Below are 205216 nucleotides of genomic sequence, written 5' to 3' on the forward strand. Positions count from 1 at the left end.
TGGACTCCGGCGAGCGCAGGAATCCGAAGCCGTCCTGGAGGATCTCCAGCACGCCGTCCCCGAAGATCGGTACCTCGTTGTCGGCGAGCTGCTTCAGGATGGCGAACATCATGTCTTGCTTGCGCAAGGTGCTGGCGTTCTCGATCTGTAATTCTTCGGCGAACGCCAGTAACTCGGCAGGCGTCTTACATTTCAACTCTTGGAGGTTCATCGGGAGCCTGTGGGGGACGGGAGCGGCAGTTGAATGCCGGGCGCAGTTGCTTGGGCAGCGCGGCAGAGATGAGGCTATCGGCCGTCGGAGCATCCCCGGGCGGGACGCTCGAGAATATTTAGGGATTCTCGGGATTGGGCCTTCTGATGGGGATATGGTTATACGAACCGGATTGACAAGTCAAACGAAACCGGAACTGTACCGAAGCTCTATATCCGCTGATAGGCGCCGTCCTTCCGGGCCGGCCACTGCGGCAGCCACTGCGACGGGTTGTCGCTGAGACGGTTGATGACGCACGATTGCGCTCGTGATCCCGACTGCCGAAACCAACTCAGGCAGAGAGCCAACAACCGTGGAGGACATCATGACCGTCGATACCCGGCCGCGGCCGCATTCGGCACCGGATCCTGGCGGTACCGGCTCCTCCGACGCGCCGGAGGCCTGGCATGCGGTCGGCGCTCCGGACGCGCTCCGCCGGTTCGGCACGGGCGAGCAGGGGCTGAGCGCCGAGGAGGCCGCCGCCCGGCTCGCCCGGCATGGGCCGAACCGGCTGACGCCTCCTCCCCGGCGAAGCGCCCTGGTGCGCTTCCTGGTCCAGTTCAACAACGTGCTGATCTATGTGCTGCTGGCGGCGGCCGCCATGAGCGCCGCCCTGGGCGAGCTGGTCGACGCCGCGGTCATCGTCGGCGTGGTGGTGATCAACGCCCTGATCGGCTTCATCCAGGAGGGCAAGGCGGAACAGGCGCTGGACGCCATCCGCGACATGCTGTCGCCGAACGCCGCCGTGATCCGCGACGGCCGGCGCCGGACCATCCCCGCGGAGGAGCTGGTGCCCGGCGACCTGGTCCAGCTCGCCTCGGGCGACAAGGTGCCGGCGGACCTGCGCCTGATCGCCGCGCGCAACCTCCAGATCCAGGAATCGGCGCTGACCGGCGAATCGGTGCCGGTCTCCAAGTCGGTCGATCCGGTGGCCCCTGACGCCGCCCTGGGCGACCGCACCCCGGCCGCCTTTTCCGGGACGCTGGTGACCACGGGGCAGGGGACCGGGCTGGTGGTCGGCACCGGCGACCAGACCGAGATCGGCCGGATCAGCACCATGATCGCCGGGGTCGAGACCCTGACGACGCCGCTGCTGGCCCAGATGGCCGCATTCGGCCGGTGGCTCACCGTGGGGATCCTGGCGCTGGCCGCCCTCGCCTTCGCGGTCGGTGTCTGGCTCCAGGGCTTCGCCATGGACGACATGTTCATGGCGGCGGTCGGCCTCGCGGTCGCGGCGATCCCGGAAGGGCTCCCGGCGGTCATGACCATCACGCTCGCCATCGGGGTCACCCGCATGGCCCGGCGCAACGCCATCATCCGGCGCCTGCCGGCGGTCGAGACGCTGGGAGCGGTCAGCGTCATCTGCTCCGACAAGACCGGGACCCTGACCCGGAACGAGCTGACGGTCCGCCGCGTCGTGACATCCGGCGCCGCCTACGACGTGGACGGCATCGGCTACGAGCCGTCCGGCGGATTCACGCCCGACGGCCGGGCGGCGGATTCCCCGGCGGACCCGGCGGCCGATCCCGTCCTGGCGGAGATCGCGCGCGCCGCCCTGCTGTGCAACGACGCCTCGGTGTCCGAGCGGGACGGGGAGTGGCACCTGGAAGGCGATCCGACCGACGGCGCGCTGGTGACCCTGGCGCTGAAGGCCGGGCTCGACCAGGCCGGAACCGGCCGGGACTGGCCCAGGGTTGACGTCATCCCATTCGAATCGGACCACAAGTTCATGGCGACGCTCCACCGCGGCAGCGGCGGCGCCCGGATCTACGTCAAGGGAGCGCCGGAGCGGATCATCGAGATGGCATCGGCGGAACGCCGGCCCGACGGCGACGCGCCGCTCGACGCCGCCGAGTGGCACCGCCGGATCGAGGCCATGGCGGCAAGCGGCCAGCGGGTGCTGGGGATCGCGGTCCGGGACGCCGGCGCCGATCAGGGGACGGTGGAGTTCGCCGACGTAACATGCGGCCTGACGCTGCTGGGGCTGGTCGGCCTGATCGATCCCCCGCGCGAGGAGGCGATCGAGGCGGTCAAGGCCTGCGCCGACGCCGGCATCCGGGTCAAGATGATCACCGGCGACCATGCGGTCACGGCAGGGGCGATCGGCGCCGCCTTCGGCCTGGGCGGAACCCCGGTGCTGACCGGCCGCGACCTCGACCGGCTCGACGGGCGCGGCCTGCTGGAGGCGGCGCGCACCACCGACATCTTCGCCCGCACCACGCCCGAGCACAAGCTGCGGCTGGTCGAGGCGCTCCAGGCCGACGGCGCCACCATCGCCATGACCGGGGACGGGGTGAACGACGCGCCGGCGCTGAAGCGGGCGGATGTCGGGATCGCCATGGGCCAGAAGGGGACGGAGGCCGCGAAGGAGGCGGCGGCCATGGTGCTGGCCGACGACAATTTCGCCTCGATCGCCCGCGCTGTGGCCGAGGGGCGGACGGTCTACGACAACCTGCGCAAGACCATCCTGTTCCTGCTGCCGACCAACGCGGCGCAGGCGATGATCATCCTGGCGGCGATCCTGGCCGGCACCATGCTCCCGATCACCCCGGTGCAGATCCTGTGGGTCAACATGATCAGCGCCGTGACCCTGGGCTTGGCGCTGGCTTTCGAGCCGAGCGAGCCCGACATCATGCGCCGGCCGCCGCGCAGTGCTGCCGAGGGCATCCTGACCGGCTACATGGTCTGGCGGATCCTGTTCGTCATGGTGCTGCTGGTGATACCCGCCTTCGGCCTGTTCCTGTGGATGCAATCCTCGGGCGCGCCGCTGGAGAAGGCCCGCACGGTCGCGGTCAACGCGCTGGTGGTCGGCGAGATCTTCTACCTGTGGAATGCCAGGGCCATCATGAACCCGGTGCTGTCCGCACGGGGCATCCTCGGCAGCCGGCCGGTGCTGATCTCCATCGCGCTGTGCCTGGCGCTCCAGCTCGCCTTCACCTACGTCCCGCTGATGCAGGACCTGTTCGGCACCGCGGCGATCGCCGGGATCGACTGGCTGATCCTCGCCGGCTTCGGCCTCGCCACCTTCCTGATCATCGAGGCGGAGAAGGCCGTGGCGCGGCGGTTCATGCGGCGGGGGAGAAGGTAGCGGCGGGATACCGGGGTCAGACCACCATTTCCCTCGATGGTTGCCGTTCGGCGAAGCCTTTGGGAAATGGTGGTCTGACCCCGGTATCCCTCGTCGGAATCAACGGTCGGTATCCGCGCCCCGCGTCAGAACGGCTTGACGATCACGAAGATCACGATGCCGATCATCAGCAGGGTCGGCACCTCGTTCATGATGCGGAAGAAACGCTGTGGCCGCTCGTTGCGGTCCTCGGCGAACTTCCGGCGCCAGCCCGCCATCATCATGTGGATCGCGGTCAGGCCCACCACGAAGGCCAGCTTGGCGTGGATCCAGCCCATCTCGAACCAGCCCGGGTTCAGCACCAGCAGCCAGATGCCGAACACGTAGGAGGCGATCATCGCCGGGTTCATGATGGCGCGCAGCAGCCTGCGCTCCATCACCTTCAGCGTCTCCGACGTGGCCGATCCGGCGGGGGCCTCGCAGTGGTAGACGAACAGCCGCGGCAGATACAGCAGCCCCGCCATCCACGCGATGATGCTGATGACGTGGAGCGCCTTCACCCAATCGTAGAGCAATCCCCGGTCCTCACTCGGCCGCCAGGGGGCGCTTGGCCTGCTGCCCGCCGGCGGAAGGCTGCCGGTTGGTCTGCTGGCGGGCACGCTGCGGGCAGCCCTGGAAGCCGTCCGGGCAGATCCGGCCGCCGGCCTGGGAGCACATCGCCACCTCGCCGGCCAGCGCGCGGCGCACCAGCCCGGCGAGGCCCTGGATGAAGCTGTCCTCGACGCCGACGGTCGGCACCCGGACGAAATGGGGCACGCCCTTCTCGTGGGCCAGCTCGCGGTACTCGACCTCGATCTCGACCAGCGTCTCCGAATGCTCGGACACGAAGGCGATCGGGACCACCACCAGCGGCACCTTGTCGACGCCCGCCCGCTCGATCTCCGAATCGGTCGAGGGGCCGATCCATTCCAGCGGGCCGACGCGGCTCTGGTAGCAGCTCACCCAGTCCAGGCCGGGCATGCCCAGCTCCTGGACGATCGCCTCGGCCGTGCGCTCGCACTGCCACTGGTAGGGGTCGCCGCCCTTGACGACCTTCTTCGGCAACCCGTGGGACGAGAACAGCACCCGCGGCTTGCCGTGGGCCGCGGCCTCCTCCACCCCGCCGCGGATCAGCCGGGCGGCAGCATTGATGAAGCCGGGCTCGGTCGGGTAGCAGCACACCGTGACCGTCGGCTTGTCGAGGCCGGCCGTCTTGGCCGCCTGGAACCACATCTTCTCGGACGAGGCCGTGGTCGTGGTGGAAAACTGGGGATAAAGCGGCAGCAGCACGATCCGGTCCGGGTCGAACCGGCGCACCTGGTCGGCGGTCTCGTCGCTCATCGGGTGCCAGTAGCGCATCGCGATGAAGGCCTTGACCTCGCCCATGTCGGCCAGCGCCGATTCGATCGCGCGGGCCTGCGCCTGGGTATTCTCCAGAAGAGGCGACTTGCCGCCCAGGATCTCGTAGATCTCGCCCGCCGGCTTGGCACGCCGCTTGGCCAGCAGATGGGCGAGCGGCGTCCGGAACAACCCCGGGATCCGGATGATCGCCGGATCGTTGAACAGGTTGAACAGGAACGGTCGGACGGCTTCGGGGCTGTCGGGTCCACCCAGGTTGAACAGGACGACAGCGATTTTCTGGTTCGGCATGGTGGTGAAGCTGGTTGCATCCGGTTGATTTGTCCAGTCCCCAATGGGGCCGGGCATGATTTCGATCAGCCTTGACCTAGATCGGGCCAGGATTTGACCAGTGCGGCAAGCTGTCCGACATGCTCGGGCGGCGTCGTCTGGACCACGCCGTGGCCGAGATTGAAGACGAACGGACCGCCGGACAGGCTGCGCAGGATGCCGGCCGCGGCCTCGCGCATCGCGTCGCCGCCCGCCACCACCATGATCGGATCCAGGTTGCCCTGCACCGGCAGCTTCGTCTGAAGCTCGGACGCCGCCCATTCCGGCGGCACCGTGGTGTCGAGCCCCAGCGCCGTGACGCCGGTCGTCTCGGCGTATTCCCGGTACATCGCGCCGGCGCCGCGCGGGAACCCGATCACCGGGACGCCGGGATGCTGGGCGTTCAGCAACTCGACCAGCCGCCTGGTCGGCTCGATCACCCATTTGCGGAACTCCGGCGCCGGCAGCACGCCGGCCCAGCTGTCGAACACCTGGACCGCCTCGGCCCCGGCATGGATCTGGGCCGAGAGATAATCCGCCGTCGTCCGCACCAGCAGGTCGATCAGGGCCTGGAAACCCTGCGGATCCCCGTAGGCGAACCGCTTGACATGGGCGTATTCCTTCGAGCCGCCGCCCTCGACCATGTAGCAGGCGACCGTCCAGGGCGATCCCGCGAATCCGATCAGCGCCGTCGTGTCCGGAATCGCGGTCGAGAGCCGCCGCACCGTCTCGTAGACGGGGGCCAGCCGCTCGTGGAAGGCATCGGTCGACAGCCGGTTCAGGCCGGCGGCTTCCCGGATCGGGTCGAGCTGCGGCCCTTCGCCTTCCACATAGTCCAGCTTCTGCCCCAGCGCGTGCGGCACCACCAGGATGTCGGAGAACAGGATCGCGGCGTCCATGCCGTAGCGGCGGAGCGGCTGCAGGGTCACCTCGACCGCCAGCTCGGGCGCGAAGCACAGGTCCAGGAAGCTGCCCGCCTGCGCCCGCGTCGCCCGGTATTCCGGAAGATACCGGCCGGCCTGACGCATCAACCAGAACGGGGGCCTTGCCAGGGTCTCCCCGTTCAAGGCGCGGATGAACAACTTCTGCGAGCTTTCCAAGGTGCGAAATTCCATTCCGAAAGAAGGCGGGGCGGGCGGCTCGGATAGCCTTATCCCCACTCAAGGCCAAGACCCTCTTCTATCCTGATTCTTTTTATAGAAGAAGGGTGGCTGTGGATGATCCCTGTGGAAACCGGTGATTAGATTTCATCCCCATAATGATCCACAGGCTGTGGGAAGGTCACCAGGATTTGTGGGCCTCTCCCCGGATCGTTTGAGCGATTCCACCGGCAATGCTATAGACTCAACAACTCTGGGAGTCATGGGGATAACATGCACCGAATGGAGAGCTGTTCGCGACTCTCACAGCGACCCATGTAATTATCCGCAGCGGGGGCAGGTCACCGGCATTCCGGGGCATTACGATCACCAAGCGGACGCCATCAGGCATTGTCCCGGAAAAAGGCCGACTTATCCCCGGTAATCATCGAGATATACACAGGCTGACCTTTGGCATGAACTCAAGTCTGAAGCAGTTCCACCTGCATCTGGTGTCCGACGCGACGGGAGAGACGATCAACAGCGTCGCGCGCGCCTGCGTGGCCCAGTTCGACCAGGTCCAGCCGATCGAGCATTTCTGGAACCTGGTCCGGACGACGCGGCAGCTCGAGATGGTCATCGAGGGGATCAAGGATAATCCCGGCCTCGTGATGTTCACCCTGGTCGACGAGAAGCTGCGCCGCCGCCTGCAGGAGACCTGCCGCGAGCTCCAGGTGCCCTGCATCCCCGTGCTCGACCCGCTGATCAACGCGCTGGCCGCGTATCTCGGGCTGGAGAGCCAGAGCCAGCCGGGCCGCCAGCACATGCTGGACGCCGAGTATTTCGGCCGGATGGACGCCATGGACTTCGCGCTGGCCCACGACGACGGCCAGAGCACCTGGGACCTGCACGAGGCCGACGTGATCCTGATGGGCGTCTCGCGCACCTCCAAGACGCCGACCTGCATCTACCTGGCCAACCGCGGCATCAAGGCGGCCAACGTGCCGTTCGTGCCAGGCTGCCCCCTGCCGCCCGAGCTGTCCCAGGTCACCCGGCCGCTGATCGTGGGGCTGACCAAGGACCCCGACCGCCTGATCCAGATCCGCCGCAACCGGTTGCGGCTGCTGAACCAGGGCGAGGACACCGACTATGTCGACCCGGAGGTGGTCCGCCAGGAGGTCGCCGAGGCCCGCCGGCTCTACAGCCGCCATGGCTGGGCGGTGATCGACGTGACCCGCCGCTCGATCGAGGAGACGGCGGCCGAGATCATGATGCTGCTGGCCCGGCGCCAGACCGGCTCGCCCGCCGCCCGCGCCGCCCTGGAGAGCGGGAAGTCATGACGGAGCATCCGGTGTCCCTATCGGAGAATCCCGTCATCCTCGCCTCCGCCTCCAAGGCCCGCCGGACCATGCTGGAACGGGCCGGGGTCGCCGTCGTCGCCGAGGCCGCCGCGGTGGACGAGGAGGAGATCAAGCACAGCTTCCGTGTCGCCGGCCTGAAGGCGGAGGAGGTCGCGGAGGCCCTGGCCGAGCTGAAGGGCAAGCGCATATCCTCGCGCTACCCCGGCGTCCTCGTGCTGGGGGCGGACCAGATGCTGGAATGCGACGGCGCCTGGTTCGACAAGCCGGCGGACCGGGCGGAGGCCAAGGCCCACCTCCAGGCGCTGCGCGGCCGGAAGCACCGGCTGGTGTCCGGCGTGGTGGCCCTGATGAACGGCCAGCGCCAGTGGCACCATGTGGACGTCGCCACGCTCACCATGCGCGACTTCAGCGACGCGTTCATCGACCGCTATCTTGACGCGATGGGCGACGCCGTGCTGACCTCGGTCGGCGCCTATCAGCTGGAGGGGCTGGGAAGCCAGCTCTTCAACCGCATCGAGGGCGACTACTTCACCATCCTCGGCATGCCGCTGCTGCCGGTGCTGGACTATCTGAGACAGAGGCGAATCCTGGCATCATGATCCTGACAGCGAAGGCGATGGTCGCCGGCGTGATGGGCTGGCCGGTCGGCCATTCCCGCTCGCCCCGGCTCCATGGCTGGTGGCTCGACCGCTACGGCATCGACGGCGCCTACATTCCCCTGGCCGTTCCGCCCGATCGCATCGCCGAGGCCGTCCGCGCCCTGCCGGCCCTGGGCCTGCGCGGCGCCAACGTGACCGTGCCCCACAAGGAGGCGGTGATCGCGGCCTGCGACCGGGTCGATCCGGTGGCGCGCCGCATCGGGGCCGTGAACACGCTGGTGGTGGCGGATGACGGCACGATCGAGGGCCGCAACACCGACGGTTTCGGCTTCATGGAGAACCTGCGCGCCGACCGGCCGGACTGGCGGGCCGATGCCGGCCCGGCCGTGGTGCTGGGCGCCGGCGGCGCCGCCCGCGCGATCCTGGTGGCCCTGGCCGACGCGGGCGCCCCGGAGATCCGCCTGCTGAACCGGACCCGCGGCCGCGCCGAGACCCTGGCGTCCGAGCTGGGCGGACCGATCCGGGTGCTGCCGTGGGAGGAACGCGCCTTCGCCCTGGCCGAGGCCGCGCTGGTGGTCAACACGACCACCCAGGGCATGGGCGGCCAGCCGGCGCTCGACCTGGACCTCGACCGGCTCCCGCCGGCGGCGCTGGTGACCGACATCGTCTATACCCCCCTCCACACCCCGCTATTGAAGGCGGCGCTGGAGCGCGGCAATCCCGTGGTGAACGGGCTGGGCATGCTGCTCCACCAGGCCCGCCCCGGCTTCGAGGCTTGGTTCGGCCGGGTACCCGAAGTCACGCCGGAACTGCGCCGGTTCGTCCTGGAAGGCCTCTGATGCCCGGGTGGCCATGATCGTCCTGGGCCTGACCGGCTCGATCGGCATGGGCAAGAGCACGGCGGCGCGGATGCTGAAGCGGCTGGGCGTCCCGGTCCATGATTCCGACGCCACGGTCCACCGCCTGCTGGGCCGGGGCGGCGGCGCCGTGCCCCTGATCGAACGGCAATTCCCCGGCACGGTGCGCGACGGCGCGGTCGACCGCCAGGCTCTCGGCGCCGTGGTGTTCCGCGATGCCCAGGCGCTGCGCCGGCTGGAGGGGATCCTGCACCCTCTGGTCCAGCGCTCCCAGCGCCGCTTCCTCGCGCGATGCGCCGCCCGGCGCGACCCCGTGGCCGTGCTGGACATTCCCTTGCTGTTCGAGACCGGCGGCGAGCGGCGGGTCGATGCCGTCGTCTGCGTCACGGCGCCGCCCGCGATCCAGCGCGCCCGCGTGCTCGCCCGGCCCGGCATGACGGCTGAGAAGCTGGCCGGCATCCTGCGGCGCCAGATGCCCGACCGGGAGAAGCGCCGCCGCGCCGATTTCGTGGTGGAAACCGGCCTCGGCCGGACCCGCACCTTGCGCGCGCTCGCCCGCATCGTCAGATTGGTCACAGGCCGGAGGTCCCGCGTCTGGCCGCCCCGCAGATACAGTCCCGTCACGGTGAAGCACTTCCATGCGTGAAATCGTCCTCGACACCGAAACGACCGGCTTCGATCCCCTGACCGGCCACCGCATCGTGGAGATCGGCTGCGTCGAGGCGATCAACTTCGTCCCGACCGACCGGTACCTCCACCTCTACATCAATCCGGAGCGCGACATGCCGCCGGAGGCCTTCGCGGTCCATGGCCTGTCGGAGGAGTTCCTGAGGGACAAGCCGGTCTTCGCCGAGATCTGCGGCCAGTTCCTCGACTTCATCGGCGATTCGCGGCTGGTCATCCACAATGCCGAATTCGACATGCGGTTCATCAATGCCGAGCTGAAGCGGCTCGGCATCCCGACGTTGCCGATGAGCCGCGCGCTCGACACCGTGCAGATGGCGCGCCGCAAGTTCCCCGGCGCCCCCGCCAGCCTGGACGCGCTGTGCCGGCGCTTCAACATCGACAATTCCAACCGCACGCTCCACGGCGCGCTGCTCGACGCCCAGCTCCTGGGCGAAGTCTATCTGGAGCTCCAGGGCGGCCGGCAGCCCGACCTCGTGCTCGCCGGCAACCGGCGCGGCGCCGGCGGCGATGGGGAAGGCCCGGTCAGGATCGAGCGCGTCCGCCGCGACCCGCGCCCCCATGCCCCGACCGAGGCGGAGCTGGAGGCCCACGGCGCCCTGCTCAAGCAGCTCAAGAACCCGATGTGGCTGGCCGGCGCGTCCTGACCGGGAACTGGATTTCCGGAACCTCATGACCGTCTTCTTCACCAGCGACAGCCACTTCAACGACCACCGCGTCATCTTCATGTACGGCCGGCCCTTCGACTCCACCGGTCCCATGGACGAGGCCATGGTCGCGCGCTGGAACGAGACGGTCGGCCCGGACGACACGGTCTGGCACCTGGGCGATTTCGCGGTCCGGCTGACGGAGCGCCGGGTCGACGACCTGCTGATGCGACTGAACGGCCGCAAGCACCTGATCACCGGCAACAACGACGGTCCGGCGGTGCTCAAGTCCGCCGGCTGGGAGACCGTCTCGGCCTATGCCGAGATCACCGTCGACGGCACCCACCTCGTGCTGTGCCACTACGCCTTCCGCACCTGGAACGGCATGCACCGGAAGTCGATCAACCTGCACGGCCACAGCCACGGCCGCTTGGCGCCCATGCTGCGCCAGTTCGACGTCGGCGTCGATGTCTGGAACCTGGCCCCGGTCACCCTGCCGCAGCTCCTCGCCAGCCGTCCGGCCCGGCGCGCCCCCGCGAAGAAAGGCGCGGTCCAGCTTCCGCTTCCCTGACCCTTGGCGGCGGGAGCGCCGGACATGTTGCCGAAGCTGGCAGAAATGATTATTTTGATCAAAAGGACCTGCAAGGGATTTCCATGATCACCGCAAGCGCTTCGCTCTTCAAGAAGGATTTCGGCAATTACCAGCGCATGGTCCGCCGTGAGCCGATCGAGGTGGTGAACCATGGAGAGCCAACCGGCTACTTCGTGTCGCCAGAGGATTTTGCCGAGTACCAGCGCCTTCGCGCGGCGGCGTCGCGTCGCCATCTGCGGCCCGTGGACCTGTCGGACGACCAGCGGAAGGCTCTGCGGGAGTCCCGCGTTCCGCCGGAGTTCGCCGCTCCGGAAGACCTGATGGGCGATTGATCCCCGAATGCCGCTTCCGCGCCCGCATCCCGGCTTGGTCATCTGCTACGAGTTTCTTTGGAGCCACGAACACGAGGCCGGGATGACGCAAGGTGAGAAGCGCCGTCCGTGCGTCATCATCCTTGCCGTACAGGACCGCCTGGGAGATACGATCGTGACCGTGGCTCCCGTTACTCACGTAAAACCTCGCGATCCAAGGCACGGGGTGGAGATCCCGCGTCGTCTGAAGGATTACCTTGGGCTTGATCAGGCAAAGTCCTGGGTGATTGCCACGGACCTGAATGAGTTCATCTGGCCCGGCGATTACGTCTTTCCGATTCCTGGGGGCCGTCTGGACCAGTACGACTACGGCACCGTCCCTCAATCCATGTTGACGATGATCAATCGGTGTATCGATCAACTCGGGGAAAGCGATCTGCATCGCGTTCCCCGCGATGCAGATCGTTAAGGGGCATCCCCTACAGGATGAACTTCGACAGGTCGGCGTTCTTCGCCAGGTTGGAAACCTGGGTGCGGACATAGCCGGCGTCGATCGTGATGGTCTGGCCGCCGCGGTCGCTGGCGTTGAAGCTGATCTCCTCCAGCAGCCGCTCCATCACGGTGTGCAGCCGGCGGGCGCCGATGTTCTCCACCGAGGTGTTGATCTCCGCGGCGAGGCTCGCCAGCTCGTCGATCGCGTCGTCGGCGAATTCCAGATCGACCTCTTCCGTCTTCAGCAGCGCCTTGTACTGCTTGATCAGGCTGGCTTCCGGCTCGGTCAGGATGCGGCGGAAGTCCTCGCGCGTCAGCGCCTTCAGCTCGACCCGGATCGGCAGGCGGCCCTGCAGTTCGGGCAGCAGGTCCGACGGCTTGGAGACGTGGAACGCGCCCGACGCGATGAACAGGATGTGGTCGGTCTTGACGGTGCCGTGCTTGGTCGCGACCGACGTGCCCTCGATCAGCGGCAACAGGTCGCGCTGGACGCCCTCGCGGCTGACGTCGGCACCGCCGCGGCCCTCGGTCCGGGCGGAGATCTTGTCGATCTCGTCCAGGAAGACGATGCCGTTCTGCTCGACCGACTGGATCGCTTCGCCGACGACCGTCTCCTGATCCAGCAGCTTGTCGGACTCCTCGGCCATCAGCACTTCGTAGCTCTCGGCCACCGACAGGCGGCGGGTCTTGGTACGGCCGCCGAATGCCTTGCCGAAAATGTCGTTCAGGTTGAGCATGCCCATCTGCGCGCCCGGCATCCCGGGCACGTCGAAGGTCGGCATCCCCGGCACGCCGGTGTCGGCCACCTGGATCTCGATCTCGCGCTCGTTCAGCGATCCCTCGCGCAGCATCTTGCGGAACTTCTGGCGCGTCTCCGGAGCCGCGTTGGTGCCGACGAGGGCGTCCAGCACGCGGTCCTCGGCGCGCAGCTCGGCCTTGGAGGCCACTTCCTTCCGCAGCTTGTCCTTGGTCATCGTGATGGCGATCTCGACCAGGTCGCGGACGATCTGCTCGACGTCGCGGCCGACATAGCCCACCTCGGTGAACTTGGTGGCCTCCACCTTCAGGAACGGGGCCTGGGCCAGCTTGGCCAGCCGGCGCGCGATCTCGGTCTTGCCGACGCCGGTCGGGCCGATCATCAGGATGTTCTTGGGCAGGACCTCCTCCCGCAGGCCTTCCGGCAGCTGGAGCCGGCGCCAGCGGTTGCGCAGCGCGATCGCGACCGCGCGCTTGGCGTCATGCTGGCCGACGATGTAGCGGTCCAGTTCCGAGACGATCTCGCGGGGGCTGAAGGAGGTCATTGGCTTTTCTTCGTCAGGAGCGCCGCCGGCGCCGTTCGCTGGCAGGATAGGACTCTCGGGCCGTGATTCAAACTCCTCCGCCATCACATCTTTTCCACGATCACGTTATGGTTGGTATAGACGCAGATGTCGGCGGCGATCCGCATCGCCTTGCGGGCGATCGTCTCGGCATCCAGTCCCTCGATGTCGGCCAGCGCGCGGGCGGCCGCCAGGGCGAAGCTGCCGCCGGAGCCGATGCCGATCAGGCCGTCCTCGGGCTCCAGCACGTCGCCGTTGCCGGTCAGCACCAGGCTGACGTTGCGGTCGGCCACGGCCATCATTGCCTCCAGCCGGCGCAGGTAGCGGTCGGTCCGCCAGTCCTTGGCCATTTCGACGCAGGCGCGGGTGAGCTGGCCGGGATGCTGCTCCAGCTTGGATTCCAGGCGCTCGAACAGGGTGAAGGCGTCGGCCGTGGCGCCGGCAAAACCGGCCATCACGTCGCCGCCGGCCAGCCGGCGCACCTTGCGCGCGTTGGACTTCATCACGGTCTGGCCCATGGACACCTGGCCGTCACCGGCGATCACCACCTCGCCTCCCTTGCGGACGCACAGGATCGTGGTGCCGTGCCATTGGATCGGATCGTTGGAACTCATCGGGGTCGGGGCCTATCGCAGAAAAATACCGTCAAATGTCCTACCGCCATGTGGGGCGAGCCGCCAATCCCTTCAATCCCCGATCTCCGGCCCCCCGATCTCCGGCCCGCCCACCTGAAGCCTCAGCCGGTCGAGCGCGTCGCCGATCGGGATGAAGAAGTTCAGTCCGGCCGAGGCCTGGCTGCCCGGCACGGTGCGCATCGACACGGTCAGGCCCGCCAGGTTGCCCTGGGCGTCGACCAGCGGCCCGCCGCTGTTGCCGCCCTGGACGCTGGCGTCGGCCTGGATCTCCTCGAGCCCGGTCAGGCGGTCGCGCCGCAGAGCGCTGACGATGCCGCGGGTGACGGTGCCGCGCATCCGCTCCGCCAGGGGCGCTCCCACCACGTAGATGTCCTCGCTGACGGTCAGCGGGCGGGTGCGGACGGGCAGGGCGGGCAGGCCGCGCCCCTCGATCCGGACCAGGGCCACGTCGCGCGGCTTGTGCCGGCGCTCGACCTTGCCCACGACGGCGGTGCCGTCGGCCAGCACGACCCGCACCCGTTCGGCCTCGCCGACCACGTGGTGGTTGGTCAGCAGCAGCCCGTCCCGGCTGACCAGCACGCCGGAGCCGTGGCCCGTCCCGCCCGAGACCAGCACGGTGGCCCCGGTCACCGCCTCCGCATGGTCCTGGATCGGCGTGGTGAAGGGCGGCAGCGCCGGCAGCCGGACCGCCTGGAGGCGTGCCGCGCCATCGGTCGCCATGCCCGCGGCGGGACCGGCCCTGCCGATCCCGCCGCCGGTCTCCAGCGCGGGCATCGTCGATCTTGCGTCCGGCGCCGCGAAGCCGGCCGCGGCGAAGCCGGGATCGGCCGCCAGGTTCGCGACCGCGCCGGCGAAGGCCTGCTCCATCGCCAGGGCCTTGCCGTCCTCGGTCGCCGCACCGCCGGCATGATATCCCCAGGTCGAAGTCCGCAGCACCATGCGCCGTTCCAGGCGGGAATAGACGGTCCAATCCACCTTGATCGAGGCCTCGACCTCCTCCCCGACGATGTCGGACTGGACCAGCCACCAGCCCATCTTGCGGCAGACATTCATCTTGACATCGGTGATCTGGGCGGAGACCACCAGTTCGGCCCGTTCCTCGTCCTCCGCAACCTCGAACAGGCGGTTCGGATTGCCCGCCACGTCATAGCCGGCGGTGCTCATCTCCTCATGGAACAGGTCGGCAACTTCCGCCCGGTCCATCATCGCGCGCCCGCTGGTCCAGGTGATCGGGTCGAACGGCCCGATGCATGTGAAGCCAATGACATAGCCGCCTATGACATCGCCGCGCCGCAGCTTGGCCTGCAGTTCGCCGAAGCGGACCGGCACGCGGCGGCTCTCCGGCGGCGGGGTCGGGGGCTCCGCGATCCCGGCCTTGCGGACATTGACCCCGCAGCCCGAGAGGGCGGATGCCAACAACCCAATCCCCAGAGTTATCCACAAGCGACTCGGCACCATGGGTTACTTCCGCCACGACCATGAGGGGTCCAACCCTTATCCTACGCCCGTGTGCGGTGTGAACGGGTCAATCTGCCGCGCCGTCCGCCAAAACCGTCGCGGCGCCCCCGGGCAGCGGTCCGGAAGGGCGTACGAAGTAGACGGACCGGGGGTTCATCCCCCGCTGGCATCGCCCATCCATCCCTGCTAAAACCCCGCCATGGACGCACAGCCCGACAGATCCGCGCGCCAGGCCAGCCTGCGACGCGCCACCAACGAAACCCGGATCGAGGTTTCGCTGAACCTTGACGGGACCGGCCTGTACAAGATTTCCACAGGCGTCGGTTTCCTCGACCACATGCTCGAACAGCTCTCGCGCCACAGCCTGATCGACCTGACGGTCCGGGCGGAAGGCGACCTCCATATCGACTTCCACCACACGACCGAGGATAGCGGGATCGCCATCGGCACCGCCTTCGCGCAGGCGCTGGGCGACCGCAAGGGCATCAGCCGCTACGGCGAGGCGACCGTCCCGATGGACGAGACGCTGACCCGCGTGGCGCTGGACCTGTCCAACCGGCCGTACCTGATCTGGAAGGTCCATTTCACCCGCGACAAGCTGGGGGACATGGACACCGAGCTGTTCAAGGAGTGGTTCCAGGCCTTCGCCCAGGCCGCCGGCGTGACGCTCCACGTCGAGACCCTGTACGGCGAGAACAATCACCATATCGTGGAAAGCTGCTTCAAGGCGCTGGCCCGCGCGTTGCGCGCCGCGGTCGAGATCGACCCGCGCAAGGCCGACGCCGTGCCGTCCACCAAGGGAACGCTCGGCGGCACGCTCTGACGGGGCGCCGGGCGCAAGGCTCAGGGAATTTTTGACCATATGACCGTAGCAATCGTCGATTACGGCTCCGGCAATCTCAGGTCCGCCGCCAAGGCTTTCGAGCGCGCGGCGCAGGAGGCCGGCGTCGGCGCCGCCATCGCCGTCACCGACGATGCCGAGGCGGTGCGCCGGGCCGACCGCATCGTGCTGCCCGGCGTCGGCGCCTTCGCCGACTGCATGGCCGGCATCCGGTCGGTGCCGGGCCTGGTCGAGGCGATGGAGGAGGCCGTGCTGACCCGCGGCACGCCCTTCCTGGGCATCTGCGTCGGCATGCAGCTGATGGCGGAGCGCGGGGTCGAGCACGGGGTCTGGGACGGGCTGGGCTGGATCCGGGGCGAGGTCGTCGCCCTCTCTCCCGCCGACCCGTCGCTGAAGATCCCCCACATGGGCTGGAACGACCTGCATGTCGGGCGGCCGGACCACCCGGTGCTGGCCGGCCTGCATGACGGCGACCATGCCTATTTCGTCCATTCCTACCGCTTCGCCTGCGCCGACCCCGCGACCGAGCTGGCGAGCGTCGACTATGGCGGGCCGGTCGCGGCGGTGATCGGCCGCGACAACCTGGTCGGGACCCAGTTCCACCCGGAGAAGAGCCAGGCCGCCGGGCTCCGGTTGATCGCCAATTTCCTGCGCTGGCGGCCCTGAGCCATGGAAGAGATGGCCACCGCCGCGACCGTCGAGCGCGTCTCGAAGTTCCGCACCGCGGATCTCCACGACCTGTGCGACGCCGCCGACCTCGCGATCCGCGACGGCGGCGGCTTCGGCTGGGTCGATCCGCCGCCCCGCGACGTGATGGAGCGATACTGGAAGGGCGTCCTGATCGTGCCGGAGCGGCACCTGTTCATCGCCCGCCTGGACGGCGTCGTGGCGGGCTCGGCCCAGCTCGTCGCGCCGCCCCGCAACAACGAGGCGCAGGCCCATTCCGCCCAGCTGACCACCTCCTTCGTGGCGCCCTGGGCGCGGGGCCACGGCCTCGCCCGCATGCTGGTCCGCGCGGTCGAGATGGCGGCCCGCGAGGCCGGCTACCGGGTGCTGAACCTGGACGTGAGGGAGACCCAGCGGGCGGCGATCGCGCTGTACGAGACGCTGGGCTTCAGGCGCTGGGGCACCCACCCGCTCTATGCCAACGTCCGCGGCCAGAGCCTCGCCGGCCATTTCTTCTACAAGGACCTGACCTCCACCGACCTGCCGTCCCCCCAGCCCCTTACCGAAGCGCCGACATGATTCTGTACCCAGCGATCGACCTCAAGGATGGTGCCTGCGTCCGCCTCGTCAGGGGCGAAATGGATCAGGCCACCGTCTTCAACACCGACCCCGGAGCCCAGGCGAAGTCCTTCGCCGACCAGGGGTTCCAGTGGCTCCACCTGGTCGATCTCAACGGCGCCTTCGAGGGCCGTCCGGTCAACGCGGCCGCGGTCGAGGGCGTGCTGTCCGCGGTCTCCATGCCGGTCCAGCTCGGCGGCGGCATCCGCGACCTGAAGACGATCGAGGACTGGCTGGAGCGCGGCATCACCCGGGTGATCCTGGGCACCGTCGCCGTGCGCGACCCCGAACTGGTGCGCGAAGCCTGCCGGCGCTTCCCGTCCCGCGTCGCGGTCGGCATCGACGCGCGCGACGGCTTCGTCGCGGTCGAGGGCTGGGCCAAGACCTCCACCGTCAAGGCGCTCGACCTGGCGCTCCGCTTCGAGGATGCCGGCGTCGCCGCGATCATCTACACCGACATCAACCGCGACGGCGCCATGGGCGGCGTCAATGTCGAGGCCACCGCCGACCTCGCCTTCGCCCTGACCACGCCGGTGATCGCCTCGGGCGGCGTCTCCAGCATGGCCGACCTGGAAGCGCTCAAGGAGGTCGAGCATACCGGCATCGAGGGCGTCATCTGCGGCCGGGCGCTCTATGACGGCCGGATCGACCCGGCCGAGGCGCTGGCCTTGCTGTTGTCCCCCCTGAAGAGCGATCGCGACGATGCCGGGGAAGAGGCCTGAATGCTCAAGATGCGCCTGATCCCCTGCCTGGACGTCAAGGACGGCCGGGTGGTCAAGGGGGTGAACTTCGTGGACCTGATCGACGCGGGCGACCCGGTCGAGCAGGCCCGGCTCTATGACCGCGAGGGGGCGGACGAGCTGACCTTCCTCGACATCACCGCCAGCGTCGAGGCCCGCGACACCCTGTACGACGTGGTCAGCCGCACGGCGGAGCAGGTCTTCATGCCGCTGACCGTCGGCGGCGGGGTTCGCGTGGTGGAGGACATCCGCAAGCTGCTGCTGGCCGGGGCCGACAAGGTCTCGATCAACACGGCCGCCGTCTCCCGGCCCGACTTCGTCCGCGAGGCGGCGGAGAAGTTCGGTTCCCAGTGCGTCGTGGTGGCGGTCGACGCCAAGTCGGTCGGGCCCGGCAAGTGGGAGGTCTTCACCCACGGCGGGCGGAACCGCACCGGCCTCGACGTGGTCGACTGGGCGCGCCGCATGGCGGAGTACGGGGCCGGCGAGATCCTGCTGACCTCCATGGACCGCGACGGCACCAAGTCCGGCTTCGACATCGAGCTGACCCGCGCGGTCGCCGATGCCGTACGCGTCCCCGTGATCGCCTCGGGCGGCGTCGGTACGCTCGACCACCTGGTGGCCGGCATCCGCGACGGCCACGCGACGGCGGTGCTGGCGGCCTCGATCTTCCATTTCGGCATCTTCTCCATCGGGGAGGCCAAGGCGCACATGGCGAAGGCCGGCATCGACATCCGCGACACCTCCAAGTCCGGGCAGGCCGCGGCATGAGCGGGCAGGGCATCGGCGCCGCCGTGCTGGACCGGCTGTACGAGACGGTTCGGTCCCGCCGCGGACAGGACCCGGAGACCTCCTACACCGCCAAGCTCTATTCCCGCGGCACGCCCAAGATCGCCCAGAAGCTGGGCGAGGAGGCGGTCGAGGCGGTGATCGAGGCGATCCGCGGCGACAAGCAGAAGCTGGCCGAGGAATCCGCCGACCTGCTCTACCATCTGATGGTGCTGTGGGCCGATACGGGCGTGAAGCCGGAGACCGTCTACGGCATCCTGGCCGACCGCGAAGGCATCAGCGGCATCGCCGAGAAGAAATCACGCAAGCAAGGCAGCGGGGGCAAATGATGGCCTACGATCCCAACAACGTGTTCGCCAGGATCCTGCGCGGCGAGATCCCGTCCAGGAAGGTCCACGAGGACGAGCACACCCTGGCCTTCCACGACATCAATCCGCTGACGCCGAGCCACATCCTGGTGATCCCCAAGGGGCCGTACGTCTCGTTCGACGACTTCTCGGAGAAGGCTTCGGACGCCGAGATCGCCGCCTTCGTCCGGGCGGTCGGCAAGGTGGCGCGCGACCAGGGGCTCGCCGGCGACGGCTACCGTATCCTCGCCAACATCGGCGAGAACGCCAACCAGGAAGTGCCCCACCTGCACGTCCACATCTTCGGCGGCAAGCGGCTCGGCCGCATGCTGCCGAAGGAGTAGGTCGACCTTCGCGAAGCGAACGCCGACGGCACGCGCCGACGTTCCGGAACGGTGTCAGAAAACCGCCCGGATGGCGTCCAGGGCTTCCCGTGAAGCCGCCGCCAGCACGCGGCCGTCGAGGCGCATGACGTCGTAATCGGCACCGTCCAGGAACGACGCGGCGCCACCGACCTCGCGGCTGATCAGAACGCCCGCGGCGTGGTCCCACGGCTTCGATCCCTGGGACAGCGCGAACTGCCGGCGGCCCAGCGCCAGGTCGATGTAGTCCAGCGCCGAGCAGCGATGGTTGCGGATCTCCCCGACGATCCCGGCGGCGGCCAGGGCCGGGTCCGGCTCCAGCCAGTCCCCGGCGTTCCAGTAGGCGGAGCCGACCGCCCGGGAGAGCGGCGTCGTCCGGTCGGCTTCCAGGCGCCGGCCGCCCGACCAGGCGCCGCCGCCCAGCACCGCCGCGACCGTGACGTCGTTGATCGGGTCGTGCAGCCAGCCGCCCCGGATCTCGCCGCGGGCCACAAAGGCCAGGATCGTCCCGAACACCGGGATCCCCTCGGAGAAATTGAGCGTCCCGTCGACCGGATCGATCACCCAGACCGGCTTGTCCCCGAGCAGCGCGTCCAGGGCGGACGGGTCCCGGGAGACCAGCTCCTCCCCGATCACCAGCGTGTCGGGATAGGCTTCGCTCAGCAGGCCGGCCAGCATTTCCTCGGCTTCCGTGTCGGCGATCGTGACCGGGTCGCCCGGCCCCTTCTCGACGACGTCGCCGGCACGCAGGTTGCGGAACCGGGGCAGGATCTTCTCTTCCGCCGTCCGGCGGATCAGGCCGCTGACGCGGTCCAGGTCGATCATGATGGAAGCTTTCGGCTGGGAACGGGATCGGGCTTGGGGATCAGGGCTGCTCGACGATCACGGTGAAGGGGTCCGGGCAGCGGGCCGCCGGCCGCATCGCCGCCGCCGGCGTCAGGGCGGCGGCCTCACCGGCGGAACAGGCCAGCGCGAAGGCCGAGTCGCCGATCCCGGGCGGAGTATCCCAGGCTCCGGGCGGCGGAAGCAACCGCTGTTCGACGCCGACCTGGGGCGCGCGGTCCGGGCGCGGGCGCCCGTCGTCGCGGCCCGGGGGCGCCGTGAAGCTTCGCAACTCCGGCTTGGATGCCGCCTGGGCGGTCCAGCCGGGGAGGGACGCGATGACCAGGGTCGCCAAGGCGGCCGCGATGCGGATTGCGGGGATCATCACGGTCACGCGGACTTCGCGCGCCGCGCCTCGCGGTTCATGAGGTCGCGAAGAGTCGCGATCAGCGCGTGGCCCTTGGGCGTCAGGGAGATGATCTTGCGCCGACGCTCGCGCGGGTCCTCCTCCGCCTGGACGAGGTCGAGCCCCGGCTTGCCGAAGCTGTGCCATTTGCTCAGCGCCGCGACGTTGCGCGACGCCGAGGACTGGGCGATGCCGAGGCGTTCCGCCAGCTCCCGCATGGAGATGCCCTCGTTCTCCGCCAGGGTCAGGAACGACAGGGCATACTGGATCGGCAGGTCGGGATCGAGCTTGCGGAACTCCTCCAGCACCCGCGTCAGCGAGGTGATCTCGTCATGTCGGACGGCTCCCGCCATTCAGGACTCCCCGCGATGTTCCGGCCTTTCCGGGCGACCATCGCGCCGGTGTGTAGATCGCGTGCCAGCGGCCGAGCCAGAGCAGAAGCTCGCCGCGCTCGCGCCGGACCTCGATCCAGGTGCCGGGCCAGGCGCCGGGCCGGGTCCAGCGGGCATATTCCACATAGAGCTTAGGTCCGCGCTTCAGCGTCAGGTAGATCGGCATCTCGACACCCGGGAGATCTCAAGGATTCGAAGAGGACTGCGTCGGTCGCGGCGACCATGCCGGCCGGCTTGTTCATCGAGGCGGTAGCCTGACGGTAAAATCCGCTTTGGCGGGTGCTTCGGTGAATGGCGAGCATGGATCGTCTCCTCGGGTATCGGTGCGTCGGATGGACGCTTGCATCTATCGCCGAACTCCGGGATAGATGCAAGCGCTTAAATCTTCCGACCTCGGATGCGTTCGAGCGTCAAAACGGGATCTTCGGCCATCAAGCCGATGTCCTTCTTCACATGGTCGGGCAGGTGATGAAGCGTCGCCGCCGTCCCCGCCTCGCGCCACAGGCGCAGCAGGGCGCGCAGAATGCCAAGCATGGCCGTATCCTCCGGTAGATCAGTGCAGAGGTGCAATACATCCGCTATCGGATGTATTTTGTCAACGGTCATGACGATCGGGCACCGGCCATACGGGGCCACCGGCGGGAAGCGGCTTCCCGCCGGCAGGACCGATGCTATTTCACGAGCCCCAGGTCGGTCAGGGTGCCCTCGATCTGGGTGCGCTCCGTCTTCAGGAACTCGGCGAACTTCTCCGAGGGAAGGTAAAGGTCGATCCAGCCGCGCTGCTTGGCCAGGTCCTTCCATTCGGCGCTGGACGTCACCTTGGTCATCAGCGCGTCATACTCCTTCAGCTCCGCAGGCTTCAGGTTGCCGGGAGCGAAGATGCCGCGCCAATTGACGAATTCCAGGTCGATGCCCTGTTCCTTCAGGGTCGGCGTGTCGACTCCGGGCAGCCGCTCGGGCGACGAGACGGCCAGCGCCCGCAGCTTGCCGGCCTGGATCTGCGGCGCGAACTCGTTGTAGCCGCTGACCGCCGTGGTGATATGCCCGCCCAGCACCGCGGCCAGCACCTCGCCGCCGCCGGCCGTCGCGACATAGTTCACCTTGGACGGCTCGACGCCGGCTTCCTTGGCGATCAGCCCGGCCAGGATCTGGTCGCTGCCGCCGGCCGACCCGCCGCCCCAGGACACCGATCCGGGTTCGGCCTTCAGCTTGGCGAGCAGGTCGTCGAGCGACTTCAGCGGGCTGTCCACCGGAACCACCACCGCGGAATATTCGCCGGTCAGCCGGGCCAGCGGGGTCACCTGGTCGAGCGTCACCGCCGATTTGTTGGTAATGATCGCCCCCAGCATGATCTGGCCGCCGACCAGCAGGGTCGGCGTCCGCTTCCTGCCGGTGACGAACTGCGCCAAGCCGATGGTGCCGCCCGCGCCGGGGACGTTCACGACCTGGACGTTCGGGACCAGCTTCTGGTTCTGAAGCACCTGCTGGACCGTGCGGGCATGCTGGTCCCAGCCGCCGCCCGGGGCGGCGGGGGCGATGATCTCCAGGCTCTTGATCTCGGCCCGGGCCGGGGCGGCCGCGAGGGTCGCGCCGATCACCAGGGCCGCGGCGGCCAGGGCCGGCCTGAACAGGGCGAATTGCCGGTGTGACATCAGGAATGCTCCTCCCATCTCGTCTATTCTTGGGCGCTTCCGCGCGTCTGGGCGCGGAGGCCGGATGCGTGGCATACTAGCAGAGAAGATCCCTGAAATACTTCACCGGAACAGCCTCCGCCGAAAGTCATAGGGACCGGCCGCCCCATGGCGCCACGGTCGAGGCGGCTTTGTCACAAATCTGTCTTGCAATATGGGTAAACTGAACGCCCGATCTACGGAAAGTCTCGATAGGGTGGAGCAAATACCCGTACCTGCCATGTGGGATTTCGGAAAGTACTCGAAGCTTCATCATGTGATACGGCGCACTGCAGAACAGTTCACGGTCGCGTTTATTCGGCTTCCATCCCGCACCGACGGCCTCGGTTTTTCCCGTGCCGCCGGATCACCGGGGTTCTCTGATTCCTGACAGCACTGCTTACTGCAACGCACTTGAAGGTTGTGCGGGCCGCATACCGGTATTCCCAAAGGATATTCCCGAAGAACAAGGGGCCGGTCCGCACAGGAGGGAGCAGATTATGACTGGAGACACTATCCGCCGTTCCGATTCCCGCGCCGTCTGGCTCGCCGGGGCGGCTCTCGCCCTGGCCGTCGCGGGCGGCGCCTATACCTATGTCGGCGTTTCCCATCCTGCCCAGGCCCAGACGGCGGCGACGCCTCCGCCGCCGGTCACGGTCGCCAAGCCGCTGCGCCGCGAACTGATCGAGTGGGACGAGTTCACCGGCCAGTTCTCGGCCGTCGATTTCGTCGAGATCCGCGCCCGGGTCAGCGGTTATCTCGAATCGGTGCATTTCCAGGACGGCCAGCTCGTCCGGAAGGGCGACCTGCTCTTCGTGATCGATCCCCGGCCGTTCGAGGCCGCCGTGGCCTCCGCCAAGGCCCAGCTCGCCCAGGCCAACGCCCGGCTCGACCTCGCCAACCAGCAGCTCGCCCGCGCCGCGTCGCTCCGCCAGCGCGACGTGCTGTCGGGCAGCGTCTATGACGAGCGCATCCAGGAGGCGCGGGTCGCCACCGCCGGCATCGAGGTCGCCAAGGCCGCCCTGCGGACCGCCGAGCTGGACCTGGAATTCACCCGCATCACGGCACCCTCCGCCGGGCGGATCAGCAAGCGAGAGGTCAGCGTCGGCAACCTGATCGCCGGCGGATCCGGCGGGACGCCGACGCTGCTGACCACCATCGTCTCGCTCGACCCGATCTATTTCGACTTCGACATGAGCGAGAGCGACTTCCTGGCCTATCAGCGCGCCACCGCCCGCGGGCTTCTGGCCCAGCAGCGCGACGGCGGCGTCCAGGTCCAGGCCCGCCTGTTCGACGAGCGCGACTGGCCGCTGAACGGCCGCATCGACTTCATCGACAACCAGGTGGACCGCGGCGCCGGCACGATCCGGGCGCGCGCCGTGTTCGACAACCCCGACCTGATGCTGACCCCCGGCCAGTTCGGCCGGCTGCGCCTGCCCGGATCGGAGCTCTATACCGCCACCCTGCTGCCCGACAGCGCCATCGTCAGCGACCAGTCCAACAAGATCGTGCTGACCGTGGCGGAGGACGGCACCGTCGTGCCCAAGCCGGTCCGCCCCGGCCCGATGGAGGACGGGTTGCGGATCATCCGCTCCGGCCTGGACCCCGAGGACCGCGTCATCATCAGCGGCATCGTGCGCGCCCGGCCCGGCTCCAAGGTGACCCCTCAGCCCGGCGAGATCCAGGCGGCGGAGGTGAGGCCTTGAAGCTTTCACACCTGTTCATCGAGCGGCCGATCTTCGCGACGGTCCTGTCGATCCTGATCACCCTGATCGGCGGCTTCGCCTATTTCAGCCTGCCGGTCGCCCAGTACCCGGAAATCGCGCCGCCGACCATCGTGGTCAACGCGACATATCCCGGCGCCTCCGCCGAGGTCGTCGCCGACACGGTCGCCGCCCCCCTGGAGCAGGAGATCAACGGCGTCGAGAACATGCTCTACATGTCCTCGCAGTCGACCGGCGACGGGCGGCTGGTCGTGACCATCAGCTTCGCGCTGGGCACCGACCTGGACACCGCCCAGGTGCTGGTCCAGAACCGGGTCGCGGTGGCCGAGCCCCGCCTGCCGGAAGAGGTCCGGCGGCTTGGCGTGACGGTCCGCAAGAACTCGCCCGACATGCTGATGGTGATCCATCTCAGCTCGCCCGACGAGTCCCGCGACCAGCTCTACATCTCCAACTACGCGACATTGCAGGTCAAGGACGTGCTGGCCCGGCTGGACGGCGTCGGCGACGTCCAGGTGTTCGGTGCCCGCGACTACGCCATGCGGATCTGGCTGGACCCCGACCGGATCGCCAGCCGCAACCTGACCCCCGGCGAGGTGGTGGCTGCGCTGCGCTCGCAGAACGTCCAGGTGGCGTCGGGCGTGCTCAACCAGCCGCCGGTGCCGACGCCGGGCGCCTTCCAGCTCAACATCGAGACGCTGGGCCGGCTGGTCGATCCCCGGCAGTTCTCCAACATCGTCGTCAAGACCGACCCCGACGGCCGGGTGACGCGCGTGCGCGACATCGGCCGGGTCGAGCTGGCGGCCCAGGACTACGGCACCAACGGCTACCTGGACGAGCGGGTGGCCGTGCCGCTGCTGATCTTCCAGCGGCCCGGCTCCAACGCGCTGGAAACCGCCGAGCGGCTGAAGGCCACCATGGCCGAGCTGTCCCGGTCGTTCCCCGAGGGCCTCCGGTACGACATCGTTTACAACCCGACCGAATTCATCGCCGAATCGGTCAACGAGGTGATCAAGACGATCTTCGAGGCGGTCATTCTGGTCGTCGTCGTCGTGATCCTGTTCCTTCAGACCTGGCGCGCCTCGATCATCCCGATCCTGGCGATCCCGGTGTCGCTGGTCGGCACCTTCACCGTGCTGGCCCTGCTGGGCTACTCGCTCAACACCCTGTCGCTGTTCGGCCTTGTCCTGGCGATCGGCATCGTGGTCGACGACGCGATCGTGGTGGTGGAGAACGTCGAGCGCAACCTCCGGCAGGGAATGTCCCCGCGCGAGGCGGCGCACCGGACCATGGACGAGGTCGGCGGCGCCCTGATCGCGATCGCGCTGGTGCTGACCGCGGTGTTCATCCCGGCGGCCTTCGTCTCCGGCATCTCCGGCCAGTTCTTCCGCCAGTTCGCCGTCACGATCGCGGCGGCGACCGCGATCTCCTGCTTCGTGTCGCTGACCCTCAGCCCGGCGCTCTGCGCCCTGCTGTTCAAGCCGCACGGGCACGAGGAGCACAAGCGGGCCTCGCCGCTGATGCGGCCGGTCAACGCCTTCTTCCGCGGCTTCAACCGGCTGTTCGACCGGCTCGCCGGCGGCTACGGCGGCATGACCCGCCGGCTGGTCCGGCTGCCGTTGCTGGTGCTGCCGGTCTACGGCCTGCTGGTCGGGGCGACCTGGTGGCAGTTCGACCGGGCGCCCACCGGCTTCATCCCCAACCAGGACCAGGGCTACCTGATCACCGTGATCCAGCTCCCGCCGGGAGCCTCGCTCGCCCGCACCGACGCCGTGGTGCGGGAGGCGACGAGGATCATCCTGGAGACGGAGGGTATCGCCCACGCGGTGCCGTTCGCCGGGTTCGACGGCGCCACCTTCACCAACGCGTCCAACGCTGGCGCCATCTTCGCCGCCATGGAGCCGTTCGAGGAGCGGCTGCCCAAGGGCCTGACCGCCGACCGGCTCCAGCAGGATCTGTCCGGCCGGCTCGCCGGCATCCAGGACGCCTTCATCATCACGATCCCGCCGCCGCCGGTGCGCGGCATCGGCAATTCCGGCGGCTTCAAGATGATGGTCCAGGACAAGCGGGGCCGCGGCCTCGACTCCCTGGAGGAGGCGACGCAGGAGATCGTGGAGGCGGCCAACGGCACGCCGGGGCTGGTCGGCGTCTTCTCCCTGTTCAACACCTCGACGCCCAAGGTCTTCGCCGACATCGACCGGCTGCGCGCCCAGATGCTCGGCGTCTCGGCCGACCGGGTGTTCGAGACGCTGGAGGTCTATCTGGGGTCCACCTTCGTCAACGAGTTCAACTTCCTGGGCCGCACCTACCGGGTGACCGCCCAGGCCGACGGCTCGTTCCGCGACGACCCGCGCGACATCGCCAACCTGAAGACCCGCAACGAGCGGGGCGAGATGGTGCCGATCGGCTCGGTCGCCGAACTGCGCGACACCACCGGCCCGTACCGGGTGACCCGCTACAACCTTTATCCCTCCACGGAGGTCCAGGGCGCCACCCTGCCGGGCTATTCCACCGGCTTCGGCCTGGACGCCATGGAACGGATCGCGGCGGAGCGGCTGCCCGACGGCTTCGGCTACGAGTGGACCGAACTGGCCTACCAGGAACGGGGAGCCGGCGATAGCGGGCTGCTGATCTTCGGCATGTCGGTGGTGTTCGTCTTCCTGCTGCTGGCCGCCCAGTACGAGAGCTGGACGCTGCCCTTCTCGGTCATCCTGATCGTGCCGATGTGCCTGCTGGCCGCCGTCACCGGATTGCTGATCCGGGGCATGTCGGTGGACATCCTGGCCCAGGTCGGGTTCGTCGTGCTGGTCGGACTGGCGGCCAAGAACGCGATTCTGATCGTGGAGTTCGCCAAGCAGGCCGAGGACGAGGGCATGAGCCGGTTCGACGCGGCGGTGGAAGCGGCGCGCACCCGCCTGCGGCCGATCCTGATGACCTCCTTCGCGTTCATCCTGGGCGTCGTGCCCCTGATGATCGCGGAGGGCGCCGGTGCCGAGATGCGCCAATCGCTCGGCACGGCGGTGTTCTATGGCATGCTCGGCGTCACCTTCTTCGGGCTGATCTTCACGCCCGTGTTCTACACGGTGATGCGCAGCTTCGCCCGCAAGCGCCGGGAGGCGGCGCCGGTCCAAGGATCGGCACCGCCGGCCCCGGCCGAGTAGCGGGGCAGGGGCAGGGAAAGGGAAAGGGAAAGGGGTTGCGTCAGTTCGAGACGAGCAGGCGCAGCCCCAGCCCTGCAAGGACGACGCCCAGCGTCGCCTCCAGCCCTCGGCGCAGTCGGCGGTACGCGGCGGTGACCGCATCGGCGGACAGGGCCACTGCCAGCATGGTGTGCCAGCCGAGCGACAGCAGGACGGCGCCCGCCACCGCGATCACGCCGACGGAGGCGGGCGTCTCCGGCGTCAGGAACACGCTGGTCAGCGAAACCCAGAAGACGCCGGCCTTCGGGTTCAGCAGCATCAGCCCGAACCCCCGCGCGATGCCGCCTCGGGCGGCGGCGGGGGACGGCGCCGGCTCCCCCGCCGGTTCCGCCTCCGGCTCTGTGCGGCGCAGTGCCGCACGGATCGACAGGAACGCCAGGTAGAGCAGGAACATCCCGCCGCCGACCCGCAGGCCGGTGCCGATCCAGGGATGCCTGGCCGCCAGCAGGGCCACGCCGAACACGGCCGCGAATCCCCAGACCGCCTCGCCGATCGCCATCCCGAACGCGACCTTGACCGCGGCGGCGCGCCCCCGTTGCAGGGCCGTCCCGAGCAGCACGGCGAAGTTCGGTCCGGGGCTGACCAAGGCAAGCACGAAGGCTGCCCAGAACGCGGCGAGCAGGGAAGCGGCGACCATGGATACTTCTCCGGAAGAGCATTCATCGGAAGCGCGGCGGGAACCGGCGGCGACTCGGCCCGGTTCTAACCTCGAGCAACCGGAGACCTATGACATGACGACCGAAAAAGACAAGGACCAGACGCGGCAGAACCCGGCGGGCGAGAACCAGGACCCCAACCGCAAGGCCCCGGCCGACCATCCCTCGGACCCGCCGACCAGCGGCGCCCCCGGAAATACGGGCGCCGACAACAGCCTGAACACGACGTCGGCCTGAACGGGTCCGCTCACCCTCAGACCTGCGGTTCGGAGTCCTTCGCCGACCGGCGGAGATTGTTGATCAGCACGTTGATCAGCTGCACCACCAGCGGGTCGGCCCGGTTGATCGCCTGCCGCAGTACGCTGGCCGGCATCTCCAGCAACTGGGTCTCGCTGGCGGCGCTGGCGTTCGCCATGCGCGGCTGCCGGTCCAGGATCGCCATCTCGCCGAACAGCCCGCCGGTCTCGACCTCCCCGATGACCTTCTTGTCGGCCTCGTCCCCGACCCAGATGATCACGGACCCACGCTCGACCAGGTAGAGGAAGGTACCGGTTTCACCCTTCCTGAAGATCACTTCGCCGGGAGAATACTGCTTGTGCTGGAAGGTCGCGGCCATGGGGAGCTTCCGTCGCGGTTCGGAGACTGATTAGACATCACAGCGACTGTGCAACACCGTCCGCGACCGCGCAAGTCGGTCCGTCGGGAACGATCACTCCATGACAAAGAGACGCGCCGGCCGACCAGTTCCCTCCTGGCTTCAGCCGGCCCTGAACCTGGGCATGTCGTTGCGACGGCACCTCCTCAGCCATGCCCCATGCCTGCCAACGTCCTCTCCAGGTCCTGCCGCAGGCCCGGAATGTCCCGCTGGACGGTCTGCCAGACGACACCGAGATCAACGCCGTCATAGCCATGGATCAAAGCGTTCCGCATGTCGTAGATCTCTCGCAGCGGCAACGCTGCGGCCGGAGAATCCGGCTCCACGCCGGCGCGCATCAAGCGCCCGGCCGCCTCGCCCAGGACTTCGAGGCGTCGCAGCACCGCGTCGCAGGTCTTGCCGTCCCGCCGGAACCCGGCCTCATCCATACCAACCGTGTACTCCACGATCGCCAGGACGGCGTTGAGCATGTCTTCCAGACAGGTTTTAGGATGATGGCGTCGCCCTCGGGACCCATTCCCCGTCACAGCGGCCTCGCCTCCCGCAGCACCCGTGCGCGGAATCGCGGCGACAGGGACAGTGGCGTACGCACGTCGAACGGAACGCCGGTCAGGGTCTCGGCCTCCCGCTTCAGTCGCGCCAGATCCAGCAACGTCGTGGTTTCCGACGGCTCGACCAGAAGATCGACATCGCTGTCTTCCGTGTCATCACGCCGTGATACCGAACCGAACACCCGTACATTCGATACACCGTGCCGGCGGGCGATATCCAGGATGCCCTGTCGATGCTTGTCCAGAACCTGCGATGGTCGCATCGCGATATTCCCCCATCACCAACCGGACCGCACCCGGGAGGCGCCATCTTCACATGATACGGCAACGATCCCCGGTCGCAAACCGGAATGCCGGGGCCGGGTGATCGGGTGCAAGAACGCGTGACATTTCGGTAGCGTTCTGAATCCGACGGCGGCCACCGATCCGGCGACGGGGTGGCACGATGGACGCGACCGGGGCTCTGGGCAAGACGCTCGTTCATCTGGAGCATTCCCAACCCCTTCCCGATATCAGCCGGCCCTGAACCTGGGCAAGACGTTGCCGCCGTCCGATCTGCCGACGTGAGAACCCGACAACCGTTCCTCGGCCGCCTTGACGATCCAGGCATTGAGGGACTCCCCCATCTCGGCCGCAGCCATGGCAATATGCTTATGGAGTTCCGGCGACATCCTCACATTGAAGCTGCCCTTGAAAGGACGGTTTGGTTCGCGGCCCAGTTCGCGGCATGTCTCGACGTAATCGTCCACAAGCGCCTCGAACGACTTCCGCACCTCCTGCACCGACTCGCACTGGGCAGTGATCACATCATCGATGTGGAGCAGCCTGATCACGAGCGATCCGTCCTCGAACGTGACGGAACCTTGATAACCGTTGTAGTTCAGTGTGCTCACAGCAACCCCCGGGCAATCGGATCATCCCGAAGCCGACGAACCATCCCGGCCGCCATCTCACCGTCATGGGGCTCGTCAAGCCAGTTCATGTGATCCATCGCCGAATGGCGGAACTTGCGCCTTGATCCGGCGGTGGAACCCTTTTTCATCGGTTCTCATCCCAACCTTTGCAGAACCGCGAGCGCAAGGCTCGTCTTGAGTTTGTCGATCCTTGTCATGTGATCATGATTCGGATTAGGCGTACACCGCAACTGAAATTCAGTTGCTAAAAAACGGATCGAGGCTCATCGCCCCGGGACGATCCGCCGGTAGCTGAGCGCCTCGGCGACGTGCAGGCGGCGCACGGGCGTGCTCCCTTCCATGTCGGCCAGGGTGCGGGCGACCCGCAGCACGCGGTGATAACCCCGCGCGGACAGGCGCATGCGCTCTGCGGCCTCGGTCAGCAGGGCGCGGCCGGGCTGGTCGGGGCTCGCCACCTTTTCCAGCAGTTCGCCGTCAGCCTCGGCGTTGGTCCGCGGGCCGGTATCCTCCTCGCCGGGCACGCGGAACCGATCCGCCTGGATGGCACGGGCGGCCGCCACCCGGGCGGCCACCTCGGCGCTGCCCTCCGCCGGGGGCGGCAGGCTGAGGTCGGCGGCGCTGACCGGCGGGACGTCCACGTGGCAGTCGATCCGGTCGAACAGGGGACCGCTGATCCGGCTCTGGTACTGGACGCCGCATTTGGGCACCTGGGAGCAGGCCCTGGCCGGATCGCCCAGATAGCCGCAGCGGCACGGGTTCATCGCCGCGATCAGCTGGAAGCGCGCCGGATACGTGACATGGTGGTTCGCCCGCGCGATCGTGACGCGCCCGGTCTCCAGCGGCTGGCGCAGGGCCTCCAGCACCTGCCGCGGGAATTCGGGCAGTTCGTCCAGGAACAGCACGCCCTTGTGCGCCAGGCTGATCTCCCCCGGCTTGGCGCGCGAGCCGCCGCCGACCAGGGCCGGCAGGCTGGTGCCCTGGTGCGGCTCCCGGAACTGCCTGTTGCGCAGGATCCTGCCGCCCTGGAGATGCCCGGCGACGCTGTGGATCATCGAGACCTCCAGCGCCTCCTTCGGCTCCAGCGGCGGCAGGATGCCGGGCAGGCGGGCGGCCAGCATCGACTTGCCCGATCCCGGCGGGCCGACCATCAGCAGGTTGTGGTTCCCCGACGCCGCGATCTCCAGGGCGCGCTTGGCGGTCTCCTGGCCCTTGACGTCGCGCAGGTCCGGCATGCTGGTCGAGATCTCCTCCACGTACCGGCGCGGCGGGGCCAGGACCTGGGTTCCCTTGAAATGGTTGATCAGCGCCAGCAAGGACGGCGCCGCCAGCACCTCCAGCCCGTTGGCCCAGGCGGCCTCGCTGCCGCAGGCGGCGGGGCAGATCAGCCCGCGGTCCTTGTCGTGTGCGCCGAGGGCCGCCGGCAGCACCCCCGCGACGGCGGTCAGGCTGCCGTCCAACGCCAGCTCGCCCAGCGCGGTATAGCCGGCGATCTCCTCTGCCGGCAGCACGCCCATGGCGGCCAGCAGCCCCAGCGCGATCGGCAGGTCGTAGTGGCTGCCTTCCTTCTGCACGTCGGCCGGCGCCATGTTGACGGTGATGCGCTTGGGCGGCAGCGACAGGCCCAGCGCCTGGAAGGCGCCGCGCACCCGCTCCCGGCTCTCGCCGACCGCCTTGTCGGGCAAGCCCACCACGGTGAAGGCGACCACCCCGCCGGAAACCTGGACCTGCACGTCGATGTGCAGGACATCGATGCCCTGGAACGCAACCGTATTGACCCGCGCAACCAACGTGACGCCCCCCGACTGCCGACACACGCGATTGTATGAGGTTAACGCGCACCTTGCCAGCATCGTCACGGGATTCGGGCGGCACTCTCCTCCGGTCGGATTGCCGCAGGCTTGCCGGGCAGGCAACATATCCGCCCGCCGCGCCTTCAATCCCCATATGAGACGGCTCCCGCGGGACGAATCGCATTTGTCGGAACTTGGCAGCGTGGTAAGAGGCGACGGTACCGGTCCGGGACGGCGGATCGGCCGATCTGACGACATTCGGGGATGGCAGGCTGGCGATGCGGAACTTGACTTCGGAAGGGCAGGCGAAGATCGCCGAGATCGCCCAGCGCCATGGCATCAGCACCGACGGCGCGATGACCATGCTGGACGCGCTGGTGCGCGGCGGCGGCACCATGGCCCAGTTCAGCCATCCCGACTTCGGCGGCTCCGGCCAATGGATGATGGGCGGCATGACCATGGTCAGCGACCTGTTCAACAATGCGCTGAAGGCCCGGGTCGACAATATCTGCATCGAGCTGTCCAACCTTCTGGCCAATGACCAGGGCTGGCTGTGGGAGCCGGCGCCGCCCCAATTCCAGTCTTCCCAACCCTCTTCGAGCCTGTCCGGATCGTTCGGCGGCTGGAATTCCGGGTCCTGGTGGCCGGCCGAATTGGGCCAGCCCAATTCCAGCGGCGGCCAGAACGATATCCGCTACGCCTATTTCGGCCATGCCAACCGCTTGGCGGTCGATATCGCCGGGACGGTGACGGTGTACGATACCGGCGACCACATGATCTCCGGCGTATCGCAGCAGCAGGGGAACGGCTGGACCGTGACCTTCACCAGCCAGTACGGCACGGTGCCGGTCAGCAGCCTGCGCGTCGTCGGCGGGGCCGGGGAACAGTCCGCTCCGGCCCCCGCGCTCCAGGAGCCGGCCTTCCAGGAACGCACCTACCAGGAGCCGGCCCAGGAGCCGGCCCCGGCCCCCGTGCCGGCAACACCGCCGTCCGCCTCGGGAAGCGCCGCGCTGGAGCAGGATTACCTGTCCGGCAGCACCTGGACCTTCGGGCCGGCCGGCGGCGAGCCGTTCGGCCTCGTGACCCTGTCGCCCGAAGGCGGCATCGCCGGGGACGTCCATCCGCGGGCGCGGTTCTGGTCGGTGGAGAACGGCGTGCTGAGCTTCTACGACGCCGACGGCCGCACCTCGGTGCGCTTCTCGACCCTCGCGCCGGAGGGCGGCGTCCCGGTGATCCGGGGCGACGACCCGTCCGCCCCCGGCCAGGATTATGTCCTTCGCAGCCCCGCCGCCCAGGAGGTGGCGCCCCCGCCGCCGGCATCCGCCCCCGGCACCCTGCCGATCCCGGTCGATCTCAGCGCCGGGGACTGGGCGCTGGAGGATGCCGCGGGCCAAACCCTCGCGACGTTGCGCCTGAAGCCGGACCAGTCGATCGCGGGCGGGCGTCCGACCGAGGTGCGCTGGCGGGCCGATGGCGACACGCTCGTCCTGCTCCACGGCAGCGGCCGGCCGACCGCCCGGTTCGACACGTTCCAGTTCCGCGCCGGGCGCTGGTCGCTGACCGGCTCGCTCCAGAGCGATCCCGGCGTGGCCCTGACGCTTCGCCAAACCTGACACGAAGAACAACCCGGCCCGAAACAACCTGGATCATCCATGCGCCTTCAACTCAGCACCTGGCCCGAGGTCGAGACCTACCTGAAGACGTCGAAGGGGATCATCATCCCCATCGGCTCGACGGAGCAGCACGGCCCCAACGGCCTGATCGGCACCGACGCCATCTGCGCGGAGGAGATCGCGCTGGGGGTCGGCGCCGCCGCCGGGGCGCTGGTCGGGCCGACGATCGGGGTCGGCATGGCCGTCCACCACATGGAGTTCCCCGGCACCATGACCCTGCGGCCCTCGACGCTGGTCCTGGTCATCCGGGACTATGTCGCGGCGCTGGCCGAGCACGGGTTCGAGCGCTTCCTGTTCATCAACGGCCATGGCGGCAACATCGCGACCGTGCGCGCCGCCTTCAACGAGATCTACGCCGAACTTCGGGCCGCCCGGGGCGCCTCGGCGCCGGAGGTGCGCTGCCGGGTGATCAGCTGGTGGGAGAACGAGAGCGTCTACGGCCTGAGCAAGGAACTGTTCGGCTCGTCCGAGGGCAGCCACGCGACCCCCAGCGAGGTGTCCGTGGTGCAGTATCTCTATCCCGACCACATCAAGGAAGCGCCGCTCGATCCGCCGGTGGCGCCCAGCAGCCAGTTCTACGACGCCCGCGACTACCGCCGCCGCTTCCCCGACGGCCGGATCGGCTCCAACCCCGGGCTGGCGCGGCCGGAGCACGGCAAGCGGCTGTACGACGCCGCCGTGGCGGCCCTGGCCGACAAGTACCGCAGCTTCGTCGGCGAGGCGTGACGGGAAAAGTCAGCCGCGGTTGGACGCAAATCGAAATCCGTGTCCAACTGCGTTCATCTGCGGACAATCAGACCGGCTTGCCCGTGTGCCGTTCGTGGTGGCGGGTCTCGATGGCGTCCCACAGCCCGACTTCGAGCTGGACGCCGTCCAGGCGGTTGATCTCCTGGATGCCGGTCGGCGAGGTGACGTTGATCTCGGTCAGGTAGTCGCCGATCACGTCGATCCCGACGAAGACCAGCCCCTTCTCGCGCAAGGTCGGCCCGATCGCCGCGCAGATGTCGCGCTCGCGGGTGGTCAGCTTCGTCTGCCGGGCGCCGCCGCCGGCGTGGAAGTTGGCCCGCGCCTCCCCGGTGACGGGGATGCGGCTGACCGCGCCGCCGGGCTCGCCGTCGATCAGGATGATCCGCTTGTCGCCCTCGCGGATCTCGGGAAGGTATTTCTGGACGATCACCGGCTCGCGGTAGAGCTGGGTGAACATCTCCAGCAGCGAACCCAGGTTCTCGTCGTCCGGCTTCAGGTGGAAGACGCCGGCCCCGCCGTTGCCGAACAGCGGCTTGACGATGATGTCCTTGAACTCCTCGCGGAAGGACAGGATCTCCACCTTGTCGCTGGTGATCAGGGTCGGCGGCATCAGGTCGGGGAAATGGGTGACGAACAGCTTCTCCGGCGCGTTCCGCACATGCACGGGGTCGTTGATCACCAGCGTGTCGGCCTGGATATGCTCCAGCAGGTGGGTCGCCGTGATGTAAGCCATGTCGAACGGCGGGTCCTGGCGCATCAGCACCACGTCCATGGTCGCCAGGTCGATCACCTGCTCCCCGCCGAAGGTGAAGTGATTGCCGTACTCCCGCCGGACCTCCAGCGGGCGTACGCGCGCGTACAGGCGGCCCTGGCGGAAGCTGAGATGCTGCGGCAGGTAGTGGAACAGCGCATGGCCGCGCCGCTGCGCTTCCAGGGCCATCATGAAGCTGCTGTCGGCATCGATGTTGATGCCTTCGATCGGGTCCATCTGGATGGCGACGGCGAGACTCATCGGGGGCTCCGCGGCGGGTCGTTTCTCTGGGATCGGGTCAGTTCAGGCGGGTCTTGAGCTGCTGGATCAGCAGCGCGGTCTGGTGGCGGAGAAGATCGTTGCCGCCCAGCTCCATGAAGGTCTCCAGCGCGTCCACCGCCGCCGCGAGGTTCCCGGCATGGGCGTTCAGCAGGCCGGACTCACGCCACAGCGTCGCCTCGTTGGGGGCGAACAGCAGCATGCCGTCCAGCACCTCGACCGCCTTGTCCACCCGGTCGGCCTTCAGGAACCGTAGCTTCAGGTTGTTCTGCAGGCGAAGCAGGATGTCCCGGTTGCCCACCGTCGCGTAGTATTCCGGCGTCAGCTCGGCGTCGGCCCCGGCCGCGATCTTCAGCAGGTCGCGCAGTTCCATGACGCTGCGGGCCTGGCCCTGGTTGAACGGGTCGATGATGATCCGCTCGCCCGCATATTCCAGCCGGACCAGGAAATGTCCGGGAAAATTCAGGCCGAAGATGCTCCAGCCCTGGGCGCGGGCGGACTGGATGAACAGGATGCCCAGCGCCACCGGCAGGCCCTTCTTCCGGTCGATCACCCGCATCATGTTGGCGTTCTGGATGTCGTCGTAGGTCAGCGTGTCGCCTTCGTAGCCGTGCCGGGCGACCAGCACGTCCTGAAGGGCGGCGACCCGCGCCTCCAGGCTGTCCTCCTCGGGCGGGTTCAGCTCCGCGACCTGGCGGGCCAGCAACGACAGGTGATCGCGGTACCGGTCCAGCTCCGTCTCGGGCTGTTCCAGGGCGGCCAGGGCGAGCGCCGCCTCGGCCAGATCGATTTCCTCGTCCTGTTGGGTCCCGACGCGGCGCAGGACATCCTTGGCTTCCAGTCGGCTTATCACGGCTCTTCTTCTCATGGCGTCCGGGAAGGGCGAGCGACGGCCGCGGCCATGGCGAAGACGGCGGCCAGGGCGGACATAGAGCATAAACCATGCGGGGCGACAACCCACGAGTCTGGCCACGAGTCCTGCCACCAGCCCGGACCCGTCTTCATGCGCCCTCCCGCCAGGCGTCGGCCACGTGGCGCGGCCACCGGCCGGGAACGACCATCATCACGTCGAACCGGATCGCCAGCCCGTTGAGGGCGGGGTTGCGGGAGACGAAGGCCAGGGCCGCCCGCTCCAGCCTCCGGCGCTGGCGGGGCGTGACGGCGGCGCCCGCCGCGTACAGGGATCCCCGGGCCTTGACCTCGACGATGGCGACGGTCCCGCCGCGCCGGGCGACGATGTCGATCTCGCCCTGGGGGCAGCGCCAGCCGCGCGCCAGGATGCGGTAGCCCTTCAGCCGCAGCGCCAGGCGGCACAGCGCCTCCGACCAGCGGCCGCGGCGCCATGCGGCCAGCCGAACCGGGCTCGCGGTCCGCTTCGAGGTTCCTTTCGACGGATCAGCCGCCATCGTCCTCTCCGTCCGGGGGCGGTCCGGCGGGGCCGTTGCGCGACAGCTCAAGGGCGCGGGCATAGACCTGGCGGCGCGGCCAGCCAGTCCGGGCCGCCACCTCCGACGCCGCGTCGCGCACGCTCATGCGTTCCATCGCCTCGGCCAGCGCCCGGTCCACCGAGGCCTCGTCGGCGGCGCCGGCGCCTTCCTCCGGCGGCCCGACGACGATGACGATCTCGCCCTTGGGCGGGCCGTGCCCTTCGTAATGGGCCGCCAGTTCGGACAGCCGGCCGCGCCGGACCTCCTCGAACATCTTGGTCAGCTCGCGCGCCACGGCGGCCTCGCGGTCGCCCAGCACGGCGTGCATATCGGCCAGCGCCGCGGCCAGCCGCTCCTTGCTCTCGAAGAAGACCAGCGTTGCGCGGACGCCGGCCAGCTCGTGGGCGGCGGCGCGGCGCGCGGCCGACTTGGGCGGCAGGAACCCGGCGAACAGGAAGCGGTCGGTCGGCAGGCCCGACAGCACCAGCGCCGACACCGGCGCGCTGGCCCCGGGCAGGGTGGTGACCGGCAGCCCGGCCGCGACGCAGTCGCGCACCAGCTTGTACCCGGGATCGGAGATCAGCGGCGTGCCGGCGTCGGAGACCAGGGCGATGGTCTCCCCGGCACCCAGCCTTTCCAGCAGCACCGGCCGCATCCTCGCGGCGTTGTGCTCGTGGTAGGAGATCATCGGCGTGCCGATGCCGTGCGCGTTCATGAGCTTGCGGGTGACGCGGGTGTCCTCGCAGGCGATCGCGTCGGCCGCGCGCAACACCGACAGCGCCCGCAGCGTTATGTCTGCGGCATTGCCGATGGGAGTTGCGACGAGGTAGAGGCCGGGGGTCGGTTTACTTGGGCTGCCGGTCCCGCTACCTTCCACGCTCTCGCCCGCCCCTATCGAAGTGGAGTCCGTCGGTGACACGTTTGGCGACTTTTCCAGATATCCTGAAGCCGGTATGGCTGGCGGCCGGCCTGCTGGCCCTGGCCGCCTGTGCGCCCACCGTAAGACCTGAACCACCGCAGGTGCAAGCGGAGCAAGCGCCGATCACCACCGAACCGCTGGAGCCGGTCACCCCGGTGAACCGGACGGTCAAGGTCGCGCTGCTGGTTCCGCTGACCGGCAACGCCGCGGACCTCGGCCAGGGCATGCTCGAAGCGGCGCAGATGGCGCTGTTCGACCTGGGCGACGACAGTTTCCAGCTGATCCCGCGCGACACCAAGGGCACGCCCGGCGGCGCCAGCGAGGCCGCCCGCGCCGCCATCGCCGACGGCGCCCAGCTCATCCTGGGGCCGCTCTATTCATCGTCGGTGGGGGCGGTGCGGCCGGCGGTGCAGGGCGCCGGCCTCAGCATGGTCTCGTTCTCCAACAACCTGAGCCAGGCGGGCAGCGGCGCCTGGACGATCGGCTTCTCGCCCGAGAACCAGGTCCGCCGCGTGGTCTCCTACGCCCGGTCCCAGGGCGTCAGCCGGATCGGGTCGCTGGCGCCGCGCGACGCCTACGGCGACGCCGTCAGTTCGGCGCTCAACACGGCGGCGCTGGACGTCGGCGCCCGGATCGTCCGGACCGAGCGCTACGATCCCTCCGCCACCGACCTGTCGCCGGCGGTGCAGTCGCTGGCGTCCGGCGGCCCGGGAAGCCTGGACGCGATCATGCTGGCGGAGGGCGGCCCCAAGCTGCGCAGCGCCGCGTCGCTGCTGCCGGCCTTCCAGATCGATCCGGCCCAGGTCAAGCTATTGGGCACCGGCATGTGGGACGACCCGACCCTGGGGAGCGAGCCGGCGCTGGTCGGCGGCTGGTACGCCGCCCCCGATCCCGCGGCGCGCCGCGACTTCGAGCAGCGGTTCGAATCGGTCTACGGCCGCCGCCCGCCCCGCCTCGCCACGCTGGCCTACGACGCCGCGGCCCTCGCCGCGGTGCTGGCCCGCAACGGCGGCCCGGCCCCGTTCGACATGATGGCGCTGACCAACCCCAACGGCTTCGCCGGGGTTGACGGCATCTTCCGCCTGCGCCCCGACGGCTTGGTCGACCGTGGTCTCGCGGTGATGGAGGTGACGCCCGACGGCAACCGGGTGATCGACCCCGCGCCCAGCAGCTTCCAGTCCCTGGGCTTCTAAAAGCCGGGACCTCAGGCCGGCAGCAGCCGGGCGAGCAGGGCGTTCAGGCGTTGGCGGCCCGCCGGGGTGGCACGCAGGCGGGTCGGGGTCAGCTCGGCGAAGCCGCCCGCCAGCATCCGCTCCAGGCCGGCGGGGTCCAGCGCGCGGTCCACCGTCAGGCCGGTCTCCTCCCGGAGCCGGGCGAGCGGGACCCCCTCGGCAAGGCGTAGGCCCATCATCAGCATCTCGACCAGCCGTTCGCCCGGTGCCACCTCCTCGGTCGCGTGCCCGCCATGGCCGTTGCGGTCCACCAGGTCCAGCCAGGCCTCCGGCGCGCGGTGGGCGCGGGTCGCGTATTTGGTGCCGTCCAGGGTCAGCCGGCCGTGGGCGCCGGGGCCGACTCCGACATAATCGCCGTAGCGCCAATAGGTCAGGTTATGGCGCGATTCCTCGCCCGGCCGGGCATGGTTGGAGATCTCGTAGGCCGGCAGGCCGGCGCCTTCCAGCAGCGCCTGGGTCGCCTCGTACAAGTCGCCGGCCAGCTCGTCGTCCGGCAGGGCGAAGACGCCGCGATTGTAAAGGGTGTGGAAGCGCGTCCCCTCCTCGATCGTCAGCTGATAGACCGACAGGTGCCCGACCGCATGGTCCAGCGCCCGGCGCAGCTCCGCCTCCCAGGCCGCGACCGACTGGTCAGGGCGGGCATAGATCAGGTCGAACGAGAAGCGGTCGAAGTGGCGCGCGGCGAGGCCGATGGCGCCCAGCGCCTCCGACGCGCTGTGGGCGCGGCCCAGGAACTTCAGCGACTCGTCGTCGAGCGCCTGGATGCCCAGCGACACCCGGTTGACCCCGGCCGCCCGGAACCCTTCGAAGCGGGTCGCCTCGACCGAGGTCGGGTTGGCCTCCAGGGTGATCTCCAGGCCGGGAGCGGTGTTCCAGCGCGCCCCCACCCGCTCGATCACGGCGGCGACGGTTGCCGGCTCCATCAGCGACGGCGTGCCGCCGCCGAAGAAGATCGAGGTCACCGTCCGGCCCGCCGTCAGGTCGGCATAGTGGTCCAGCTCCCGCAGCAGCGCCGCCCGCCACCGGGCGTGATCCACCCCGTCCCGGACATGGCTGTTGAAGTCGCAGTAAGGGCACTTGGCCAGGCAGAACGGCCAATGGACATAGATGCCGAAACCGGGTTCCGATCCGTCCCGGGAACTCATTTCCAGATCCTTCAACCGAAACACCGCTCCACGAGCTGGCGGAAGGCGTCGGCGCGGTGGCTGATCCGGTGCTTCTCCTCCGGGTCCATCTCGCCGAAGGTGACGTCGTACCCGTCGGGCACGAACATCGGGTCGTAGCCGAAGCCGTTCGCCCCGCGCGGCGGCCAGGCCAGCGTGCCGTAGACCCGGCCCTCGACCGACTCGCAATGCCCGTCGGGCCAGGCCAGCGTCAGCGCGCTGACGAAATAGGCCGCGCGGTCGCCGTCCGCCAGCTCGCGCCGGACCCGCTCCATGGCGGCGGCGAAGTCCTTGTCCGGCCCGGCCCAGCGCGCGGAATAGATGCCCGGCTGCCCGCCGATCGCCGGCACCACCAGCCCGCTGTCGTCGGACAGCGCGATCAGCCCGCTGGCGGTGGCGGCGGCCCTGGCCTTCAGCTCGGCGTTGGCGATGAAGCTGTCGCCGGTCTCCTCCGGCTCGGGCAGGTCGAGTTCCGCCGCCGAGCGGAACCGGGCCACGTAGGGGCCGAGCAGCGCCGCTATCTCGCGCACCTTGCCCTTGTTGTGGCTGGCGACCACCAGCGTGTCGCCGTCGAACTTCCTGGTCATCGGGATTCCTGGTTGTTACGGGCCCTGACTAATTCCGGCTACGCTCACGACAGGCCGAGGGCGGCCTTCTGAAGCAGGGTCAGCTCGGCGACGCCCTTCTGGGCCAGCGCCAGCAGCTCCATGAACTGGTTCTGGCTGAACGGCTTCTCCTCCGCGGTGCCCTGCACCTCGACGATGCCGCCGCTGCCGGTCAGCACGAAGTTGGTGTCGGCCTGGGCGGTCGAATCCTCGGCATAGTCCAGGTCCAGCACCGCCGTGCCGTTATAGATCCCGGCCGAGATGCCGGCCACCGAGTCGGTCATCGGGATCGACTTCAGCTTGCCGATCTCCACCAGATGCTTGAACGCGAGGTAGAGCGCCACGTAGCTGCCGGTGATCGCCGCCGTGCGGGTGCCGCCGTCAGCCTGGATCACGTCGCAGTCGACCTTGATCTGGGTCTCGCCCATGCCGGACCGGTTGGTGACCGCGCGGAGCGAGCGGCCGATCAGGCGCTGGATCTCCTGCGTGCGGCCGGACTGCCGGCCCTTGGCCGCCTCTCGGTCGGTGCGGCTGCCGGTGGAGCGGGGCAGCATGCCGTACTCCGCGGTGACCCAGCCCAGCCCGGTGTTGCGCAGGAACGGCGGGACCCGCTCGTCCACGCTGGCGGTGCACAGCACGTGGGTGTCGCCGAACCGGACGAGGCAGGAACCCTCGGCATATTTCGAGAAGCCCGGTTCCAGGCTGATCTGACGCAGGGCGTCGGGAAGGCGGCCGGAGGGGCGCATGGTGCTGTGTCCCGTGAAATAGGTGTGGATGCGGAGGGGCAAGCTAGCCGCTCGCCGGCCCCCCGTCCAGTGCGGTCCGGCCCGCCGCCGGCCCGCACTGGACGGGGGCCGGACCGGGACCGCCGGGGCGCCCCGGTTGATTCGCGGCAAGGCCCTGACTACATTGCAGGTCCGGCCAGGACGGCCGGGAGCAACCGGCTGGGAGGCCGCACACCGTGCCGTCAGCGTCGTCGAAGCTCATATGATCAGCGAACTGAACCAGCGCTCGCGAGACATCTTCCGCACCATCGTCGATGCCTACGTGGAAACGGGCGAGCCGATCGGCTCCCGCACCATCTCCCGCCGGCTCGGCATTTCCCTGTCGCCGGCGACGATCCGCAACGTCATGGCCGACCTGGAAGACTTAGGCTTGCTCTACGCCCCCCACACCTCGGCCGGCCGCCTTCCGACGGAGGCGGGGCTGCGCCTGTTCGTCCACGGCCTGCTGGAACTGGGCCGCCTGTCCGACCAGGAGCGGGAAAGCATCGACGCCAAGTGTGCGACATCGGGCCGCAGCCTGCCCGACGTGCTGGCCGAGGCGTCGTCCATGCTGTCCGGCCTGTCCAGCTGCGCCGGGCTGGTGCTGGCGCCCAAGACCGACCGGGCGCTGAAGCATATCGAGTTCGTCAACCTGGCGCCCGGCCGCGCCCTGGTGGTCCTGGTGACCGAGGACGGGCTGGTCGAGAACCGGGTGGTCGAGGTGCCGCTGGGCATGCCGGCCTCGACCCTCCAGACCGCGTCCAACTACCTCAACGCCCGGCTGATCGGCCGCACCCTGGACGAGGCCAAGACCGCCGTCGTGCGGGAGATCGACGAGCAGCGCACCCAGCTCGACGAGCTGTCGTCGCGGGTGGTGGAAGCCGGGCTGGCGACCTGGGCCGGCTCCGGCTCGACCGGCCACCTGATCGTGCGCGGCCAGGCGAAACTGCTTGACGACGTGACCGCGCTTTCCGATCTGGAGCGCATCCGCGCCCTGTTCGAGGCGCTGGAGACCAAGGAGGCGATGCTCCGCCTGCTCGACGCCGCCAACAAGGCGGAGGGCGTGCAGATCTTCATCGGCGCGGAGAACACCCTGTTCAGCCACGCCGGCTGTTCGATGATCATCGCCCCCTACCAGGACAGCCGCGAGCAGATCGTCGGCGCGATCGGCGTGATCGGTCCGACCCGGATCAATTACGCGCGGATCATCCCCATGGTGGATTACACCGCCAAGGTGATCGGCCGCCTGCTCGGCTGACCCCCCGGCTTCCGGAGTTCTCCCGGAATTCATCGCAACCCATTCATCGAGCCACGAACCGAGTATTTGCCATGAACGAACCCCAGAAGAAGCCCAACGAGGCCGACGCCGACACGGTTACCGCTCCCGACGCACCCGAAACCGCCGCGGCGCCCGGTGAGGAAGCCGCAGGTTCGGACGGCCAGGGCGACACCCAGGGCGGAGATCGGGTCGCGGCGCTGGAGGCCGAGGTCGCCGGCCTGAAGGATCAGCTCCTGCGCACCCTGGCCGAGACGGAGAACATCCGCCGCCGCGCCCAGCGCGAGCGCGAGGACACCGCCAAGTACGCGGTCAGCAGCTTCGCCAAGGAACTCCTGGCGGTCGCCGACAACCTGCGCCGGGCGGTCGACGCCGTTCCCGCCGAGCAGCGCGAGCAGGATGACGTGATGAAGAACCTGCTGGTCGGCATCGAGGCGACCGAGCGCCAGCTCCACGCCGCGTTCGACCGCGGCGGCATCAAGAAGATGGAAGCCCTGGGCGAGCAGTTCGATCCCAACTTCCACCAGGTGGTGTTCGAGGTCGAGAACACCGGCAAGCCCGGCGGCACCATCGTCCAGGTCCTCCAGGACGGCTACACCATCCATGGCCGCCTGCTGCGCGAAGCCATGGTCGGCGCCGCCAAGCGCGGTGCCGACGAGCCGGTCAGCCGGGTCGACACCCAGGCCTGACCGGCTTCCGTCCGGCACCACGACAAGGTCGTTCCTCCGTGGGTCGGCCTCGGCCGAAGGCCGACGCCGACTCCGTGGCCGGAGTCTTGATGCAGAATGTCGGCGTTCGCCCTAATGGGCGAAGGCCGGCCTGCCTTCTTGAATATCCCGCCTTTTCCGATTACCGTTAGTCGCAGCTGGGGAACTTCCTGGTCAGGTCAGGATGTGAGTAGCAGAGGAATAGAATGTCTGATTGGGCTGAAATGGCTGCGTTGCAATTAAACGGCGATATAAGATAATTATAGACTACAATTAGTATAAGGTAAATGAGCCATGGCAAGCGTAATTCTCACAGGGCAAGCCGTAAGCGATATCAAAAGCCTCTACAACCATCTCAAAAGTATACATGGGAGGGATGCCTCAAATTACATTACATTGAATATAAAAAGTTTAATGGAGCATGTGTCAGAAAGGAGACAATTGCATAAGTTTGATAAATATAAAGATGATAACGTGTTTATTTACATTACTCAAAAGAAAGATGGCGGGAGAAATCACTACTTTAGAATGGTTGGAAATGACATTGAGCTATTACATGTATCTAGTCATTTGCTTGGGATGGAAAAAGTTATAGAGTCAATAAATGTGGGAAGATCAAACGGCATAAGCGGTCATTCTATAACAACCCTCCTCAAGAGTCTCGATGATCTAGAATGACTGGAAAACATGTGTTTCCCGACAGGGATGGGCGACAGATAGCCTGACCGTCCCAAAGCGCCAGAAACGCAGCCGGAAATCCTTGTCGGATTGATCGGCTGTACGGAAACCATCCCGCTGGGATTTTGCGTACAGCTATCCCGGTCCAATCGGACTTTCGGTTCCGCTGCTACCCGAACCCCAGGTCCCACGGCGTTTCCTAGCGATTCACGCAAGCAGCTTGCCGTGCCAGATACGCTGGATCGTAACGGACTCCGGGCCGACTTCGTACACGATCACATAAGGGTACAGGGCCACCAATTCCCGCGTGCCGGCAATCCGGCCGGGCCGCCCCCGATCAGGCATGGCGGCCAGACTGTCACCCGCCTTCACCAGCGATATCGCAAGTTCCCGCGCAGCCCGTTCGTTGAACTGGCCCAGATATCTGACGTGAGCTTCTACATCACGGACCGCCGGACCGGTCCAAAGCACCTTCACGGCAGGGGAGGTGGCGGCCGTTCGCCTGCGGCAAGAGCCAGCAGCCACAGGCGCACTTGGTCATGCGATGCGGTCTCACCCCGCCGCTCGGCGGCACGGGATTCCTCGACGGCGGCATGAAGCTGGGCCGTCTCGGGATGATCGCTCGCATGAGCGGATTTCTGCGTCGCCGTGCTCATCCTTCCAAGGTGGCATTCCACCACCAGTCTGTCGAGAGGCTTTCAGTGCGGTCGGAACGGGACGGACATGGCCCGGGCCGCGCCCTCCCTTCCAGACCCGCCCCCCTCAGGATATCAAATAACCGCCGTCCACCGGCAGCACCGTTCCGGTGACGAAGGCGGCCGCCGGGGAGCACAGGAAGACCACCGCCCCGGTCAGGTCCTGCGGCGTGCCCCAGCGTTTCAGGGGGGTGCGGGACAGGATCGCCTCGGACCGGGCGGGGTCTTCCTGAAGGCCCTGGGTCAGGGCGGTCGCGATCCAGCCCGGCGCTATGGCGTTGACCCGGATGCCGTCCATAGCCCAGGCGATCGCCAGGCTCTTGGTCAGCTGGGCGATGCCGCCCTTGCTGGCGCTGTACGCCGGCACCAGCCCCCCGCCGAAGAAGCTCAGCATCGAGGCGACGTTGACGATGCTGCCGCCCTGCCGGGCCAGCAATGGACGGCAGGCGGTGCACAGGCGCATCGTCCCGGTCAGGTTGACGTCCACCACCTGCTCGAAAGCGTCCAGGTCGAATTCCGCGCCGCGCCGGATGATGCCGGCCGCGTTGACCAGGATATCCAGCCGGTCCAACCCCTTGGCGAGGCGCTCGACCGCCTGCGCGTCGGTCACGTCCAGGTCCACCGTCTGGATCGGCCCGGTCGGATCGGGCGCCGCGTCCGCTACCGGCAGGCCGGCGGCGATCACGTGGCAGCCGGCGTCGGCCAGCCCGGCGGCGATGGCGGCGCCGATCCCGCTGGTTCCTCCCGTCACCAGCGCGCGGCGGCCGGAGATGTCGAAAGCCGAAATCGCAGGCGTTTGTTCGGTCATCTTGGCGTTGTTCCTCCGTCCTCGATCGGTTCTTCGATTCGCTTCGTTATCGACAGGTTTACCCCAGGCCGGCGCGGATGGACAGACCCCACCACGCCGCCTAAACTCCCGCCGCGAATAAGGGGGCCGGGCATCCGGCATCGGACCCCCAGGGGGACGGAGGAAAAACGACATGACGACGCCCGGAGCGGAGTTCCTGAAAGCGCGCGATTTCCTGATCGAGAATCGCGAGGATTACGAGACCGCGTACCGCGATTTCCGTTGGCCGGAGTTCGAGACCTTCAACTGGGCGCTGGATTACTTCGATCCCATGGCGCGCGGCAACCAGTCGACCGCCCTGTGGATCGTCGAGGAAGGCGGCGCCGAGACGAAGCTGAGCTTCTCCGAGATGGCCGAGCGCTCCGACCGGGTCGCCAATTACCTGCGGTCCCAGGGCGTGCGGCGCGGCGACCCGATCCTGCTGATGCTCGGCAACGTGGCGCCCCTGTGGGAAACCATGCTGGCGGCGATCAAGCTGGGCGCCGTGCTGATCCCCAGCACCACCCTGCTGAACGCCGAGGACCTCGCCGACCGGATCGAGCGTGGCCGCGTCGCCCACGTGATCGCCGGGGCGGAAGACGCCGCCAAGTTCGACGGCCTGCCCGGCGCCTACACCAGGATCGCGGTCGGCGCCGCCGCCGCGCCGGAAGGCTGGCGCCGCTTCGAGGACGCCTACGACTCGCCATCCTCGTTCGAGCCGGACGGCCCGACCCGCGCCGACGACCCGCTGCTGCTCTATTTCACCTCCGGCACCACGGCCAAGGCCAAGCTGGTGGAGCACAGCCACCGCAGCTACCCGGTCGGCCACCTCTCGACGCTCTACTGGCTGGGGCTGATGCCCGGCGACATCCACCTGAACATCAGCTCGCCCGGCTGGGCCAAGCATGCCTGGAGCAACTTCTTCGCGCCGTGGAACGCCGGGGCGGCGGTCTTCGTCTACACCTACAAGCGCTTCTCGGCGCCCGGCATGCTGTCGGTGATCGCGCGCTGCGGGGTCACCACCCTGTGCGCGCCGCCGACGGTGTGGCGCCTGTTCATCCAGGAGGACCTGAAGGCCTACCCGGTAAAGCTGCGCGACCTGATCGGCGCCGGCGAGCCGCTCAACCCGGAGGTGATCGACACCGTGCGCGAGGCCTGGGGCATCACGATCCGCGACGGCTACGGCCAGACCGAGACGACGGCCCAGATCGCCAACCCGCCGGGCCAGCCGGTCAAGCCCGGCTCCATGGGCCGCCCGCTGCCCGGATACGTGGTGAAGCTGCTCGACGCCGATGGGACGGAACGCCCCGAAGGCCAGGTCTGCCTGATGCTCGACCGCCGGCCGGTCGGGCTGATGACGGGCTACCGCGACGATGCCGCCCGGACGGAGGAGATCATGGCCGGCGGCTACTACCGCACCGGCGACGTCGCGATGAAGGACGAGGACGGTTACCTGACCTATGTCGGCCGGGCCGACGACGTGTTCAAAGCCTCCGACTATCGGATCAGCCCCTTCGAGCTGGAGAGCGCGTTGATCGAGCACGAGGCGGTGGCCGAAGCCGCCGTGGTGCCGAGCCCCGATCCCCTGCGGCTGGCCGTTCCCAAGGCCTATCTGGTGCTGGCGGCGGGCTGGCGCCCCGACCGGGAGACCGCGCTGGCGATCTTCCGCCACGTCCGCCGGCATCTGGCGCCCTACAAGCGGGTGCGCCGGATCGAGTTCGCCGACCTGCCCAAGACCATCTCCGGCAAGATCCGCCGCGTCGAGCTGCGCCGCGCGGAGGAGGGAAGGCCGGGCGGCGCCGAACGGAGCCATCTCGAGTTCTGGGAAGAGGATTTCCCGGAGCTGAAGGAACAGCCCTGACCGGCCGGAACGCCAAGGGGCGGGAGTGCCGGACCCCGCGGCCCGGCACTCCCGCCCTCAATTTCCGTCTCCGGATCAGAAGTCCAGGCGGGTGCCCACGACGAAGACGTAGCCTTCGTTGCTGAAGGTCGGGCCGGCGGTGGCCGGGCGGACATCCTCGTCGACGAACATCAGGTCGGACTGCACGACGAGGCCCGGCGCCAGGGTATAGGCGACGCCGACGCCGTACGACTTGTAGTCGCTGGCATAGGTCGAGGAATCTCCCTTGTAGCCTTCGGCATCCATGTAGCTGGCGCCCACCGCGATCGGGCCGGCGGTGTAGCTCACGCCGATATGCCACACGGACTGGTCGTTCTCGACGGCGCCCGTGGGGACGTTGAAATCGTCGGCTTCCACATAGCCGCCGCCCAGGACGAAGCCGGCATAGCCGACCTGGCCGCCGACGTTCCACGCGGTGAAGTCTTCCAGGGTGCCGATGACGGGGTTGCCCTGGCCCGAGGCGGTCGAGATGGTGGCGCCGGCCGCGACGGAGAATCCGCCGAACGCGCCGGTGTAGTTGATGCCGCCTTCGATCCAGTCCTTGTAGCTCAGGCTCACGTCTTCCAGGGCGACCACGTTCTGGCCCTGGCTGTTGCTCTCCGGCGCATAGCTGACGCCGGCCTGGAAGCCCGCGAACCGCGGGGTCAGGTACATGACCTTGGTCGCGTCGCTGGAGTTCGGGATATGGATGCCGAACGCGATCTGCGAGCCGAGGGAGAGGCCGGTATCCGACTCGGCTCCGAGGAAGTCGTAGGCGTCGCCGTCGATCTGCTCGATGCCGATCACCGGGGCGTAGATCTTCAGGGTATCGGCGGCGCCGTCGAAGTCGCCGAGTTCGAGCCGGCCCCAGGTGCCGCCGAGATAGACCGACGCCTCGTCGGTGCCGACGCTGGTGGAACTGCCGCCGGTGCTGTTCTGCAGTTCGACCTTGGCGCCGTACAGCAGGCCGTTGTCGGCCTTGCCGTCGGCGCGGATGACGATCTCGGTCTCCAACTGGAACTCACGGTCGGTACGGCCCGGCGCGTCGTCCTCGTAGAAGCCGGCGAAGAATTCCGTGTAGCCGCCAAGGCTGACCGTGATCTGGGCTTGTGCAACCGACGCGAACAGCATGCCGCTTGCCAGCGCCGTTCCAGTGAGAAGGATCCGCTTCATAAGTCTGCCCCGTTCGAAGTTTGTTATCCCGGTGCGGTCATTGAGTTCATTAGTGCCGCATCGGTCGCCTTATTGAGGCGCAAACGTGACAAATGCAAAAGCCGGTTTCTCTGTGACTTAGAAAAATTGCACCCATCAGTGCCTATTAGGTAACATCATCCGGATTGTCTATATTCATTTAGGCGAAATTCATTCTTTTATCTCCGAAAGTGGTAGTTGACTTAAATAAGTTCACGCTCGCCGTACGTCGGGACCTCAGCGCCGCGACCGGCTCGGCGGGTTTGACAGCGCCCCCGGCGCGACCCCATATTCCGGAAAACAGGATCGATCGGAACCATGCACCGCTTCGCCAATCCCGCGCGCTTTCTCCGCCTCTCCGGCATCGTCCTGCCCTGGGTGGCGGGCGCCACCGTCGTGCTGACGATCGTCGGGCTCTATCTGGCGCTGTTCGCCTCTCCGCCCGATTACCAGCAGGGCGAGACGGTCCGGATCATGTACATCCATGTCCCGGCGGCCTGGATGGCGCTGTTCGTCTATACCAACATGGCGATCGCGGCGGCCGTCGGGCTGGTCTGGAAGCATCCGCTGGCCGACCTGTTCAGCAAGGCCGCCGCCCCCGTCGGGGCCGGCTTCACGGCGGTCTGCCTGATCACTGGCAGCCTGTGGGGCGAGCCGATGTGGGGCACCTGGTGGGTGTGGGATGCCCGTCTGACCAGCGTGCTGATCCTGTTCTTCCTGTATCTGGGCTACATGGCCCTGGTGAACGCCTTCGACGACCCGGCGCGCGGCTCCAAGGCCGGCGCCATCCTGCTGCTGGTCGGCGTGGTCAACGTGCCGATCATCAAGTTCTCGGTCGACTGGTGGAACACCCTTCACCAGCCGGCCAGCGTGGTGAGGATGGGCGGCCCGAGCATCGATCCCAGCATGCTGTCGCCCCTGCTGATCATGGGCCTGGCCTTCACGACCTACTTCATCACCGTCGTCCTCCTGCGCGTCAGAAGCGAGATCGCCGCCCGCAAGATCCAGATGCTCCGCCTGACCCAGGCGCAGGGGTAGGAATTTTGGCCGCAGATACACGCAGATAAACCCAGATAACCTCCGGCTGCCGACGCTCCGGCCGGCTGCCGACGATCCTCCGTCGATCCAATCTGAGTGGCCGGAGCGTTGACGCAGGGTGTCGGCGTTCGCCCTGACGGGCGAAGGCCGACCTACGGCACTCCGCTCCGCCGAATATCATCAAAAAACATTGTGCAGGACTATCAGTTGACCCGCTCCGGTCCATGCAGACTGCCGTTCCACTCGCCGGGATACATTGGGCCACGGCCCAACTTAAGGTTTGATGCAGGGCGGAGGTGATGCGGGCCGTCGATCGTAGGTTGGACCGTGGCCCAACGTATCGGCCCGGCTGCCCCGGCCGGATCGACCTGATCGGGTACCGCTCTAAACCCAGATAACCTCCGGCTGCCGGCGCTCCGGCCGGCTGCCGACGATCATCCGTCGATCCCATCTGAGTTTATCTGCGTGCATCTGTGGCCAAAACCCGTCAGCCCCCCGGCACCGGCAAGGTCATGTCGTCCTTCACCGTCTCCATCACCACATAGGTGTGCGTCTGCTGGACATGGGGCAGGCGCGAGATCGTGTCGCCCAGCAGCCGGCGGTAATGCTGGATGTCGCGCGTCCGCACCTTCAGCAGATAGTCGAAGTCGCCGGCGATCATGTGGCAGGACTGGATCTCCGGCACCCGGCGGACCGCCTCGTTGAAGCGCTCCAGCTCGTCCGCGGTCGTGCCGCGCAGCACCACCTGGACCAGCACCACGTGGTCCGCCTCCAGCGCCACCGGGTCCAGCTCGGCGCGGTAGCGCCGGATCACGCCGGCCGCCTCCAGCCGCCTCAGCCGTTCCGAACAGGGCGTCTTGGTCAGGTTGACCCGCCCGGCCAGTTCCACGACCGATATCCGGCCGTTCTGCTGAAGCTCGCGCAGGATCGCGCGGTCGATCCGGTCCATCACCCCTCCCAGGCCGTTTCGCCTGCCAATTCTCCATCCACAGGCACTATGGCTGAAATTTCGCCAAAATCGGAGCCTATGCCTACTGCCGTTCTGGGATAATCCAGGCCATCGAGTTTTGACCCGAGGGGGAGTGCCGGAGCGATGGACCAGGCGGTGCTGCGCGACGACATCGACAGGGCCTATTTCGCCGACGAGGCCACCGTCGTTAAGCAACGGATGGAGGCGATCCGGCTGGACCACGCCGCCCGGCGCAGGATTTCCGACCGGGCCGAGGCGATCGTCCGCCGGCTGCGCACCGACCCCACGCCCAATCTGATGGAGACCTTCCTCGCCGAGTACGGCCTGTCCACGGACGAGGGCGTGGCGCTGATGTGCCTGGCCGAGGCCTACCTCCGGGTGCCCGACGCGCCGACCCTGGACGCGCTGATCCGCGACAAGATCGGCGGTGCCGACTGGTCGAAGCATGCCGGAGAGACCGACAGCCTGCTGGTCAGCGCCTCGACCTGGGCGCTGATGCTGACCGGCAGGATCTTCCGCAACGACTCCCCCGCCGGGCCGCAGGTCGCGGGCACCCTGCGCCGCCTGGTCCAGCGGGTCGGCGAGCCGGTGGTCCGCTCCGCGGTCGCCCAGGCGATGAAGGTCATGGGCCAGCAGTTCGTGCTCGGCCGGACCATCGAGGAGGCGATCCGGCGCGGCGAAGCGCGGCGCGCCAAGGGCTACCGCTTCTCCTACGACATGCTGGGGGAGGCGGCGCGGACCGGCCCGGACGCCCGGCGCTACTGGGACAGCTATGCCGCCGCGATCGACGCCATCGCGCGCCACGCCGACGCCAAGGCCCCCGTCCACGATAATCCCGGCATCTCCGTCAAGCTGTCGGCGCTCCACCCGCGCTACGAGGCCACCCAGCGCGACCGGGTCATGGCGGAGCTGGTGCCCCGCCTGCATGCCCTGGCGATCAAGGCCAGGGACGCCAACATCGGCTTCAACATCGACGCGGAGGAGGCGGATCGCCTGTCCCTGTCGCTCGACGTGATCGAGCGGGTGCTGGAATCGCCCGACCTGGCGGGCTGGGACGGTTTCGGCGTCGTGGTCCAGGCTTATTCCAAGCAGTGCCTGCCGGTCCTGCGTTGGGTCCGGGCGCTGGCCGACCGGCTCGACCGCAGGCTGGCGGTGCGGCTGGTCAAGGGCGCCTATTGGGATTCGGAGATCAAGAATTCCCAGGTGCTGGGCCTGTCCGGCTACCCGGTGTTCACCCGCAAGACCTCGACCGACGTCTCCTACCTGGCGGGCGCTCGCTTCCTGCTGGACAACCGCGACCGCCTCTATCCCCAGTTCGCCACCCACAACGCCCAGACCGCCGCCGCGGTGCTGGAGATGGCCGGCAACGACGGGGGCGGGTTCGAGTTCCAGCGGCTGCACGGCATGGGCCAGGCGCTGCACGACCGCTTGCTGGAGGAGGCTGGCCGGCCGTGCCGCATCTATGCGCCGGTCGGCGTCCACAAGGACCTGCTGGCCTATCTGGTCCGCCGGCTTCTGGAGAACGGCGCCAACTCCTCCTTCGTCCACCAGCTCCTGGACGAGGACGTGCCGCCGGAAGTGCTGGTCCGCGATCCCATCGCCGCGACCGAGGCGGCCGCCTCCGTGCCGAACCCGAAGATCCCGCTGCCGCCCGACCTGTTCGATGGCGAACGGCGCAATTCGGCCGGCTGGAACCTCAACAACCCCGTCATGGCGGCCGAGGTCGAGGCCGGGATGGCGCCGTTCCGCACGGCCCGCTGGACCGCGGCGCCCCTGGTCGGAGGCTCCGTCCTGGACGGGGAGGAGGTGCCGGTTCTGAACCCGGCCGACGGCACGGACCGGGTCGGCACCGTCCGGCAGGCCGACAGGGAAGCCGCCGCCCGCGCGCTGGACGTCGCGACCGCCGCCTTCCCGGCCTGGCGGGACCGGGCGCCGGCCGACCGCGCCGCGATCCTGGACCGCATCGCCGACCTCTACGAGGCCAACAGCTTCGAGCTGATGGCGATCCTGTCCCGCGAGGCCGGCAAGACCCGCATGGACGGCGTGCTGGAGGTGCGCGAGGCGGTGGATTTCTGCCGCTACTACGCGGCGGAAGCGCGGCGGCTGGCGGCCGGATCCCAGGGACAGGGGCAAGGCTTGGGGCCGTTCGTCTGTATCTCGCCGTGGAACTTCCCGCTGGCGATCTTCACGGGCCAGGTGGTCGCGGCCCTGGTCGCCGGCAATACCGTGGTCGCCAAGCCGGCCGAGCAGACGCCCCTGGTCGCCGCCCGGGCGGTGGCGCTGATGCTGGAGGCCGGCGTGCCGCCGGACGTCCTGGCCCTGCTGCCCGGCGACGGCGCGGTGGTCGGGGCGGCCCTGACCGCCGACCCGCGCACGGCGGGGGTCTGCTTCACCGGCTCGACCGAGACCGCCATCCTGATCGACCGGGCGCTGGCGGCCCACGGATCGGCCCGCGCGCCGCTGATCGCCGAGACCGGCGGCCTGAACGCCATGATCGTGGACAGCACCGCCCTGGTCGAGCACGCGGTCCGCGACATCGTCAACTCGGCCTTCCAGAGCGCGGGCCAGCGCTGTTCGGCCTTGCGCGCCGTGTTCGTCCAGTCCGACATCCGGGACCACCTGCTCGCCATGCTCGAAGGGGCGGCGATGGAACTGCGGGTCGGCGACCCGTGGGACCCCGCGACCGATGTCGGCCCCGTGATCGACGCGGAGTCCCGGGGCATTATCGAGGAGCATTGCCGGAGCTTCGAAAAGGCCGGGCGGGTGCTGTTCCGCCACCCGCTGCAAGGGATCGCCGAGGGCGGCCTGTTCGTCGCCCCGACGGCCATCGCCCTCGACCGGTTCGACGCGCTGGAGCGGGAGATCTTCGGCCCCGTGCTCCACGTCGTCCCGTTCGAGGCGCACGAGATCGACCGCGTAGTGGACGCCGTCAACGCGCGCGGCTACGGCCTGACCCTGGGCATCCATTCCCGCCTGGACGACCGGATCGAGGCGATCTGCCGACGCGCCCGGGTCGGCAACGTCTATGTCAACCGCAACCAGATCGGCGCCGTGGTCGGCGTCCAGCCGTTCGGCGGCGAGGGCCTGTCCGGCACCGGGCCGAAGGCCGGCGGGCCGCACTATCTGGCCCGCTTCACCCGTCCCGCCCCGGCGTCCATGCCCTCGGCCGCCTCCTTCGTCCCGCCGGTCGGCCGGGACGGGGGCAGGGGAGGAACCGATCCCACCGCCTTCGCCGAGGCCGCGCGGCTGGCCGGACCGGACTGGGACGCCCGCACCGACCGCGCCGTGATCCTGCGGCGGGCCGTCACCCTGCTGCCGGAAGCCCTGCGGCCGACGGCCGAGGCGGCGCTGGCGGCGGCCTCGCCCGCCTTCTCGGCGGCTGAACCCTTGCCCGGCCCGACCGGCGAAAGCAACCACTTGGCCCTGCACGGCCGGGGCATCGCCCTGTGCCTGGGCGGGGGCCTTGATGCGGGCCGGGGCGACGGTTCAGATCCTGCCGGCGTCCTGGTGGCCCAGGCGTTCCTGGCGCTGGCCGCCGGCAACGCGGCGGCACTGGCGGAGAACAACCCCGCGGCCGGCCCCGTGGTCGAGGCCCTGCGCAAGGCCGGCGTTCCCGACGGCGTGATCGCCGCGGTGACGGTCGCCGATGCCGCCGAAACGCTCCGGAACTTTCCCGACCTCGGCGTGGTCGCGTTCGAGGGAACCGACGCGGAGGCCGTCCCGCTGCGCCGGGCGCTGGCGGAGCGGGATGGCCGCCGCGTGCCGCTGGCGACGCTCGCGGAAGGGGTCGAGCGCTTCGCGACCGAATGGGTCGTCAGCATCGACACCACCGCGTCCGGCGGCAACGCCTCCCTGCTGACGCTGGGCGACGGCTGAGCCGGGGCCTCAGTCGTATCCCATGTCCCGGTGGCGGATCTGGCGCCCGCCCCCGACCATAAGGGCACCCAGCACCGCGACGCCGGCGACCAGGGCGGCCGCCGCCACGGGGTGCATGGCGGCCGTGGTGTAGTAGCTCCGCTCCCGGACCAAGCTGTGCCGGCCGGCGCGTTCGTCGCCGTCATGTCCCGCCGGGCCGTAGAGGTTGTCGGTCCGGCGGCGAAGCGGGCCGCCGCTCCGCTGCCAGCCCGGCGCCACCGCTTCCATGACCCTATCGGTCAGGCGCGGCGCCAGGGCTTCCGACAGGGAGATCAGCTTGCCGGCGCTGCCGATGGTCAGCTCGCGCACGGGATGTTCGGCCGCATGAAGGATCGCTTCGGCAACCGTCTCCGGCGCGTAGACCGGGGGAGGGTTGAGCGGCTCCGCGCCCGTCAGGCTCCTGGCGTGCTCCTCCAGCTGGGTATCGATTGCCGCCGGCTTGATCAGGGTGACCGAGACCGGGGCGTCGTCGGCCTCCAACTCCATGCGCAGCGCGTTGGTGAAGCCCTTGACCGCATGCTTGGTCGCGCAATAGGTCGCCTGGAGCGGCACCGCCCGGTCCGACAGCACGCTGCCCACGTTGACCAGCGCGCCGCCCCGGTGGCGCAGGCCGGTCATGGCGATGCGCGAGCCGATCACCGTGCCCCAGTAGTTGGTCTCGAACAGCCGCCGCTGGTCCGCCATCGGGGTGTCCTCGACCTTGCCGTAGATCGAGGTGCCGGCATTGTTGACCCAGGTGTCGAAGCCGCCGAACTCGCGGAGCGCCGTCTCGGCCACGGCCATCATGGCGTCCTCGTCGGCGACGTCGGCCTCCACGAAGACCGCCTGGCCGCCCTCGCGGCGGATATCGGTCTCGATCTCGCGCAGCGCGTTCCCGTCGCGTGCCGCCAGGACCAGCCGCGCGCCGCGCCGGCCGGCCATCCGGGCGGTCGCCAGCCCGATGCCGCTGCTGGCGCCTGTGATGACGATGACCTGGTCTTCCACGGGTTTCAGTCGTACGCGCATGGGAAATCTTCCAAGGAAACGGAGAACATCGGCCACCAACAGCGGGAATGCGCCCGGGGTTCCTTGCGGCGGTTTCCCGGGGGCGCGGCATAATAACCCTTCCATCATTGGTACTATTATCCGGCCCCGCCGCCCGCGTTTATAGTGCGCGGGCCAGGGTTGCGGTGGGGTGCCGGATTGGGGCCGGCCGCGGCAGCCCTGTTGAACAGAGGCGAACACCATGAGACTGCTGGCCCGAAAACTGCCGGTATTGATGCTGGCCCTCGCAGGCGCCCTCGCCGCAGGCCAGGCGACGGCGCAGACCAAGCCCGTCCCGGACAGCCATCCGTTCCGCCAATGCGCCGGCTGCCATTCGCTGGACACTTCCGCCAACGCCTTCGGCCCGACGCTGATCGGCGTCTATGGCCGCCAGGCGGGCTCGGTGCCGCGCTTCGCCTATTCCGAGGCGGTGCAGAAGTCCGGCGTGGTCTGGAACGACGAGACGCTCCGCAAATGGATCGCGGGCAACGACACCTTCATTCCCGGCACCCGCATGCGCCATGTCGCCATCACCGACAAGGCGCAGCAGGACGAGCTGATCGAGTTCCTGAAGGCCCTGAAGTAAGCCCCGCGGGACTTATAATATAACCTAGAGCTGCATCAACCGTAGGTCGGCCTTCGCCCGCAGGGCGAACGCCGACGCCCTGCATCGGCGCTCCGGCCACGGTGTCGGCGTCGGCCTCCGGCCGAGGCCGACCTACGGTCCATCACCCTCCGTCCGGTCGGCGGCCCGATCAGCGATCGTGCTCAAGCGCGATGCCGTCCATGTGGTGGGCCAGCTCCACGTCGCGCTCGGACAGGCCCTCCACCTCGTGGGTGGCCAGGATCACCTCGACCCGGTTGTAGACGTTGAACCATTCCGGGTGGTGGTCCATCTTTTCCGCCTTGAGGGCGACCCGGGTCATGAAGCCCCAGGCGGTCGCGAAATCGGGGAAATGATAGGTCTTGCGGATCGCGTCGCGGTCCTCCACCTCCGACCAGCCGTGAAGCTCCGCGAGCGCCGATTGACGTCTGGCGCCGACCAGTTTCTCGACCATATTCAGCCTCCCTCTTTTTCGTATGATCTCCAGCGGTCGATCAGGAGAATGCGCCCCCATGAGCAGACAAATCAATGCCCCAACCATCGCCGACATCGAGGCGCTGGCCGACGAGGCGCTCCGGACCATCCCGCCCGAACTGCTGCGCTTCGTCGGCAACGTGGTGATCCATGTGGAGGATTTCCCCGACGAGGAGACCGAGCGGGAGATGGAGCTGGACTCGCCCTTCGACCTGCTCGGCCTCTACCGGGGAGTCGATCTGGCGCACAAGAGCGTCACCGCCACGCCGAGCGACCTGGACATGATCTATCTCTACCGCAGGCCGCTGCTGGACTACTGGTGCGAGACCGGCGAGGATCTGGCCCATCTGGTCCGCCATGTCCTGATCCACGAGATCGGCCACCATTTCGGCTTCTCCGACGACGACATGGACGAGATCGAGGCGAGCGTTCCCGACTGAAGGGCGTCACATCATGGACCCGGCCCCATTCTTCGAACTTCACCGCGGCCTGCCCCGCCAGGCGCCCGGATCGGACGCCCTGACCGCGCGGGCTCTCGGCATCGTCGCCGGCACGGGCCTGCTGCCGTCCGCTCCGCGCATCCTGGACGCCGGCTGCGGCCCCGGCCGATCGGCGCTGGTCCTGGCGCGGGAGACCGGCGGGCTGGTCGCCGCGATCGACCTGCACCGGCCGTTCCTGGACGAGTTGGCCGCCCGGGCGGCGGCGGAAGGGCTGGGGGACCGGATCGAGCCGCTGGCGGCGGACATGGCGGCACCGCCGTTCCCGCCGGGATCGTTCGACCTGATCTGGTCCGAAGGGGCGATCTACTCCGTCGGCTTCGGCGCGGGCCTTCAGGCATGGCGGCCCCTGCTGAAGCCCTCGGGGCTGGTGGCGGTCACCGAATGCGTCTGGCTGACCGACGCGCCGCCGGCCGAGGCGCTGGAGTTCTGGGACGCGGCCTATCCCGCCATGACCAGCGTCGAGGGCAGCCGGCGGATCGCGGAGGACGCCGGCTACCGGGTGATCGACGCCTTCACCCTGCCGCGCGAGGCCTGGTGGGACGAATATTACACGCCGCTGGAGGCACGCATAATGGAACTTCGCCGACACCACACGAAGGACGCCGCCTGGGCGGAGGTGCTGGACGACTCCCAGCGTGAAATCGACCTCCACCGCCGCCACGGCGACAGCTACGGCTACGTCTTCCTGATCCTGGCCCGATCCTAGAGCGGTACCCGACCAGATCGATCCGGCCTGCCCTGTTCGAGGGCGGCATGGAATGAAGAAAACTGGCCACAGATTACGGCGATATCCTCAGATGATCCGATCCGTATCTTTGTCCATCGCCGTAATCTGTGGCAAGAACCTGAATTACGCTTGCATCGCCCCCGCCGGAGCGGTGCCCGATCAGGTTGATTCGCCCTGGGGCAGCCGGCCCAACCTACGATCGACGGATTGCATCACCTCCGCCCTGCGTCGAACCGTAGGTTGGGCCGTGGCCCAACGCATCGCAAAACATGAAGTGGGGGAATAGTCCGTCCCGGCCGAAGCATCGGCCGCCGGGGTGCCGCCTCAGCGCTCCGACAGGCTCACCGCGTCGGTCGTCAGTTGCTCGTCGCTGCCGCGGTCGGGCGAGCTGATGGCGACCTCCATCTCGCCCGGCGTGGCCTTGCCGAAGAAGGACGAGAACGACACCTCGGCGGCGTCGCGGCCGACCCCGATGCGGATCAGCCCGTCCAGCGCCGCCTTGCGGGTCGCGTCGAACAGGTACCAGCGCCCGCCCAGGAAGGCCTCGAAGGTGGCGTGGAAGTCGGGAGGGTCGAGCCGGAACGCGTAGGCGCTGACATAGCGCGCCGGAATGTCCATCGCCCGGCACAGGGTGATGCCGAGATGGGCGAAGTCGCGGCAGACGCCGGCATGGTCGATGATGGTATCGACCGCCGAGGTCGTCCCGTGTGAACTTCCCGGCAGGTATTCCAGGTTGTCGTGAATCCAGTTGCAGATCGCCGTGACCCGCTGGTGCCCGGGCGCGAACTCGCCGAACTGCCGGGACGCGAAGGCGCGCAGCCGGTCGGACTGGCAGAACCGGGACGGGTTCAGGTGCGGCAGCACGTCCAGCGGCAGGTCGATCGGCGCCACCTGGCCGATGCCGGCGGGGTCCTCGACCAGGGGATCCAGGTCCACGTCGGCGTGGTACCGGACCAGCAGCTTGCCGGGAGGGGCCACGACCTTGAAGAAGCGGTTGCCGGACTCGCCCATGGTGAAGCGGTCGATCTCGCGCCCGCCGTCCAGGTCCAGGTGCTCGTCCAGGATCACCTGGCGGTCGAACTGCGCGGGCTGAATGTTGAAGAAGCAGACCGTTTCTTCCTCGACGTCGTAACCCAGCTTGCAGCTTACAGAATACTTCATGACGGCCTCCGCGCGACGCGCACCAGTTGGAACGGCGTCAAAACGCCGATGGTGCGCCGCGGTTCCCTCGCGAAGCGGTCCTAACCCGTATCCGCGCCCTACAGGTCACCCAGGACCAGCTGCTTTCCGTCTTCCTTGAGCTTCCGGACCGGCTTTTCCGGCGGCTTGGCGGCCTGCCGGACGGCGCGCGTCGCCTCCGCCAGCTTCGCTCCCGCATCGGCGGCGGATTTCTTCGCGACCGACTTCCTGGAACCGGCCGCCTTCTCAGGCTTGGCCGGCTTGTCCGGTTTGGGCGCCTTCTCCGGCTTGGCCGCCTTGCCGATGCCCCTGGCCGCCCGGTCCAGCGCGGCGTCGCGGTCCAGCGCCTCGGGTGACTGGGGATCGCCGCTCAGCCATTTGCCGCGCTTGATCACCTCGTTGACGCGACCCTGGTTGACCCCGACCTTGAAGGCGATTTCCTGCTGCGTCATCTTGGTCTTTTCATGAAGATCGAGGATCTCGCGCGCCAGTTCGGGCGTCATCTTGCGTCCCGTTATTCGCCGGGCCGGCGCCACGGACCGCTTCGCACGGTCGCGGTCCTTCAGTTTTTCCAGGACGGCGAGGGCGGAGTCCATCCCCTGCTCGCGCAATGCTTCCTCGAATTCCTTGAGTGTCGTCATGCCAGGCACACTCCCGAGTCATCGACGCCGAATTCATAATCGAATTCACCGGGACCGTCCGCGCGAACGGCTGCTTCCCAGGCCGAATATTAGGTGTCTTCCGCGCTGATCAACAAGGGGGAATCGGAACAGTTGCGGAACGCCGGCGATCACTGCGCCGTCATGCCGCTGCCGGCAGCTCGACCGTCACCGTCGTGCCCAGCCCGGGAGCGCTGTCGATCCGCAGCCTGCCGCCCTGGAGCCCGACCAGGGCGTCCACGATGGGAAGCCCCAGCCCGGTGCCCTGGCCGGCGCTGGAATAGATGTTGAACGACTGCTCGAAGGGCTTGAGCAGCCTGGGGATCTCGGCCGGGTCCATGCCGATCCCGCTGTCGGCCACGATGAACCCGACGCGCCCGGGGTCCAGCCCGACGACCCGCAGGCTGATCATGCCGCCGGGGCTCGTGAACTTGACGGCGTTGGACAGCAGGTTCAGCAGGATCTGGCGCAGCGCCTGGGCATCGGCCATGCACCGGGGTGCCGGCGCCGGATCGTGGGCGATCGTGATCCGCTTGGCCAGGGCCGCGTGGCTGATGACCCGCAGCATCTCGTCGGCGATCGGGAGCGGATCGACCGGCGCCACCGCCACCTCCAGCTTGCCTGCCGACGCCTTGGAGATGTCGAGGATCGAGTTGATCAGCCCGAGCAGGTGCGTGCCGGAGGAATGGATGTCGCCCGCATATTCCAGGTACCTCGGGTGCCCCAGCGGGCCGAAGATCTGGCTGCGCTGAAGCTCGCTGAACCCGAGGATCGCGTTCAGCGGCGTGCGCAGCTCGTGGCTCATCATGGCGAGGAACTGTTCCTTGGCCCGGCTGGCGTCCTCCGACCGGTGAAGCGCCTCCTCCAGCTGCCGCCCGCGCTGCACCAGATCGCGGTTCAGCCGCTGGACCGCCATCATCAGCAGGCAGAAGACCAGCAGGATGCTGCTCAGGATGGACACCAGGAAATGCACGGCGTGCGCCGGATAGCGGCCCATATGGTCGGCCAAAGGCGGCTCGACCACGGTCGAGGCGGCCCGCGCCGCCAGGGTCAGCCCGGCCACGGCGAACAGCAGCGCCGCGGTCAGGGCGGTCGCCCGCATGCCGGGGCGGGCGACCCGCAGCAATTCCCGCGCGGTCAGCAGGCAGCCGGCGCACAGGACGATCGACAGGGCCACGATCCGGATCGACACGTCGTCCTGGACCAGGGTGAACCAGGCCTGGAACAGCACCAGCAGACCCGTCGCCGCGGCCGCGGCTCCCCAGCGCCCCGGCGTTCCCCCGAACTCGCGGACGCCGTTGTAGAAGAAAGCGAAGCTCAGCACGATCATGCCGTTGGAGACCAGGATCGCCGGAACCTGGGGAAGGGTGCCGCGCATCGTGGAGATCAGGGTGCTGGCGCCGAGCAGGAGCGTCGCGACGGTCCAGTGCCTCAGGCCGGGAAGGCTGCGGTGGGTCGACCAGAACACCAGCATCAGGCCCCCCAGGGCCACCGAAACCAGCGAATGCACCAGGACCAGCGTGAAGATGTCGATGTTCATCGGGGCGAGCTTTCAGGGACCCCGCACCTGATAACTCAGAATGAAACAATTTCATACGGATACTAAATGTATAGCTTCCGGAACCGCCGCCGGCTCAGAACCAGTGCTTCACCTTGAGCAGCAGCAGGGTCGCCACCGCCGAGGCGACCATCAGCAGCAGGACCCACAGGAAGGAATGCCCGTCGTGGGTGCCGGGCAGCCCGGCCACGTTCATGCCGAAGATGCCGGTGACCAGGGTCATGGGCAGGAAGATCAGGGTCACGATCGACAGCCGGAACAGGTTGCGGTTCCCCTCCTCGGCCAGCTTGGCGTACAGTTCGTCCTGAAGCACCTTGGCGCGGTCCTCGGCGGCGCCCAGGTCCTCGGCGACCGAGGAGAAGCGGTCCACCGCCTCCCGCAGGTCGTAGGTGTCGTCGGACGACCACCAGCCCGGCGGGTGGCTGAGCAGCCTCGCCAGCGCCTGGCGCTGCGGCAGGAGCTGCCGGCGCAGGCTGACCGCCTGCCGGCGCAGGGATCCCAGCTGGCTGCGCAGGTCGGCGGAGGAGCCGGCCAGCAGTGCGTCCTCGATCTCGTCCAGGGAATCGGCCATCCCCTCGATCACCTTCTGGAAGCTGGCCGCCAGATGGTCGATCAGGGCGCCGATCAGCTCGCCGGTGCTGGCCGGCCGGAACCCGTTCCGGATGTCCAGCCGAAGCTTGTCCACCGCGGTCAGCGGATGGTTGCGCGAGGTGATCAGCATCGTCCGCGTGAACCAGACATGCAGGGTGCCGATGTCGCCGCTCTGGCCGGAAAAATCATGCTGCACGTCGCTCAGCGTGCCGATCAGCCCGTCCTCGCAACGCTCGAACCGGGGACGCACGTCCTCGATCGAGACCAGCACCTCGCGCGCGGTCTCCGGCAGGTGGCCGCGCTCGGCGATCCAGGTCCGCATCGGCCAGACGGCGATGTTCAGGTGGGCCCAGACGAAGCCGTCCGGCGTGCGCAACAGGTCGGCCAGCACCGGCAACGACAGCTCCCGCGCCGTGCCGTCCGGGCCGAAGCCGTAAGCGCAGATCAGCCCGTTGGCGAGGGTATCGGTCATGGCACGCGCGCCGCGTCGGTGGAGGCCGGAGAGGTCGGTTATCTCTTGCCGCAGATGAACGGCGATGGAAACAGATATTCTCGACTCAACCGCTTCCGTCCCTGCGGATCGTCAATGCAAGGGATCGGCAGGCCGGAACCGGTGCCGCCCGGAACGGAATGACCCGGGAGTCGCGATCGGTCACGCCGCCTGGAAATGACCCAGGCTGAGATCCAGTTTGACCTGCGAATACGGCACGACGGGCCGGACCGCTCCGCCCGGCTCCTTTCTCAGTTGCACTAGGCCGTAACGCTCCATGGTGTGGAGCGTTCTGGAAAGGTTGCCGATCTTGCGCCCGGACAGGGCGGCCAGCTCGGTCATGGATCGCGGTTTCGCCTCCGAGATCAGTTCGAGCAACAGCTTGTTCCTGGTGGACAGAACCTGGGCCAGTGACTCGATGGAGGTGAACCAGATCTTCGGCTCTTCCGCGGTCGTCTTGATATCTCCGCGGACGATCGCGAGTGTCCGCGCCTGGATTTCCTCGCGCGAAGCGATCCCGATCCTCAGAACATGCTCTTCATTCTTCACGGCACGCCCTCCTCCTTGAGGATCGCATTGACGTCATTCCAGAAATCTCCGAGGAGAGATTGGGCATCTGAATAAAGGTAAGATGCCGTTTTCCCGCGCAAATGACGATGATCGAAATTTCCCGGATCCGCTTTCGCGGCGCTCCGCCCGGTTCGTATCGGATGGGCATTGTCATAGCCCATCATCCGGCTACCATCCGGGTGGTGCAAAGTAAGGCTATAGCTGATGCCGTAAGGCCTTTCCTGGTCTGGGGGAATGGCTTGGGCGACTATTTTAACCCAATACCCTCCTCCCATTTCCAGGATGGATCCATGCAAATCCAGCAGTCCCTCCATGCCCGGATCGGTTCTGCATTCTCCGTCATCTCTCTGAAGGGACTTATGAGGAGATGATAATATGGGCAAACTGCGGCTCCCAGCGAATTCTCAACGACTTTGATGCGAGTCCAAGTTCGTTGAGTTCCGGGAAAGCATCTCCCTCCATACTAGCGTCTTCATCCTGGATAATCCAAGCGGTTGCCGTTTCCGTGCCGCTCCGAGGACCGTTCAGAACGGAATCCCGACCCGCCAGCGCGTCGGGCTGGCGCTGCCGCCCTTGACCTCCACGTTGGGGGTCGGGACGGCGCAGGCCGCCAGGAGGACGGACAGGGCCAGGGCGGCCAGGAAGACCCCCAGGCGCGTCATTCCGCCGCCGATTCGGCCGTGGCCTTGCGCCGGGGAACCGCGGGCTTCTTCTGCCGGGAGCGCGCCCGGCTGCGCTCCGCCGCGGAGAACCGGCCGCTGTCCGCCTGGGCCTCGGCGATCGGGTCGCTCAGCGCGGTCAGGACCTTCTCGCGGATCTGGGCCAGCTTGCTCTCGTGCGAGATTTTCAGCCCGAACACGTCCTTCACATAGAACACGTCGATCGCCTTCTCGCCGTAGGTCGAGACCTTGGCCGAGGAGATCTGGAGGCTGAGGTTGGTCAGCGCCCGGGTCACGTCGTACAGCAGTCCCGGCCGGTCGCGGCCGTTCAGCTCGATCACGGTATGGGTGGTGCTGGCCTTGTTGTCGATCAGCACCCGCGGCGGCACCTTGAACACCCGCGTGCGGTTGTTCAGCGTCGGCTTGCGCTTCGCCAGCTCCTGCAGGGGGCGGAGCTGGCCCGACAGGGTGCGCTCGATCATGACCGCCAGCTTGGCCAGCTTGTCGCCGCTGTCGAACGGCCCGCCGGCGACGTCCTGCACGGAAAAGACGTCCACCGCCATGCCGTTGGTCATGGTGAAAATCTTGGCGTCCAGGATGGTGGCGCCGGCCAGCGCGAAGGCGCCGGCCAGCCTGGAGAACAGGCCCGGATGGTCATGGGTGTAGATCGTCACCTCGGTGACCGCCCGGCCGCGGTCGATCCGGGTGTCCACCGTCAGCGGCGCGCCGTCCCGGTCGGCGTTGCGCATCAGCCGGGCGTGGCGGGCGTGGGTCTCGGGGTCGAAGCTGAGCCAGTAGGCCGGATAGCCGTGGGCCAGGTGGCTCTCGATCTCGGCCTCGCTCCAGTCGCCCAGCAGCCCGCGTAGCGCCGCCTGGGCGGCGTTGACCCGGCGCTCGCGCCGCTGCGCGCTGACCACGCCGGACATCAGGTCCTCGGCGCGGTGGTACAGCTCGGACAGCAGGGTGGCCTTCCAGGCGTTCCAGCGGCCGGGGCCGACCGCGCGGATGTCGGCGGTGGTCAGCACCAGCAGAAGCCGCAGCCGTTCCGGCGACTGGACCAGCTCGACGAAGTCGCGGATGGTCTTCTCGTCCTCCAGGTCGCGCTTGAAGGCGGCGTCCGACATGGTCAGGTGCCAGCGGACCAGCCAGGCGACGGTCTCCGTCTCCTCGGCACTCAGGCCCAGGCGCGGGCACAGCTTCTCCGCCACCTTGGCGCCCAGCACGCTGTGGTCGCCGCCGCGCCCCTTTGCGATGTCGTGCAGCAGCATGGCGACGTACAGCGCCCGCCGCGACACCAGCTTGTGGATCACCTCGCTGGCCAGCGGCAGCTCGTCTTTCAGCCCGCCCGACTCGATGTCGTGCAGGATGCCCAGCGCGAACAGCGTGTGCTCGTCCACGGTGAACACGTGGTACATGTCGTACTGCATCTGGGCGACGATCCGGCCGAAGTCGGGCACGAAGCGGCCCAGCACGCCGGCCTCGTTCATCCGGCGCAGCGGCACCTCCGGGTCCTTGCGCGAGGTCAGCATCTCCAGGAACAGGCGGTTGGCATCATGGTCGGCCCGCAGCTTCGGCCCGACCACGCCCAGCGCGCGGGTCAGCGCCCGCAGCGCGTTGGGGTGGATGTCCAGCCCGTTGACCTGGGCCACGTGGAACAGCCGGACCGTGTCCGCCGGGTTGTCCTTGAACTGCCGGTCGTAGCGCACGTTCAGCCGCTCGCCGTCCAGCAGGAAGCCCTCGATGTCCTTGCGCGCCAGGGCGATGCGCAGCAGGCTGAAGCGCGGCTGGCGCTTGGCCTCCGCCTCCAGGTTGGCGCAGAAGATGCGGGTCAGGTCGCCGACATCCTTGGCGATCAGGAAATAGTGCTTCATGAAGCGCTCGACCCCGATCAGCCCGGCATGGTCCACATAGCCCAGCCGCCGGCTGATGTCGGCCTGCACGTCGAAGGTCAGCCGGTCCTCGCCCCGTCCGGCCAGGTAGTGCAGGTGGCAGCGCACGGTCAGCAGGAAGTCCTGCGCCTTGGCGAACTTGGCGACCTCCTCCTCCAGCAGGACGCCCTTGTCCAGCAGCTCGGAGACGTCGTCCACCTGGTAATAGTATTTGGCGATCCAGAACAGGGTCTGGAGGTCGCGGAGCCCCCCCTTGCCCTCCTTGATGTTGGGCTCCAGCACGTAGCGGCTGTCGCCCAGCCGGCGGTGGCGGGCGTCGCGTTCGGCCAGCTTGGCCTCGATGAAGGCGGGGCCGGTTCCGGTCGCGATCTCCTTGGTGAAGCGGCGGCGCAGCTCGGCGAACAGCTTCTCCTCCCCGTGGAGGAAGCGCGACTCGAGCAGGCTGGTCCGGATCGTCACGTCGCCCTTGGCCTGCCGGATGCACTCGTCCACCGAGCGGACGGCATGGCCGACCTTCAGCCCCAGGTCCCACAGCATGTAGAGCATGTATTCGAACACCTGCTCCACCCGCGGCGTCCGCTTGTAGGGCAGCATGAACAGCAGGTCCACGTCCGAGAAGGGCGCCATCTCGCCCCGCCCGTAGCCGCCGATCGCGACCAGCGCGAAATGCTCGCCCGAGGTCGGGTTGGCGACGGGGAAGATGCTGCCGGCCGTATGTTCGGCCAGCGCCCGGATCACCTGGTCCATCAGGTAGGCGTTCTGGCGCGCGCAGTCGGTGCCGGTCCCTCCCGCCTCCAGCCGCCGCCGGACCTCGGCGCGGCCGTCGTCCAGCGCCTTGCGCAGCGCCGCCAGGGTATGGGGGCGCAGGGCTGTGCCCGTGCCGTGCTGTTCGACCAGGGACTGGAGCTCGGCGGCCAGGCGCCGCTTGGAGACGATGGCCCGGCGATCGGGGATGGTTTCGGAAAGGCTCAGCATGTCGATTCAACGCGCTCGCGGTCTGGACGGCACCGTCCGACCGGCTCGTTCCGGCGGGACCACACCCTGTTCACCCGATATATGGGCCATACCGTAAAGAATTTGACCCCGCCTTGGCGGCAAGGGTGCCATTCCCGTTCCATTGCCCTGTCCCGTCACCCCGCCGCGGCCGCCGCCAGCCTTTCGCCCAGCCCCGCGCGCAGTTCCTCATGGCCGCATTTCGGGCAGGCGGCGGGGTGGCAGGCGCGGCAATATTCCTTGCCGCAGGCGGGGCAGGGGGCGAGCCCGGGCGGGCCGACCAGGTGGAGCGCCTCGTCGCACACCAGCCGGGCGTCCGCCGTGCCGTAGGCGAACTCGTCCGGCGTCAGGGCGCCGTCGGCGGGCAGGGCCGACAGGCGTTTGGCCGCCTCCCGCCGCAACCCGTCATGGTAGTCGTAGAGCCTGCCCGCATCGCGCTCGAAATGCCGCCTCATGCCGCGCACGAACGGCTCGATCAGGGCCTGGATGCGCGGCGGCGCCATCCGCTCCAGCCGCTCCGCCAGCATCTCCGCCGGCCAGTCGGCGGGAAGCGCCGTTCCCGGCGGGACCTGCGGCGCCCCTTCCTCGATCTGTTCCGCCAGCCGCTGCCACAGCCGGCCGAACATCCCGTCCAGCATGCTGCCGTTGGCGAGGTTGAAGCCCAGCCGCAGGACGCTGTCGCGCTTCTCGTCGGACAGGGCGGTGCAGCGGAAGGTCAGCAGCAGGTAGCGGGTCCAGGCCGGGCTGACCCGGATCAGGCGCCACGTCGCGTTCTCGAGCTGAAGCCCGTGCTCGACGATCCTTTCCGGGGCGTTCAGCGGCGGCACCTCCGGCGCCGCGACCAGCCGGGCGTGCCGGCCATGCTCGCCGAGCAGCCGGCCTCCGGCGGGGCCAGCACGTCCAGCCCCTCCGGCTCGACCGGTTCGACCACGGCGCCGGTCTCCTCCAGGAGATCGGCCACGAACCGCTGCAGCTCACCCATTTCCCGTCCCCGCCACCCCCCGGAAAATCACCGGCGCGCCGGATTGTCCCTTGCCAGGCGAGGGTGAAGCGGGGACACAGTCAGTTCCTTGCACTCACTAACTAATTTCAGAGGAACACCGGTGGACGCGAGCGTGGAACCCAGGCATTTCGGCGCGCTTTCCGGCGAGGGCGCGACGCCGGCCGCCCGGCGCACCATCGCTTTTCTCTGCCTTGCCTACATCCTCGCGACGCTGGCGATCCTGCCGTTCGCCGACAGGCCGGGGCCGGTGCTCCCGGCCATCACGACGACCTTCGGGGCCGGCGTGATGATCGCGGACCTGTGCACGGCGTTCCTGCTGCTCGCCCAGGTCCGCGCGGCCCGGTCCCGGTCGCTGCTCCTGCTGTCCGCGGCATATCTCTACAGCGCGGCGATGGCGCTCCTGCATGTCCTCACCTTCACCGGCGCGTGGATCCCGGACCAGCCCCTGATCGGAACCCCCCAGTCGGTCGGATGGCTTTTCATCGCCTGGGTGCTGGGATTCCCGGCCCTCGTCCTGGCCGCCATGGTCACCGAGGCCCGTTCGGGAGGCGGCGTGATCGCGGCCGACCGGGTGGAGCGGGCGATCGCCCTCACCCTGGCCGCGGTCCTGGCGGCCGTCGTCCTGCTGGCGCTGGCCGCCACGACCGGGCAGGGCTGGATACCCCGGCAGATCCAGGGCAACGTCTTCGCCACCTGGGGCAACGCGGCCCAGTGGACGTCGGTCGCCCTCTCGGCGGCCGCCTTCCTCGTGCTCTGGCGGATCACGCGCGGCCGCAACGTGCTGTTCGGCTGGCTCGGCCTTGCCCTGGTCGCCTTCGCCGCCTCCAACGCGCTCGCCGTCGCCGGCGGCGCCCGCTACACGATCGGCTGGGACCTGAGCCGGCTCAGCGGGTTCATCTCGGCCAGCCTGCTGCTCGTGTTCTTCCTCGGCCAGTTCGCCAGGCTCCACCGGTCACTGGCAAGCGCGCTGGTCCGCCTGAGCGACGCCAACGAGACGCTCGAACGCCGGGTCGCCGAGCGCACCGCGGAACTCGAGGACACGAACCGGCAGCTGCGCAAGGCGCTGGACGAGCGGAGCCTGCTGCTGCGCGAGGTCTATCACCGCGTCAAGAACAACCTCCAGGTCATCGACGGCATGATCGCCATCCAGTCGCTGGGCTGGGAGGGTTCCCCGACCGAGGAGCTCCTGAACGATCTCCGCCGGCGAATCAACGCCCTCGGCCTGGTCCACCAGCAGCTGATGACGTCGGACGATCTGGCGACCTTCGACATCCGCCCCTTTCTCGAAGAGCTCAGGGGCAACCTGTCGACCCTGGGCGGCGGCGCGCGCCACGGCATCGACATCTCCGTCGAGGCCGACGCCCTGCGGGTGGACCTGGACTTCGCCATTCCCCTCGGCCTGATCGTGACCGAACTGGTCCAGAACGCCCTGAAGCACGCTTTCCCCGACGGCGGCAGCGACGGCCGCAGGATCCAGGTCGGCCTCCGGCGCTGCCCCGGGGAGCGGCTGTTGCTGTCCGTCCACGATAACGGCAGGGGCGGAAGCGACGGGCGAAATCATGGAACCATGTCGGCAAGCAAAGGGTTGGGCCTGAGTATCGTGCAGGCCCTGGTGGTCCAATTGGAGGGTGAAATGGCCGTATCCGGCGCCGACGGACTCAGGGTGGAGGTGCGGATGCCGGCACCCGAGGTCGGGCAATGACGGACGGGGGCGGCTGCGTCCTCGTCGTCGACGACGAGCAGATGATCGCAATGAGCCTGACCATCACCCTGCAGTCGATGGGGCTCCGGGTCTGCGGAACGGCCGCCACCGCCGCCAAGGCCGTCGAGCTGGCCCAGACGCACCGCCCCTCCCTCATCCTGATGGACGTGCGGCTGAAGGGAAAGACGGACGGCGTGGACGCCGCGATCGAGATCCACCGCCACCGCCCCACGCCGGTCATCTTCATCACCGGATCGCGGGAGCCCGAGACCGTGGAGCGCATCCACCGTGACCACCCCGCGGCGCTCCTGTTCAAACCCATCCTCCCCGGCAACCTGAGGGAGGAAGTGGACCGGGTGCTCAACAGGGGCGCCGAGGGTCCCTGACGCGGCGCGCGGGTCGGGCGGGCAGCGTTCTACGTGGCAAGATCCACATCAACACGTCGTCACCGCGGCATCCGCAGCACCACGTCGGCACTCTGCCGCTCGTGCGTCGTGGCGCACGGCGCGGGAGGTTGGCTGCCTTTGATGTCCCCGTTGCCGTCCGTGACGGTTCCCAGCGGCATCAGCCACGGCAGCGGATAGATCCGTGCCGGAAGCTCGTTCCGGAAGCGGGCGAGGTCGTCTTCGCCATGAAAGAAGAACAGGAGCTGCCAGCCTTCCGGCAGCAGGCGCACCACCTTCCCGATCCCCCGGGCGAGAACCGTCACGGTCTGCTCGTCCATGTTCTGCAAGGGATCGTCGAACACCAGCAGGCGGAACGGATTGTTGGTGCCGGGTGCGCACAGCAGGAAGAGCGCGACGGTGAACAGGTTCAGTTCGGCCGTGTTCAGCCGCAGGTGCGCGCCGTCTTCGCCCTCCTGGCTGAGGCTGAGGCTCTGCGCGCCCCTCTCTCCCGACCGGCGCTTGAGCCCCAGCGTCGCGTATCCCCAGCGGGCCGGCGTGAACAGCGTCAGCAACTCGTCCAGGGCATGGCTCAGCAGCGGCGTTTTCCCCCCGGCATCGCCCTTCTCCGGCAATACCCTGTTCAGGAAGCTCCTTTCCATGGTCTCCTGGGCAAGCGACAGCTCCTCGACTGCCTTGTGCAGGGCACGGAGCTTCTTCAACGCGTCGGCGGGGGATCCCCGTCCGGATTGCCGGGACAGGTTGGACGAGGAAGCGGCGAGTATGCCCAGCTCCTTCCGGATCGCCTCGGCCCACGCGGGTTCGCCGATGGCGAAGGTGCCGCACCGCCGGCGTTCGCCCAGCCGCAAGGCTTCCGTGATGGCTTGCCCCAGCGGCTGTTCCGGTTCCGCCGGTCCGCCGGGGCCGATCTCCCCGGCCTCGCCGTGCGGCAGCCAGTCGCCGACCTTGTCCAGCGCGTCGCACTCGGCATCGGTCAGCATGGGAACGGGCATGCTGTCCGCGGTCGGGTTCCCAGCCGGCCCGGCGGTCGGCAACTGCTGTTCGTACTCCGCGACCTGCCGGGACCATCGTGCTTCCTGCTCGCGCAGGTCGCCGATCAGCGTCGGCGACCTGCTCCCGGCCCCCGCGATCGCCACGAGCCCGCCCGCGTTGTCCGTACCGGGAAAGCGCCACCCGTTCCGGCCGGCCAGCTCCAGCGCTTCCAGGATTTCACGCTGCCGCCGGACAAGATCCTTGAACGCAAGGGCATGGAGCCAGCGGTTCAGGGACGCTACCGGGTCTCCGGTCGTGCGGCGGGAGACCGGCAGCCAATCGTCGAACGCCTTCCGCCCGAGGGCGTCATGGGCGATGCCGATATCTATGGCGATGTCCGCGATACGCCGCGTCAGGGCTCGCAGGGGCTTCTCGAGCTCCCGAAGCGTTTCCGCGAACGCTTCTTCCGACAGTGGACCGGAAGCCAGCCGCCTGACCGGATCGGCAAGGTCCGGTTCTATCCGTGTCAGGACGATCAGCTCGTCCAGTGGAACAGGCAAGCAAAGCTCCGCCCCTTCACTCCCCGTCCGGCAGTCGAACAGGGGACCGGCGACCCAAGCCAACGCCTTCGAAAGATCACTGGATGGAGGCAATTCCGCGGGCCGTTCCGTCCCGCCTGAAAGCTGCCTGGCCAGATTGTCGGGCAGATCTTTCCAAGCCACTTCCGCACTTGCCCGCGCCTCTTCAAGGGCTTTGATGGCGGCGTGTTCCGCCGGAAAGAAACTCGACAGGAAATAAGAGGCTCTGCCTCGGTCGTCGCTGTTTGTCAGTCTGTCCATCGCCATTTGGTCGAGGCGGAAAGCACCGGCACGAAATTGGAGCGACGACTTTTTCTTTTCGGCACGAATGTCGATAGTCCGAACCTGCTGATCAGAACTTCCTTCCGCCTGTGTGGAGAGCACGATGCTTGCTTGTTGTCGTGCGGTAACTCCTTCGGTTTTATTTACCCGTGATGCTGCTGGTGCCCGATGTTCCACGATCTCGGCAAGGTCGAAGCCGGCAAGCCTTTCCAGGTCGCCAAGCAGGGCGAACTCCAGGGCTTCGACGAGGGAGGACTTGCCCGCGCCGTTGCCGCCATGCACGATATGGATGCCGGTGCGAGCTTGGTTCGCAGAGTCTACGGGCAGATCGAACGTCAGCGTGCGTTCTCCGGGAACGCGCCAGTTCCTCAATGTCAGTGATCGGATGTTCTCCAGCGGCGGCTGGTTGCCGGCGACTGCCGATGCCTGCTCCTCGAACCATTGTCGCGTACTCGTCAGCAGCCAGCAGAAGGCGCGCCTCACCTCTCCATCTTCGTCGATACCATGCTGCGGCCTCTCGCCGAAACGCAGCAGGCTGATCCCGAAACCATGCATGTGGGATGCGCTTCGTCGGATCGCGACCAGTGTGTCCCCGACGCGTCTTTGTACGGACGGTTCGGCGGGCGGAAGAACCAATACGAGTTCCACCGTCAGCGGCAGGGGGTTTTCCTTTTCCGACCTCCCATGCTTACGGCCCAGCACCAGATGGCGGGTGAAGGCCGCATGCTCGATCAGCCGGCGAATCTCTGTCTTGGCCGTCAGCGGGGTTAATTCGTGGACCAGTCCCAAGGTCCCCAGAAAGGGATCCAGGACCATCAGGTCGGCCTGATGATTGAACTGTCCTCCGATGACCACTCTGGCCCCAGCCAGCGAAACAGGGTGGTTCGCCTTGAGAAGCTCCTCCAAAGTCTCGACCGGCGTTACCGAATGGGTCGATCGAAGCACCTTTTCAAGACGTTTGATCGTGCTGGATGTCTGCTCGGTATCGGTCATGACAGGCCACCTTTGGTATCCGCATCGGGCAGGTCCTCGTGCTTCACCGCTTCGACCATTTTCTCGTACCAAGCCTTGCCATCTTTGGGCACGCCGTCCTTTTCCTTGCCAGAGCTGCTTGCCCAAGCCCATAGGGACTCAGCATCGGGCGTCAGGTCGTCTCCCTTCCCCCGGCTCCAGGGAAGACGGTCGAGGGACAGGTTCCAGGTGATGCGGCGGCGCGGAAGCCCGTCGTTCTCCACCGTGGCGGAAACCGGCTCGTCCAATTCGCGGTGGCGGATGACAAGGCGCACCGGGGAGGGGCAGTCCTTGTCGAGCGAAAGGTCCACGACCGGAAAATCGCCCGGGGAAACTTCGATCCACGGTCCGGGAGGATGCCAGTGCTGGGGGTCGCACCAGTCACCATTCTCCCCGACAGACATAAGGGTAACGGCCCGGCGCAAAGCCAGTTCGACCACCACGCCCCAAGCTGTCCAGCCGAAATTCTCTCCGGCGGCGAAGTACCAAGGCGTATTACGCAGCGATCTGATTTCGTCGGTGCCGACATATCCTTTGCGCAGCCGGAGCCCCGCCAGCGCGAATTCGCGCAGCAGCCGGGGGTGGAAATGCGACGTCCAGCCCGTCACCCGCTCCAGGGCGAATCTGGCATGCTCGGCGGCGGAACGGATGACTGCTTTGTCTTCGCTCTGCGTGGACGCGACATCCATCACGGACTTGCATTCCGCCACGCACAGCTTGTCGAAGGATTCGATGATCCGCTTCACCGCCTCGCTTTCCACGCTGACCTCCTTCATCAGCAGGGTGGCGATGCTGCGCAGTTCGCTTTCCAGGGCTTGCCGTTGACGGAGCCGGTAGACGCGGTGGAACAACCACGACAGCAGTTCATCCATATCCGGGAAGCGGCAGTGATCGTCATTCCGGAAGAAGAATTCCAGGTAGTTCGGATGCTCCGTCAGCGACACGCGGTTCACGCCGATCGCGTGGCTGGCCGATCGCAGGACTTCCAGCGCGTGGAACTCCCGGCTCTGCGCGCCGGCCAGGAAGAAAGCGGGTGCATCCGCCTGCCGGCGTTCGCCTGTTTCGGCGAACGCATGACGCTTGAAACGGCTTGCCATTTCCTCGTAGACGGTCCGGAACGTGTCGTGCAGCACCGGGTCGGCGGTGCTGTAGCCGCAGAAAACCATCGTGCGGGTCCGCAGGAGCGTCAGCAGGAGGTCACGCGACCATGAGTCCTGCCGCCAGTTCTGGATTTCGCGAAAAGTGAACACCAGCGACGACAGAACCTCCGGCAGGGTACCGCTTTCCTCCGAAGGTCCGTCGCAGGCATGGCGATAGGTCTCGGCACAGCCATGGATCTTGACGATCGAGGCTGCCTGCTGGCCGCCCTTGAGTGTCGGGGGCGAACCGATGGGCTTTTCCTCCGGCTGCGGCTTGCCGGAAACCCGGTTCCGGGACGGACGGTAATAATACTGGTGTGCCCGGGTGATCCGTTCATAGCTTGGCCATCGGGTTGGCGGAAAGCAGGGCGGACCCGCTCCCGGGTCGGCGTTCGGATCGGCGGGGCGATCAGACGCTGCTTCCCGGGCGACCGCTTCCTCGCCCGCCGGACCGCGGCGCGGCTGGAACCCGGCAAGCCGGTAGGCGCCCTCCAGCAACAGGTCGAAATTCGTGGTGATCAGCGTCGGGCACAGTCCTTCGCGTGCCAGCCGGGCGAGCAGATGGTGGCGGGGCAAAAGGCGCCCATGGTAGCTGTCGATGACCTTTTGCAGGTCTCGGTTGTCCGGGTCGCCGCCCATGACCTCAGGCTGTCTGAAGCCCATGGCATCAAGAAACAATGCCTTGCCGCGCGATGGCGAGGCCAACGAGCGGAGACGGTCCAGATTGACCGGCTCCAGTTCCGACGTTTCATCGCTGTTTTTCAGAAGGTCGAGGAAGAACCGGTCGGCAACGGAGAGTTCGGCCTGGATCGTCCGCTTCGCCTGCCCGGTCATGGCCTGACCCAGCATATGATCCAGCATTTCGTCGTAGGCGTTGCACATCCAATCATTGAACAGGTAATATTCGCGCGCCAAAGTTAAAATAATATTGTTCTTAAGTTTTTCAATTTGTTTATCTGCTTTTACTTTGGCCCACGTATTGGGTTCGAATTGCTCTGCAATCAGACCGCATTCCTTTACGTGCTTGTCCAGGTTGAAAGTCGTCATCAGGCCCCTGTGCAATGCTTTCGCATTGTCACGAGCCTTTTCATGGTCCACAAGCCACCGGATTTCACCGGTCAGCACCCGATGCAGCGCGCAGAACCGCGCCAGCAACCGGCTCACCAACCTTTTGGCGCTGTTCTTCTCCGTATCGAGCGAAAAGCCGGCTCCGACGAAGAACACGACTTCTCCCGCCAGGATGCGATCAGCCAGATCGTCGATCCGCTCAAGCAGGGGCTGCTTCATGCCCGGTCGCTCCGCATCGTGCGCCGTCCGCGGCTACGACGGGACACCCCTGACGACGCATAGGCTTCCAATGATTCTCTGAGGCGTTCCAGGGCAGCTCCATTGACGCTTTCCATCCATCCACGCCACAGCGGATCGGGTTGCGCCTGCGGCAGTCCGGCGGCAAGCTGTTCCATGATGTTGTTCAGCCAGGTTCCGCGATGGCGAACCGGTGGTTTGAGGGTATCCAGGGCGGCCGTCACCGCCCCTGGCTTGGCGAGAGTCGCCAGTTCCGCCGCAGGCAACCGTCCGTCCAGCACCAGTAGAAATGCCAAGTGCAACGGATCAATGACGTGTGACTCCGGTTCCTCCGCCGGTTCTCCGCCTTCGTGCAGCCACTTTGCAAGCCAACGGATTTCAGGGTGATCAGGGTAGAGAAGGCGGCCTAGTTCGTCTATCGATGCCTGTAGGCTTGCCACCGCATCAGTGTTCCCCGCGACGGCACGGCAAGCGGCAACCAAACCTTTAGCCGCCCAGGACCGCCAATGATTTGCGCCAAGCCGCTCTTCCAAGCCCGCCTGTGCAGCTTCACCGTTTTTCTGTGCCAACTCCAATTCATTCAATTCAAGTAATATGCGGGCAAGATGGTATTGTGAGGCGAATGTGTCCGGATGATCGGGACCCAATTTTCGGCGCCGAACGTCCAGAGCGGTTCCTGCTAGTTCACGTGCCGCTGTCAGATCGCCCTGCATCATCAGGGACACTGACAAATCATTCATGGCGCTCAGCGTATCTGGATGCTCGTCGCCCAGCACCCGGTGGCTGAGCGCCAGCACCTGCTCCTCCAGCGCCCGGGCGCCGCCGTGGTCGCCTTGTGCCCAGAGCGTTCCGGCCAGATTACCGATGCTGCCCAGGGTGTCGGGATGCTCGTCGCCCAGCACCCGGCGGCGGAGCGCCAGCACCTGCTCCAGCAGCGCCCGGGCGCCGCCGTGGTCGCCCTGTGCCCCGAGCGTTGCTGCCAGATTGTTCATGCTGGTCAGGGTGTCGGGATGCTCGTCGCCCAGCACCCGGCGGCGGAGCGTCAGCACCTGCTCTTCGAGCGCCCGGGCGCCGCCGTGGTCGCCCTGTGCCCCGAGCGTTGCTGCCAGATTGTTCATGCTGGTCAGGGTGTCGGGATGCTCGTCGCCCAGCACCCGGCGGCGGAGCGCCAGCACCGGCTTTTCAAGCGCCCAGGCACCGCCGTGGTCGCCCTGTGCCCGGAGCGTTTCGGCCAGATTGTTCATGCTGGTCAGGGTGTCGGGATGCTCGTCGCCCAGCAGGCGTTTACTTGCTTCGAAGGTTCGGCGGTAGTCCGCTTCTGCGTTGGCGTAAGCTCCCCGCTCAAAATTGAACCGCCCAAGCCACGACAGGAGCATGGCGGCCGGGGCGTCCGGCAGGTCCCCGGTCAGGGCTCGGGCGTGGGGGACCAGGGGCAGCAGGGCGGCATGGTTGCGGATGTCTTCGGCCTTCTCCATCGCCTCGGTCAGCGCCGCCACGACGGCGCCGCGCATCGCGGGCGGCGGGGCACCCATGTGGAAACGGAAGGTGCGGCTGGCCAGCACATGGACAGATACGGCGTCGCCGGCATTGTCCCCGTTTCCCGGAATGAGTTCGGCCAGGGCCTCCCGCATGGCCGAATTGACGGCGCGGGTGGCCTCAGCCAACCCGTCATCGTCTCCGGAAAGCCGGGCGAAGACATCAGCCACCAAGGATCGCGGGATCGGTACCGGGGCCAGCAGGGTGGCGAAATGCAGGAAATGCAGGCCCGCCAAGTCCAACCGTTCGATGCTGCCCAGCAGGGTAGCCGCGACCTGCCGAGCATGGCCCGTCGGCAGGTCGTAGGCCAGTTCAGCGGCTAATTCCGTCGCGTCCTTGGTGGGGTCGCGCAGCCGGTCGCGGAAATTCTCGTAGCCCAGCATCTCAACGGCGGCACCCGCCACGTCGACCGCCAGGGCGTGGTTGCCCAGGAGAGCCAGGATCTCCCGTGCTGCCGCCTTTTCCGCGTTGGTGACCGGAAGCCTTCGCTTGGTCAGAAGATCATGGGCTTCGGTGTCCGACAGCAGCCCCAGCCGGTAGACGAAGCCCGCCCCACCTAGTCCGGTGCCTCGGGTGGTGACCAGGGTGGCGCCGTTGTCGGTGGGTGCTCTCCAGGCGTTCAGGTCAGCCGGGCCGGCGTCCGGCGGCAGGTCGTCCACGATCCACAGGTAGCTGTCCATTTCAGCAAGCTTGACTTTCAGCGCGCCCTCGAGCTCGTGCGGTCCCAGGCCGGCGGTCGCGATGCCGAGGTTCCCGGCGAAGCCCTGCCGCTGCGCGCCCAGGTCCTGCCCCCTGGCGGCGTTGAGCCAGAAGATGCCGCCGGGATAGGCCGCGCAGAAGCGCCGGGCGTATTCCTCCGCTAGCAGGGTCTTGCCGATGCCGCCCATGCCCTGCACCTGGACCAGCCCGACGCTCTCGCCGGTTATCAGCGTGATCTGGTTCTTCGACAGACGCTCGTCGATCCGCCACATGTCGGGAAAGCGGCCGACGAACCGGCTGGAGCCGGCATGCGGGTTGCCTCCGTGCCAGTGCGGGCCGCCGAGCGTCCGGATCTCGCCGAAGCTGCCGGCAAGTCCCGAAAGCCGGTCGGCGACCCGGCGGGCCAATTCGCCCGTGCGGACACCCCGCGCATTGACTAACCTCTTCGCAAGCATTTCAGCCGGCTGGAGATGGCCGGTGCCCGGTTCCGGGTTCAGAGCCAAGATGCGGCGCTCCACCATTTGGCCGTTGGGTGACTCTTGGCGGGCGGCGATAATGGCGGCGGTCAGCTCCCACTGGCAAGCGCGGCGGGTCGGGTAAATTGCCGAGTACCAAGCCACCAGCATCCGGGCGCAGCCAAGCCCCTCCACGATCCGCCGCACGATGGAGTCGCCGTCCGTGATCTCCGTTTCGTCATGGAAGACGCGGAGGTTTCGGCTCTTCAGCGCCTCAATGACCGGCAGCACCGCAGCGCGGTCGGCATAGGCGAAGCTGAGATAAATGTCATACTTCGCGTCCATTTCGCTTTCGCACATCCCACAGCGAGGTCAACCACTGCGCGTGCAGAATAGTGAATCTGGCGGAATTACGCGAGAAAAGATATTCGATGAAGATCCATAAAATCGGCAAACACATTAACACGCGGGCGAATTCGTTCAAGAATCCGACCGCCACACGTGTCAGTGGCGGCCGAGCCGAAGAGCGGGAACTCCTAGGCTCGGCCTGACCATGAATGCCTCTGGTGAAAGGTCAACATCCATGGCTAACCAACTACCTAGCACAAACGGAGTGCTCGCGCTCCGGTCATTGTTACCCCCGCCGCGGCGACCTCGTTCGTCGCGGCGGGGGGACCCCTCCGGGGTGGTGTCGTCCGGCGCGATCCGGCGAGGTTGACCCATGCCGACATCGGAAAGCTACACGGGCCGGTACCATGCCGGGCTGAACGGGGTTCGTGTGTCCGACGCCAAGGGCGACCCGGTCGAGGATGCGGTCGCGACCATCATCGGCGATTCCCTCAGCGAACTGCTGGACGAGATGGACCGGCACGGGATGGAGCGGGAATCCTGCGTCTTCTGAATCGAACGCAAGCGCCCGGCGCAGTCGGCTCCCCAGGACGTGCCACACGCGGCGGAGTCCGGGTGAGCGCCGCGCCATGGGCAAGCTCGGCCGCCTGTTGGTGATCTGGGGCGTCCTCCTGCCGCTGCTGGCCCTGCCCACCACCAGCGAATGGGGACCGGGAACCGTCGTGATCTTCGGGATTTGGCTGAAACAGCAAGCCTGGATACTCGGCTACCCGGTCCGCTTCGACGCGGTGCTGTGCGCCGGGCTGCTCCTGATCGGAGTCGGCCTGTCCATCGGCACCCTGGCGCGACCGGGACGGCGCTGACGGACTTCCGAAAACGAAAACGCCGGCGACCCGGTGCAGGGATCAACGAAACCGCCGATGCACCGTAGGTCGGCCTCGGCCGAAGGCCGACGCCGACAGCGTGCCCGGAGCGTTGATGCAGGTCGTCGGAGTTCGCCCTGACGGGCGAAGGCCGACCTACGCCGAGACTCGAAGAACGTCCATCACCCGCTTCGGGTACGGCCGCTCGATAAGCCTTCAATCCTAGGAAACTTGACCAAAATCCTACGTCGTGGTAAGGAACCAATTCCTCCTCCCTGGTTCTGAAGGCCCCGCCATGCCCGCTCCAGTTCCCGTTCCCTCTCCCGCTCCGACCCCCGCCGCCCCCTCCATCTACACCCCCCTCCCGCACCGCCAGGAAGCCTTCGCCCGGCACGTCGCCGCCGGCCGGGGCTATGCGGGGGCGGCGCGGCTGTCCGGCTATGCCTGGGCAAGCGCCCGCCAGACCGGCTCGCGCCTGATGAAGCAGCCGGAGGTCGCCGCCCGGGTGGTCGAGCTGACCGAGGCCGACAAGACCCGCCGCCATGCCGAACTGGACGAGCTGGTCGCCGCCGCCAAACGGGTGCTGATCGACGCCATGGAGAAGCAGAACCATTTCGCCGCCCTCCGCGCCATCGACCAGATCGCCCGCCTGCGCGGCCTCGCCGGCCCCACGGCGGAGGCCCGCGATACCGCGCTCGACGCCGATCCCGAACCGGACGACAACGCCTCCGCCTGCTCCGCCATCGCCGACCCCGAAGCCCAGTTCGAGCCGCCGATGCCGCCCGCCGGCCTCACCCCGGTGGAGCCCGCGCCCGAGGACCCGGAAAAGGCCGATGCCAGGCAGGCCAAGGCGAACTACCGCCACACCAAGCGGAGCATCGAAATCCTCAGGAAGCGGCACCCCGACCTCTACGCCCGGGTCAGCCGGGGCTCGATGGAGGATGCCGGCCTCTATTTCGACGCGGGCCTCAACCTCCTGCCGCCCGACCGCTGGCCGGGCGCCGCGTCCCCGGCGCACCCGTGATGACGGATGTTGACACAAGCGGCCAGGCCCCGGGGGTGGGCCCCCCGGCCTCCGGGCCTTCCGGGCAACCCGCCCCCCGGCCCCTCAGCTCGCGATCAGCCCCCGAAGCTGCCGGTTCGCCACCGCCAGCATCGCCAAGTCCACCCGGGTGACCCCGCGCAGCTCCGTCAGCAGCTGCCGGATCCGCTCAACCGGCCCCTGGCGGCTCGCCGCCCAGGCGTCGATGGCCCCGGTATGGTCCTGGCCGTCGTTCAGGACGCGGGCGGTCAGGTCGCTCTGGAGGCCGTAGAGATCGTCGATGATCGCGCTGACCGCCTGCTTCTGCCAGTGGTTCTCGGTCTTCACCTGGACCGCCTGGCAGCGCAGCCATTCCATGCCGAATCGGTGGCCCAGCTCGAAATAGACCAGCGCCACGGCGGGAACCTCGCGCCGGCACAGCCGGGCGATCCGGGTCACGTCCAGCCCCGACGCCAGGATGCCCAGGCTGGCGACCTGCCGCGCCAGGTCGGCCGGCACGCCCTGCTCCGTCCAGTGCGTGGCGCGCTGGTCCAGCAGCCTCATGTCCTCCTCGCACAGCACGGCGCCCAGGTCGGCCGCCAGCCGCTCGACGCCGGGGGTATAGTTGGCCGCCTCAGCGCCCAGGTCGAGCGGCTGCGGGGCGTTGATCAGGAACCACGGCACCGTGCGGTGGAGCAGCGCCTGGGTGGCCAGGATCATCTCGTACTGGCAGGCCGCCGGCACCCGGTTGTCCAGCGCCTCGATGGCGGTCCAGACCGTCCGCAGCGCGAAGGCGTCGCGGCTGACCGTATAGGCCCGCGCGATGTCGCCCGGCCCCATGCCGGTCTTCTCCATCATCTCCGACAGGAAGGTCGGGCCGACCCGGTTGACCATGCTGTTGGTGGTGTACGTGGCGATGATCTCGCGGCGCAGCCGGTGCCGCTCGATCGCCTCGCGGAAGTCGCGGCGCAGCGCCTTGGGGAAATACTTGACCAGATCCTCCGCCATGCGCGGATCGTCGGGCAGGTTGGAGCCCAGCAGCTCGTCGTACAGCGTGATCTTGGAATAGGCCAGCAGCACGGCCAGCTCCGGCCGGGTCAGCGCCTGCCCGCGCGACGTCCTCGACGAGATCTCCTCGTCGTCGGGCAGGAACTCGATCGCCCGGTTCAGGTGGCCGCTCTTCTCCAGCAGCCGCATGAAGCGGACATGGCCTTCCAGCGACTCGGCCCCGCCCATCCCGGCGACGCTGATCGCCTGGGTCTGGAGGTAATTGTCCGCCAAAACCAGTTCGCCCACCTCGTCGGTCATGCTTGCCAGCAGCTGGTCGCGCTGCTTCATGGTCATGTCGCCGCGGGCGATGACGTCGCCGGTCAGAACCTTGATGTTGACCTCGTGGTCGGAGGTATCGACGCCGGCGGAATTGTCGATCGCGTCGGTGTTGATCCGTCCTCCCCCCTGGGCGTACTCGATTCGGCCGCGCTGGGTCACGCCCAGGTTGGCGCCCTCGCCGACGATCTTCGCGCGGACCTCCCGGCCGTCGATTCGGCTGGAGTCGTTGGCCTTGTCGCCGACCTCGGCATGGGTCTCCTCGGTCGCCTTGACGAAGGTGCCGATGCCGCCGAACCACAGCAGGTCCACTTGCCCCCGGAGCATCGCCTGGATCAGCTCCACCGGGGTCACCTTGTCGCGGGTCAGGCCGAAGCGGGCCTGGATCTCGGGCGACAGCTTCAGCGACTTGGCCTTGCGGTCGAAGATGGCGCCGCCCGGCGACAGCAGCCCCGCGTCATAGTCCGCCCAGGTCGAGCGCGGCAGGTCGAACAGCCGGCGCCGCTCCTCGAAGCTGGTGGCCGGATCCGGGTTCGGATCGCAGAAGATGTGCAGGTGGTTGAAGGCGCCCACCAGCTTCGTGTGGCGCGACAGCAGCATGCCGTTACCGAACACGTCGCCCGACATGTCGCCGACGCCGACGCAGGTGAAGTCCTGGGTCTGGCAGTCCACGCCGATCTCGCGGAAGTGGCGCTTGACCGATTCCCAGGCGCCGCGCGCGGTGATGCCCATCTTCTTGTGGTCGTACCCGCGCGATCCGCCCGACGCGAAGGCGTCGCCCAGCCAGAAGCCATAGTCCAGCGACACGCCGTTGGCGATGTCGGAGAAGGTCGCCGTGCCCTTGTCCGCCGCCACCACCAGGTACGGGTCGTCGCCGTCGATCCGGACCACCCGGGGCGGCGGCACGACCGACCCGTCGGCCGCGTAATTGTCGGTGATGTCGAGCAGGCCCCGCATCAGCGTCTTGTAGCACTCGATCACCTCGGCCATCAGCACGTCGCGCCCGGCATCGGCCGGCGGCGGGCGCTTGACCACGAAGCCGCCCTTGGACCCCACGGGCACGATGACCGCGTTCTTGACCATCTGCGCCTTCATCAAGCCCAGGATCTCGGTGCGGAAATCCTCGCGCCGGTCGGACCAGCGGATGCCGCCGCGCGCGACCTTGCCGCCGCGCAGATGGATCGCCTCGACCCGCGGGCTGTAGACCCAGACCTCCACCATGGGGCGGGGCAGGGGCAGCTCGTCCACGCCCCGGCTGTCCAGCTTCATGGACAGGTAGGGCTTGACCCCGCCGTCCTCGGCCTTCTGGAAATAATTGGTCCGCAGGGTGGAGCGCACGAGGTTGAGGAACCGGCGCAGGATGCGGTCCTCGTCCAGGTTGGCGACCTCGTCCAGCGCGTGGTCGATCTCCACCAGCAGCCCGTTGACCGCGACCTGCGCCTCGTCGGCGCCGCCCGGCGTCGCCCGCCGGTCCGGGTCGTGCAGGGTCTGGAACAGCCGGACGATCAGCCGCGTGATGGCGGCGTGGTCGGCCAGCGTGTCCTCCATGTAGTCCTGGCTGAACTGGAAGCGGATCTGGCGCAAATATTTGGCGTAGGCCCGCAGCATGGTGATGTCGCGCCAGCCCAGCCCGGCGCGGATCACCAGCCGGTTGAAGCCGTCGTCCTCCATCCGGCCTTCCCAGACCCGCAGGAACGCGTCCTGGAACGCCTGCCGCACGCGGCCCAGGTCCACGGCGACGCCGGCCCGGCTGGTCATGGCGAAGTCGTGGATCCAGACCGGCTCGATCCGGCCGGGGATCGTCACCTCGAACGGCCCGCCCTCCGAGATCACCTTGACGCCCATGTGCTCCAGCATGGGCAGGATGTCGGACAATGCCACCTGCCCGCTGTCATGGTAGAGCTTCAGGTAAAGCTCGGTCTCGCCGGCCTCGATCGGCCGGTAGAGGTTCAGGCCCAGGCGCCCGGTATGGAGCACCTCCTCGATCCGCTCGATGTCGTAGACGGCCAGTTCGGCCCCGAAACGATCCCGGTATCCCACGTCGAAGGAGGTGGAATAGCGCCGGTGCAGGCGCAGCCCCTCCTCCTCGCCGCGGGCCTCGACCAGGGCGTCCTGCAAGCGGTCGGGCCACGCGCGGCTCGCCTCGATCAGCCGCTCCTCGATCTCCCCGGCATCGTAATCGGGAATGCCGCCGGGCTTCGTTTCGATGACGAACTGGACCCGCGCCAGCACGCTCTCGGCCAGCTGCGTGAAGAAGGCGGAGCAGGTGCCGTTGAAGGCGCGTTCCAGGATCGCCTGGATGCGCCGGCGCAGGTCGGTGTCGTAGCGGTCGCGCGGGACATAGACCAGGCAGGTCATGAAGCGCTCGAACGGGTCGCGGCGGATGAACAGGGCGGTGCGCTGGCGCTCCTGCAGGTGAAGGACGCCGATCGCGATCTCGTACAGCTCGTTGTCGGTGATCTGGAACAGCTCGTCCCGGGGGAAGTTCTCCAGGATGTGGGTCAGCGCCTTGCCGTCGTGGCTGCGCGGATCGAACCCGGCGCGCTCCAGCACCCGGGCCACCTTGTTGCGCAGGAACGGGATGTCGCGGGCGCTGGCGCTGTAGGCGGCCGACGTGAACAGCCCCACGAACAGGTGCTCGCCGACCACCTTCCCGTCGTCGCCATAGGCCTTGATGAAGATGCTGTCCATCAGGGCCGGGCGGTGGACGGTCGCGCGCCGGTTCGACTTGGTCACCAGCAGCAGGCGCGGCTGGCGCAGGAACTGCTGGGCGTCGGGCGGCAGGGAGGCGAAGTTGCGCAGCCCGTCGAACACCCGGACGTCGTCGTCGCGCAGGATGCCCAGCCCCTCGCCGGCGACCGGGGTCAGCCGGGCCTCGTCGCCCTCGCCCTCGAACCGGTAGCGCCGGTAGCCCAGGAAGGTGAAATTGTCGTCGTTCAGCCAGTGCAGGAAGTCGCGCGCCTCGGCCAGCTCGCCCTCGGGCAGCGCGTCGGGCGTCCGGTCGACGCCGTCGATGATGCGCCGCATGGGCTCGTGCATGGCCTTCCAGTCCTCGACCGCGGCGCGCACGTCGGCCAGCACCTTGTCGATCCCCTGGGCGATTCTCTCCAGGAACTGGGGATCGGTCTGCTCGTCCACCTCGATATGCATGAAGGATTCGGGCACGGCCTCGGCTGGCGCCGCCTGCGGCTCGTACAGGTCGGTCAGGCGGCCCGACGCGTCGCGGCGCACCCGCACCACGGGGTGGATCACCAGATGGACGGTCAGGCCCTGGCGGTTCAGCTCCGCCGTGACCGAATCGACCAGGAACGGCATGTCGTCGTTGATGATCTCGACCACGGTATGGCCGGACTGCCAGCCATGCTCGTCGAGCTGCGGGTGATAGGCCCGGATCCGGGCGGTCCGCTCCTGCCGCTGGGCGGCGAACTGCCAGATCGACAGCGCCGCGCTGTAGAGCTGGTCGGGGCTGGATTCCAGCAAGTCGTCGGGAGGCACGTTGGCATAGAACTGGCGGACGAACCGTTCGGCCATGTCGGCCCGGTCGCGGTTCAGACGGTCGCGAACGCGGCTGACGATCTGCTCCGTCAGCTCGCCCTTAAGTTGTTCGGCCTTGAGGGCCATGCCTGCCTCCCGTAATGCGGTCCGCTTCGGCGGTTTTCACCGCTTCTGTTCGGACCCGAGTGTAGCAGGTGAACATGGGTCCGTGGGGGAAGGTTGCGTGACGGGCCTATGACCTTCCGGCCGGACCTGCTCTACTCGATCGCCTGGCGCAGCGCCGCGGCTCCGGCCCAGGGTGCCAGCGGCAGGGCCGCGACCAGCAGTCCGCCCAGCAGCAGCAGGTGCGGCCGCGCGGTGAAGCCGGACAGGGACGCGTCGATCGCGCCGGCCCCGAAGATCAGCACGGGGATGTAGAGCGGCAGGATCAGCAGCGACAGCAGCACGCCGCCGCGCCGGGCGCCCAGGGTCAGGGCGGCGCCGATCGCCCCGATCAGGCTCAGCGTCGGCGTGCCGATCAGCAGCGTCGCGACCAGCACGGGAAAGCCCGCCGGCTCCATGTTCAGCAGCAGCGCCAGCAGCGGGGCCGCTACGATCAGCGGCAGGCCGGTGACCAGCCAGTGCGCCAGCACCTTGGCGAACACCACCGCCTCCAGCGGCAGGCTGGACAGGGTCAGCAGCTCCAGGCTGCCGTCCTCGTAGTCGTTCTGGAACAGCCGCTCCAGCGACAGCAGCGAGGCCAGCAGCGCCGCCACCCAGATCACCCCCGCGGCGATGCGGGCCAGGATGTTCGGCTCCGGCCCGACGCCGAACGGGAACAGCACGACGCACAGCACGAAGAACATCACCGCGACCGTGGCGTCCGACCCCTGCCGCAGCGCCAGCCGCAGGTCGCGCGACACCAGCTTGAGGAAGCGGTTCATGGCTCGATCCCTTCCGCTTCCGTTTCCGCCGCCAGGGCGAAGTCGTCCAGATGCAGGGTCGAGGCGCCGGGCAGGGCGATCTCGGCATGGGTCGAGACCACGACGATCCCCCCGCCCGCGCGGTGGTCGGCGATCGCCGCCTCGAGCTGCCCGATGCCGGCCCGGTCGAGCGCCACCGACGGCTCGTCCAGCAGCCACAGCGGCGCGGGTGCGGCCAGGATGCGCGCCAGGTTCAGCCGCCGCTTCTGCCCGGCGGACAGGTACCGGCCCGGAATGTCCGCGATGTGCGGCACGCCCAGCCGCTCCAGCGCGGCCAGCGCCGCGCCGCCGGGATCGGCAGCTCCCCCCATGGCCGCCCAGAAGGCCAGGTTCTCCCGCGCCGACAGCACCGGCTTCACGGCGTCGAGATGGCCGACATAATGGATGCGCGCCCGGTGCAGGTCCGGATCGCCGGACACCGGCACGCCGTCCCAGCTCATGCTTCCGGAGAAAGGCCGCAGCAGCCCGGCCATCAGCCGCAGCAGGCTGGACTTCCCGCTGCCGTTCGGCCCCAGCAGCACCAGCGCGCCGCCGGCCGGGACCGCGAACGAGAGATCCTGGAACACCAGCCGCTCGCCGCGCAGGCAGGTCAGGTCGGTACCGGCGAACAGGGGCATGGGCGCGGGGCGATCGGCATGAAGGATGGAGAACCGGGCGGGTGCCGAGTGGTACAGCACCCCGCCACCGCTGCCAAGGGCATTCGGGCAGCCCGCGTCACCGCTTCAGCGCCAGCAGCCTCTCGACGAAGGCCGGCACCGCCCCGGTGGCGGGGCCGTAGATCGTCTCGTCGAACAGGGTGGCGCCTTCCGACGGTTCCAGGTTCAGCTCGACGGTGTGCGCGCCGTTGATCCGCGCCTCCTGCACGAATCCAGCGGCCGGATACACGTTGCCGGAGGTTCCGATTGACACGAACAGGGCCGAAGTGGCAAGGTTCTGATAAATGCGCTCCATTTCCAGGGGCATCTCGCCGAACCAGACCACGTGGGGGCGCATCTCGGCGACGGCCCCGCAGTCGGCGCAATCATCCTCCACCGACAGGTCGGCGCGGATCTCGGAGATCGCGCCGCACACGCCGCACCGGGCCTTCAACAGCTCGCCGTGCATGTGGATCAGGTTGCGCGACCCCGCGCGCTCGTGCAGGTCGTCGATGTTCTGGGTCACCAGCAGGACCTCGCCGGGCCATTCCCGCTCCAGCCGGGCCAGGGCGTCGTGGGCGGCGTTCGGCCGGATGTCGGCCTGGAGCAATCCGCGCCGCCGGTCGTTGTAGAAGCGGTGGACCATGTCGGGGTCGCGGGCGTAGCCCTCGGGCGTGGCGACGTCCTCCAGCCGCACCCGTTCCCACACGCCGCCGGCGCAGCGGAACGTGTCCAGGCCCGATTCCTTGGAGATGCCGGCGCCTGTCAGGATGACGATCCGGTCGGAAGGCTTTAACATCATGATGCTTTTTCCGAAGCGGGAGAGGTTGGGTGAGTTTAGGGGCGGGCCTCGCCGGGGCCAACGGAAGAGTCCACGCCGTGGCGGATCTGCGCGCATTCCTGGCGGGCGCATGGCGCATCGCCCGCACGGTGCGCGACGCCCGGCTGGGGCAGGACGGCTCGTTCGACGGGACAGCGGTTTTCCGGGGCAGGGACGACGGCGACCTGCTGCTGACGGAAACCGGAACCCTGCGCTTCGGCGACCATGCCGGGCCGGCCGAGCAGACCTACCGTTATTGCTTCCCGGACGGGCCGCGGCGCGCGACGGTCTTCCGCCACGACGGCTCGCCGTTCCACGACCTGGACCTGTCGGACGGCACCGCCCAGGTTCTGCACCTTTGCGGCGCCGACGTCTACCGCGGCGGCTTCCGGGTCGAGAGCCATGACGCCTGGACCGTACGCTGGCTGGTCACGGGGCCGCGCAAGGACTATGACATGGTGACGCGGTACAGCCGCGTTCCGGTTCCGGGGGAGTAGCGATGGTCAAGGTCCTGTTCGTATGCACCGGCAACATATGCCGCTCGCCCACCGCCGAGGGGGTGTTCCGCCATCTCGTCGCCGAGGCCGGGCTGGCCGGCAGGATCGAGACCGACAGCGCCGGCACCCACGGCTACCATGTGGGCGAACCGCCGGACCGGCGCTCCGTCGCGGCCGCCGCCAAGCGCGGCGTCGATATCGGCGACCTGCGCGCCCGCCGGGTGAAGCCGGCCGACTTCGAGGAATTCGACCTGATCCTCGCGATGGACCAAGGGCACTACGACCAGCTCGTCCGCATGGCGCCCGATGGGGCCAGGGACCGCGTCAGGCTGTTCATGGACTATGCGCCCGACGCCCCCCGGCGCGAGGTGCCCGATCCCTATTACGGCGAGGGCACCCACTTCACCGAAGTGCTCGACCTGGTCGAAGCCGCCGCGTCCGGCCTGCTCGACCAGCTCCGCCATTCCCGTCCCGGAGCCGTCCATGTCCATGCCGCCGACGATTCCTGAAGGCGTCGGCACCGTCGCGTCGTCCAGGCCGCTGGCCGGCGGCAACGCCGCCGAGCTGTGGCTGCTCGACCTCACGGACGGGCGGCGGGTGGTCGCCAAAAGCGGCAAGGGGCTGACGCTCGAAGCCATGATGCTGCGCTACCTCGCGGAGCATTCCCGCCTGCCGGTGCCGGAGCTGTTCCACGCCGACGACCGCCTGCTGGTGATGTCCCACGTCGAGAGCGACGGCGGCGGCCTGACCGCTTCCGCCCAGGAGCACGCCGCCGAACTGGTCGCGGCGCTTCACGGCATCGGCGCCGCCCGCTACGGTTTTCCGCAGGACACGCTGATCGGCCCGCTGCCCCAGCCGAACCCTGGGACGGACGACTGGATCGCCTTCTTCCGCGACCATCGCCTGATGCACATGGCGCGCAAGGCATTGGACGAGCGGCGGATTGATGGCGCCCTGATGGCCGCGATCGAGCGGCTCGCCGCCCGGCTGCCCGACCTGATCGGCGAGCCCGCCCCGCCGAGCCTCATCCACGGCGACCTGTGGGGCGGCAACGTGCTGGCGTTCCGGGGCCGCGTCGCCGGCTTCATCGACCCGGCGATATACCATGCCGATCCGGAGATCGAACTGGCCTTTTCCACCCTGTTCGGTACCTTCGGCGAGCCCTTCTTCCGCCGCTACCACGAGCTTCGCCCGATCCGGCCGGGCTTCTTCGAGGTGCGCCGCGACCTCTACAATCTCTACCCTCTGCTGGTCCATGTCCGCCTGTTCGGCGGCAGCTACCGCGGGCAGGTCGCCCGGATCGTGACCCGCTTCGGCTGAGGGCCTACCTTTAGGGGAACAGCTGCCGGTACAGCAGCAATGCCGCCTCGACGATCAGGACGACCACGGCGACCACGACCGTGATGCTGCTGGCGGCGACGCAAAGGCCCAGGGTCACGCAGACGCCGTCCTTCTCCAGCAGTCCCAGCGCCATCAGCGCCACGGCGAAGGCGGGCAGGAGGTTGCCCAGCGGGATCGGCAGGATCAGGATCAGCGAGAGCAGAAGGCAAACCGCGCCCAGCAGCCGCTCGCCCGGCCCGTCGGTCAGGACGGCCCAGCGCGGCCTGAGCAGGCGCTCGGCCCACACCAGATAGCGCCGGGTGGCGCCGACCATGGTCAGGAAAGTCTCCCGCCTGACGGACAGGCGCGCCAGCCGGGCGGGCAGCCAGGGCGCCGGGTGGCCCAGCATCAGCTGGGCCGCGAACAGCACCATCGGCAGCCCCAGCACGGTGGACAGGCCGGGCAGGGGGACCGGGATCATGTTGGGCAGGGCGAAGATCAGCAGCAGCGCCCCGAAGGCCCGGTCGCCCAGCAGCGTGATCAGGTCTCCCAGCACGATCCGGTCGTCGGGATGCCCCTCGACGAAGATGTCCAGCAGTTCGGATGCCCGCGGGCGCCCGTGATGGGAGGTCTCGCGCTTCGCGTGCGGGAACATTTCGTCAGGCATGTCGGAAACCGCTCTCCGGCCTCAGGGATCGCGAAGGTTCAGGAGGTCGTGCTTGACCGATTTCCAGACCATCGAGAGCATGTAGATGAAGGCGAATCCGACCAGGTTGAGCACCAGGACCACGGCGATCATGCCGAACATGGACTGCTGGTCCAGGAACATCCGCAGGCTGCCGTCCAGGTGCAGCATGACGAGCACCGCCACGCTGGCGCCGATCACGGCGAGCGGCAGCAGCACCTTCAGCAGGACGGTACGCGCCGTCCTGCGTCCTCGCCGGTCGCGCCGCTCCCACGGATCGGTCATCTGAAGCTCCCTGGCGTCGTCGGGTACCGGCCCGCCGGTGCCGGTACCCGTCATATAGGCGGCAGGAGCGCTCAGAACATCGCTTCGAGCACGCGGTCCGGCGGGGCGTGGCCGTCGGCGAAGGTCTTGATGTTGATGATCACCTTCTCGCCCATGTCGATGCGGCCCTCGATCGTCGCCGAACCCATGTGGGGGAGCAGGACGACGTTGTCGAGCGTCAGCAGCTTGGGGTTGATCGCCGGCTCGTGCTCGAACACGTCGAGCCCGGCCCCGGCCAGCTCGCCCTTCTGGAGCATGCGGGTCAGGGCGTTCTCGTCCACCACCTCGCCGCGCGAGGTGTTGACGATGTAGCAGTGGGGCCGCAGCAATTGCAGCCGGCGCGCTGACAGCAGGTGGTACGTGGCCGGGGTGTGCGGGCAGTTGATGGAGACGACGTCCATCCGCGCCAGCATCTGGTCCAGGCTCTCCCAGTAGGTCGCTTCCAGCTCGCCCTCGATCTCGGGATGGACGCGGCGCCGGTTATGGTAATGGATCGACAGGCCGAAGCCGCGGGCGCGCTTGGCCAGCGCCTGCCCGATCCGGCCCAGGCCGATGATGCCCAGGCGCTTGCCCCAGATCCGGTGACCCAGCATGGTGGTGGGTCCCCAGCCCTTCCACTCGCCCGACCGGACCAACCGCTCGCCCTCCGACAGCCGGCGCGACACCGCGAGCAGCAGCGCCATGGTCATGTCGGCCGTGTCCTCGGTCAGCACGCCGGGCGTGTTGGTGACCGTGATGCCGCGCTGGCGGGCGGTCTTCAGGTCGATATGGTCCACGCCGGTGCCGAACGAGGCGATCAGCCGCAGGTTCGGACCGGCCTGGGACAGGACGCGCGCGTCGATCCGATCGGTCACCGTGGGCACCAGCACGTCGGCGGTCTTGACGGCCTCGATCAGCTCCGCCGCGGTCGGCGGCGTGTCGTCGTGGTTGAGGCGGGTGTCGAACAGCTCCATCATCCGCGTCTCGATCACGTCCGGCAGCTTGCGGGTGACGACGACGACGGGTTTCTTCTTCTCGGGCATCGGACCGGATCTCCCTGGCGGCTTCGCCTTGCCATACCAAGCGCCGTGCCGTCTTGTCCAGCGACGCGGTAACATCCGGCCTGCGGCGGGTGACCACCTCTTAACGGACTTGGTCTAGGCTGAGCCGCCTCGGGGCGGTCATATCCCCGCCACATTGAGGCAATAGCCCGTTCCCGGGCTTTCCAGACCCGTTACAGACCTGAGTTCGCGTCCATGATATCTGCCGTCCGTTCCGGCATCCTCGCCATCTGCTTCGGCGCCCTGCTGCTGCCCGTTTCGCTCTCCGCTCCCGCGGCACTCGCGCAGGAACCCGAGTCGGTCCCCGGCATGGCTCCCCCGACGGGCCTGCCGGTTCCGCGTTTCGTCTCGCTCCGCTCGGCGGAGGTCAACGTGCGGACCGGGCCGGGCACCCGCTATCCGGTGGAATGGGTCTTCGTGAAGCGCGACATCCCGGTGGAGATCACCGCCGAATTCGACACCTGGAGACGCATCCGCGACTGGGAAGGCACCGAGGGCTGGGTCCACCAGAGCATGCTGTCGGGCAAGCGCGCCATGATCGTCACGGGCGGCGTGCGCGTGCTGCGCCGCGCCGCCGGCGATGCCGCGGCGGGCCTCGCCAAGGTGGAGCCCGGCGTCGCCGGCAAGCTGCTGCGCTGCGAGCAGGCCTGGTGCGAGGTCGATGTCGACGGCTACCGCGGCTGGCTCCAGCGGTCCGAATTCTGGGGCGTCTATCCGGCCGAATCCATCGAGTAGGAGGCTTGCCCCCGCCCGGTCACTCCAGCCGGTCCAGGACCTTCTGGAACCGGGCGGCATGGGCTTTCTCCGCCTTCGCGAGCGTTTCGAACCAGTCGGCGACCTCGTCGAAGCCCTCCTCGCGGGCGGTGCGCGCCATCGTCAGGTACATCTCGGCGGCCTCGAAGGTCTCGCCCGCGATGGCGGCGGCCAGGTTCTGCCGGGTGGTGCCGATCGGCTTCCCGGTGGCTGGGTCCCCGACCTCCTGGAGGAATTCGAGATGCCCGTGCGCATGCCCGGTCTCCCCCTCGGCCGTCGTCCGGAACGCGGCGGCAGCATCGTGGAAGCCTTCCACGTCGGCCTGCTGGGCGAAATAGAGGTAACGCCGGTTCGCCTGACTCTCGCTGGCGAAGGCCGCCTTCAGGTTCTGTTCGGTCCTGGACCCCGAGAGCGACATTCCATCCTCCTCATACTGGGACGGTTCCGATCATGCCGCCGGTCGGGCCGGGTCAAACCATCCCGGCACCTTATGCATCCCGAAGGAGGTAGGAGTCAATCAACCGGTAATATTCGAAACTGATCCGGGACCGAAAATGCCCGATCAGCCCGCCGCGGAATCCTCCGGCATCAGGCGTATGATCACGTCGACGCGCGCCACCCTGGTCCCGGCGGGCGCCTGGGGCAGATGGGCGACGGTCACGCTCTCGCTCGGAATATCCTGGAGGTTGCCCGACCCTTCGAAGAAGAAGTGGTGGTGGTCGGCCACGTTCGTATCGAAATAGGACCGCCCCGCCTCGACCACCACTTCGCGCAGCAGCCCCGCGTCGGTGAACTGGTGCAGCGTGTTGTAGACGGTCGCCAGAGACACCCGTACCTCGGCGTCGGTCGCTTCGCCATGGAGTTGTTCAGCGGTGACATGCCTGTCGGCCTTGTCGAACAACAGGCGGGCGAGCGCCAGCCTTTGCCGTGTCGGGCGAAGGCCAACCTGCTGAAGCCGGTCCAGGACGTGCTTGAAGGGGCGTGTTCCAGTCATGGTTCGCATATGGTAGCGGGTGGACACCAATGAAAGGTGCCTCGAAAATCAGCATTAATATTTAGAACGAATACAGCTCCGTGCGCAAGGTGGGGTATGGCGGCAAGCCATCCGAGGATGCGCGAACGAAAAAGGGGGGCTCAAGGCCCCCCTCTCCCGACTTGATTCGATCCGCCGAACGGACAGGTCAGCCGTGGTTCATGCGGTTGTCGACCAGTTCGGTGACCACGCCGGGGTCGGCCAGCGTGGAAGTGTCGCCCAGCGCCTCGTGCTCGTTCGCGGCGATCTTGCGCAGGATGCGGCGCATGATCTTGCCGGAACGGGTCTTCGGCAGGCCCGGCGCCCACTGGATCAGGTCCGGCGTGGCGATCGGGCCGATCTCCTTGCGGACCCAGGTCACCAGCTCCTTGCGCAGCTCCTCGCTCGGATGCTCGCCGGCGTTGAGCGTGACGTAGGCGTAGATGCCCTGGCCCTTGAGGTCATGCGGGTAGCCGACGACCGCGGCCTCCGCGACCTTGGGGTGGGCGACCAGCGCGCTCTCGATCTCGGCGGTGCCCATGCGGTGGCCGGACACGTTGATCACGTCGTCGACGCGGCCGGTGATCCAGTAGTACCCGTCGGCGTCGCGGCGGCAGCCGTCACCGGTGAAGTACTTGCCCTCGAAGGTCGAGAAATAGGTCTGGACGAACCGGACATGGTCGCCGAACACGGTGCGCATCTGGCCGGGCCAGCTGTCGGCCATGCACAGGTTGCCCTCGGTCTCGCCCTCCAGAAGCTTGCCGTCGTTGTCCACGACGACCGGCTGGACGCCGAAGAACGGCAGCGTGGCCGAACCGGGCTTGGCCGTGGTGGCGCCGGGCAGCGGGGAGATCAGGATGCCGCCGGTCTCGGTCTGCCAGAAGGTGTCCACGATCGGGCAGCGCTCGTCGCCGACCACCCTGTGGTACCACAGCCAGGCCTCGGGGTTGATCGGCTCGCCGACCGAACCCAGGATGCGCAGCGACTTGCGGCTGGTCTTCTTGACCGGGGTCTCGCCCTCGCGCATCAGCGCGCGGATCGCGGTCGGAGCGGTGTAGAAGATCGACACGTTGTGCTTGTCGATCACTTCCCAGAAGCGCGAGACCGACGGGTAGTTCGGGATGCCCTCGAACATCAGGGTCGTGGCGCCGTTGGCGAGCGGGCCGTAGACGATGTAGGAGTGGCCGGTGACCCAGCCCACGTCGGCCGTGCACCAGTAGACCTCGCCCGGCTTGTAGTCGAAGACGTACTGGTGCGTCATCGAGGCGTAGACCAGATAGCCGCCGGTGGTGTGGAGCACGCCCTTGGGCTTGCCGGTCGAGCCGGAGGTATAGAGGATGAACAGCGGGTCTTCCGCGCTCATCTCCTCCGGCGGGCAGTCGGCGGAAACCTTGGCGATCTCCTCGTCGTACCAGAAGTCGCGGCCCTCGGTCCACGCGACGTCGCCGCCCGTGCGGCGGACGACGATCTGGGTCTTGACGTTCGGCGACCCTTCCAGGGCAACGTCGGCGTTCTTCTTCAGCGGCACCTTGCGGCCGCCGCGCAGGCCCTCGTCCGCGGTGATCAGCAGGTGGCTGTCGCAGTCGACGAGACGGTCGCGCAGGCTGTCGGGCGAGAAGCCGCCGAACACGATGGAGTGCATGGCGCCGATCCGGGCGCAGGCCAGCATGGCGTACGCGGCCTCGGGGATCATCGGCAGATAGATGGTGACCCGGTCGCCCTTCTTGACGCCCTTGGCCTTCAGCACGTTGGCCAGCCGGCAGACCTGCTCGTGCAGCTCGCGGTAGGTGATGTGCTTGCTCTCGGCCGGGTTGTCGCCTTCCCAGATGATCGCGGTCTGGTCGGCCTTGTCGGCGAGGTGGCGGTCGATGCAGTTGGCGCTGACGTTCAGCGTGCCGTCGAAGAACCACCGGATGTGGACGTCGCCGGTGAAGCTGACATCCTTGACCTTGGTGTAGGGGCGCATCCAGTCGAGGCGCTTGCCATGCTCACCCCAGAAAGCCTCCGGATCCTTGACCGACTGCTCGTACATCCGGGCGTAGCCTTCGGCATCGACCCAGGCCGACTTCGCAACAGCTTCGGGAGGCGGGAAGGTGCTGGGAGTCGTGTTCGGCGTTGTGTTCATTGGCTCGCGGTTCCCCCGGTTCATTCTGGTTACTGTTCTCGGCCGATCTTGGAACAATCGATCCGGTAACCTCATCGGTCAACACGTGATTATCCACAGCGGCCTATCTTTAACAAGCCGCTCGGGCGCAAGGCACGGTGCCCGGCACCAGTCTTCGAGGTTGCGGAAATCCCGTGCCGGACCTTGTAAAGGCAGTGCCGCCGCCGGGCATTGATCTATCTCAAGCGCCGATCCGACCTCCCGCCTGGGCGGGATACGGCATGATCCTTCACCTGATCCGGCCAAATATTGGACCTTGCGGGACAGGACTGGCCATGGAGCGGGACAGGTGGAACGGAACCGCCGCCTTGTTCCAGACCAGACGACGAACCATGCTGCATTGCGGCATCAATGGCCCGGGATTGGCCGGCGTCTGGAACGGGCCCGCGCAGACCCTCGATGGACTGCCTGCGGGCGATCCGAGATATGGCATGTCATTGCGTATCGGCGGTCTTCCCGGCCGCGCTGCCGCTGATGTGGTTACGCAAGTGGTCTTTCCACTCGGGAGACCTCGTGCCTCGCCGGCCACGGGGAGCCGGGCTTCCCGCCGGGCAGTCCACGGACAATAAGTCGCAAGGCATAGTCCGCCTGGAGGTGGTCCCCCGGCCTTTGCGACCCGGCCCGCGGGCCGTTCCGCCAAGACAACATTTACCCCGTATTAAGGGACCTGGGGCTAGCGTCGCGATGACGAGCGTGATGCTAAGCGACGGGGCGGCGACATGTCGGGCGACAGGGGTGCGGACAGCGGAACGGAAGATGGCGCGGAAGGCGGGGCGGATTGCGTCGGCCGGCTGAGCCGGATCAGCAGCCGCACCAGCATGATGACCATCGACGCGGTGCTCCAAGCCGTGCCGCGGGACGGCAGGGGCTATGCGGCGGCCGCCGAGGAACTGCGTGGCATCGCGCGACGGGTCGTCCATACCACCCGGGATTTCGCGGCCAGCCTGCCGGAAGCCCGCTGAGTCCTCATTCTGCGGTTTTGTCCGATTCGACGGGGCGGTCCGGGACGAAGACCCGGCCGTCCCTCACCGTGACCCCCACGGGTGTCAGGAAGCTGCCGAGGCAGGGACCGCTGACGCAGAGCCCCGTACCGATCTCGAACAGCGCGCCGTGGGTGGCGCACTGGATGTGGCGCCCGTCCAGGCTCATGAAGCGGTCGGGCGTCCAGTCCAGCGGCGAGCGTGCGTGCGGGCACGAATTGACGTAGCCCACGACCCCGTCGCCCCGCCGCACGACCAGGATGTCGAGCGGCGCCGATCCCACGGCGGCACCGCCCGCACGCAGCGTGAAGCCGCGTCCGGTACCGTCGGGGATTTCCCCCAGACGGCAGAGTTCTCCGGGTCTCGGCTCCTCAGGCATCGATCCCGGCCAGCCGACAGATATGCCGCCATTGGGTATCGGTGACCGGGCAGACCGACAGGCGGGACTGCCGGATCAGCGCCATGTCGGCCAGGACGGGATCGGCCTTCATCTGCTTCAGCGTCACCGGCGTCGCGGCGGGGACCACGGGCCTGACGTCCACCATGCCGAAGCGGCCCGCCTCGTCACCGGGATCGGGATAGTATTCCCGGGCGATCTCGACCACGCCGACGATCTCCAGCCCCTCGTTGGAGTGGTAGAAGAAGGCCCGGTCGCCCAGGCGCATGGCCTTCAGGTTGTTGGAAGCCTGGTGGTTGCGGACGCCGTCCCAGTGGGTGACGCCGTCCGCGACCATCCGGTCCCAGGAATATTTGAAGGGCTCGGATTTCACCAGCCAATAGGCCATCGCTGCCGCCTCGGGGTCTTGTCTGTCTGTCCTGGGTTGCGGTCGGGTATCAGGCGGGCGACTTCGGCAGGACCTTGCGCCACGGCAGGATCGTTACGCTCTCGAACAGACCGGCCTTGGCATAGGGGTCGTCGGCGGAGAAGCGCTCGGCGCCGGCGCGGTCGTCGAACTCGACGATCAGCACGCTGCCGGTCATGGCGCTGCCGTCGTCGGTCAGCGTCGGGCCGGCGGCGAAGATCTTGTCGCCGAAGCTTTCCAGATAGGCCAGGTGGGCGGTTCGGTTGGCCGCGCGGACGTCGCCGCTGCCCTGCCTGTCGGTGCAGGTGATGATGAAATGCATTGCTATGCCTCCCCTTGTTTGGTGCTGCCCATGTTTGGTGCTGCCTGCCCGCTGTCGCGGGTGACCAGTCTTACCCTACCGGCCTTCGATGCGAAACGGCCGAGCCATCAGGGCCGCGATCGTCGCGTCGATGTCGGCGCCGCGGTTGAGGATGGCGTCGACCGCCTGGCAGATCGGCATGTCCACCCCCTTGCGCGCGGCGAGCGCTCCGACGGCCGCGGCGGTGTGGACACCCTCCGCGACGGAATGGCGTTCCCCCAGGATGTCGGCCAGCGGCCGTCCCTGGCCCAGCGCCGCGCCCAGCGACATGTTGCGCGACTGGTGGCTGGTGCAGGTCAGCGTCAGGTCGCCCAGGCCGGACAGGCCGGTCAGCGTCTCCGGCCGGGCGCCCAGCGCCAGGGCCAGGCGCGTGATCTCGGCCAGTCCGCGGGTGATCAGCGCGGCGCGCGCGTTGTCGCCCAGCCGCTTTCCTTCGATGATGCCGCAGGCGATGGCCAGCACGTTCTTGACGGCGCCGCCGATCTGGGCCCCGGTCACGTCGTCCGACAGGTACGGCCGGAAGCTGCGGCTGCCCAGCGTCTCGACCAGGCGCGCGCCCAGGGCCTGGTCGCCGATCGCCAGCGTGACCGCGGTGGGCTGGCCGCGCGCCACCTCGGCGGCGAAGGTCGGGCCCGAGAGCACCGCGACCGGGCGACCGGGCAGTTCCGCCTCGGCGGCCTCGCTCATCAGGCAGCCGGTCGCGAGCTCGATCCCCTTGGCGCACAACACGACCGGCGTGCCGGCCGCCGCGATCGGGGCCAGCCGGGCGCAGGCGGCGCGCAGGTGCTGCGCCGGGGTCACCAGCATCAGCACGTCGGCCGCCGCGGCCTCCGCCAGGTCGCCGGTCAGGCCGAGCGCGGGGTCGAGCGGGATTCCAGGCAGGTAGCGGGCGTTCTCGCGCCGCTGGCGCATCGCCTCCACGACCTCCGGCTCGCGCGCCCACAGGACGGAGTCGCGTCCCGCCCGGAGCGCCGCCAGCGCGATCGCGGTGCCCCACGCACCGGCGCCGATCACGCCGACTCGGGCGAAGGGCTGGACATCGGCAGCGGTCATGACGGATTTCCCTGGTGGCGGACGGCGCAGTCATTACGGGAGCGGCGCGGGGATGGCAACCGGGTTGCGCGGATCGCCGGGTCCGGTTCGCCCCGGCGTCACGCGATGGAAGGGCGCTGGCGCTTCCGCGCGATTTCGGATAGTTCTATCCGGGTTCGCTCCCGGTCAACAGTTCGCGGTCGGTATGGTCATGGCACTCCTGAAACGGGCCACTCCCGCGTCGGGCCACGATGCCCAGGCGGTTTCACCTGCACCCGACTCGGGGGGGACCGGCGACCCGGTACAGGAACGTGCCATCGACGACGCGATCCAGGATCTTTTCACCAGGCTCGACGCGGCGAAAGCCGAGGCCATTGCCTCCGGCGACCTTGAAAGGCTGTCGTCACCCTTTTCCCTGCTTTATCCCACGATGGTTCGCCTTGCCGACAGGGATCGCGACGGTGTCGAGCCCGCGTGAGCCGAAACAGGAATGATCCCGACCAGCCTGTCGCTTCCACCTTTGCAAAACCTTGCCCGGCATCAGTCGGAGTGCCTTTTCTCGATCATATCCCACGTAGTCAGCCATCCCGACCGGCCTGACCGGGTCGCCCACCGCGCCGACACGCCGTACTTCGTCGTCAGCCGCCGAACCGGACTGGGCAGGGAGGCGATCGTGGTCGTCTATCGCTGCACGTTGGTCGCGGCCTCGCGGCGGATCGTCCTGGGCGACGGGAAGCCGCACCGGGGAAACATGATGGCTGTCGAGGTAGTCTCGATCACGACGCATTCTCCCGGCGATTGACCGCCCAAGCCCGGGATGAACTTCCCCTTCACGCCTTGGCGCCCTTGCCCTCCGGCTTCCGGGCGGCCGGGTCGAGCGGCCAGCGGGGGCGGGGTGCGAAGTCGAGGCCGTCGGATTGGCCGAGCCTGAGCCGTTCCAGCCCGGCCCACGCGATCATCACGGCGTTGTCGGTGCACAACCGCATCGGCGGCGCCTGGAAACGGAAGCCCTGCTTCTCCGCCAGGGCGGTCAGCCGGGCGCGCAGGTACTTGTTGGCGGCGACGCCGCCCGCCACCACCAGCGTGTCGCCGTCCGGATGCTCGGCGCGGAACCGGGCCATGGCCCGGGCGCAGCGGTCGACCATAACGTCGCCGACGGCGGCCTGGAACCCGGCGGCGAGGTCGCGGACGTCGGCCGGATCCAGCGGGCCGGCCGGCAGCTCGTCCAGACGGTTGCGCACCGCCGTCTTCAGTCCGGAGAAGGAGAAGTCGCAGCCCGGGCGCCCCTTCATCGGGCGCGGCAGCTCGAACCGGGCGGGATCGCCGCCCTCGGCCGCGCGCTCCAGCAGCGGCCCGCCGGGATAGCCCAGGCCCATCAGCTTGGCCGCCTTGTCGAACGCCTCGCCGACCGCGTCGTCGATCGTGGTGCCGAGCCGCCGGTAGCGCCCGACCCCCTCGACCGCCAGGATCTGGCAATGGCCGCCCGACACCAGCAGCAGCAGGTACGGGAAGGCCAGGCCTTCCGGCGCGGGGTCGGTCAGCCGCGCCGTCAGGGCGTGGCCTTCCAGGTGGTTGACCGCGACGAAGGGCAGGCCGCGCACGGCGGCGATCGCCTTGGCGGTCATCACGCCGACGATCACGCCGCCGATCAGCCCCGGCCCCCCGGTCGCGGCGACCCCGTCGAGCCGGTCGAAGCCGATGCCCGCCTCGTCCATGGCGCGGCGGATCAGGCCGTCCAGGTGGTCCAGGTGGGCGCGGGCGGCGATCTCGGGAACGACGCCGCCATAGGGGCGGTGGTCGGAGAGCTGCGACAGCACGACGTCGCCCAGGATCTCGCGCCGGTCGGTGACGACGGCAGCGGCCGTCTCGTCGCAGCTGGTTTCGATGCCTAAGACTATCATTGAACTATCGATCCGGTGCGATCAGGTTCGGGTCAGGGTTTCGGTCAGGATCTGCTTGGTAATGACCAGCGACAGGGAGCCGTTCTCGAGTTCGAGGAATTTCTCGGACGACCGGGGCAGCGGGATCTTGTTCTTCCGGCAGAACAGGATCAGGAAGGCGGCGATCTCGCCCTGGCCGAACCGCATCTCGTGAAGCTTGCGGGCGCCGATCTGCTCGATCTGGACGAACAGCTGAAGCTCCGGCTCGGTCACCGTCCAGACCCGCCGCACCTGCCCGTGCGGCATCTTGTCCGGATGCAGGGCCGCGAACAGCCGCACCGCCTCGCGGACCGCGTCGTTCGAGAATATCACCTGCCTGCGTTCCGTGATCATCCGCTTTCTCTCCACCGGTCCCCCGCCGCATGGCGGCAGGTTGATCCCGCCGCATCGCGGCAAATCCATTCCACCGCACCGCAGCGACGGGACAGCGAGACATACAGCGTAAAAGCCCCTATACCAACGGACTTTCCACTTGCGCCGTCCCGGCCCATGTGGGGACTTCCGCAGCGGCCCGTAACGTCCTAAAGAAAAATCATGAGCATCCCTGTGCGAACCGGCCCCGTCCGTATCGGCACGCGCGGCAGCCCCCTGGCGCTGGCGCAGGCCCACCAGACCCGCGCCCGCCTGGCCGCGGCCCATGCCGCGCTGGCGGCTCCCGACGCGATCGAGATCGTGGTGATCCGGACCACCGGCGACCGCATCCAGGACCGCACCCTGATGGAGGCGGGCGGAAAGGGCCTCTTCACCAAGGAGATCGAGGAGGCGCTGGTCGCCGGGTCGATCGACCTGGCGGTCCATTCCATGAAGGACGTGCCGACCTGGCTGCCCGACGGGCTGGAGATCCGCTGCCTCCTCCCGCGCGAGGACCCGCGCGACGCCTTCTTCTCCAATGTCGCCGCCCATCTCGACGACCTGCCGGAAGGCGCCGTGGTCGGCACCGCGAGCCTGCGCCGGCAGGCCCAGGTGCTGGCGCGGCGGCCCGACCTGAAGGTGGTGCCGATCCGGGGCAACGTGGAGACGCGGCTGCGCAAGCTGGCCGACGGCGAGGTCGACGCCACCCTGCTGGCGCTCGCCGGCCTGAAGCGGCTCGACATGACCGACCGGATCACCTCGGTGATCGAGCCCGACGTCATGCTGCCCGCCGTGGCCCAGGGCGCCATCGGGATCGAGACCCGGGCCGACGACGACATGACCAACGCCCTGCTGGCCCCGCTCAACTGCGAGGCCACCATGGTCCGGGTCTCGGCGGAGCGGGCGCTGCTGGCGGCGCTCGACGGCTCCTGCCGGACGCCGATCGCGGCGCTGGCCAATCTCGACGAGGCCGGCACCCTGACCCTCGACGCGCTGGTGGCCGATCCCGCCGGCAAGCAGATGCTCGGCACGGCGCGGCGGGGAACCGCGGCCGATGCCGTGGCCCTGGGGCGCGATGCCGGCGAGGAGCTGAAGAGCCTGATGCCGCCGGGCTTCTTCGTGCCGTGAGCGGACCGTGACCGCGCAGCCCGCCGGCACCGGACTCCGGCGCATCCTGATCACGCGCCCGCGCGAGGATTCCGAGGCGCTCGCCGCGGAACTGCGCGGGCGCGGCTTCGAGCCTGTGGTCCAGCCCCTGCTCGAAATCCGGAACCTGTCCGGCCCGCCGCTGGAGCTGGACGGCGTACAGGCCCTCCTGTTCACGAGCGCCAACGGCGTACGAGCAACCGCAGCGCGTACGGCCAGGCGCGACCTGCCGGCGCTGGCGGTCGGGGACGCCACCGCCCGATGCGCCCGAGAGGCAGGCTTCGCCCGGGTCGAAAGCGCCCGGGGCGATGTCGAAAGCCTCGCCCGGCTGGTGGCCGACCGACTCGATCCCGCGGCCGGACGTCTGTACCATGCCGCCGGCAGCGCCGTCGCGGGCGACCTTGCCGGGGATCTCGGCCGGGCCGGCTTCACGGTGGAGCGCCAGGTGCTGTACGCGGCCGAGCCGGTGACCGGGCTGCTGCCCGGGACCGTGGAAGCGCTGTACGCCGGTACAATCGACGCAGTCCTGTTTTTCTCTCCCCGGACGGCGCAAAGCTTTGTTAAGGTTGTTCACAAGGCGGGGCTGGCCGATCGTCTGGGAGAAATCCTGGCTTTCTGCCTGAGCGAAGCGGTCGGTACGGCGGTGCGTACGGTGGGGTGGCGCGACATCCTCATCGCACGCCGGCCGGATCAGGCGGCTCTGCTTGATCTCCTCCCACCCGCCGGAAGCCTTTCCCCGCCGGATTGAACACGCCGGCCGAAATCCGGACCGGAACCAAGCCCCGGACCGGAACAAGTGCAAGAACAGTCAGACGATAACCGCCAACGATAAACGCCCCCAGGGAATACGAGAAGGCCGCTCATGAGTCCCCGTCCCCCCGATCAATCGGATAACGACCCGACCGTGCCGGATCCGTCCGACGGCACCAACCCGACCGGCTCCGCAGCCGAGCGCATCATCGAGAAGTTCGGCGGCATCCGCCCCATGGCCCACAAGCTGGGCATGCCGGTCACGACGGTCCAGGGATGGAAGAAGCGCGGAGCGATCCCCAGTGCGCGCCATCCCGACCTGCTCGCCGCCGCCGGCCGCCACAACGTGACGCTGGACCAGGCGGAGCTCGACGCGGCCGCCCCGGCCGACGAGCGCGCCGCCGAGGACCGCTCGGCCGAGGACCGCACGACGGACGAGACGACGCCGACCGGCACCGTCGCGCCGGAGCCCGCCGCCGACACGCCGGCGACCGAGACTTCCACGGCTACGCCCTGGACCAGTCCGCGCAGCTACGAGCGGCCCGCGGCCACCTCGACCGAGCCCGAAACAGAAACGGCGACCAGGACCATGGCCGAGCCGACCCACCACGATTCAGATCCGGTCCGCACGTCCGAGCCCGCCCGGTCCTCCGGCGGCGGCAAGGGCCTCGCGACCTTCGCCATCCTGCTGGCGCTGGCCGGCACCGGCGCCGCCGTCACGGCACCCCAGTGGGGACCGCAGGTGATCCCGCAGATCTGGCCGCCCCGCACCGGCACCGACACCGGCGCTTCCCAGCAGATCTCCGCGCTGGAACAGCGGGTTCAGGAGTTGGCGTCGCGCGGCTCCGACACCGCGCCGCTGAACGACCGGATCGCCCAGCTCGAGCAGCGCCTCACGGAAATGTCCCAGGCGCAGCCGCAGCAGGCGGCGCAGACGGAACAGGCCGCTCCAGCCGGTCTCGACCAGGCCCAGGTCGAATCGATCGTGCAGGACCGCGTCCAGCAGCTCGCCGGCCGGATCGGCGCGCTGGAGCAGCGCCCGCAGCCGCAGCCGGGCGTCGATCGCCAGGCGCTGGACGCCCGCGTCGCCCCGCTGGAACAGCAACTCCAGGCACTCTCCCAGGTCCGCGACCGGGTTCAGCAGCTTGAAAGCCGCGTCGGCACGCTCGACCAGCAGCAAAGCCAGGCCATCGCGCGGCTGCGCGACAGCGTCGCCGGGCTGGAGCAGGAGGCCAACCGCCTCGCCCAGGAGATCAACAGCACCGCCAACCGCGCCACCCAGGTGGCCGAGACGCTGACCCTCCGCCAAGCCCAGGAAAGCAAGGCGCAGGCCCTGGTGCTCGCCGCCGGCCAGCTCCGCGCGACGCTCCAGAGCTCGCGGCCCTTCTCGTCCGAACTGTCGGCGGTCCGCGCGGTCAACCTGGAGGACCCGAAGGTGGTCCAGGCGCTGGACGCGATCGAGCCGCATGCCGCCGACGGCATCCCGACCGAGGCGCAGCTGAACCAGCGGTTCTCCGACGTGGCGGGCGAGATCGTCCGCGCCGGCGTGCTGGCCAGCGGCGCCAGCGGCGAGTGGTGGGACAAGGCGCTTTCCACCGCCTCCTCCCTGGTCAGCGTCCGGCGGACCGCCGGCGAGATCCAGGGCAGCGGTGCCGACGCGGTCACCGCCCGGGCGGAGCGGCACCTGAAGTCGGGCCGCCTGGACGAGGCCGTCAAGGAGCTCGAAACCCTGACCGGCGAGCCCGCGACGGTCGCCCAGCCCTGGATCCAGGATGCCAAGGCGCGCCTCGCCGCCAACGAGGCCGGCGCGCTGCTGACCGGCCAGGCCATCGCCCGCCTGGCGGGCTCCGCCGGAGGCAACCAATAATGACCCGCGCCATCTGGTTCCTGATCAAGCTGGCGATCGTCGTCGCGATCGCCATCTATCTCGTCGAAAATCCCGGCGCGGTCACGATCGACTGGCAGGGCTACGTCATCAACACGTCGTTCGCCATGCTGCTGCTGGTGACGGTGGCGGTCATCGCGATCGTGGCCCTGGCCTACCGGCTGTATCGGGGCATCCGCGGCGCGCCGGGGGCCTTCGGCCGCCGCAGCCGGGCGCGCAAGCGCGAGCGCGGCTACCGGGCGCTGACCCGCGGCATGGTCGCGGTGGCGGCCGGCGACGCCGCCGGTGCGCGCCGCTATGCCCGCGAGGCCGACACCATGCTGCGCGACCCGCCGCTGACCATGCTGCTGTCGGCCCAGGCCGCGCAGCTGAACGGCGACGAAAAGGCGGCGGAACGCTATTTCCAGACCATGCTGGAACGGCCGGAGACGGCGTTCCTCGGCGTGCGCGGCCTGCTGACCCAGGCGATCCGCGACGGCAACCGGACCGAGGCGCTGCAACTCGCCCGCCGCGCCAAGTCGCTCCAGCCGCAGACGCCGTGGGTGCTGACCACCCTGTTCGACCTGGAGACCCGGGCCGCCCAGTGGGGCCGCGCCGAGCAGACCCTGCTCGACGGCATGAAGTCGGGCGCCTTCCCGGCGGAGGCCGGCCGGCACCACCGCGCCGCCCTGCTGCTGGAACGCAGCTACGAGGCCGAGCTGGAAGGCCATCACGACGACGCCTTGCGCCACGCCCAGGCCGCCGCCAAGCTGGAACCCGCGTTCCCGCCGGCCGCCTCGCGGCTGGCCCGCCTGCTGGCCCGCACCGGCAAGCACCGCAAGGCCGGCAAGGTGATCGAGAAGGCCTGGAGCACCCGGCCGCACCCCGAACTGGCCGACGCCTACCGCGACATCAGCCCGGACAGCGACCCGCTGGCCCAGGTCAAGCGGTTCGAGCGGCTCCAGTCGATGGTGCCCAACGACCTGGAGGGGCACGTGGCCCTGGCCCGCGCCGCCATGGCCGCCAAGCTGTGGGGCGAGGCCCGCAACCACCTGAGCAAGGCGCTGGCCGAGCGCCCGAGCGACAGGGTCTACCGCATGCTGGCCGAACTGGCCGAGGCGGAGCACGGCGACATCGCCGCCGCCCGCGACTGGCTGGCCAAGGCCGCCAACGCCGAGCCGGACCCGATCTGGGTCTGCAAGGAATGCGGCACCCTGTCCAAGTCCTGGCGCAGCCTCTGCGGCCAGTGCGGCGCGTTCGACAGCATGGAATGGAAGCTCCCCAGCGTCGCCATCCAGATCGCCGAACCCCACCGCCTGCCGCCCGCGAAGCCCTCCGAGCCCCCCGCTCCGCCCCAGCCGGCGACCACGACGACGGTGGTGCAGCAGCCGGAGGAGACGCCTGCCGCTTCTCCGCCGCAGGGAACGCAGCAGGGAACCACGGCGCAGCAGCCGCAGCCCGCCGCGAGTTAGGGAACTCGGCTCGGCGACAGATGTGGCGGGTTTCATGTTGAAGCCGGCGCGGGCTTCGCTTTATATCTGTCGCCTGTAGGGAGTTGTTCGCGACTTGTCCGGCCGCGTGCTTGGCAAGCGCCGTGGTTACCCGGCGGTCCAAAGCCCCGGTTGCGGATCACACCTCCCTCGCCATCTTGCGTGAAAGGCCGCCTCCGGGCGGCTTTTCCATTATCTGGTGCCGATCAAATCAGCCGGCGCGTCGGTGTCGGGTGCCGCTTCGCTCTACCCGACCTACGTTTCTTGACGAATAATCAGGTGCCGTGCTGGACAGCGTCCGCCCCGGGCCTTTTCCGATTCGACAAGCACCCCTCCGCGCGCTAAACCGCGCGGCATGACCGACAGCACGCTGGCATCCCGCAACGCCGCCCTCGACCTGCTCGAGTCGGTGCTGCGCAAGAAGATCCCGCTCGACGACGCGTTCGACGCGCACGAGGGGCTGGACGCCCTGGAGCCGCGCGACCGCGCCTTCGTGAGGCTGATGGTGGCGACGGTCCTGCGCCGCCTGGGGCAGATCGACGCCCTGGTATCGACGGCCCTGACCAAGCCCGATCCGGTCCGCGCCGGCGTCCTGGATATCCTGCGGCTGGGCACGGCCCAGCTGGTGTTCCTCGATACGCCGCCCCATGCCGCGGTCGATACCTCGGTGGCCGCGGCGGAACAGCGCGGACTCCAGCATTACAAGGGCCTGATCAACGCCGTGCTGCGCCGGGTCGCCCGCGAGGGCGCCGATCAGGCGAAGAAGCAGGACGCCGGCCGGCTGAACACGCCGGACTGGCTGTGGCTCGCCTGGCGGACGGCCTACGGCACCCCTCGCACCCGCAGCATCGTCGAGGCGAACCTGATCGAGGCGCCGCTCGACCTCACCGCCAAGGCGTCGCCCGGCGACTGGGCTGAACGCCTGGAGGGCACAGTGCTGCCGACCGGGACCATCCGCCGCGCCTCCGGCGGCCAGGTCGCCGACCTGCCCGGCTACGACGAAGGCGCGTGGTGGGTCCAGGACGCCGCGGCGGCATTGCCGGCCAGGCTGTTCGGCGACATCCGGGGCAAGACCCTCTACGATCTGTGCGCGGCGCCGGGCGGAAAGACCGCCCAGCTCGCGGCCGCCGGGGCCGAGGTGACGGCGCTGGACCGGTCGGAGCGGCGGCTGCGGCGCCTCTCCGCCAACCTGGAGCGGCTGAACCTGTGGGCGGAGACGCTGACCGCCGACGCCGCGACCTGGAAGCCGGACCAGCCCGCCGATGCCGTGCTGCTCGATGCGCCGTGCAGCGCCACCGGCGCCATCCGCCGCCATCCCGACATCCTGCGGCTGAAGGGCCAGGAGGACGTCACCAAGCTGGCGGGCGCCCAGCGCCGGCTGCTGGCCCATGCGGTGGACCTGGTCAAGCCTGGCGGCACGCTGGTCTACTGCACCTGCTCGCTCCAGCCGGAAGAAGGCGAGCAGCGGATCGACCACCTGCTGGCTTCCGGCGCGCCGGTCGAGCGGTTGCCGGTCGATCCCGGCGAGCTGGGGGGACTGTCGGAACTGATCAACGAGCGCGGCGAAGTCAGGACCCTGCCGGGCCAGCTCGCGGAACTGGGCGGCATCGACGGTTTCTTCATCGCCCGGCTCGTCCGTACCAAATGATATGCCGATCTCGGTGACGGTCGATTTGCGCAATTCAAACCTGCGTCGGCGGGGACCATGTGTGATCTTGCGCACACCCCGCCCGACTTGGTAGGACAGCTTCGGTTTCGTAGGACGGCTTCGCCATGCAACAATCGACCCGGATCGCTCCCTCAATCCTGTCGGCCGACTTCGCCCGCCTGGGTGAGGAGGTGCGCGCCGTCGATGCCGCCGGCGCCGACTATATCCATATCGACGTGATGGACGGGCATTTCGTGCCCAACATCACCATCGGCCCTGCGGTCGTGTCGGCCCTGCGGCCCCATTCCGCCAAGGTGTTCGACGTCCACCTGATGATCTCGCCGGTCGACCTGTTCATCGCCGATTTCGCCAAGGCCGGTGCCGACATCATCACGGTCCATCCCGAGGCCGGTGCCCACACCCACCGGACGATCCAGCTGATCAAGTCGCTGGGCAAGAAGGCCGGCCTGTCGCTCAACCCCGCGACCCCGGTCGAGGCGGTGGACTATCTGCTGGACGACCTGGACCTGATCCTGGTGATGAGCGTCAATCCCGGTTTCGGCGGGCAGAGCTTCATCCGGTCCCAGCTGGACAAGATCCGGGAACTGCGCCGCCGGATCGACGCCAGCGGCCGGCCGATCGACCTGGAGGTCGACGGCGGCATCAATTTCGAGACGGCGGGCGCCGCGATCGAGGCCGGCGCCGATGTTCTGGTCGCCGGGACGGCCACGTTCTCCGGCGGGCAGGGCGCCTATGCCGACAATATCCGGCGGCTGCGGGGTGCCTGAGGCGGGATGACTGGCCAGCGCGACACCTTGGGCTGGCTGAAGCAGGGCGCGCGGGCGTTCGCCTTCGGCAATCCGCTGTACGGCCTGACCCTTGGCGGCCGTCCGGTCAGCGGGCTGGCGACCGTCCCCAACGATCCCTGGCCGGGCGACGCGGATATCGGTGCCGCGGTGATGGACGGGGTCTTCCCCTTCGCGGGCGAGGTGATGCAGGCGGACGAGCCGGTCTGGGTGCCGGCCTTGGGCTTCAGCGCGACCTGGGTCGCCCGGATGAACGCGTTCGACTGGCTGCGCGACCTGCGCGCCGTCGGCGGCGACGCGCCGCGCCGGCAGGCGCGCCTGCTGATTTCCGGCTGGCTCGACCAGAACCACGGCTGGAACCAGGCGTCGTGGGCGCCCGACGTGCTGGGTGCGCGCATCGCCAACTGGATCGGACAGCACGATTTCTACTGCCAGAGCGCGGACGACGCGTTCCGCGGCCGGGTGTTCGAAAGCCTGGCGCGGCAGACCCGCCACCTGGCCCGCGTCACCCCCGGCCCGCTCCAGGGCGCGGCATTGCTGACCGCGGTCAAGGGCCTAGTCTATGGCGGGCTGTGCCTGCCCGGCTGTGAGAAGCACGTGGCCTATGCCCTGCGGCTGCTGGAACGCGAGCTGCCGCTCCAGGTGCTGCCGGACGGCGGCCATGTGGAACGCAACCCCGAGCGCCACATGCTGGTGCTGCGCACCCTGATCGACCTGCGCGCCGTCCTGCGCGCGGCGCGGCAGGAGGTGCCGGAGATGCTCCAGCACGCGATCGACCGCATGACCCCGGCGCTCCGCTTCTTCCGCCACGGCGACGGCGGGCTGGCCCTGTTCAACGGCGGGCGGGAAGCCGACCCGGCGATGACAGACACGGTGCTGGCCCAGTCCGACGCGCGCGGCCGCCCGCTGAAGAGCGCTCCCCATTGCGGGTTCGAGCGGATGCTGGCCGGACGCACCACGGTGCTGATGGACACCGGCAAGGCGCCGCCGCCGGGCCTGGACGACGACGCCCACGCCGGCACTCTCAGCTTCGAGATGACCATCGGGCGGGAGCGGCTGATCGTCAATTGCGGATCGCATCCTAGCCGTTTCGGCCCCTGGCGCGGCGCGCTGGCGGCGACCGCCGCCCATTCCACGCTGGCGGTGGCTGAGACCAATTCGGCCGAGGTGTTCGAGGGGGGCGGCCTGGGCCGCCGGCCCAACCGGATCACCTGCGAGCGCATCGAGAGCGACGGCGCCACCCTGGTCGAGGCGACCCACGACGGCTATGTGCGCGCCTTCGGGCTGCTGCACCGGCGGCGGCTCTACCTGGCGGACAACGGCGACGACCTGCGCGGAGAGGACACGCTGGAAGGACCCGCCGGCCACCCCTTCGCGCTCCGCTTCCACCTTCATCCCGGCGTGGACGCCACCGTGTCGCCCAACGGCGGCTCCGCCCTGCTGCGGCTGCCGGGTGGCTCGTCGTGGCGCCTGAGGGCGACCGGCGGGACCTTCGCCGTTTCCGAAAGCATCTATTTCGGCGGCGGGTTCGGCGACGGCGACGAGCCGAGGCCGACCAGCCAGGTCGTCGTGACCGGCGACACCGTGTCCGATCGCACCGTGATCAAATGGGCGCTGCGCCGCGAGAAGAAGCAGGCCTGACCCGTCACCGGACCCCAACCGCAGCCCCGCCCGACGGGGCTGGAATTTCGCAGGATACCGCCGCCATGACCGCCGATCTCGTCCGCGTCACCCGCGCCCTCATCTCCGTTTCCGACAAGACCGGCCTGGTGCCGTTCGGCCAGGCCCTGGCGGCGCGCGGCGTCGAGATCCTGTCCACCGGCGGGTCGGCCCAGCAGCTCCGCGACGCGGGCGTGCCGGTCACCGAGGTCGGCGACCATACCGGCTTCCCCGAGATGATGGACGGCAGGGTCAAGACGCTGCATCCGAAAATCCATGGCGGCATCCTGGCGCGCCGCGACCTGGACAGCCACCTGGCCGCCATGGAGGCCCATGGCATCCCGCCGATCGACCTGGTGGTGGTCAACCTCTATCCGTTCGAGGCGACGGTCGCGCGCGGCGCCGCCTTCGAGGACTGCGTGGAGAACATCGACATCGGCGGCCCGGCGATGATCCGGAGCGCCGCCAAGAACCACGGCTTCGTCGCCGTGGTGACCGACGCCGCCGACTACGACGCCGTCCTGGCCGAGCTGGAGGCAAACGACGGCGCCACGACGCTGGCGCTCCGGCGGCGCCTGGCGGCCGGCGCCTACGCCCGCACGGCGGCCTACGACTCCGCCATCAGCCAGTGGTTCGCCGGCCGGAACGGCGAGACCTTCCCGGCCCGGGTCACGGTCGCCGGCAGCCTGCGCCAGACGCTCCGCTACGGCGAGAACCCGCACCAGCAGGCGGCGTTCTATGTCGGGGCCGACGGCCGGCCGGGCATCGCGACGGCGACCCAGCTCCAGGGCAAGGAGCTGAGCTACAACAACCTGAACGACACGGACGCCGCGTTCGAGCTGGTGGCCGAGTTCGATCGCCCCGCCGTCGCCATCATCAAGCACGCCAACCCGTGCGGCGTCGCCGAGGGCGACAACCTGCCCGACGCCTACGCCCGCGCGCTGGAATGCGACCCGGTCAGCGCCTTCGGCGGCATCATCGCGGTCAACCGCACCCTGGACGCGGCCACGGCCGAGCAGATCGCCAAGCTGTTCGCCGAGGTGGTGATCGCCCCCGACGCCGACGAGGAGGCCCGGGCGTTCCTGGCCGCCAAGAAGAACCTGCGGGTCCTGCTGACCGGCGCCATGCCCGATCCGGCGGCGCCGGGCATGACGGTGCGGACGGTATCCGGCGGCTTCCTGTTCCAGAACCGCGACAGCGGCCGGATCGGCCTGCCCGACCTGAAGGTGGTGACCAAGCGTTCGCCCGACGAGCGGGAGTTGGCCGACCTGCTGTTCGCCTTCCGCGTCGCCAAGCACGTCAAGTCGAACGCCATCGTCTATGCCAAGGCCGGCGCCACGGTGGGCATCGGCGCCGGCCAGATGAGCCGGGTGGACAGCTCGCGCATCGCGGCGTGGAAGTCTGCCGACGCGGCCCGGGCGGCGGGCCGGGCGGAGGCCGGGACGATCGGTTCCGTGGTCGCGTCCGACGCCTTCTTCCCTTTCGCGGACGGCCTTCTGGCGGCGGCGGACGCCGGCGCCACGGCGATCATCCAGCCCGGCGGCTCGATGCGCGACGGCGAGGTGATCGCGGCCGCCGACGAGCGCGGCCTCGCGATGGTCTTCACCGGGATGCGCCACTTCCGGCATTGAGCGTCGAAGGCGCCGTGCATCGGTCGAGATTCCGGCCGGGCGGCGCCGATTCCCGTTGCCCGCTCCGGCAAGAGTCCGGGAGAAGCCTGTCGGCCGGCAGCACCGCCTCGGCGGTGGTTCCCGATCCCGGAACGCTCTTCAGCTCCAGGGAACCTCCGTGCAGTTCCATGATCCGCTTGGCCAAGGGAAGTCCCAGACCGGTGCCTTCGTACTTGCGCGCCAGCCGGCTGTCGATCTGCCGGAAGCGCTGAAGCGCCTTCGGGATCTCCTCGGCGGTCATGCCGATCCCGGTGTCCGCCACGGACAGGCGCAGCCCCCGCCCGGGCACGATGTCGATGGACAGCCGGACGGAGCCGCCCGCCGGGGTGAACTTGATTGCGTTCGACAACAGGTTGAGCAACACCTGGCGCAACCGCAGGGGATCGGCGCGCACCAGGGGCAGGGGCCCGCACGGGCAGTTCTCCAGCGCCACCATCGACGCCTCCGCCAGCGGGCGCACCATGCTCCAGGCTTCCTGGCAGACCCGGGCCGGATCCATGGCCTCCTCATGGATTTCCAGGCCGTCGGCATCCATCTTGGCCAGATCCAGGATATCGTTGATCAGGCGGAGCAGGTGGTCCCCGCTCCGGTGGATGTCCGTCGCGTAATCCCGATACCTGCGGTCGCCGAGCGGGCCGAAGGTCTCCGACCTCATGACGTCGGAGAAACCGAGGATCGCGTTGAGCGGCGTCCGCAGTTCGTGGCTCATGTTGGCCAGGAACTGCGATTTCGCCTGGCTTGCCGTGGCGGCCGCTTCCAGCGCCTCGCGCAGGTCGTCCGACGTCGCCTCCAGTTCGGCCCGGGTCGTCTCCAGCTGCTGCACCCGCGCGGCAAGGCTCATCTCCGCGGTCTCCAGCCTGGAAAAGGTCTTGTGCAGTATCCTCGCGGGCAGCAGCCGGGCCGTCATGTAGCTCGCGGCCGCGACGGCGGCAGCCACCAGCGTGGCGATCAGGAAACTCTCCATCGCGGGTTCGAGGCTCTGGAACACCTGGACGGTCCCGATCGTCCGCCCGTCGAGGATGATCGGAGCCTCATGCGCGAGGGTCGGCGCCGGAGGCATGTCGCCATGCTCCGCGACGGTACGCCCGTCCCCGTCCAGGACGCGATACAGCTCCACCTCGTCCTCGGCACGGTCGAAGCCGCGTACGGTGGCCAGCAGGTCGCCGAGCGGGCGGGCCGGGGAATCCCAGCCGGCTCCGTGCCGGGCGGCGAAGCCCGCCACGTCCCACGCGAGGCGCCTTGCCTCCATGTCCGTGTGCTCCCGGGTCTCGCGCAGGTTCAGGCTGAAGTCGACCGCCGGGATGCCGATCAGCAGGACGGCCGCGAGCGTGGCGGCCACCAGCGAGACGAGCCGGTCCAGATGCCTCGCTTCGGCCTTCAATGACGTGTGCACCGCGCATTCACCCAGTTCGGTGATCCCGCGTTGCGCCTTCCGCAGGACCGTTACAGGAAGCCATCCCCGGGGTTCATGGAAGACGACCTGGGCGCATGGACCTTCCTTATATCGGAAACTTGCTAAAATTCCCTGATTCGACTGGGAGAAGCCGGAGACGGACCTTGATGCCGGCCTGCGGCCGGAAAGCCGTCAGCCGGCCTTCAGGCAGGACGCCAGCGAGGCGGCCATGTCGCGCATCAGCTGGAAATAAAGGTCCGGACCGTCGGGCAGCCCGGCCCCGAGCGGGTCGAGCACGCCCTTGCCGGCCCCGGTGCCCTCCACCACGGTCGCGACCAGGGTCGGCTCGAATTGGGGTTCGGCGAACACGCAGGCGGCATCGAGCTCAGCGATCCTGGCCCGGATCTCGCTGAGCCGCCGGGCGCTCGGCCGCTGTTCCGGGCTGACCGTGATGGCGCCGACGGCGTTCAGCCCGTAGCGGTCCTCGAAATAATGGTAGGCGTCGTGGAAGACCACGAACGGCAGGTCCTTGACCGGCGCCAGCAGGGCGCCGAGTTCCGCGTCGAGCTCGGCCAGCCGTTCCGTCATGGCCTCGGCGTTGGCCTGATAGCGGGCGGCATTGGCGGAGTCATGCTCGGACAGTTCCCGCGCGATGACGGCAACCATCGCGCGGGCGTTCGCCACGTCGAGCCAGACATGGGCGTCCCGCGTGCCGTGCCCGTGTTCGTCGCCGTGCCCGTGTTCATCCGCGTGTCCGTGCCCGCCTTCGGCGTGGTCGTCATGGTCCTCGTGGTGGCCGTCCCCTTGGCCGTCCCCGTGGCCGTGGTCGGACGCCTCGTGCGGCTCCCAGGCGCCGCCTTCGCGGGTCGGCAGCAGGGTGACGCCGGGGGCTTCCATCAGGGCGGTCACGTTGGCCTTGCCGCCCAGGGACTCGATGGGCTTGGCCAGGAACGTCTCCATGTCCTCGCCGACCCAGAACACCAGGTCGGCCTGGTTGAGCGCGCGGGCATCGCTGGGGCGCAGGCTGAAGGAGTGCGGGGACGCCGCGCCCTTGACCAGCAGCGTGGGCTCGGCGACGCCCTGCATCACGCCCGCGACCAGGGAATGTACAGGCTTGATCGAGGTCACCACGCCGACGGGCTCCGCCGCCAGGGCTGCGGGCGGGAAAGCGGCCGTGGAAAATATCGCTCCGGCCAGGGCCAGGAGTGACGTTGTCGCGCGACGGGCGTTCATGATGGGGTGTGACCTCCGGCCGGGGCAGGGTTGCGCATTTGCATACTCGTGAGGCCCTTACTGTTCTGTTATAACATTACCTTGTCAAGAGCCGGCTGACCGGCGAGGGAATCGGGGCGCAGCCTTCATGTCATCCAACAGAGAGCCTCTGGTCGAAACCCGCGGGCTGACGGTCACCTACGGCAGCCGCACCGTGCTGGAGGGGATCGACCTGAGAGTCGGCGAGGGCGAGATCGTCACGCTGATCGGACCCAACGGCGCCGGCAAGACGACCCTGGTCAAGTCGGTGCTCGGCTTGGTCAAGCCGTCCGCCGGATCGATCCGGCGCCGGCCGGGACTGACCATCGGCTACATGCCCCAGCGGCTCCAGGTCGAGCGCACCCTGCCGCTGACCGTGCGCCGCTTCCTGACCCTGTGGCAGCGGGTCGACCTGGCCGAGATGGTGCGGGTCCTGGGCGAGGTGGGGGCGTCCCACGTGATCGACGGCGCGGTCCAGACCCTGTCGGGCGGCGAGCTCCAGCGCGTGCTCCTGGCGCGGGCGCTGCTGCGCCGGCCGGATATCCTGGTCCTGGACGAACCGGTGCAGGCGGTCGACGTCCACGGCCAGATCGAGCTGTTCAACCTGATCGCCGAGATCCGCCGGAGCCGCGGCTGCGGCGTACTGCTGGTCTCCCACGACCTGCATCTGGTGATGGCCCGGACCGACACGGTGCTCTGCATCAACCGCCATGTGTGCTGCTCCGGCCATCCGGAGGATGTCAGCCGGCACCCGGAATACCTGGCGATGTTCGGCCGCCATGCCGAGGCGCTGGCGGTCTACCAGCACAGCCACGACCATCACCACGACTGCGCGGGCGCCGTGGTCGCCCTGCCGTCGGCCCAGGGAGTTGGCCAGGAAGCCGGCCAGGATGCGGCCCGTCCTCTTCCGGAAGCCAGGAGGCATCACGGCCATGGATGATTTCATGATCCGGGCCCTGCTGGGCGGTTGCGGCATAGCACTGGTCGCCGGCCCGCTGGGATCCTTCGTCGTGTGGCGCCGGATGGCCTATTTCGGCGACACGCTGGCCCATTCCGCCCTGCTGGGGATCGCCCTGGGCTATCTGCTGGGGATCGGAATGACGGCCGGCGTGATCGCGGTCTGCGTCGCCATCGCCACGCTGCTGGTGGTGCTCCAGGAGCAGCGCCAGCTCGCCAGCGACACGCTGCTCGGCATCGTCTCCCACTCCACGCTGTCGCTGGGCCTGGTCGCCATAGCCTTCATGGAGACCATGCGGATCGACCTGCTGGCCTACCTGTTCGGAGACATCCTGTCGGTCACCGCCGCCGACATCCTGTGGATCTACGGCGGCGGCGCGGTGGCGCTGGCCGGGCTGGCGCTGATCTGGCGGCGGCTGCTCGCCATCACGGTGGACGAGGACCTGGCGCGGGTCGAGGGGATGCCGGTGCTGGCGATCCGCCTGGTCTTCATGCTGCTGATCGCGGCGGTGATCGCGATCGCCATGAAGATCGTCGGCATCCTGCTGATCACGTCGCTGCTGATCGTGCCGGCCGCGACGGCCCGGCGGTTCTCCCGCTCGCCGGAGCAGATGGCTGTCGTGGCGTCCGGGATCGGCATGGCCGCCGTGATCGGCGGCCTGATGGGCTCGCTGTTCTGGGACCTGCCGAGCGGCCCCGCCGTGGTCACCGCCGCGGCGCTGATGTTCGCTCTGAGCTTGATGGCGCCGATGCCTCGCGCGGCGTGATCCGGACAGGCCCGCCGCCGCCGATTCCGGCAGGAACCGCGAATTTTCCGTGTTCATCCAAGACACCGGGAACGTGCATTGCCGCCTGGACGCCGGATTGTCCCGCGCCGCGGGAATCGTCGGCGGATTGCGGGGCCGGGTCGACACCTTGTCGGAACCGGCGCCGGCCGATCTCCGGCGGGACTGAGTCCCCGCCATCAGCGCCTTGATCCTGCGGAGCCAGGAGGCGCGCCTTCGGGCGGAACGGAACCTGCCCCCCGGTTTGCCCGCTTCGGTGCGGTGGGCCTTCCAGATCAAGGCGGCGCTTTGGCAGATGAGCGAGTTCGCCGGCCGTGAACGCGGGCTCCTGGCCGGCGTGATCGCGGGCGGCAAGCCTTTGCTCCCCGGCGAGATTGAAGCCGTCGCGCGGGCGCGGGGCGAGGTCGACAGCGCCTGGCGGCTGATCGCCCAGCAGCGCGATGCCCATGATGCGGCGATCGCCGCGGCCGTCGAGGCGATCGGGCGCGGCTATGGCGCCGCCCTGGACGCCAGCGCGCGCGGCGAACCCTACCCGATGACCGCCGGAGCCTGGTTCGCCGCCGCGACCGAGGGAACAGAGACGATCCTCGCGGCGGCCAGCGCCGAGCAGGCGACCACGGTCCGCGAGATCGGGAGCGCCATCTTCACCATGGACGCCACGACCCACCGCAACTTGGCCCTGGTCGAGGAAAGCACCGCCGCGGCGCACCGGATGGAAGAGAAGTGCCTGGAGATCAATCAACGACCTTGTCGGCCGTTTCCGGCTCGCGTGACGGGCGGCGCCGGTCGGTCCTGCGCCGACCGGCTCACCGCCGGTTCCTTCAGTCCTTCAGGTCCTCCCAGAACTCCTTCACCTTGGCGAAGAAGCCTTCGCTTTCGGGGCTGGTGCCTTCCTTGCCGGCCTTCTCGAACTCGCGCAGCAGTTCCTGCTGCTTCTTGTTCAGGTTGACCGGGGTCTCGACCACGGCCTGGATATACATGTCGCCGCGCTGGGTGCTGCGCAGGACCGACATGCCCTTGCCCTTCAGGCGGAACTGGTGGCCCGACTGGGTGCCGGCCGGCACGTTGACCTTGGCCCGGCTGCCGTCGATGCTGGGAACCTCGACCGTGCCGCCGAGCGCGGCCGTCGTCATCGGGATCGGCACCCGGCAGTGGATGTTGGCGCCGTCGCGCTGGAAGAACCGGTGGGGCGCTATCGCCAGGAAGATGTAGAGGTCGCCGGTCGGCGCCCCGCGCAATCCCGCCTCGCCCTCGCCGGCCAGCCGGATGCGGGTTCCGTCCTCGACGCCCGCGGGGATGTTGACCTGGAGGTTCTTCTCCTTCCGGGTCCTGCCGCTGCCGCCGCAGCTCTTGCACGGGTCCTTGATGACCCGGCCGGCGCCGTGGCAGGACGGGCAGGTCCGCTCGATCGTGAAGAAACCCTGCTGGGCCCGCACCTTGCCCAGGCCGCCGCAGGTCGGGCACGAGATCGGCTGGGTCCCGGCCTCCGCCCCGCTGCCCGAGCAGCCTTCGCAGACCACGGAGGTCGGCACCCGCACGGTGGCCTGGCTGCCGCTGTAGGCCTCCTCCAGCGAGATCTCCAGGTTGTAGCGCAGGTCCGCGCCCCGGCCGGTCTGGCCGCCGGCGCGCCGGCCGCCCATGAAGTCGCCGAACATCTCGTCGAAGATGTCCGCGAAACCGCCGCCCCCGAAATTGAAGTCGAAGCCCCCGGCGCCGCGTCCGCCGCCGCCCGGGCCGCCGCCCTCGAAGGCGGCATGGCCGAAGCGGTCATAGGCGGCCCGCTTCTGCTCGTCCTTGAGGACCTCGTACGCTTCGCTGCAATCCTTGAACTTGGCTTCCGCCTCGGCGTCGCCAGGGTTCCGGTCGGGGTGATACTGCATGGCCATCTTGCGATAGGCCTTCTTGATCTCCTCCGCCGAGGCACCCTTGGTCAGGCCGAGAAGTTCGTAATAGTCCTGCTTCGCCATCAGGCCGCCAGCCCCTGCCTCTGAACCGTTCGATTAACCATAAAACCGCTCCGGCTGGCCGGCCCTGCATGCAGGACCTTCCAGCCGGAGCGGAAGACACAATGCCACACAAATCCCGTCGCGGGGGAGGGCGGATTTCAGGCCGCCTCCCCCGGACCCGGGCGTGAAGAGCCGCCGATCAGGCCGACTTGCTCTTCTTGTCGTCGTCGACTTCCTCGAAGTCGGCATCGACCACGGTCGAGTCGCCGCCCGCCTGCGCCCCGGCCCCGGCGGCGCCACCGGCACCCGGGCCGCCGGCACCACCCGCGCCGTCGTCCTGGCCGGCCTTGTACATGGCCTCGCCAAGCTTCATGGACGCCTGGGCCAGCGCGTCGGTCTTGGCCTTGATCGCCGCGGCGTCGTCGCCGCCGACCGCCTCGCGCAGCTCGGCGATGGCCTTCTCCGCGGCGGTCTTGTCGGCCGCCGGGATCTTGTCGCCGGCTTCCTTGATGGTGCGCTCGGTGGTGTGGATCAGGCCGTCGGCCTGGTTGCGCAGCTCGACCAGCTCACGCCGCTTCTTGTCCTCGGCGGCATGCGCCTCGGCGTCCTTGACCATCTTCTCGACATCGGCGTCGGACAGGCCGCCCGAGGCCTGGATGCGGACCGACTGTTCCTTGCCGGTGGCCTTGTCCTTGGCGCCGACGCTGACGATGCCGTTGGCGTCGATGTCGAAGGTCACCTCGACCTGGGGCACGCCGCGCGGGGCGGGCGGGATGCCGACCAGGTCGAACTGGCCCAGCAGCTTGTTGTCGGCCGCCATCTCGCGCTCGCCCTGGAACACCCGGATCGTCACGGCGCTCTGGTTGTCCTCGGCGGTCGAGAAGGTCTGGCTCTTCTTGGTCGGGATCGTGGTGTTGCGGTCGATCAGCCGGGTGAACACGCCGCCCAGGGTCTCGATGCCCAGCGACAGCGGGGTCACGTCCAGCAGCAGCACGTCCTTGACGTCGCCCTTCAGAACGCCGCCCTGGATCGCGGCGCCGATCGCGACGACCTCGTCCGGGTTCACGCCGCGGTGGGGCTCACGGCCGAAGAACTGCTTCACGGTGTCCATGATCTTGGGCATGCGGGTCATGCCGCCGACCAGGATCACCTCGTCGATCTCGTTCGCCTTCAGGCCGGCGTCCTTCAGGGCGGCCTTGCACGGCTCGATCGTGCGCTGCACCAGGTCGTCCACCAGGGCTTCCAGCTTGGCGCGGGTCAGCTTGATGTTCAGGTGCTTCGGACCGGACTGGTCGGCGGTGATGAACGGCAGGTTCACTTCCGTCTGCATGCCGGACGACAGCTCGATCTTCGCCTTCTCGGCGGCTTCCTTCAGGCGCTGCAGGGCCAGGCGGTCGTTCCGCAGGTCGATGCCCTGCTCTTTCCTGAACTCGTCGGCGAGATAATCGATGATGCGGGCGTCGAAGTCCTCGCCGCCCAGGAAGGTGTCGCCGTTGGTCGACTTCACCTCGAACACGCCGTCGCCGATCTCCAGCACCGACACGTCGAAGGTGCCGCCGCCCAGGTCGTAGACCGCGATGGTGCCGCTGCCCTTCTTCTCCATGCCGTAGGCCAGCGCCGCCGCGGTCGGCTCGTTGATGATGCGCAGGACTTCGAGGCCCGCGATCTTGCCGGCGTCCTTGGTCGCCTGGCGCTGGCTATCGTTGAAGTAGGCGGGGACGGTGATGACGGCCTGCGTGACCTTCTCGCCCAGGTAATTCTCGGCGGTCTCCTTCATCTTCTGAAGGATGAAGGCGCTGATCTGGCTGGGGCTGTACTTCTTGCCGTGGCTCTCCACCCAGGCGTCGCCGTTGTCGCCGCCGACGATCTTGTAGGAAACGAGGCCCTTGTCCTTCTGGGTCAGCGGATCGTCGTAGCGGCGACCGATCAGGCGCTTGATCGCGAACAGGGTGTTGTCGGGATTGGTCACCGCCTGGCGCTTGGCCGGCTGGCCGACCAGACGCTCGCCACCCTGGGTGAAGGCGACCATCGACGGCGTCGTCCGGGCGCCTTCGGTGTTCTCGATGACCTTGGCGCTGCCGCCTTCCATGACGGCCACGCACGAGTTCGTGGTGCCCAGGTCGATACCAATCACTTTGCTCATCATTCAGCCTCTTTGTTACGGCAGACCAGTCGCGGCCCGGTACTTCGGCACCGCCACGGCCCCCTTGGTTCTGGTGGTTGAGGGTATGGAACGGTGTTGGAGTTCAGATGATCTCTCAGTCTGACCGGAGATATAGGCAGGTGCTCCGAAGGCTGCAACCGCCCCGGGGCAAGGCAAATGCGCCGGACACGGGGCGTCGGACCCGAAATCCGAGGCCCGAAAGCCACAGATGGAGCGGGGTCCGTCGGGGCGGGAGCGCGACCGCCTGCCGCACCGGTGCCCGTCGCCGGGAGGAAGCCGGGTCACGAACAGCCCGTTATGGCCGGCGCGTCGCGGGCGCCAGGGAATCACAGCGCCGAGTTTGAATCTCCATTGCGGGGTGCTACCCCCAGTGTCAATTCTTACCAAGTCCAAGCAAACCGACAAGGAGTAACAAGGGGGTATATGTCTGAGTTTTTGCTTGAAGTTAACGTATGATTAAAGTATATCGGTGTGCTTTTGTCATGAGACGCAATTGATGGTTGCTGTTATTTCTGTTCGGCTTTATATTATCCACCTTCTTATCCCCAACGATTATGATATATCTTTTCCCGGGCAAGGCGAACGTGAGGTGTGGGGGACGCCGACGGCCTCGCCCGGAGTCGGTGGCGTGTTCATTAGAGGGTAAATTCATCATGACCCACAGACGTCGCGATTTGGCGCTCGCGATCAAGTCCTGCCTTGACAGCCTGGCGCAGGATGCCAAGGACAACGAATTGACCGAACTCGCCCATTTCGTAAGCCTTGCCGCCCTGGCGGCCGAGGAAGCGGCCCAGTCGGCGGACCCGCAGGCCAACCTGCTGAAGGCCCTGATGTCGGGAGAAGCCGGCCACTGCTGACCCGGCCCTGCTGAACTGCTTTGCTTTATTTTTCAATGATTTCAAGGGACTGTCGGGGATTTTCCGGCAGTCCCGGCTCCCTCTCGCCGGGACCGGCGACCGCGGGTCTCGGTCCGCCGGAGAAAGCCGGATGATCATTTCCGCCAGCTACAAGACGGATATACCGGCGTTCCATGGCCGCTGGTTCCTCAACCGGCTGGACGCCGGCTTCTGCAACGTGGTCAACCCCTATGGCCGGCAGGTCCACCGGATCGACCTCACGCCCGCGGTGGTGGACGGCTTCGTCTTCTGGACCCGCAACGCCTGGCCCTTCATGGACGCGCTGGAGGCCGTCGCCCGGCGGGGACATCCCTTCATGGTCCAGGTGACGCTGACAGGATATCCCCGCGCGCTCGAGTCGAACGTGCCGGATACCGCCCGCTCGGTGGATCAGATCCGCGCGCTCCGTGACCGCTGGGGACCGCGCGCCGTCGTCTGGCGCTACGATCCGATCGTCCTGTCGTCCCTGACCGGCGCCGCCTGGCACCGCGCCAATTTCGCCGGCCTCGCCCGGGCGCTGTCCGGCGCGGTGGACGAGGTGGTCATGTCGTTCATGCAGCCCTACCGCAAGACCGCCCGCAACCTGGACGCCGCCGCCCGCGCCCACGGCTTCGCCTGGCACGACCCGGAGGAGCCGGAGAAGCGGGCGCTCCTGGCCGACCTTGCGGCGATCGCGGCCGGGGAAGGCATGGCGCCGACCCTGTGCACCCAGCCCCGCCTGCTCGACGTGCCCGGCGTGTCGGCCGCCCGGTGCGTCGATACGGCGCGCCTGGGCGACGTCGCAGGCCGGCCGGTGGCGGGCCGGCGCAAGGGCAACCGGCCGGGCTGCGACTGCGCCGAAAGCCGGGACATCGGGGACTACGACACCTGCGTCCAGGGCTGCGCCTATTGCTACGCCGTGGCGAGCCGGCCGGCGGCCCTGCGCCGGGCGAGGGCCCACGATCCGGACGGAGAGTTCCTGGTCGCCCCGAACCCGCCGGCTCAGAGTTCCGCCGGGTCGAAGACCACCGTCGAGCCGTCCAGCTCATAATCCTGGATGGTCGGCCGCTCGCGGGCATGGGGGTCGGCGAAGGACGCGTAAAGGCAGGTGAAGATCTGGCAGACGGTCCGCCCGTCCTGGGAGAAAGGCAGGAACAGCTTGTCGATGCCCGCCTCGACGCCCCGGAAGGAGGCGCTGCGGTACCGGAAGGCCATCGGCCTGGCGCTTGCCGCGCAGTCCTCGAACTGGCTGAGCACCACCCGGGCGACCGGCGGCTTCAGGACTTCGTCCAGGAAACGCCCGGTATAGTCCGCGCCGTCGTAGTAGACGATCTCGGTCCCGACCAGCCGCAGGCGGAAGCGGCGGGGATTTCCCTCCACCCCGATGACCAGCAGGTTGCCCATCCAGGGTTGGAACTCCTCCGGATGGAAACTCGACCGCGACGGCAGGGCGCCCCCGTCGAGGCGCGAGGACCAGAGGGCGTACAGACTGCGGAGCTTTTCGGCAGGAAGGTGCGAGTTGCTGGTCATGCTTGGCGAGGCTACCGGTATGAACTTAAGGAATCCACAAGCTCGACCGAAGACTTGGCGGCCGTCAAGTCACGAATCCTTAACAGATTGCTTTCAATACTAACGTATGTACCCCGTGCTGACCAGCCGAATTACCGGTATCTTAGAATCGGCTACTTTATCCGACATCGCAAAAGAACGGTTCAGTATGCCTCAGGGTTGTATGAATGCTTGATTGCACGGCATTTTATGAATCATAGTCGTGCCGATACGGCGGATCTGCTGTGGCGGTGCTTTACTTAGATGTCATTCAGGGGAGTTGATAATGCGATCAGCGACAATTCACGCTCCTTGCCCCATCACCCATTCAAACCATTCTGTTCATGTTTCCCGCCGCTCGTCACGGCCCGTATTCCGGCGAACTGCGGCCGTCCTGCTTGCGGCCCTGTCCTCATCGGCCCTTCAGGCCGGTCCCGCCCTGGCCCAGGCGGCCGACCCGGCCGGCGACCTGGCGGCCCGGATCGCCGCTGTGGAGACCTTCCAGACCAACCTCAACTATGTCTGGGTCATGGCGGCCGCGGCCCTGGTCATGCTGATGCAGGTCGGGTTCCTGCTGCTCGAAGCCGGGCTGGTGCGCTCGAAGAACTCGGTCAACGTCGCCCAGAAGAACCTGGTGGATTTCGTCCTGGCCGTGGGAATCTTCGGGATGGTCGGCTTCGCCGTCATGTTCGGCGCCGACCAGGCCGGCCTGGTCGGCTGGAGTACCGGCATGATGCTGTTCAACCACGCCAGCGACTGGGACTACGCCTTCTTCATCTTCCAGCTCGTGTTCTGCGGCACCGCCGCCACCATCGTGTCCGGCGCCGTGGCGGAGCGGATGCGGTTCGGCAGCTATCTCTGGGCGACGGTCTTCGTCTCGGCGGTCATATATCCGGTGTTCGGCCACTGGGCCTGGGGCAACCTGCTGGACACGGGCAACCACGCCTTCCTGGGCAGCCAGGGCTTCATCGACTTCGCCGGCTCGACCGTGGTGCATTCGATCGGCGGCTGGGTGGCGCTGGCCGCGGTGATCGTGATGGGACCGCGAATCGGCCGGTTCGACCAGCATGGCCGGCCGGTCAAGATCCACGGGCACAGCCCGGTGCTGGCGACTTCCGGCGCGCTGATCCTGTGGGTCGGCTGGATCGGCTTCAACGGCGGCTCGACCCTGGCCGGCACGCCGCAATTCGCCCACATCGTGTTCAACACCATCGTGTCCGGCGCCATGGGCGGCCTGTCCGGCATGTTCGCCGGACGGATGGTCGACCACAACTGGCGGGTCGACCGGGTGATCAACGGCGTGCTCGGCGGGCTGGTCGGCATCACCGCGGGGTGCGACGCGGTGACCTCCGGCGGGGCCGTCTTCATCGGGCTTTCGAGCGGACTGGTCGTCCTGGCGGCGGGCGAGCTGCTGGAGCGGGTGTTCAAGCTGGACGATGCCGTCGGCGCGGTCCCGGTCCATGGCGTCTGCGGCGCCTGGGGGACCCTGATGACGGCGTTCTTCGCCACCGCCGACAAGCTCCCGGCGGGCGACGTCCTGTCCCAGCTCCTGATCCAGGCGCAGGGGGTGGCGGTCGCCTTCGCGTGGGGATTCGGCGTCTCGTACCTGTTCTTCAGGCTGCTCAACAGCAACATCGCCGGCGGCATGAGGGTCTCGCGGGAGGAGGAGCTGCTGGGCCTGAACGAGGCGGAGCACGGCGCCACGCTGGGCACCGGGCAGCTGCTCAACAACATGCTCGCGCTGTCGCGCGGCGGCGCCGACCTGAAGGTGCGGCTGGAGGAGGGCCGCGGCGACGAGTCGTCGGAGCTGGCCTACGCCTACAACCGGCTGATCGACAATATCGAGGCGATCGTCGGCGGCGTCGCCGACGGGGCGCGCGACCTGTCGCGGGCGGCCGACGACCTGATGGCGCTGTCCTCCGACCTGGCCGCCCAGGCGCATGACGCCACCGCGAAGGCGGTGTCGGTGTCGCGTTCGACCGGGACCATGGCCGAGGACATGGTCAGGATCACCGGCGCCGTCAGCGGCGTGCGGGCCAACGCCGACAGCATCGACCGCAGCGCCGCCAGCATGTCCGCCCATATCGGGGCGGCCGCCGCCGACACCCGGCGGGTGACCGAGCGGATCGCCTCGATCGAGACCGGGATGGCGGCGGCCCGGCAGGTGGTCGAACAGGCCATGGACCAGGCCGGCCGGGCATCCTCCACGGTCGACCAGCTGAGCGTCGCCGCCGGGGCGATCGGCGACGTCCTGCGCCTGATCCGCGAGATCGCCGGCCAGACCAACCTGCTGGCGCTCAACGCCACCATCGAGGCGGCCAGAGCCGGGGAGGCCGGCAAGGGCTTCGCCGTGGTGGCGCAGGAGGTCAAGAACCTCGCCGGCCAGACCGCCCGCGCGGTCGAGGACATCGAGGGCAAGGTCGGCGCGATCCAGGGCGAGGCGGGTGAGGCCGTGTCGGTGATCCGGACCATCACCGAGGTGGTCGGCACCCTGGACGAATCGGTCCGCTCGGTCTCGGCGGCGCTGGCCGAACAGGCCGACGCGGCCCAGCACATCGTCGAGAGCATGGGCAACGCCAGCGGCGAATCGTCCAACGTCGCCGGCTCGATCGGCGAGGTGGCGGAAGCCGCGCGCGGCGCCCTCGAGATCGCCGAGACCGCGGCGTCGGACAGCATCCGGGTGACCACGGAGGTCCAGGCGATGCGGGGCGCCGCGGAGGCGACCAACGTCCGGGCCGACCAGCTCGCGGTCACCGCCTCGGCGATCGGCGCCATCGCCCAGCGGCTGCGCGGACTGGTCGGGACCGTGGTGGCGGAACCGGGTGCCGCCGCCCCGCCCGCCCTGGCCCACGCCGCGGAATAGCCTGCCGGAGCGTCAGCGCGCGGTATTCCGCCAGCCTTGGATCCCGTCCACCAGGGTCAGCTGGGTGCCCTCGGAAAGCCGGATGATGGCCGGTCGCTCCATTTCGAGGGTCCACCCGGCCTTGGGCAGGCTGTCCATCAGGCGCCCCTCGATCTGGCGGGAGTGGGTGCCGATCACCATTTAGGCCACCCGGCGCGACAGGGTGTCGATGCAGCCATCCACCAGGTCGGCTTCGCCGCCCTGGATGTCCACGTGCAGGAGGTCGAGTCGGTCGCCGATGACCTCGTCGAGCGGGATCATCGGCAATTCGTCATGGCTCCCTTCGCGGAGCGCCCGGCCGCGCTCCTCCCCGGTCGCGTTGAAGATGGGCTCCAGCCCCCATTCCATGCCCGAGGTCTTCTGGCGCGGAAACAGGGCCGTGCCCGCCGTGGCGGCGGCGATCCCGTGGAACAGGGTGACCTCATCCTCGGCGAAGCCGTTGGAGGCGCAGGCCTCCCGCGCGAAGGCGATGTGCCCCTCGTCGCCTTCGACGCCGATCAGGTGCGGCTTGAGGCCCAGGCGCCGGGCGACGACCCCGGTGTTGCTCATCCAGCAGCCCCAGCCGCAGCCCAGTTCGGCCATGGTGAAGCTTTCCCGGGCCAGCTCGACCGCGCGCAGGGCCGCACCCCATTCGGCGATGTCGGCGTGCCAGTTGGCCGGGATCGGGATGTCCTCGACCTGCCCGGCCCGGTCCCCCAGGATTCCAGGCAGGAACCCGCTGTGGATGACGACACCGAGGAAGTTGGTCAAGTGGCCGTCACGTGGCTCGAGCCCCCGGCACCGCATGACGCCGCATGATCTCCTGGGCGTCGAAACAGGTGTGATAATGATGGAAGGGACTCGAAATCCGCTTTTCAGCGAACTCGCGGGACTGTCCTATGGAGCGCACGACCTCGGCCGCAGAGCGCATGCGGCGATAATCCTCGATGACGCTGTCGCTCTCGGGCCGGCGGCCAAGCAGCACCTCGTAGATCGCGACGATATCTTTGCGCGAAAGGGGCTGGGTCGATTTCTACATGGGCTTCCGTCTCTCGCAGTCTTTCCCGTTGAAAGCCGCCGAACCGACCAATCGCCCCGTGGCGTTGTGGTGCCCACCGTCGCGGCAGCGAAGCGCCAAACCGCAAGTTGACTTCAATGGTCCTGCTCAATTCCGCCAGAATTACCGGAACAATCGATTCAGCCGCAGGGACTCCCGCTCACAATTCCTGTTGCAAGGTTCACGGGGGCTCTGAAACCAAGGGTCACCGTAAGGGGAAACCCAAGCTACGAAGGGGAAAAACGACAGTGACCGGGATAGACAAGTCCAGGCGGACATTCTTCAAGCAGGCCTGCGGCGGCGCCGCGGCGGGGGCCCTGGCCGGCGCGATCCTTCCGGTCGGCACGGCTTTCTCGGCCGGCCCGGCCGCCAGGACCGACCTGACGCCCGACCAGGCGCTCCAACTGCTGAAGGAGGGAAACCGCAACTTCCTCACCGACAGCGCCTACCGCGCCGGCGAGAACCGCGACCGCCGGATCGAGATCGCGCGCGGCCAGACGCCCTTCGCCGTGCTGGTGAGTTGCTCCGACAGCCGCGTGCCGCCGGAACTGCTGTTCGGCCGCGGCCTGGGCGAACTGTTCATCGTGCGCAACGCGGGCAACACCGTGGACACCGCGGCGCTGGGCAGCATCGAATACGCGGTGGCGGAGCTGGGCGTGCCGCTGGTCGTCGTGATGGGCCACGAGCGGTGCGGCGCGGTCGCCGCCGCGGTGTCGGTGGTGCGCGACAACGCCAGGTTCGCCGGCAGCATCGGCAGGATGGTCGAGCCGATCATCCCCGCGGTCCTGGCCGTGCGCGACCAGCCGGGCGACCTTCTGGACAACGCGGTCCGGGCCAACGTCCGGCGGATCGTCCGGCGGCTGCGCGAATCCCAACCGCTGCTCGTCGATCCGCTGGAAGCGGGCAAGCTGAAGATCGTCGGCGCCCGCTACGACCTGGACGACGGCGTGGTGGACTTCTTCGAGGACGCCTGACCCGGCGGGCCCCGATCGCCACCGGTCCGTTACGGATCCGTCACGGATCGGTGGCGATCAGGCTGGCCAGCGCCGCCTCGTGCCGGTCCGCGATCTCGGCCTGGTCCTGCTCCTCCTCCACGTCGCGCTGGCCGGCCGACGCGATCATTCCGGCCTGTCGGGCCAGCGCATCGCGCTGCTCGACGGTCCGGACATGGGCCGCCAGCCGGTCGATCGAATCGAGCAGGTGGATCAGGATGGCGGTCTTCCCGGCGGCGGCCTGCCGGATCTCGTTGAAGGATCGGTCGACCAGCCCGGTGAAGGTGGCGGGATGGGCGACCAGCCTCACCTTGCCGTCCTCGTCCCGGTGCAGCACGGGCTCCATGTCCCGTGACATGGCGATCGCCAGCGACGCCGTCAGGCGGTCGATCACCGCCACGGCGGTATAGGGATCGTTGATACCGGGCGACAGCGCGCGCAGCCCCACCTCGACCAGCTGGCGGATGCAGAACTCGGTGTCCTGGGTCGGCGTCCGGTCCGCGCCGATGACGACGGCCGAGGCCAACCCCCTGGCGATCTCGTCGGCGGAGCGGTCGCGCGGGCTGAACGAGGCGTGGCGGCCGCCGGCCAGCAGATGCCATCCCGCGCGGAACCGCAGCGTCAGCACGGCGTCGTGCTCCCGCGCCAGCGCCACCAGCGCGGAATGGTCGATGGTCTGGACATAGCCGCCCTTGGGCAGGCTCAGTTCGGCCCCTCCGCCCCCCGTGGATTCTCCTTCGTCGCGCCGTCCGTCCTCGCGGTCGCTTCCGGAGGACGGGTCCACCTCCGGCAGCAGCCGCCGCAGCACCTCGTCCAGCTCGGCGCCGACCCGGTTGATCACCGTGTCCGAAACGATCGAGCTGGCGAGATGGTGGACATAGAAAAGCAGCAGGAAGATACAGGCCAGCGACATGGCGGAGCCGACCGTGATGGCGACGTTCGGCACGTTGTCGGCGGCCAGGTGGTCGTCGACCCGCCGGTAGACCAGCAGCAGGTAGACGATGGTCATCACGAAGAAGCCCAGGGCCATCTGGGTGCGGCGGTCGCCGATGAAGTTCCTGATCAGCCGCGGCCCGAGCTGGCTGGCCGCCAGGGTCAGCACGACCATGGTGATCGAGATCGCCAGCGTCGACATGGTGATGATCGACGACAGCAGCGTGGACAGCAGCTCGCTGGCGTTCTCCGCCTTGCCCCCGTACAGCCACCAGGCGCGCTCGTCGCTCTTCAGCAGGTTGGCGTCGATGCCGAGCGCGAACACCGCCAGGACCAGGGCGCCCAGCGTCATCAGCATGGGGACGAACCACAGGTTGGTCTTCAGCCGTCCCCATATGTTGAGCAGCCGGTCATAGGTGGAGTTTCGAATTTCCAAGGGATCATCCGCTCGACAGCCGGGGACAGGTTCGGATTTGAACACAATCCACGCGAATCCGTTCCGCGGCCGCGCGCTCCCCTCGGATCAGGCCCGAACGGTCACGCGAACTCGTAGACATCCATCGCCAGCACGCCGAAGGCGTGGCTGGCATGGACGCGGGTGCCCCTCGATCCCGAGTCCGGCGACGCGGCGCCGATCGCCGCGAACAGCGGCATCAGGTGCTCCTCGGTCGGGTGGTTGCGCTCCGCGGAGGGGGCCAGCCGGCGATAGTGTGCCAAATCGGCGGTGCGGCCGTCGCGGATCGCTTCGGCCAGCCACTCGCCGAACTCCGAGACCCAGCCCGGCGCCGGCGCGTCGTGGGCGTTGCCCCTGAACTCGTACAGGTTATGGGTGGCGCTGCCCGACGCCAGCACCAGCACGCCCGAGTCGCGCAGCGGGCGGATGGCCTCGCCGAGCGCCAGATGATCGGCCGGGCCGCCGTCGCGCAGGATCGAGAGCTGGGCGACCGGGATGTCGGCCGCGGGATACATCAGCGACAGCGGCACCCAGGCCCCATGGTCGAGCCCCCGGTCGGGATCGAGCCTGACCGGCCGCCCCGTCGCGGATTCCACCAGGCGCGCCGCCTCCATGGCCGTTTCCGGTGCGCCCGGGGCGGGATAGCGGATCCGGTGCAGGGCTTCCGGAAAGCCCCTGAAATCGTGGATGGTCCCGGGCGCGGCGCTGGTGCCGACCGTCGGCGCCGCGGTCTCCCAGTGGGCGGACACCACCAGGATCGCTTCCGGCCTTCCCAGCCGCTCGCCGTAGCCGCGCAGGAAATCGGCGGCACCGCCCCGCTCCAGGGCCAGGGTGGGCGAACCGTGCGAGACGAACAGGCTGGGGAAACGGGACATGGCAAGGCTCCAAAGGGGGCTGACGATCACCTACCCCCATTATGGACCCGATCATCCGGCAGTATAATCCACCGCCAAGTCGATGGACTGTATCGCCGGGTGCAACTATGCCAGCGGCGCGCAGCGGAACGGACGCACCTCGATCTTCTGCCAGACATTGCCGGTGACATAGGGATCGCGGGCCAGCCAGGCATCCACGGCGGCCCGGTCGGGCATCTCCACGATGCAGGAGGAGCCGATCATGCGCCCCTCGTCGTCCAGGATGGCGCCGCCGACGATCATGCTGCCGTCAGCCTTCATGGCGCGGGCGGCCTCTATATGGGCCTCGCGGACCGCCATGCGCCGGTCCAGCGCCGCTTCGTCGGTCCCGTCATAGGCGATGACCAGGAACTGCATCTTCGGTTTCCTCCCAAATCGGTGCTTCGCCATCCCACCATAGGCCGGTCCCCCCGGGAACCGGGACGCCGCATGGCAGATTTGCGCTCTGCGCAAGCCTTCCCGGCCACCGTCGGTTGGTCCCCGGGAAGGATACGGGCATAGTGTCGCACATACGATTTTCCCGCCGCCTTCTTTTCCGCAGCAGATCCGGCAGTCCTCCCCAGTGGCTTTCTTCAGCACGCGCCTGTTCCCGTCCAAGCTCTCCGTCACGGTGGAGGGGGCGCTGTGGATGGTCACGGCGGCGGCCCTGTTCTCGGTGCTGAACCTGCTGATCCGCCATGCCTCGACCGAGCTGCACCCTTTCCAGGTCACCTTCTTCCGCAACTTCTTCAGCCTGGCCTTCATGCTGCCCTGGCTGATGCGGGCGGGGCTGGGCGGCCTGCGGACCCGCAAATGGGGCCTCTACTCGACCCGCGCCCTGACCGGGCTGGCCGCCATGCTGACCTGGTTCTACGCGATCAGCGTGATGCCCCTGGCGGAGGCGGTGGCGCTCAACTTCACCACGCCGCTGTTCGCCACCGTGGGCGCGGCGCTCTTCCTGGGCGAGGTGGTCCGGCTGCGGCGCTGGACCGCCACCGTCGTCGGGTTCCTCGGCGTCCTCGTGATCGTCAGGCCCGATGCCGAGGCCATAGACCTGATGGCGGTGCTGGTGCTGGTGTCCGCCTGCTTCAGCGCGGCGTCGGCGCTCCAGGTCAAGGCGCTGGCGCGGACCGAGTCGACCACCGCCATGGTGACCTACATGGTGCTGTTCCTGACGCCGATGTCGCTGGTCCCGGCGCTGTTCGTCTGGTCCTGGCCGAGCTGGGGGATGCTGGTCTGGCTGGTCGCCATGGGCGGCGTCGCGACCCTGGGCCACCTGTCGCTGACCCGCGCCTTCCACATGGCCGACGCCTCCGCGATGATGCCGTTCGACTATACCAAGCTGCCCTTCGCGGCATTGCTCGGCTACCTCATGTTCGGCGAGACCATGGACCTGTGGGCCTGGGTCGGCGCCGGGATCATCGCCGGTTCCACCATCTACATCGCCCAGCGGGAGGCGTCGCTGGCCCGCCGGGAGCGGACGGCCGCCGCGGCCTCGGCCAGCGTCCGCGACCCCGGCCGCTAGCCGGCGGCCGGACCGGGCGCCAGGCCCAGCAGCACCCGGGCGAGCGACAGGGCGAGCGCCAGGATCACCAGCACGGTCAGGACGCCGCGCATCGGCAGGTACCAGGCGGGCGCATGCCCGGAGCGCACCGCGGCGCGGTCGCCGAGATACATGCCGGCGAAGGCGACGATGAAGGTGACCAGCGCCGGCACCGCCGTCAGGGCGACGGCGATCCAGGCCACCAGCGGCGGCACCACGCTCCAGCCCAGGCGGGTCCAGGTCATGGCGGGCGCCGGATTTCCGGGGGACGGGGGATCGCCGCCCCAGTTCGCCAGCGCCAGTCCCCAATGGACGGCACCCAGGAACGACAGGATCGTCGCGGCATAGAGCACCTGCACCTGGAGCGCATGGACGTTCCAGGGCAGCGGCGCCAGCCACACGGCGACGGCTCCCAGATAGAAGGGGATAAGCCCGGCGAAGCCGAGCGCGAGGGCGGGGCGGGGGGTATCGGACAGCATGGCCGCTGTTAAACTAGGGCGGCGGGCTGTTCCGTCCATCCCCCGCCGCCATTCCCCGCCGGGTGCTGCAATCGCCCGCCCACTCTGCTAAAGAGCGGGCCGATCCAACAGTGTAAGGGGAGGAAGACCGATGAAGGTCAGGAATCATGCCGCCATCATCACCGGCGGCGGCTCGGGCATGGGGGCGGAGACCGCCCGGCGCCTCGCGGCGGAAGGCGCCAAGGTCGCCCTGTTCGACCTCAACGTCGATGCCGTCCAGGCGGTCGCCGACGAGATCGGCGGGATCGCGGTCCAGTGCGACGTGTCCGACGCCGCCAGCACCGAGGCGGCCTTCGCCACGGCGCGCGACGCCCACGGGCCGGCCCGGATCGCGGTCAGCTGCGCCGGCGTGGCGACGCCCGGTCGCATCGTCGGCCGCGAGGGGCCGCTCGACCTCGCCGCCTTCAAGCGGGTGGTGGACATCAACCTGGTCGGCACCTTCAACGTGATGCGGCTGGCCGCCTACGACATGAGCAAGCTCGACCCGCTGGAGACCTCGGAGCGGGGCGTCATCATCAACACGGCGTCGGTCGCCGGGTTCGAGGGCCAGATCGGGCAGGCCGCCTACGGCTCGTCCAAGGGCGGGGTGATCGCGCTCGGCCTGCCGGCGGCGCGCGAACTGGCGCGCTTCGGCATCCGGGTCATGACCATCGCGCCGGGCCTGATCGCCACGCCGATGCTTCTGACCATGCCGCAGGAGGTCCAGGACAGCCTCGCCGCCTCGGTCCCGTTCCCCAACCGCTTCGGCGACGCGGGCGAATACGCCGACCTGGCGCTGCACATCATCGGCAACGTCATGCTGAACGGCGACGTCATCCGCCTGGACGGCGCCCTGCGCCTGGCACCGAAGTAAGTCGGGCTTATCCCGCGGCGCGCGCCGCCTCGTAGGCCAGCAGGGCCTTCTTGCGGCGCACGCCCCAGCGGTAATTGTGGACGACGCCCGACTTCAGGATCACCCGGTGGCACGGGATGATCAGGCTGATCGGGTTGCGCCCCACGGCGGCCCCGACGGCGCGCGGCGCCTCCGGCCGGCCGACCGCCCGGGCCAGGTCCTGGTAGCTGACGAACCGGCCGGCGGGGATGCGAAGCAGCGCCTCCCACACCTTGATTTGGAAATTGGTGCCGCGCAGCACCAGCGGGATCGCCTCTCCCGCCGCCCCCTCTACCGTCGCTACGCCGCCGAAGACCCGGTCCGCGATCCCGGCGGTGGCGGCGGGGTCCTCGACCAGCACGGACTCGCCCCATTCCTCCCGGAAGGTGGCGACCGCCGCCCGATCGTCGCCGTCGATCACGAAGCTCAGCCAGCACAGCCCGCGCGGCGTGGCCGCCATCAACGCGCGGCCGAACGGGCTGTCGTGCAGGCCCCAGCGGACCGTCAGGCTGGCGGCCCCGGCCTTGTAGTCGCCGGGGGTCATCGCCTCGCATGCGACGAACAGGTCGTGCAGGCGGCTGGGGCCGGACAGCCCCACCTCCAGCGCGGTATCCAGCACGCTGCCGTCCTCGTCCAGCAGACGCTTGGCATGGCCCAGGGTCACGAACTGGGCGAAGCGCTTGGGGCTGATCCCGGCCCAGCGCTTGAACACGCGCTGGAAATGGAACGGGCTCATGTTGGCCGCCGCGGCCATGTCCTCCAGCGAGGGCTGGTCCTGGTAGCCGTCCACGATCCGGTCGATCGCGGCGGCGATGGCGGCGTAGTGGCTGCGGAGGTCCTGGTCTTCGGTCAGTTCGGCAGCGGTCATCTCATCCTCCCCGGATCGATGGACAGCAATGGATGAACGGCATATGCCGCCGATTCCGGGGCGGGGCCAACCCGATTCTTGCGGTACCGCTCAGGCGCGGGGATGGACGCGCCGGCACTTGCCCAGCGCCTCGTTCAGCGCCTTGGCGAAGTCCAGCCTCTCCTCCGGCGACAGGAAGGAGCCGACGGTCAGGGTCTGGCCGTGGCTGGTCAGGGTCACCTGGCTCTCGTGCTCGGGGGGATCGTCCATGGTCACCCGCAGCCAATAGGGCTGGAAGCTCCAGGACCGGTCGTCGCCGGTCACGCCGACCCGGTGGACCACCAGCTCATGCTCGGTCAGGCGGACCGTCTCGTACATGCGGGCGCTGCGGTAGCTCCGGCGGAAAGCCCACCAGACCAGCAGGATGTCGAGCCCGAAGAAGCCGAAGACCGGCCAGGCGCCCTGGAGCCAGAAGAATCCGCCGACCGTCAGGCTGATCGCCGTGAAGGCTCCCATGAAGATCGCGAATCCCCGCCGCGACAGGCTCCTGTGGGGATGCAGGATCGCGTCGAAGAAGACCCGCGGCTCGGCGGAGTCGTCATGGGCTATGGCGGTCATGGGACTAGGATATGATGCGTCGGAGGAAATGGTAAAGACCGATCGGTACGGATCGGCCGGCCCTTGGCGCGGGGCGGAACCAGGAGATATCCTAGGGTCATGAAGCCAGCCGACATCGAAGAATTCTTCCGCCGCCTTGCCGCCGACAACCCGGCGCCCAAGACCGAATTGGAGTTCACCAACCCCTACACCCTGCTGGTCGCCGTGGTGCTGTCCGCCCAGGCGACCGACGTGGGTGTCAACAGGGCGACGGGCCCGCTGTTCCAGGTGGTGCAGACGCCGCAGCAGATGCTCGACCTGGGGGAGGAAAAGCTTCGCCACTACATCAGGACGATCGGCCTGTTCAACACCAAGGCCAGGAACGTCATGAAGCTGTCGGAGATCCTGGTCGCCGAGCACGGCGGCGAGGTGCCGCGCAAGCGGAAGGAGCTGGAAGCCTTGCCCGGCGTCGGCCGCAAGACCGCCAACGTCGTGCTGAACGTGGCGTTCGGCCAGACCACCATCGCGGTGGATACCCACATCTTCCGGGTCTCCAACCGCACCGGGCTGGCGCGCGGCAAGACGCCGGAGGAGGTCGAGCGCAAGCTGGTGCGCTACGTGCCGGCCCGCTGGAAGCCCCACGCGCACCATTGGCTGATCCTGCACGGCCGCTACATCTGCAAGGCCCGCAAGCCGGACTGCCCGGCCTGCGTCGTGCGCGACCTCTGCGCCTATCCCGACAAGACCACCGAGCGCGACATGCTGGAAGACCCGCCCGTGCCGGTCAGCGCCGGCTGACCGGCAGGATTTTCCAGGCACCGGCAGCTTTTGCCGGGAAGGGGCGGCGTCCCGCCGCCCGGAAAAGGCGCTCCCGCGGCCCTTCCGGACCTTGGCACGCCCCTTGCTAATGGACAGGCAGGAGGCCATGCCATGTCCATCGATACCCTGACCGCCACCCGCGCGACGCCCCGGAACTGGGAAACCCCGGTTCCGAACGGAGTCGCCGAGAACGAGATGCCGGATACCGGGGAGGTCGACATGTCCTTCTGGGACTTCGTCGATATCGTCAATCCGCTCCAGCACATCCCTGTGGTCAATACGGTCTACCGCGAACTGACCGGCGACACCATCAAGGGGGTGTCGCGGGTGATCGGCGGCGGGATCTATGGCGGAATCATCGGCCTGGTCGCCGGCGTCGGCAGCGCCATCATCGCCGAGACGACCGGCAAGGACCCCGGCGAGCACCTGATGGCCATGGTCACCGGCTCCGGCGACGAGGAGCCGGCGGCCGAGGCGCCCCAGGTGGCGCCCCAGGTGGCGTCGTCGGAAGCCCCCCAGCCTTCGGCCCCGGCGGCGGCCACGGCGGCGGCACCTCCCGCCGCTGCTCCTGCCGCCCTCCCGGCCACCCCCGCCGCCGTCCCGTCGGACAAGACCCCTCCCGTCCCGCCGGCCATGGCGGAGGCGGCGCCGGCCGGAGAGGTGCTGATCCCGGCCGCGGTGGCGCCCAACCCGGTTCCCGCGTCCCGCCGGCCGGGGGAGACCGACTCGAAGTTCTTCGCGGTGCCCAAGCGGGTCGCGGGCCTCCAGCCGAAGTCGGCGCCGCCCATCGCGACCGGGCCGGGCGCCCACCTGGAGAAGCTGCCGGCTCAGCGGGCCTCCGCCCAGCTCGCGGCGGCCCAGGCCGCGGAGAAGACGCCCGCCCCGGCCGCCGCTCCCGCCCCGTCCCCTCCCGCGTCCCAGAGCGCGAGCTGGCCCCCCGGCGGACCAGCCGCGATCCCGCCCGAACTGGTCGCCGACATGATGATGAACGCCTTGGACAAGTACCGGCAGGGCGCCCGCACCGGCACCGCCGCCGCTCCCGCCGGCGCGTCCCCCGGAGCCGCCCGCGGCAGCTATTGATCGGATCGCCCGCGTCGGATAGGCAAGGGACATGGATATCGAGGTTTCACGGGACGGCGTCCTGACCTGGACCGGCGGCAGCTTCCGCTGCGCGCTCGGCCGCGGCGGCATCAGCGCCGGCAAGCGCGAGGGCGACGGCGCCACGCCGGTCGGCAGCTTCCCCCTGCGCCGGGTGCTCTACCGCCCGGACCGGCTGGCCGCGCCCGAAACCGGGCTCCCCGTCGCGCCCATCGCCCCCGACGACGGCTGGTGCGACGATCCCGCCGTCCCCGACTACAACCGCCCCGTCAAGCTACCCTTCGCCCCCAGCCATGAGGAGATGTGGCGGGCCGACGGCCTGTACGATGTCGTGGTGGTGATCGGCCACAACGACGACCCCGTGGTCCCCGGCGAGGGCAGCGCCGTCTTCATGCATGTGGCCAAGCCCGACTACGAGCCGACCGCCGGCTGCGTCGCCCTGGCGCTGCCCGACCTCCTGGCCCTCCTGCGCGACTGCCGCCCGGGCGACCGCCTGACCGTCGCCGGCTGACCGGTTTTTCCGCCGTCCCCTATTCCTTCGGCGGCCGGGCGCCGAAGATCGCGGTGCCGACGCGGACATGCGTGGCGCCGAACCGCACCGCCGTCTCATAGTCGCCGCTCATGCCCATGCTGACGACGGGCAGGCCGTGGCGCTTCGCCAGGTCGGACAGCAGCGCGAAATGCAGGGCGGGCTCCTCGTCCGCCGGCGGGATGCACATCAGGCCGGAGACCGGCAGCCCGTATTCGGTCCGGCAGGTCTCCAGGAAGGCGCCGACCTCCTCCGGCGGGATGCCGGCCTTCTGCGGCTCCGCCCCGGTATTGACCTCGACGTAGCAGGCCGGCCGCCGGCCCTGCTTCGCCATTTCCTCGGCCAGCGCCTTGGCCAGCTTCGGCCGGTCCACGGTCTGGATCACGTCGAACAGGGCCACCGCCTCCTTCACCTTGTTGGTCTGGAGCGGACCGATCAGGTGAAGCTCGATGTCGGGATAGCGCTCGCGGAGCGCCGGGAACTTGGCCTTGGCCTCCTGCACCCTGTTCTCGCCGAACACGCGTTGGCCCGCCTCAAGCGCCGCCTCCAGCTTTTCGACCGGCTGTACCTTTCCGACGGCGACCAGCGTGACGCCGGCGGGATCGCGCCCCGCCTCGCGGGCGGCCTCGGCGATGGCGTCGCGCACGGCCGCCAGGTTGGCGGCGACGTCGGACCCGGACTCGGGTGTGGGCGTATCTATGGTCATCATGATCCGTCTTGTCGCGCATCGGGCCGGAAACGGCAAGACCCAACCCGGAGGGCGGCCCCGGCTCCCCTGCCGCCGAACGTGCCGGGATCACGGATGAACGGGATAGGCACGGATGGGCACGGATATCATTTCCCCCTGGTGGATTCGTCCCCCGGCCTGATATTCGATCGGCAAGAAAACGCATCCGTGTTCATCCGTGCCTATCCGTGTCCATCCGTGATCCTGCCGCCTTCCCGAACAGAGGCTTGACCGGATTTCACCCCCGGACCGGATCGGACCCGCGAGAGAGGGACCCCATGTCCGAGACGATCGCCAGCCTTGCCGACATCCTTCACCCGCTGACGGTGGAGGAGTTCTTCCGCGACTATCACGGCCGAAAGCCTCTCCACATCCCCGGTGCTGCCGGCAAGCTGGCCTCGGTCATGGATTGGCGGACGCTGTCGGGATTGCTCGGCCAGTCCGGCCTGTGGTCGTCCAAGTCGCTCCAGCTCGTGCTCGACACCCGCATCCTCGAAGCCCCGGACTATTGCCGGCCGGGACTGGACCGGGAAGGGCGGGAGGCCATGATGGCCGACCTGGACAAGGTCGGCACCTGGCTGCGGCGCGGCGCCTCGCTGGTGTGCAACGACATCGACAGCCTGACCCCCGGCCTGAAGGCGGTCGCCAACGCGCTGGAGCAGGGCCTCGGCGGCAAGGCGCAGGCCAATCTCTATTGCTCGTGGCGGGCGCACCAGGCGTTCGGCAGCCATTTCGACACCCACGACGTCTATGCCCTGCATGTGGAGGGGCAGAAGACCTGGCGGATCTACCAGCGCCATTTCGAGGACCCGATCGCCCATCCCTTCTTCAAGACCCTGGGGCAGGAGTTCCACGACAAGCACAAGGGCCCGGTCAGCCTGGAGGTCACGCTGAAGCCGGGCGACGTGCTGTACCTGCCGCGGGGCTGGTACCACGACGCGCTGGCCTCGGCCGAGACCGCGATCCACATCGCCTTCGGCCTGACCTCGGTGATCGGGCTCGACCTGATCAGCATGCTGTTCGAGCGGGCGGTGCAGGACCCCCTGTTCCGCCGCACCGTGCCCCGGCCCGACGCTCCGGACGGAGCCATGGCGGAGCATCTGGCGGCGCTTGGCGCCCGGGTCGCGGAGTATGTGCGCGAGCCGGCCGTCGTCCAGCAGTTCGCCGCCTTCATGCGCGCGTACCATTACGACCGGGGCTCGCTCGACCTGCCGGGCGACGCCCTGGCGAAGCGCTGGCGCCGCCGCAGCGCCAGCCTCAAGGTGACCCGCGGCCCGGCCGGCTGGCAGCTCGGCGACGACCGCCGCGCGGTGCCGATCCCGCCGGGCGCCGAAGGTCCGGTTTCCTGGGTCGTCGGCCGCGAGAGCTTCACTGAGACCGAACTGGCCCAGGCGCATCCCGGCCTGAACGAGAAGGCCCGCCGCCAGCTGCTGACCGACCTGTCCAACATGAAGGTGGTCGAGGTGGCGTGATCAGGGATCGGGGTCGATGGGATAGGAGTGGTCGGCCACCCAGTCGCGGAACCTGTCTTCCGACAGCGCGCCCGCGGCGAGATCCAGGATCCTGTCGGCCGCTTCGCGCTCGGTCGCGTCGAGTTCGAACCCGTTCAGGCCGAGCGTGACGCCGAGCGCCACGAAGGCTGCCCGCTTGTTGCCGTCCACGCAAGGATGGCTTCGGCATATGCTGACGCACAATGCCGCCGCCAGGTCGAAGATCGTCAGCCTGTCGTCACCGTAGGCGATGAGTTGGAAAGGCCGGGCCAGCGATGCCTCCAGCCCTCCACGATCGCGCAATCCCGGAGCCCCGCCATGCTCCGCCAGCAATTCGCCATGAAGGTCGAGGAGCGCCTGCAAAGGCGGGTTCAGGAAGCGCCGGCCCTGGATCGTCGCTTCTTCGACAACCGGGCTCATTCCGGCCGGGCTCATTTTGAAAGGATCGCCATGGTGCGGCGATAGCGTGCCGCGAAGCGCCGTCCGATCTCCATCGCCTGATTGTATCCGTCATCCGCCTTGGTGATCTCGATCTTTCCATCCCGGACGTCGATTGCGACCTCGTCGCCTCGGCTCAGCCCGGCCGAGGCAAGCACGTCGCGGGGTACGGTCAGGCCAGTCGAATTGCCGATCTTGGTCAGTTTGGTCGTGTGCATGGTGGCCTCGCCTCTGTGACTGTCCAATCATGTAATAACGTCCGTTATTACGTCAAGGAGTATCCACGACGATTGGGCCCGATAGCCTTTGCCCAACGAAAACGGGGCGGTGGTTCGCACCACCGCCCCGGTTCCGAAGCCTCCAGGACCTCCGGCCCGCGAGGGCCGGGCGGTTCTTAGAAGTTCAGGCGGGTGCTGACGACCCAGACGTAGCCGTCGGTGCTGACCTTGTTGGAGGCGGCCGTCGCGGCGGCGCTCGTCTTCAGGTCTTCCTCGAGGTACATCAGGTCGGACTGGATCAGGAAGCCCGGAGCCAGGACGTAGGTGCCGCTCAGGCCATAGAGCTCGTAGCTGTCGGCGTAGGTGCCCGGAGCGCGCTTGTAGCCCTCGGAGTCCGAGTAGAACAGGCCGACGGTGGCCGGGCCGGTGGTGTAGGTGGCGCCGACGTTCCAGGCATGCTGGTCGCCGCTGTCGGTCCGGACCGGAACGTTGAAGTTCTCGGCGTCGATGTAGCTGCCGCCGAACTTGAAGCCGGCATAGCCGACCTGACCGCCGAGCTGCCAAGCGGTGAAGTCCTTCAGGGCCGGGGTGCCGGTGGCACCCTTGCCGTTGCCGCTGGTGCCGGTGGCGCTCGCGGAGACGGACACGCCGCTGAACTCGCCGACATAGTTCAGGCCGAATTCCAGGAAGTCGGAGTAGCCCGAGGTGTTCTTGGTGGTGACGACGTTCTGCGCTTCGTCACCGTTCTCCGGGGTGTAGCTGAAGCCGCCCTGGAAGCCCATGAAGCGCGGGGTCAGGTACATGATCTTGGTCGCGTCGCTGCTGTCCGGCGCCTTGATGGCGGCGCCCCAGGGCGTACGGCCCAGTTCGTAGGTGCCGGTCTTGCCGGGGAACGTCACGCCGGTGACGGAAATGAAATCAAGCCCGTCGCCGTCGAGGGCGTCGACGCCGGTCAGCGGGGCGTAGATCGCCAGGGTGTCGGCGGCGCCGTCGAAGTCGCCCATCTCGATACGGCCCCAGGAGCCGGCGAGATAGACCGACGCCTCGTCGGTGCCGACGCTGGCGGTGGTGCCGTTCTGCAGCTCGACCTTGGCGCCGTACAGCAGGCCGTTGTCGGCCTTGCCGTCGGCCTTGATCACGATCTCGGTCTCGAGCTGGAACTCCCGCTCGGTGCCGTTGACCAGATTGTTGTCGTAGATGGCCGCGAAGAATTCGGTGTAGCCGCCCAGGGTGACCTTGATCTGTGCGTTGGCGGCGGAAGCGAAGCCGGCGACGGCGGCGAGCGCGGTGGTGGCGAGGAGGATGTTCCTCATTGCTTTGACTCCCTTGGAGAACCTTTGAATTACCCAATCTTTCGGGGCTGCGAATTTGGATAATCCTTTATGGGTAATCCTTGCAATCGGCTATTACCATCGGCCGTGTAGAAGCGCCCACACTGTGACGCGTTAGACACATCGCCATCGTCGGACCTCCCGGAATCGGAAACGGCGGCATCCGGGGATGCCGCCGTTCCTGGGCCGGTGAAGCGGGCGAGTATCCGCCGGGATCAGAAGTCGAGGCGGGTGCCGACCACGAAGACGTAGCCGTCGTTGTTGCCCTTGACCGTGGCGCCGCGGGTGCCGGTCAGGACGTCGTCCTCGAAGAAGGTGACTTCGGTCTCCAGGATCATGCCGGGGGCCAGTGCGTAGGTGGCGCCCACGCTGAAGGCCTGATAGTCGTCGCTGTAGTCGGTCGAACCGCCGTATGCTGCCGTATAGCCCTGGGCGTTCAGGTAGCTGGCGGCGACGGCGACCGGGCCGGCGGTATAGCTGCCGCCGACATGCCAGGCGGTCTGGTCGTCGTCGATGGCGCCCGTGGTCGGCAGCAGGAAGTCGCCGGCATCGACATAGCCGCCGCCGAAGGCGAAGCCGCCGAAGGTGAACTGGGCACCCAGGTTCCAGGCGGTGAAGTCCTCGACCCCGCTGTTGGTGCCGCTGGACGCCGTGGTCAGGGTGGCGCCGAGCGCCACGCCCAGGCCCGAGAACTCGCCGGTATAGTTGATGCCGAACTCGCCGACGTCCTTGTAGGTGCTGGTCGTCTTGAGCGCGACGACGCTCTGCGCCTGGTTGTCGGCTTCCGGCGTGTAGCTGGCGCCGGCCTGGAAGCCCGCGATGCGCGGGGTCAGGTACATGATCTTGGTCGAGTCGCCGCTGTTCGGGATATGCATGCCGAAGTTCGGCTGGCCGCCCGCGAAGTCGGAATAGTCGCCGTCGATCTGCTCCACGCCGACCACGGGCGCGTAGATCTTCAGGGTGTCGGACGCGCCGTCGAAATCGCCCAGCTCAAGCCGCCCCCAGGTGCCGCCCAGATAAACCGAAGCCTCGTCGGTGCCGACGCTGTTGGTCGTGCCGTTCTGCAGCTCGACCTTGGTGCCGTACAGCAGGCCGTTGTCGGCCTTGCCGTCGGCCCTGATCACGATCTCGGTCTCCAGCTGGAACTCCCGGCTGGTGCGGTCGGAGCCGGTGTCGTCGTCATAGGTCGCGGCGAAGAACTCGGTGTAGCCGCCAAGGGTGACGGTGACCTGCGCCTGGGCCTGCGCGGCGAACGCGCAGACGGCTGCGGTGGCGGTCGTGGCGAGAAGGAGCTTGCGCATCTGTTTTCCCCGTAATGACTTCTGGTCTATCGACCGTTCGGCTTATTGTTGTGATTTTCGGGATATGAGCCGCAAATGCTTTCTATCGCGCCGCCATAGACAACCTGAGACCGTAACAATTTTGCCACTTATGTGGTAACTAAAACGGAGAGAAGCGTTTATGGAGCTTGGCGGCTGGGTGTACATGATGGCGAATCGACCGGACGGAACGCTCTATGTCGGCGTCACTGCCGATCTCGCCCGACGCGTTTAAGAGCACCGCGAACGCGCGTCGGACGGCTTCACAAAGCGCTACAACATACAGCGTCTGGTGTGGATCGAGCGGCACACGACATCCGCCTCGCGATCCAGCGCGAGAAGAACATCAAGCACTGGCCACGGGCGTGGAAGGTGGCGCTGATCGTCGCCGCCAATCCGGAATGGAGGGACCTGTACGAGGACCTGATGAAGTGACCGGCGCTTCTCCTTTTTGCTGGGGGGCCTGTGTCCCCTTCCTTTCCCCACGGCCTTCCGTCCCCTTTCGCCGCGGCCTCCGCTCCCCTTCCCAACAGGCACCCGCCACCCCCTTTCCGTCATGACCGGGCTTGACCCGGTCATCGTCCTGCATGGAGACGCCTCGCTGCCGCCTGCGGGAGATAGCCGGGTCAAGCCCGGCTATGACGAATGGGGAGGAAGGGAAGCGGAAAGGAAGCGAAAGGGAAGCGGAAAGGAAGCGGGAGAGTCGGAGAGCGCACCGAGCCGCTCCCGCTCCCCCCTCCCCCCTCCGTCATGACCAGGCTTGACCCGGTCATCGTCCGGCGGCCGGCAGGGGCGGGGACCCGCAGCCCCCTTCGGAGCATCCCGTTTGACCGATCGCTTGCGCTCGCACACGCCTTTGGTCTAATTTCCGGCGCCCGAACCGCAGAGATGTCAGACAAAATGGCCCGTTTTCCGCTTTCCACCGTTCAGATGCGCAACACCCCCGGGGCGCCGACCCGGCGCAAGTCGGCCGCAGCCCTGCTGGGCGTGCTCGGCGCAACGCTGCTGCTGAGCGGTTGCGGCGGCGTCCAGCCGGAAGCCAAGTTCCCCGATCCGGACGAGGACAAGCGGTACCGCTACGGCAGCTTGCTGGGCGGCGAGGGCGGCTTCACGCTGCTCGGCCCGCGCCGCGCCGAGTCCGGGCCGCAGGACGGCCAGGGCATCGGCGTCAACAGCTACCTGTGGCGCGCCTCGCTCGACACGCTGGCCTTCATGCCGATCGCCTCGGCCGATCCGTTCGGCGGCGTGATCCTGACCGACTGGTATTCCCCGCCGGAAACGCCGAACGAGCGGTTCAAGGTCAACCTCTACATCCTCGACCGGCAGCTCCGCGCCGACGGGGTGCGGGTCAGCGTCTTCCGGCAGCAGCGCGCCGGGACCGGACCCAACGGCGGCGAATGGCGGGACTCGGGCGTCAGCACGGAAACGGCGAGCCGGCTGGAGGACACCATCCTGACGCGCGCCCGCCAGATCCGGATCGCGCAGACCGCCGACAGCCAATAGGCTTCCCGAGGCGGGGATTTTCAGGGCTCCGGCGGGAACGATCGGCCGGGGCCGACGATAGACGATAGTGCATCGGTGAAGTGTCGCCCGCCCTGCTTGGGCATCGGGGCGCGGTGAGGAATGGTTCATGTCGCGGTACAACTCCAAGGAAACGGAAGCCAAGTGGCAGGCGGTCTGGGACGAGCACGGAAGCTTCGTCGCCCACGAGGACCCCTCCCGGCCGAAATACTACGTGCTGGAGATGTTCCCCTACCCGTCGGGGCGGCTCCATGTCGGCCATGCCCGCAACTACGCCATCGGCGACATGGTGGCGCGCTACAAGCGGGCGCGCGGCTTCAACGTGCTCCATCCCATGGGCTGGGACGCCTTCGGCCTGCCGGCGGAGAACGCCGCGATCGCCAACAAGGTGCATCCCGCGACCTGGACCTACGAGAACATCGCGACCATGCGCGCCCAGCTCAAGACGCTGGGCCTGGCTTATGACTGGACGCGCGAGATCGCGACCTGCGCGCCCGAATACTACCGCCACGAGCAGAAGATCTTCCTGGACTTCCTGAAGGCGGGCCTGGCCTACCGCAAGGAAAGCTGGGTCAACTGGGACCCGGTCGAAAACACCGTGCTGGCCAACGAGCAGGTGATCGACGGCCGCGGCTGGCGCTCCGGCGCTCCGGTCGAGAAGCGCAAGCTCAGCCAGTGGTTCCTCAAGATCACCCAGTACGCCGACGAGCTGCTGGAAGCCATCGGTACGCTCGACCGCTGGCCGGACAAGGTCCGGACCATGCAGGAGAAGTGGATCGGCAAGTCCTCCGGCCTGCGCTTCACCTTCGACCTGGCGGACGATCCGGAAAAGATCGAGGTCTTCACCACCCGGCCCGACACGCTGTTCGGCGCCAGCTTCGTCGCGGTGTCACCCAACCATCCGCTGGCGGCCCGGCTGGCGGCGTCCAATCCCGACCTCGCGGCCTTCATCGCGGAATGCAACCGCATCGGCACCAGCGAGGCGGCGATCGAGACGGCGGAGAAGCTGGGCTTCGACACCGGGCTCAAGGCGATCCACCCCTTCGTCGAGGGCCGGACCGTGCCGGTCCACGTCGCCAACTTCGTGCTGATGGAATACGGTACCGGCGCCATCTTCGGCTGCCCGGCCCACGACCAGCGCGACCTGGACTTCGCCCGCAAGTACGGCCTGCCCGTGCTGCCCGTCGTCGTCCCCGACGGTGCCGACCCGGCCGCGTTCGAGGTCGGGACCGAGGCCTATGTCGGTCCCGGCCACTTGGCGAACTCCGCCTTCCTCGACGGGATGGAGGTCGAAGCCGCCAAGCGCGCCGTGATCGACCGCATGGAGGAAGCCGGCAAGGGCGAGGGCACCACCATCTACCGCCTGCGCGACTGGGGCGTCAGCCGCCAGCGCTACTGGGGCTGCCCGATCCCGGTGATCCATTGCGAAAAGTGCGGCATCGTCCCGGTGCCGGAACAGGATCTGCCGGTGGAGTTGCCGACCGACGTCAGCTTCGACCAGCCGGGCAACCCGCTGGACCACCATCCGACCTGGAAGCACACGACCTGCCCGACCTGCGGCGGCGAGGCCCGGCGGGAGACCGACACCTTCGACACCTTCTTCGAAAGCTCCTGGTACTTCGCGCGCTTCTGCTCGCCGCACGACACGGCGACCGCGTTCGACCGGGGTGCTGCCGACTACTGGCTGCCGGTGGACCAGTATATCGGCGGCGTCGAGCATGCGGTGCTCCACCTGCTCTATTCCCGCTTCTTCACCCGCGCCCTCAAGGACTGCGGCTACCTCGCCGTGGCCGAGCCCTTCGCGGGGCTGATGACCCAGGGCATGGTGACCCACGCGACCTACCGCGACGCCTCCGGCCAGTGGCTCTATCCGGAGGAGGTCGAGCAGCGGGACGGCCAAGCCGTCAAGCGCGGCACCGGCGAGGCGGTGGAGGCCGGCCGGCTGGAGAAGATGAGCAAGTCGAAGAAGAACGTCGTCGGCTTGGAGCACATCATCGACACCTACGGCGCGGACACCATGCGGCTGCTGCTGCTGTCCGACAGCCCGCCGGAACGCGACCTGGAATGGACCGAATCGGGCATCGACGGCGCCTGGCGCTACGTCGCCCGCGTCTGGCGGCTGATCACCGAGCCGGCGGTGCCCCTGGCCGCCTCCGGCACCCCGGCCCCGGCGGAGATCTCCGAGAAGGGACAGGCGGTCCGCCGGATCGTCCACAAGACGATCGACGGCTTCGGCGACGACGTCGAGAAGTTCCGTTTCAACAAGGCCGTCGCCCGCGCCCGCGAGCTGACCAACGCCCTGGCCGAGCTGGATGGCAAGGGCGCCGGCGAGGACTGGGTGCTGCGGGAAGGTTACGAGACCCTGGTCAAGCTGATCGGCCCGATGATGCCCCATCTGGGCGAGGAGCTGTGGCAGGGGCTGGGGCATTCCACCCTGCTGACCGAGTCGCCCTGGCCCGAGGCCGACCCGGCCCTGGTGGTGGACGAGAGCGTCGTGGTCGCGGTGCAGGTCAACGGCAAGCTGCGCGCCCAGATCCCCCTGCCGCGCGACGCCGCCGAGGACGCCGCGCGCGAGGCGGCGCTGGCCGACGCCAACGTCCAGCGGGCGATGGACGGCAAACCGATCCGCAAGCTGATCTATGTGCCCAACCGGATCGTCAATGTGGTGGTCTGATCCCGCGGCCCGCCAGGGGATGTAGGCGATGAAGATCCCGGCCGGCCGGATCGAGGGGTTCGTCCGCCGTCCCGACCCCAACGTCCGGGCGGTGCTGTTCTACGGCCCCGACGGCGGCTTGGTGCGCGAGCGGGCCGACACCGTCTCCCGCGGCGTGGTCGAGGACCAGCACGACCCGTTCCGCGTGGTGGACATGCTCGGCTCCGCCGTTGCCAAGGACCCGGCGCGGCTGGCCGACGAGGTGGCCGCCATGTCCCTGACCGGCGGCCGGCGCCTGATCCGCATCCGCGATGCCGACGACGGCGTGACCGGCGCCTTCGCCTCCCTGTTCGAGTCGCTGCCCGGCGGCGACAGCATGGTGGTGGTCGAGGCCGGCGACCTGTCCAAGGGATCGAAGCTGCGGGCATTGTTCGAGAACGCCCCGGCCGGCGCCCCGATCCCCTGCTACGTGGAGGACGAATCGGCGCTGGCCGACACCATCGCCGGCATGCTGGCGGCCCACAAGCTGACGGTCAGCGCCGACGCCCGCGACTTCCTGGCGGCCAACCTGGTGGGCGACCGCATGATCGCCCGCGGCGAGGTCGAGAAGCTGGTGACCTACATGGGCGAGGGCGGCCGCCGGGTCGAGCTGGAGGACGCCCAGGCCTGCATCGGCGACAGCGGCGCGCTGGAGATGGACGCGCCCTCCTGGGCCGCCGGCGACGGCGACTTCGCCGGCGTGGACCGCGCGCTCCGCCGCCTGTTCGCGGAGGGCATGAGCCCGGTGCCGATCCTCCGCTCCGCCCAGCGGCATTTCCAGCGGCTCCAGCTGGTCGTGGCCCAGGTGGAGAAGGGCGACTCGGTGGAGCGCGCCGTCGCCACCCTGCGCCCGCCGCTGTTCTTCAAGGTCAAGAACCAGTTCACCGGACAGGTCCGGCGCTGGACCCCGGCGGCGCTCCGCCAGGGGCTGGACCGCCTGACCGACGCCGAGGCCGACTGCAAGCGCACCAACATGCCCGACGAGACCATCTGCGCCCGCGCCTTCTTCCAGCTCGCCGTCCTGGCCCGCAGCCGCCGCTGAGCGAAGACCGTTGTGATTATCTACAGCGGGCCGGACAAACGAGAATTTCCCATTTCATCATGACCGGACTTGATCCACGGTTGTCCGGCCCGGAGATTGCTTATTCTGAGAAAGGGTTAATTTCTGGCAAAATCACTCCGTTTTCGTCATGGCCGGACTTGATCCGGCCATCGTTCGCGGGAAGCATCGAAGCCTCCGTGCTTTGAGATCCGCGGGTCAAGCCCGCGGATGACGAACCTAAGGAGAAAAAAGTCGCCAGGAATGTTCTCAATGGTTGATTAGCAAGTATCGTGCCGGACAGCCGTGGACTTGATCCGGTCATCCACGCGCGAACTCCTTCACGCTGGTTTGCGCGTGGATGCGCGGGTCAAGCCCGCGCATGAAGTATAAGAACATGAAGTATAAGAACATGAAGTATAAGAAGTAGAATGAGACACAACCCGGGCGGCATCGCTGCCCATCGCCGTTATCTGTGGCAAAGAACCCCAGCCTCACTCCGCCGCGTCGCGGTCGGCCTGCTGGCGCGCCCACAGCGCCGCGTACGCCCCGTCCCGCGCCAGCAGGGCCGCATGGGTGCCGCGTTCCACCGCCCGGCCGTCCTCCAGCACCAGGATCTCGTCGGCATGGACCACGGTGGACAGCCGGTGGGCGATCACGACCGTCGTGGTGCCGCGGCTGACCTCGCGCAGGCTCTGCTGGATCGCCAGCTCCGTATGGCTGTCCAGCGCGGAGGTCGCCTCGTCGAACAGGAACAAGCGGGGCCGCTTCAGGATCGCGCGGGCGATCGCGACCCGCTGCTTCTCCCCGCCCGACAGCTTCAGCCCGCGCTCGCCGACCAGGCTGTCGTAGCCGTCGGGCAGGCCGGTGATGAATTCATGGATCCGGGCGAGGCGGGCAGCCCGCTCGACCTCCGCCCGCGAGGCTCCCGGCCGGCCGAAGGCGATGTTGTACAGGATCGTGTCGTTGAACAGCACCGTGTCCTGGGGCACCACGGCGATCGCGGCGCGCAGGCTCGACTGGGTCACCGAGGATATGTCGGCGCCGTCGAACAGGATGCGGCCCGACGTCGGGTCGTAGAACCGGAACAGCAGGCGCCCGATCGTCGATTTCCCGGCGCCGCTCGGCCCCACGATCGCCAGCGTCCCGCCCGGCGGCAGCTCGAACGAGACGTCCCTCAGCACCGGCCGGCGCGGGTCGTAGGCGAAGCCGACCCGGTCGAACCGCAGCCGGCCGGGGCCGTCGGGCAGGGTGGCCGCGTCCGGCGCGTCGGCCACCTCGGACGGCTGGTTCAGCAGCTCCAGCATCTGTTCCACGTCGGTCAGCGACTGCTTGATCGAGCGGTAGAGCTGGCCCAGCCGGTCGAGCGGGCGGATCAGCTGGAGCAGATAGGTGTTGACCAGCACGAAGTCGCCGACCGTCATGGCACCGGCCGCCACCTGGCGCGCCGCCAGCAGGATCATCGCGGTCAGCCCCGCCCCCAGGATCGAGACCTGAAGGATCCCGGTCAGGCTGCGCCACAGCATGGCGTTGACGGTCAGCCGCTCGACCTCGCGAAGCGCCCCCTCGTAGCGGCCGGCGATATGCTCCTCGTTGCCGAAATACTTGACGGTTTCATAGTTCAGCAGGCTGTCCACCGCCTTGCCGTGCGCCTCGGCGCCTTCCGCGACCGCCCGGCGCTGGCGCCGGCGCAGCCATTCCGACCCGATCACCAGGCAGACCCCGTAGAGCGCCAGGGTCGCCACGGTGATCCCGGCGAAGGCCGCGCTGAACGACCCGAGCAGCACGGCGCAGATGATCGCGATCTCGGCGAACAGCGGCAGGATCAGGAAGACCACGTCGAACAGCAGCTCGCGGATCCCGCGCATGCCGTTGTCGAGCACCCGGCTGATCTGGCCGGTGCGCCGGCCCAAGTGGAACCGCAGGCTCAGCTCGTGGACATGGCGGAACACGGCCATGCCCATGTGGCGCTGCATCCGCTGCTCGATCGGGCCGTACAGCGCCCAGCGCAGCTCGTTGAACACCTTGGCGAGCCACTGCATGGCGCCGTAGGCCAGCAGCAGGGCGACCGGGACCACGGCCAGTTCCGTCCCCGCCGGGGCCGAGATCCTGTCCACCGCGCGGGCGAACAGGATCGGCACCGTCGCGTTGAGTGCCGCCGTCAGGCACAGCAGCGCCATGGACACCACCAGCCGGACCCGCAGCCCGCGGTCGTCGCGCGGCCACAGGAAGGGCAGCATCAGCCTGAAGACCCTGCGGTCCACGGACGGCAATGCCGGGGCGTCCGAGGGGCGTTCGTTCAGGATGCGCGGCATGGCCCCGCTCAGGCCGGTTTCGGCAGCGACTGGAACGCCTTGCGGATACCGTTGCGGGTGTAGGGCTTGGGCAGGAACACCGCGTCCAGCCCCGCTTCCCCCCGGCCGTCCCGGACCGCGCCGCCATAGCCCGAGGCGACGATGATCCGCAGGCCGGGGTATCCTTCCAGCGCCTCGCGGGCCAGCTCCAGGCCGGATCGTCCCGGCAACCCGATGTCGGTGAACAGCACGTCGATGCGGCCGCCATCCAGCGCGCTCATCGCCGCGTCGGCGTCCGAAACCGCCGTCACGCTGTGTCCCAGCGCCTCGAGCATGTCCATGGTGGAAGCCTGGATGATCGCGTCGTCCTCGACCAGAAGCACGCGCAGGCCCTGCGACGGCTCCTCCACGCGCCCCGGCCGGGCGGCGGCCGGGGCCAGCGGAACCGGACGCGCCGCCTGCCGCTGCCGCTGGTTGGCCAGCAGGTGCCGGATCCGGCGCGCCAGGTCCTCCCGCCGATAGGGCTTGCTCAGCAGCTGGACACCGGGATCGAGCCGCCCGCCGTGGACGATGGCGTTCTCGGTATAGCCGGACGTGAAGAGCACGGCGAGGTCAGGCAGCGTCTCGCGCGCCTGCCGGGCCAGCTCCGGGCTCCTCAGGGGGCCGGGCATCACGACGTCGGTGAACAGCAGGTCCACCGGCACGCCGCTGCGGATGACGGCCAGGGCGCTCTGCGCGTCGGCCGCCTGGAGCACGCGGTAGCCCAGGCCGGCCAGGATCTCCACCGTGGCCGCGCGCACCTGGGAATCGTCCTCGACCACCAGCACGGTCTCGGTGCCGCCCGCCACCGGACCGCCGCGCAGCTCCGGCGCGGGTTCCTCCGCGACTTGGCGGGAGCGCGGCAGGTAGATCTTCACGGTCGTGCCGTGCCCGACCTCGCTGTACAGCTTGACGTGGCCGCCCGACTGCTTGACGAAGCCGTGGACCATGGCCAGCCCCATTCCGGTGCCTTTGCCCTCCGGCTTGGTCGTGAAGAAGGGCTCGAAGGCGCGCTCCATCAGGTCCTGGGACATGCCGCAGCCAGTGTCCGATACCGCCAGCATCACGTACTGGCCCGCCGTGACCTCCGGATGCTGGAGCGCGTAGAGGTCGTCCAGCATCGCGTTGCCGGCTTCCAGCGTCAGGCGCCCGGTGCCGTCCATCGCGTCGCGGGCGTTGATCGCCAGGTTCAGGATCACGTTCTCCACCTGGTTGGGATCGGCCAGCATGCTCCACAGGCCGCCGGCGATCACCGTCTCCACCTCGATCCCGTCGCCCAGCGCCCGGCGCAGCAGGTCGTCCATGCCGCGCAGCAGGCGCCCCAGGCTGACCGGGCGCGGCTCCAGCGGCTGCCGGCGGGCGAAGGCGAGGAGCTGGGACGCCAGCCGGGCGCCGCGCTGGACCGCACCCATCGCCGAGTCCAGCCGGCGCGCGGTGGCGGCGGGATCGCCGGTGAACTCGTGCTGCAGCAGGTCCAGGTTGCTCCCGATCACCTGGAGCAGGTTGTTGAAATCGTGGGCCACGCCGCCGGTCAGCTTGCCGATCGCCTCCAGCCTCTGGGCCTGGCGAAGCGCCGCCTCGGCCTGGGCGCGCTCCGCCTCGCTCCTCTCCAGGGCCAGGGTGCGCTCCCGCACCAGCGCCTCCAGGTCGGTCTGGTACTTCATCAGCTCGTCCCGGGCTCGCTTCCGGTCGGTCACGTCATGGCCCTGGACGAAGATGCCCGAAACGGTACCGTCCGGTTTCAGGACCGGCTGGTAGACGAAATCCACGAACAGCTCGGTGGCGGCCGCATCGGGGTCCGGCTGGACCAGCAGGCGCATGTCGCGGCCGACGAACGCCTGCCCGGTCGAATGGACCTGGTCCAGCAACTCGTAGAAGCCCTGGCCTTCCACGTCCGGCAGCGCTTCGCGCACCGGTTTGCCGAGGATGTCCCGGCGGCCGACGAGCCTGTAGTAGGCGTCGTTGGCGAGTTCGAACACATGGTCCGGGCCGCTGATGACCGCGATGAAGCCGGGCGCCTGGGTGAACAGCCTGTGCAGCCGCTCAAGCTCGGCATCCAGGCTCAGGTTGGTTTTCTGGACGGCCTGGGCCCGGCGCAGCAGGTCGCTTTCCACCTGTTCGCGCGGTCCCGACGGGATGTCCCCGCCGTCGCCCAGGGCGACCACCTCCTTCAGGCGGTGCAGTTCGGTGACGTCCACGGTGTGCTGCAGGATCAGGCCCACGTTTCCCTGGCTGTTCGGCAGGGGCGTGTGGGTGGCGCTCCAGAACCGCTCCTCCAGCCAGGTTCCCTCGGGCGTCGTCCGGGCGATGGCATAGGGGATGAACGCGATCGCGTCCATCTGCCGCGTCCGCAGCACCCGCTCGAACGAGGCGCGGAGCTGCGCCTCGTTGTCGCCTCCGGGAAAGGCGTCGAACATGTTGCGCCCGACGATCTGTTCGCGGGTGCGCCCGGTGACCTTGAGATAGGCGTCGTTGCAGCCGAGGATGGTGAGGCCACGGTCAAGCAGGACGTATGGATTCGGCGAAGCCTCGAACAGCGACCTGTAGACGGCCGGATCGGACAGGTCCAAGGTCGGCACTATCGAAGCTCCATTATTCAATCACCGGTATAAATCGCCGTGGCGCGCTTTTTCTAGGATGGCGCCAAAACCTAGCTCTTTGCGCCGAGATTGCAACCTCAGCCAATTGGCTGAAAGCCAGGGCAACGATGCGTGCCGGGTGAGAAGGTCCCCGCCTGTTCCTCATATGACAAGCGATTATCCACATACCTTGGAATGACGCTTATCCTTTATCGTGGATAGCTCGGGGAAGGCTGATGGTTCAGGAAGCAAGGGATCTGCTGACGGCTTTGCTGGACAAGGTCGCGGCAATCGACATCCAGATCGGTGAACTGCGCTGCTAGGTTGCCGGCATGAAGGCCGGCATTGCCCGCTTGTAGCGCGACGGGAGCCTGGTCAAGGACACGCTTGAGACGACCAACCAGCAATTGCTCGGCAGGATCGAGCAACTGACCTATCATTACGAGCGGCTGGTTGGTGTCCGGCCGCTTGCGGCGGAATGATTCCGATCGCCGCGAAGATCGTCGCGTAGGTCGGACTTCGACCGAAGGGCGAACTCCGACACCGTATGCCGACGCTCAGGCATGATGTCGGCGTCGTCCCTTCGGGCCGAGACCGACCTACGCCATGGCGGCCTTCGTGATCGCCCTCACCCCGTTCAGCAGGATGACCGCCGCCCGCTCCTGGGTTTCAAGGTCCATCCCGGTACGGCCCGCCTCGCCGGCCACCTGCTCCGGCAGCGGCGGCAGATGGACGAAACCCATCGGCATCGCCGATCCGCGCCGCTCGATGCCGTGCCTGACGCCGTAGAACAGGTGGTTGCAGACATAGCCGCCCGCGTGCCCGCTCACCGTCGCCGGAATGCCGGCCGCTTCCAGCGCCGCGATCAAACCATCCACCGGCAGGGTCGACCAGTATCCCACCGGCCCGTCCTCCGCGATGCGCAGCCCGCTCCGGACCACGCCGGCATTGTCCGGCACCGCCGCCTCGTCCAGGTTGAGCGCCACCCGCTCCAGCCGGATCCGGTCGGTGCAGCGGGCAAGGCCGAAGGCGATGGCGGCGTCCGGCCGGTGCCGCTCCAGCAGGACTTCGAACCGTGCGACGCTGGTGCCGTACTCGACCGGCAGCACGGCGGCCACGACGCCGTCCATGCTGGACAGCCGGTCCATCAGCAGGGCGGAGGGGTTCAGGTCATTGGGGCCGAACCGCTCGAAGCCGGTCACCAGGATGCGGGTCATGACGCTCCGGGCGCCCGATCAGGGGCGCAGCAGGCCGATGATGTCCTTGATGTCCGCCAGGTTGGCCGACGCGATCGCGTTCGCCTTGTCGGCGCCCCGGCGCAGGATGCGGTCGATCTCGCCGACATCCGACATCAGCCGGTTCATCTCCGTGCTGATCGGCGCCAGCTTGTCCACCGCCAGATCGACCAGCGCGCCCTTGAAGCCGCTGAACTGCTGCCCGGCGAACCGGTTCAGGGTATCCTGGCGCGAGGTGCCGGCCAGGGCCGAATAGATCGTCACCAGGTTGTCCGCCTCGGCCCGCTTCTCCAGGTCCTCGACGGTCTCCGGCAGCGGGTCCGGGTCGGTCTTGGCCTTGCGCACCTTCAGCGCGATCGTGTCGGCGTCGTCGGTCAGGTTGATGCGCGAATAATCGGACTCGTCCGACTTGCTCATCTTCTTGGTGCCGTCGCGCAGCGACATGACGCGGGTCGCCTCGCCCAGGATCTGCGGCTCGGGCAGCGGGAAGAAGTCCTTGTCATAATGGCGGTTGAAGGCCCCGGCGATGTCGCGCGCCAGCTCCAGGTGCTGCTTCTGGTCCTCGCCGACCGGCACGTGGGTCGCCTTGTAGACCAGGATGTCCGCCGCCATCAGCACCGGATAGGCGTACAGCCCCAGCGCCGCGTTCTCCCGGTGCTTGCCGGCCTTCTCCTTGAACTGGGTCATCCGGTTCAGCCAGCCCATGGGGGTGTGGCACGACAGGATCCAGGACAGCTCGGAATGGGCCGCGACCGCCGCCTGATTGAAGATGATGCAGCGTTCCGGATCGATGCCGGCGGCGATATAGGCGGCCGTGACCTCCCGCGTGTTGCCCAGCAGCACGGCGGGGTCCTGCGGCAGCGTCAGGGCATGCAGGTCGACGATGCAGAAGATGCTCTCGAACTGGTCCTGCAAGGAGACCCAGTTGCGCAGCGCGCCCAGGTAATTGCCCAGATGCAATTGGCGGGTCGGCTGCATGCCCGAGAAGATGCGGTTCACTGGTCGTCTCCACTACCCTGAAAGCTCAAGCCCCGTGCGGGGCGCCGGCTGTTATCTCCCCTGGCGCCGGGCCGGTCAAGCCGCGCCGGACCCGTCCGGAGCCCGCTTCAGCAGAATGCCGATCTCCCCCAGCCGCATGCCGCCGATGCCGTGGGCGACCGCGAAATAGACCGCGGCGCCGACGCCGACCAGCGCCGCCAGCGCGGTCGCCCGGACGACCGACGGCCCGGCCAGCCAGGGTTCCAGCATCCAGGCGGCGCCGACCAGCGCCACGCCCATGGACAGGCCGGCGAAGAGCAGGCGCGGGGCTCGGCTGCGCAGCCGGGCGTCGATGTCGAACTGACCCCGGCGGTGCAGCATCCAGCCCAGCAGGCCCGCGTTCAGCCAAGCCGTCGCCCCGGTGGCGAGCGCGATGCCGACATGGCCCAGGACGCCGATCAGCGCCAGTCCCAGCGCCGCGTTGGCGACCGCCACGATGATCGCGGCCCGGACCGGCGCCGACGTGTCGTGCCGGGCGAAGAAGGCGGCGTTCAGCACCTTCACGATCACGTAGGCCGGGATGCCGATGGCGTAGGCCGCCAGCGCCCAGGCGGTCGCCGTGGTCTCCTCCGGGCCGAAGGCGCCGCGCTCGAACAGGACATGGATGATCGGATGCGCCAGGGCCACCAGGGCGATCGCCGCCGGCAGCCCCAGCGCCAGGGAGAATTCCAGCGCCCGGCTCAGGAAGTGCCGGACCGCGTCGCGGTCGTCCGCCGCCACGTGGCGCGACAGCACCGGCAGCAGCGCCGTCCCGATCGCGATGCCGATGACGCCCAGCGGCAGCTGGTTCAGCCGGTCGGCGTAATAGAGGAACGACACCGCCCCGGAAGGGAGCAGCGATGCCAGCACGATATCCACGAACAGGTTGATCTGCATGACCCCGGTGCCGATCGCGCCCGGCGCCATCAGCACGAACAGCCGCCTGACCCGCGGCGTCAGACGCGGACGGGGCAGGCGCAGGCTCACGCCGGCGGCACGGCAGGACGCCGCGAGCCATAGGAGCTGCACCACCCCCGCCAGCGTCACCGCCTGCGACATGGCGTATCCCGCCGACACGCCGGTCCCGCGCGCCAGCAGCAGCGCCGCGATCAGGGTCAGGTTGAAGGCGATCGGCGCCGCGGCGAACGGCCCGAAACGCTCCAGCGAGTTCAGCACCCCGCCCAGCAGGGCCACCAGCGAGACCAGCAGCAGGTACGGGAAGGTCATGCGGGCATAGTCGACCGCCAGCGCGAACTTGGCCGGCTCGTCGGAGAAGCCGGGCGCCAGCCCCTGCATCAGCCAGGGCATCAGCGCCACCATGACGAACACGAAGGGCAGCAGCACCGTCAGCATGACGGCAAGCGCCTCCTCCGCGAAGGCCTGGGCGGCGGCGCGGCCCTTGCGCTCCAGTTCGGCCGAGAAGATCGGCACGAAGGAGACGGAGAAGGCCCCCTCGGCGAACAGCCGGCGGAAGAAGTTGGGCAGCTTCAACGCCACGAAGAAGGCGTCGGCGACCGGCCCGGCCCCCAGCACGGCGGCGGTCAGGATGTCGCGGGCGAACCCCGCCACCCGGCTGAGCATGGTCAATCCGCCGACGGTGGCGATGGCGCGCGCGAAACTCATGATGGGGAGGATCTAGCCGAGATGCCGGCCACTGGAAAGGGCGCCGTCATCGCCCCGGGTCGAACTCCGGCTCCACCCAGCACCAGGCCTCGTAGCCGATCTCCGACCAGGCCGACTCCGGAACCGGCATTCCCGGCAGCAGCGGCCGGCCGACCGGTTCGTACGCGACCCGGACGCGGATCGAGGAACGGCCCCGGGTCAGCCGCAGCGGCAGCAGGAACTCGTCCTCGGCCAGCCGGCGGCCGGCGGTGACCACCACGGGGGCGGGCGGGTCCGTCTCGCCCGGCGGGAAGCTGTGGTAGACCGTGTCCGACCCGGCGAGATACCAGGTGCCGGCCGGCTCCCAGACCGGCTCGGCGGCAACGCCGTCGGCCACGAAGACCGCGGCGCGCTGGTCGGGCATGCCGTAGTCGAGCGTGCGGCGGAGCATCACCCCGTGGTTGTCCGGCCGGATGCCCAGCGTGAACTCCGAGGCTCCCGTCGTGTATCGGACCGTCCGGGTCTCCTGCCCGGGATCGGGAACCCCCCTGCGGCGCGTGGTCAGCGCGCGCGGAGCGGTTGCCTCGGGCGAGCGGTAGCCGTGCGCCCGCTCCGACGCCGCGTCGCCGATCTCCAGCGCGTCGGTCCGGGCCAGCGAGGCGGCGGGCAGCCCGTACCAGTAGGTCACGGTCCGGTAATGCTCGGCCATGTCGTTGGTCCCGCCATGCTCCAGCTGGATGCGGGCGTTGCGGCCGAACGGGAACAGGTCGGCCAGCAGGAACCGGTAGGCGGAGTGGACCAGGTCGGCGGGCGCCTTGGCCTCGGCGGGAGTCGGGGCGCCTATGGGGTGGCCTGCGAAGGGCAGCGTCATGGTCCGCCCGCCCCAGTAATCGCCGCCGCCGCCCCACTCCTCCGTGCCGGTCCCATGGGCCTGGGGCGACTTCGCGTCGTCGAAGAAGAAGCGCGGGTCGCCCTCCAGCGTCCGAAGCTCGGCCCGGTCGGTGAAGGTGAACGAGGTGCCGACGAAGGAGCCCGACCAGTCCCGGCTGCCCTCGATCCCGCGGGTGTCCAGCAGCACATGGTCCCGACCCGGCTCGCCGCCGCCATGGTCCCGGTACGTGGCGTGGAAATAACCCACCGCCGACGGGCGATCGCGGAACGGCTCGTGGCGCAGTTCAGCCGTCAGCTCCACCGGCGCCGCGAGGCCGCCGGGCGGCACCAGCTCCACCACCGCCCCCCGGAAGAACGGCATCGGGAAGTAACTGTCCAGATGGACCCGGTCGCCGTCGTAGCGGATGGCGGAGGGGAACGCCTTGACCAGGTACTCCGAGTCGTCGCGGTTGTAGAGCAGCCCGGCCCCGAAGAACAGCGCCAGGGGCGCGTCGACCGACGGCTCCGCCCTGCCGTCCCAGGTGATCCTCAGCCGGGCGTCGGACAGCTCCAGGGCCTGGTCGTGCGGCACGGTCAGCTTCAAGGCCCGGACCGTGGCCGGACCGTCCAGCCGGAACAGGGTCAGCGGCCTGCCGGGTTCGAGCACCGCCCGCTCCGAAACCGCCGTCCCCGGCGGCGCGATGTCGGTGCCGGACCGTCCGATCAGGTCGAGCACCGCCGGGTCGGGAGGAGTCTTCAGGTCGAACGGCAGGGGCCGGGAACTCAGCCCGATCCCCTCGGCGAAACGGTGATGGATGTAATAGCCGGTACCGTAGAAGGTCCGGCCATAGGCCAGGCGAAGCGATCGCTCGAACGGCACCGGCACCCAGTTCAGGTCCGCTCCCCGGGTGACCGGCCAGGTCCAGGCCAGCGGCTGCGGAAAGATCTCCGCCGGCAGGAAGGTCGAGCCGAGAACCGGGTTTTCCGGATCGGCGGTGCTGGTCTCCCGCACCACGAGGTCGGTGCCGTCCACCTCGTAGTGCCACGGGCTGCCGTGCCAGTGGTTCGTCCGGACGAAATACAGGATCCCCGGACCCAGCACGTCGAGCGTCACGTTGAAGTCCGGCCGCTCTCCATACAGGAAATGGGAGGCGTCGGCGGTCCGGTTGCCGCCCTCGCGGTCGAAGGTGGAATTCATGTAGGCCCGCACGCCGATCCGCTGGTAGGGCCACCGGTCCCACTGCGCGTAGGCGTCGAGCCCGGCCGGCACCGGGGGCGGCCAGTCCGCGGCGGCGGTGCCGGCGGACGCCAGCAGGCAGGCCATGGCGGCGGCGATCGCGGTGCGTCGTTCCATCATGCGGCATCCCTCCGGGACCCGAAAGCTCTTTGCCGGCCCCGTGCGTAAGGTTAAGGTACCGGCCCGTCCTCCGGTACCCCCGCCGACCATGCAAGTCTATCTTCCCATTGCAGAAATGTCCGTCAACGGGCTGCTCGTCCTGATCATGGGGGGAGTCGTCGGTTTCCTGTCCGGCATGTTCGGGGTCGGCGGCGGGTTCCTGATGACCCCGCTGCTTATCTTCATCGGCGTGCCGCCCGCGATCGCGGTCGGGACCCAGGCCAACCAGCTGGTCGCGGCCAGCGTCTCCGGCGTGCTCGCCCACTGGCGGCGCAAGAACGTCGACGTCAAGATGGGGCTCGTCATGCTGGTCGGCGGGGCCGGCGGCACCGCGCTGGGCGTCTGGGTGTTCGGCATCCTCCAGGAACTGGGGCAGATCGACCTGGTGATCGCACTCTCCTACGTGCTGTTCCTGGGCGTGATCGGGGGACTGATGCTGATCGAGAGCGTCGGAGCCCTGCTGCGCGGCCGGAAGGCCGCCGTCCGGCGCAAGCTGCACAAGCATACCTGGCTGCACGGGCTGCCGTTCAAGATGCGCTTCCACCGCTCGCGCCTGTTCATCAGCGCGCTGCTGCCCGGCGGCATCGGCTTCGTGGGCGGGCTGCTGGTGGCGATCATGGGCATCGGCGGCGGGTTCCTGCTGGTGCCGGCCATGATCTACCTGCTCGGCATGCCGACCGCCATGGTGGCCGGGACCTCGCTGTTCCAGATCATCTTCACCACCGCCATCGCCACCTTCCTCCAGGCGGTGGCCAACAACACGGTGGACGTGATGCTGGCGCTGCTGCTGCTGGTCGGCGGCGTGATCGGCGCGCAGTTCGGCACCAAGGCGAGCGGCTATCTGCGCGGCGAGCAGGCGCGGGCGCTGCTGGCGCTGCTGGTCGTCGCCGTGGCCCTGCGGCTCGCCTTCGACCTCGTCGTGCCGCCGCCCAATCTCTACTCCATCACGGTCCCGGTGGACCGGTGAGGCCAAGACGGTGAAGCGTCCATCCGTTCCGACCGGGATCGCCGCGGCAATCCTGCCCGTTCTCCTGCTGGCCCTCCTGCTGGCCGCGGGCGGCCAGCTGCCGCGCAGCGCCTGGGCGCAGTCCCTGGTGGCCGACCTGTCGAATCACCTGATCGCGATCAACACCGGCTTCGTCGGGACCGAGGTCGTCCTGTTCGGCGCCATCGACGGCCCGGGCGACGTGGCGGTGGTGGTCCAGGGACCGCCGAGCGAGGTGATGGTCCGGCGCAAGTCGCGGATCGCCGGCATCTGGATCAACGCCGCCAGTATGGAGTTCCAGCAGGCGCCCAGCTTCTACAGCGTCGCGACCAACCGCCCGCTCGGCCAGATCGTGGACGACGCCGTGCTGGCCCGGCACGAGATCGGCCTGTCGCACCTGCGGCTGGTTCCCGCCCCGTCCAGCCGCGCGGCGCCCGACCGGGTGCGCGAGTTCCGCGAGGCCCTGATCCGCAACAAGCAGGAGCTGGGCCTGTACGGCACCGCCCACGGGCAGGTCGCGTTCCTGGGGGAGCGGCTGTTCCGCACCAACGTCTATTTCCCGGCCAACGTGCCGACCGGGGCCTATACGGTCAGCGTCTTCCTGATCCGCGACGGCGACGTGGTCAGCGCCCAGACCACGCCGCTCGCGGTCAGCAAGGTGGGCTTCAGCGCCGAAATCTTCGAGTTCGCGGTGAGGCAGTCCACTTTGTACGGAATCTCGGCCATAATCTTCGCGGTGGCGGCCGGTTGGCTGGCCGGCGCGATCTTCCGAAAGGTGTGACATGAGCGATCCCGGGACCACGGCTTCGGCAACTCACCAGCGCATCTTCCTGGTGGTGGTCGACGACAGCGAGGAGCTGAACATCGCGCTGACCTACGCCTGCCTGCGGGCGCGCAACACCGGCGGCCGGGTGGCGCTGCTCTACGTGATCGAGCCCAGCGACTTCCAGCACTGGATCGCGGTCGAGGACATCATGCGGGAGGAGCGCCGGACCGAGGCGGAGCAGGTGCTCCAGCGCCACGCCAAGCAGGTCAACGAGATCACCGGCACCCTGCCGATCCTCTATGTGCGCGAGGGCGAGCGGCGCGACGAGCTGCTGGGCCTGATCAACGAGGAACCGTCGATCTCGATCCTGGTGCTGGCCGCCGGGACCGGCCCGGAAGGCCCCGGCCCGCTGGTCACCCACCTGGCCGGCAAGGGCGTGGCCAAGCTGCGCATCCCCCTGACCCTGGTCCCGGGCAGCCTGAAGCGCGAACAGCTCGACCTGATCACCTGACCGGCCCCGGATGCCGGAGCATCTATTTTCCGCGGATGGGAACGGATCAAGCCAGGGTTCAAGCGGATCGACCTTCACGGATGTGGCCAAAGCTTGATGAATCCGTGTTCATCCGTGCCTATCCGTGTTCATCCGTGGAGATCAGGGTTCGCATGCGCGAGGTTCCCCACCCGGCAAGCCGGCCGGTCGAAACAGGGCAGCCGGCCTACGCCGCCGGGCCGAACACCTGGATCGGCTCCCTCAGGCCCTTGACCGGCTGGTAGCCCAGCGAGGTCAGGCGCGGCGGGCAGACCGAGGCGAACGCCTCCGAGGTCAGGACCGCCCGGCCCATCTCGGCGCACAGCCCCTCGATCCGGCTGACCAGGTTGACCGCCGGCCCGATCACGGTGAAGTCCAGCCGGTCGGGCGCCCCGATATTGCCGTACATGACGTCGCCCACATGGAGGGCGATGCCCGCCTTCAGGGTCGGCAGACCCCAGGCCTGGAGCTCGCGGTTGCGCGCCTCCATCTGGCCGACCGCCTCCAGCGCCGCGTCCAGCGCGTCATGCACCTTGCCGTCGGGCGGGGTCCCCTCCGGCAGCGGGAAGATCGCCAGCATGGCGTCGCCGATGAATTTCAGGATCTCGCCGCCGCGCGCCTGCACGACACCGCCCATGATCTCGAAATAGCCGTTCAGCAGGCCGATCAGGTCGGCCAGCGGCAGCCGGTCGGCCAGGCTGGTGAAGCCCCGCAGGTCGCAGTACCAGAGCACCGCGCGCAGGGTCTCCCCCGTGCCGCGCCGGATGTCGCCGGACAGGATGCGGGTGCCGGCCTCGCGCCCGACATAGGTGTCCAGCACGTTGACCGCCAGCCGGCGCAGCGCCATGGTCTCCAGCACGGTGGAGAGCGCCGGCATCACGTCGTAGATCAGCGTGAGCTGGTCCGAGGTGAAGCCGCCGGGCCGGTTGGACGCCCAGGTCGCGACGTTCAGCCGGCCGGTCGAGAACCGCATGGGCATGGCGACATAGTCGGTGCCGCCCTGTTCCTTCAGGTCGTCCAGGATCGAATAGGGGTAGGGCGGCTCCAGCTGCTCGATCCGGTACCGCATGGCATCGGCCCCGCCCTCGATGATCGCGCCGATCGGGCTGTTCAGGTATTCGGGCCGAAGCTCGGTGCCGTGCTCGCGCTCGATCTCCTCCACGCCGTCGCGGTCGCGCAGCCAGTTGAAGCTGATGCCGCGGATCTGGGGATGAAGCATGCGGACTTGCCAAGCCGCGCGGAACAGCGGCACGCCGCCCTCGATCAGCCGCTTGCAGAAGGCATCGAGCAGCGCCGCGATGCTGGCGGCCCGCCTTCCGTCCTCCATCAGCCAGTCGATCAGCTCCATCCGGGCGAAGGTCGCGCCGACTTCCGGAGGGCTCGGGCTGGCGTCGAGGGTCGGCTGGCTGGTCATGGCGGTCCCGCGGTATCCTTTCGGCGGTGCTGGTTATGCTTGATCTGCGGTACGATCCTGCCCATTTCCCGGGAAGCTCGCCAGTGATGATGGTGGGAAGGAGAGATACATGTTTATCCAGACCGAACAGACCCCGAATCCCGCGACCCTGAAATTCCTGCCCGGGCGCGACGTCCTGGGGCGGGGCACGGCCGACTTCCCGACGCCGGAGGATGCCGCCCGCTCGCCGCTGGCGCAACGGCTGTTCGAGATCGACGGGGTGGCCGGCGTCTTCCTGGGCGCCGACTTCGTCACCATCACCAAGGGCGGCGACCGCGACTGGTACCTGCTGAAGCCGTCCATCCTGGGCGTGATCATGGAACATTTCACCGCCGGGCGTCCCGTCCTGATCGAGACGGCCGCCGACGACAATGCCGCCCATGAGGACGACGACGAGATCGTCGCCCAGATCAAGGAGCTGCTCGACACCCGGGTCCGCCCCGCGGTGGCCCAGGACGGCGGCGACATCACCTTCCAGGGGTTCGAGGACGGCGTCGTCTACCTCAACATGAAGGGCTCGTGCGCCGGCTGCCCCAGCTCCACCGCGACCCTGAAGGCCGGCATCGAGAACATGCTGCGCCACTACATCCCCGAAGTGGTCGAGGTCCGCCAGAACGCCGCCTACTGAGCGGCGGGGCGGGTCAGGGATCCGGCACCAGGAACTGCATGCCGAACCAGCGCCAGCGGCCGTCGGCCGCCGGCAGCGTGCAGTTCAGCCGGGTCCGGCCGGGGGGCATCTCCTCCGCGATCCGCAGCTCGATCCGGTTGTCGTCCAGCCGCTCCAGCGCCGCGCGGCCCTGGCCCGAGACGAAGCAGGCCAGCCTGTCCAGGTCCCGCAGGCCCCCGGTGACCGTGAAGCCGACGCTGGGCGGGTTCTGCGCCGGCGGGGGCCCAAGCATCGGGTCCGCCGGCGTCACGTCGGCCACCGCGAGGGGCAGGGCGTTGGCGGCCAGCCGGAAGCGGTCGATCCCGCCGAACGATTCATTCATGAAGAAACGGGGCAGCGCCAGCGCGTCGGAGCGGCCGTGCGCCACGCCCGAGGACTGGCCGAACGCGGCGTCGAACCCCTGGCGCCGGGCCAGGTCGCGCACAGCCAGGCTGTAGCTGCCGAACGGATAGGCCAGCAGGGTCGGCCGCGCGCCCAGTTCCGCCTCGATCCGCTCCACCGCCCTGGCCAGGTCGGCGGCGTTCTGCTGCACCGTGCGCTGGGGCATCGACAGGCCCGCGGCGGGCAGCACGCCGATGACGGCGCCCGCCCTCGCGACTTCCCGCACCTGCGCCCAGGTCATGTGGGTCTCGGCGCCGGCATCGATCGGGTCCGGCGCCACGAACAGGGTGAAGGGCAGTCCGGCCTGCCTCAGCCGCGGGAAGGCCTCGCGATAGACGGAGCGGTGCGCGTCGTCGATGGTCAGCGCCACCGTGCGGTCCGGCAGGGGAGTTCCCCGCCGCAGCCTGTCGAGGATCGCCGGCAGGGGCATCACCGTATAGGCGCCGTCTGACAGCTCCTCCAGGTGCTGGTCGAACTGGTCCAGCCCGATGCTGAGGGAGCCGTGCTGGTCCTCGCCGAACCGGCCATAGGCGAACACGACGGCGCCGGCGCCCTGGTCCGGCGGGACGGAAACCGGCACGTCGCCACGGGCTCCGTCCCCGCCGAGCAGGGTCAGGCAGAGAAGGGCGGCGGCGAGCCGGCGAACCGGCATCGGCATGTGGAACGGCTTCAAGGCCATGCGTCTCCGAAGGGTCTCCTTCTGTGACACAAATGGAGCCGTGACACAAATGGAGTGCCGCGACAGGATCGCCGCGCCCGGTCCGGATCGGGGTCTCACATCATCCGGCCGCCGACGGCGCCGTCCCACAGCAGGGGATAGCGTTCGGCGTCGGGGAGCTGGTAGTGCCACCATTCGGACGCATAGTGCCGCCAGCCCGCCGCCGCCATGATGCCCAGCAGCCTGCTGCGATTGGCCTGCGCCGCCGGCGGCACCGCCGTGTTGCCGTGGTGCGACAGGGGCGTCAGGTCGTCGAACGGCGTCCCCATGTCGAGCGGCGTGCCGTCGGCACCGGCCAGCGTCAGGTCGACCGCGACGCCGCGCGCGTGGGTGGAGCCCTGACGCGGGTCGGCGATGAATTCCGGGTCCGGGAAGGCGCGCCACAGGCTCCACTGCGCCTCCACCGGACGGAACGCGTCGTAGATCCTGAGCCGGCATCCCTGGCCCAGGGCCAGGCGGGCCGCCCGGTCGAGCGCCGCCGCGGCGTCGGGATGCAGCAGGCAGACCGCCCGGCGATAGATCGCCCGCCCGGTGATGTTGGCCGGGGTCGCGTAAATCAGGTCGATATCGACATCGGGCGACGCAATCTCTAACAACGTCATCTGGATTCCTGAATGCTCGGCAATGAAGAAGGTGCGTATCCGTGTCTAGCACGCCCCCTGTGAAAGATAGGCCATGAAGATCCTCGGCATGGACAGCGCCACCGGCGCCTGTTCGGCGGCGCTCTGGTCCGACGGCGCCGTGGCCGCACGGCGCTTCGCCGCGATGGACCGCGGCCAGTCCGAGGCCCTGATCCCCATGGTCCAGGCCGTGCTGGAAGAATCCCGCCTGACGTTCGGACAGCTCGACGGGCTCGGCGTCACGGTCGGCCCCGGAGCTTTCACCGGGCTGCGGATCGGGCTGGCCGCGGCGCGCGGGATCGCCCTGGCTTCCGGGCTGCCGCTGGTCGGCGTCACCAGCTTCGAGGCGGTCGCCCACGGCGTTCCGGCACCGGAACGATCGGGATGTGCGCTGCTGATCGCCCTGGAGTCGCGGCGAGAGGATATTTTCGTCCAATCATTCGATAGCGAACTTAATCCGCTCGGCGCTCCCCGCGCAGCAAGGCCCGAGGATCTGGAGCTTGCCGACGGCCCCCTGCTGGTGGCGGGCGACGCCTCCGCCCGTTTGGCCGCCGCCCTCGCTTCGCGGCGGGAAGGGTTGCCCGCCGGCCTCCGCTTCGCCGAGGGGCCGGGACTTCCCGACGCCGCCCACGTGGCCCGGCTGGTGGCCCTGCGCGGCCTCGCCGGCGCCCTGGGAGGCCCCCCCCAGCCCTTATATCTACGCCCGCCCGACGTCACGCTGCCCCCGCCCCGCACGCGATGAGCCCGGGCGACCCGAACCCGGGCCTCATCGGGATCAGGCCCGCCGGCCTCGCGGACTGCGAGCTCCTCGGATGGCTTCATTCCGCCTGCTTCCCGGAGGATCCCTGGAGCGGTGCGGCCATTGGTCGCCTGCTGGCGACGCCCGGCATGTTCGCCTTCCTCGCCGACGCCGGCGCGCCGGAGGAACGGCAGCCCGTCGGCTTCGTCCTGGCCCGCGTCGCGGCCGGGGAAGGAGAGATTATCACGATCGGCATAGACTCCGCGGCGCGGCGCGCCGGCGCCGGCGGGGCGCTGCTCGACGCGGCGGCGGACACGGCTCGGGACTGCGGCGCCGAAAGTCTGTTCCTGGAGGTCGCCGAGGACAACAACCCGGCCCTTCGTCTGTATAGAAGACGGGGATTTCTCGAAATTGGTCGCAGACCCAACTATTACCGCCGAATAGACGGAGCAGTCGCGGCTATTGTCATGAAGTTGGAACTATTCCAACTTAATACGAACCATAGTTAACGCTTGATCACCCAAAGCCGGTGGACCCCTTCCGAAGCACTGGCGTTTTCCGGTTCCGGCCCCTGTACGGAGTGGCCCAGCTCGATCAACGATCTGGGCACATTTTCCAAGGGTTCCCCAGCATTCAAGCGGACTTCCAGGGTTTCCCCGGAGGCCATGCGCTCGATCCGCAACTTGGTCCGGACAAAGGTTAACGGACAGACGTCCGCTGTGATATCGAGGAAGTAATCCGCTGACATTGCTGTGCTCAAAATGTGCTCTTCACTCGCAGTAGATCGTTATTGCGTTGCTCGCGGAGAAGACTTATATCACAGTTTGTCGGTCCCCTGGAGCAAAGATAGATGAACAACGGATCCCCATCCAACGAGCTGTTGTCTCTGACGACAGAGATCGTGGCTGCTCATGTTTCCAACAATACAGTGGCCGTTACAGACCTGCCCCAACTGATCGAGCAGGTCTACAGGACCCTCGCCAATGTTGGCGTCGAGCCGGCGCCGGTCGTCGAGCGGCCGCAACCAGCGGTTCCGATCAAGAAGTCGGTTACTCCGGAATATATAATCTGTCTGGAGGACGGCAAGAAGCTCAAAATGCTGAAGCGGCATCTGAAAACCGCTTATGACATGACGCCGGAGGAATACCGCGACCGCTGGCAGCTGCCTCCCGACTATCCCATGGTCGCGCCGAACTACGCCAAGCAGCGGAGCAGGCTGGCCAAGCAGATCGGCCTCGGCACCCGCGCCCGGCGCGGCGCCGCCTGACGGCGGGGGGTTCGGCACTCCGTCTTCGATCGGATGCTCCAGGTGCCCGGGGCTTTCCGGCCCCGGGCGACGCGCCTGAATTTCCGATGGCCCATCGATTGGCCTCTCGATCCGATGAGCCGTCGAACGGATGTTTCGGCCGGGGTGTTCGAACCGCGATGTCTTGACGGGACTGTATTGTCACCGGATGCCGGCAGCCGGCGGAAGCGGGGCGACGACGCGTCGCAGCTACTACTGCCAGTACTTGTATGGCTGCTGATGATTACAAATAAATGACTCAGTTGACCTTGGCCTAGCGCTTTGTGGTATGCGTGTCGGACGATGGAACGTTGCAGCCCCTTCGAGTCGACTGCCCGTTCCGTCGGCATGGCGTGCGCCGCACCGCGGATCGCCCTCCCGCCCGGGACGGCCCGTATCGTGGTCAAGCGGCGGCCAGCCATGCTTGTGCAACCCGAGCACCGCAAGCGAGAGCATGGCCGACCTCATGATCGATCAGCTTGTCCAGGGCGATCTGCGCTCCGGCAATCTGGAAGTCCGACTGGCCGAATCCTCGGCCGAGGTTGATGCAGCCCAGGCGCTGCGATACCGAGTGTTCTACACCGAGATGGCGGCCCGGCCGACCGCGGAAATGGCGGCTCGGGGCCGGGACTTCGACGGTTTCGACCGGGTCTGCGACCATCTCCTGGTCATCGACCACAACCTGGGCTCCGGTGCTTCCGGCGTGGTCGGAACCTACCGGCTGATCCGCCGTCCCGCCGCCCGGTCGGCCGGGCGGTTCTATTCCAGCGACGAATACGACATCTCGCTGCTCGCCGGCTATCCGGGGGAGGTCCTGGAGCTGGGGCGTTCCTGCGTCGATGCCGCCTACCGCTCCCGGCCGACCATGCAGCTCCTGTGGCGCGGCATCGCCGCCTACGTCTTCCAGTACGACATCGCGCTGATGTTCGGCTGCGCCAGCCTGCCGGGCACCGATCCGCGCAAGCTGGCCCTGCCGCTCTCGTTCCTGCACCACAACCACCTGGCCCCGCAGGGCCTGCGGCCGGTGGCCTTGCCGGACCGCTACACCTGCATGAACCTGATGGAGGAGCACGAGATCGACATGCGCGCGGCCCTCAACCTGCTGCCGCCGCTGATCAAGGGCTATCTCCGCCTGGGCGGCTTCGTCGGCGACGGCGCCGTGATCGACGAGCAGTTCAACACCACCGACGTTTGCATCGTGGTCAAGACGGACCAGGTCACGGACAAGTACTTCAAGCATTACGAACGGCGGCGAGACGCCCTGGCGGCATGAAGTCGGCGCGCAAATCCGACGACGGCATGGGGTCGGCCCTGCTCGGCGTCGCGCGGCTGGCCGTCTACGGCGCCTTCACGGTTCTGCTGATGCCGGTGCAGGCCCTGCTGGTATGGCTGCGGTCTCCCCTGCGGCACAGGCTTCCCCGGGCCTACCACGCGGCCTGCGCGCGGATCCTGGGCCTTCAGGTCGCCGTGACCGGCCGGCCGCTCCTTGCCCGTCCCACGCTCGTCGTCTCCAACCATTCCTCGTACCTGGACATCATCGTCCTGGGCTCCCTCATCCCCGGCTCCTTCGTCGCCAAGACGGAAGTGGGGGGATGGCCTTTCTTCGGCCTCCTGGCCAAGCTCCAGCAGACGGTGTTCGTGGACCGCAAGGCGCGCAACGCCGGGACCCACCGCGACGACATGCGCGGCCGGCTGGAGGACGGCGACATCCTGATCCTGTTCCCCGAAGGCACCTCGTCCGACGGCAACCGGACCCTGCCGTTCAAAACAGCTTTGTTCAGCGTCGCTGCGCTTCGTGTGGATGGCCGTCCGATCCAGGTGCAGCCCGTCTCGGTCACCGCGGTCAAGCTGGACGGCATCCCCCTGGGGCGGGCGCTGCGGCCGTTCTACGCCTGGTACGGCGACATGGAGCTGGCCGGCCATGTCTGGCGGATGGTCAAGCTGGGCCGCGTGACGGTCCAGGTGGAATTCCACGAACCGGTCGACGTGGAGGCGTTCGGCAGCCGGAAGGCGCTGGCCGAGCATTGCTGGCGCGTGGTCGCCGCCGGGGTCGATCGCGCCGTATCGGGGCGGGGGGCCGCGGCGGCGCCGGACCGTCCGCCGGCGGGCTCTACCCCGGGCGGACCCGCGGTCGCGGGCGCCCCTGCCGAATGATGCCGCCGGGCGGCACCGGTCAGGCGCGTTCGTTCGCCAGGCGCGCGGCGTTCGCGGAAGCCACCTTGTGGATCGGCACCAGGCCCGCGTCGGCCATGCGGATCACGGCCTCGGTCAGCTTGGTCGCCGCGTTGGTGGCATTGACGAAGCTGCACTGGACGAAATTCTGCTGGATCCGGACGACGTCGGCGGGCGTGCGGCAGGTGGCCAGCTCCGTCATGGCCTTCGCGGTCGTGCCCGCCTGGCCCATGACCCACGCGCTCCAGCCCTCGAACATCGCCCTGTAGCTGTCCATCATCGCGTGGTGGGACTGGATCGCGGCCTCGACCTTCTCCTGGCCCATCAAGGTGAATTCCGGGTTGGTCATCGCCACCGGGTCGCCGACCGCCTGCATCATCATCGCGGTGCGATAGCCGATCGTCTGCACCGAGGCGAGCGCCATCTCCTGGGTCTTTTCGGCGGTGCGGGCGAGATCCTGCCCTGCCGCGACGAGGCGGCCGAGGTTGCGGCGGTGGGCGGCGATAGCTCGCGGGGAAGCGATCATCATGGAGTTCACATCGTTGTGGAATGGGGCACGCGCGCGGCGGGACCGCCGGTGCCTTGCCCAACACAACGTACCTCAACCCACGGCGTTCCGCATCCAAAATGCTGCAGTGCAAAAAAACTCAGATGCCGGCGCCGTCGCTGACCGACTCCGACAGGGCCGCCCGGATCGTCCGGACCGTGTCGGCGAAATTGACGGTGTCCCGTTCGCGCGGACGGGCCAGGTCCACGGCGAAGTCGCGGACGATCCCGGCCGGCTTGCCGCCAAGCAGCACGACCCGGTCGGCCAGATAGACCGCCTCGTCCAGGTCGTGGGTCACGAACAGCATGGTCGTGCCGGTCTCGCCCCACAGCCGCAGCAGCTCGTCCTGCAAGGTCTGGCGGGTGATCGCGTCCAGGGCGGAGAATGGCTCGTCCAGCAACAGCAGGTCCGGCTGGACCGACAGGGCGCGGGCCAGGTTGATCCGCTGGCGCTGGCCGCCGGACAGCTGGTGGGGCCAGCGCCCGGCCATGTCGGCGAGGCCGACCAGCGACAAGGTGTCGCGGGCACGGGCCAGCCGGTCGGGTTTCGGCAGCCCGGTGCCCTCCAGACCGAAGGCGACGTTCTCCAGGACCCGGCGCCAGGGCAGCAGCCGGGCCTCCTGGAAGACCAGGGCCACCGGGCGGCGGCCCGTCCCGGCCCCGACCGGCATCCGCACCGTGCCCGCCGCGGGGGCGGTCAGCCCGGCCAGCACGCGCAGCAGGGTCGACTTGCCCACGCCCGACGGCCCGACGACCGCCGTGAAGGAGCCGCGCTCCAGCGCGGCGGTGAAGCCGGACAGCACCGGAGGGGCCGCGCCGTAGGCGATGGCGAGGTCCCGGATGTCGACGACGTTTTCGGCTAGCGCTGCCATATGAGCAACCGGTCCCTGATCTGGACGAACAGCGCGTCGGTCAGGCCGTACAGCGCCGCTATCGTGATCATGTAAACGACGACCACGTCGGTCGCCAGGAGGCTGGACGCCTGGATCATGCGCTGGCCCAGGCCGGGCACGCCGAACAGCTCGGCGGCGACCACCGCCATCCAGGCCTGCCCCAGCCCGGTGCGCACGCCGGACAGGATGCCGGCGGTCGAGCCGGGCAGCACGATCTTGACCAGCTTGGCCCAGGTGCCGCGGTGCCCGAAGGCTTCGGCCACCTCCAGCAGGTCCTTGTCGATCGCCTTGGCGGCGCCGTAGGCGGCGTAGTAGTTGATCCAGAACACGCCGATGATGATGATGAAGGTCGCGGCCGCCTCGCTGATGCCGAACCAGACGATCGCGAACGGGACCCAGGCCAGGCCCGGGACCGGCCGCAGCAGCCGGATCACCCAGGACAGCGCCGCCTCCAGCCTGTCGTAGAGCGCCGTCGCGATGCCGAGCGCGACGCCCAGCCCGGTGCCCAGCGCCAGCCCGAGCAGGTAATGGCGGAGGCTCGCCACGACGGCGTCCAGCCAGTATCCGCCGGAAATCTCGCGCAGGAAGGCCTGCGGCAGGCTGGTGGGCGGCGGCAGGAACAGGGGCGAGACCAGGCCGAGGCGCGGGACCGCCTCCCACAGGAGCAGGAAGGCGGCCAGCCCGGCGAAGGCGATCAGGGATCGTTGCATCAGCGGAACGTCACGGTGCCGGAACGGGGGCGCGCGCTCAGCGCACCGAGGCCCGGTAGAAGCTGTCGTCGAACAGCACGTCCAGATCCGCGGCCTTCTCCAGCACGCCCAGTTGCAGCTGGAAGTCCTGCATTACCCCGGTGGCGTCCTTGATGGTCATGGGATCGGCGACGAACTTGCTGGCCGGCGACACCACGGCCTTCTCGAAGGTCGCAAGGTCGGTGATGCCCTTGCCCAGGCCCTTCTGCAGGTGCTTGGCGGCCCGGTCCGGCTCCTCCTTGAGCAGGGTCGTGGCGCGGGTGTTCAGCGCCACCAGCGACTTGGCGGCCTCCGGGTTGGCCTTGACGAAGGCGCCGGTCAGCGCCAGCACGGAGCCCGGCTGGTTGGGCAGCATCTGGCCGCCCAGCGCCAGCAGCTTGGTGTTCGGATCGCGTTGCTGGACCACGGTCAGGGTCGGCTCGCGGATCGTCGCGGCGTCGACGGCGCCGGCCAGCAGCGCCTGCTGGGTCGCCTCGATCCCCATGGCGGTGATCTGGTAGGTCGCCGGATCGGCCTTCACCACGTTCTGCAGCCAATAGCGCAGCACGGTGTCGGGGACGGAGCCGGGCGGCTGGGTCGCGAAGCGGACCGGGCGGCCCTCCCGCTCGGCGAATTCCTTGAAGCCGGCGGCCGTCGCGGCGTTCGCCTGCGTGCCGAAGTCGCCGCGCCCGACCACCGTCATCTCCTCGATCGCGGCGGAGGCGTAGACCTTCACGTCGATGCCGCGGGCGCTCGCCACCATGATGGGGCCGATGCCGCCGTAATAGGCGTCGAGCGTGCCCGACGCCAGGGCGCTGATCATCGCCGGGCCTGATTCGAACTGGGTGAGCTTGAGGTTGAGCCCGGCGTCCTTGGCCCAGCCCTCGCCGTCGATGACGAACAGCTGTCCGGACCCGGCCACGGGGATGAACCCGACGCGCACGTCGGCGGCCTGGGCCCCCGTTACGCCGCCGGCGATCAGGACAGCGGCTGCGGCCGCGAACCGGCGCGCCTTGGACAACAGAGTCGACATGACGGGAACTCCCTGGACGAAAGCCGAAACTACAAGCCCGGCTATATAGAGGGAGGCCGCCACCTGCGCAAGCCGAAGTGTGAAATCCTGAATTTCACACTTTCGCACAGTGTAAATCACACCCGGGCCAGGGCCTGGTCCAGGTCCTCGATCAGATCGGCCGCGTCCTCCAGCCCGACCGACAGGCGGATGCTCGCCGGGCTGATGCCGACGGCGGCCTTGTCCTCGTCGGTCAGCTTCTGGTGGGTGCTGGTCGCGGGGTGGGTGATCAGGCTCTTGCTGTCGCCCAGGTTGTTGGAGATCTTGACGATCCGCAGGCCGTTCATCAGCCTGAACGCCTCGGCCTTGCCGCCGGCCACGTCGAAGGCGATCAGCGTGCTGCCGCCGCCCATCTGGCGCCGGGCCAGCTCGTACTGGGGATGGCTCTCCAGGCCGGGATAAAGCGTCCTGGCGATCTTGCCGTGCCCCTCCAGGAACCCGGCGACCCGCAGGGCCGCGTCGCTCTGGGCGGCGACCCGCAGGTCCATGGTCTCCAGGCCCTTCAGCAGCAGCCAGGCGTTGAACGGGCTCAGCGCCGGTCCGGTGTGGCGCAGGAACGGTCCCAGAAGCTCGGCGAACTTGTTGTCGCACAGGATGGCGCCGCCCAGGCAGCGGCCCTGGCCGTCGATATGCTTGGTCGCGGAATAGACCACGATGTCGGCGCCGAACTCCAGCGGGCGCTGGAGCACGGGGGTCGCGAACACGTTGTCGACCACCACGCGGGCGCCGGCGGCATGGGCCAGCCCGCAGACCAGCTCCAGGTCCACGATGTCGAGCATCGGGTTGGACGGGGTCTCCAGGAACACCACGTTGGCCGGGCGGCCCAGGGCCTCCCGCCATTCCTCCGCCTTCGTCCCGTCCACAAGGGTCGTCTCGATTCCGTACTGGGGCGCCAGGTTCTTGACGATGTGCAGGCAGGATCCGAATAGGGCGCGCGGCGCCACGATGCGGTCGCCCGCCTTCAGCTGGCACATCAGGGCCGCGAACACCGCCGCCATGCCGCTGCCGGTGGCGAAACAGCGCTCCGCCCCCTCGTACGCCGCCAGCCGGTCCTCGAACATGGCGACGGTCGGGTTGCGGAAGCGCGAATAGACGTAGCGCAGCCCGTCGGTCGCGAAGGCGGCCTCCGCCTCCTCCGCCGAGCCGTAGACATAGCCCGACGTCATGAAGATCGCTTCGCAGGTCTCGTCGAAGCCGGTCCGCAGGGTCCCGGCATGAACCATGCGGGTGCGCGGCCGCAGCTTCGCGGGAGTGGCCGCGGGATTGCCGTTCCCGGGGGAAACGTCGTTCTTGGGGGAAGTGTCGTTCTTGGTCATGGTGTCGTCGCTCCGCCCGCCGTTGCGGGTACGCAAAAAAGCCCCGACCGACAAGGGATCGAGGCGCGGACGCGACTCCAAACCTTTTTAGCAGCTTATTTTACGTGGCCTGCAAGCCGGTCGCCAAATCACCACGTTTCGCGGGTTCTAGCCGGAGCGGGGGAGGGCGTCAAGATCCATGTCGAAAGCGGCGCGGCCCCGTTGCCGCGCCGCTGCGCATACATACCGCCGCGCATACATCTTATTAACTATGTTTCTGTACTCAATGCCCCGGCTTCGTCTCAATCATGCTCAGACTCTCCGGGTCGCTGATGAAAACCTTCCTTAAACGGCACGCGCGGGTGATTTCGATCGTGGCGGCCCTGGCGGTGACCGGGGCGCTTACCGGCGGCGCCGGGCTGGCCTATGTCTACGCCTCCGGCTCCGGCGGTGCGGCGGCACTGCTCAGCCGGATCGACCGGGAGGAGGTCGGGCAGAGCGAGTTCGCCGATCGTCTCGCCGCCGGACAAATCGCTTCCCTGGCCGTCGCCGGCAACCGGATCGAATTCACCGACCGCGACGGCCTGCACGGCGTCACCACCGTCCTGTGGACCGATGCCCTGAGGCAGGCGGTCGCGGCCCCCGGCATCCCGATGACCGTCGAGCCGACCGAGGGCGGCGCCCTGCTGACCACCAACCGGTGGCTCGACGTGCTGCTCAAGCTGAACATGGTGGGCTTCCTGGGCTTCGCCCTGGTGTTCATGGTCGGCATGATGCGCTCGCCGGTCAAGAAGGCGGGCACCGCCACCTCCAACATCCGGTTCTCCGACGTCGCCGGCGTGGACGAGGCGCGCGCCGAGCTGACCGAACTGGTGGATTTCCTGAAGGACCCGGATCGTTTCAAGGGCATCGGCGCCGGCATCCCCAAGGGCGTGCTCCTGGTCGGTCCTCCCGGTACCGGAAAGACCCTGCTGGCGCGCGCCGTCGCGGGCGAGGCCGGGGTGCCGTTCTTCGCCGTCACCGGGTCCGACTTCGTGGAGATGTATGTCGGCGTCGGGGCCGCCCGCATCCGCCGGCTGTTCCGCGACGCCCGCAAGCGCGCTCCCTGCATCCTGTTCATCGACGAGATCGACGCCCTGGCCCGGGCGCGCGGCGCCACCTCTCCGACCGGCGGCCAGATCGAGACCGAGAACACGCTGAACCAGCTCCTGGCCGAGATGGACGGCTTCGCCCGCGCCAGCGGCCTGATCGTGATCGCGGCGACCAACCGGGTGGACGTGCTCGACCCGGCGATCGTGCGGCCCGGCCGGTTCGACCGCCATGTCTTCGTCGGCAATCCCGACATCAAGGGGCGCGCCGCCATCCTGGCGGTCCACGCCTCCCGCGTGGCGCTGGACGCCGACGTGGACCTGACGCTGGTCGCCCGCGGCACGCCCGGCATGTCGGGCGCCGACCTCGCCAATGTCGTCAACGAGGCGGCGCTCCGGGCGGCCCGCGCGGGCCGCGCCCTGGTCTCCATGGCCGATTTCGAGCAGGCCCGCGACAAGATCGTCATGGGCGGCGAGAAGGCCACCGTCATGTCCGAGGACGAGCGCCGCCTGACCGCCTTCCACGAGGCCGGGCACGCGCTGGTCGCCTGGCGCTCCAGGCACTCCGACCCGGTCCACAAGGTCACCATCGTGCCGCGCGGCCGGTCGCTGGGCATGATGGTCCGGCTGCCGCTGGAGGACCGCTTCTGCCTGTCCCGGGCGCGGCTGGAGGCGGAGCTGGACGTGACCATGGGCGGCAGGGCGGCCGAGGAGATCGTGTTCGGCAGGGATTTCGTGACGACGGGCGCCGCCGGAGACATCCAGATGGCGACCGACATCGCGACCAAGATGGTCACCACCTGGGGCATGTCCGACCGATTCGGCATGGTCGCCTACGGCCGCGGCGCCGCACCGGCCGCCGCGACCGCGGCGCGCTCCCCCGCCGGCGAGCCGGGCGCCCTGTCTCCCCAGGTCGCCGAGGAGGTGCGCGGCATCATCGACGCGGCATACCGCCGCGCATACGACCTGATCGCCGCCGACCTTCCCCGCCTGCACGAACTGGCCGACGGCCTGCTGCGGGACGAAACCCTGGACGCCGCCGCCGTCCGCGCCATCCTGGAGCGCGACATGGAACGGCCGGCGCCGTCCGGCGTCAGGCTTGTCGAGGCCGATCCCGACCATTATGAAGTGGCGGTATGAGCCGGCCTGACCGCGACCGAGCCCGCATGAACCAAGGTGCCGCAATGAAGAAGTTCCTCCTGGCCGCCGCCGTCCTCGCCCTGGCGGGATGCGCCGCCGACAAGCCCGCCGGCCCGGGCGCCGCCACGGTGACGCCGGAAGCCGCCCCCCTGGTCACGCTGGAGGACAGCGACCGCACGATCATCGACCAGACCCTTCAGACGGCGTCGCGCGGTGGCGTCGGCAAGCCGGTCCAGTGGTCCAACCCGGCGACCGGCAAGAACGGCGCCGTCACGGTGATCCGCCAGGGCTATACCCGAGACGGCAAGCTCTGCCAGGAATTCCATCTGGTCGCCAGCAAGGGCGTCGTCCGCGCCCAGCAGGTCGGCAAGGCCTGCCGCGAGTCGGGCAAATGGTCCCCCGAGGGCGGCTACACCCTGGGCAGCTGAAGCTTTCCCCAGACACCATCCGGATAGCGGCCGGGGAGATCGCCGCGAAGGCGGAAGTTCAATCTGCCGAGCGGCCCTCCACCTCCGCGAAGTTCCTGATCACGACGTCCCCCTCGGGAAATTGGGCGACGGCGGACTGATCGACCTTCGATGTCTCGCCAAGCGCGGCCTGGGTCAGGCACCGCGATTCACGCAGCTCGTGCAGCGCCATCTCGTTGCGCAGGAGGTTCTTTCTATCCTCGATCCGAGCCTTGCTTCTAGGGCTCATTTTGGATCGCAGGCCTGCGAAGCTCTTGCGTCCACTCATGGGATCAACCCTTCCTCTCTCAACTCGTCGAGATACACGTCATAGAGATCATCGCCGACCGGTGTTGTTTCTCGGTATAGCCGCTACAGATTGAAGTCATAACCGTAGGTCGGGTAGAGCGAAGCGGCACCCGACAAAGCAGGCGCGTTGATGTCGGGTGCCGCTTCGCTCTACCCGACCTACGGATTACTACGGGGTTATTACCGATTGCTTGTATTTGCCACGAGACCTAGGCGGGTATCTGATCCGAATCCTTCTCCACCTCACCCGCCCAGCATCGACCGCAGCCGGTAAAGCTCGTCCAGCGCCGCCTTGGGCGTCAGCTCGTCCGGGTTGATCGCCTTCAGCGCCTGCTCGATCGGCGACGGCCCGGCCGGTGCCGCCGGTTCAGGCTCCTTCCGCCGCAGGGCGACGCTGAACAGCGGCAGGTCGTCGGCCAGCCGGGCGACGCTGACTCCGTGCTCGCCCTTCTCCAGGATCTCCAGCACCTGCTCGGCCCGCGCGATCACCGCCTCCGGCAGCCCGGCCAGCTTGGCCACGTGGATGCCGTAGCTGCGGTCGGCCGAGCCCGCCGCGACCTCGTGCAGGAAGACCACCTCCCCCTGCCACTCCTTGATCCGCATGGTGTGGCAGGACAGTCGGGGCAGCTTGGCGGCCAGGGTCGTCAGCTCGTGATAGTGGGTCGCGAACAGCGCCCGGCAGCGGGTCGCCTCGTGCAGGTGCTCGACGCAGGCCCAGGCGATCGACAGCCCGTCGAAGGTCGCCGTTCCCCGGCCGATCTCGTCCAGGATCACCAGCGCGCGCGGCCCCGCCTGGTTCAGGATCGCCGCCGTCTCGACCATCTCGACCATGAAGGTGGAGCGCCCGCGCGCCAGGTCGTCGGCCGCTCCCACGCGGCTGAACAGCCGGTCCACCATGCCGATCCGGCACCGCTCGGCCGGAACGAAGCTGCCGATCTGGGCCATCACGGCGATCAGCGCGTTCTGGCGCAGGAAGGTGGATTTGCCCGCCATGTTGGGGCCGGTCAGCAGCCACAGCCGGTCGTCAGGCCCCAGGTCGCAGTCGTTGGCGACGAACTGCGAGCCGTCCGACGCGGTCAGCGCCGCCTCGACCACCGGGTGGCGGCCGCCCCTGATCTCAAACTCCAGGCTGTCGTCCACGACCGGCCGGCAATAGCGCCGCTCCTCCGCCAGCTCGGCCAGCGCCGTCGTCACGTCCAGCAGGGCCAGCGCGCGGGCGGCCTCGCCGATCCGGCCGGCCCGGGCGGTGACGTCGCCGACCAGCTCGTCGAACAGCGCCAGCTCGACCGCCACCGCCTTGTCCGCGGCCTCCGAGATCTTCCGCTCCAGCTCGCCCAGCTCGACCGTGGTGAAGCGGACGGCGCTCGCCAGCGTCTGTCGGTGGATGAAGGTCTCCGCCGCCTTGCCGGCCATCAGCTTGTCGGCGTGGGTCGGCGTCACCTCGATGTAATAGCCCAGCACGTTGTTGTGCCGTATCTTCAGCCCGGACACGCCGGACAGGTCGGCATAGCGCGCCTGCATCGCGGCGATCAGCCGGCGGCTCTCGTCCCGCAGGGTCACCAGGTCGTCCAGGTGGAGCGCGAAGCCGCGCGCGATGAACCCGCCGTCGCGGGCCAGCAGCGGCAGGTCGGGCGCCAGCGCGCGCTCCAGCCGGTCGATCAGGGTGGAATGCTCGCCCAGGCCCGCCGCCGCCGTTTCGATCCCGGCGGGTCCCGGCGTCATGCCGGCACCGGCCAGCGCGCGGCGCATCTCCACGGCGCGCACAAGGCCGTCGCGGACGCAGGCGAGGTCGCGCGGGCCGCCCCGGCCCAGGGCCAGCCGCGACAGCGCCCGCTCCATGTCGGGGCATTGGCGCAGCAGCGCGCGCGCCTCCGCCCGGACCCGATCCTCCGCCAGGAAGAACTCCACCATGTCGAGCCGGCCGGAGATCTCGGCCCTGTCGGTCGAGGGGGCCGACAGCCACGCCGCCAGCAGGCGGGCGCCGGGCCCGGTCACGGTGCGGTCGATCGCGGCCAGCAGGCTGCCCCGGCGCTCGCCGATCAGGGTCCGGGTCAGCTCCAGGTTCCGGCGGGTCGCCTGGTCGATTTCCATGACGGCGCCCTGGGCCAGCTGGCGCGGCGGGTTCAGCCGCGGCACCCGGCCCTTCTGGGTCAGCTCGACATAGTCCACCAGGGCGCCGGCCGCCGCGACCTCCGCCCGGCTGAAGCTGCCGAAGGCGTCCAGCGTGCCGACGCCGAACAGGTCGAGCAGCCGCCGCCGGCCGTTCTCGCTGTCGAACCGGCTGTTCGGCTGGACCGTCAGCCGGCTCTTCCACTCGCCGAACAGCTCGAACAGGTCGGGCTGCTGGACCAGCCGCTCGGGCAGCACCAGCTCCTGCGGATCGAGTCGCTGCAGGGCGGCGGCCAGACCGTCCCGGCTCACCGGCTGGAGCGTCAGCTCGCCGGTGGACAGGTCCAGCCAGGCGAGCCCGGTGCCGCCCGCCGTCTCGGCCAGCGCGCCCAGGAAATTGTTGGCGCGGGCGTCCAGCAGGCTGTCCTCGGTCAGCGTGCCGGGGGTGACGACCCGCACCACCGCCCGCTTGACCACCGACTTGCCGCCGCGCTTCTTGGCCTCCGCCGGGTCCTCCATCTGCTCGCAGATCGCGACCCGATGGCCGTGGCGGATCAGGCGCAGCAGGTAGTTCTCGTGGCTGTGGACCGGCACCCCGCACATCGGGATGTCCTCGCCGTTATGCTGGCCGCGCCGGGTCAGGGTGATGTCGAGCGTCGCCGCCGCGGCGACCGCGTCGTCGAAGAACAGCTCGTAGAAGTCGCCCATCCTGTAGAACAGCAGGCAGCCCGGATGGGCCTGCTTGATCTCCAGGTACTGCGCCATCATCGGAGTCGAGGCGGGCGGGGCGGCGGGGGAGGCAAGCGTTGTGTCGGGCACGGCAACCGGATCGGTGTCGGGGAAGGTGTTCTCGGGAAGTTTCTTCTCGGGGGATCTCATGGCGGCGCCACCCTAGCACGCCGGACGCACCATGGCCTAGGCACGCGGCTGCGCCGGGGCTAGACTGTCCCGAGCGACTATGAAACAGGCACGTACACGGGGGAATGCACCATCATGGCCAGGACCAAAGCCAAATCCGGAAGGGTGCGCGAGATGGTGGCCCTGTTCGAGAACCGCCCCGATTTCGACCGGGCCGTGGTGGCCCTGATGCGGGCCGGCTTCGACCGCACCGACCTCAGCGTTCTGTCCAGCCACGAGTCGATCGACGTCGCGGGCCGGCCGGCCATACCGCGGGACGAGGCGCTGACCGCGCTCCTGGGCGATCTCAACTACGCCTTCCCGCTGACCACCGCCGGCCTGATCGCGATCGTCGGCGGCCCGATCGCCGGACCCATCGCGGCGCTGGTGGCGGCCGGGGTCGGCGGCGCCGCGGTCAAGGAGTACCTGGACGAGGTGACCGCCCACCCGGAGACCGACGATTTCGCCCGCGCGCTGGAGGCCGGCGGCGTGATCCTGTGGGTCTGCGTCGACGACGACCCGGAGAAGGAGCGGCGGGCGCGCGACGCCCTGACGGGGGCGGGCGGACGCAACGTCCATGTGGCGGAGCGTGAAAAGGCGGCAGAATCCGGCGCCGGCGACAGTTGACCGGCATCGGCCGATCGCCCCGGCTGCCGCTTTTTATCGGAGGGTACTTCACCGCTTCCGCGTTCCTTCCCCTCTCGCGCCGATTCTTCTTCTTCGTTGTTGAAGGATCCGTGACAGCCTCGGCTCCCCGGCGGCGTCACCCGATCCAGCCACGGCGAGGTCAAGGTCATGCGCGAAGCGGATACACCGTCCGATAGGGCCGGCGACACGGGGGGAGCGGACGGGCCGCCGCTCCAGCGCTCCATCGGCATGACCCAGATGGCTTTCTACGCGCTGGGCAGCATGCTGGGCGCCGGCATCTACGGCCTGATCGGCAAGGCGGCCGGCCAGATGGGCAACGCGATCTGGCTGGCCTTCCTGGTCAGCATGGTCGCGGCGCTGCTGACCGGCCTGTCCTACGCCTCGATCGCCAGCCGCTACCCGAAGGCCGCCGGAGCCGCCTACGTCACCCAGCGGGCCTACCGCCAGGCGATGCTGACCTACGTGGTCGGGCTTGCGGTGATGTGCTCCGGCCTGACCTCGGTCGCGACCCAGTCGCGCGTCGTCGCGGAGAACCTGCAGCAGCTCGGCATGCTGGAGGGGGTGCCCTTGACCATGTTGGCCCTGGGCTTCCTGCTGCTGCTGGCCGGCATCGTGTTCCGCGGCATCCGCGAATGCATGTGGCTCAACGTCCTGTGCACCACGGTCGAGGCGTTCGGCCTGATCCTGGTCATCGCGGTGGGGTTCAGCTACTGGGGCTCGGTCGACCTCCTGGAAACGCCGCCGCCGCCCGACACGATTGGTGGGGCGGCCGGCGGGGCATCGGGCGGCGTCGGCGGCATCACGGCGCTGCTGGTGATGCAGGGGGCGGTCCTGACCTTCTTCTCCTTCATCGGGTTCGAGGACTCCATCAACGTCGCGGAGGAGGTCAAGAACCCCCGCAAGGTGCTGCCCTGGGGCATCATGCTGGCCATGGTCGCGGCGACGCTGATCTATATCGCGGTCTCGATTACCGCCGTCTCGGTCGTGCCTTGGCAGGAACTGTCCGGCGCCGCCGGGCCGCTGACCGAGGTGGTGAGGCGGGCGGCGCCCTGGTTTCCGCCGGTGGCCTTCCTCGGCATCACCGTGTTCGCTGTCACCAACACGGCGCTGCTCAACTACGTCACCGCCTCCAGGCTCGCCTACGGCATGGCCCGGCAGGGGTTGCTGCCGGACGTCCTGCGCCGGGTCCACCGGACGCGCCGGACGCCCCACGTGGCGGTGCTGGTCCTGCTGGCGATGATCACCGGCCTGGCCCTGCTGGGCGACATCACCCAGCTCGCCTCGGCGACCGTGCTCCTGCTGCTGCTGGTGTTCGCGATCGTCAACGGCGCCCTGGTGATCCTGAAGCTGCGCCCCGGCGAGCCCCCGGGCGGCTTCGAGGTGCCGATCTTCGTGCCGGCCCTGGGAGCCGTGGTCTGCGCGGCCCTGCTGGTCAACCGCTTCGCCACCGGCGACTGGCAGGCCCCGATGATCGCGGGCGGCATCCTGGCCGGCATCCTGGGCCTCTACGCCCTGATGCGTCCCCGGCACGTGGAGGAGGACGACCTGGCCGCGGCGGCGCAGGCGGAGCCGGCGGAATGAGGATGGATCATTCCTCACGCCCTGTTCCTTCCGCCCTCACTCTTCCCGCCCTCACTCTTCCCGCCCTCACTCTTCCCGATAGCCCTTGTCGCGCATGCATTTGGCGAAGATCTCCCGGCGGTAGGAGAATTGCGGGGTTTCCGGGCTCGGGCGGCGCGGATAGCCCCGCAGTTGCATCTTGACGTCGACCTGCTCGGCGCATTCGCTCTCGGCGACGGACTGGGCACTCCGGGTCGGCTCCCACCGCGTCGCATTGTCGCTGCCCGAGCAGGCGCCGAGGATCAGCAGGGCCGCCGCGGTCGGGGGGAGCGTTTTCCGGACCATTCTCTTCCTTGTCCCGGCCGGTTCCGACGAACCTTAACCAACTAAGGGTTAATCATCGCCCCGGGGCAAGCCAGTCTCGCGATTACAACCGGCTTGCGGAGCAATTTCACTATGATACCGTTCACCACAAGATAACAGGCCTACTTCCCCCTGACTTTCGTTATGGGTACGCGCCATCGGGGCTCGGGGGAAATCCGGCCGCCACCATGATCGTCCGCGGCTTCACCCCTGCGCCCGCCGCGGGCCGTCCAAGAGGAAACGTATGTCCGAACAAGACAAGCGCGTGACCGAGGAAGAAGCCCTCCTGCTTCATTCCAGCGGCCGCCCCGGCAAGCTCGAGATCGCCCCGACCAAGCCGCTGACCACCCAGCGCGACCTGTCGCTCGCATATTCCCCCGGCGTCGCCGTGCCGTGCCTGCGCATCCAGGAAGATCCCTCGACCGCCTACGACTACACGGCCAAGGGCAACATCGTCGCGGTGATCTCCAACGGCACCGCGGTGTTGGGCCTGGGCGACCTGGGCGCCCTGGCGTCCAAGCCGGTGATGGAGGGCAAGGCCGTCCTGTTCAAGCGGTTCGCCGACGTCGACGGCATCGACCTGGAGGTGGACACCTCCGACGTGGACGAGTTCGTCAACTGCGTGCGCTTCCTGGGGCCGTCGTTCGGCGGCATCAACCTGGAGGACATCAAGGCGCCGGACTGCTTCATCATCGAGCAGCGCCTGCGCGAGCTGCTGGACATCCCGGTCTTCCACGACGACCAGCACGGCACCGCGATCATCGCCGCCGCCGGCCTGATCAACGCGCTGCACCTGACCGGCCGCCGGATCGAAGACATCAAGATGGTGATCAACGGCGCCGGCGCCGCCGCGATCGCCTGCGTCGAGCTGTTCAAGTCCATGGGCCTGCCCCATGACAGCGCGATCCTGTGCGACACCAAGGGCGTGATCTACCAGGGCCGCACCAACAGCATGAACCAGTGGAAGTCGGCGCATGCGGTCAAGACCGAGGCGCGGACCCTGGCCGAGGCGCTGGAAGGCGCCGACGTGTTCCTGGGGCTGTCGGCCAAGGGCGCCGTCACCCAGGACATGGTCAGGTCCATGGCCGCCAAGCCGCTGATCTTCGCGCTGGCCAACCCCGACCCGGAGATCACCCCGGAGGAGGTGCGCGCCGTCCGATCCGACGCGATCATCGCGACCGGCCGGTCCGACTACCCCAACCAGATCAACAACGTCCTGGGCTTCCCCTACATCTTCCGCGGCGCCCTCGACGTGCGCGCCTCCACCATCAACGACGCGATGAAGATCGCCGCCGCCCGCGCCATCGCGGCGCTCGCGCGCGAGGACGTGCCGGACGAGGTGGACGCGGCCTATTCCGGCCGCCGGCTGCGCTACGGCCCGGAATACATCATCCCGGTGCCGTTCGACCCGCGCCTGATCGTGACGATCCCGCCGGCGGTGGCCCAGGCCGCCATGGAGAGCGGCGTCGCGCGCAAGCCGATCATCGACATGACCGGCTACCGCAACGGGCTGCGCACCCGGCTCGACCCGACCGCCGACAGCCTCCAGCTGATCTTCGAGAAGGTCAAGGCGAACCCCCGGCGCGTCGTCTTCGCCGAGGGCGAGGAGGAGCGGGCGATCCGCGCCGCCCTGGCCTACCGTGCCGCCGGCTACGGCACGCCGATCCTGATCGGCCGCGAGGAGGTCATCCGCGACCAGCTCGTGACGCTGGGCCTGTCGCCGGAGCAGACCGGGCTGGAGATCCACAACGCCCGCCTGTCCGATGCCAACCGGCGCTACTCCGACTATCTCTACCGCCGGCTCCAGCGCCGGGGCACGCTGCTCCGCGACTGCCAGCGGATGGTCAACCAGGACCGCAACGTCTTCGCGGCGCTGATGGTGGCCCAGGGCGACGCCGACGCCATGGTGACCGGCCTGACCCGAAGCTTCGCCACCTGCTACAAGGATATCACCCTGGTGATCGACCCCCGCGCCGGCCAGCGGGTGTTCGGCGTTTCGGTGGTGGTGACCCGGAAGCGCACCGTCTTCATCGCCGACACCACGGTGAACGAGCTGCCGACTACCGAGGAGCTGGCGGAGATCGCGATCCAGACGGCCGCCAAGGCGCGCCAGATGGGCCACGAGCCCCGAGTCGCCTTCCTGTCCTTCTCCAATTTCGGCCAGTACATGCGCGGGCGTGCCGAGCATGTGCGGGACGCGGTGGCGATGCTCGACCAGCGGCGGATCGACTTCGAGTATGACGGCGAGATGTCGGCCGACGTGGCGCTCGACCACGACCTGATGAAGCGGCTCTATCCGTTCTGCCGCCTGTCGGGTCCGGCCAACGTGCTGGTCATGCCGGCGCTTCACGCGGCCAACATCGGCGCCAAGCTGCTGCAGAAGATGGGCGGCGGCCAGCTGATCGGCCCCCTGCTGATCGGCCTGGACAAGCCGGCCCAGGTCGTCCAGATGGGCGCGTCCGTGTCGGACATCGTCAACGCGGCGGCCCTGGCGGCGCACGACTCGCTGCAGTGGTGACCGGCCTCCGGGATGTTGGACCCCTCCCCTGCGGAAGGGGTCCTTATCTTCCGCGGAAATTAATGTTTTGTGACGCAGGTTCGCCCGGGCGTGAAAGGATGTAATGTGTGGTCTAGTAACGACCGTTCATTACTTGCGACCCGACCGCTCCGAGCCATCATGCCCTCACCGGTAGTTCCGACGACGATACCGCTTCTTCTCGGCGGGCCTCTGGTGCTGGCGCTCGGGGTCGTCCTGCTGGGGCTCGCCGCCGTGGGCGCGGTCACCTGGGGCGCCGCCGGGGTGGGGTTCCTGTCCGCGGTCGCGGCGGCGGCGCTGGCGACGCGCGTCTACCGGCGCGATGCCGCCGACGTCGCCACGTATCTCCAGTCCCTCGGCGACGCCGGGGGCGTCGTCCCCATGCCCGAAGCCCTCTCGCCGACGGCCCGCCTGCTTGCGGCGTCGGCCTCCAGGACCCACGGCGAGTGGCTGGAGCGCGGCGAACGGCTGCGCGCCGGGCTGGAAGCCACCGAGCAGATCCTGGAAGCGCTCCATGACCCGCTGATCCTGATCGCGTCGGACCGTCGGGTGACGCTGGCCAACATGGCGGCGCGGGGGCTGTTCGGCGACCGCATGGCCGACCGCGACCTCGCGGCGACGCTCCGCAACCCGCACCTGCTGGGCGCGGTCGACGCCGTGCTGGCCGGCGGCGCCTCGCGCATGGTCGAGTTCAGCCTGCCGGTCCCGGTGGAGCGGGTCTTCGAGGCGCGGGTCAAGCCGTTCCGCCGCGACGGGTCCACCATCATCATCCTGACCCTGCACGACATCACCGCGATCAAGCGGTCCGAGCAGATGCGCGCCGACTTCGTCGCCAACGCCAGCCACGAGCTGCGCACGCCGCTCGCCACCCTTCTGGGCTTCATCGAGACCCTGCGCGGCCCGGCGCGCGACGACGCCGAGGCGCGCGACCGCTTCCTGGGCATCATGCACGACCAGTCCGGCCGCATGTCGCGGCTGGTCAACGACCTGCTCTCCCTGTCCAGGATCGAGCTGGACGAGCATACGGCGCCCACCGGCCGGGCCGACCTGGGGCGCATCGCCCGCGGCGCCGTCGCCGCGCTGGAGCTGAAGGCCGCCGCGCGCCGGATCCGCCTGCACCTGGACCTGCCGGACCGGCTGCCCCCGGTCACCGGCGACGAGGACCAGCTCGCCCAGGTCCTGCAGAACCTGATCGACAACGCGGTCAAGTACACCCGCGACGGCACCGAGGTGCGGATCGCCCTGGCGCTGGTCGAGCCCGGCGGGGGCGGCCCGGCGAGCGCCGTGGTGCCGCTCCCCGCCGGGGGCCGGCGCGCGGCGCCCATGGTCTCGGCCTCCGTGTCCGATTGCGGCGAGGGCATCGCCCGCATGCACCTGCCGCGCCTGACCGAACGGTTCTACCGGGTGGACCCCGCGCGCAGCCGGCAGCTCGGCGGCACCGGCCTCGGCCTCGCGATCGTCAAGCACATCGTCAACCGCCATCGCGGTCGCCTGACGATCGAGAGCGACGTCGGAAAAGGCAGCACCTTCACGGTTTTCCTCCCTGTCGCGGCCGAGGAAAAGGCCGCCGATACCCGCAGGGCAGGCGGCTCCGCGGCATAGTCGCCTCTCGGTCGCGGGTGTCATCAAACTGTCATCCCGCCGTAGTAATTGTATCGCCGATCGCCGTTAAGGTCCGCGCCGAAGCCGCCGGTACTCAGGTGCCGCGGAAAAACAGGGCTTTTGGTCCGTATTTTGGCGAATTGGCTGGAGGATTAGATCGTGATCAACAAGAAGCTCGCCGTGGCGGCGCTCGCCGCCCTCGCTTCGACCGTCGCGCTGACGGGTGGCGCCCAGGCCCAGGGCCGCGACCAGATCCGCGTCGTCGGCTCGTCCACGGTGTTCCCCTTCACCAGCGCGGTCGCGGAGACCTTCGGTCGGACCGGCAAGTTCAAGACCCCGGTCGTCGAGTCCACCGGCACCGGCGGCGGCATCAAGCAGTTCTGCGCCGGCGTGGGCGTCCAGCATCCGGACCTGACCAACGCGTCGCGCCGCATCAAGAAGTCCGAACTGGAGAGCTGCGCCGCCAACGGCGTCACCACCGTCAGCGAGCTGGAAGTGGGCTTCGACGGCATCGTCTTCGCGAACTCCAAGGCCGCGACGAACACCGACTACACCATCAAGCAGATCTGGCAGGCGCTCGCCAAGCAGGTCGTCGTGAACGGCCAGGTCGTCCCGAACCCCTACAAGACCTGGAACCAGATCGACCCGTCCCTGCCCAACAAGGAGATCGAGGTGCTCGGCCCGCCCCCGACCTCGGGCACCCGCGACGCCTTCGTCGAGCTGGTGATGGATGTCGGCTGCGCCCAGTTCCCGGAAGTGAAGGCCCTGCCGGCCGACCAGCAGAAGGCGGTCTGCAACCAGATCCGCGAGGACGGCGCCTATGTGGAAGCCGGCGAGAACGACAACCTGATCGTCCAGAAGCTGGTCGCCAACAAGGACGCGTACGGCATCTTCGGCTACAGCTTCCTCGACCAGAACATGGACAAGCTGCAGGGCGCCAGGATCAACGGCGTGGCACCTGAGCTGGACAACATCGCGGACGCCAAGTACCCGGTCGCCCGTTCCATGTACGTGTATGTCAAGAACCAGCACGTGGACGTCATCCCCGGCATCCGCGAGTTCCTGGCCGAGTACACCAGCGAGAAGGCGTTCGGCGAGGACGGCTACCTGGAGGCCAAGGGCCTGATCCCGCTGCCCAAGGCCAAGCGCGAGAAGGTCCGGACCGACATCCTGAACCTGACCCCGGTCACGATGTAATCGCCGGCTCCCCGCCTGCCGGCGCCTTCCCGCGCCGGCAGGCGGGAGTTTCCGGCAGACAGTCGCCCTCAAATCCCGACGGGTCCCGATGTCAGTATCACTCTTCCTAGCGGTTCTCGCCGTGCTGGCGTTTGTGGGATTCCAGCTCGGCAAGTCCCGGGCGGTGGTCACGGCCGGCGGCAGGCTCTCCACGCTGCACTCCGTGCCGTCCTACTACGGCCTCTACGTCGCCATGTGGGTCGGCCTTCCCGCCCTCATGCTGTTCGCCCTCTGGACCGGCCTCGAAGGGTCGATCGTGGACGGCATGGTCCGCTCCAGCCTGCCGGCCGCCTTGGCGGGATTGTCGCCCCAGGAAATCAACCTGATCATGGTCGACATCCACAACCTGGCCTACGGCAACATCACCAGCCGCGTGCCCGACCCGGCCCTGCTGGCGGCGGCGGAGCACTACAAGAGCCTCCGGGGGATCGGCAACGGCGCCCTCGCGGTCGTCATGCTCGCCATCGCCTGCGCCGGCCTCTACTATGCCCGGCAGCGGATCGAGCCCGGCCTGCGCGCCCGCAACCAGGTCGAGAAGGTCGTCAATATCTTCCTGATCCTGTGCTCGCTGGTGGCGATCCTGACCACGGTCGGCATCGTCCTGTCGCTGCTGTTCGAGGCGATCCGGTTCTTCACCAAGGTGCCCCCGACCGAGTTCCTGTTCGGCCTCCATTGGAGCCCGCAGACCGCGATCCGCGCCGACCAGGTGGCGTCCGACGGGTCGTTCGGCGCCGTGCCGCTGTTCACCGGCACCCTGCTGATCGCCTCGATCGCCATGGTGGTCGCGGTGCCGTTGGGCCTGATGAGCGCCATCTACATGTCGGAATACGCGCCGGCCAAGGTGCGCGGCACGGTCAAGCCCGTCCTGGAGATCCTGGCCGGCATCCCGACGGTGGTCTACGGTTTCTTCGCCGCCCTGACCATGGCGCCCTTCGTGCGCGACGTGGGCCAGAGCCTCGGGCTCGGCGTCAGCTCGGAGTCGGCGCTCGCCGCCGGCGTCGTGATGGGCGTCATGATCATCCCCTTCGTCAGCTCGCTGTCGGACGACATCATCAACGCGGTGCCCCAGTCGCTCCGCGACGGCTCCTACGGCCTCGGCGCCACCAAGTCGGAGACGATCCGGCAGGTGGTGCTTCCGGCGGCGCTGCCCGGCATCGTCGGCGGCGTCCTGCTGGCGGTCAGCCGCGCGATCGGCGAGACCATGATCGTCGTGATGGCCGCCGGCCTCGCCGCCAACCTGTCGGCCAACCCGCTGGACGCGGTCAGCACCGTCACCGTCCAGATCGCCACCCTGCTGGTCGGCGACCAGGAGTTCGACAGCGCCAAGACCCTTTCGGCCTTCGGCCTCGGCCTCGTGCTGTTCACCGTCACCCTCGGCCTGAACATCATCGCCCTCCGGGTGGTGCAGAAGTATCGGGAAAAATATGACTGACATCATCAGCTCACCCCGGGCGGCCGCGCCGTATCAGACCGACGACTTCGCCGCCCGCCTGAAGAAGCGCTACGCCGCCGAGCGGCGCTTCAAGATGTACGGCATGGCCGCGATCGGCGTGGCGCTGGCCATGCTGGCGGTCCTGCTCGCCAGCATCGTGGCCCAGGGCTACACCGCCTTCGCCCAGCACGACCTGGCGCTGGAGATCCATTTCGACCCGGCCGAGATCGATCCGCAGGGCACCCGCGACCCGAACACCCTGTCCAACGCCAACTACGCGGCCCTGGCGCGCAACGCGCTGCTGGCGGTCTTCCCCGAGGTGGAGTCCAGGACCGACCGGCGCCGGCTGACCGCCATGATCAGCAACGGCGCCGCGTTCGAGCTGCGGCAGATGGTCATGGACGACCCGTCCCTGATCGGGACCCGCAGGACCGTGAACCTGGCCCTGGCGAGCGACTACGACCAGCTCCTCAAGGGCAACATCGACCGTCGCGTGCCGGAGACCGACCGCAAGGTCACCGACCAGCAGATCGCCTGGATCGACAAGCTGGTCGCCAACGGCAACATCGTGAACGGCTTCAACTGGCGGCTCTTCCTCAACGGCGACAGCCGCGACCCGGAACTGGCGGGCCTGAAGGCGGGATTGGTCGGCTCGCTGCTGACGCTGATGGTGACGCTCGGCCTCGCGATCCCGATCGGCATCTCCGCCGCGGTCTACCTGGAGGAGTTCGCGCCGAAGAACAAGCTGACCGACCTGATCGAGGTCAACATCAACAACCTCGCGGCGGTGCCCTCGATCGTGTTCGGCCTGCTCGGCCTCGCGGTGTTCCTCAACGTCTTCAACATGCCCCGGTCGGCCCCGGTGGTCGGCGGCATCGTGCTGGCGCTGATGACGCTGCCGACCATCATCATCGCCGGCCGCGCGGCGCTGAAGGCGGTCCCGCCGTCGATCCGGGAGGCGGCGCTGGGCGTCGGCGCCTCGCCGCTCCAGGTGGTGACCCACCACGTGCTGCCGCTCGCGATGCCCGGCATCCTGACCGGCGTCATCATCGGCATGGCCCACGCGCTCGGCGAGACGGCGCCCCTCCTGATGATCGGCATGATCGCCTTCATCGTGGACACCCCCTCGGGTTTCGGCGACGCCGCGACGGTGCTGCCGGTGCAGATCTTCATGTGGGCCGACAGCCCGGAGCGCGGCTTCGTCGAGCGCACCTCGGCCGCGATCATGGTCCTCCTGGCCTTCCTGATCGCGATGAACGCGATCGCCGTCGTCCTGCGCAAGCAATTTGAAAGGCGTTGGTAAATGACCGCCCAGACCCAACTCGGCCAAACACAGACCGGAACCAGCGCGATCCCCGGCGTCGAGGCGCGCTCCGCCGCCGGCATGCTGGCAGGCGTCGCGAACAAGATGGATGCCAAGCAGGTCAAGGTGTACTACGGCGCCAAGCAGGCGCTGAAGGGCATCGACCTGGCGATCCCGGAACGGCAGGTCACCGCGCTGATCGGCCCGTCGGGCTGCGGCAAGTCCACGTTCCTGCGCTGCCTCAACCGCATGAACGACACGATCGGCATCGCCCGCATCGAGGGCCTGATCACGCTGGACGGCCAGGACATCTACGACAAGGCGATCGATCCGGTCCAGCTCCGCGCCCGGGTCGGCATGGTGTTCCAGAAGCCGAACCCGTTCCCCAAGTCGATCTACGACAACATCGTCTATGGTCCGCGCATCCACGGCCTTGCCAGCCGGCGGGAGGAGATGGACGAGATCGTCGCCAAGAGCCTGCAGCGCGCAGGATTGTGGAACGAGGTGAAGGACCGCCTGAAGGAGCCGGGCACCGGCCTGTCCGGCGGCCAGCAGCAGCGCCTCTGCATCGCCCGCGCCATCGCGGTCAGCCCCGAGGTGATCCTGATGGACGAGCCATGCTCGGCCCTCGACCCGATCGCGACCGCCCATGTGGAGGAGCTGATCGACGAGCTGCGGGAGAACTACACCATCGTGATCGTCACCCACAACATGCAGCAGGCGGCCCGCGTGTCCCAGCGCACCGCCTTCTTCCACCTGGGCGACATGGTGGAGGTGGGCGACACCGAGGAGATCTTCACCAATCCCCGCGACGAGCGGACCCAGGGCTACATCACCGGCCGCTACGGCTGAGCCGGCCCCGCCGGCTTGATCGGCGGGACGTCATTCGGGATAATCGGGCAATTCAGGGAAGCGGCGCATGAGCAACGAGCACATCGTCAAGTCGTTCGCGCAGGAACTGCAGCGGCTGGCGAATCTGATCACGCAGATGGGCGGCGTCGCCGAGGCCCAGGTGGAGGCGGCCGTTCAGGCCGTCGTCCGCCGCGACACGACCATCGCGGCCCAGGTGATGCAGTCCGACCTCCGGGTCGACGGCTACGAGCGGGACGTCGACGCGGAGACGCTCCGCCTGCTGGCCCTGCGCCAGCCCATGGCGTCCGACCTGCGCGAGATCGTGTCGGCGCTGAAGATCGCGGCCGACCTGGAGCGGATCGGCGACTACGCCGCCAACATCGCCAAGCGGTCGATCGCCCTGGCCCAGGTGCCGGCGGTCCGTCCGGCCGCCGCGATCCCCCGCATGGGCCGGCTGGTCCAGGAGATCATGAAGGATGTGCTCGACGCCTTCATCGAGCGCGACGTGGAGAAGGCGGTGGCGGCGCGCCGCCGCGACGAGGAGCTGGACGACCTCTATACCAGCCTGTTCCGCGAGGTCCTGACCTACATGATGGAAGACCCGCGCAACATCACGCCCTGCACGCACCTTCTGTTCATTGCCAAGAACCTGGAACGGATCGGCGACCACGCGACCAACATCGCCGAGACGATCCATTTCCTGGTGATCGGGCACCCGCTGACGACGGAACGCCCCAAGGGTGACGAAAGCAGCTATGCTGTCGTCACCCCCGAGCCGGAAACGCAGGACTAGTTTGGAACAAGGCATCCCATGAATTCGGCGCTGAAACCCCTCGTCCTCATCGTCGAGGACGAGGCGGACCTCGTTACGCTCCTCAAGTACAATCTCGACAAGGAGGGCTTCCGCACCCTTTCCGCGGGAGATGGCGAGGAGGCGCTGCTGCTCGCCGCCGAGCAGACGCCCAACATCGTCCTGCTGGACTGGATGCTGCCGCTGATGTCGGGGCTCGAGGTGTGCCGCCAGATGCGGCGCAACCCCAAGACCCGCGACATCCCGATCATCATGCTGACGGCCCGCGGCGAGGAGGCGGACAAGGTCCGCGGCCTCAACTCCGGGGCCGACGACTATATCGCCAAGCCCTTCTCCCCCACCGAGCTGGTCGCCCGGATGCGCGCCGTGCTCCGCCGCGCCAGCCCCGGCTTGGCGGAGGAGATGCTGCGGTTCAACGACGTGGTGATGGATCTGGCGGCCCACCGGGTGCGCCGCCAGGGCCGCGACATCCATCTGGGGCCGACCGAGTTCCGCCTGCTGCGCCACTTCATGCAGCATCCCGGCCGGGTCTTCTCGCGCGAGCAATTGCTCGACCTGGTCTGGGGCCACGACGTCTATGTGGAGCCGCGCACCGTCGACGTGCATATCCGCCGGCTGCGCAAGGCGCTGAACGAGGAAAACGACAACGACCTGATCCGCACCGTCCGCTCGGCGGGCTACGCGCTCGACGTCAAGGGCGGCGCCGCCTGATCCCGGTCCTGGAGACGCCCCGGCTGGTCCTCCGGCCGCTGGAGCTTTCCGACGCCGGCGCGGTCCAGGACGTGTTCCCCCGGTGGGAGATCGTGCGGTTCCTCGCCGACCATGTGCCATGGCCCTATCCGGCCGACGGCGCCCTCTCCCATATCCGGGACGCAGCACTTCCCGCCATGGCGCGGGGCGCCGAATGGCACTGGTCGATCCGCCCCCGCGCGGAGCCCGACCGGCTGATCGGCATCGTCAGCCTGATGGACAAGCTCGACGATAATCGCGGCCTGTGGCTCGATCCCGCCTGGCAGGGGCGGGGCCTGATGACCGAAGCCAGCGCCGCCGTCATGCATTTCTGGTTCGAAACCCTCGGCCGCCCCGTCCTCCGGGTCCAGAAGGCCGAGGTGAACCTGCGGTCCTGCCGGCTGTCGGAACGCGACGGCATGCGGCTGGTCGGCATCCACGAAAGGGGCTTCGTCTCGGGCCGCTTCCCCGCCGGGATCTGGGAAATAACCCGGGAAGAGTGGCGCCGCCGGTAATCGGCCGGCGGATTCAGACGAACAGCATGTTGCCGTCGCCGGGAGCCCCGTTCAGCAGCGTGACGACGCCGCCGGTCACCACCGGCACGTCGTCGCGCAGGGCGGACGCGTCCAGGCCGATCGCCTTCAGCGCCATCTCGCAGACCATCACGGTCACGCCCAGGGCGACGCAGGCCTCCAGCAGTTCCTCGAACTCGGCGAGGCCGCTGCGGCCGAAATGGGCGTTGCGCTCCTCCGGCGACGAGCCGTCGTCGGCAGGGTCCAGCCCGCGCCAGCCATCCCCGGCCTTCAACGCCAGGACCGCCCGGCCGGTGAAGAACAGGGTGGCCTTGCGGTTGGTCGCCGCCGCGGCGCTCGCCATCACCAGCGCGTAGTGGACCCGGTCGAACCCGCCGGAGAACACCACCAGCGACAGCGTCGAAGCCCCGCTCATGGCAGGGCTCCGTCATGCCCGGACGGATGCGCGGACAGGTCCGTGATGGTCGGATGCCGTCCGCACAGCGGGCATTCCGGATCGGGCTGGACCCGGACCTTGTGGAAGCTGGTGTGGAGCGCGTCGTACATCAGCAACTGTCCGGACAGGCTGTCCCCGATGCCGAGCAGCTCCTTCAGGACCTCGATCGCCTGGATCGAGCCGACGGCGCCGGCCAGCGCCCCCAGCACGCCGCCTTCGGCGCAGCTCGGCACCAGCCCGCGCGGCGGCGGTTCGCGGAAGATGCAGCGATAGCAGGGATTGGGACCGCCCAGATAGGACTTGAAGGTGGAGATCTGCCCATCGAACCGGAGCATGGCCGCCGAAACCAGCGTCCGGCCGCCCAGATGGCAGGCGTCCGCCAGCAGGTAGCGGGCGGCGAAATTGTCGGTGCCGTCCGCCACCACGTCGTAGTCGGCGATCAGCCCCATGGCGTTGGCCGCGGTCAGCCGCTCCCGGTGGACATCGAGCCGCACGTCCGGGTTGATGGCCTCCAGCCGCGCCCGGGCGCTCTCCACCTTGGGCGTGCCGATCGAGCCGGTGTCATGGATGATCTGGCGCTGCAGGTTGGACAGGTCGACCACGTCGGGGTCGATCACCCCGATGGCGCCGACGCCCGCCGCCGCGAGATAGAGCAGCAGCGGCGAGCCCAGCCCGCCGGCCCCCACCACCAGCACTCGCGACTTCAGCAGCACCTCCTGCCCGATGCCGCCGACCTCCGGCAGGATGATGTGGCGGGCATAGCGTTCGACCTGCGCGTCGGTGAAATCCATAGGGTGCTGACCTGGTGTTTGCTTGTTTCCGCCCGCCGATATGGCCGGACTTCTTCCCGTCAGTTTGCGCGTGGATGCGCGGGTCAAGCCCGCGCATGACGAAAAGGGAGCCACCCGGACCCGACCGTCACCGGACCCACAAGCCAAGGCCTCCCTTTTCCGTCATGGCCGGACTTGATCCGGCCATCCACGCGCGACCTTACTCCTGGAGGAAGCCCGGCTCTACCTTACTCCAGCCCCTCGAACAGGGCGGTCGACAGGTAGCGCTCGGCGAAGGACGGGATGATCACGACGATCAGCTTGCCCTCGTTCTCCGGCCGCTGGCCGACCTCGATCGCCGCCGCCAGCGCGGCGCCCGACGAGATGCCGACCGCCAGGCCCTCGACACGGGCCGCCTTGCGGGCGGTCTCGAAGGCGCGCTGGTTGGAGATGCGCAGCACCTCGTCGATCAGGTCCTTCTTCAGGATGTCGGGCACGAAGCCGGCGCCGATGCCCTGGATCTTGTGCGGGCCGGGCAGGCCGCCCGACAGGACCGGGCTGTCCTCCGGCTCGACCGCGATGATCTTGAAGTCGGGCTTGCGCTGCTTGATCACTTCGCCGACGCCGGTCAGCGTGCCGCCGGTGCCGACGCCGCTGATCAGGATGTCGGCCTTGCCGGCGGTGTCGCGCCAGATCTCCTCGGCCGTGGTGGTGCGGTGGATCGCCGGGTTGGCCGAGTTCTTGAACTGCTGGGTGATGAAGGCGTCTGGAGTGGATTCCACCAGCTCCTCCGCCTTGCGGATGGCGCCCTTCATGCCTTCCGACGCGGGCGTCAGCTCCAGCTCGGCGCCCAGCAGCTTCAGCATCTTGCGGCGCTCGACCGACATGCTCTCCGGCATGGTCAGGATCAGCCGGTAGCCCTTGGCCGCGGCGACGAAGGCCAGCGCGATGCCGGTATTGCCTGAGGTCGGCTCGACCAGGGTGGTCTTGCCCGGCTCGATCTTGCCCTCGGCCTCGGCCGCCTCGATCATCGCCAGCCCGATGCGGTCCTTGACGCTGGACAGCGGGTTGAAGAACTCGAGCTTGCCGACGATGTCGGCCTTGACCCCGTACTCCGAAGCCAGCCGCCGGACGCGGACCAGCGGCGTCGCCCCGATCGTATCCAGGATGCTGTCGTAGATCCTGCCCCGGAATTCAGGTCCGTGTTCTGGAGCCGCCATGGTATTCCACCCTTCGCAACTGTTAAATCTTGGAAATCACAGATAATCCAATCTAATACCTCGAACCCCGATTTTAAATGCTGAAATCGATCTTGGCGTGGGTTTCGCTCTCGATGCCGGCCTGGTTGGCGCGCAGGCACAGGTCCTCGATCGTGATGTCGTCGAGCTGCGTCATGCAGTCGTCCTGGAGCTGCAGCCAGATCGGCCGCACGACTTTCAGGCCGAGGATCGACCCGGTCGGCTCCTCCACGGGATCGGTCGCGGTTTCCATGGCGCGGACCACCCGGACGATCTCGCCGATGCTGATACGCCGCCGCTCCCGGGCCAGCCGATAGCCGCCGCGCGGACCCCGCACACCCGCCAGTACCCCGGCGCGGACGAGTTGCTGGAGCACCTGTTCCAGGTAGCGCTTCGGGATTCCCTGGCGGCGCGTGATCTCGCCGCTCTGCACCGGCTCGCTGCCGGCATTGTAGGCGATGTCGAGGACCGCCTCGATCGCGAACATCAGCTTCTTCGAGATGCGCAGCATCAGTCTTGTCCTTTTTCGTCCGCGCCGGCCCTGTCCGTCCCGGTAGACCCGAAACCGCCGGCGCCGCGGGCGCTTTCCTCCAGGGTCTCGGCAAGGCTCCAGGCGACCCGGGCGTAGGGGGCGACCACCAGCTGGGCAACGCGCATGCCGCGCTCCACGGTGAAGGGCCGTTCCCCGTGATTGATCAGGATGACGCCAACCTCGCCGCGGTAATCCGCGTCGATGGTGCCGGGGCTGTTCAGCACGGTGATCCCGTGGCACAGCGCCAGGCCCGACCGCGGGCGGACCTGCGCCTCGTAGCCGGCCGGCAGTGCCAGCGCGAAACCGGTCGGGATCAGCGCCCGGGCGCCCGGCTCCAGGACCACGGGACCGGCGACGGCCGCCGCCAGGTCCATGCCGGCGGAATGCTCCGTCGCATAGGTAGGCAGGTCCAGGCCGGCACTGTTGGGAAGGCGCGTCACGGCCACCGCCAAGGCGGCCGGTGCATCGGGTTCGGCATCAGGGATCATGCGCTGTAGATAGCGCAGATATCACACAATGTAACAGGTAAATCGCCCCCCGCGGCGAAAAAATCCGCCGTCCCGTGGCGCCTACTCCGCCCCGGTGCCCACCAGATGGTCCGCGATGGCGGCGGCGAGGCGCTGGGCAACCTCCTCCTTGGACAGCGGCGGCCAGTCCTCCAGGGTATCCCCGCGCAGCAGGTGGACCGTGTTGCTGGTCCCGCCGAAGGTCCCGCTGGATGGGGAGACGTCGTTGGCGACGATCCAGTCGCAGCCCTTGCGCGCCAGCTTGGCCCGCGCGTGCGCGACCACCTTCTCGGTCTCCGCGGCGAACCCGACGACCAGACCCGGCCGCATCCGGCCCGGGCGGGACAGGGTGGCCAGGATGTCCGGGTTCTCGGCCAGTTCCAGCGCCGGCAGGTGGCCGCCGTCCTTCTTCAGCTTCTGGCTCGACATGGCGCGGACCCGCCAGTCCGCGACCGCCGCGGCGCAGACCGCGACGTCCACCGGCAGCGCGTCCTGGCAGGCGGCCAGCATGTCGCGGGCGCTCTCCACATGGACCATGGCGACGCCGTCGGGGTCCGGCTCCCGCGTCGGCCCGCTGACCAGCGTGACCGAGGCGCCCAGCCGCGCCAGGGCCGCCGCGATGGCGTGCCCCTGCTTGCCGGACGATCGGTTGGCGATGTAGCGGACGGGGTCGATCGGCTCGTAGGTCGGCCCGCTGGTCACCAGCGCCCGCCAGCCCCTCAGCGGCCCCGGAGCCTCCTCCCTGGGCGCCGCGGCGCGCCCGAAGAAGGCGGCGATGGCGCCCAGGATCTCCATCGGCTCGCTCATCCGGCCGCTGCCGGTCTCGCCGCAGGCCATGTCGCCGACGCCCGGCCCGATCCGCAGGATGCCGCGCGATTCCAGGGTCGCCATGTTGGCCTGGGTCGCCGGGTGCGACCACATCATGATGTTCATGGCCGGGGCCACCATCACCGGCTTGTCGGTCGCCAGCAGGGCGGTGGTCGCCAGGTCGTCGGTGATGCCGGCCGCCATCTTGGCCAGGATGTTGGCGCTGGCCGGAGCCACCACGACCAGGTCGGCCTCCCGCGACAGCCGGATGTGCCCCATCTCCGCCTCGTCGGTCAGCGACCACAGGTCCATGTAGACCTTCTCCTCGGACAGGGCCGCCACCGACAGCGGCGTCACGAACTTCGACCCGCCCTCGGTCAGCACGCACCGCACCCGCGCCCCGCGCTCCTTCAGCCGCCGGATCAGGTCCAGGCACTTGTACGCCGCGATCCCGCCCGAGATGATCAGCAGGATGCGCTTGCCGTCGAGGATGCGGTGTTCGGGGAAAGGTGTATCGGCCATCGGTGCGGTCCTGGAGGTCTGTCCCTGGGGACGGATTCAAGTCATCCACAGATGAACGCAGATGGACGCAGATATCTAAGCCTTATCTGCGTCCATCTGCGTTCATCTGTGGACAATAATCTTGTGTAACCCTCACGATTCGGCATCGTGAGTGACGACTGGCCCGGGCCAAGCGAGTATCTTCCTGTCCGCGGTCAGCAGAATCGCCTTTTCGTGGAGAGCGGTCGCCACGACTATGCGGTCGGCGGGATCGGGATGAAAATCGGCAAGGTCCGCTGCGTTCACGCCGATATCCCCCGTGACAGGGATTTCGACAAGCCCGATCGACAGTGCCATTCTTCGCCAAGCCGCGGCATCGACCGCGCCGGATAGCTTTCGCCGCCGTACCAGCATGGCGACTTCCCAAAAAGAGATTGCCGACACTTTGAGGCCGTTCGCCGAAAAGCTTTCCGCCGTCAGTTCGAGTGCTTTCTTTCCCATCCTTGGAATGCCTTCGAACAGCCAGACCAGGACATGGGTATCCAGCAGGAGTTGCGTCAAAGAAGGATGCCCTGCTCAGCATTCCATTCGATATCCAAAGGCTGTTCGAGGTCTTCCTCGGTCAGGGGCAATTGGCCCTTCAGGCAACCGAACAGCTGACCTGGCGGAATGCGTCGAGGCCCGGGTCCGGGGGAAGCATATCTTGCCAGGAAGGAGCCGGCTTGGTCATAGACCTCAACCTCTACCCCGGATTCGCGGGCGATTTCCTGAAACAGCCTGGTCAGGGTCGGCCGGGATTCGATCGCGGTCCCGTCGGTCTCGCCGACATCTGGAAGCTTGACAGTGATCGCCATGCTGGTTTTCCCAGTTCAAAGATCCGGCCCGAGCAGGAATGATACAATACCGCTCAGCCGGAAACCACCACCGCCGACGCCGCTTGCGGACGAAGCCGTCCAGCAGGATCTCGATCGTCACGCGATCATTCCCGCCTCCCGGCGTCCATCAAGGCTGACGGCCGCGCTCCACCCGCATCATATCGTCGATGGCATCCCGAATTGCGTCCGCCTGATCGTCAAGCGATGTAACGATCGGGCCGATACGCTCCACGGGAATGGACGAGATATCGAGAGGCGACAGGTAGACCTCCTTATCCTCGATCGTGACTAAGGGGTGAAGTTTTCTGTCCTTAAGTGTCTTGCCGGCTGTAAACGTGACAAGCGGGATGACGACGCGGGTATCTCCCTTGTTGAAGGCCTTCGATTGCACGATCACGAGATAAGGATACCCGGATCGGCCCTTGCCCCGATTCCGGCAAACGTCGAACCGGCGCATGATGGCGCTTAAAACCTCGGATCGTCTTCATCGAGGAGCGAGCCGTGCGTGGCGCGATGCTCATTCAGGACGGCCATGTCGGAATCGATATCCTGCTGTCGCCGACGCGCCGCTTCCAGCGCAACGGCGCGCGCAACCCCGGCCTCCGCCTCGGCCGAGATGTTGATGCCGTAATCACGGGCCCTGGCAAGAAGATCCTCGTTCAAGCTGAGGTTGGTTGCCCGCTTCCGAGCGGTTACATCGTAAGTCCGCGAGAGTGCGCCCATGTCATCCCCCCTTCACATGCGCATATCATGTCGGGGATCATGCGCATGTGAAGATCGCCGTGTCCCTCCGTCATGGCCCCGTCGCCGCGAAGCCCGTCAGGTCAGTACCGCCAGTGCCGCCAGCGCCACGGCCATCGTCACGGTCCACAGGGTCCAGATCGTCCGCCGCCGCTTGCGGACGAAGCCGTCCAGCAGGATCTCGATCGTCGCGGGGTGAAGCGGCAGCCCGTGCTCGTTCATCATCCGGGTCGCCCGCTCGGCCTCGCGCATCACGCGGGGCAGGGTGCGCAGCGCGTTCAGCACCGATTCCAGCTCGTCGACCACGCGCGACTCGGGACCGCGGTTCTCGCGCATCCAGTCCTCGATCAGCGGACGGGCGAGCTCCCACATGTTGATGTCGGGGTTGAGCGCCCGGCCCACCCCCTCCGCGGTCAGCATGCTCTTCTGGAGCAGCAGCAGCTGCGGCTGGGTCTCCATCTCGAACTGCTCGGTGACCGCCAGCAGCTGGGCCAGCAGCCGCCCGATCGAGATCTCGTGCAGCGGCTTGTTCAGCAGCGGCTCGCCGATGGCGCGGCAGGCCTGGGTGAAGGTTTCGATGTTCTGGTGCGCCGGGACGTAGCCGGCCTGGAAATGCACCTCGGCGACCCGGCGGTAGTCGCCGTTCAGGAAGCCCAGCAGCATGTCGGCCAGATAGTACCGCGTGGCGCGGTCCAGCCGGCCCATGATGCCGAAGTCGACCGGCGCGATATGGCCGTCCTCGTTGACGAACAGGTTGCCCGGATGCAGGTCGGCGTGGAAGAAGCCGTCGCGGAACACCTGGTTGAAGAAGGACGACGACGCCTGGGCCAGCACGTCGTCGGGGTCGAACCCCGCCGCCCGGATCTTGTCGACCTCGTCCACCTTGATGCCGCGGATGCGTTCCAGGGTCAGCACGCGCTGGCTGGTCCGGTCCCAGTCCACCCGGGGCACGTTGAAGGCGGTGTCGCCGCGGAAATTGTCGGCCAGCTCCGACGCGGCCGAGGCCTCCATCCGAAGGTCCATCTCCATCTTCACCGTGTCGGCGAAGATCTGCACGACCTCGCCCGGCCGCAGCCGCTTGAACCGGGGCTGGATCCACAGGGCCAGCTCGGACAGCCAGCGGAACAGGTCCAGGTCCTGCCGGAAAGCCAGCTCGATCCCCGGCCGCAGCACCTTGACCGCGACCTCCCGGGAGCGCCGGTCGTCGGCGTCCAGGTCGTGCTCGCCGTCGCGGTCCCGGCGGGTCGCGACCACCGCGAAATGGACCTGGGCGATCGAGGCCGCGGCGACCGGCTTCTCGTCGAAGCTCTCGTAGATCTCCTCCAGCGGGCGTCCCAACTCCGCCTCGATGATCCGGCGGGCCTCCGACGTGGGGAAGGGCGGCAGCTTGTCCTGAAGCTCGGCCAGGTCGGCGGCGATCGCCTCGCCGACCAGGTCCGACCGGGTGGACAGGATCTGGCCGAGCTTGATGAAGCTGGGTCCGAGGTCGCGGAGCGCCGCGGCGATCCGCTGGCCCGGCCGCCCGGGAACGCCCTTGGCGGAGAACAGGCGGGCGAATCCCGCGATTCCCGGCGCCACGTCGCGCAGTTCGTGCGGGAACAGGGCGTCGTGACGGCCCAGCGTGCGCATGATCACGACGAGGCGGGCAAGATTGCGGATCGTGCGGATCATGACAGGTTTCTAACTTGGGGGAGGGTCAGAGCCGCCAGCCCGAATGGATCGCGGCGACGCCGCCGGTCAGGTTGCGGTAGCGCACCTGGCCGAACCCGGCCGACTCGATCCGGCCGACCAGGCTTTGCTGGTCCGGGAACTGCCGGATGCTTTCCACGAGATACTGGTACGCCTCGCGGTCGCCGGCCACCATCTGGCCCAGGCGCGGCAGCACGGTGAAGGAATACCGGTCATAGATCTCGCGCAGCACCGGCAGCACGACCCGGCTGAATTCCAGGCAGAAGAAGCGTCCGCCCGGCCGCAGCACGCGCCGCGCCTCGGCCAGCGCCGCGTCGATCCGCGTCACGTTGCGCAAGCCGAAGGCGATGGTATAGACGTCCACCGACCGGCTCTTCAGCGGCAGCGTCTCGGCGTCCCCGACGATCCACTCCACCCCGGACAGCACGCCCCGGTCCACCGCCCGGTCGCGCCCGACCAGGATCATCTTTTCATTGATGTCGCAGACGAAGGCCTGGGCCGGCCCGCCCGCCGCCTCCAGGAAGCGGAACGAGATGTCGCCGGTGCCGCCGGCCACGTCCAGCAGGGTCATCCCCGGCTGCGGCCGGATCAGCTCGATCAGGTCCGATTTCCACAGACGGTGGATGCCGCCCGACATCAGGTCGTTCATCAGGTCGTAGTTGCCGGCGACGCTGTCGAACACCTGGCGCACCATCGGCGCCTTGGTGCGGGGATCGACCTCGCGGAAACCGAACCAGCGCGCCTCCGGCGCCTCTCCCTCGGGGGAGGGGCGGTCGGACGGGTGGACGGACGGACCGCGCGGCGGGGCGCCGGGAGCGGAAGCGGGGTCTTGGGAGGGATCTTCGGCCATGGCCAGCAACATAGCGGCTCGGCGGTGCCCTTGCCAGTTGCCACGGCGGACTTTCCGCGCGGATCGCCGAACGGACCGCCGAACAAAACGGGATGCGGCGCTTTTTGTCGCGCTCCGGACCGGCTATGGTCGGTCCCATGCCAGAACTGCCCGAAGTCGAAACGGTCTGCCGCGGGCTCGCGCTCAAGATGGAGGGGCGCGTGCTCGCGACGGTGGAGCAGCGCCGCCCCAACCTCCGCATCCCGTTCCCCGAGCGCATGGTCGAGCGGCTGACCGGCCGGCGGGTCGTCACGATCCGGCGGCGCGCCAAGTACATCCTGATCCACCTGGACGACGGCCAGGTGCTGATCGTCCATCTCGGCATGTCCGGCCGCATGACCATCGGCCGCGACCTGGGGCCGCCGCTGCCCCACGACCACGTCCTGCTGACCACCGACGACGGCTCCGAGGTGCGCTTCAACGACGCGCGCCGATTCGGCCTGATGGCCCTGACGGGGGAGGACGAACTGGACCGCCACCCCCTGCTGGCCTCCCTGGGGCCGGAGCCGCTGGGCAACGGCTTCGACGCTGAGACGCTGTCCGACGCGCTGCGATCGAAGATCACGCCGATCAAGGCGGCGCTGCTCGACCAGACCGTGGTCGCCGGCCTGGGCAACATCTATGTGTGCGAGGCGCTGTTCCGGTCCGGCATCAGCCCCAGGCGGATCGCCGCCACGGTGGCCGGCCGCCGGGCCGAGCGGCTGGTGCCCGCCATCCGCGAGGTCCTGGCCGAGGCGATCGAGGCGGGCGGCTCGACGCTCCGCGACTATGTCCAGTCCTCCGGCGAGCTGGGCTATTTCCAGCACCGGTTCGCGGTCTACGACCGCGAGGGGCGGGCCTGCCCCGGCTGCACCTGCGACGTCGAACGCACCGGCGGGGTGCAGCGGATCGTGCAGGCCAACCGATCGACTTTCTATTGTCCGCGACGCCAGCGCTGATGTATCGCTTAGGCCCATGCCGCGCCTTCCGGTCCTTCCCTTCGCGGTCCTCGCCGCCGTCCTGTTCCAGGCCCAGCCCTTCGGCTCGCCCGGCGGGGCGGGGCTTTGCGGTCCGGCCGGGGCGAACGCCGCGGATGCCTTCGTGGACGGGATCGACGACCTGCCCCTGATGCCCGGCCTCGTCACGGTCGCCGACCAGGCCCTCGTGTTCGACAAGCCGGGCGGCCGGATCGTGCAGGCGGTCGCCACGGGCACCCTGGACGCCTCCGCCATCCGGAGCTTCTATGCCGAAACGGCCCCCCAGCTCGGCTGGGCCGCGGCGGGGGAGGGGCGATTCCTGCGGGACGGCGAGCTCCTGCGCATAGAACTGGTCGAGGAGCCGGCCGCCTCTGGCCGGGGGGGCCCGGTGACCGTCCGCTTCATGCTGATACCGCAATAGCCGGCCCCCATCCGGTCGACACCCGGGCCAGGCAACATCTGGGAGTAGAGACATGCCTTACGAGAACATCCTGGTCGAGACCCGCGGCCATGTCGGGCTCATCACGCTGAACCGGCCGAAGGCGCTCAACGCCCTGTCCGACGCCCTGGTGACCGAGCTGGCCGCCGCCGTGGACGCTTTCGAGGCCGACGACGAGATCGGTTGCATCGTCCTGACCGGCAGCGACCGGGCCTTCGCCGCCGGCGCCGACATCAAGGAGATGGCCGGACGGGACTACATGGACGTCTATCTCTCCGACTTCATCACCCGCAAATGGGGCCGGGTCGCCACCGCCCGCAAGCCGGTGATCGCGGCGGTCGCCGGCTACGCGCTGGGCGGCGGCTGCGAGCTGGCGATGATGTGCGACTTCATCCTGGCGGCCGACACCGCCAAGTTCGGCCAGCCGGAGATCACCATCGGCACCATCCCCGGCGCCGGCGGCACCCAGCGCCTGACCCGATTCGTCGGCAAGTCCAAGGCGATGGAGATGGTCCTGACCGGCCGCACCATCGACGCCGCCGAGGCCGAGCGCTGCGGCCTGGTCAGCCGGATCGTGCCGGCGGCCGACCTGGTGGACGAGGCCATGAAGGTCGCGGCCCGGATCGCCTCGCTGTCGCGTCCCGTCGTGATGATGGCGAAGGAATCGGTCAACCGCTCCTACGAGACGACCCTGGAGGAGGGGATCCGGTTCGAGCGCCGCCTGTTCCATTCCACCTTCGCGACCGAGGACCAGAAGGAAGGGATGGCCGCCTTCGCCGAGAAGCGCGAAGCCAACTTCAAGAACCGCTGAAGTCCCGCCAAGGGGAGGGCCGGGGCGGGAGAAAAGCGACTCTCCCGCCTTGACTCTCCAAGGCGACGCCCCCTATAAAGCGCGCTCGCATTCGGCACAGGTGTGTCCGCAGAAGGTTTAGTTATGGCCAATCACAAGTCCGCAGAAAAACGTATCCGCCAGACCGAGCGGCGCACCGCCGTGAATCGCGCGCGGGTCAGCCGCATCCGTACCTTCGTCAAGAAGGTCGAGACCGCCATCGCGACCGGCGACAAGTCCGCCGCCGCCGATGCCTTCAAGGAAGCCCAGCCCGAGCTGATGCGCGGCGTCTCCAAGGGCGTGCTGCATCGCAACACGGTCTCGCGCAAGCTGTCGCGGCTGTCCTCCCGCATCAAGGCTCTCTGAGCCTCCTCGCGGCGGGATCAAGCCGCGCCGCTGTCCGGCGCGGCTTTTTTGTTCCTCGGCTCAATTTCTTCCGCAACTCTTTGGCACCACGAGGTTGCTGAAGCTATAGCTGCGTGCGCGTGGCGTATTCGGAAGAATAAGTCGTTAGAGAACGAAATTAGCTTTTTCGGCCGTTCCCTGTTCGATCCCGTTGTCAGCCAGACGACACCCTATTAACATTTGTTGACGGACTGGCCGACAACCCCCGGAGCCTCGCGGAGCCAAGTAATGGCCCGATGTTCCGGCGGGCGGAACGCACGCCAGAGACGGGAATTGGGCGGCTGACGGAAGAACGCCAAGGGAGCTCCTTCCCCGGCGCCCGGTTACACGAAAAAATGAAATCGACGATCGGCAAGCGACTCGACTTTGCCGACAGGGAGCGGTCTTGCCCACTTTCATGGTGTCGACGCTGTGCTTCGAGTCTCCCGGAGCGGTCGGAGCGCCCGGGCCGGGGGGGCGTGCCGCGACGGGACGTGACAGTATGGCGCGTGACGGAGCGCCGGCTGAAAAGTTGATGGCAGGTGCCGGGCTGGTTTCGGCATATTTCCCGCACCCGTGGGATCCCGTCCGGGATCCTGTCGCCCGCTCTCGCGGCGATGCCGCCGGCGGTGCGGCGAGGTCCCGGGAATCGGGACAGGAATCCGGGTATGGGGCCGGCCACCGCTTCGCGGGGCCGATGGAACGCGGTATCAGGAGCTGATGGGC

The 205216-nt window shown here is 68.5% G+C and carries 205 protein-coding genes, 1 pseudogene and 1 riboswitch (1 of these 207 only partly in view); of the genes and pseudogenes, 96 read left to right on the forward strand and 110 right to left on the reverse strand.

What is annotated here, in order from left to right; all coding sequences use genetic code 11:
• On the reverse strand, positions 1–211 hold the 5' portion of the coding sequence (rho, locus tag JL100_RS28780; RefSeq protein WP_158047757.1) for a transcription termination factor Rho. It extends 1046 nt beyond the left edge of the window; 211 of the gene's 1257 nt are visible here — the first part of the coding sequence; its start codon is at positions 209–211; the stop codon falls past the left edge of the window.
• Positions 212–575: 364 nt separating this feature from the next.
• Between rho and JL100_RS28785 the strand changes: the two genes are divergently transcribed.
• Positions 576–3338: a cation-transporting P-type ATPase gene (locus JL100_RS28785; RefSeq protein WP_202680804.1), complete on the forward strand. Its 2763-nt coding sequence runs from the start codon at positions 576–578 to the stop codon at positions 3336–3338.
• A gap of 125 nt (positions 3339–3463) precedes the next feature.
• On the opposite strand, the gene hemJ is transcribed toward JL100_RS28785, so the two are convergent.
• From hemJ to hemE, 3 genes are all read right to left on the reverse strand, one after another.
• Positions 3464–3892, reverse strand: a complete 429-nt coding sequence (gene hemJ / locus JL100_RS28790; protein WP_202680805.1) for a protoporphyrinogen oxidase HemJ — start codon at positions 3890–3892, stop codon at positions 3464–3466.
• 10 nt (positions 3893–3902) lie between these two features.
• Positions 3903–5006 (reverse strand): ferrochelatase, encoded by a 1104-nt coding sequence (hemH, locus tag JL100_RS28795; protein ID WP_202680806.1) that lies wholly within the window; start codon positions 5004–5006, stop codon positions 3903–3905.
• 65 nt (positions 5007–5071) lie between these two features.
• Positions 5072–6124: a uroporphyrinogen decarboxylase gene (gene hemE / locus JL100_RS28800; protein WP_228420965.1), complete on the reverse strand. Its 1053-nt coding sequence runs from the start codon at positions 6122–6124 to the stop codon at positions 5072–5074.
• Positions 6125–6591: 467 nt separating this feature from the next.
• On the opposite strand from hemE, the gene JL100_RS28805 reads away from it, so the two are divergent.
• The 8 genes from JL100_RS28805 (at position 6592) to JL100_RS28840 (ending at position 11623) form a co-directional block, all read left to right on the forward strand.
• Positions 6592–7443, forward strand: a complete 852-nt coding sequence (locus tag JL100_RS28805; protein WP_202681134.1) for a pyruvate, water dikinase regulatory protein — start codon at positions 6592–6594, stop codon at positions 7441–7443.
• Positions 7440–8063 (forward strand): Maf family protein, encoded by a 624-nt coding sequence (locus JL100_RS28810; protein WP_202680808.1) that lies wholly within the window; start codon positions 7440–7442, stop codon positions 8061–8063. Before JL100_RS28805 ends, JL100_RS28810 begins: the two co-directional genes overlap by 4 nt.
• Positions 8063–8902, forward strand: a complete 840-nt coding sequence (locus tag JL100_RS28815) for a shikimate dehydrogenase (RefSeq protein WP_202681137.1) — start codon at positions 8063–8065, stop codon at positions 8900–8902. Before JL100_RS28810 ends, JL100_RS28815 begins: the two co-directional genes overlap by 1 nt.
• Positions 8903–8915: 13 nt before the next feature.
• The gene (gene coaE, locus JL100_RS28820; protein WP_202681140.1) at positions 8916–9566 is read left to right on the forward strand and encodes a dephospho-CoA kinase; all 651 of its coding nucleotides are present in this window, start codon (positions 8916–8918) and stop codon (positions 9564–9566) included.
• Positions 9559–10251 (forward strand): DNA polymerase III subunit epsilon, encoded by a 693-nt coding sequence (gene dnaQ, locus JL100_RS28825; RefSeq protein WP_202680809.1) that lies wholly within the window; start codon positions 9559–9561, stop codon positions 10249–10251. The genes coaE and dnaQ overlap by 8 nt, the downstream gene beginning before the upstream one ends.
• A gap of 25 nt (positions 10252–10276) precedes the next feature.
• Positions 10277–10822, forward strand: a complete 546-nt coding sequence (locus JL100_RS28830; protein ID WP_202680810.1) for a metallophosphoesterase family protein — start codon at positions 10277–10279, stop codon at positions 10820–10822.
• Between the two features lie 83 nt (positions 10823–10905).
• Entirely contained in the window at positions 10906–11175 is a 270-nt protein-coding gene (locus JL100_RS28835; protein ID WP_202680811.1) for a type II toxin-antitoxin system Phd/YefM family antitoxin, read from the forward strand.
• Between the two features lie 7 nt (positions 11176–11182).
• Positions 11183–11623: a growth inhibitor PemK gene (locus tag JL100_RS28840; protein ID WP_202680812.1), complete on the forward strand. Its 441-nt coding sequence runs from the start codon at positions 11183–11185 to the stop codon at positions 11621–11623.
• Positions 11624–11633: 10 nt separating this feature from the next.
• Here JL100_RS28840 and hslU read toward each other — a convergent pair whose 3' ends face one another.
• The 3 genes from hslU to JL100_RS28855 all read right to left on the reverse strand — a co-directional run bounded on the left by hslU (position 11634) and on the right by JL100_RS28855 (position 15016).
• Entirely contained in the window at positions 11634–12947 is a 1314-nt protein-coding gene (gene hslU / locus JL100_RS28845) for an ATP-dependent protease ATPase subunit HslU (protein ID WP_202680813.1), read from the reverse strand.
• Between the two features lie 83 nt (positions 12948–13030).
• Positions 13031–13579 (reverse strand): ATP-dependent protease subunit HslV, encoded by a 549-nt coding sequence (gene hslV / locus JL100_RS28850; RefSeq protein ID WP_202680814.1) that lies wholly within the window; start codon positions 13577–13579, stop codon positions 13031–13033.
• A gap of 72 nt (positions 13580–13651) precedes the next feature.
• Complete coding sequence (locus tag JL100_RS28855; protein ID WP_202680815.1) at positions 13652–15016, reverse strand: S1C family serine protease; 1365 nt, start codon at positions 15014–15016, stop codon at positions 13652–13654.
• 241 nt (positions 15017–15257) lie between these two features.
• Here JL100_RS28855 and hisB point away from each other — a divergent pair, with 241 nt between their 5' ends.
• The 7 genes from hisB to JL100_RS28890 are packed head-to-tail and all read left to right on the forward strand — an operon-like array spanning position 15258 to position 19400.
• Entirely contained in the window at positions 15258–15881 is a 624-nt protein-coding gene (gene hisB / locus JL100_RS28860; RefSeq protein ID WP_202680816.1) for an imidazoleglycerol-phosphate dehydratase HisB, read from the forward strand.
• Between the two features lie 39 nt (positions 15882–15920).
• Positions 15921–16565 (forward strand): imidazole glycerol phosphate synthase subunit HisH, encoded by a 645-nt coding sequence (gene hisH, locus JL100_RS28865; RefSeq protein WP_202680817.1) that lies wholly within the window; start codon positions 15921–15923, stop codon positions 16563–16565.
• A gap of 3 nt (positions 16566–16568) precedes the next feature.
• A complete protein-coding gene (locus JL100_RS28870; protein WP_202680818.1) occupies positions 16569–17144 on the forward strand; it encodes a GNAT family N-acetyltransferase in 576 nt (191 codons plus the stop codon).
• Entirely contained in the window at positions 17141–17905 is a 765-nt protein-coding gene (gene hisA, locus JL100_RS28875; protein WP_202680819.1) for a 1-(5-phosphoribosyl)-5-[(5-phosphoribosylamino)methylideneamino]imidazole-4-carboxamide isomerase, read from the forward strand. Before JL100_RS28870 ends, hisA begins: the two co-directional genes overlap by 4 nt.
• A complete protein-coding gene (gene hisF, locus JL100_RS28880; RefSeq protein ID WP_202680820.1) occupies positions 17906–18691 on the forward strand; it encodes an imidazole glycerol phosphate synthase subunit HisF in 786 nt (261 codons plus the stop codon). It begins immediately after the preceding gene.
• Positions 18688–19038, forward strand: coding sequence for a phosphoribosyl-ATP diphosphatase (locus JL100_RS28885; protein WP_202680821.1), 351 nt, complete (start codon positions 18688–18690; stop codon positions 19036–19038). Before hisF ends, JL100_RS28885 begins: the two co-directional genes overlap by 4 nt.
• Positions 19038–19400, forward strand: a complete 363-nt coding sequence (locus JL100_RS28890) for a histidine triad nucleotide-binding protein (protein WP_202681143.1) — start codon at positions 19038–19040, stop codon at positions 19398–19400. Before JL100_RS28885 ends, JL100_RS28890 begins: the two co-directional genes overlap by 1 nt.
• Before the next feature lie 54 nt (positions 19401–19454).
• Here the strand turns inward: JL100_RS28890 and JL100_RS28895 are convergent, their stop codons facing one another.
• From JL100_RS28895 to JL100_RS28920, 6 genes are all read right to left on the reverse strand, one after another.
• Positions 19455–20243 (reverse strand): inositol monophosphatase family protein, encoded by a 789-nt coding sequence (locus JL100_RS28895; protein WP_202680822.1) that lies wholly within the window; start codon positions 20241–20243, stop codon positions 19455–19457.
• 40 nt (positions 20244–20283) lie between these two features.
• On the reverse strand, positions 20284–20634 hold the full coding sequence (locus JL100_RS28900; RefSeq protein WP_202680823.1) for a hypothetical protein: 351 nt from the start codon (positions 20632–20634) through the stop codon (positions 20284–20286).
• The gene (locus tag JL100_RS28905) at positions 20631–20999 is read right to left on the reverse strand and encodes a MarR family winged helix-turn-helix transcriptional regulator (RefSeq protein WP_202680824.1); all 369 of its coding nucleotides are present in this window, start codon (positions 20997–20999) and stop codon (positions 20631–20633) included. The genes JL100_RS28900 and JL100_RS28905 overlap by 4 nt, the downstream gene beginning before the upstream one ends.
• Positions 20977–21204 carry a hypothetical protein gene (locus JL100_RS28910; protein WP_202680825.1) on the reverse strand — a complete coding sequence of 76 codons (228 nt, stop codon included), beginning with the start codon at positions 21202–21204 and terminating at the stop codon, positions 20977–20979. The genes JL100_RS28905 and JL100_RS28910 overlap by 23 nt, the downstream gene beginning before the upstream one ends.
• 212 nt (positions 21205–21416) lie before the next feature.
• Positions 21417–21572 (reverse strand): hypothetical protein, encoded by a 156-nt coding sequence (locus JL100_RS28915; protein ID WP_202680826.1) that lies wholly within the window; start codon positions 21570–21572, stop codon positions 21417–21419.
• A gap of 137 nt (positions 21573–21709) precedes the next feature.
• Positions 21710–22690, reverse strand: coding sequence for a tripartite tricarboxylate transporter substrate binding protein (locus tag JL100_RS28920; RefSeq protein ID WP_202680827.1), 981 nt, complete (start codon positions 22688–22690; stop codon positions 21710–21712).
• Positions 22691–23208: 518 nt separating this feature from the next.
• On the opposite strand from JL100_RS28920, the gene JL100_RS28925 reads away from it, so the two are divergent.
• The gene (locus tag JL100_RS28925; protein WP_202680828.1) at positions 23209–24414 is read left to right on the forward strand and encodes an efflux RND transporter periplasmic adaptor subunit; all 1206 of its coding nucleotides are present in this window, start codon (positions 23209–23211) and stop codon (positions 24412–24414) included.
• Positions 24411–27590, forward strand: a complete 3180-nt coding sequence (locus JL100_RS28930) for an efflux RND transporter permease subunit (RefSeq protein ID WP_202680829.1) — start codon at positions 24411–24413, stop codon at positions 27588–27590. Before JL100_RS28925 ends, JL100_RS28930 begins: the two co-directional genes overlap by 4 nt.
• 40 nt (positions 27591–27630) lie before the next feature.
• On the opposite strand, the gene JL100_RS28935 is transcribed toward JL100_RS28930, so the two are convergent.
• A complete protein-coding gene (locus JL100_RS28935; protein ID WP_202680830.1) occupies positions 27631–28266 on the reverse strand; it encodes a LysE family transporter in 636 nt (211 codons plus the stop codon).
• A 94-nt stretch (positions 28267–28360) separates the two neighbouring features.
• Here JL100_RS28935 and JL100_RS28940 point away from each other — a divergent pair, with 94 nt between their 5' ends.
• Positions 28361–28522 (forward strand): hypothetical protein, encoded by a 162-nt coding sequence (locus JL100_RS28940; protein WP_202680831.1) that lies wholly within the window; start codon positions 28361–28363, stop codon positions 28520–28522.
• Positions 28523–28538: 16 nt separating this feature from the next.
• Here JL100_RS28940 and JL100_RS28945 read toward each other — a convergent pair whose 3' ends face one another.
• The 5 genes from JL100_RS28945 to JL100_RS28965 form a co-directional block, all read right to left on the reverse strand.
• Positions 28539–28901 carry a Crp/Fnr family transcriptional regulator gene (locus tag JL100_RS28945; RefSeq protein WP_202680832.1) on the reverse strand — a complete coding sequence of 121 codons (363 nt, stop codon included), beginning with the start codon at positions 28899–28901 and terminating at the stop codon, positions 28539–28541.
• Between the two features lie 185 nt (positions 28902–29086).
• Complete coding sequence (locus tag JL100_RS28950; RefSeq protein WP_202680833.1) at positions 29087–29410, reverse strand: HepT-like ribonuclease domain-containing protein; 324 nt, start codon at positions 29408–29410, stop codon at positions 29087–29089.
• 53 nt (positions 29411–29463) lie between these two features.
• A complete protein-coding gene (locus tag JL100_RS28955) occupies positions 29464–29754 on the reverse strand; it encodes a nucleotidyltransferase family protein (RefSeq protein ID WP_201075931.1) in 291 nt (96 codons plus the stop codon).
• 249 nt (positions 29755–30003) lie between these two features.
• Positions 30004–30384 (reverse strand): type II toxin-antitoxin system HicB family antitoxin, encoded by a 381-nt coding sequence (locus JL100_RS28960; RefSeq protein ID WP_202680834.1) that lies wholly within the window; start codon positions 30382–30384, stop codon positions 30004–30006.
• A 284-nt stretch (positions 30385–30668) separates the two neighbouring features.
• Entirely contained in the window at positions 30669–32192 is a 1524-nt protein-coding gene (locus JL100_RS28965; RefSeq protein WP_202680835.1) for a YifB family Mg chelatase-like AAA ATPase, read from the reverse strand.
• A 281-nt stretch (positions 32193–32473) separates the two neighbouring features.
• On the opposite strand from JL100_RS28965, the gene JL100_RS28970 reads away from it, so the two are divergent.
• Both JL100_RS28970 and JL100_RS28975 read left to right on the forward strand, forming a co-directional pair.
• Entirely contained in the window at positions 32474–33808 is a 1335-nt protein-coding gene (locus JL100_RS28970) for a hypothetical protein (protein ID WP_202680836.1), read from the forward strand.
• A 39-nt stretch (positions 33809–33847) separates the two neighbouring features.
• Positions 33848–34594, forward strand: coding sequence for a creatininase family protein (locus JL100_RS28975; RefSeq protein WP_202680837.1), 747 nt, complete (start codon positions 33848–33850; stop codon positions 34592–34594).
• A gap of 67 nt (positions 34595–34661) precedes the next feature.
• On the opposite strand, the gene gshB is transcribed toward JL100_RS28975, so the two are convergent.
• The 4 genes from gshB to rsmI form a co-directional block, all read right to left on the reverse strand.
• Positions 34662–35627 carry a glutathione synthase gene (gshB, locus tag JL100_RS28980; protein WP_202680838.1) on the reverse strand — a complete coding sequence of 322 codons (966 nt, stop codon included), beginning with the start codon at positions 35625–35627 and terminating at the stop codon, positions 34662–34664.
• Between the two features lie 37 nt (positions 35628–35664).
• Positions 35665–36498 carry a SirB1 family protein gene (locus tag JL100_RS28985; protein WP_202680839.1) on the reverse strand — a complete coding sequence of 278 codons (834 nt, stop codon included), beginning with the start codon at positions 36496–36498 and terminating at the stop codon, positions 35665–35667.
• Positions 36499–36646: 148 nt separating this feature from the next.
• Complete coding sequence (locus tag JL100_RS28990) at positions 36647–37051, reverse strand: YraN family protein (protein WP_202680840.1); 405 nt, start codon at positions 37049–37051, stop codon at positions 36647–36649.
• The gene (gene rsmI / locus JL100_RS28995) at positions 37041–37991 is read right to left on the reverse strand and encodes a 16S rRNA (cytidine(1402)-2'-O)-methyltransferase (RefSeq protein ID WP_228420967.1); all 951 of its coding nucleotides are present in this window, start codon (positions 37989–37991) and stop codon (positions 37041–37043) included. Before rsmI ends, JL100_RS28990 begins: the two co-directional genes overlap by 11 nt.
• Here rsmI and JL100_RS29000 point away from each other — a divergent pair.
• Positions 37985–39184, forward strand: a complete 1200-nt coding sequence (locus JL100_RS29000; protein ID WP_228420968.1) for a penicillin-binding protein activator — start codon at positions 37985–37987, stop codon at positions 39182–39184. The two genes, rsmI and JL100_RS29000, sit on opposite strands and share 7 nt — an antisense overlap.
• Before the next feature lie 11 nt (positions 39185–39195).
• On the opposite strand, the gene hemW is transcribed toward JL100_RS29000, so the two are convergent.
• Genes hemW through rph form a run of 3 tightly spaced genes read right to left on the reverse strand, consistent with a single transcriptional unit; the run spans position 39196 to position 41737 of the window.
• A complete protein-coding gene (gene hemW, locus JL100_RS29005; protein ID WP_202680841.1) occupies positions 39196–40368 on the reverse strand; it encodes a radical SAM family heme chaperone HemW in 1173 nt (390 codons plus the stop codon).
• 11 nt (positions 40369–40379) lie between these two features.
• Positions 40380–40973: an RdgB/HAM1 family non-canonical purine NTP pyrophosphatase gene (gene rdgB, locus JL100_RS29010; protein WP_202680842.1), complete on the reverse strand. Its 594-nt coding sequence runs from the start codon at positions 40971–40973 to the stop codon at positions 40380–40382.
• A gap of 44 nt (positions 40974–41017) precedes the next feature.
• Entirely contained in the window at positions 41018–41737 is a 720-nt protein-coding gene (gene rph / locus JL100_RS29015) for a ribonuclease PH (protein ID WP_202681152.1), read from the reverse strand.
• Between the two features lie 241 nt (positions 41738–41978).
• Here rph and hrcA point away from each other — a divergent pair, with 241 nt between their 5' ends.
• The 3 genes from hrcA to JL100_RS29030 all read left to right on the forward strand — a co-directional run bounded on the left by hrcA (position 41979) and on the right by JL100_RS29030 (position 44416).
• Entirely contained in the window at positions 41979–43013 is a 1035-nt protein-coding gene (gene hrcA / locus JL100_RS29020; protein WP_158047793.1) for a heat-inducible transcriptional repressor HrcA, read from the forward strand.
• Positions 43014–43084: 71 nt separating this feature from the next.
• Positions 43085–43720, forward strand: a complete 636-nt coding sequence (gene grpE, locus JL100_RS29025; protein ID WP_202680843.1) for a nucleotide exchange factor GrpE — start codon at positions 43085–43087, stop codon at positions 43718–43720.
• 312 nt (positions 43721–44032) lie between these two features.
• Positions 44033–44416, forward strand: coding sequence for a hypothetical protein (locus JL100_RS29030; protein ID WP_202680844.1), 384 nt, complete (start codon positions 44033–44035; stop codon positions 44414–44416).
• Positions 44417–44623: 207 nt separating this feature from the next.
• On the opposite strand, the gene JL100_RS29035 is transcribed toward JL100_RS29030, so the two are convergent.
• Positions 44624–44941: a type II toxin-antitoxin system RelE/ParE family toxin gene (locus JL100_RS29035; protein WP_323378348.1), complete on the reverse strand. Its 318-nt coding sequence runs from the start codon at positions 44939–44941 to the stop codon at positions 44624–44626.
• A 237-nt stretch (positions 44942–45178) separates the two neighbouring features.
• Positions 45179–45919 carry an SDR family NAD(P)-dependent oxidoreductase gene (locus JL100_RS29040; RefSeq protein WP_202680846.1) on the reverse strand — a complete coding sequence of 247 codons (741 nt, stop codon included), beginning with the start codon at positions 45917–45919 and terminating at the stop codon, positions 45179–45181.
• Between the two features lie 172 nt (positions 45920–46091).
• Between JL100_RS29040 and JL100_RS29045 the strand changes: the two genes are divergently transcribed.
• Positions 46092–47798, forward strand: coding sequence for an AMP-binding protein (locus JL100_RS29045; RefSeq protein WP_202680847.1), 1707 nt, complete (start codon positions 46092–46094; stop codon positions 47796–47798).
• A 75-nt stretch (positions 47799–47873) separates the two neighbouring features.
• Here the strand turns inward: JL100_RS29045 and JL100_RS29050 are convergent, their stop codons facing one another.
• Positions 47874–48989, reverse strand: coding sequence for a porin (locus JL100_RS29050; RefSeq protein ID WP_202680848.1), 1116 nt, complete (start codon positions 48987–48989; stop codon positions 47874–47876).
• Between the two features lie 336 nt (positions 48990–49325).
• Between JL100_RS29050 and JL100_RS29055 the strand changes: the two genes are divergently transcribed.
• Positions 49326–50045 carry a heme ABC transporter permease gene (locus JL100_RS29055; RefSeq protein ID WP_202680849.1) on the forward strand — a complete coding sequence of 240 codons (720 nt, stop codon included), beginning with the start codon at positions 49326–49328 and terminating at the stop codon, positions 50043–50045.
• A 487-nt stretch (positions 50046–50532) separates the two neighbouring features.
• On the opposite strand, the gene JL100_RS29060 is transcribed toward JL100_RS29055, so the two are convergent.
• Entirely contained in the window at positions 50533–50994 is a 462-nt protein-coding gene (locus JL100_RS29060; RefSeq protein ID WP_202680850.1) for an Lrp/AsnC ligand binding domain-containing protein, read from the reverse strand.
• A 144-nt stretch (positions 50995–51138) separates the two neighbouring features.
• On the opposite strand from JL100_RS29060, the gene putA reads away from it, so the two are divergent.
• Positions 51139–54891, forward strand: coding sequence for a bifunctional proline dehydrogenase/L-glutamate gamma-semialdehyde dehydrogenase PutA (gene putA, locus JL100_RS29065; protein ID WP_202680851.1), 3753 nt, complete (start codon positions 51139–51141; stop codon positions 54889–54891).
• 9 nt (positions 54892–54900) lie between these two features.
• On the opposite strand, the gene JL100_RS29070 is transcribed toward putA, so the two are convergent.
• Positions 54901–55935, reverse strand: coding sequence for an SDR family oxidoreductase (locus tag JL100_RS29070; protein ID WP_202680852.1), 1035 nt, complete (start codon positions 55933–55935; stop codon positions 54901–54903).
• 220 nt (positions 55936–56155) lie between these two features.
• Here JL100_RS29070 and JL100_RS29075 point away from each other — a divergent pair, with 220 nt between their 5' ends.
• The gene (locus tag JL100_RS29075) at positions 56156–56539 is read left to right on the forward strand and encodes a c-type cytochrome (RefSeq protein ID WP_228420970.1); all 384 of its coding nucleotides are present in this window, start codon (positions 56156–56158) and stop codon (positions 56537–56539) included.
• 169 nt (positions 56540–56708) lie between these two features.
• Here the strand turns inward: JL100_RS29075 and JL100_RS29080 are convergent, their stop codons facing one another.
• On the reverse strand, positions 56709–57011 hold the full coding sequence (locus tag JL100_RS29080) for a 4a-hydroxytetrahydrobiopterin dehydratase (RefSeq protein ID WP_202680853.1): 303 nt from the start codon (positions 57009–57011) through the stop codon (positions 56709–56711).
• Between the two features lie 58 nt (positions 57012–57069).
• Here JL100_RS29080 and JL100_RS29085 point away from each other — a divergent pair, with 58 nt between their 5' ends.
• On the forward strand, positions 57070–57471 hold the full coding sequence (locus tag JL100_RS29085) for a metallopeptidase family protein (RefSeq protein ID WP_202680854.1): 402 nt from the start codon (positions 57070–57072) through the stop codon (positions 57469–57471).
• 13 nt (positions 57472–57484) lie between these two features.
• On the forward strand, positions 57485–58237 hold the full coding sequence (locus JL100_RS29090; protein WP_202680855.1) for an SAM-dependent methyltransferase: 753 nt from the start codon (positions 57485–57487) through the stop codon (positions 58235–58237).
• 345 nt (positions 58238–58582) lie between these two features.
• Here the strand turns inward: JL100_RS29090 and JL100_RS29095 are convergent, their stop codons facing one another.
• From JL100_RS29095 to JL100_RS29140, 10 genes are all read right to left on the reverse strand, one after another.
• The gene (locus JL100_RS29095) at positions 58583–59419 is read right to left on the reverse strand and encodes a transglutaminase-like domain-containing protein (protein ID WP_202680856.1); all 837 of its coding nucleotides are present in this window, start codon (positions 59417–59419) and stop codon (positions 58583–58585) included.
• Positions 59420–59517: 98 nt separating this feature from the next.
• On the reverse strand, positions 59518–60078 hold the full coding sequence (locus tag JL100_RS29100; protein ID WP_202680857.1) for a hypothetical protein: 561 nt from the start codon (positions 60076–60078) through the stop codon (positions 59518–59520).
• A 160-nt stretch (positions 60079–60238) separates the two neighbouring features.
• A complete protein-coding gene (locus JL100_RS29105; protein ID WP_202680858.1) occupies positions 60239–61636 on the reverse strand; it encodes a sensor histidine kinase in 1398 nt (465 codons plus the stop codon).
• Positions 61637–61730: 94 nt separating this feature from the next.
• Positions 61731–62717, reverse strand: coding sequence for a CorA family divalent cation transporter (locus JL100_RS29110; protein ID WP_202680859.1), 987 nt, complete (start codon positions 62715–62717; stop codon positions 61731–61733).
• A gap of 180 nt (positions 62718–62897) precedes the next feature.
• A complete protein-coding gene (locus JL100_RS29115; RefSeq protein WP_228420971.1) occupies positions 62898–63284 on the reverse strand; it encodes an HVO_A0114 family putative DNA-binding protein in 387 nt (128 codons plus the stop codon).
• Positions 63281–63619, reverse strand: coding sequence for a toxin-antitoxin system TumE family protein (locus tag JL100_RS29120; RefSeq protein ID WP_202680860.1), 339 nt, complete (start codon positions 63617–63619; stop codon positions 63281–63283). Before JL100_RS29120 ends, JL100_RS29115 begins: the two co-directional genes overlap by 4 nt.
• Before the next feature lie 210 nt (positions 63620–63829).
• Positions 63830–63967 (reverse strand): hypothetical protein, encoded by a 138-nt coding sequence (locus tag JL100_RS29125; protein WP_202680861.1) that lies wholly within the window; start codon positions 63965–63967, stop codon positions 63830–63832.
• On the reverse strand, positions 63964–66828 hold the full coding sequence (locus JL100_RS29130) for a [protein-PII] uridylyltransferase (RefSeq protein WP_202680862.1): 2865 nt from the start codon (positions 66826–66828) through the stop codon (positions 63964–63966). The genes JL100_RS29125 and JL100_RS29130 overlap by 4 nt, the downstream gene beginning before the upstream one ends.
• Positions 66829–66983: 155 nt before the next feature.
• Positions 66984–67673, reverse strand: a complete 690-nt coding sequence (locus JL100_RS29135) for a hypothetical protein (protein ID WP_202680863.1) — start codon at positions 67671–67673, stop codon at positions 66984–66986.
• The gene (locus JL100_RS29140; protein WP_202680864.1) at positions 67661–67828 is read right to left on the reverse strand and encodes a hypothetical protein; all 168 of its coding nucleotides are present in this window, start codon (positions 67826–67828) and stop codon (positions 67661–67663) included. Before JL100_RS29140 ends, JL100_RS29135 begins: the two co-directional genes overlap by 13 nt.
• 121 nt (positions 67829–67949) lie before the next feature.
• On the opposite strand from JL100_RS29140, the gene JL100_RS29145 reads away from it, so the two are divergent.
• Both JL100_RS29145 and JL100_RS29150 read left to right on the forward strand, forming a co-directional pair.
• Positions 67950–69551 (forward strand): sensor histidine kinase, encoded by a 1602-nt coding sequence (locus tag JL100_RS29145; protein WP_202680865.1) that lies wholly within the window; start codon positions 67950–67952, stop codon positions 69549–69551.
• Positions 69548–69937 carry a response regulator gene (locus JL100_RS29150; RefSeq protein ID WP_202680866.1) on the forward strand — a complete coding sequence of 130 codons (390 nt, stop codon included), beginning with the start codon at positions 69548–69550 and terminating at the stop codon, positions 69935–69937. The genes JL100_RS29145 and JL100_RS29150 overlap by 4 nt, the downstream gene beginning before the upstream one ends.
• A gap of 59 nt (positions 69938–69996) precedes the next feature.
• Here JL100_RS29150 and JL100_RS29155 read toward each other — a convergent pair whose 3' ends face one another.
• From JL100_RS29155 to JL100_RS29165, 3 genes are read right to left on the reverse strand one after another with little or no spacing between them, the layout of a single operon-like run.
• Complete coding sequence (locus JL100_RS29155) at positions 69997–72780, reverse strand: ATP-binding protein (protein WP_202680867.1); 2784 nt, start codon at positions 72778–72780, stop codon at positions 69997–69999.
• Positions 72777–75224 carry an SIR2 family protein gene (locus tag JL100_RS29160; protein ID WP_202680868.1) on the reverse strand — a complete coding sequence of 816 codons (2448 nt, stop codon included), beginning with the start codon at positions 75222–75224 and terminating at the stop codon, positions 72777–72779. Before JL100_RS29160 ends, JL100_RS29155 begins: the two co-directional genes overlap by 4 nt.
• A complete protein-coding gene (locus JL100_RS29165) occupies positions 75221–78277 on the reverse strand; it encodes a tetratricopeptide repeat protein (RefSeq protein ID WP_202680869.1) in 3057 nt (1018 codons plus the stop codon). Before JL100_RS29165 ends, JL100_RS29160 begins: the two co-directional genes overlap by 4 nt.
• A gap of 376 nt (positions 78278–78653) precedes the next feature.
• Here JL100_RS29165 and JL100_RS29170 point away from each other — a divergent pair, with 376 nt between their 5' ends.
• The 3 genes from JL100_RS29170 (at position 78654) to JL100_RS29180 (ending at position 80167) form a co-directional block, all read left to right on the forward strand.
• Entirely contained in the window at positions 78654–78833 is a 180-nt protein-coding gene (locus JL100_RS29170; RefSeq protein WP_202680870.1) for a hypothetical protein, read from the forward strand.
• Positions 78834–78909: 76 nt separating this feature from the next.
• Positions 78910–79143, forward strand: coding sequence for a hypothetical protein (locus JL100_RS29175; RefSeq protein WP_202680871.1), 234 nt, complete (start codon positions 78910–78912; stop codon positions 79141–79143).
• A 295-nt stretch (positions 79144–79438) separates the two neighbouring features.
• Complete coding sequence (locus tag JL100_RS29180; protein ID WP_202680872.1) at positions 79439–80167, forward strand: terminase small subunit; 729 nt, start codon at positions 79439–79441, stop codon at positions 80165–80167.
• An 84-nt stretch (positions 80168–80251) separates the two neighbouring features.
• On the opposite strand, the gene JL100_RS29185 is transcribed toward JL100_RS29180, so the two are convergent.
• The 4 genes from JL100_RS29185 to cobB form a co-directional block, all read right to left on the reverse strand.
• Positions 80252–85111 carry an NAD-glutamate dehydrogenase gene (locus JL100_RS29185; protein WP_202680873.1) on the reverse strand — a complete coding sequence of 1620 codons (4860 nt, stop codon included), beginning with the start codon at positions 85109–85111 and terminating at the stop codon, positions 80252–80254.
• Positions 85112–85242: 131 nt separating this feature from the next.
• A complete protein-coding gene (gene ccmB, locus JL100_RS29190) occupies positions 85243–85908 on the reverse strand; it encodes a heme exporter protein CcmB (RefSeq protein ID WP_201076008.1) in 666 nt (221 codons plus the stop codon).
• Positions 85905–86564: a heme ABC exporter ATP-binding protein CcmA gene (gene ccmA, locus JL100_RS29195; RefSeq protein WP_202681168.1), complete on the reverse strand. Its 660-nt coding sequence runs from the start codon at positions 86562–86564 to the stop codon at positions 85905–85907. The genes ccmB and ccmA overlap by 4 nt, the downstream gene beginning before the upstream one ends.
• 97 nt (positions 86565–86661) lie before the next feature.
• Complete coding sequence (gene cobB, locus JL100_RS29200; RefSeq protein ID WP_407696929.1) at positions 86662–87384, reverse strand: Sir2 family NAD+-dependent deacetylase; 723 nt, start codon at positions 87382–87384, stop codon at positions 86662–86664.
• Positions 87385–87461: 77 nt separating this feature from the next.
• Here cobB and JL100_RS29205 point away from each other — a divergent pair, with 77 nt between their 5' ends.
• Genes JL100_RS29205 through JL100_RS29215 form a run of 3 tightly spaced genes read left to right on the forward strand, consistent with a single transcriptional unit; the run spans position 87462 to position 89219 of the window.
• On the forward strand, positions 87462–87899 hold the full coding sequence (locus tag JL100_RS29205) for a DUF6314 family protein (RefSeq protein ID WP_228420972.1): 438 nt from the start codon (positions 87462–87464) through the stop codon (positions 87897–87899).
• A 2-nt stretch (positions 87900–87901) separates the two neighbouring features.
• Positions 87902–88408, forward strand: a complete 507-nt coding sequence (locus JL100_RS29210; RefSeq protein WP_202680875.1) for a low molecular weight protein-tyrosine-phosphatase — start codon at positions 87902–87904, stop codon at positions 88406–88408.
• Complete coding sequence (locus JL100_RS29215) at positions 88383–89219, forward strand: fructosamine kinase family protein (protein WP_202680876.1); 837 nt, start codon at positions 88383–88385, stop codon at positions 89217–89219. Before JL100_RS29210 ends, JL100_RS29215 begins: the two co-directional genes overlap by 26 nt.
• 10 nt (positions 89220–89229) lie before the next feature.
• Here the strand turns inward: JL100_RS29215 and JL100_RS29220 are convergent, their stop codons facing one another.
• The 3 genes from JL100_RS29220 to JL100_RS29230 all read right to left on the reverse strand — a co-directional run bounded on the left by JL100_RS29220 (position 89230) and on the right by JL100_RS29230 (position 91250).
• Entirely contained in the window at positions 89230–89886 is a 657-nt protein-coding gene (locus tag JL100_RS29220; protein WP_202680877.1) for an exopolysaccharide biosynthesis protein, read from the reverse strand.
• A gap of 21 nt (positions 89887–89907) precedes the next feature.
• Positions 89908–90189, reverse strand: coding sequence for a hypothetical protein (locus tag JL100_RS29225; RefSeq protein ID WP_202680878.1), 282 nt, complete (start codon positions 90187–90189; stop codon positions 89908–89910).
• Between the two features lie 71 nt (positions 90190–90260).
• Positions 90261–91250 carry a 2-hydroxyacid dehydrogenase gene (locus JL100_RS29230; protein ID WP_202680879.1) on the reverse strand — a complete coding sequence of 330 codons (990 nt, stop codon included), beginning with the start codon at positions 91248–91250 and terminating at the stop codon, positions 90261–90263.
• 213 nt (positions 91251–91463) lie between these two features.
• Here JL100_RS29230 and JL100_RS29235 point away from each other — a divergent pair, with 213 nt between their 5' ends.
• Positions 91464–92003, forward strand: coding sequence for an SH3 domain-containing protein (locus JL100_RS29235; protein ID WP_202680880.1), 540 nt, complete (start codon positions 91464–91466; stop codon positions 92001–92003).
• 19 nt (positions 92004–92022) lie between these two features.
• On the opposite strand, the gene JL100_RS29240 is transcribed toward JL100_RS29235, so the two are convergent.
• The 3 genes from JL100_RS29240 to acs form a co-directional block, all read right to left on the reverse strand.
• Positions 92023–92439, reverse strand: a complete 417-nt coding sequence (locus JL100_RS29240; protein WP_201076034.1) for a rubrerythrin family protein — start codon at positions 92437–92439, stop codon at positions 92023–92025.
• Between the two features lie 144 nt (positions 92440–92583).
• Positions 92584–93015 (reverse strand): iron response transcriptional regulator IrrA, encoded by a 432-nt coding sequence (gene irrA / locus JL100_RS29245; RefSeq protein ID WP_202680881.1) that lies wholly within the window; start codon positions 93013–93015, stop codon positions 92584–92586.
• A 187-nt stretch (positions 93016–93202) separates the two neighbouring features.
• The gene (acs, locus tag JL100_RS29250) at positions 93203–95158 is read right to left on the reverse strand and encodes an acetate--CoA ligase (RefSeq protein ID WP_202680882.1); all 1956 of its coding nucleotides are present in this window, start codon (positions 95156–95158) and stop codon (positions 93203–93205) included.
• A gap of 758 nt (positions 95159–95916) precedes the next feature.
• Here acs and JL100_RS29255 point away from each other — a divergent pair.
• Positions 95917–96159: a hypothetical protein gene (locus JL100_RS29255; protein ID WP_202680883.1), complete on the forward strand. Its 243-nt coding sequence runs from the start codon at positions 95917–95919 to the stop codon at positions 96157–96159.
• 4 nt (positions 96160–96163) lie between these two features.
• On the opposite strand, the gene JL100_RS29260 is transcribed toward JL100_RS29255, so the two are convergent.
• The 4 genes from JL100_RS29260 to JL100_RS29275 form a co-directional block, all read right to left on the reverse strand.
• The gene (locus JL100_RS29260; protein ID WP_202680884.1) at positions 96164–96556 is read right to left on the reverse strand and encodes a Rieske (2Fe-2S) protein; all 393 of its coding nucleotides are present in this window, start codon (positions 96554–96556) and stop codon (positions 96164–96166) included.
• The gene (locus tag JL100_RS29265; protein WP_201076046.1) at positions 96549–96962 is read right to left on the reverse strand and encodes an EVE domain-containing protein; all 414 of its coding nucleotides are present in this window, start codon (positions 96960–96962) and stop codon (positions 96549–96551) included. The genes JL100_RS29260 and JL100_RS29265 overlap by 8 nt, the downstream gene beginning before the upstream one ends.
• A gap of 49 nt (positions 96963–97011) precedes the next feature.
• A complete protein-coding gene (locus JL100_RS29270) occupies positions 97012–97302 on the reverse strand; it encodes a YciI family protein (protein WP_202680885.1) in 291 nt (96 codons plus the stop codon).
• Between the two features lie 75 nt (positions 97303–97377).
• Positions 97378–98394, reverse strand: coding sequence for an NAD(P)H-dependent glycerol-3-phosphate dehydrogenase (locus JL100_RS29275; RefSeq protein WP_202680886.1), 1017 nt, complete (start codon positions 98392–98394; stop codon positions 97378–97380).
• 190 nt (positions 98395–98584) lie between these two features.
• On the opposite strand from JL100_RS29275, the gene JL100_RS29280 reads away from it, so the two are divergent.
• Positions 98585–98851, forward strand: coding sequence for a hypothetical protein (locus JL100_RS29280; RefSeq protein ID WP_202680887.1), 267 nt, complete (start codon positions 98585–98587; stop codon positions 98849–98851).
• Between the two features lie 12 nt (positions 98852–98863).
• Positions 98864–99175: a hypothetical protein gene (locus JL100_RS29285; RefSeq protein WP_202680888.1), complete on the forward strand. Its 312-nt coding sequence runs from the start codon at positions 98864–98866 to the stop codon at positions 99173–99175.
• Between the two features lie 28 nt (positions 99176–99203).
• Here JL100_RS29285 and tsaD read toward each other — a convergent pair whose 3' ends face one another.
• Positions 99204–100274 carry a tRNA (adenosine(37)-N6)-threonylcarbamoyltransferase complex transferase subunit TsaD gene (gene tsaD, locus JL100_RS29290; RefSeq protein WP_202680889.1) on the reverse strand — a complete coding sequence of 357 codons (1071 nt, stop codon included), beginning with the start codon at positions 100272–100274 and terminating at the stop codon, positions 99204–99206.
• A 21-nt stretch (positions 100275–100295) separates the two neighbouring features.
• Positions 100296–100646 carry a hypothetical protein gene (locus JL100_RS29295; RefSeq protein WP_202680890.1) on the reverse strand — a complete coding sequence of 117 codons (351 nt, stop codon included), beginning with the start codon at positions 100644–100646 and terminating at the stop codon, positions 100296–100298.
• Positions 100647–100847: 201 nt separating this feature from the next.
• On the opposite strand from JL100_RS29295, the gene hemC reads away from it, so the two are divergent.
• The 8 genes from hemC (at position 100848) to purH (ending at position 111658) form a co-directional block, all read left to right on the forward strand.
• Positions 100848–101792, forward strand: coding sequence for a hydroxymethylbilane synthase (hemC, locus tag JL100_RS29300; protein ID WP_202680891.1), 945 nt, complete (start codon positions 100848–100850; stop codon positions 101790–101792).
• Between the two features lie 7 nt (positions 101793–101799).
• On the forward strand, positions 101800–102558 hold the full coding sequence (locus JL100_RS29305) for a uroporphyrinogen-III synthase (protein ID WP_202680892.1): 759 nt from the start codon (positions 101800–101802) through the stop codon (positions 102556–102558).
• Positions 102559–102714: 156 nt separating this feature from the next.
• Positions 102715–104427, forward strand: a complete 1713-nt coding sequence (locus JL100_RS29310) for a mitofilin family membrane protein (protein ID WP_202680893.1) — start codon at positions 102715–102717, stop codon at positions 104425–104427.
• A complete protein-coding gene (locus tag JL100_RS29315) occupies positions 104427–105896 on the forward strand; it encodes a heme biosynthesis protein HemY (protein WP_202680894.1) in 1470 nt (489 codons plus the stop codon). The genes JL100_RS29310 and JL100_RS29315 overlap by 1 nt, the downstream gene beginning before the upstream one ends.
• A gap of 373 nt (positions 105897–106269) precedes the next feature.
• Positions 106270–107562 (forward strand): RsmB/NOP family class I SAM-dependent RNA methyltransferase, encoded by a 1293-nt coding sequence (locus tag JL100_RS29320; protein ID WP_202680895.1) that lies wholly within the window; start codon positions 106270–106272, stop codon positions 107560–107562.
• A 125-nt stretch (positions 107563–107687) separates the two neighbouring features.
• Complete coding sequence (gene rpe, locus JL100_RS29325) at positions 107688–108350, forward strand: ribulose-phosphate 3-epimerase (RefSeq protein ID WP_202680896.1); 663 nt, start codon at positions 107688–107690, stop codon at positions 108348–108350.
• 6 nt (positions 108351–108356) lie between these two features.
• Positions 108357–110009 carry a heparinase II/III family protein gene (locus tag JL100_RS29330; protein ID WP_202680897.1) on the forward strand — a complete coding sequence of 551 codons (1653 nt, stop codon included), beginning with the start codon at positions 108357–108359 and terminating at the stop codon, positions 110007–110009.
• Between the two features lie 65 nt (positions 110010–110074).
• Complete coding sequence (gene purH / locus JL100_RS29335) at positions 110075–111658, forward strand: bifunctional phosphoribosylaminoimidazolecarboxamide formyltransferase/IMP cyclohydrolase (RefSeq protein ID WP_202680898.1); 1584 nt, start codon at positions 110075–110077, stop codon at positions 111656–111658.
• On the opposite strand, the gene JL100_RS29340 is transcribed toward purH, so the two are convergent.
• A complete protein-coding gene (locus JL100_RS29340) occupies positions 111630–113090 on the reverse strand; it encodes a sensor histidine kinase (protein WP_202680899.1) in 1461 nt (486 codons plus the stop codon). The genes purH and JL100_RS29340 overlap by 29 nt on opposite strands.
• Before the next feature lie 192 nt (positions 113091–113282).
• Complete coding sequence (locus JL100_RS29345; protein WP_202680900.1) at positions 113283–114323, reverse strand: zinc ABC transporter substrate-binding protein; 1041 nt, start codon at positions 114321–114323, stop codon at positions 113283–113285.
• Positions 114324–114450: 127 nt separating this feature from the next.
• Between JL100_RS29345 and znuC the strand changes: the two genes are divergently transcribed.
• From znuC to JL100_RS36710, 4 genes and pseudogenes are all read left to right on the forward strand, one after another.
• Entirely contained in the window at positions 114451–115281 is an 831-nt protein-coding gene (gene znuC / locus JL100_RS29350) for a zinc ABC transporter ATP-binding protein ZnuC (protein WP_202680901.1), read from the forward strand.
• Positions 115274–116065: a zinc ABC transporter permease subunit ZnuB gene (gene znuB / locus JL100_RS29355; protein ID WP_202680902.1), complete on the forward strand. Its 792-nt coding sequence runs from the start codon at positions 115274–115276 to the stop codon at positions 116063–116065. The genes znuC and znuB overlap by 8 nt, the downstream gene beginning before the upstream one ends.
• A 49-nt stretch (positions 116066–116114) precedes the next feature.
• Positions 116115–116252: a hypothetical protein gene (locus JL100_RS29360; RefSeq protein WP_202680903.1), complete on the forward strand. Its 138-nt coding sequence runs from the start codon at positions 116115–116117 to the stop codon at positions 116250–116252.
• 126 nt (positions 116253–116378) lie between these two features.
• Positions 116379–116594, forward strand: a pseudogene (locus JL100_RS36710) (hypothetical protein); the annotation flags it as partial.
• A 310-nt stretch (positions 116595–116904) separates the two neighbouring features.
• On the opposite strand, the gene dnaJ reads toward JL100_RS36710, so the two are convergent.
• Together dnaJ and dnaK are read right to left on the reverse strand one after the other, a co-directional pair.
• Positions 116905–118050, reverse strand: coding sequence for a molecular chaperone DnaJ (gene dnaJ / locus JL100_RS29365; RefSeq protein ID WP_202680904.1), 1146 nt, complete (start codon positions 118048–118050; stop codon positions 116905–116907).
• 178 nt (positions 118051–118228) lie between these two features.
• Positions 118229–120172 (reverse strand): molecular chaperone DnaK, encoded by a 1944-nt coding sequence (gene dnaK / locus JL100_RS29370; RefSeq protein WP_202680905.1) that lies wholly within the window; start codon positions 120170–120172, stop codon positions 118229–118231.
• Between the two features lie 674 nt (positions 120173–120846).
• On the opposite strand from dnaK, the gene JL100_RS29375 reads away from it, so the two are divergent.
• Together JL100_RS29375 and JL100_RS29380 are read left to right on the forward strand one after the other, a co-directional pair.
• Positions 120847–121050, forward strand: a complete 204-nt coding sequence (locus JL100_RS29375; RefSeq protein ID WP_202680906.1) for a hypothetical protein — start codon at positions 120847–120849, stop codon at positions 121048–121050.
• Between the two features lie 130 nt (positions 121051–121180).
• Entirely contained in the window at positions 121181–122119 is a 939-nt protein-coding gene (locus tag JL100_RS29380; RefSeq protein WP_202680907.1) for a DUF1848 domain-containing protein, read from the forward strand.
• On the opposite strand, the gene JL100_RS29385 is transcribed toward JL100_RS29380, so the two are convergent.
• The gene (locus JL100_RS29385; RefSeq protein WP_202680908.1) at positions 122071–122598 is read right to left on the reverse strand and encodes a PAS domain-containing protein; all 528 of its coding nucleotides are present in this window, start codon (positions 122596–122598) and stop codon (positions 122071–122073) included. The genes JL100_RS29380 and JL100_RS29385 overlap by 49 nt on opposite strands.
• A gap of 508 nt (positions 122599–123106) precedes the next feature.
• On the opposite strand from JL100_RS29385, the gene amt reads away from it, so the two are divergent.
• Positions 123107–125479 (forward strand): ammonium transporter, encoded by a 2373-nt coding sequence (gene amt, locus JL100_RS29390; RefSeq protein ID WP_202680909.1) that lies wholly within the window; start codon positions 123107–123109, stop codon positions 125477–125479.
• A 12-nt stretch (positions 125480–125491) separates the two neighbouring features.
• Here amt and JL100_RS29395 read toward each other — a convergent pair whose 3' ends face one another.
• On the reverse strand, positions 125492–125659 hold the full coding sequence (locus tag JL100_RS29395; protein WP_202680910.1) for a hypothetical protein: 168 nt from the start codon (positions 125657–125659) through the stop codon (positions 125492–125494).
• Complete coding sequence (locus JL100_RS29400) at positions 125660–126268, reverse strand: class I SAM-dependent methyltransferase (RefSeq protein ID WP_202680911.1); 609 nt, start codon at positions 126266–126268, stop codon at positions 125660–125662.
• 534 nt (positions 126269–126802) lie between these two features.
• Here JL100_RS29400 and JL100_RS29405 point away from each other — a divergent pair.
• Positions 126803–127528, forward strand: coding sequence for a carbonic anhydrase (locus JL100_RS29405; protein ID WP_202680912.1), 726 nt, complete (start codon positions 126803–126805; stop codon positions 127526–127528).
• A 40-nt stretch (positions 127529–127568) separates the two neighbouring features.
• Here the strand turns inward: JL100_RS29405 and JL100_RS29410 are convergent, their stop codons facing one another.
• The 3 genes from JL100_RS29410 to JL100_RS29420 all read right to left on the reverse strand — a co-directional run bounded on the left by JL100_RS29410 (position 127569) and on the right by JL100_RS29420 (position 130204).
• Positions 127569–128915, reverse strand: coding sequence for a DUF2254 domain-containing protein (locus tag JL100_RS29410; protein WP_202680913.1), 1347 nt, complete (start codon positions 128913–128915; stop codon positions 127569–127571).
• Positions 128916–129016: 101 nt separating this feature from the next.
• Positions 129017–129808, reverse strand: a complete 792-nt coding sequence (locus JL100_RS29415; protein WP_202680914.1) for a DODA-type extradiol aromatic ring-opening family dioxygenase — start codon at positions 129806–129808, stop codon at positions 129017–129019.
• A 105-nt stretch (positions 129809–129913) separates the two neighbouring features.
• The gene (locus JL100_RS29420; RefSeq protein WP_201076117.1) at positions 129914–130204 is read right to left on the reverse strand and encodes a YciI family protein; all 291 of its coding nucleotides are present in this window, start codon (positions 130202–130204) and stop codon (positions 129914–129916) included.
• 205 nt (positions 130205–130409) lie between these two features.
• On the opposite strand from JL100_RS29420, the gene JL100_RS29425 reads away from it, so the two are divergent.
• A complete protein-coding gene (locus JL100_RS29425; RefSeq protein ID WP_202680915.1) occupies positions 130410–131351 on the forward strand; it encodes a DMT family transporter in 942 nt (313 codons plus the stop codon).
• On the opposite strand, the gene JL100_RS29430 is transcribed toward JL100_RS29425, so the two are convergent.
• The gene (locus JL100_RS29430) at positions 131348–131848 is read right to left on the reverse strand and encodes a DUF3429 domain-containing protein (protein ID WP_202680916.1); all 501 of its coding nucleotides are present in this window, start codon (positions 131846–131848) and stop codon (positions 131348–131350) included. The two genes, JL100_RS29425 and JL100_RS29430, sit on opposite strands and share 4 nt — an antisense overlap.
• 130 nt (positions 131849–131978) lie before the next feature.
• Here JL100_RS29430 and JL100_RS29435 point away from each other — a divergent pair, with 130 nt between their 5' ends.
• Entirely contained in the window at positions 131979–132740 is a 762-nt protein-coding gene (locus tag JL100_RS29435) for an SDR family NAD(P)-dependent oxidoreductase (protein ID WP_202680917.1), read from the forward strand.
• Between the two features lie 7 nt (positions 132741–132747).
• Here the strand turns inward: JL100_RS29435 and JL100_RS29440 are convergent, their stop codons facing one another.
• Together JL100_RS29440 and JL100_RS29445 are read right to left on the reverse strand one after the other, a co-directional pair.
• Complete coding sequence (locus tag JL100_RS29440) at positions 132748–133626, reverse strand: bifunctional transcriptional activator/DNA repair enzyme AdaA (protein ID WP_202680918.1); 879 nt, start codon at positions 133624–133626, stop codon at positions 132748–132750.
• 90 nt (positions 133627–133716) lie between these two features.
• Positions 133717–134223 carry a DUF2244 domain-containing protein gene (locus JL100_RS29445; protein WP_202680919.1) on the reverse strand — a complete coding sequence of 169 codons (507 nt, stop codon included), beginning with the start codon at positions 134221–134223 and terminating at the stop codon, positions 133717–133719.
• 99 nt (positions 134224–134322) lie between these two features.
• Between JL100_RS29445 and nth the strand changes: the two genes are divergently transcribed.
• The 3 genes from nth (at position 134323) to JL100_RS29460 (ending at position 136630) form a co-directional block, all read left to right on the forward strand.
• A complete protein-coding gene (nth, locus tag JL100_RS29450; protein WP_202680920.1) occupies positions 134323–135000 on the forward strand; it encodes an endonuclease III in 678 nt (225 codons plus the stop codon).
• Between the two features lie 132 nt (positions 135001–135132).
• On the forward strand, positions 135133–136101 hold the full coding sequence (locus JL100_RS29455) for a hypothetical protein (protein WP_202680921.1): 969 nt from the start codon (positions 135133–135135) through the stop codon (positions 136099–136101).
• 31 nt (positions 136102–136132) lie between these two features.
• On the forward strand, positions 136133–136630 hold the full coding sequence (locus JL100_RS29460) for a L,D-transpeptidase family protein (RefSeq protein WP_202680922.1): 498 nt from the start codon (positions 136133–136135) through the stop codon (positions 136628–136630).
• A gap of 19 nt (positions 136631–136649) precedes the next feature.
• On the opposite strand, the gene JL100_RS29465 is transcribed toward JL100_RS29460, so the two are convergent.
• On the reverse strand, positions 136650–137357 hold the full coding sequence (locus JL100_RS29465; RefSeq protein WP_202680923.1) for a YggS family pyridoxal phosphate-dependent enzyme: 708 nt from the start codon (positions 137355–137357) through the stop codon (positions 136650–136652).
• A gap of 296 nt (positions 137358–137653) precedes the next feature.
• Here JL100_RS29465 and JL100_RS29470 point away from each other — a divergent pair, with 296 nt between their 5' ends.
• Positions 137654–138847, forward strand: a complete 1194-nt coding sequence (locus JL100_RS29470) for a cupin domain-containing protein (RefSeq protein ID WP_202680924.1) — start codon at positions 137654–137656, stop codon at positions 138845–138847.
• Here JL100_RS29470 and JL100_RS29475 read toward each other — a convergent pair whose 3' ends face one another.
• From JL100_RS29475 to JL100_RS29490, 4 genes are all read right to left on the reverse strand, one after another.
• Complete coding sequence (locus tag JL100_RS29475; RefSeq protein ID WP_202680925.1) at positions 138848–139285, reverse strand: type II toxin-antitoxin system death-on-curing family toxin; 438 nt, start codon at positions 139283–139285, stop codon at positions 138848–138850.
• An 11-nt stretch (positions 139286–139296) separates the two neighbouring features.
• Positions 139297–139521, reverse strand: coding sequence for an AbrB/MazE/SpoVT family DNA-binding domain-containing protein (locus tag JL100_RS29480; protein ID WP_202680926.1), 225 nt, complete (start codon positions 139519–139521; stop codon positions 139297–139299).
• A gap of 176 nt (positions 139522–139697) precedes the next feature.
• Positions 139698–140834: a porin gene (locus JL100_RS29485; protein WP_202680927.1), complete on the reverse strand. Its 1137-nt coding sequence runs from the start codon at positions 140832–140834 to the stop codon at positions 139698–139700.
• Positions 140835–141067: 233 nt separating this feature from the next.
• Positions 141068–142153, reverse strand: a complete 1086-nt coding sequence (locus JL100_RS29490; protein ID WP_202680928.1) for a porin — start codon at positions 142151–142153, stop codon at positions 141068–141070.
• 187 nt (positions 142154–142340) lie between these two features.
• Between JL100_RS29490 and JL100_RS36715 the strand changes: the two genes are divergently transcribed.
• The 5 genes from JL100_RS36715 to holA all read left to right on the forward strand — a co-directional run bounded on the left by JL100_RS36715 (position 142341) and on the right by holA (position 147426).
• Positions 142341–142406, forward strand: a complete 66-nt coding sequence (locus JL100_RS36715) for a GIY-YIG nuclease family protein (protein ID WP_323378562.1) — start codon at positions 142341–142343, stop codon at positions 142404–142406.
• Between the two features lie 59 nt (positions 142407–142465).
• Complete coding sequence (locus JL100_RS29495; protein ID WP_228420973.1) at positions 142466–142606, forward strand: GIY-YIG nuclease family protein; 141 nt, start codon at positions 142466–142468, stop codon at positions 142604–142606.
• A gap of 453 nt (positions 142607–143059) precedes the next feature.
• Positions 143060–143674, forward strand: a complete 615-nt coding sequence (locus JL100_RS29500) for a DUF3576 domain-containing protein (protein ID WP_228420974.1) — start codon at positions 143060–143062, stop codon at positions 143672–143674.
• Between the two features lie 127 nt (positions 143675–143801).
• A complete protein-coding gene (gene leuS, locus JL100_RS29505) occupies positions 143802–146366 on the forward strand; it encodes a leucine--tRNA ligase (protein ID WP_202680929.1) in 2565 nt (854 codons plus the stop codon).
• A gap of 28 nt (positions 146367–146394) precedes the next feature.
• Positions 146395–147426 carry a DNA polymerase III subunit delta gene (gene holA, locus JL100_RS29510; RefSeq protein WP_202680930.1) on the forward strand — a complete coding sequence of 344 codons (1032 nt, stop codon included), beginning with the start codon at positions 146395–146397 and terminating at the stop codon, positions 147424–147426.
• Positions 147427–147917: 491 nt separating this feature from the next.
• Here holA and JL100_RS29515 read toward each other — a convergent pair whose 3' ends face one another.
• From JL100_RS29515 to JL100_RS29545, 7 genes are all read right to left on the reverse strand, one after another.
• Positions 147918–149738, reverse strand: coding sequence for an ABCB family ABC transporter ATP-binding protein/permease (locus JL100_RS29515; RefSeq protein WP_202680931.1), 1821 nt, complete (start codon positions 149736–149738; stop codon positions 147918–147920).
• Between the two features lie 8 nt (positions 149739–149746).
• A complete protein-coding gene (locus tag JL100_RS29520; RefSeq protein WP_202680932.1) occupies positions 149747–152335 on the reverse strand; it encodes a response regulator in 2589 nt (862 codons plus the stop codon).
• A gap of 209 nt (positions 152336–152544) precedes the next feature.
• The gene (locus JL100_RS29525; RefSeq protein ID WP_202680933.1) at positions 152545–152763 is read right to left on the reverse strand and encodes a hypothetical protein; all 219 of its coding nucleotides are present in this window, start codon (positions 152761–152763) and stop codon (positions 152545–152547) included.
• A gap of 171 nt (positions 152764–152934) precedes the next feature.
• Positions 152935–153552 carry a pyroglutamyl-peptidase I family protein gene (locus tag JL100_RS29530; RefSeq protein WP_202680934.1) on the reverse strand — a complete coding sequence of 206 codons (618 nt, stop codon included), beginning with the start codon at positions 153550–153552 and terminating at the stop codon, positions 152935–152937.
• A gap of 18 nt (positions 153553–153570) precedes the next feature.
• Complete coding sequence (gene trpS, locus JL100_RS29535; protein ID WP_202680935.1) at positions 153571–154569, reverse strand: tryptophan--tRNA ligase; 999 nt, start codon at positions 154567–154569, stop codon at positions 153571–153573.
• Between the two features lie 75 nt (positions 154570–154644).
• A complete protein-coding gene (murJ, locus tag JL100_RS29540; protein WP_202680936.1) occupies positions 154645–156210 on the reverse strand; it encodes a murein biosynthesis integral membrane protein MurJ in 1566 nt (521 codons plus the stop codon).
• 46 nt (positions 156211–156256) lie between these two features.
• Positions 156257–158416, reverse strand: coding sequence for a DUF2961 domain-containing protein (locus tag JL100_RS29545; RefSeq protein WP_202680937.1), 2160 nt, complete (start codon positions 158414–158416; stop codon positions 156257–156259).
• A gap of 88 nt (positions 158417–158504) precedes the next feature.
• Between JL100_RS29545 and JL100_RS29550 the strand changes: the two genes are divergently transcribed.
• The 3 genes from JL100_RS29550 to JL100_RS29560 are packed head-to-tail and all read left to right on the forward strand — an operon-like array spanning position 158505 to position 160717.
• Positions 158505–159422 (forward strand): sulfite exporter TauE/SafE family protein, encoded by a 918-nt coding sequence (locus JL100_RS29550; protein ID WP_202680938.1) that lies wholly within the window; start codon positions 158505–158507, stop codon positions 159420–159422.
• 10 nt (positions 159423–159432) lie between these two features.
• Entirely contained in the window at positions 159433–160221 is a 789-nt protein-coding gene (locus JL100_RS29555; RefSeq protein WP_228420975.1) for a TIGR02186 family protein, read from the forward strand.
• 1 nt (position 160222) lies between these two features.
• Entirely contained in the window at positions 160223–160717 is a 495-nt protein-coding gene (locus JL100_RS29560; protein WP_202680939.1) for a universal stress protein, read from the forward strand.
• A gap of 205 nt (positions 160718–160922) precedes the next feature.
• On the opposite strand, the gene JL100_RS29565 is transcribed toward JL100_RS29560, so the two are convergent.
• Entirely contained in the window at positions 160923–162149 is a 1227-nt protein-coding gene (locus JL100_RS29565) for an adenylate/guanylate cyclase domain-containing protein (protein WP_228420976.1), read from the reverse strand.
• A 109-nt stretch (positions 162150–162258) separates the two neighbouring features.
• Between JL100_RS29565 and JL100_RS29570 the strand changes: the two genes are divergently transcribed.
• Positions 162259–162816 carry a NifU family protein gene (locus JL100_RS29570; RefSeq protein ID WP_158047878.1) on the forward strand — a complete coding sequence of 186 codons (558 nt, stop codon included), beginning with the start codon at positions 162259–162261 and terminating at the stop codon, positions 162814–162816.
• Between the two features lie 13 nt (positions 162817–162829).
• Here JL100_RS29570 and JL100_RS29575 read toward each other — a convergent pair whose 3' ends face one another.
• Complete coding sequence (locus tag JL100_RS29575; RefSeq protein ID WP_228420977.1) at positions 162830–163915, reverse strand: polysaccharide deacetylase family protein; 1086 nt, start codon at positions 163913–163915, stop codon at positions 162830–162832.
• A gap of 95 nt (positions 163916–164010) precedes the next feature.
• Positions 164011–164556, reverse strand: coding sequence for a D-alanyl-D-alanine dipeptidase (ddpX, locus tag JL100_RS29580; protein ID WP_202680940.1), 546 nt, complete (start codon positions 164554–164556; stop codon positions 164011–164013).
• Positions 164557–164629: 73 nt separating this feature from the next.
• On the opposite strand from ddpX, the gene tsaB reads away from it, so the two are divergent.
• Both tsaB and JL100_RS29590 read left to right on the forward strand, forming a co-directional pair.
• A complete protein-coding gene (gene tsaB / locus JL100_RS29585; RefSeq protein WP_202680941.1) occupies positions 164630–165316 on the forward strand; it encodes a tRNA (adenosine(37)-N6)-threonylcarbamoyltransferase complex dimerization subunit type 1 TsaB in 687 nt (228 codons plus the stop codon).
• A gap of 146 nt (positions 165317–165462) precedes the next feature.
• Positions 165463–165822 (forward strand): GNAT family N-acetyltransferase, encoded by a 360-nt coding sequence (locus JL100_RS29590; RefSeq protein WP_228420978.1) that lies wholly within the window; start codon positions 165463–165465, stop codon positions 165820–165822.
• On the opposite strand, the gene JL100_RS29595 is transcribed toward JL100_RS29590, so the two are convergent.
• Positions 165819–166061, reverse strand: coding sequence for a sulfurtransferase TusA family protein (locus JL100_RS29595; protein WP_202680943.1), 243 nt, complete (start codon positions 166059–166061; stop codon positions 165819–165821). The genes JL100_RS29590 and JL100_RS29595 overlap by 4 nt on opposite strands.
• 102 nt (positions 166062–166163) lie before the next feature.
• Between JL100_RS29595 and JL100_RS29600 the strand changes: the two genes are divergently transcribed.
• The 3 genes from JL100_RS29600 to JL100_RS29610 all read left to right on the forward strand — a co-directional run bounded on the left by JL100_RS29600 (position 166164) and on the right by JL100_RS29610 (position 168752).
• On the forward strand, positions 166164–166580 hold the full coding sequence (locus JL100_RS29600; RefSeq protein ID WP_202680944.1) for a MucR family transcriptional regulator: 417 nt from the start codon (positions 166164–166166) through the stop codon (positions 166578–166580).
• A 472-nt stretch (positions 166581–167052) separates the two neighbouring features.
• A complete protein-coding gene (locus JL100_RS29605) occupies positions 167053–167871 on the forward strand; it encodes a GNAT family N-acetyltransferase (RefSeq protein ID WP_202680945.1) in 819 nt (272 codons plus the stop codon).
• Positions 167868–168752: a lysophospholipid acyltransferase family protein gene (locus JL100_RS29610; protein WP_228420979.1), complete on the forward strand. Its 885-nt coding sequence runs from the start codon at positions 167868–167870 to the stop codon at positions 168750–168752. Before JL100_RS29605 ends, JL100_RS29610 begins: the two co-directional genes overlap by 4 nt.
• A 19-nt stretch (positions 168753–168771) precedes the next feature.
• On the opposite strand, the gene JL100_RS29615 is transcribed toward JL100_RS29610, so the two are convergent.
• The 5 genes from JL100_RS29615 to metZ form a co-directional block, all read right to left on the reverse strand.
• On the reverse strand, positions 168772–169299 hold the full coding sequence (locus JL100_RS29615) for a phasin family protein (RefSeq protein ID WP_202680946.1): 528 nt from the start codon (positions 169297–169299) through the stop codon (positions 168772–168774).
• A 118-nt stretch (positions 169300–169417) separates the two neighbouring features.
• Positions 169418–170188 (reverse strand): ABC transporter ATP-binding protein, encoded by a 771-nt coding sequence (locus tag JL100_RS29620; protein WP_202680947.1) that lies wholly within the window; start codon positions 170186–170188, stop codon positions 169418–169420.
• Positions 170176–170919, reverse strand: coding sequence for an ABC transporter permease (locus tag JL100_RS29625; protein ID WP_202680948.1), 744 nt, complete (start codon positions 170917–170919; stop codon positions 170176–170178). The genes JL100_RS29620 and JL100_RS29625 overlap by 13 nt, the downstream gene beginning before the upstream one ends.
• Positions 170920–170956: 37 nt before the next feature.
• Entirely contained in the window at positions 170957–171970 is a 1014-nt protein-coding gene (locus tag JL100_RS29630; RefSeq protein ID WP_202680949.1) for an ABC transporter substrate-binding protein, read from the reverse strand.
• A 116-nt stretch (positions 171971–172086) separates the two neighbouring features.
• The gene (gene metZ / locus JL100_RS29635) at positions 172087–173325 is read right to left on the reverse strand and encodes an O-succinylhomoserine sulfhydrylase (RefSeq protein ID WP_202680950.1); all 1239 of its coding nucleotides are present in this window, start codon (positions 173323–173325) and stop codon (positions 172087–172089) included.
• Positions 173326–173391: 66 nt separating this feature from the next.
• Positions 173392–173470: riboswitch (SAM riboswitch) on the reverse strand.
• 166 nt (positions 173471–173636) lie between these two features.
• Here metZ and ftsH point away from each other — a divergent pair.
• Both ftsH and JL100_RS29645 read left to right on the forward strand, forming a co-directional pair.
• Positions 173637–175532, forward strand: coding sequence for an ATP-dependent zinc metalloprotease FtsH (gene ftsH, locus JL100_RS29640; protein WP_323378353.1), 1896 nt, complete (start codon positions 173637–173639; stop codon positions 175530–175532).
• Positions 175533–175576: 44 nt separating this feature from the next.
• A complete protein-coding gene (locus JL100_RS29645) occupies positions 175577–175960 on the forward strand; it encodes an RT0821/Lpp0805 family surface protein (RefSeq protein ID WP_202680951.1) in 384 nt (127 codons plus the stop codon).
• Positions 175961–176018: 58 nt separating this feature from the next.
• Here the strand turns inward: JL100_RS29645 and JL100_RS29650 are convergent, their stop codons facing one another.
• Together JL100_RS29650 and mutS are read right to left on the reverse strand one after the other, a co-directional pair.
• The gene (locus tag JL100_RS29650) at positions 176019–176267 is read right to left on the reverse strand and encodes a hypothetical protein (protein ID WP_202680952.1); all 249 of its coding nucleotides are present in this window, start codon (positions 176265–176267) and stop codon (positions 176019–176021) included.
• Between the two features lie 263 nt (positions 176268–176530).
• Positions 176531–179275 (reverse strand): DNA mismatch repair protein MutS, encoded by a 2745-nt coding sequence (gene mutS, locus JL100_RS29655; protein ID WP_407696931.1) that lies wholly within the window; start codon positions 179273–179275, stop codon positions 176531–176533.
• 114 nt (positions 179276–179389) lie between these two features.
• On the opposite strand from mutS, the gene JL100_RS29660 reads away from it, so the two are divergent.
• Positions 179390–179920 carry a hypothetical protein gene (locus tag JL100_RS29660; RefSeq protein WP_202680953.1) on the forward strand — a complete coding sequence of 177 codons (531 nt, stop codon included), beginning with the start codon at positions 179390–179392 and terminating at the stop codon, positions 179918–179920.
• 168 nt (positions 179921–180088) lie between these two features.
• Positions 180089–181522 (forward strand): APC family permease, encoded by a 1434-nt coding sequence (locus JL100_RS29665; RefSeq protein WP_202680954.1) that lies wholly within the window; start codon positions 180089–180091, stop codon positions 181520–181522.
• Positions 181523–181588: 66 nt separating this feature from the next.
• On the opposite strand, the gene JL100_RS29670 is transcribed toward JL100_RS29665, so the two are convergent.
• Positions 181589–181846, reverse strand: coding sequence for a hypothetical protein (locus JL100_RS29670; RefSeq protein ID WP_202680955.1), 258 nt, complete (start codon positions 181844–181846; stop codon positions 181589–181591).
• A 262-nt stretch (positions 181847–182108) separates the two neighbouring features.
• Here JL100_RS29670 and JL100_RS29675 point away from each other — a divergent pair, with 262 nt between their 5' ends.
• The 9 genes from JL100_RS29675 to JL100_RS29715 all read left to right on the forward strand — a co-directional run bounded on the left by JL100_RS29675 (position 182109) and on the right by JL100_RS29715 (position 192880).
• Positions 182109–184382 carry an NADP-dependent malic enzyme gene (locus JL100_RS29675; RefSeq protein ID WP_202680956.1) on the forward strand — a complete coding sequence of 758 codons (2274 nt, stop codon included), beginning with the start codon at positions 182109–182111 and terminating at the stop codon, positions 184380–184382.
• 159 nt (positions 184383–184541) lie between these two features.
• Positions 184542–186002: an ATP-binding protein gene (locus JL100_RS29680; protein ID WP_202680957.1), complete on the forward strand. Its 1461-nt coding sequence runs from the start codon at positions 184542–184544 to the stop codon at positions 186000–186002.
• Between the two features lie 159 nt (positions 186003–186161).
• The gene (locus JL100_RS29685) at positions 186162–187199 is read left to right on the forward strand and encodes a PstS family phosphate ABC transporter substrate-binding protein (RefSeq protein ID WP_202680958.1); all 1038 of its coding nucleotides are present in this window, start codon (positions 186162–186164) and stop codon (positions 187197–187199) included.
• An 88-nt stretch (positions 187200–187287) separates the two neighbouring features.
• On the forward strand, positions 187288–188670 hold the full coding sequence (gene pstC / locus JL100_RS29690; protein ID WP_202680959.1) for a phosphate ABC transporter permease subunit PstC: 1383 nt from the start codon (positions 187288–187290) through the stop codon (positions 188668–188670).
• On the forward strand, positions 188663–189973 hold the full coding sequence (pstA, locus tag JL100_RS29695) for a phosphate ABC transporter permease PstA (RefSeq protein WP_202680960.1): 1311 nt from the start codon (positions 188663–188665) through the stop codon (positions 189971–189973). The genes pstC and pstA overlap by 8 nt, the downstream gene beginning before the upstream one ends.
• Before the next feature lie 81 nt (positions 189974–190054).
• Positions 190055–190825: a phosphate ABC transporter ATP-binding protein PstB gene (gene pstB, locus JL100_RS29700; RefSeq protein ID WP_202681198.1), complete on the forward strand. Its 771-nt coding sequence runs from the start codon at positions 190055–190057 to the stop codon at positions 190823–190825.
• A 67-nt stretch (positions 190826–190892) separates the two neighbouring features.
• Entirely contained in the window at positions 190893–191618 is a 726-nt protein-coding gene (gene phoU, locus JL100_RS29705; protein WP_202680961.1) for a phosphate signaling complex protein PhoU, read from the forward strand.
• 18 nt (positions 191619–191636) lie between these two features.
• Positions 191637–192347: a phosphate regulon transcriptional regulator PhoB gene (gene phoB, locus JL100_RS29710; RefSeq protein ID WP_158047900.1), complete on the forward strand. Its 711-nt coding sequence runs from the start codon at positions 191637–191639 to the stop codon at positions 192345–192347.
• A gap of 71 nt (positions 192348–192418) precedes the next feature.
• Entirely contained in the window at positions 192419–192880 is a 462-nt protein-coding gene (locus tag JL100_RS29715) for a GNAT family N-acetyltransferase (RefSeq protein WP_456115305.1), read from the forward strand.
• A gap of 13 nt (positions 192881–192893) precedes the next feature.
• On the opposite strand, the gene JL100_RS29720 is transcribed toward JL100_RS29715, so the two are convergent.
• From JL100_RS29720 to ubiE, 12 genes are all read right to left on the reverse strand, one after another.
• Positions 192894–193313: a DsrE family protein gene (locus tag JL100_RS29720; RefSeq protein WP_202680962.1), complete on the reverse strand. Its 420-nt coding sequence runs from the start codon at positions 193311–193313 to the stop codon at positions 192894–192896.
• On the reverse strand, positions 193310–194125 hold the full coding sequence (locus tag JL100_RS29725) for a HesA/MoeB/ThiF family protein (protein WP_202680963.1): 816 nt from the start codon (positions 194123–194125) through the stop codon (positions 193310–193312). Before JL100_RS29725 ends, JL100_RS29720 begins: the two co-directional genes overlap by 4 nt.
• Positions 194126–194352: 227 nt before the next feature.
• The gene (cysK, locus tag JL100_RS29730) at positions 194353–195324 is read right to left on the reverse strand and encodes a cysteine synthase A (protein ID WP_202680964.1); all 972 of its coding nucleotides are present in this window, start codon (positions 195322–195324) and stop codon (positions 194353–194355) included.
• A 73-nt stretch (positions 195325–195397) separates the two neighbouring features.
• Positions 195398–195853: an RrF2 family transcriptional regulator gene (locus tag JL100_RS29735; protein ID WP_158047904.1), complete on the reverse strand. Its 456-nt coding sequence runs from the start codon at positions 195851–195853 to the stop codon at positions 195398–195400.
• Positions 195853–196362 carry a dUTP diphosphatase gene (gene dut, locus JL100_RS29740; RefSeq protein ID WP_202680965.1) on the reverse strand — a complete coding sequence of 170 codons (510 nt, stop codon included), beginning with the start codon at positions 196360–196362 and terminating at the stop codon, positions 195853–195855. The genes JL100_RS29735 and dut overlap by 1 nt, the downstream gene beginning before the upstream one ends.
• A gap of 81 nt (positions 196363–196443) precedes the next feature.
• A complete protein-coding gene (gene coaBC / locus JL100_RS29745) occupies positions 196444–197709 on the reverse strand; it encodes a bifunctional phosphopantothenoylcysteine decarboxylase/phosphopantothenate--cysteine ligase CoaBC (RefSeq protein WP_202680966.1) in 1266 nt (421 codons plus the stop codon).
• Between the two features lie 132 nt (positions 197710–197841).
• A complete protein-coding gene (locus tag JL100_RS29750; protein ID WP_202680967.1) occupies positions 197842–198249 on the reverse strand; it encodes a type II toxin-antitoxin system VapC family toxin in 408 nt (135 codons plus the stop codon).
• Entirely contained in the window at positions 198246–198542 is a 297-nt protein-coding gene (locus tag JL100_RS29755) for a hypothetical protein (protein ID WP_202680968.1), read from the reverse strand. The genes JL100_RS29750 and JL100_RS29755 overlap by 4 nt, the downstream gene beginning before the upstream one ends.
• Before the next feature lie 148 nt (positions 198543–198690).
• Entirely contained in the window at positions 198691–199020 is a 330-nt protein-coding gene (locus tag JL100_RS29760; protein WP_202680969.1) for a CcdB family protein, read from the reverse strand.
• 8 nt (positions 199021–199028) lie between these two features.
• Entirely contained in the window at positions 199029–199286 is a 258-nt protein-coding gene (locus tag JL100_RS29765; protein WP_202680970.1) for a type II toxin-antitoxin system CcdA family antitoxin, read from the reverse strand.
• 96 nt (positions 199287–199382) lie between these two features.
• A complete protein-coding gene (gene ubiB, locus JL100_RS29770) occupies positions 199383–200975 on the reverse strand; it encodes a 2-polyprenylphenol 6-hydroxylase (RefSeq protein WP_202680971.1) in 1593 nt (530 codons plus the stop codon).
• Between the two features lie 25 nt (positions 200976–201000).
• Positions 201001–201843 carry a bifunctional demethylmenaquinone methyltransferase/2-methoxy-6-polyprenyl-1,4-benzoquinol methylase UbiE gene (ubiE, locus tag JL100_RS29775; protein WP_202680972.1) on the reverse strand — a complete coding sequence of 281 codons (843 nt, stop codon included), beginning with the start codon at positions 201841–201843 and terminating at the stop codon, positions 201001–201003.
• Between the two features lie 137 nt (positions 201844–201980).
• On the opposite strand from ubiE, the gene mutM reads away from it, so the two are divergent.
• From mutM to rpsT, 4 genes are all read left to right on the forward strand, one after another.
• Positions 201981–202820 (forward strand): bifunctional DNA-formamidopyrimidine glycosylase/DNA-(apurinic or apyrimidinic site) lyase, encoded by an 840-nt coding sequence (mutM, locus tag JL100_RS29780; RefSeq protein ID WP_202680973.1) that lies wholly within the window; start codon positions 201981–201983, stop codon positions 202818–202820.
• A 16-nt stretch (positions 202821–202836) separates the two neighbouring features.
• Positions 202837–203259, forward strand: coding sequence for a hypothetical protein (locus tag JL100_RS29785; RefSeq protein WP_202680974.1), 423 nt, complete (start codon positions 202837–202839; stop codon positions 203257–203259).
• A 52-nt stretch (positions 203260–203311) separates the two neighbouring features.
• On the forward strand, positions 203312–204088 hold the full coding sequence (locus JL100_RS29790; RefSeq protein ID WP_202680975.1) for an enoyl-CoA hydratase: 777 nt from the start codon (positions 203312–203314) through the stop codon (positions 204086–204088).
• Between the two features lie 123 nt (positions 204089–204211).
• Positions 204212–204472: a 30S ribosomal protein S20 gene (gene rpsT, locus JL100_RS29795; RefSeq protein ID WP_202680976.1), complete on the forward strand. Its 261-nt coding sequence runs from the start codon at positions 204212–204214 to the stop codon at positions 204470–204472.
• Positions 204473–205216 lie beyond the last annotated feature (744 nt).

The organism is Skermanella mucosa (assembly GCF_016765655.2).
Classification (GTDB): domain Bacteria; phylum Pseudomonadota; class Alphaproteobacteria; order Azospirillales; family Azospirillaceae; genus Skermanella; species Skermanella mucosa.

What these genes read in the sequence shown, in the direction of transcription:
- JL100_RS29375 (WP_202680906.1), top strand. Translation starts at nt 120,847, where the DNA reads ATGACCCACAGACGTCGCGATTTGGCGCTCGCGATCAAGTCCTGCCTT.
- JL100_RS28990 (WP_202680840.1), bottom strand. Translation starts at nt 37,051, where the DNA reads ATGGCGGCTGATCCGTCGAAAGGAACCTCGAAGCGGACCGCGAGCCCG.
- JL100_RS29125 (WP_202680861.1), bottom strand. Translation starts at nt 63,967, where the DNA reads ATGACGCGCCTGGGGGTCTTCCTGGCCGCCCTGGCCCTGTCCGTCCTC.
- JL100_RS29625 (WP_202680948.1), bottom strand. Translation starts at nt 170,919, where the DNA reads ATGCAACGATCCCTGATCGCCTTCGCCGGGCTGGCCGCCTTCCTGCTC.
- ccmA (WP_202681168.1), bottom strand. Translation starts at nt 86,564, where the DNA reads ATGCCCCTGTTCGCCGGTACCGACCTGACCTGCCTGCGCGGCGAGCGG.
- JL100_RS29395 (WP_202680910.1), bottom strand. Translation starts at nt 125,659, where the DNA reads ATGGTGATCGGCACCCACTCCCGCCAGATCGAGGGGCGCCTGATGGAC.
- JL100_RS28830 (WP_202680810.1), top strand. Translation starts at nt 10,277, where the DNA reads ATGACCGTCTTCTTCACCAGCGACAGCCACTTCAACGACCACCGCGTC.
- znuB (WP_202680902.1), top strand. Translation starts at nt 115,274, where the DNA reads ATGGATGATTTCATGATCCGGGCCCTGCTGGGCGGTTGCGGCATAGCA.
- hisA (WP_202680819.1), top strand. Translation starts at nt 17,141, where the DNA reads ATGATTCTGTACCCAGCGATCGACCTCAAGGATGGTGCCTGCGTCCGC.
- JL100_RS28810 (WP_202680808.1), top strand. Translation starts at nt 7,440, where the DNA reads ATGACGGAGCATCCGGTGTCCCTATCGGAGAATCCCGTCATCCTCGCC.
- leuS (WP_202680929.1), top strand. Translation starts at nt 143,802, where the DNA reads ATGTCGCGGTACAACTCCAAGGAAACGGAAGCCAAGTGGCAGGCGGTC.
- JL100_RS29725 (WP_202680963.1), bottom strand. Translation starts at nt 194,125, where the DNA reads ATGGATTTCACCGACGCGCAGGTCGAACGCTATGCCCGCCACATCATC.
- JL100_RS28840 (WP_202680812.1), top strand. Translation starts at nt 11,183, where the DNA reads ATGCCGCTTCCGCGCCCGCATCCCGGCTTGGTCATCTGCTACGAGTTT.
- ddpX (WP_202680940.1), bottom strand. Translation starts at nt 164,556, where the DNA reads ATGACGTTGTTAGAGATTGCGTCGCCCGATGTCGATATCGACCTGATT.
- JL100_RS29760 (WP_202680969.1), bottom strand. Translation starts at nt 199,020, where the DNA reads ATGCGCCGGTTCGACGTTTGCCGGAATCGGGGCAAGGGCCGATCCGGG.
- hisB (WP_202680816.1), top strand. Translation starts at nt 15,258, where the DNA reads ATGGACGCACAGCCCGACAGATCCGCGCGCCAGGCCAGCCTGCGACGC.
- hemH (WP_202680806.1), bottom strand. Translation starts at nt 5,006, where the DNA reads ATGCCGAACCAGAAAATCGCTGTCGTCCTGTTCAACCTGGGTGGACCC.
- JL100_RS28955 (WP_201075931.1), bottom strand. Translation starts at nt 29,754, where the DNA reads ATGCGACCATCGCAGGTTCTGGACAAGCATCGACAGGGCATCCTGGAT.
- JL100_RS29440 (WP_202680918.1), bottom strand. Translation starts at nt 133,626, where the DNA reads ATGACCGCTGCCGAACTGACCGAAGACCAGGACCTCCGCAGCCACTAC.
- JL100_RS28835 (WP_202680811.1), top strand. Translation starts at nt 10,906, where the DNA reads ATGATCACCGCAAGCGCTTCGCTCTTCAAGAAGGATTTCGGCAATTAC.
- hslV (WP_202680814.1), bottom strand. Translation starts at nt 13,579, where the DNA reads ATGAGTTCCAACGATCCGATCCAATGGCACGGCACCACGATCCTGTGC.
- JL100_RS29670 (WP_202680955.1), bottom strand. Translation starts at nt 181,846, where the DNA reads ATGGTCCGGAAAACGCTCCCCCCGACCGCGGCGGCCCTGCTGATCCTC.
- JL100_RS29165 (WP_202680869.1), bottom strand. Translation starts at nt 78,277, where the DNA reads ATGGACGCGAAGTATGACATTTATCTCAGCTTCGCCTATGCCGACCGC.
- dnaJ (WP_202680904.1), bottom strand. Translation starts at nt 118,050, where the DNA reads ATGGCGAAGCAGGACTATTACGAACTTCTCGGCCTGACCAAGGGTGCC.
- JL100_RS29180 (WP_202680872.1), top strand. Translation starts at nt 79,439, where the DNA reads ATGCCCGCTCCAGTTCCCGTTCCCTCTCCCGCTCCGACCCCCGCCGCC.
- JL100_RS29785 (WP_202680974.1), top strand. Translation starts at nt 202,837, where the DNA reads ATGCCGCGCCTTCCGGTCCTTCCCTTCGCGGTCCTCGCCGCCGTCCTG.
- JL100_RS28970 (WP_202680836.1), top strand. Translation starts at nt 32,474, where the DNA reads ATGCGGAACTTGACTTCGGAAGGGCAGGCGAAGATCGCCGAGATCGCC.
- JL100_RS29270 (WP_202680885.1), bottom strand. Translation starts at nt 97,302, where the DNA reads ATGCATTTCATCATCACCTGCACCGACAGGCAGGGCAGCGGCGACGTC.
- JL100_RS29560 (WP_202680939.1), top strand. Translation starts at nt 160,223, where the DNA reads ATGAGCGATCCCGGGACCACGGCTTCGGCAACTCACCAGCGCATCTTC.
- JL100_RS29565 (WP_228420976.1), bottom strand. Translation starts at nt 162,149, where the DNA reads ATGACCAGCCAGCCGACCCTCGACGCCAGCCCGAGCCCTCCGGAAGTC.
- JL100_RS29160 (WP_202680868.1), bottom strand. Translation starts at nt 75,224, where the DNA reads ATGAAGCAGCCCCTGCTTGAGCGGATCGACGATCTGGCTGATCGCATC.
- JL100_RS29380 (WP_202680907.1), top strand. Translation starts at nt 121,181, where the DNA reads ATGATCATTTCCGCCAGCTACAAGACGGATATACCGGCGTTCCATGGC.
- JL100_RS29070 (WP_202680852.1), bottom strand. Translation starts at nt 55,935, where the DNA reads ATGCGCGTACGACTGAAACCCGTGGAAGACCAGGTCATCGTCATCACA.
- acs (WP_202680882.1), bottom strand. Translation starts at nt 95,158, where the DNA reads ATGAACACAACGCCGAACACGACTCCCAGCACCTTCCCGCCTCCCGAA.
- JL100_RS29470 (WP_202680924.1), top strand. Translation starts at nt 137,654, where the DNA reads ATGTCCGAGACGATCGCCAGCCTTGCCGACATCCTTCACCCGCTGACG.
- JL100_RS28915 (WP_202680826.1), bottom strand. Translation starts at nt 21,572, where the DNA reads ATGCTTGGCATTCTGCGCGCCCTGCTGCGCCTGTGGCGCGAGGCGGGG.
- JL100_RS29480 (WP_202680926.1), bottom strand. Translation starts at nt 139,521, where the DNA reads ATGCACACGACCAAACTGACCAAGATCGGCAATTCGACTGGCCTGACC.
- JL100_RS29155 (WP_202680867.1), bottom strand. Translation starts at nt 72,780, where the DNA reads ATGACCGATACCGAGCAGACATCCAGCACGATCAAACGTCTTGAAAAG.
- coaE (WP_202681140.1), top strand. Translation starts at nt 8,916, where the DNA reads ATGATCGTCCTGGGCCTGACCGGCTCGATCGGCATGGGCAAGAGCACG.
- JL100_RS29590 (WP_228420978.1), top strand. Translation starts at nt 165,463, where the DNA reads ATGTTCGCCTTCCTCGCCGACGCCGGCGCGCCGGAGGAACGGCAGCCC.
- JL100_RS29185 (WP_202680873.1), bottom strand. Translation starts at nt 85,111, where the DNA reads ATGGCCCTCAAGGCCGAACAACTTAAGGGCGAGCTGACGGAGCAGATC.
- JL100_RS29075 (WP_228420970.1), top strand. Translation starts at nt 56,156, where the DNA reads ATGAGACTGCTGGCCCGAAAACTGCCGGTATTGATGCTGGCCCTCGCA.
- JL100_RS29045 (WP_202680847.1), top strand. Translation starts at nt 46,092, where the DNA reads ATGACGACGCCCGGAGCGGAGTTCCTGAAAGCGCGCGATTTCCTGATC.
- JL100_RS29110 (WP_202680859.1), bottom strand. Translation starts at nt 62,717, where the DNA reads ATGACCGATACCCTCGCCAACGGGCTGATCTGCGCTTACGGCTTCGGC.
- JL100_RS29030 (WP_202680844.1), top strand. Translation starts at nt 44,033, where the DNA reads ATGGCAAGCGTAATTCTCACAGGGCAAGCCGTAAGCGATATCAAAAGC.
- JL100_RS29060 (WP_202680850.1), bottom strand. Translation starts at nt 50,994, where the DNA reads ATGGACCGGATCGACCGCGCGATCCTGCGCGAGCTTCAGCAGAACGGC.
- JL100_RS29090 (WP_202680855.1), top strand. Translation starts at nt 57,485, where the DNA reads ATGGACCCGGCCCCATTCTTCGAACTTCACCGCGGCCTGCCCCGCCAG.
- JL100_RS29610 (WP_228420979.1), top strand. Translation starts at nt 167,868, where the DNA reads ATGAAGTCGGCGCGCAAATCCGACGACGGCATGGGGTCGGCCCTGCTC.
- JL100_RS29080 (WP_202680853.1), bottom strand. Translation starts at nt 57,011, where the DNA reads ATGGTCGAGAAACTGGTCGGCGCCAGACGTCAATCGGCGCTCGCGGAG.
- mutM (WP_202680973.1), top strand. Translation starts at nt 201,981, where the DNA reads ATGCCAGAACTGCCCGAAGTCGAAACGGTCTGCCGCGGGCTCGCGCTC.
- ubiE (WP_202680972.1), bottom strand. Translation starts at nt 201,843, where the DNA reads ATGGCCGAAGATCCCTCCCAAGACCCCGCTTCCGCTCCCGGCGCCCCG.
- JL100_RS29455 (WP_202680921.1), top strand. Translation starts at nt 135,133, where the DNA reads ATGTCCATCGATACCCTGACCGCCACCCGCGCGACGCCCCGGAACTGG.
- JL100_RS29275 (WP_202680886.1), bottom strand. Translation starts at nt 98,394, where the DNA reads ATGACCGCTGCCGATGTCCAGCCCTTCGCCCGAGTCGGCGTGATCGGC.
- rdgB (WP_202680842.1), bottom strand. Translation starts at nt 40,973, where the DNA reads ATGACCAGGAAGTTCGACGGCGACACGCTGGTGGTCGCCAGCCACAAC.
- cysK (WP_202680964.1), bottom strand. Translation starts at nt 195,324, where the DNA reads ATGGCGGCTCCAGAACACGGACCTGAATTCCGGGGCAGGATCTACGAC.
- JL100_RS28910 (WP_202680825.1), bottom strand. Translation starts at nt 21,204, where the DNA reads ATGCCGATCTACCTGACGCTGAAGCGCGGACCTAAGCTCTATGTGGAA.
- JL100_RS29130 (WP_202680862.1), bottom strand. Translation starts at nt 66,828, where the DNA reads ATGCTGAGCCTTTCCGAAACCATCCCCGATCGCCGGGCCATCGTCTCC.
- JL100_RS28975 (WP_202680837.1), top strand. Translation starts at nt 33,848, where the DNA reads ATGCGCCTTCAACTCAGCACCTGGCCCGAGGTCGAGACCTACCTGAAG.
- holA (WP_202680930.1), top strand. Translation starts at nt 146,395, where the DNA reads ATGAAGATCCCGGCCGGCCGGATCGAGGGGTTCGTCCGCCGTCCCGAC.
- putA (WP_202680851.1), top strand. Translation starts at nt 51,139, where the DNA reads ATGGACCAGGCGGTGCTGCGCGACGACATCGACAGGGCCTATTTCGCC.
- JL100_RS29665 (WP_202680954.1), top strand. Translation starts at nt 180,089, where the DNA reads ATGCGCGAAGCGGATACACCGTCCGATAGGGCCGGCGACACGGGGGGA.
- ccmB (WP_201076008.1), bottom strand. Translation starts at nt 85,908, where the DNA reads ATGAACCGCTTCCTCAAGCTGGTGTCGCGCGACCTGCGGCTGGCGCTG.
- JL100_RS29575 (WP_228420977.1), bottom strand. Translation starts at nt 163,915, where the DNA reads ATGGCCTTGAAGCCGTTCCACATGCCGATGCCGGTTCGCCGGCTCGCC.
- JL100_RS29150 (WP_202680866.1), top strand. Translation starts at nt 69,548, where the DNA reads ATGACGGACGGGGGCGGCTGCGTCCTCGTCGTCGACGACGAGCAGATG.
- hemC (WP_202680891.1), top strand. Translation starts at nt 100,848, where the DNA reads ATGAGCATCCCTGTGCGAACCGGCCCCGTCCGTATCGGCACGCGCGGC.
- JL100_RS29595 (WP_202680943.1), bottom strand. Translation starts at nt 166,061, where the DNA reads ATGTCAGCGGATTACTTCCTCGATATCACAGCGGACGTCTGTCCGTTA.
- JL100_RS29315 (WP_202680894.1), top strand. Translation starts at nt 104,427, where the DNA reads ATGACCCGCGCCATCTGGTTCCTGATCAAGCTGGCGATCGTCGTCGCG.
- rpe (WP_202680896.1), top strand. Translation starts at nt 107,688, where the DNA reads ATGCAACAATCGACCCGGATCGCTCCCTCAATCCTGTCGGCCGACTTC.
- JL100_RS29280 (WP_202680887.1), top strand. Translation starts at nt 98,585, where the DNA reads ATGGCACTCCTGAAACGGGCCACTCCCGCGTCGGGCCACGATGCCCAG.
- JL100_RS29650 (WP_202680952.1), bottom strand. Translation starts at nt 176,267, where the DNA reads ATGAGTGGACGCAAGAGCTTCGCAGGCCTGCGATCCAAAATGAGCCCT.
- pstB (WP_202681198.1), top strand. Translation starts at nt 190,055, where the DNA reads ATGCTGGCAGGCGTCGCGAACAAGATGGATGCCAAGCAGGTCAAGGTG.
- nth (WP_202680920.1), top strand. Translation starts at nt 134,323, where the DNA reads ATGAAGCCAGCCGACATCGAAGAATTCTTCCGCCGCCTTGCCGCCGAC.
- znuC (WP_202680901.1), top strand. Translation starts at nt 114,451, where the DNA reads ATGTCATCCAACAGAGAGCCTCTGGTCGAAACCCGCGGGCTGACGGTC.
- JL100_RS28895 (WP_202680822.1), bottom strand. Translation starts at nt 20,243, where the DNA reads ATGATCGACCTGGACCGCGTCAGCGGCCTGATCCGCCGGACGGCGGAA.
- JL100_RS29680 (WP_202680957.1), top strand. Translation starts at nt 184,542, where the DNA reads ATGCCCTCACCGGTAGTTCCGACGACGATACCGCTTCTTCTCGGCGGG.
- gshB (WP_202680838.1), bottom strand. Translation starts at nt 35,627, where the DNA reads ATGAGTCTCGCCGTCGCCATCCAGATGGACCCGATCGAAGGCATCAAC.
- JL100_RS29475 (WP_202680925.1), bottom strand. Translation starts at nt 139,285, where the DNA reads ATGAGCCCGGTTGTCGAAGAAGCGACGATCCAGGGCCGGCGCTTCCTG.
- dut (WP_202680965.1), bottom strand. Translation starts at nt 196,362, where the DNA reads ATGATCCCTGATGCCGAACCCGATGCACCGGCCGCCTTGGCGGTGGCC.
- grpE (WP_202680843.1), top strand. Translation starts at nt 43,085, where the DNA reads ATGAACGAACCCCAGAAGAAGCCCAACGAGGCCGACGCCGACACGGTT.
- JL100_RS29600 (WP_202680944.1), top strand. Translation starts at nt 166,164, where the DNA reads ATGAACAACGGATCCCCATCCAACGAGCTGTTGTCTCTGACGACAGAG.
- JL100_RS29420 (WP_201076117.1), bottom strand. Translation starts at nt 130,204, where the DNA reads ATGCAGTTCCTGGTCATCGCCTATGACGGGACCGACGAAGCGGCGCTG.
- JL100_RS29320 (WP_202680895.1), top strand. Translation starts at nt 106,270, where the DNA reads ATGACCGACAGCACGCTGGCATCCCGCAACGCCGCCCTCGACCTGCTC.
- JL100_RS29465 (WP_202680923.1), bottom strand. Translation starts at nt 137,357, where the DNA reads ATGATGACCATAGATACGCCCACACCCGAGTCCGGGTCCGACGTCGCC.
- JL100_RS29485 (WP_202680927.1), bottom strand. Translation starts at nt 140,834, where the DNA reads ATGAGGAACATCCTCCTCGCCACCACCGCGCTCGCCGCCGTCGCCGGC.
- JL100_RS29265 (WP_201076046.1), bottom strand. Translation starts at nt 96,962, where the DNA reads ATGGCCTATTGGCTGGTGAAATCCGAGCCCTTCAAATATTCCTGGGAC.
- murJ (WP_202680936.1), bottom strand. Translation starts at nt 156,210, where the DNA reads ATGAGTTTCGCGCGCGCCATCGCCACCGTCGGCGGATTGACCATGCTC.
- JL100_RS29460 (WP_202680922.1), top strand. Translation starts at nt 136,133, where the DNA reads ATGGATATCGAGGTTTCACGGGACGGCGTCCTGACCTGGACCGGCGGC.
- JL100_RS29620 (WP_202680947.1), bottom strand. Translation starts at nt 170,188, where the DNA reads ATGGCAGCGCTAGCCGAAAACGTCGTCGACATCCGGGACCTCGCCATC.
- JL100_RS28920 (WP_202680827.1), bottom strand. Translation starts at nt 22,690, where the DNA reads ATGTCACACCGGCAATTCGCCCTGTTCAGGCCGGCCCTGGCCGCCGCG.
- JL100_RS29675 (WP_202680956.1), top strand. Translation starts at nt 182,109, where the DNA reads ATGTCCGAACAAGACAAGCGCGTGACCGAGGAAGAAGCCCTCCTGCTT.
- JL100_RS29435 (WP_202680917.1), top strand. Translation starts at nt 131,979, where the DNA reads ATGAAGGTCAGGAATCATGCCGCCATCATCACCGGCGGCGGCTCGGGC.
- dnaQ (WP_202680809.1), top strand. Translation starts at nt 9,559, where the DNA reads ATGCGTGAAATCGTCCTCGACACCGAAACGACCGGCTTCGATCCCCTG.
- purH (WP_202680898.1), top strand. Translation starts at nt 110,075, where the DNA reads ATGACCGCCGATCTCGTCCGCGTCACCCGCGCCCTCATCTCCGTTTCC.
- JL100_RS28950 (WP_202680833.1), bottom strand. Translation starts at nt 29,410, where the DNA reads ATGCTCAACGCCGTCCTGGCGATCGTGGAGTACACGGTTGGTATGGAT.
- JL100_RS28905 (WP_202680824.1), bottom strand. Translation starts at nt 20,999, where the DNA reads ATGGCGGGAGCCGTCCGACATGACGAGATCACCTCGCTGACGCGGGTG.
- ftsH (WP_323378353.1), top strand. Translation starts at nt 173,637, where the DNA reads ATGAAAACCTTCCTTAAACGGCACGCGCGGGTGATTTCGATCGTGGCG.
- rpsT (WP_202680976.1), top strand. Translation starts at nt 204,212, where the DNA reads ATGGCCAATCACAAGTCCGCAGAAAAACGTATCCGCCAGACCGAGCGG.
- JL100_RS29345 (WP_202680900.1), bottom strand. Translation starts at nt 114,323, where the DNA reads ATGAACGCCCGTCGCGCGACAACGTCACTCCTGGCCCTGGCCGGAGCG.
- JL100_RS29140 (WP_202680864.1), bottom strand. Translation starts at nt 67,828, where the DNA reads ATGGGTGAGCTGCAGCGGTTCGTGGCCGATCTCCTGGAGGAGACCGGC.
- JL100_RS29430 (WP_202680916.1), bottom strand. Translation starts at nt 131,848, where the DNA reads ATGCTGTCCGATACCCCCCGCCCCGCCCTCGCGCTCGGCTTCGCCGGG.
- JL100_RS28885 (WP_202680821.1), top strand. Translation starts at nt 18,688, where the DNA reads ATGAGCGGGCAGGGCATCGGCGCCGCCGTGCTGGACCGGCTGTACGAG.
- hemW (WP_202680841.1), bottom strand. Translation starts at nt 40,368, where the DNA reads ATGAGTTCCCGGGACGGATCGGAACCCGGTTTCGGCATCTATGTCCAT.
- JL100_RS29100 (WP_202680857.1), bottom strand. Translation starts at nt 60,078, where the DNA reads ATGACGACACTCAAGGAATTCGAGGAAGCATTGCGCGAGCAGGGGATG.
- JL100_RS29550 (WP_202680938.1), top strand. Translation starts at nt 158,505, where the DNA reads ATGCAAGTCTATCTTCCCATTGCAGAAATGTCCGTCAACGGGCTGCTC.
- JL100_RS29240 (WP_201076034.1), bottom strand. Translation starts at nt 92,439, where the DNA reads ATGTCGCTCTCGGGGTCCAGGACCGAACAGAACCTGAAGGCGGCCTTC.
- hisH (WP_202680817.1), top strand. Translation starts at nt 15,921, where the DNA reads ATGACCGTAGCAATCGTCGATTACGGCTCCGGCAATCTCAGGTCCGCC.
- cobB (WP_407696929.1), bottom strand. Translation starts at nt 87,384, where the DNA reads ATGATGTTAAAGCCTTCCGACCGGATCGTCATCCTGACAGGCGCCGGC.
- JL100_RS29085 (WP_202680854.1), top strand. Translation starts at nt 57,070, where the DNA reads ATGAGCAGACAAATCAATGCCCCAACCATCGCCGACATCGAGGCGCTG.
- JL100_RS29720 (WP_202680962.1), bottom strand. Translation starts at nt 193,313, where the DNA reads ATGAGCGGGGCTTCGACGCTGTCGCTGGTGGTGTTCTCCGGCGGGTTC.
- JL100_RS29515 (WP_202680931.1), bottom strand. Translation starts at nt 149,738, where the DNA reads ATGCCGCGCATCCTGAACGAACGCCCCTCGGACGCCCCGGCATTGCCG.
- JL100_RS29445 (WP_202680919.1), bottom strand. Translation starts at nt 134,223, where the DNA reads ATGACCGCCATAGCCCATGACGACTCCGCCGAGCCGCGGGTCTTCTTC.
- JL100_RS29570 (WP_158047878.1), top strand. Translation starts at nt 162,259, where the DNA reads ATGTTTATCCAGACCGAACAGACCCCGAATCCCGCGACCCTGAAATTC.
- tsaD (WP_202680889.1), bottom strand. Translation starts at nt 100,274, where the DNA reads ATGATAGTCTTAGGCATCGAAACCAGCTGCGACGAGACGGCCGCTGCC.
- JL100_RS29615 (WP_202680946.1), bottom strand. Translation starts at nt 169,299, where the DNA reads ATGATGATCGCTTCCCCGCGAGCTATCGCCGCCCACCGCCGCAACCTC.
- JL100_RS29645 (WP_202680951.1), top strand. Translation starts at nt 175,577, where the DNA reads ATGAAGAAGTTCCTCCTGGCCGCCGCCGTCCTCGCCCTGGCGGGATGC.
- JL100_RS29230 (WP_202680879.1), bottom strand. Translation starts at nt 91,250, where the DNA reads ATGCCCGAGAAGAAGAAACCCGTCGTCGTCGTCACCCGCAAGCTGCCG.
- coaBC (WP_202680966.1), bottom strand. Translation starts at nt 197,709, where the DNA reads ATGGCCGATACACCTTTCCCCGAACACCGCATCCTCGACGGCAAGCGC.
- JL100_RS29210 (WP_202680875.1), top strand. Translation starts at nt 87,902, where the DNA reads ATGGTCAAGGTCCTGTTCGTATGCACCGGCAACATATGCCGCTCGCCC.
- tsaB (WP_202680941.1), top strand. Translation starts at nt 164,630, where the DNA reads ATGAAGATCCTCGGCATGGACAGCGCCACCGGCGCCTGTTCGGCGGCG.
- JL100_RS29170 (WP_202680870.1), top strand. Translation starts at nt 78,654, where the DNA reads ATGCCGACATCGGAAAGCTACACGGGCCGGTACCATGCCGGGCTGAAC.
- JL100_RS29415 (WP_202680914.1), bottom strand. Translation starts at nt 129,808, where the DNA reads ATGTCCCGTTTCCCCAGCCTGTTCGTCTCGCACGGTTCGCCCACCCTG.
- hisF (WP_202680820.1), top strand. Translation starts at nt 17,906, where the DNA reads ATGCTCAAGATGCGCCTGATCCCCTGCCTGGACGTCAAGGACGGCCGG.
- JL100_RS28945 (WP_202680832.1), bottom strand. Translation starts at nt 28,901, where the DNA reads ATGGCCGCGACCTTCCAGCACAAGCAGTATTCTCCCGGCGAAGTGATC.
- JL100_RS29220 (WP_202680877.1), bottom strand. Translation starts at nt 89,886, where the DNA reads ATGCCTGACGAAATGTTCCCGCACGCGAAGCGCGAGACCTCCCATCAC.
- JL100_RS28925 (WP_202680828.1), top strand. Translation starts at nt 23,209, where the DNA reads ATGACTGGAGACACTATCCGCCGTTCCGATTCCCGCGCCGTCTGGCTC.
- JL100_RS29605 (WP_202680945.1), top strand. Translation starts at nt 167,053, where the DNA reads ATGGCCGACCTCATGATCGATCAGCTTGTCCAGGGCGATCTGCGCTCC.
- JL100_RS29235 (WP_202680880.1), top strand. Translation starts at nt 91,464, where the DNA reads ATGATATCTGCCGTCCGTTCCGGCATCCTCGCCATCTGCTTCGGCGCC.
- irrA (WP_202680881.1), bottom strand. Translation starts at nt 93,015, where the DNA reads ATGACTGGAACACGCCCCTTCAAGCACGTCCTGGACCGGCTTCAGCAG.
- JL100_RS29120 (WP_202680860.1), bottom strand. Translation starts at nt 63,619, where the DNA reads ATGGAGGGACTGCTGGATTTGCATGGATCCATCCTGGAAATGGGAGGA.
- JL100_RS28940 (WP_202680831.1), top strand. Translation starts at nt 28,361, where the DNA reads ATGACGACCGAAAAAGACAAGGACCAGACGCGGCAGAACCCGGCGGGC.
- JL100_RS29660 (WP_202680953.1), top strand. Translation starts at nt 179,390, where the DNA reads ATGGCCAGGACCAAAGCCAAATCCGGAAGGGTGCGCGAGATGGTGGCC.
- JL100_RS29285 (WP_202680888.1), top strand. Translation starts at nt 98,864, where the DNA reads ATGATCCCGACCAGCCTGTCGCTTCCACCTTTGCAAAACCTTGCCCGG.
- JL100_RS29105 (WP_202680858.1), bottom strand. Translation starts at nt 61,636, where the DNA reads ATGAACATCGACATCTTCACGCTGGTCCTGGTGCATTCGCTGGTTTCG.
- pstA (WP_202680960.1), top strand. Translation starts at nt 188,663, where the DNA reads ATGACTGACATCATCAGCTCACCCCGGGCGGCCGCGCCGTATCAGACC.
- JL100_RS29735 (WP_158047904.1), bottom strand. Translation starts at nt 195,853, where the DNA reads ATGCTGCGCATCTCGAAGAAGCTGATGTTCGCGATCGAGGCGGTCCTC.
- JL100_RS29215 (WP_202680876.1), top strand. Translation starts at nt 88,383, where the DNA reads ATGTCCATGCCGCCGACGATTCCTGAAGGCGTCGGCACCGTCGCGTCG.
- JL100_RS29095 (WP_202680856.1), bottom strand. Translation starts at nt 59,419, where the DNA reads ATGAAGTATTCTGTAAGCTGCAAGCTGGGTTACGACGTCGAGGAAGAA.
- phoB (WP_158047900.1), top strand. Translation starts at nt 191,637, where the DNA reads ATGAATTCGGCGCTGAAACCCCTCGTCCTCATCGTCGAGGACGAGGCG.
- rph (WP_202681152.1), bottom strand. Translation starts at nt 41,737, where the DNA reads ATGCGCCCCTCCGGCCGCCTTCCCGACGCCCTGCGTCAGATCAGCCTG.
- JL100_RS29055 (WP_202680849.1), top strand. Translation starts at nt 49,326, where the DNA reads ATGCACCGCTTCGCCAATCCCGCGCGCTTTCTCCGCCTCTCCGGCATC.
- metZ (WP_202680950.1), bottom strand. Translation starts at nt 173,325, where the DNA reads ATGACCAAGAACGACACTTCCCCCAAGAACGACGTTTCCCCCGGGAAC.
- JL100_RS28890 (WP_202681143.1), top strand. Translation starts at nt 19,038, where the DNA reads ATGGCCTACGATCCCAACAACGTGTTCGCCAGGATCCTGCGCGGCGAG.
- JL100_RS29175 (WP_202680871.1), top strand. Translation starts at nt 78,910, where the DNA reads ATGGGCAAGCTCGGCCGCCTGTTGGTGATCTGGGGCGTCCTCCTGCCG.
- JL100_RS29755 (WP_202680968.1), bottom strand. Translation starts at nt 198,542, where the DNA reads ATGGCGATCACTGTCAAGCTTCCAGATGTCGGCGAGACCGACGGGACC.
- JL100_RS29040 (WP_202680846.1), bottom strand. Translation starts at nt 45,919, where the DNA reads ATGACCGAACAAACGCCTGCGATTTCGGCTTTCGACATCTCCGGCCGC.
- JL100_RS29765 (WP_202680970.1), bottom strand. Translation starts at nt 199,286, where the DNA reads ATGGGCGCACTCTCGCGGACTTACGATGTAACCGCTCGGAAGCGGGCA.
- JL100_RS28785 (WP_202680804.1), top strand. Translation starts at nt 576, where the DNA reads ATGACCGTCGATACCCGGCCGCGGCCGCATTCGGCACCGGATCCTGGC.
- JL100_RS29630 (WP_202680949.1), bottom strand. Translation starts at nt 171,970, where the DNA reads ATGTCGACTCTGTTGTCCAAGGCGCGCCGGTTCGCGGCCGCAGCCGCT.
- JL100_RS29545 (WP_202680937.1), bottom strand. Translation starts at nt 158,416, where the DNA reads ATGATGGAACGACGCACCGCGATCGCCGCCGCCATGGCCTGCCTGCTG.
- pstC (WP_202680959.1), top strand. Translation starts at nt 187,288, where the DNA reads ATGTCAGTATCACTCTTCCTAGCGGTTCTCGCCGTGCTGGCGTTTGTG.
- JL100_RS29790 (WP_202680975.1), top strand. Translation starts at nt 203,312, where the DNA reads ATGCCTTACGAGAACATCCTGGTCGAGACCCGCGGCCATGTCGGGCTC.
- JL100_RS29385 (WP_202680908.1), bottom strand. Translation starts at nt 122,598, where the DNA reads ATGACCAGCAACTCGCACCTTCCTGCCGAAAAGCTCCGCAGTCTGTAC.
- hrcA (WP_158047793.1), top strand. Translation starts at nt 41,979, where the DNA reads ATGATCAGCGAACTGAACCAGCGCTCGCGAGACATCTTCCGCACCATC.
- JL100_RS28935 (WP_202680830.1), bottom strand. Translation starts at nt 28,266, where the DNA reads ATGGTCGCCGCTTCCCTGCTCGCCGCGTTCTGGGCAGCCTTCGTGCTT.
- dnaK (WP_202680905.1), bottom strand. Translation starts at nt 120,172, where the DNA reads ATGAGCAAAGTGATTGGTATCGACCTGGGCACCACGAACTCGTGCGTG.
- ubiB (WP_202680971.1), bottom strand. Translation starts at nt 200,975, where the DNA reads ATGATCCGCACGATCCGCAATCTTGCCCGCCTCGTCGTGATCATGCGC.
- JL100_RS29255 (WP_202680883.1), top strand. Translation starts at nt 95,917, where the DNA reads ATGTCGGGCGACAGGGGTGCGGACAGCGGAACGGAAGATGGCGCGGAA.
- JL100_RS29530 (WP_202680934.1), bottom strand. Translation starts at nt 153,552, where the DNA reads ATGACCCGCATCCTGGTGACCGGCTTCGAGCGGTTCGGCCCCAATGAC.
- hslU (WP_202680813.1), bottom strand. Translation starts at nt 12,947, where the DNA reads ATGACCTCCTTCAGCCCCCGCGAGATCGTCTCGGAACTGGACCGCTAC.
- JL100_RS29050 (WP_202680848.1), bottom strand. Translation starts at nt 48,989, where the DNA reads ATGAAGCGGATCCTTCTCACTGGAACGGCGCTGGCAAGCGGCATGCTG.
- JL100_RS29295 (WP_202680890.1), bottom strand. Translation starts at nt 100,646, where the DNA reads ATGATCACGGAACGCAGGCAGGTGATATTCTCGAACGACGCGGTCCGC.
- mutS (WP_407696931.1), bottom strand. Translation starts at nt 179,275, where the DNA reads ATGAGATCCCCCGAGAAGAAACTTCCCGAGAACACCTTCCCCGACACC.
- JL100_RS29330 (WP_202680897.1), top strand. Translation starts at nt 108,357, where the DNA reads ATGACTGGCCAGCGCGACACCTTGGGCTGGCTGAAGCAGGGCGCGCGG.
- JL100_RS29490 (WP_202680928.1), bottom strand. Translation starts at nt 142,153, where the DNA reads ATGCGCAAGCTCCTTCTCGCCACGACCGCCACCGCAGCCGTCTGCGCG.
- JL100_RS29260 (WP_202680884.1), bottom strand. Translation starts at nt 96,556, where the DNA reads ATGCCTGAGGAGCCGAGACCCGGAGAACTCTGCCGTCTGGGGGAAATC.
- JL100_RS29500 (WP_228420974.1), top strand. Translation starts at nt 143,060, where the DNA reads ATGTCAGACAAAATGGCCCGTTTTCCGCTTTCCACCGTTCAGATGCGC.
- JL100_RS29225 (WP_202680878.1), bottom strand. Translation starts at nt 90,189, where the DNA reads ATGACCGATCCGTGGGAGCGGCGCGACCGGCGAGGACGCAGGACGGCG.
- JL100_RS28870 (WP_202680818.1), top strand. Translation starts at nt 16,569, where the DNA reads ATGGAAGAGATGGCCACCGCCGCGACCGTCGAGCGCGTCTCGAAGTTC.
- phoU (WP_202680961.1), top strand. Translation starts at nt 190,893, where the DNA reads ATGAGCAACGAGCACATCGTCAAGTCGTTCGCGCAGGAACTGCAGCGG.